At 72.8% G+C, this 212465-nt stretch carries 202 protein-coding genes, 2 pseudogenes and 1 riboswitch (1 of these 205 running past the window's edge); of the genes and pseudogenes, 83 read left to right on the forward strand and 121 right to left on the reverse strand.

The window, feature by feature from the left end; translation table 11 throughout:
* Nucleotides 1-1964, forward strand: partial view of an FtsX-like permease family protein gene (locus ABTW95_RS04895; RefSeq protein WP_500224641.1) — the 3' portion only. Its footprint begins 622 nt before the window's first position; the window shows 1964 of its 2586 coding nt (coding positions 623-2586); its start codon lies beyond the left edge, outside the window; its stop codon occupies nucleotides 1962-1964.
* Between the two features lie 25 nt (nucleotides 1965-1989).
* Here the strand turns inward: ABTW95_RS04895 and ABTW95_RS04900 are convergent, their stop codons facing one another.
* Genes ABTW95_RS04900 through ABTW95_RS04910 form a run of 3 tightly spaced genes read right to left on the reverse strand, consistent with a single transcriptional unit; the run spans nucleotide 1990 to nucleotide 3451 of the window.
* Nucleotides 1990-2589 (reverse strand): DNA-3-methyladenine glycosylase I, encoded by a 600-nt coding sequence (locus tag ABTW95_RS04900; RefSeq protein ID WP_500224644.1) that lies wholly within the window; start codon nucleotides 2587-2589, stop codon nucleotides 1990-1992.
* Nucleotides 2590-2603: 14 nt separating this feature from the next.
* Nucleotides 2604-3032, reverse strand: coding sequence for an SRPBCC family protein (locus ABTW95_RS04905; protein WP_500224646.1), 429 nt, complete (start codon nucleotides 3030-3032; stop codon nucleotides 2604-2606).
* Nucleotides 3029-3451, reverse strand: a complete 423-nt coding sequence (locus ABTW95_RS04910) for a hypothetical protein (RefSeq protein ID WP_500224649.1) — start codon at nucleotides 3449-3451, stop codon at nucleotides 3029-3031. Before ABTW95_RS04910 ends, ABTW95_RS04905 begins: the two co-directional genes overlap by 4 nt.
* Nucleotides 3452-3517: 66 nt before the next feature.
* Between ABTW95_RS04910 and ABTW95_RS04915 the strand changes: the two genes are divergently transcribed.
* Nucleotides 3518-3835 (forward strand): hypothetical protein, encoded by a 318-nt coding sequence (locus tag ABTW95_RS04915; protein ID WP_500224652.1) that lies wholly within the window; start codon nucleotides 3518-3520, stop codon nucleotides 3833-3835.
* Between the two features lie 25 nt (nucleotides 3836-3860).
* Here the strand turns inward: ABTW95_RS04915 and ABTW95_RS04920 are convergent, their stop codons facing one another.
* The 5 genes from ABTW95_RS04920 to ABTW95_RS04940 all read right to left on the reverse strand — a co-directional run bounded on the left by ABTW95_RS04920 (nucleotide 3861) and on the right by ABTW95_RS04940 (nucleotide 9943).
* Nucleotides 3861-5342: a CoA-acylating methylmalonate-semialdehyde dehydrogenase gene (locus tag ABTW95_RS04920; RefSeq protein ID WP_500224654.1), complete on the reverse strand. Its 1482-nt coding sequence runs from the start codon at nucleotides 5340-5342 to the stop codon at nucleotides 3861-3863.
* A gap of 11 nt (nucleotides 5343-5353) precedes the next feature.
* A complete protein-coding gene (iolD, locus tag ABTW95_RS04925) occupies nucleotides 5354-7210 on the reverse strand; it encodes a 3D-(3,5/4)-trihydroxycyclohexane-1,2-dione acylhydrolase (decyclizing) (protein WP_500224658.1) in 1857 nt (618 codons plus the stop codon).
* Nucleotides 7207-8040, reverse strand: coding sequence for a Cgl0159 family (beta/alpha)8-fold protein (locus ABTW95_RS04930; protein WP_500225034.1), 834 nt, complete (start codon nucleotides 8038-8040; stop codon nucleotides 7207-7209). Before ABTW95_RS04930 ends, iolD begins: the two co-directional genes overlap by 4 nt.
* Nucleotides 8041-8111: 71 nt before the next feature.
* The gene (iolC, locus tag ABTW95_RS04935) at nucleotides 8112-9065 is read right to left on the reverse strand and encodes a 5-dehydro-2-deoxygluconokinase (RefSeq protein WP_500224661.1); all 954 of its coding nucleotides are present in this window, start codon (nucleotides 9063-9065) and stop codon (nucleotides 8112-8114) included.
* The gene (locus ABTW95_RS04940; protein WP_500224665.1) at nucleotides 9062-9943 is read right to left on the reverse strand and encodes a TIM barrel protein; all 882 of its coding nucleotides are present in this window, start codon (nucleotides 9941-9943) and stop codon (nucleotides 9062-9064) included. Before ABTW95_RS04940 ends, iolC begins: the two co-directional genes overlap by 4 nt.
* 167 nt (nucleotides 9944-10110) lie before the next feature.
* Between ABTW95_RS04940 and ABTW95_RS04945 the strand changes: the two genes are divergently transcribed.
* The 3 genes from ABTW95_RS04945 to ABTW95_RS04955 all read left to right on the forward strand — a co-directional run bounded on the left by ABTW95_RS04945 (nucleotide 10111) and on the right by ABTW95_RS04955 (nucleotide 13318).
* Entirely contained in the window at nucleotides 10111-10848 is a 738-nt protein-coding gene (locus ABTW95_RS04945; RefSeq protein WP_500224666.1) for a GntR family transcriptional regulator, read from the forward strand.
* Between the two features lie 123 nt (nucleotides 10849-10971).
* Entirely contained in the window at nucleotides 10972-12318 is a 1347-nt protein-coding gene (locus ABTW95_RS04950) for a phytase (protein WP_500224668.1), read from the forward strand.
* A gap of 70 nt (nucleotides 12319-12388) precedes the next feature.
* Nucleotides 12389-13318, forward strand: coding sequence for a LacI family DNA-binding transcriptional regulator (locus ABTW95_RS04955; protein ID WP_500224672.1), 930 nt, complete (start codon nucleotides 12389-12391; stop codon nucleotides 13316-13318).
* A gap of 21 nt (nucleotides 13319-13339) precedes the next feature.
* Here ABTW95_RS04955 and ABTW95_RS04960 read toward each other — a convergent pair whose 3' ends face one another.
* The 10 genes from ABTW95_RS04960 to ABTW95_RS05005 all read right to left on the reverse strand — a co-directional run bounded on the left by ABTW95_RS04960 (nucleotide 13340) and on the right by ABTW95_RS05005 (nucleotide 23429).
* A complete protein-coding gene (locus ABTW95_RS04960) occupies nucleotides 13340-14062 on the reverse strand; it encodes an MBL fold metallo-hydrolase (protein WP_500224674.1) in 723 nt (240 codons plus the stop codon).
* Nucleotides 14059-14877, reverse strand: a complete 819-nt coding sequence (locus ABTW95_RS04965; RefSeq protein WP_500224676.1) for a Cof-type HAD-IIB family hydrolase — start codon at nucleotides 14875-14877, stop codon at nucleotides 14059-14061. The genes ABTW95_RS04960 and ABTW95_RS04965 overlap by 4 nt, the downstream gene beginning before the upstream one ends.
* Entirely contained in the window at nucleotides 14874-15710 is an 837-nt protein-coding gene (locus ABTW95_RS04970; RefSeq protein WP_500224680.1) for an inositol monophosphatase family protein, read from the reverse strand. Before ABTW95_RS04970 ends, ABTW95_RS04965 begins: the two co-directional genes overlap by 4 nt.
* Complete coding sequence (locus ABTW95_RS04975) at nucleotides 15707-16522, reverse strand: HAD family hydrolase (RefSeq protein WP_500224681.1); 816 nt, start codon at nucleotides 16520-16522, stop codon at nucleotides 15707-15709. Before ABTW95_RS04975 ends, ABTW95_RS04970 begins: the two co-directional genes overlap by 4 nt.
* Nucleotides 16519-17652 carry an ABC transporter ATP-binding protein gene (locus tag ABTW95_RS04980; protein ID WP_500224684.1) on the reverse strand — a complete coding sequence of 378 codons (1134 nt, stop codon included), beginning with the start codon at nucleotides 17650-17652 and terminating at the stop codon, nucleotides 16519-16521. The genes ABTW95_RS04975 and ABTW95_RS04980 overlap by 4 nt, the downstream gene beginning before the upstream one ends.
* Nucleotides 17653-17655: 3 nt before the next feature.
* Complete coding sequence (locus ABTW95_RS04985; protein ID WP_500224685.1) at nucleotides 17656-19479, reverse strand: ABC transporter permease; 1824 nt, start codon at nucleotides 19477-19479, stop codon at nucleotides 17656-17658.
* 61 nt (nucleotides 19480-19540) lie between these two features.
* Nucleotides 19541-20734: an ABC transporter substrate-binding protein gene (locus ABTW95_RS04990; RefSeq protein ID WP_500224688.1), complete on the reverse strand. Its 1194-nt coding sequence runs from the start codon at nucleotides 20732-20734 to the stop codon at nucleotides 19541-19543.
* Nucleotides 20735-20800: 66 nt separating this feature from the next.
* Entirely contained in the window at nucleotides 20801-21460 is a 660-nt protein-coding gene (locus tag ABTW95_RS04995) for a DUF47 domain-containing protein (RefSeq protein ID WP_500224690.1), read from the reverse strand.
* Nucleotides 21457-22437, reverse strand: a complete 981-nt coding sequence (locus tag ABTW95_RS05000) for an inorganic phosphate transporter (RefSeq protein WP_500224692.1) — start codon at nucleotides 22435-22437, stop codon at nucleotides 21457-21459. The genes ABTW95_RS04995 and ABTW95_RS05000 overlap by 4 nt, the downstream gene beginning before the upstream one ends.
* A complete protein-coding gene (locus tag ABTW95_RS05005; RefSeq protein WP_500224695.1) occupies nucleotides 22434-23429 on the reverse strand; it encodes a Gfo/Idh/MocA family protein in 996 nt (331 codons plus the stop codon). Before ABTW95_RS05005 ends, ABTW95_RS05000 begins: the two co-directional genes overlap by 4 nt.
* A 305-nt stretch (nucleotides 23430-23734) precedes the next feature.
* Here ABTW95_RS05005 and ABTW95_RS05010 point away from each other — a divergent pair, with 305 nt between their 5' ends.
* Both ABTW95_RS05010 and ABTW95_RS05015 read left to right on the forward strand, forming a co-directional pair.
* A complete protein-coding gene (locus tag ABTW95_RS05010) occupies nucleotides 23735-24757 on the forward strand; it encodes an SDR family oxidoreductase (protein WP_500224696.1) in 1023 nt (340 codons plus the stop codon).
* 34 nt (nucleotides 24758-24791) lie between these two features.
* Nucleotides 24792-26600, forward strand: a complete 1809-nt coding sequence (locus ABTW95_RS05015; protein WP_500224697.1) for a thiamine pyrophosphate-requiring protein — start codon at nucleotides 24792-24794, stop codon at nucleotides 26598-26600.
* 7 nt (nucleotides 26601-26607) lie between these two features.
* On the opposite strand, the gene ABTW95_RS05020 is transcribed toward ABTW95_RS05015, so the two are convergent.
* The 5 genes from ABTW95_RS05020 to ABTW95_RS05040 form a co-directional block, all read right to left on the reverse strand.
* Nucleotides 26608-27210 (reverse strand): LOG family protein, encoded by a 603-nt coding sequence (locus ABTW95_RS05020; RefSeq protein WP_500224699.1) that lies wholly within the window; start codon nucleotides 27208-27210, stop codon nucleotides 26608-26610.
* Nucleotides 27211-27241: 31 nt separating this feature from the next.
* The gene (locus tag ABTW95_RS05025; RefSeq protein ID WP_396453019.1) at nucleotides 27242-28900 is read right to left on the reverse strand and encodes an ABC transporter permease; all 1659 of its coding nucleotides are present in this window, start codon (nucleotides 28898-28900) and stop codon (nucleotides 27242-27244) included.
* The gene (locus tag ABTW95_RS05030) at nucleotides 28897-29805 is read right to left on the reverse strand and encodes an ABC transporter ATP-binding protein (RefSeq protein WP_500224700.1); all 909 of its coding nucleotides are present in this window, start codon (nucleotides 29803-29805) and stop codon (nucleotides 28897-28899) included. The genes ABTW95_RS05025 and ABTW95_RS05030 overlap by 4 nt, the downstream gene beginning before the upstream one ends.
* Complete coding sequence (locus ABTW95_RS05035) at nucleotides 29802-30467, reverse strand: TetR/AcrR family transcriptional regulator (RefSeq protein WP_500224702.1); 666 nt, start codon at nucleotides 30465-30467, stop codon at nucleotides 29802-29804. Before ABTW95_RS05035 ends, ABTW95_RS05030 begins: the two co-directional genes overlap by 4 nt.
* 142 nt (nucleotides 30468-30609) lie before the next feature.
* Nucleotides 30610-31677 carry a S1C family serine protease gene (locus tag ABTW95_RS05040; RefSeq protein WP_500224705.1) on the reverse strand — a complete coding sequence of 356 codons (1068 nt, stop codon included), beginning with the start codon at nucleotides 31675-31677 and terminating at the stop codon, nucleotides 30610-30612.
* 156 nt (nucleotides 31678-31833) lie between these two features.
* Here ABTW95_RS05040 and ABTW95_RS05045 point away from each other — a divergent pair, with 156 nt between their 5' ends.
* Genes ABTW95_RS05045 through ABTW95_RS05060 form a run of 4 tightly spaced genes read left to right on the forward strand, consistent with a single transcriptional unit; the run spans nucleotide 31834 to nucleotide 33600 of the window.
* On the forward strand, nucleotides 31834-32268 hold the full coding sequence (locus ABTW95_RS05045) for a helix-turn-helix transcriptional regulator (protein WP_500224707.1): 435 nt from the start codon (nucleotides 31834-31836) through the stop codon (nucleotides 32266-32268).
* Nucleotides 32181-32747, forward strand: a complete 567-nt coding sequence (locus ABTW95_RS05050; RefSeq protein ID WP_500224709.1) for a phosphoheptose isomerase — start codon at nucleotides 32181-32183, stop codon at nucleotides 32745-32747. The genes ABTW95_RS05045 and ABTW95_RS05050 overlap by 88 nt, the downstream gene beginning before the upstream one ends.
* Nucleotides 32744-32956 carry a HypC/HybG/HupF family hydrogenase formation chaperone gene (locus tag ABTW95_RS05055; protein ID WP_500224712.1) on the forward strand — a complete coding sequence of 71 codons (213 nt, stop codon included), beginning with the start codon at nucleotides 32744-32746 and terminating at the stop codon, nucleotides 32954-32956. Before ABTW95_RS05050 ends, ABTW95_RS05055 begins: the two co-directional genes overlap by 4 nt.
* Nucleotides 32953-33600, forward strand: a complete 648-nt coding sequence (locus tag ABTW95_RS05060) for a D-sedoheptulose-7-phosphate isomerase (RefSeq protein WP_500224713.1) — start codon at nucleotides 32953-32955, stop codon at nucleotides 33598-33600. Before ABTW95_RS05055 ends, ABTW95_RS05060 begins: the two co-directional genes overlap by 4 nt.
* Before the next feature lie 42 nt (nucleotides 33601-33642).
* On the opposite strand, the gene hypD is transcribed toward ABTW95_RS05060, so the two are convergent.
* The 18 genes from hypD to ABTW95_RS05150 form a co-directional block, all read right to left on the reverse strand.
* Complete coding sequence (gene hypD / locus ABTW95_RS05065) at nucleotides 33643-34770, reverse strand: hydrogenase formation protein HypD (protein WP_500224716.1); 1128 nt, start codon at nucleotides 34768-34770, stop codon at nucleotides 33643-33645.
* Nucleotides 34771-34787: 17 nt separating this feature from the next.
* Nucleotides 34788-35060, reverse strand: coding sequence for a HypC/HybG/HupF family hydrogenase formation chaperone (locus ABTW95_RS05070; protein ID WP_500224718.1), 273 nt, complete (start codon nucleotides 35058-35060; stop codon nucleotides 34788-34790).
* Nucleotides 35061-35117: 57 nt separating this feature from the next.
* The gene (locus tag ABTW95_RS05075) at nucleotides 35118-35258 is read right to left on the reverse strand and encodes a hypothetical protein (RefSeq protein ID WP_500224720.1); all 141 of its coding nucleotides are present in this window, start codon (nucleotides 35256-35258) and stop codon (nucleotides 35118-35120) included.
* 34 nt (nucleotides 35259-35292) lie between these two features.
* Nucleotides 35293-35502 (reverse strand): hypothetical protein, encoded by a 210-nt coding sequence (locus ABTW95_RS05080; protein ID WP_500224723.1) that lies wholly within the window; start codon nucleotides 35500-35502, stop codon nucleotides 35293-35295.
* A 2-nt stretch (nucleotides 35503-35504) separates the two neighbouring features.
* The gene (locus ABTW95_RS05085) at nucleotides 35505-36110 is read right to left on the reverse strand and encodes a DUF5947 family protein (protein WP_500224725.1); all 606 of its coding nucleotides are present in this window, start codon (nucleotides 36108-36110) and stop codon (nucleotides 35505-35507) included.
* Complete coding sequence (locus ABTW95_RS05090) at nucleotides 36107-36724, reverse strand: NifU-related iron-sulfur-binding protein (RefSeq protein ID WP_500224726.1); 618 nt, start codon at nucleotides 36722-36724, stop codon at nucleotides 36107-36109. Before ABTW95_RS05090 ends, ABTW95_RS05085 begins: the two co-directional genes overlap by 4 nt.
* Nucleotides 36717-38510 carry a nickel-dependent hydrogenase large subunit gene (locus tag ABTW95_RS05095; protein WP_500224729.1) on the reverse strand — a complete coding sequence of 598 codons (1794 nt, stop codon included), beginning with the start codon at nucleotides 38508-38510 and terminating at the stop codon, nucleotides 36717-36719. The genes ABTW95_RS05090 and ABTW95_RS05095 overlap by 8 nt, the downstream gene beginning before the upstream one ends.
* Nucleotides 38511-38559: 49 nt before the next feature.
* Nucleotides 38560-39597, reverse strand: a complete 1038-nt coding sequence (locus ABTW95_RS05100) for an NADH-quinone oxidoreductase subunit B family protein (RefSeq protein ID WP_396453026.1) — start codon at nucleotides 39595-39597, stop codon at nucleotides 38560-38562.
* Nucleotides 39594-39956 (reverse strand): hydrogenase/urease maturation nickel metallochaperone HypA, encoded by a 363-nt coding sequence (locus ABTW95_RS05105; protein WP_396453027.1) that lies wholly within the window; start codon nucleotides 39954-39956, stop codon nucleotides 39594-39596. Before ABTW95_RS05105 ends, ABTW95_RS05100 begins: the two co-directional genes overlap by 4 nt.
* Complete coding sequence (locus ABTW95_RS05110; RefSeq protein ID WP_396453029.1) at nucleotides 39949-40479, reverse strand: hydrogenase maturation protease; 531 nt, start codon at nucleotides 40477-40479, stop codon at nucleotides 39949-39951. Before ABTW95_RS05110 ends, ABTW95_RS05105 begins: the two co-directional genes overlap by 8 nt.
* Nucleotides 40476-41816, reverse strand: coding sequence for a hypothetical protein (locus tag ABTW95_RS05115; RefSeq protein ID WP_396453030.1), 1341 nt, complete (start codon nucleotides 41814-41816; stop codon nucleotides 40476-40478). Before ABTW95_RS05115 ends, ABTW95_RS05110 begins: the two co-directional genes overlap by 4 nt.
* 295 nt (nucleotides 41817-42111) lie before the next feature.
* Nucleotides 42112-45288: an FAD-binding and (Fe-S)-binding domain-containing protein gene (locus ABTW95_RS05120; RefSeq protein WP_500224733.1), complete on the reverse strand. Its 3177-nt coding sequence runs from the start codon at nucleotides 45286-45288 to the stop codon at nucleotides 42112-42114.
* Between the two features lie 49 nt (nucleotides 45289-45337).
* A complete protein-coding gene (locus tag ABTW95_RS05125) occupies nucleotides 45338-46468 on the reverse strand; it encodes an enolase C-terminal domain-like protein (protein WP_500224735.1) in 1131 nt (376 codons plus the stop codon).
* A gap of 153 nt (nucleotides 46469-46621) precedes the next feature.
* Nucleotides 46622-46993 (reverse strand): peptidoglycan-binding domain-containing protein, encoded by a 372-nt coding sequence (locus ABTW95_RS05130; RefSeq protein WP_500224736.1) that lies wholly within the window; start codon nucleotides 46991-46993, stop codon nucleotides 46622-46624.
* 49 nt (nucleotides 46994-47042) lie between these two features.
* On the reverse strand, nucleotides 47043-47213 hold the full coding sequence (locus ABTW95_RS05135) for a hypothetical protein (protein ID WP_396451720.1): 171 nt from the start codon (nucleotides 47211-47213) through the stop codon (nucleotides 47043-47045).
* Nucleotides 47214-47378: 165 nt separating this feature from the next.
* A complete protein-coding gene (locus ABTW95_RS05140; RefSeq protein WP_396451719.1) occupies nucleotides 47379-47732 on the reverse strand; it encodes a hypothetical protein in 354 nt (117 codons plus the stop codon).
* A 9-nt stretch (nucleotides 47733-47741) separates the two neighbouring features.
* Nucleotides 47742-48686, reverse strand: a complete 945-nt coding sequence (locus ABTW95_RS05145; protein ID WP_500224738.1) for a hypothetical protein — start codon at nucleotides 48684-48686, stop codon at nucleotides 47742-47744.
* 113 nt (nucleotides 48687-48799) lie between these two features.
* Entirely contained in the window at nucleotides 48800-49039 is a 240-nt protein-coding gene (locus ABTW95_RS05150; protein WP_396451715.1) for a helix-turn-helix domain-containing protein, read from the reverse strand.
* Nucleotides 49040-49246: 207 nt separating this feature from the next.
* On the opposite strand from ABTW95_RS05150, the gene ABTW95_RS05155 reads away from it, so the two are divergent.
* Nucleotides 49247-49762 carry a helix-turn-helix domain-containing protein gene (locus ABTW95_RS05155; RefSeq protein WP_396451714.1) on the forward strand — a complete coding sequence of 172 codons (516 nt, stop codon included), beginning with the start codon at nucleotides 49247-49249 and terminating at the stop codon, nucleotides 49760-49762.
* 103 nt (nucleotides 49763-49865) lie between these two features.
* A complete protein-coding gene (locus ABTW95_RS05160) occupies nucleotides 49866-50606 on the forward strand; it encodes a hypothetical protein (protein WP_500224741.1) in 741 nt (246 codons plus the stop codon).
* Between the two features lie 268 nt (nucleotides 50607-50874).
* Here ABTW95_RS05160 and ABTW95_RS05165 read toward each other — a convergent pair whose 3' ends face one another.
* The 4 genes from ABTW95_RS05165 to dapE all read right to left on the reverse strand — a co-directional run bounded on the left by ABTW95_RS05165 (nucleotide 50875) and on the right by dapE (nucleotide 53741).
* Nucleotides 50875-51051 (reverse strand): hypothetical protein, encoded by a 177-nt coding sequence (locus ABTW95_RS05165; protein ID WP_396451708.1) that lies wholly within the window; start codon nucleotides 51049-51051, stop codon nucleotides 50875-50877.
* 65 nt (nucleotides 51052-51116) lie between these two features.
* Nucleotides 51117-51680: a hemerythrin domain-containing protein gene (locus ABTW95_RS05170; RefSeq protein WP_500224744.1), complete on the reverse strand. Its 564-nt coding sequence runs from the start codon at nucleotides 51678-51680 to the stop codon at nucleotides 51117-51119.
* Between the two features lie 187 nt (nucleotides 51681-51867).
* The gene (locus ABTW95_RS05175; RefSeq protein ID WP_396451704.1) at nucleotides 51868-52668 is read right to left on the reverse strand and encodes an LOG family protein; all 801 of its coding nucleotides are present in this window, start codon (nucleotides 52666-52668) and stop codon (nucleotides 51868-51870) included.
* Nucleotides 52665-53741: a succinyl-diaminopimelate desuccinylase gene (dapE, locus tag ABTW95_RS05180; protein ID WP_396451702.1), complete on the reverse strand. Its 1077-nt coding sequence runs from the start codon at nucleotides 53739-53741 to the stop codon at nucleotides 52665-52667. The genes ABTW95_RS05175 and dapE overlap by 4 nt, the downstream gene beginning before the upstream one ends.
* Nucleotides 53742-53770: 29 nt before the next feature.
* Here dapE and ABTW95_RS05185 point away from each other — a divergent pair, with 29 nt between their 5' ends.
* Entirely contained in the window at nucleotides 53771-54445 is a 675-nt protein-coding gene (locus ABTW95_RS05185) for a 4'-phosphopantetheinyl transferase family protein (RefSeq protein ID WP_396451729.1), read from the forward strand.
* Between the two features lie 7 nt (nucleotides 54446-54452).
* On the opposite strand, the gene ABTW95_RS05190 is transcribed toward ABTW95_RS05185, so the two are convergent.
* Nucleotides 54453-55289, reverse strand: coding sequence for a 2,3,4,5-tetrahydropyridine-2,6-dicarboxylate N-succinyltransferase (locus ABTW95_RS05190; RefSeq protein WP_396451700.1), 837 nt, complete (start codon nucleotides 55287-55289; stop codon nucleotides 54453-54455).
* Between the two features lie 44 nt (nucleotides 55290-55333).
* Between ABTW95_RS05190 and ABTW95_RS05195 the strand changes: the two genes are divergently transcribed.
* The 6 genes from ABTW95_RS05195 (at nucleotide 55334) to ABTW95_RS05220 (ending at nucleotide 62969) form a co-directional block, all read left to right on the forward strand.
* Complete coding sequence (locus tag ABTW95_RS05195; RefSeq protein WP_500224752.1) at nucleotides 55334-56251, forward strand: hypothetical protein; 918 nt, start codon at nucleotides 55334-55336, stop codon at nucleotides 56249-56251.
* A gap of 82 nt (nucleotides 56252-56333) precedes the next feature.
* The gene (gene hsdR / locus ABTW95_RS05200; protein WP_396451699.1) at nucleotides 56334-58775 is read left to right on the forward strand and encodes an EcoAI/FtnUII family type I restriction enzme subunit R; all 2442 of its coding nucleotides are present in this window, start codon (nucleotides 56334-56336) and stop codon (nucleotides 58773-58775) included.
* Between the two features lie 86 nt (nucleotides 58776-58861).
* On the forward strand, nucleotides 58862-59464 hold the full coding sequence (locus ABTW95_RS05205; RefSeq protein WP_396451698.1) for a type IV toxin-antitoxin system AbiEi family antitoxin domain-containing protein: 603 nt from the start codon (nucleotides 58862-58864) through the stop codon (nucleotides 59462-59464).
* Complete coding sequence (locus ABTW95_RS05210; protein ID WP_500224755.1) at nucleotides 59461-60327, forward strand: nucleotidyl transferase AbiEii/AbiGii toxin family protein; 867 nt, start codon at nucleotides 59461-59463, stop codon at nucleotides 60325-60327. Before ABTW95_RS05205 ends, ABTW95_RS05210 begins: the two co-directional genes overlap by 4 nt.
* A 6-nt stretch (nucleotides 60328-60333) precedes the next feature.
* Complete coding sequence (locus ABTW95_RS05215; protein ID WP_500224757.1) at nucleotides 60334-61821, forward strand: HsdM family class I SAM-dependent methyltransferase; 1488 nt, start codon at nucleotides 60334-60336, stop codon at nucleotides 61819-61821.
* The gene (locus tag ABTW95_RS05220) at nucleotides 61821-62969 is read left to right on the forward strand and encodes a restriction endonuclease subunit S (RefSeq protein WP_500224761.1); all 1149 of its coding nucleotides are present in this window, start codon (nucleotides 61821-61823) and stop codon (nucleotides 62967-62969) included. Before ABTW95_RS05215 ends, ABTW95_RS05220 begins: the two co-directional genes overlap by 1 nt.
* Before the next feature lie 61 nt (nucleotides 62970-63030).
* Here ABTW95_RS05220 and ABTW95_RS05225 read toward each other — a convergent pair.
* The 3 genes and pseudogenes from ABTW95_RS05225 to ABTW95_RS05235 form a co-directional block, all read right to left on the reverse strand.
* Nucleotides 63031-63168 (reverse strand): annotated as a pseudogene (locus tag ABTW95_RS05225) (hypothetical protein); the annotation flags it as partial.
* A 53-nt stretch (nucleotides 63169-63221) separates the two neighbouring features.
* Nucleotides 63222-63416: a DUF397 domain-containing protein gene (locus ABTW95_RS05230; RefSeq protein ID WP_500224766.1), complete on the reverse strand. Its 195-nt coding sequence runs from the start codon at nucleotides 63414-63416 to the stop codon at nucleotides 63222-63224.
* A complete protein-coding gene (locus ABTW95_RS05235) occupies nucleotides 63413-64252 on the reverse strand; it encodes a helix-turn-helix domain-containing protein (RefSeq protein ID WP_500224769.1) in 840 nt (279 codons plus the stop codon). Before ABTW95_RS05235 ends, ABTW95_RS05230 begins: the two co-directional genes overlap by 4 nt.
* Nucleotides 64253-64665: 413 nt before the next feature.
* Here ABTW95_RS05235 and ABTW95_RS05240 point away from each other — a divergent pair, with 413 nt between their 5' ends.
* Together ABTW95_RS05240 and ABTW95_RS05245 are read left to right on the forward strand one after the other, a co-directional pair.
* Nucleotides 64666-64863 carry a hypothetical protein gene (locus ABTW95_RS05240; RefSeq protein WP_396447520.1) on the forward strand — a complete coding sequence of 66 codons (198 nt, stop codon included), beginning with the start codon at nucleotides 64666-64668 and terminating at the stop codon, nucleotides 64861-64863.
* Entirely contained in the window at nucleotides 64860-65057 is a 198-nt protein-coding gene (locus ABTW95_RS05245) for a hypothetical protein (RefSeq protein ID WP_396447519.1), read from the forward strand. Before ABTW95_RS05240 ends, ABTW95_RS05245 begins: the two co-directional genes overlap by 4 nt.
* Here ABTW95_RS05245 and ABTW95_RS05250 read toward each other — a convergent pair.
* Both ABTW95_RS05250 and ABTW95_RS05255 read right to left on the reverse strand, forming a co-directional pair.
* A complete protein-coding gene (locus ABTW95_RS05250) occupies nucleotides 65026-65679 on the reverse strand; it encodes a JAB domain-containing protein (RefSeq protein WP_396447518.1) in 654 nt (217 codons plus the stop codon). The two genes, ABTW95_RS05245 and ABTW95_RS05250, sit on opposite strands and share 32 nt — an antisense overlap.
* 54 nt (nucleotides 65680-65733) lie before the next feature.
* On the reverse strand, nucleotides 65734-67383 hold the full coding sequence (locus ABTW95_RS05255; protein ID WP_396447517.1) for a GmrSD restriction endonuclease domain-containing protein: 1650 nt from the start codon (nucleotides 67381-67383) through the stop codon (nucleotides 65734-65736).
* 221 nt (nucleotides 67384-67604) lie between these two features.
* Here ABTW95_RS05255 and ABTW95_RS05260 point away from each other — a divergent pair, with 221 nt between their 5' ends.
* The gene (locus tag ABTW95_RS05260; RefSeq protein ID WP_500224773.1) at nucleotides 67605-68783 is read left to right on the forward strand and encodes a glycosyltransferase family 4 protein; all 1179 of its coding nucleotides are present in this window, start codon (nucleotides 67605-67607) and stop codon (nucleotides 68781-68783) included.
* Entirely contained in the window at nucleotides 68762-70060 is a 1299-nt protein-coding gene (locus tag ABTW95_RS05265; protein WP_500224777.1) for an MFS transporter, read from the forward strand. The genes ABTW95_RS05260 and ABTW95_RS05265 overlap by 22 nt, the downstream gene beginning before the upstream one ends.
* A 45-nt stretch (nucleotides 70061-70105) precedes the next feature.
* Here the strand turns inward: ABTW95_RS05265 and ABTW95_RS05270 are convergent.
* The 9 genes and pseudogenes from ABTW95_RS05270 to ABTW95_RS05310 all read right to left on the reverse strand — a co-directional run.
* A pseudogene (locus ABTW95_RS05270) lies at nucleotides 70106-70495 on the reverse strand (MFS transporter); the annotation flags it as partial.
* 268 nt (nucleotides 70496-70763) lie between these two features.
* Nucleotides 70764-71735: a sulfate/molybdate ABC transporter ATP-binding protein gene (locus tag ABTW95_RS05275; protein ID WP_396447514.1), complete on the reverse strand. Its 972-nt coding sequence runs from the start codon at nucleotides 71733-71735 to the stop codon at nucleotides 70764-70766.
* Entirely contained in the window at nucleotides 71735-72523 is a 789-nt protein-coding gene (locus ABTW95_RS05280) for a sulfate ABC transporter permease subunit (RefSeq protein WP_396447513.1), read from the reverse strand. The genes ABTW95_RS05275 and ABTW95_RS05280 overlap by 1 nt, the downstream gene beginning before the upstream one ends.
* Nucleotides 72516-73361 (reverse strand): sulfate ABC transporter permease subunit CysT, encoded by an 846-nt coding sequence (gene cysT, locus ABTW95_RS05285; protein WP_396447512.1) that lies wholly within the window; start codon nucleotides 73359-73361, stop codon nucleotides 72516-72518. The genes ABTW95_RS05280 and cysT overlap by 8 nt, the downstream gene beginning before the upstream one ends.
* 6 nt (nucleotides 73362-73367) lie before the next feature.
* Complete coding sequence (locus ABTW95_RS05290) at nucleotides 73368-74369, reverse strand: sulfate ABC transporter substrate-binding protein (RefSeq protein ID WP_396447511.1); 1002 nt, start codon at nucleotides 74367-74369, stop codon at nucleotides 73368-73370.
* Nucleotides 74370-74448: 79 nt separating this feature from the next.
* Entirely contained in the window at nucleotides 74449-75309 is an 861-nt protein-coding gene (locus tag ABTW95_RS05295) for an ABC transporter permease (protein WP_396447510.1), read from the reverse strand.
* Nucleotides 75302-76144, reverse strand: a complete 843-nt coding sequence (locus tag ABTW95_RS05300) for an ABC transporter ATP-binding protein (protein WP_396447509.1) — start codon at nucleotides 76142-76144, stop codon at nucleotides 75302-75304. Before ABTW95_RS05300 ends, ABTW95_RS05295 begins: the two co-directional genes overlap by 8 nt.
* Nucleotides 76141-77214 carry an ABC transporter substrate-binding protein gene (locus ABTW95_RS05305; RefSeq protein ID WP_500224783.1) on the reverse strand — a complete coding sequence of 358 codons (1074 nt, stop codon included), beginning with the start codon at nucleotides 77212-77214 and terminating at the stop codon, nucleotides 76141-76143. The genes ABTW95_RS05300 and ABTW95_RS05305 overlap by 4 nt, the downstream gene beginning before the upstream one ends.
* A gap of 55 nt (nucleotides 77215-77269) precedes the next feature.
* Entirely contained in the window at nucleotides 77270-77347 is a 78-nt protein-coding gene (locus ABTW95_RS05310) for a putative leader peptide (protein ID WP_396447522.1), read from the reverse strand.
* A gap of 140 nt (nucleotides 77348-77487) precedes the next feature.
* Here ABTW95_RS05310 and ABTW95_RS05315 point away from each other — a divergent pair, with 140 nt between their 5' ends.
* Nucleotides 77488-78387 carry a TauD/TfdA dioxygenase family protein gene (locus tag ABTW95_RS05315; protein ID WP_396447507.1) on the forward strand — a complete coding sequence of 300 codons (900 nt, stop codon included), beginning with the start codon at nucleotides 77488-77490 and terminating at the stop codon, nucleotides 78385-78387.
* 57 nt (nucleotides 78388-78444) lie between these two features.
* Here ABTW95_RS05315 and ABTW95_RS05320 read toward each other — a convergent pair whose 3' ends face one another.
* Nucleotides 78445-78924 (reverse strand): carboxymuconolactone decarboxylase family protein, encoded by a 480-nt coding sequence (locus tag ABTW95_RS05320; protein ID WP_396447506.1) that lies wholly within the window; start codon nucleotides 78922-78924, stop codon nucleotides 78445-78447.
* Nucleotides 78921-80000, reverse strand: a complete 1080-nt coding sequence (locus tag ABTW95_RS05325) for an NAD(P)H-dependent amine dehydrogenase family protein (protein WP_396447505.1) — start codon at nucleotides 79998-80000, stop codon at nucleotides 78921-78923. The genes ABTW95_RS05320 and ABTW95_RS05325 overlap by 4 nt, the downstream gene beginning before the upstream one ends.
* A 173-nt stretch (nucleotides 80001-80173) precedes the next feature.
* On the opposite strand from ABTW95_RS05325, the gene ABTW95_RS05330 reads away from it, so the two are divergent.
* Complete coding sequence (locus tag ABTW95_RS05330; protein WP_396447504.1) at nucleotides 80174-81805, forward strand: GMC oxidoreductase; 1632 nt, start codon at nucleotides 80174-80176, stop codon at nucleotides 81803-81805.
* Between the two features lie 117 nt (nucleotides 81806-81922).
* Here the strand turns inward: ABTW95_RS05330 and ABTW95_RS05335 are convergent, their stop codons facing one another.
* Nucleotides 81923-83272, reverse strand: coding sequence for a hypothetical protein (locus ABTW95_RS05335; protein WP_500224795.1), 1350 nt, complete (start codon nucleotides 83270-83272; stop codon nucleotides 81923-81925).
* Nucleotides 83273-83448: 176 nt separating this feature from the next.
* Here ABTW95_RS05335 and ABTW95_RS05340 point away from each other — a divergent pair, with 176 nt between their 5' ends.
* Complete coding sequence (locus ABTW95_RS05340; RefSeq protein ID WP_396447501.1) at nucleotides 83449-84342, forward strand: DMT family transporter; 894 nt, start codon at nucleotides 83449-83451, stop codon at nucleotides 84340-84342.
* Nucleotides 84339-85208: a DMT family transporter gene (locus ABTW95_RS05345; RefSeq protein ID WP_396447500.1), complete on the forward strand. Its 870-nt coding sequence runs from the start codon at nucleotides 84339-84341 to the stop codon at nucleotides 85206-85208. Before ABTW95_RS05340 ends, ABTW95_RS05345 begins: the two co-directional genes overlap by 4 nt.
* Here ABTW95_RS05345 and ABTW95_RS05350 read toward each other — a convergent pair.
* Nucleotides 85186-86250 carry an MGDG synthase family glycosyltransferase gene (locus ABTW95_RS05350; protein WP_500224803.1) on the reverse strand — a complete coding sequence of 355 codons (1065 nt, stop codon included), beginning with the start codon at nucleotides 86248-86250 and terminating at the stop codon, nucleotides 85186-85188. The genes ABTW95_RS05345 and ABTW95_RS05350 overlap by 23 nt on opposite strands.
* Nucleotides 86251-86281: 31 nt before the next feature.
* Here ABTW95_RS05350 and ABTW95_RS05355 point away from each other — a divergent pair, with 31 nt between their 5' ends.
* The 3 genes from ABTW95_RS05355 to ABTW95_RS05365 all read left to right on the forward strand — a co-directional run bounded on the left by ABTW95_RS05355 (nucleotide 86282) and on the right by ABTW95_RS05365 (nucleotide 87960).
* The gene (locus ABTW95_RS05355) at nucleotides 86282-86992 is read left to right on the forward strand and encodes a polysaccharide deacetylase family protein (protein WP_500224806.1); all 711 of its coding nucleotides are present in this window, start codon (nucleotides 86282-86284) and stop codon (nucleotides 86990-86992) included.
* Nucleotides 86993-87174: 182 nt separating this feature from the next.
* Nucleotides 87175-87549 (forward strand): VOC family protein, encoded by a 375-nt coding sequence (locus ABTW95_RS05360; RefSeq protein ID WP_500224809.1) that lies wholly within the window; start codon nucleotides 87175-87177, stop codon nucleotides 87547-87549.
* Between the two features lie 72 nt (nucleotides 87550-87621).
* The gene (locus ABTW95_RS05365) at nucleotides 87622-87960 is read left to right on the forward strand and encodes a TraR/DksA family transcriptional regulator (protein ID WP_500224811.1); all 339 of its coding nucleotides are present in this window, start codon (nucleotides 87622-87624) and stop codon (nucleotides 87958-87960) included.
* A 37-nt stretch (nucleotides 87961-87997) separates the two neighbouring features.
* On the opposite strand, the gene ABTW95_RS05370 is transcribed toward ABTW95_RS05365, so the two are convergent.
* Entirely contained in the window at nucleotides 87998-88222 is a 225-nt protein-coding gene (locus ABTW95_RS05370; protein WP_500224812.1) for a hypothetical protein, read from the reverse strand.
* 121 nt (nucleotides 88223-88343) lie between these two features.
* Between ABTW95_RS05370 and ABTW95_RS05375 the strand changes: the two genes are divergently transcribed.
* Genes ABTW95_RS05375 through ABTW95_RS05385 form a run of 3 tightly spaced genes read left to right on the forward strand, consistent with a single transcriptional unit; the run spans nucleotide 88344 to nucleotide 89760 of the window.
* Nucleotides 88344-88676, forward strand: coding sequence for an ArsR/SmtB family transcription factor (locus ABTW95_RS05375; RefSeq protein WP_396447495.1), 333 nt, complete (start codon nucleotides 88344-88346; stop codon nucleotides 88674-88676).
* Nucleotides 88673-89143, forward strand: a complete 471-nt coding sequence (locus ABTW95_RS05380) for an SRPBCC domain-containing protein (protein ID WP_500224815.1) — start codon at nucleotides 88673-88675, stop codon at nucleotides 89141-89143. Before ABTW95_RS05375 ends, ABTW95_RS05380 begins: the two co-directional genes overlap by 4 nt.
* A complete protein-coding gene (locus ABTW95_RS05385) occupies nucleotides 89140-89760 on the forward strand; it encodes a dihydrofolate reductase family protein (protein ID WP_500224818.1) in 621 nt (206 codons plus the stop codon). The genes ABTW95_RS05380 and ABTW95_RS05385 overlap by 4 nt, the downstream gene beginning before the upstream one ends.
* Nucleotides 89761-89763: 3 nt before the next feature.
* Here the strand turns inward: ABTW95_RS05385 and ABTW95_RS05390 are convergent, their stop codons facing one another.
* Together ABTW95_RS05390 and ABTW95_RS05395 are read right to left on the reverse strand one after the other, a co-directional pair.
* On the reverse strand, nucleotides 89764-90231 hold the full coding sequence (locus tag ABTW95_RS05390; protein ID WP_396447492.1) for a GNAT family N-acetyltransferase: 468 nt from the start codon (nucleotides 90229-90231) through the stop codon (nucleotides 89764-89766).
* A 39-nt stretch (nucleotides 90232-90270) separates the two neighbouring features.
* Nucleotides 90271-91125, reverse strand: a complete 855-nt coding sequence (locus tag ABTW95_RS05395; RefSeq protein WP_500224821.1) for a formate/nitrite transporter family protein — start codon at nucleotides 91123-91125, stop codon at nucleotides 90271-90273.
* A 273-nt stretch (nucleotides 91126-91398) separates the two neighbouring features.
* On the opposite strand from ABTW95_RS05395, the gene cynS reads away from it, so the two are divergent.
* From cynS to ABTW95_RS05415, 4 genes are all read left to right on the forward strand, one after another.
* Nucleotides 91399-91848, forward strand: coding sequence for a cyanase (gene cynS / locus ABTW95_RS05400; RefSeq protein ID WP_500224822.1), 450 nt, complete (start codon nucleotides 91399-91401; stop codon nucleotides 91846-91848).
* A 73-nt stretch (nucleotides 91849-91921) separates the two neighbouring features.
* A complete protein-coding gene (gene htpG, locus ABTW95_RS05405; RefSeq protein WP_396447488.1) occupies nucleotides 91922-93775 on the forward strand; it encodes a molecular chaperone HtpG in 1854 nt (617 codons plus the stop codon).
* 35 nt (nucleotides 93776-93810) lie between these two features.
* A complete protein-coding gene (locus ABTW95_RS05410; protein ID WP_500224826.1) occupies nucleotides 93811-94464 on the forward strand; it encodes a response regulator transcription factor in 654 nt (217 codons plus the stop codon).
* A 5-nt stretch (nucleotides 94465-94469) separates the two neighbouring features.
* Complete coding sequence (locus ABTW95_RS05415) at nucleotides 94470-95609, forward strand: sensor histidine kinase (RefSeq protein WP_500225037.1); 1140 nt, start codon at nucleotides 94470-94472, stop codon at nucleotides 95607-95609.
* A gap of 3 nt (nucleotides 95610-95612) precedes the next feature.
* Here the strand turns inward: ABTW95_RS05415 and ABTW95_RS05420 are convergent, their stop codons facing one another.
* Both ABTW95_RS05420 and ABTW95_RS05425 read right to left on the reverse strand, forming a co-directional pair.
* Nucleotides 95613-97901: an ABC transporter permease gene (locus ABTW95_RS05420; RefSeq protein WP_500224829.1), complete on the reverse strand. Its 2289-nt coding sequence runs from the start codon at nucleotides 97899-97901 to the stop codon at nucleotides 95613-95615.
* On the reverse strand, nucleotides 97898-98599 hold the full coding sequence (locus ABTW95_RS05425; protein WP_500224831.1) for an ABC transporter ATP-binding protein: 702 nt from the start codon (nucleotides 98597-98599) through the stop codon (nucleotides 97898-97900). The genes ABTW95_RS05420 and ABTW95_RS05425 overlap by 4 nt, the downstream gene beginning before the upstream one ends.
* A 139-nt stretch (nucleotides 98600-98738) precedes the next feature.
* On the opposite strand from ABTW95_RS05425, the gene ABTW95_RS05430 reads away from it, so the two are divergent.
* Together ABTW95_RS05430 and ABTW95_RS05435 are read left to right on the forward strand one after the other, a co-directional pair.
* Nucleotides 98739-100112 (forward strand): FAD-binding oxidoreductase, encoded by a 1374-nt coding sequence (locus ABTW95_RS05430; protein WP_500224832.1) that lies wholly within the window; start codon nucleotides 98739-98741, stop codon nucleotides 100110-100112.
* Nucleotides 100113-100127: 15 nt separating this feature from the next.
* A complete protein-coding gene (locus ABTW95_RS05435) occupies nucleotides 100128-101678 on the forward strand; it encodes an acetolactate synthase large subunit (protein WP_500224836.1) in 1551 nt (516 codons plus the stop codon).
* On the opposite strand, the gene ABTW95_RS05440 is transcribed toward ABTW95_RS05435, so the two are convergent.
* From ABTW95_RS05440 to ABTW95_RS05450, 3 genes are all read right to left on the reverse strand, one after another.
* On the reverse strand, nucleotides 101647-103233 hold the full coding sequence (locus tag ABTW95_RS05440; protein ID WP_500224839.1) for a xylulokinase: 1587 nt from the start codon (nucleotides 103231-103233) through the stop codon (nucleotides 101647-101649). The genes ABTW95_RS05435 and ABTW95_RS05440 overlap by 32 nt on opposite strands.
* A gap of 19 nt (nucleotides 103234-103252) precedes the next feature.
* On the reverse strand, nucleotides 103253-104641 hold the full coding sequence (locus tag ABTW95_RS05445; RefSeq protein WP_396447484.1) for a pyridoxal phosphate-dependent decarboxylase family protein: 1389 nt from the start codon (nucleotides 104639-104641) through the stop codon (nucleotides 103253-103255).
* A gap of 139 nt (nucleotides 104642-104780) precedes the next feature.
* Complete coding sequence (locus tag ABTW95_RS05450; RefSeq protein ID WP_500224843.1) at nucleotides 104781-105923, reverse strand: acyl-CoA dehydrogenase family protein; 1143 nt, start codon at nucleotides 105921-105923, stop codon at nucleotides 104781-104783.
* Between the two features lie 79 nt (nucleotides 105924-106002).
* On the opposite strand from ABTW95_RS05450, the gene ABTW95_RS05455 reads away from it, so the two are divergent.
* Nucleotides 106003-106704 carry a MerR family transcriptional regulator gene (locus tag ABTW95_RS05455; RefSeq protein ID WP_396447482.1) on the forward strand — a complete coding sequence of 234 codons (702 nt, stop codon included), beginning with the start codon at nucleotides 106003-106005 and terminating at the stop codon, nucleotides 106702-106704.
* Here the strand turns inward: ABTW95_RS05455 and ABTW95_RS05460 are convergent, their stop codons facing one another.
* The 7 genes from ABTW95_RS05460 to fdxA form a co-directional block, all read right to left on the reverse strand.
* Complete coding sequence (locus tag ABTW95_RS05460) at nucleotides 106705-108201, reverse strand: polyamine aminopropyltransferase (RefSeq protein WP_500224846.1); 1497 nt, start codon at nucleotides 108199-108201, stop codon at nucleotides 106705-106707.
* A gap of 167 nt (nucleotides 108202-108368) precedes the next feature.
* Complete coding sequence (locus ABTW95_RS05465; protein WP_396447480.1) at nucleotides 108369-108806, reverse strand: DUF350 domain-containing protein; 438 nt, start codon at nucleotides 108804-108806, stop codon at nucleotides 108369-108371.
* A gap of 10 nt (nucleotides 108807-108816) precedes the next feature.
* Complete coding sequence (locus ABTW95_RS05470) at nucleotides 108817-109251, reverse strand: DUF4247 domain-containing protein (RefSeq protein WP_396447479.1); 435 nt, start codon at nucleotides 109249-109251, stop codon at nucleotides 108817-108819.
* Entirely contained in the window at nucleotides 109248-109763 is a 516-nt protein-coding gene (locus ABTW95_RS05475) for a DUF2617 family protein (protein WP_500224850.1), read from the reverse strand. Before ABTW95_RS05475 ends, ABTW95_RS05470 begins: the two co-directional genes overlap by 4 nt.
* The gene (locus ABTW95_RS05480) at nucleotides 109750-110364 is read right to left on the reverse strand and encodes a DUF4178 domain-containing protein (RefSeq protein WP_500224851.1); all 615 of its coding nucleotides are present in this window, start codon (nucleotides 110362-110364) and stop codon (nucleotides 109750-109752) included. The genes ABTW95_RS05475 and ABTW95_RS05480 overlap by 14 nt, the downstream gene beginning before the upstream one ends.
* 280 nt (nucleotides 110365-110644) lie before the next feature.
* A complete protein-coding gene (dapC, locus tag ABTW95_RS05485) occupies nucleotides 110645-111730 on the reverse strand; it encodes a succinyldiaminopimelate transaminase (protein WP_396447476.1) in 1086 nt (361 codons plus the stop codon).
* An 85-nt stretch (nucleotides 111731-111815) separates the two neighbouring features.
* On the reverse strand, nucleotides 111816-112142 hold the full coding sequence (gene fdxA, locus ABTW95_RS05490; protein WP_396447475.1) for a ferredoxin: 327 nt from the start codon (nucleotides 112140-112142) through the stop codon (nucleotides 111816-111818).
* A gap of 112 nt (nucleotides 112143-112254) precedes the next feature.
* Here fdxA and ABTW95_RS05495 point away from each other — a divergent pair, with 112 nt between their 5' ends.
* Nucleotides 112255-112524 (forward strand): putative acetyltransferase, encoded by a 270-nt coding sequence (locus ABTW95_RS05495; protein WP_500224854.1) that lies wholly within the window; start codon nucleotides 112255-112257, stop codon nucleotides 112522-112524.
* A 14-nt stretch (nucleotides 112525-112538) separates the two neighbouring features.
* On the opposite strand, the gene ABTW95_RS05500 is transcribed toward ABTW95_RS05495, so the two are convergent.
* The 3 genes from ABTW95_RS05500 to ABTW95_RS05510 form a co-directional block, all read right to left on the reverse strand.
* A complete protein-coding gene (locus tag ABTW95_RS05500; protein WP_500224857.1) occupies nucleotides 112539-113513 on the reverse strand; it encodes a polysaccharide deacetylase family protein in 975 nt (324 codons plus the stop codon).
* 86 nt (nucleotides 113514-113599) lie between these two features.
* Nucleotides 113600-114472: a crotonase/enoyl-CoA hydratase family protein gene (locus ABTW95_RS05505; RefSeq protein ID WP_500224859.1), complete on the reverse strand. Its 873-nt coding sequence runs from the start codon at nucleotides 114470-114472 to the stop codon at nucleotides 113600-113602.
* 68 nt (nucleotides 114473-114540) lie between these two features.
* A complete protein-coding gene (locus ABTW95_RS05510) occupies nucleotides 114541-114876 on the reverse strand; it encodes a hypothetical protein (protein ID WP_500224861.1) in 336 nt (111 codons plus the stop codon).
* Nucleotides 114877-114916: 40 nt separating this feature from the next.
* Here ABTW95_RS05510 and ABTW95_RS05515 point away from each other — a divergent pair, with 40 nt between their 5' ends.
* Together ABTW95_RS05515 and ABTW95_RS05520 are read left to right on the forward strand one after the other, a co-directional pair.
* Nucleotides 114917-115729: a class I SAM-dependent methyltransferase gene (locus tag ABTW95_RS05515; protein WP_396454173.1), complete on the forward strand. Its 813-nt coding sequence runs from the start codon at nucleotides 114917-114919 to the stop codon at nucleotides 115727-115729.
* A 33-nt stretch (nucleotides 115730-115762) separates the two neighbouring features.
* Nucleotides 115763-116422: a hypothetical protein gene (locus ABTW95_RS05520; protein ID WP_500224865.1), complete on the forward strand. Its 660-nt coding sequence runs from the start codon at nucleotides 115763-115765 to the stop codon at nucleotides 116420-116422.
* On the opposite strand, the gene ABTW95_RS05525 is transcribed toward ABTW95_RS05520, so the two are convergent.
* Nucleotides 116423-118189, reverse strand: coding sequence for a TNT domain-containing protein (locus tag ABTW95_RS05525; protein WP_500224868.1), 1767 nt, complete (start codon nucleotides 118187-118189; stop codon nucleotides 116423-116425). It lies immediately after the preceding gene.
* 199 nt (nucleotides 118190-118388) lie between these two features.
* Between ABTW95_RS05525 and ABTW95_RS05530 the strand changes: the two genes are divergently transcribed.
* A complete protein-coding gene (locus ABTW95_RS05530; protein WP_500224871.1) occupies nucleotides 118389-119471 on the forward strand; it encodes an alpha/beta hydrolase family protein in 1083 nt (360 codons plus the stop codon).
* On the opposite strand, the gene ABTW95_RS05535 is transcribed toward ABTW95_RS05530, so the two are convergent.
* Nucleotides 119468-120412 carry a zinc-binding dehydrogenase gene (locus tag ABTW95_RS05535; protein ID WP_500224874.1) on the reverse strand — a complete coding sequence of 315 codons (945 nt, stop codon included), beginning with the start codon at nucleotides 120410-120412 and terminating at the stop codon, nucleotides 119468-119470. The two genes, ABTW95_RS05530 and ABTW95_RS05535, sit on opposite strands and share 4 nt — an antisense overlap.
* 157 nt (nucleotides 120413-120569) lie before the next feature.
* Between ABTW95_RS05535 and ABTW95_RS05540 the strand changes: the two genes are divergently transcribed.
* From ABTW95_RS05540 to ABTW95_RS05550, 3 genes are read left to right on the forward strand one after another with little or no spacing between them, the layout of a single operon-like run.
* Nucleotides 120570-121163, forward strand: a complete 594-nt coding sequence (locus tag ABTW95_RS05540; protein ID WP_500224878.1) for a hypothetical protein — start codon at nucleotides 120570-120572, stop codon at nucleotides 121161-121163.
* 23 nt (nucleotides 121164-121186) lie between these two features.
* Nucleotides 121187-121942, forward strand: coding sequence for a hypothetical protein (locus tag ABTW95_RS05545; protein WP_500224880.1), 756 nt, complete (start codon nucleotides 121187-121189; stop codon nucleotides 121940-121942).
* On the forward strand, nucleotides 121939-123738 hold the full coding sequence (locus ABTW95_RS05550) for a serine/threonine-protein kinase (protein ID WP_500224883.1): 1800 nt from the start codon (nucleotides 121939-121941) through the stop codon (nucleotides 123736-123738). The genes ABTW95_RS05545 and ABTW95_RS05550 overlap by 4 nt, the downstream gene beginning before the upstream one ends.
* A 45-nt stretch (nucleotides 123739-123783) precedes the next feature.
* Here the strand turns inward: ABTW95_RS05550 and ABTW95_RS05555 are convergent, their stop codons facing one another.
* Both ABTW95_RS05555 and ABTW95_RS05560 read right to left on the reverse strand, forming a co-directional pair.
* A complete protein-coding gene (locus tag ABTW95_RS05555; RefSeq protein WP_396454177.1) occupies nucleotides 123784-124611 on the reverse strand; it encodes an SAM-dependent methyltransferase in 828 nt (275 codons plus the stop codon).
* 82 nt (nucleotides 124612-124693) lie between these two features.
* Entirely contained in the window at nucleotides 124694-125104 is a 411-nt protein-coding gene (locus ABTW95_RS05560) for a RidA family protein (RefSeq protein ID WP_500224886.1), read from the reverse strand.
* Between the two features lie 117 nt (nucleotides 125105-125221).
* Here ABTW95_RS05560 and ABTW95_RS05565 point away from each other — a divergent pair, with 117 nt between their 5' ends.
* From ABTW95_RS05565 to ABTW95_RS05575, 3 genes are all read left to right on the forward strand, one after another.
* Nucleotides 125222-126001 (forward strand): hypothetical protein, encoded by a 780-nt coding sequence (locus tag ABTW95_RS05565; RefSeq protein ID WP_500224890.1) that lies wholly within the window; start codon nucleotides 125222-125224, stop codon nucleotides 125999-126001.
* 155 nt (nucleotides 126002-126156) lie between these two features.
* Nucleotides 126157-127620: a hypothetical protein gene (locus ABTW95_RS05570; protein WP_500224892.1), complete on the forward strand. Its 1464-nt coding sequence runs from the start codon at nucleotides 126157-126159 to the stop codon at nucleotides 127618-127620.
* 59 nt (nucleotides 127621-127679) lie between these two features.
* Nucleotides 127680-129536: an endonuclease/exonuclease/phosphatase family protein gene (locus ABTW95_RS05575; RefSeq protein WP_500224894.1), complete on the forward strand. Its 1857-nt coding sequence runs from the start codon at nucleotides 127680-127682 to the stop codon at nucleotides 129534-129536.
* Nucleotides 129537-129550: 14 nt separating this feature from the next.
* Here the strand turns inward: ABTW95_RS05575 and ABTW95_RS05580 are convergent, their stop codons facing one another.
* On the reverse strand, nucleotides 129551-129895 hold the full coding sequence (locus tag ABTW95_RS05580; RefSeq protein ID WP_500224897.1) for an MmcQ/YjbR family DNA-binding protein: 345 nt from the start codon (nucleotides 129893-129895) through the stop codon (nucleotides 129551-129553).
* A gap of 81 nt (nucleotides 129896-129976) precedes the next feature.
* Here ABTW95_RS05580 and ABTW95_RS05585 point away from each other — a divergent pair, with 81 nt between their 5' ends.
* The 5 genes from ABTW95_RS05585 to ABTW95_RS05605 are packed head-to-tail and all read left to right on the forward strand — an operon-like array spanning nucleotide 129977 to nucleotide 138802.
* A complete protein-coding gene (locus tag ABTW95_RS05585; RefSeq protein ID WP_500224899.1) occupies nucleotides 129977-130321 on the forward strand; it encodes a CU044_2847 family protein in 345 nt (114 codons plus the stop codon).
* Nucleotides 130322-130329: 8 nt separating this feature from the next.
* Complete coding sequence (locus ABTW95_RS05590) at nucleotides 130330-131994, forward strand: VMAP-C domain-containing protein (RefSeq protein WP_500224903.1); 1665 nt, start codon at nucleotides 130330-130332, stop codon at nucleotides 131992-131994.
* Nucleotides 131995-132966 (forward strand): AAA family ATPase, encoded by a 972-nt coding sequence (locus ABTW95_RS05595; RefSeq protein WP_500224906.1) that lies wholly within the window; start codon nucleotides 131995-131997, stop codon nucleotides 132964-132966. It abuts the gene before it with no gap.
* On the forward strand, nucleotides 132956-138181 hold the full coding sequence (locus tag ABTW95_RS05600) for a caspase, EACC1-associated type (protein WP_500224912.1): 5226 nt from the start codon (nucleotides 132956-132958) through the stop codon (nucleotides 138179-138181). The genes ABTW95_RS05595 and ABTW95_RS05600 overlap by 11 nt, the downstream gene beginning before the upstream one ends.
* Before the next feature lie 45 nt (nucleotides 138182-138226).
* Nucleotides 138227-138802, forward strand: a complete 576-nt coding sequence (locus tag ABTW95_RS05605; RefSeq protein ID WP_500224914.1) for a TetR/AcrR family transcriptional regulator — start codon at nucleotides 138227-138229, stop codon at nucleotides 138800-138802.
* Between the two features lie 51 nt (nucleotides 138803-138853).
* On the opposite strand, the gene ABTW95_RS05610 is transcribed toward ABTW95_RS05605, so the two are convergent.
* The 4 genes from ABTW95_RS05610 to ABTW95_RS05625 form a co-directional block, all read right to left on the reverse strand.
* Nucleotides 138854-140071 (reverse strand): hypothetical protein, encoded by a 1218-nt coding sequence (locus ABTW95_RS05610; RefSeq protein WP_500224917.1) that lies wholly within the window; start codon nucleotides 140069-140071, stop codon nucleotides 138854-138856.
* Nucleotides 140072-140231: 160 nt separating this feature from the next.
* Nucleotides 140232-142301, reverse strand: coding sequence for a M6 family metalloprotease domain-containing protein (locus tag ABTW95_RS05615; RefSeq protein ID WP_500224919.1), 2070 nt, complete (start codon nucleotides 142299-142301; stop codon nucleotides 140232-140234).
* Between the two features lie 122 nt (nucleotides 142302-142423).
* Nucleotides 142424-142906 (reverse strand): ribonuclease E activity regulator RraA, encoded by a 483-nt coding sequence (gene rraA, locus ABTW95_RS05620; protein ID WP_396446617.1) that lies wholly within the window; start codon nucleotides 142904-142906, stop codon nucleotides 142424-142426.
* A gap of 9 nt (nucleotides 142907-142915) precedes the next feature.
* Nucleotides 142916-143389 (reverse strand): Lrp/AsnC family transcriptional regulator, encoded by a 474-nt coding sequence (locus ABTW95_RS05625; protein ID WP_396446616.1) that lies wholly within the window; start codon nucleotides 143387-143389, stop codon nucleotides 142916-142918.
* Nucleotides 143390-143597: 208 nt separating this feature from the next.
* Between ABTW95_RS05625 and rocD the strand changes: the two genes are divergently transcribed.
* The 4 genes from rocD to ABTW95_RS05645 all read left to right on the forward strand — a co-directional run bounded on the left by rocD (nucleotide 143598) and on the right by ABTW95_RS05645 (nucleotide 148370).
* Nucleotides 143598-144764 carry an ornithine--oxo-acid transaminase gene (gene rocD / locus ABTW95_RS05630; RefSeq protein ID WP_500225041.1) on the forward strand — a complete coding sequence of 389 codons (1167 nt, stop codon included), beginning with the start codon at nucleotides 143598-143600 and terminating at the stop codon, nucleotides 144762-144764.
* A gap of 278 nt (nucleotides 144765-145042) precedes the next feature.
* The gene (locus ABTW95_RS05635) at nucleotides 145043-146011 is read left to right on the forward strand and encodes an LCP family protein (RefSeq protein ID WP_396446615.1); all 969 of its coding nucleotides are present in this window, start codon (nucleotides 145043-145045) and stop codon (nucleotides 146009-146011) included.
* 119 nt (nucleotides 146012-146130) lie between these two features.
* Complete coding sequence (locus ABTW95_RS05640; RefSeq protein ID WP_500224928.1) at nucleotides 146131-146757, forward strand: PadR family transcriptional regulator; 627 nt, start codon at nucleotides 146131-146133, stop codon at nucleotides 146755-146757.
* On the forward strand, nucleotides 146754-148370 hold the full coding sequence (locus tag ABTW95_RS05645; protein ID WP_500224930.1) for a DHA2 family efflux MFS transporter permease subunit: 1617 nt from the start codon (nucleotides 146754-146756) through the stop codon (nucleotides 148368-148370). The genes ABTW95_RS05640 and ABTW95_RS05645 overlap by 4 nt, the downstream gene beginning before the upstream one ends.
* 9 nt (nucleotides 148371-148379) lie before the next feature.
* Here ABTW95_RS05645 and ABTW95_RS05650 read toward each other — a convergent pair whose 3' ends face one another.
* The 3 genes from ABTW95_RS05650 to ABTW95_RS05660 all read right to left on the reverse strand — a co-directional run bounded on the left by ABTW95_RS05650 (nucleotide 148380) and on the right by ABTW95_RS05660 (nucleotide 151338).
* Nucleotides 148380-148874 carry a DUF6113 family protein gene (locus ABTW95_RS05650; protein ID WP_500224933.1) on the reverse strand — a complete coding sequence of 165 codons (495 nt, stop codon included), beginning with the start codon at nucleotides 148872-148874 and terminating at the stop codon, nucleotides 148380-148382.
* A gap of 5 nt (nucleotides 148875-148879) precedes the next feature.
* On the reverse strand, nucleotides 148880-149788 hold the full coding sequence (gene mshB, locus ABTW95_RS05655; RefSeq protein WP_500224936.1) for an N-acetyl-1-D-myo-inositol-2-amino-2-deoxy-alpha-D-glucopyranoside deacetylase: 909 nt from the start codon (nucleotides 149786-149788) through the stop codon (nucleotides 148880-148882).
* A gap of 83 nt (nucleotides 149789-149871) precedes the next feature.
* Nucleotides 149872-151338, reverse strand: coding sequence for a serine/threonine-protein kinase (locus ABTW95_RS05660; RefSeq protein WP_396446610.1), 1467 nt, complete (start codon nucleotides 151336-151338; stop codon nucleotides 149872-149874).
* 171 nt (nucleotides 151339-151509) lie between these two features.
* Here ABTW95_RS05660 and ABTW95_RS05665 point away from each other — a divergent pair, with 171 nt between their 5' ends.
* Nucleotides 151510-153591, forward strand: coding sequence for a S9 family peptidase (locus tag ABTW95_RS05665; RefSeq protein ID WP_396446609.1), 2082 nt, complete (start codon nucleotides 151510-151512; stop codon nucleotides 153589-153591).
* A 19-nt stretch (nucleotides 153592-153610) separates the two neighbouring features.
* On the opposite strand, the gene ABTW95_RS05670 is transcribed toward ABTW95_RS05665, so the two are convergent.
* Nucleotides 153611-155338 (reverse strand): ABC transporter ATP-binding protein, encoded by a 1728-nt coding sequence (locus tag ABTW95_RS05670; protein WP_500224939.1) that lies wholly within the window; start codon nucleotides 155336-155338, stop codon nucleotides 153611-153613.
* Nucleotides 155335-157047, reverse strand: coding sequence for an ABC transporter transmembrane domain-containing protein (locus tag ABTW95_RS05675; protein ID WP_500224942.1), 1713 nt, complete (start codon nucleotides 157045-157047; stop codon nucleotides 155335-155337). Before ABTW95_RS05675 ends, ABTW95_RS05670 begins: the two co-directional genes overlap by 4 nt.
* Nucleotides 157048-157368: 321 nt before the next feature.
* Here ABTW95_RS05675 and ABTW95_RS05680 point away from each other — a divergent pair, with 321 nt between their 5' ends.
* The 5 genes from ABTW95_RS05680 (at nucleotide 157369) to ABTW95_RS05700 (ending at nucleotide 163014) form a co-directional block, all read left to right on the forward strand.
* Entirely contained in the window at nucleotides 157369-158583 is a 1215-nt protein-coding gene (locus ABTW95_RS05680) for a PP2C family protein-serine/threonine phosphatase (protein WP_500224945.1), read from the forward strand.
* A 213-nt stretch (nucleotides 158584-158796) separates the two neighbouring features.
* Nucleotides 158797-159486, forward strand: coding sequence for a succinate dehydrogenase cytochrome b subunit (locus ABTW95_RS05685; protein ID WP_500224948.1), 690 nt, complete (start codon nucleotides 158797-158799; stop codon nucleotides 159484-159486).
* Nucleotides 159487-159488: 2 nt separating this feature from the next.
* Nucleotides 159489-161426 (forward strand): fumarate reductase/succinate dehydrogenase flavoprotein subunit, encoded by a 1938-nt coding sequence (locus ABTW95_RS05690; protein WP_500225044.1) that lies wholly within the window; start codon nucleotides 159489-159491, stop codon nucleotides 161424-161426.
* Between the two features lie 20 nt (nucleotides 161427-161446).
* Complete coding sequence (locus ABTW95_RS05695) at nucleotides 161447-162199, forward strand: succinate dehydrogenase/fumarate reductase iron-sulfur subunit (protein WP_500224951.1); 753 nt, start codon at nucleotides 161447-161449, stop codon at nucleotides 162197-162199.
* A 71-nt stretch (nucleotides 162200-162270) separates the two neighbouring features.
* Nucleotides 162271-163014: an arginase family protein gene (locus ABTW95_RS05700; RefSeq protein ID WP_500224954.1), complete on the forward strand. Its 744-nt coding sequence runs from the start codon at nucleotides 162271-162273 to the stop codon at nucleotides 163012-163014.
* Between the two features lie 59 nt (nucleotides 163015-163073).
* Here the strand turns inward: ABTW95_RS05700 and ABTW95_RS05705 are convergent, their stop codons facing one another.
* The 5 genes from ABTW95_RS05705 to sdhC form a co-directional block, all read right to left on the reverse strand.
* A complete protein-coding gene (locus ABTW95_RS05705; RefSeq protein WP_396446602.1) occupies nucleotides 163074-164042 on the reverse strand; it encodes a LysR family transcriptional regulator in 969 nt (322 codons plus the stop codon).
* Between the two features lie 62 nt (nucleotides 164043-164104).
* Nucleotides 164105-164791: a Crp/Fnr family transcriptional regulator gene (locus ABTW95_RS05710; RefSeq protein ID WP_396446601.1), complete on the reverse strand. Its 687-nt coding sequence runs from the start codon at nucleotides 164789-164791 to the stop codon at nucleotides 164105-164107.
* Between the two features lie 328 nt (nucleotides 164792-165119).
* Nucleotides 165120-165890 carry a succinate dehydrogenase/fumarate reductase iron-sulfur subunit gene (locus ABTW95_RS05715; protein ID WP_396446599.1) on the reverse strand — a complete coding sequence of 257 codons (771 nt, stop codon included), beginning with the start codon at nucleotides 165888-165890 and terminating at the stop codon, nucleotides 165120-165122.
* On the reverse strand, nucleotides 165887-167884 hold the full coding sequence (locus tag ABTW95_RS05720; RefSeq protein WP_396446598.1) for a fumarate reductase/succinate dehydrogenase flavoprotein subunit: 1998 nt from the start codon (nucleotides 167882-167884) through the stop codon (nucleotides 165887-165889). The genes ABTW95_RS05715 and ABTW95_RS05720 overlap by 4 nt, the downstream gene beginning before the upstream one ends.
* Before the next feature lie 12 nt (nucleotides 167885-167896).
* A complete protein-coding gene (sdhC, locus tag ABTW95_RS05725; RefSeq protein WP_396446596.1) occupies nucleotides 167897-168727 on the reverse strand; it encodes a succinate dehydrogenase subunit SdhC in 831 nt (276 codons plus the stop codon).
* Nucleotides 168728-169319: 592 nt separating this feature from the next.
* On the opposite strand from sdhC, the gene ABTW95_RS05730 reads away from it, so the two are divergent.
* A complete protein-coding gene (locus ABTW95_RS05730) occupies nucleotides 169320-171074 on the forward strand; it encodes an LCP family protein (RefSeq protein ID WP_500224966.1) in 1755 nt (584 codons plus the stop codon).
* A gap of 4 nt (nucleotides 171075-171078) precedes the next feature.
* Here ABTW95_RS05730 and ABTW95_RS05735 read toward each other — a convergent pair whose 3' ends face one another.
* Both ABTW95_RS05735 and ABTW95_RS05740 read right to left on the reverse strand, forming a co-directional pair.
* Nucleotides 171079-171702: a prepilin peptidase gene (locus ABTW95_RS05735; protein WP_500224969.1), complete on the reverse strand. Its 624-nt coding sequence runs from the start codon at nucleotides 171700-171702 to the stop codon at nucleotides 171079-171081.
* A gap of 21 nt (nucleotides 171703-171723) precedes the next feature.
* The gene (locus ABTW95_RS05740) at nucleotides 171724-172143 is read right to left on the reverse strand and encodes a DUF3592 domain-containing protein (protein WP_500224972.1); all 420 of its coding nucleotides are present in this window, start codon (nucleotides 172141-172143) and stop codon (nucleotides 171724-171726) included.
* Between the two features lie 210 nt (nucleotides 172144-172353).
* Here ABTW95_RS05740 and ABTW95_RS05745 point away from each other — a divergent pair, with 210 nt between their 5' ends.
* The 6 genes from ABTW95_RS05745 (at nucleotide 172354) to ABTW95_RS05770 (ending at nucleotide 180365) form a co-directional block, all read left to right on the forward strand.
* Nucleotides 172354-172824, forward strand: a complete 471-nt coding sequence (locus ABTW95_RS05745; RefSeq protein WP_500224975.1) for a DUF4282 domain-containing protein — start codon at nucleotides 172354-172356, stop codon at nucleotides 172822-172824.
* A gap of 12 nt (nucleotides 172825-172836) precedes the next feature.
* Nucleotides 172837-175182 carry a serine/threonine-protein kinase gene (locus tag ABTW95_RS05750; protein WP_500224978.1) on the forward strand — a complete coding sequence of 782 codons (2346 nt, stop codon included), beginning with the start codon at nucleotides 172837-172839 and terminating at the stop codon, nucleotides 175180-175182.
* Nucleotides 175179-176306: a response regulator receiver protein gene (locus ABTW95_RS05755; RefSeq protein WP_500224982.1), complete on the forward strand. Its 1128-nt coding sequence runs from the start codon at nucleotides 175179-175181 to the stop codon at nucleotides 176304-176306. Before ABTW95_RS05750 ends, ABTW95_RS05755 begins: the two co-directional genes overlap by 4 nt.
* Before the next feature lie 95 nt (nucleotides 176307-176401).
* Nucleotides 176402-178324: an AAA family ATPase gene (locus tag ABTW95_RS05760; RefSeq protein ID WP_500224986.1), complete on the forward strand. Its 1923-nt coding sequence runs from the start codon at nucleotides 176402-176404 to the stop codon at nucleotides 178322-178324.
* The gene (locus tag ABTW95_RS05765; protein WP_500224988.1) at nucleotides 178321-179055 is read left to right on the forward strand and encodes a 4Fe-4S single cluster domain-containing protein; all 735 of its coding nucleotides are present in this window, start codon (nucleotides 178321-178323) and stop codon (nucleotides 179053-179055) included. Before ABTW95_RS05760 ends, ABTW95_RS05765 begins: the two co-directional genes overlap by 4 nt.
* A complete protein-coding gene (locus ABTW95_RS05770; RefSeq protein WP_500224991.1) occupies nucleotides 179043-180365 on the forward strand; it encodes an FHA domain-containing protein in 1323 nt (440 codons plus the stop codon). Before ABTW95_RS05765 ends, ABTW95_RS05770 begins: the two co-directional genes overlap by 13 nt.
* A 79-nt stretch (nucleotides 180366-180444) precedes the next feature.
* Here ABTW95_RS05770 and typA read toward each other — a convergent pair whose 3' ends face one another.
* Nucleotides 180445-182298 (reverse strand): translational GTPase TypA, encoded by a 1854-nt coding sequence (typA, locus tag ABTW95_RS05775; RefSeq protein WP_396446586.1) that lies wholly within the window; start codon nucleotides 182296-182298, stop codon nucleotides 180445-180447.
* A 202-nt stretch (nucleotides 182299-182500) separates the two neighbouring features.
* Nucleotides 182501-182648, forward strand: a riboswitch (cyclic di-AMP (ydaO/yuaA leader).
* Between the two features lie 7 nt (nucleotides 182649-182655).
* On the opposite strand from typA, the gene ABTW95_RS05780 reads away from it, so the two are divergent.
* On the forward strand, nucleotides 182656-183672 hold the full coding sequence (locus tag ABTW95_RS05780; protein WP_500224995.1) for a C40 family peptidase: 1017 nt from the start codon (nucleotides 182656-182658) through the stop codon (nucleotides 183670-183672).
* Between the two features lie 99 nt (nucleotides 183673-183771).
* On the opposite strand, the gene ABTW95_RS05785 is transcribed toward ABTW95_RS05780, so the two are convergent.
* The 3 genes from ABTW95_RS05785 to ABTW95_RS05795 are packed head-to-tail and all read right to left on the reverse strand — an operon-like array spanning nucleotide 183772 to nucleotide 186267.
* Nucleotides 183772-184164 carry a (deoxy)nucleoside triphosphate pyrophosphohydrolase gene (locus tag ABTW95_RS05785; RefSeq protein WP_500224997.1) on the reverse strand — a complete coding sequence of 131 codons (393 nt, stop codon included), beginning with the start codon at nucleotides 184162-184164 and terminating at the stop codon, nucleotides 183772-183774.
* On the reverse strand, nucleotides 184164-184952 hold the full coding sequence (locus ABTW95_RS05790; RefSeq protein ID WP_500224999.1) for a Mut7-C RNAse domain-containing protein: 789 nt from the start codon (nucleotides 184950-184952) through the stop codon (nucleotides 184164-184166). Before ABTW95_RS05790 ends, ABTW95_RS05785 begins: the two co-directional genes overlap by 1 nt.
* Before the next feature lie 28 nt (nucleotides 184953-184980).
* Complete coding sequence (locus ABTW95_RS05795) at nucleotides 184981-186267, reverse strand: amidohydrolase family protein (protein ID WP_396446582.1); 1287 nt, start codon at nucleotides 186265-186267, stop codon at nucleotides 184981-184983.
* 62 nt (nucleotides 186268-186329) lie between these two features.
* Here ABTW95_RS05795 and ABTW95_RS05800 point away from each other — a divergent pair, with 62 nt between their 5' ends.
* Nucleotides 186330-186854: a MarR family winged helix-turn-helix transcriptional regulator gene (locus ABTW95_RS05800; RefSeq protein WP_396446581.1), complete on the forward strand. Its 525-nt coding sequence runs from the start codon at nucleotides 186330-186332 to the stop codon at nucleotides 186852-186854.
* A gap of 9 nt (nucleotides 186855-186863) precedes the next feature.
* Here ABTW95_RS05800 and ABTW95_RS05805 read toward each other — a convergent pair whose 3' ends face one another.
* From ABTW95_RS05805 to ABTW95_RS05840, 8 genes are all read right to left on the reverse strand, one after another.
* Entirely contained in the window at nucleotides 186864-187922 is a 1059-nt protein-coding gene (locus tag ABTW95_RS05805; protein WP_396454483.1) for a C40 family peptidase, read from the reverse strand.
* Nucleotides 187919-188557: a hypothetical protein gene (locus ABTW95_RS05810; protein WP_500225006.1), complete on the reverse strand. Its 639-nt coding sequence runs from the start codon at nucleotides 188555-188557 to the stop codon at nucleotides 187919-187921. Before ABTW95_RS05810 ends, ABTW95_RS05805 begins: the two co-directional genes overlap by 4 nt.
* On the reverse strand, nucleotides 188557-190995 hold the full coding sequence (locus tag ABTW95_RS05815) for a type IV secretion system protein (protein WP_500225007.1): 2439 nt from the start codon (nucleotides 190993-190995) through the stop codon (nucleotides 188557-188559). Before ABTW95_RS05815 ends, ABTW95_RS05810 begins: the two co-directional genes overlap by 1 nt.
* Nucleotides 190992-193481 carry an ATP-binding protein gene (locus ABTW95_RS05820; protein WP_396446577.1) on the reverse strand — a complete coding sequence of 830 codons (2490 nt, stop codon included), beginning with the start codon at nucleotides 193479-193481 and terminating at the stop codon, nucleotides 190992-190994. The genes ABTW95_RS05815 and ABTW95_RS05820 overlap by 4 nt, the downstream gene beginning before the upstream one ends.
* 193 nt (nucleotides 193482-193674) lie before the next feature.
* Nucleotides 193675-196689: a TcpE family conjugal transfer membrane protein gene (locus ABTW95_RS05825; RefSeq protein ID WP_500225009.1), complete on the reverse strand. Its 3015-nt coding sequence runs from the start codon at nucleotides 196687-196689 to the stop codon at nucleotides 193675-193677.
* A 31-nt stretch (nucleotides 196690-196720) separates the two neighbouring features.
* Nucleotides 196721-197005, reverse strand: coding sequence for a hypothetical protein (locus ABTW95_RS05830; RefSeq protein WP_067798886.1), 285 nt, complete (start codon nucleotides 197003-197005; stop codon nucleotides 196721-196723).
* A 60-nt stretch (nucleotides 197006-197065) separates the two neighbouring features.
* Nucleotides 197066-198076, reverse strand: a complete 1011-nt coding sequence (locus tag ABTW95_RS05835; protein ID WP_500225010.1) for a conjugal transfer protein — start codon at nucleotides 198074-198076, stop codon at nucleotides 197066-197068.
* A 479-nt stretch (nucleotides 198077-198555) separates the two neighbouring features.
* On the reverse strand, nucleotides 198556-199743 hold the full coding sequence (locus ABTW95_RS05840; RefSeq protein ID WP_396446574.1) for an MFS transporter: 1188 nt from the start codon (nucleotides 199741-199743) through the stop codon (nucleotides 198556-198558).
* Nucleotides 199744-199797: 54 nt separating this feature from the next.
* Here ABTW95_RS05840 and ABTW95_RS05845 point away from each other — a divergent pair, with 54 nt between their 5' ends.
* Nucleotides 199798-200622, forward strand: coding sequence for an AraC family transcriptional regulator (locus ABTW95_RS05845; protein WP_500225013.1), 825 nt, complete (start codon nucleotides 199798-199800; stop codon nucleotides 200620-200622).
* Here the strand turns inward: ABTW95_RS05845 and ychF are convergent.
* Entirely contained in the window at nucleotides 200612-201703 is a 1092-nt protein-coding gene (ychF, locus tag ABTW95_RS05850; protein WP_396446571.1) for a redox-regulated ATPase YchF, read from the reverse strand. The two genes, ABTW95_RS05845 and ychF, sit on opposite strands and share 11 nt — an antisense overlap.
* A gap of 141 nt (nucleotides 201704-201844) precedes the next feature.
* Here ychF and ABTW95_RS05855 point away from each other — a divergent pair, with 141 nt between their 5' ends.
* Both ABTW95_RS05855 and ABTW95_RS05860 read left to right on the forward strand, forming a co-directional pair.
* Nucleotides 201845-203212 carry a DNA recombination protein RmuC gene (locus tag ABTW95_RS05855; RefSeq protein WP_396446569.1) on the forward strand — a complete coding sequence of 456 codons (1368 nt, stop codon included), beginning with the start codon at nucleotides 201845-201847 and terminating at the stop codon, nucleotides 203210-203212.
* 56 nt (nucleotides 203213-203268) lie between these two features.
* Nucleotides 203269-203844: a DUF6542 domain-containing protein gene (locus tag ABTW95_RS05860; RefSeq protein ID WP_500225017.1), complete on the forward strand. Its 576-nt coding sequence runs from the start codon at nucleotides 203269-203271 to the stop codon at nucleotides 203842-203844.
* On the opposite strand, the gene ABTW95_RS05865 is transcribed toward ABTW95_RS05860, so the two are convergent.
* Nucleotides 203841-204806 carry a 4-hydroxy-3-methylbut-2-enyl diphosphate reductase gene (locus ABTW95_RS05865; protein ID WP_500225019.1) on the reverse strand — a complete coding sequence of 322 codons (966 nt, stop codon included), beginning with the start codon at nucleotides 204804-204806 and terminating at the stop codon, nucleotides 203841-203843. The two genes, ABTW95_RS05860 and ABTW95_RS05865, sit on opposite strands and share 4 nt — an antisense overlap.
* A gap of 233 nt (nucleotides 204807-205039) precedes the next feature.
* Between ABTW95_RS05865 and ABTW95_RS05870 the strand changes: the two genes are divergently transcribed.
* A complete protein-coding gene (locus ABTW95_RS05870; protein WP_500225020.1) occupies nucleotides 205040-205987 on the forward strand; it encodes a DUF8129 domain-containing protein in 948 nt (315 codons plus the stop codon).
* 82 nt (nucleotides 205988-206069) lie between these two features.
* Here the strand turns inward: ABTW95_RS05870 and ABTW95_RS05875 are convergent, their stop codons facing one another.
* Entirely contained in the window at nucleotides 206070-206495 is a 426-nt protein-coding gene (locus tag ABTW95_RS05875) for a MarR family winged helix-turn-helix transcriptional regulator (protein ID WP_396446565.1), read from the reverse strand.
* A gap of 39 nt (nucleotides 206496-206534) precedes the next feature.
* On the opposite strand from ABTW95_RS05875, the gene xseA reads away from it, so the two are divergent.
* Entirely contained in the window at nucleotides 206535-207749 is a 1215-nt protein-coding gene (xseA, locus tag ABTW95_RS05880) for an exodeoxyribonuclease VII large subunit (RefSeq protein WP_500225023.1), read from the forward strand.
* A 10-nt stretch (nucleotides 207750-207759) separates the two neighbouring features.
* The gene (locus ABTW95_RS05885; protein ID WP_396446563.1) at nucleotides 207760-207993 is read left to right on the forward strand and encodes an exodeoxyribonuclease VII small subunit; all 234 of its coding nucleotides are present in this window, start codon (nucleotides 207760-207762) and stop codon (nucleotides 207991-207993) included.
* A 3-nt stretch (nucleotides 207994-207996) separates the two neighbouring features.
* On the opposite strand, the gene ABTW95_RS05890 is transcribed toward ABTW95_RS05885, so the two are convergent.
* Together ABTW95_RS05890 and ABTW95_RS05895 are read right to left on the reverse strand one after the other, a co-directional pair.
* Nucleotides 207997-208761 (reverse strand): DUF4245 domain-containing protein, encoded by a 765-nt coding sequence (locus ABTW95_RS05890; protein ID WP_500225025.1) that lies wholly within the window; start codon nucleotides 208759-208761, stop codon nucleotides 207997-207999.
* 20 nt (nucleotides 208762-208781) lie between these two features.
* Nucleotides 208782-209447: a TetR/AcrR family transcriptional regulator gene (locus ABTW95_RS05895; protein ID WP_396446561.1), complete on the reverse strand. Its 666-nt coding sequence runs from the start codon at nucleotides 209445-209447 to the stop codon at nucleotides 208782-208784.
* Nucleotides 209448-209711: 264 nt separating this feature from the next.
* On the opposite strand from ABTW95_RS05895, the gene glpX reads away from it, so the two are divergent.
* The gene (glpX, locus tag ABTW95_RS05900; RefSeq protein WP_396446559.1) at nucleotides 209712-210746 is read left to right on the forward strand and encodes a class II fructose-bisphosphatase; all 1035 of its coding nucleotides are present in this window, start codon (nucleotides 209712-209714) and stop codon (nucleotides 210744-210746) included.
* Here the strand turns inward: glpX and ABTW95_RS05905 are convergent.
* On the reverse strand, nucleotides 210743-211354 hold the full coding sequence (locus ABTW95_RS05905; RefSeq protein ID WP_396446558.1) for a DUF1707 SHOCT-like domain-containing protein: 612 nt from the start codon (nucleotides 211352-211354) through the stop codon (nucleotides 210743-210745). The two genes, glpX and ABTW95_RS05905, sit on opposite strands and share 4 nt — an antisense overlap.
* A gap of 84 nt (nucleotides 211355-211438) precedes the next feature.
* On the opposite strand from ABTW95_RS05905, the gene ABTW95_RS05910 reads away from it, so the two are divergent.
* Nucleotides 211439-212392 (forward strand): ABC transporter ATP-binding protein, encoded by a 954-nt coding sequence (locus tag ABTW95_RS05910; RefSeq protein ID WP_396446557.1) that lies wholly within the window; start codon nucleotides 211439-211441, stop codon nucleotides 212390-212392.
* Nucleotides 212393-212465 lie beyond the last annotated feature (73 nt).

Genomic DNA, 212465 nt, shown 5'->3' on the forward strand with positions numbered 1-212465 from the left:
CCGGCGGGACGTGGCAGAGCGTGTGGGTGAAGGCGGCGCCGGGCGTCCAGGCGCGGCGGCTCCGCGCCGACCTGGCCCGCGACCTCGGCCAGGACGTCACCGTCCGCACCGCCGCCGGCGTGCGGAACGCCCAGTCGGCCGACCTGGAGGGCGCCGGGGCCTCGATCGGCGGGGCCATCGGGACGCTCTCGTCCGTGGCGGTGTTCGTCGGGCTGTTCGTCGTCGCCAACACGTTCGGCACGCTCGTCCGGCAGCGGACCCGGCGGCTGGCGCTGCTCAGCGCGATCGGCGCGACGCCCCGGCAGATCAAGCGGCTGATCCGGTGGGAGGCCCTCGCCCTCGGCGCCGTGGCCTCGGCCGGCGGCGTGCTGCTCGGCTACCCGGTGTCGGGGCTGCTCACCCGGCTGTTCGCCGAGGACGGCTTCGACATCTCCGCCGCCGACGCGCAGTTCGGCTGGATCGCGCTCGCCGCGCCCGCCGCGGCCGGGATCCTCGTCACCCAGCTCGCCGCGTGGCGGGCCGCGCGCCGCGCCGCGCGCATCTCGCCGATGCAGGCGCTGCGGGCCGCGAGCGCCGACACGCCGGGCCGCCGCGGGCCGCGCCTGCTGGGCGCGTTCGCGGTCTTCGCCTGCGCGTGGATCTTCTTCGGCGGCGTCTTCGGGATCAGGCACGAGGAGCCGCCCGGCCCCGACCGCACCGTCGGCGTCTGCGTGATGATCCTCATGGGCTGCATGACGACGGCGGCCGCGCTCGCCGTCCTCGCCCCGTTCTTCGTCGGCCCGCTCGGCGGCCTGGTCGGGCGCGTCGGGACGGCCGTCAGCGGCGAGGCGGGCCGGCTGGCCCGCGCCACCATCACCCGCAGCCCGCGCCGGGTGTCGTCGGCCGCCTCGTCGCTCATGCTCGGCGTCGCGCTGGTCGGCGCGACCGCGCTGACCGTCCTGTCGGTGGACGCGCGGTTCGACGCGACCGGGAACCGGGTGATGCTCGCCGAGCACGCGGTCACCGCGACCGGGACGACCTCGAACGGACCGGCGCCGCTCCCCCGCGACGCGGCGGCGAAGGCCGCCGCGGTGCCCGGCGTATCCGCCGCGGCGGCGCTCACGGTGTCGGACATCAAGCTCGTCGATCCCCCGCCCGAGCGCCCGTCGCCGGAGGAGCCCCCGGAGCCGGTCTACCTGACCGTGACGGGCGCCGACCAGGCGACGCTGCCGTCCGTCCTCAAGCTGGGCGGGCACCTGCCCCGCCTCCGCGACGGCGAGATCGCCCTCACGTCCGCGATCATGAAGGGGCAGAAGATCAAGAAGGGGCAGCGGATCGTGGTCCGCGGCGCCCAGGGCCGGATCCCGCTCAGGGTCGCGGCCGCCTACCACGACCCGTCCCACCTGTTCGCCGACCAGGCGGTCGTCTCGTCCGCGACCATGGACCGGCTCGACCCGGACGCCACCACCCAGGTCGTCCTCGTCCGGGGCGGCTCGGAGGAGGCGCTCTCCCGGGCGTTCGCCGGCATCACGGGCATCGAGGTGGTCGACAGGCCCGGCTATGTGCGGGCGACGGCCGGCGCGATGATGAAGGGGATGCGGGTCATCTACGGCTTCATCGGCATGGCTCTCGTCCTGGCCCTGTTCGGCATGGCGACGACGGTCTCGATGAGCGTCGGGGAGCGCACCCGCGAGTTCGGCCTGCTCGGCGCGGTCGGCGCGACGATGGCGCAGATCAAGTCGATCGTCCGGTGGGAGGCCGCCACCGTCGTGCTGCTCGGCGGCCTCCTCGGCATCGGCATGTCGCTGGGCACCGTGTACCTGATGCACGTCGCGACGGGCAGCTCGTTCCTGGCCCCGGACCCGCCCTGGTGGCTGTTCCCGGCGGTCATCGCCGGCGCCGCGGTCGTCACCGCCGCGACCTCCGCCCTGCCGTCCCGCCGGGCCGCCGCCGTCCCCATCCTCGAAGCCACCAGGGCCGAGTGACCGGTCGGGCGCGCGGCCCGCGGCGTCAGCCGCCCGCCCGCCGGCCGGCCTCCTGGGCGGCGGCCCGGAAGGCGCAGCCGGTGAGGTGGTCGTTCACCAGGCCGCACGCCTGCATGAGGGCGTACGCCGTGGTGGGGCCCACGAACCGGAAGCCGTGCCTCTTCAGCTCTTTGGAGAGGGCCTTCGACGCGTCGGTGTGGGCGGGGACGTCGGCGGTGTCGGCGTAGGCCGGGGAGTCGGGGTCGGCGTAGCGCCAGGCGGTCGCGGCGAGGCCGCCGGGGAGGTCGAGGGCGGCGCGGGCGTTGGCGATCGCCGCCTCGATCTTCGCCCGGTTCCGCACGATGGTGGCGTCGGCCATCAGGCGCTCGACGTCGCCGGGGCCGAACGCGGCGACCTTCTCGGGGTCGAAGCCGTGGAAGGCGGCGCGGAAGCTCTCGCGCTTGCGGAGGATCGTCAGCCAGGAGAGGCCGGACTGGAACGCCTCCAGGCACAGCTTCTCGTAGATCCCCCGGTCGTCGCGGACGGGGCGGCCCCACTCGTCGTCGTGGTAGGCGGTGTAGTCGGGCGTCGACACGCCCCACGGGCAGCGCCTCAGCCCGTCCTCGCCCAGGATCGCGGTGCTCACCCGGCCGTTCTACCTCATGCCTCCGACAAAGCGGCGAGGCGGCGCAGGCCGAGGGCCAGGAACGCCTTCACGACCGGGCCGGCGGCCAGCCATCCGGCGCGGCCCAGGAGGCCGAGGGGGAGGTCGATGAGCTCCGCCCAGACGACCCGGCTGCCGTCCCCCTCGGGGACGACCTTGAACCACGCCTCGCCGCGCACCACGCGGCCGGTGTGCCGGACGGCGACGCGGCGCCCGTCCCGCCAGTCCGTGATGATCATGGTGTCGACGAAGCCGACCGGGCCGATCCCCGTCCGGGCGCGGAGCTCGTCGCCGACCTTGCGGCCGCCCTCCGCGGTGGTGAACGGCATCCACTCGGCGTGCCGGGGCCAGTCGGTCAGCAGCTCGAAGACGCGCTCGGCGGGGGCGCGGGACACGGCCTCCGCGTGGACGGCGACCCGGCTCACCGGTGCTCCTCGTCGCGGCGGGCCTCGTCCTCCACCGGCACGGTCTCCTTGCGGAGCAGGGCGCCGCCGCCGGGCTCCTCCAGGCCGTGCAGCGCGCCGACCGGCGGCTCCTCGACGCGCCGGCGCAGGTCGTGCAGCTGGCGTTCGAGGTCGGCGACGCGGGCGTCCCGCTCGTGCAGGGCCGCGGTCAGGCGGCGGACGGCCTCGTCGGTCACCTGCATCTGGTACCCCCAGATCGTCGCGGGGAGGCGGATCCCGGCCCCGTCCGGCCCCACGACGGGACGGCCCTCGGCGTCCACCCGGAGCCGGGGGTAGTCGGGATGGGTCTCGGACAGCTCGCCGCCCCGGCCCATGGCGAGGACGACGACGGCGCCCAGCACGGCCACGCCGGCGAGGACGAGCACCACGGTCACCATCATGCTCCGATCTTCCCGCGTCTCCTTGGAGGACGATCCCCGGTCTCCGATCGTGCCACGCTTGGCGGCATGGGCATGCAAGAGCGGATGGTCCTTCCACCGGACGCGCCGGTTCCGGACGGCGCCGCGGACGCGGGCACGGCGCCCCCGGCGAGCCGGGTGGAGCGGCTCGCCGCCTCCGGGGCCGCCGTGCTGGTCACGCTGGAGACGGACGCGCGGGAGCCCGATCCCGGGCTGCTCGCCGCGGCGTCCGTCTACGCGTGGCTGGGGGCGGTGTACTTCCGCGTGCCGGAGTCGCAGGCGGACGGGATGCGCCAGGTGCTCGACATGGTGGCCTCCATCGAGGGCACCCGCCCTCCGGCCGTCGCCAGGCGGGGGCTCGCCTAGCGTCCCGGGCGGCGCCGGGGCCGGGTCAGCGGGCCGTGGGGAAGGCCATCGCGGGCGCCTCGGCGGCCGCGGCGGGCTCGGGCCAGCGGGACGTGACGGCCTTCGCCCGGGTGTAGAACCGGACGCCCTCCGGCCCGTGGACGTGGGTGTCGCCGAACAGCGACGCCTTCCATCCGCCGAACGAGTAGAACGCCATCGGCACCGGGATCGGCACGTTCACCCCGATCATCCCGACGTGCACGGACCGCTGGTACCGCCGCGCCGCCGCGCCGGACGAGGTGAAGATCGCCGTCCCGTTGCCGTAGGGGTTGGCGTTGACCAGCGCGATCGCCTCGTCGAGAGTCCGCGCGCGCAGCACCGCCAGGACGGGGCCGAAGAGCTCCTCCCGGTAGGCGGGCATGTCGGTGGCGACGCCGTCGAGCAGGCAGGGGCCCAGGAAGAAGCCGGGGCCGGGGAGGCCGCGGCCGTCCACGACGACCTTGGCGCCGGCCCGCGCCGCCGCCTCGACGTGCCCGCTCACGCGTTCCAGCGCGGCCTCGCTGATCAGCGGCCCCATCTCGCTGGACGGGTCGGCGCCCGGCCCGACCCTGATCGCGCGGGCCCGGTCGGCGAGCCGCTCGACGAGCGGGTCGGCGGCGCCGCCGACGGCGACCACCACGGAGATCGCCATGCAGCGCTGCCCGGCGGAGCCGTACGCCGCCGCGGTGATCTGGTCGGCGGCCAGGTCGAGGTCGGCGTCGGGCATGACGACCGCGTGGTTCTTGGCGCCGCCGAGGGCCTGCACCCGCTTGCCGGCGGCGCTCGCCGCCTCGTGGACGTGCCGGGCGACGGGCGTGGACCCGACGAACGACACCGCCGCCACACCCGGGTGGGTGATCAGCGCGTCGGCGGTCCCGGCGTCGCCGTGCAGGACGTTGAACACCCCATCCGGCAGGCCGGCGTCGGCGTACAGGTCGGCGACCAGGTTGGACGCGGACGGGACGCGCTCGCTCGGCTTGAGCACGAACGCGTTCCCGCAGGCGATCGCGATCGGGTGCATCCACAGCGGCACCATCACCGGGAAGTTGAACGGCACGATGCCCGCGCACACGCCGAGCGGCTGCCGGAACGAGTACGCGTCGACGTCCGACGACACCTGGTCGGAGTACTCGCCCTTGAGCGCCTGCGGGATGCCGCAGGCGAACTCGACGACCTCCCGGCCGCGGACGACCTCGCCGCGCGCGTCGTCCAGGACCTTGCCGTGCTCGGCGGTGATCAGCCGGGCCAGTTCGTCCTCGTGCTTCACCAGCAGGTCGCGCAGCGCGAACATGACGCGCGCCCGCCGGGTCAGCGACACGTCCCGCCAGGACTCGAACGCCCGCGCGGCGGCGCCCACGGCGGCGTCGGCGTCCGCCCGGCCCCCTACCACGACCTCGGCGGCCTGCCGCCCGGTCGCGGGGTCGTGCACGGGCGCCGCGGCGCTCCCGCCGACCGGCACGCCGCCGATCCGATGCTGAATCGAGCGCATGGAGATTCCTTTCACAGGTAGCGGCGCTGGGCCTTCTTGTCGTCGTCGTAGCGGGCGCGGGCCTGCGCGGTGGACGCCAGCGCCGACACCTCCGCGACGGGCACGTCCCACCACGCCTCGCTGTCCGGGGCGGGGGCGAGCGGGTCGGTCTCCACGTGGACGACGGTGGTGCGGGGCGAGGCGGCGGCCGTGCGCAGCGCGTCCCGGAGCGCGTCGGCGCCGTCCGCGCGCAGGACGTCCGCGCCGAGGCTGGCGGCGTTCGCGGCGAGGTCGACGGGGAGGGTGTCGCCGTCCAGGCCGGTGCGGGTCCGGGCGCGGTAGCGGGTGCCGAACCGCTCCGCTCCGACGCTCTCGGACAGGTTGCCGATGGACGCGTAGCCGTGGTTCTGGACGAGGACGACGACCAGCTTGACGCCCTCGGCGACCGCCGTGGCCAGCTCCTGGGCCATCATCAGGTACGAGCCGTCGCCGACGAGGACGAACACCTCGCGGTCGGGGGCGGCCATCTTCACGCCGAGGCCGCCGGCGATCTCGTAGCCCATGCAGGAGTAGCCGTACTCGACGTGGTAGCCCTTGGGGTCGCGGGTACGCCAGAGCTTGTGCAGGTCGCCGGGCATGGACCCGGCCGCGCACACCACCACGTCCCGCGGCCCCGACACCTCGTTGACGGCCCCGATGACCTCCGCCTGCGCGGGCAGCCCGTCCCGCCGCTCCGCGAACGCGGCGTCGACGACGGCGTTCCACCGCCCGGCCAGTTCCCGCGCCCGCTCCCGGTGCGCGTCGGGGACGCGGTGGCCGCCGAGGGCCTCGCCGAGGGCCCGCAGCGCCTCCCTGGCGTCCGCGACGACCGGCGTCCCGGCGAGCTTGACGGCGTCGGGGCGCGCGACGTTGACGTTGACGAACCGGACGGCCGGGTCGGCGAACAGGCTGTGGGACGCGGTGGTGAAGTCGCTGTAGCGGGTGCCGACGCCGAGCACGACGTCGGCCTCGCGGGCGAGCGCGTTCGCGGCCGTCGTGCCGGTCGCGCCGATCGCGCCCACCGAGCATTCGTGGTCCCAGGGCAGCGAGCCCTTCCCCGCCTGCGTCTCGGCGACCGGGACGCCGGTGCGTTCGGCGAAGGCGCGCAGGGCGCCGGCGGCCCCCGAGTAGATGACGCCGCCGCCCGCCACGATCAGCGGGCGCTCGGCGGTCCGGAGGAGCGCGGCGGCCTCCTCCAGCGCGGCGGGCTCGGGCACGGGCCGCGGGACGCGCCACACGCGCCGGTCGAACAGCTCGTCCGGCCAGTCGAACGCCTCCGCCTGGACGTCCTGGGGCAGGGCGAGGGTGACGGCGCCGGTCTCGGCCGGGTCGGTGAGGACGCGCATGGCCGCAAGGAGCGCGCTCGGCAGCTGCTCGGGGCGGTTGACGCGGTCCCAGTACTTCGACACCGGCTTGAAGCAGTCGTTGACCGACACGTCGTAGGAGCGGGCGTCCTCCAGCTCCTGAAGCACCGGGTTGGCCGCGCGGGTGGCGAAGATGTCGCCCGGCAGCAGCAGCACCGGCAGCCGGTTGACGGTCGCCAGCGCCGCGCCGGTCACCATGTTGGTGGCGCCCGGCCCGATGGACGTCGTGCAGGCGAACGTCGACAGGCGGTCGTTCATCCGCGCGTAGCCCGACGCGGCGTGCACCATCGCCTGCTCGTTGCGCGACATGTAGTACGGGAGAGCGTCGGCGTGCTCCAGGAGCGCCTGCCCCAGCCCGGCGACGTTCCCGTGCCCGAAGATCCCGAAGCAGCCGGCGAAGAACCGCCGCTCCTCGCCGTCCCGCTCGCTGTACTGCGCGGCCAGGAAGCGGACGACCGCCTGGCCCACCGTCAGTCTCGTGCTCACATGACCTCCACTGCAGCGTCCACGGCTCCGGCCACATCGCCGTCCGCGGGGTAGAGAAGGGACCGGCCCACGACCAGGCCCCGGACGGTGGGCAGCCGCATCGCGCGGCGCCAGCCGTCCCGGGCGGCGCGCGGGTCGTCGGCGACCTCGCCGCCGAGCAGGAGGGCGGGCAGGGTCGAGGCGGCCATGACGCGCTCCATGTCCGGGACGACCGGGACCTTCAGCCAGGTGCGCGCCGAGGTCGTCCCCAGGCCGGACGCGATCGAGATCGCGCGGATCATCGCCTCCGGGCTGAGGTCGTTGCGGACCCGCCCGTCCACCCGGCGGGAGATGAACGGCTCCACCATGGCCATCAGGCCGTGCCCGGCGAGCTCCGACACCGCGCGGGCGCAGCCCTCCAGCGTGCGCGGGGTCGCCGGGTCGCCGTCGTCGACGCGCAGCAGCACCTTGCCGCCGTCGAGGCGGGACGCGGCGATGGCGTCGGCGCTGTAGGCGGTGAAGCGGTCGTCGATCTCGAAGGACGCGCCGGCGAGGCCGCCCCGGTTCATCGAGCCGATCACGATCCGGTCGTCGAGGGCGCCGAGGAGCAGCAGGTCCTCGACGACGTCGGGGGTGGCGAGGACGCCGTCCACGCCGGGCCGCTCCAGCGCCGTGCACAGCCGGTCGAGCAGGTCGCCGCGGTCGGCCATGGCGAGCGGGTCGCCGCCGGCGGCGAGGGCGCCGCGCGCGGGATGGTCGGCGGCGATCAGCATGAGCCGCCCGGCCGGGCCGAGCAGGGACGGGCGGCGGGTGCGGCGGGCGGCGGCCGCGGCGATGGCCTCGGGGTGCACGGCGCGGGTCTCGGCGAGCGCCGCGAACCGCCCGGCCCGCGACGGCCCGGGCGGGGTCTGGGTGCCGAGGGTCACGGCGTCACCGCCGGCTCGGCGGCCCCGGCGACCTCGGCGGGGGTGGGCATGGCGGCCGAGCAGGCCAGCCGGGACGCGACGATCGCGCCGGCCCGGTTGGCGAACCCGATCGCGCGGGAGAGGTCCCATCCGGCGAGCAGGCCGTGGCAGAGGGCGCCCCCGAACGCGTCGCCGGCGCCGAGGCCGTTGACGACCTCGACCGGCACCGGCGGCGACTCCGCCGCCCGCCCGTCGGCGTCGAGCGCGAGGACGCCGTCCGGTCCGCGCTTGACGACGGCGAGGCGGACGCCCCGGTCGAGCAGCGCGCGGGCCGCCCGCAGCGGGTCGCGCTCCCCCACCGCGACCTCGCACTCCGCCAGGTTGCCGACGGCGACCGTGGCGTGTTCGAGCGCCTCGCCCGCCCAGCGGCGCGCCTCGTCCGGGGACTCCCAGAACACGGGCCGGTAGTCCAGGTCGAGGACGGTGAGGTCGGCGCGACGGCGGGCGCCGAGGGCGGCGAGCGTCGCCGTGCGGGACGGTTCGGCGCACAGGCCGGTCACGGTCGTCCAGAGCACACCGGCCGCCTCGATGGCGGGCATGTCCAGCTCCCCGGCGCGGATCTCCAGGTCGGGCGCCTTCGGATGGCGGTAGAAGTACAGCGGGAAGTCGTCGGGCGGGAACAGCTCGCAGAAGGTGACGGGCGTCGGCAGGCCGGGCACGTCGGCGACGAACCGGGCGTCCACCCCGTAGCCGGCGAGGGCGCGGCGGACGAACCGGCCGAACGGGTCGGCGCCGGTGCGGGTGATCACGGCGGCGCGGCGGCCGAGCCGGGCGGCGGCGACCGCGACGTTCGTGGCGCTGCCGCCGAGGAACCGGGCGAACGTCTCGACCTCGTCCAGCCCCACGCCGGACTGGAGCGGGTAGAGGTCGACGCCGACGCGGCCCATGGTGAGGACCTCGAACCGGGTCATGCCGCGATCCCGGCGAGGAAGTCGACGCAGGCCCGCACGTCGGTGAGGGGGCCGCCGCCGGGCGCGGGCTCCGCGTCGACGATCGTGTCCTGCTCCAGGACGTACCAGCCGTCGTAGCCGGCGCCTTCGAGGGAGGCGATGATGCCGGCGATGTCGATGTCGCCCGCGCCGAGCGGGCGGTAGACGCCGTCCCGGACGGCGTCGGTGTACGGGGTCGCGCCCGCCCGGACGGCCTCGGCGAGCGAGGCGTCGGCGTCCTTGAGATGGACGTGCGCGATCCGGCCGGGGGCGCGGGCGGCGAGTTCGGCGGGGTCCGTGCCGCCGATCAGGAGGTGCCCGGTGTCGAGGCAGAGCGGGACGCCCGAGCCGTCGAGGACGCGCCGCACCTCGTCGGACCGTTCCACCATCGTGCCGACGTGCGGGTGCAGCACCGCGCGGACGCCGGCCTCGGCCGCGGCCGCGGCGATGCGGTCGAGGTTGCCGAGCAGCGCCGTCCAGCCGTCCGCGCCGAGCGCGGGGCGGGCGTCGTAGCCGTCCAGCCCGTGCACGGCCGCGAGGACCAGCGTGAGCCGCTCATTGGAGCGTTCCACGCCGAACCCGGCCAGGATCCGGCGCACCTCGGGGAGCGGGTCGCGGTCCGGGTCGTGCAGCACGACCGGCGCGAACCCGCCCACCGCGCGGAGCCCGTGCGCGGCCAGCAGCGCGGCGCGCTCGGCGGCCCCGGCCGGCAGGAAGCCGTCCGGCCCGAACTCGGTGGCGGCGAGCCCGAGGTCGCGCATCTCCGCCAGCACCCGCGCGGGCGCCAGCTGGCGGCCCCAGCCCGGCACCTCGCACACCCCCCACGAGATCGGGGCTCCCGCGACACGGTCCTTGATCATCGACTCACCATCTCTCCACCGGACGTGCTCCGGCCGGGCGTGGCACCGGCTCCGCCGAGTCTGCTCAAGCCCACGCGGAGATGTCAATAGTTTGTTAGGACATTATGAGGTAATAAGTTAAACACACAAACCGAGGTACGATCGTCCCGGACGTGAGGAGGCGATGGGTGTACCGACCGCGCGTGTCCGTCGACCGCAGCAGCCCCGTGCCGCTGTACTACCAGCTCGCGCAGCAGCTGGAGGCCGCGATCCGGGCGGGCGAGCTGACCCCGGGCACCAGGCTGGAGAACGAGGTCGAGCTGGCCGACCGGTGCGGGCTGTCCCGCCCGACCGTCCGGCAGGCGATCCAGCACCTGGTCGACCGGGGGCTCCTGGTGCGAAAGCGGGGCGTCGGCACGCAGGTGGTGCAGTCGGAGATCCGCCGCCCGATCGAGCTGACCAGCCTGCACGACGACCTGGCGGCGGCCGGCCGCGAGCCGCGCACCCGGGTCCTCGACCTCGGGCCGGTGCCCGCCGCGGACGCGGTGGCCAAGGAGCTGGGCGTACCGCCCGGCACCGAGGTCACCCGGATGCGCCGCATCCGCTGCACCGGCGAGGAGCCGCTCGCGCTGCTCACGAACTACCTGCCGCTCGACCTGATCAAGGTGACCGAGGCCGACCTCGCCGAGCACGGCCTGTACGAGCTGCTCCGCGCCACCGGCATCAACCTGCGCATCGCGAACCAGACGATCGGCGCGCGCGGCGCGACGGCGGCCGAGGCCCGGCTGCTGGACGAGCGGCGCGGCGTCCCGCTGCTGACCATGAACCGCACCGCCTACGACGACAAGGGCGCCGCGATCGAGTACGGCTGCCACGTCTACCGCGCCGACCGCTACTCGTTCTCGCTCACCCTGGTCGAGCGGTAGCCGGCCGGGAACGGCCCGCCCGGCGCGGCGCGGAATCCTCTTGATCAATTAGAGCGCTCTATTGAATTAGAGCGCTCTAACGCTTACCGTGCAGGCGTCCGCACCGCGCATCTGGAGGACCCGATGCACCTGAGACCCACCCCCGAGGGCGTCCGCCTGGCCGCCGCCGCGACCGCGGCGGCGCTCGCCGCGGCCGTGCTGCCCGCCGTCCCGGCCGCGGCCGATGGCGACGATCCGGCCCAGGTCCGGGCCGTGCTGGAGACCCCCGCCAACTTCGACGACGAGGCCGGCGGCTACGCCAACGCCGACGACCCGGCCATCTGGAGCCACCCGGACGACCGGCACGGCGACCTCGTCATCGCCACGCTGAAGGAGGGCGGCCTCGCGGTGTACGACACCGCCGGCCGCGAGATCCAGCGGTTCGCGGCCCCCGCCCCGCCCCGGCCCGGCGACGAGCCCGGCCGGTTCAACAACGTCGACCTGATCTACGGCTTCCGCCTCGGCCGCCACAAGGTCGACCTGGCCGTCGTGTCCGACCGCGGCCGCGACACCGTCCGCACCTACGTCATCCACCCCGGCCGGGCCGAGCACCACCGGGCCCCGCTCACCGACGTCACCGACCCGTCCGCGCCGCTCGTCTTCTCGTCCTCCCTCGACCAGGTCAACGACCAGGAGACCGCCTACGGCCTCGCGACGTGGAGCGACTCCCGCGGCGGCGGCTACGTCGCCCTCAGCCGGCGGCACACCTCGCGGCTCGGCCTCGTCCGGCTGGAGGCGACCCGCGCGGGCACGATCACCTACCGGCACGTCCGCGACCTCGACCTGCCCACCTCGTTCCCGGTGCCCGGCGGCACCTGGACGCCCTGCGAGGACCCCGGCGAGGGCCCGCAGGTCGAGGGCATGGTGGCCGACCCCGAGCACAGGGTGCTGTACGCCGCGCAGGAGGACGTCGGCATCTGGCGCATCCCGCTGAAGGGCGCGCCGCGGCTCATCGACCGGGTCAAGGAGTACGGCGTCCCCGCCGCCTACAACCCCGAGACCGACGAGTGCGAGCCGACCGGACCCGACCCCGGCGTGGGCGGCGAGCACATCACCGCCGACGCCGAGGGCCTCACCATCTACCGGCAGGACGGCGGTGACGGCTACCTGATCGCCTCCAGCCAGGGCGACAACACGTTCGTCGTCTACGACCGCGAGGACCCGACCCACTACATCGGCCGCTTCCGCGTCGCCCCCGGCACGACGGTGGACGGCTCCGAGGTCTGCGACGGCGCGATGGTGACCAGCGCGCCCGTCGGGCGCTTCCGCAACGGCCTCCTGGTCGTGCACGACGGCGTCAACGCCCCCGACGAGGTGGGCGAGGACGGCGAGGTCCGCGAGAACACGAACTTCAAGTTCGTGGACTGGAAGGACGTCGCCGACCCGCTCGGCCTGGACGTCACGCCGGGCGACTGGGATCCGCGAGACTAGAACCCCGAGCCCGAGCCGCCGCCGCGGGCCCGCCCGCGGCGGCGGCGACCCGACCCCTGGAGGACGCCGGATGGCCCACCCGACACTGGAGGACGTCGCCGCGCGCGCCGGCGTGTCCCGGGCCCTGGTGTCGCTGGTGATGCGCGGCTCCCCCAAGGTCGCCGAGCAGCGCCGCAAGGCCGTCCTGGAGGCGGCCCGCGAGCTGGGCTACCGGCCCAACATGATGGCGCGCGGCCTCGCCGCCGGCCGGACCGGCATCGTCGGCGTCCTCCTCTCCGACCTCCACGACCCCCGGTACGCCGCGATCCACGACGGCCTCGCCGACGAGGCCGCGAGGGGCGACCTGCGCCTCCTGCTGACCACCGGCCGCACCGGCCCCGCCCGCGAGCGGGCCGCCCTGGACGACCTGCTCGACCTGCGCCCGGAGGGCGTGATCCTGGCCGGTCCGCGCATGGCCGCCGCCGACGTCGAGCGCGCCGCCGCCGGCTGCCCGGTGACGGTGGTCGGCCGCACCCTCCGCTCCGCCCGGGTCGACTGCGTGACGGGCGACGACGCGGCGGCGGTGGAGCTGGCGGCCGCGCATCTGGCGGATCTCGGCCACCGCCGCATCGCCTGCCTGGACCTGGGCGACCGTCCCTCTCCGCTGCGCCGCGCCTGCGCGGCCGCCGGCCTGGCCGCCGTGACCGGCCCGGACGAGATCCCCCGCACCGCGACCGCCGTCCTCGCCCTCGGCGACACCACCGGCACCGCCGCCCTCACCGCCCTGCTGCGCGCCGGGCGGCGCGTCCCCGAGGACGTCTCGCTGATCGTCCACGGCGCTCCGCCGGGGGCCGGGGCGGCGCAGGTGACGACCATCGCCCCGCCGCCCGCCGAGCTGGGCCGCCTGGCGATGGCGGCCCTGCTGTCCCGCCTCAAGGACGGCCCCTCCACGAAACCGCAGCGCCTCACCGTCCCCCCGCGCCTGGAGGTCCGCGCCACCACGGCCCCCGCCCCTTCCTGAAGCGCCTCCACATGGCGCCGGTCACACGATGAGGCGGAGGCCGGAGGTCGCCAGCGTGAGCGGGCCGTCGTAGAACTGCCTCGCCTCGTACAGCGCGGCGGCCGGGTCGGCCCACGGGCGGAGATGGGTGAGGACGAGGTGCGCGGCACCGGCCTCCTTGGCCAGGGTTCCCGCCTGCGCGGGGGTCAGGTGCGTCTCGGCGGCGCCGGGCGTGTCGACCGAGGCCGCGGCCTCGCAGAGCAGGACGTCGGTACCGCGGGCCAGCTCCAGCAGCTCATCGCATTCGCCCGAGTCGCCGGAGTAGGTGAGGGAGCGGGAGCCGGCCGTCACGCGGACGGCCAGCGCCGGCACCGAGTGGCGCACCGGGGCGGTCTCCACCGTGAACGGGCCGAACCCGGCAGGGCCGTCCGCGGGCTCCCGCCAGCTCAGCGCGCCGGCATAGGAGGACGGGACGCCCGCACGGCCGGACGTACCGGCGGGCGCGAGCACGGGCAGCGGCTCCGACGGGCCGCGGCGGTCGCGCACGTAGGCGAGGGGGACGAGGTCCGCGCAGTGGTCGCGGTGGCCGTGGCTGATGACCACGGCGCCGATCGCGCGCGGGTCGGCGTAGCGCTGCAGGGGGCCGGCCGCACCGGTCCCGGCGTCCAGGAGCAGCCGGAAGCCGCCGTGCTCCAGGAGGTGGCAGGAGCACGCGGCGTCCGGCCCCGGGACGCTGCCCGCGCAGCCGACGACGGTCAGGATCACGGCAGGACGCGGTCGACCAGGTCGGCCACCGCGCCGTCGGCGCACGCGGTGACCACGACGTCGGCGGCGGCGCGGACCCGCTCGGCGCCGTCGCCGACCGCGGCGCCCAGCCCGGCGGCCTGGATCATGTCGAGGTCGTTGGGGTTGTCGCCGATCGCCGCGATGTCGCTCAGCGCCACGCCGCGCGCGGCGGCCAGCTCGCGCAGGGCGGCGCCCTTGGTGGCGCCCGTGGGGAGCACCTCCAGGTAGGTGCTCTCCGACCGCACGAGCGTCGCCCCGGCGACGGCCGCCGAGACCATCTCCTCGGCGGGGTCCATCAGCTCGGGGCCGTCGCAGACCAGCATGACCTTGATGATGTCGTCGAACGGCAGGTCGCCCCACGCGCCGATCCCGTGGAGCCGGATGCCGTCCCGTTCGGCGTAGCGGCGCAGCGCGGGAGAGGAGTCCACGACATGGGCGCGGCCGCGGCTGAACACCGCGGGCCACACGCCGCCGGGCAGCGAGGGGAAGAGCATGGTCAGCTCCGCCCAGACCGCCGCGCTGAGGGACCGCCGGTGCAGGACGGCTCCCGTGCTGAGATCGACCACGCGCGCCCCGTTGTAGAGGATCGCCGGGGTGGTGAGGCCGAGCGCCCGGTAGTACGGGAGCGCGGCCTCCTCGCTGCGGCCGGTGGCGATCACCACGGTGCCGCCCGCGCGGATGAACCGGCGCAGCGCCGCCAGGCTCGGCTCGACGATCCGCAGATCGCGGCCGACGAGGGTGCCGTCCAGGTCGGTGACGATCCAGTCGACCGTCCGCACGCCGGCGGTGCTCATGAGGCGGACACCTCGCGCATGACCGAGCCGTCGAGGTCGAACCCGGCGACGCACGCCAGGTAGCCGGGGGCCTCGTGGTCGGGCGCGCCCGGCTCGCCGCCGAGCGGCAGGTACGTCCCGCCGGCCTGCCGCACCAGCAGCAGGGCGGCGGTGACGTCCCACGCGTTGATGGACGGGTCGAAGGCGACGTCGGTCCAGCCGGCGGCGACGTGCGCGAGGGTGAGCGCGGCGCTGCCGGGGCGCCGCAGCGTGGCGAACGAGTCGACCATCAGGGCGAAGCGGCGCAGCGCCTCCTCCCGGTCGGCGTTCAGCTCGCGCGCGTTGGGATAGGACGTGGCGATGACGGCGGTCGCGTCGCGCGAGGCGCCCCGGCTCTCGATGCGCGTCCCGTTGCAGGTCGCGCCGCCGAGGGACGCGCTGAACATCTCGTCCCGCACCGGGTCGTACACCGCGCCCGCGACGACCTCGCCGCCGGCGACGGCGCCGACGGACACGCAGAAGAACGGCAGGCCGACGGCGAAGTTCGCGGTGCCGTCGATGGGGTCCACGTACCAGCGGATCCGGTCGTCCGCCTCCCGTCCGCCGTCCTGCGCGCCGCCCTGCGCGCCGCCCTCCTCGCCCACGACGACGCTGCCCGGGGTCTCCTTCGCGAGCACTTCCCGGATGATCTCCTCCGCCGCGCGGTCGTGCTCGGTGACGGGGTCGTGCATGTCGCGCTTGGTGTCGACCTCGGGACGGGAGCGGAACGCCGACCGCAGCCGGTCCCCCGTGGCGCGAGCGGCGAGCTCGGCGATTCCGGCCAGTTCCCGCGAGGCGGGGACATCGACGTTCATGCGTCTCCTTGTGGTTCTGTTTCCGTGTCGTTCCCGAGCCGGACGGCTTCGGTGAGAAGTTCGAGCAGCCCGTGCCCGTCCGCGACGACGGCGTCCGGGCGGTTGCGGACCTCGTACGGGACGTCGTAGGTGCCCTTGGCGACCATGAGGATGTTTCCGCCGACGCCCGCGCGATGCCCGCACACCACGTCCCGGTCGAAGTTGTCCCCGACGTACCACGCGTCCGCCGGCTCGACGCCGAGCGCGCGTGTCGCGATCCAGATCATCTCCGGGTTGGGTTTGCGGACGCCCACCTCGTCGCTGTAGACCTCCAGGGCCAGTTTCTCCGCCAGCCCCGTCGCCGCGGTGTAGTCGCGGTGCACGGCCCCCGACAGCGAGTTGCTGACGACCGCGCACGGGACGCCGTACCCGGCCGCGGCGTCCAGCAGCTCGGGGATGCCGGGGCGGGTGCGGCGGTCCTGCCGCAGCTCCCCCATCCGCTTGCACAGCGGGGTGGCGTGCGCGACGACGAGCTGCCGGGCGGGCGCGGGCCAGTCGGCGGCCACGTAGTCGCCCCAGAACGCGGCGTGCGTCATCTCCGGCGGCGCGTACGGGCGGGACATGGCGTCCTTCCAGCACCGGTCGGCCGCCACGCCCGCCTTGAGGTCGGTCTCGACCGCGGCGGCGTCGAGCTCGTGGCAGCCGGCGCGGGTGAGCGCGTCGTGCACCTCCTTCGCGAACACCGCCGCCCAGCCCTCGCGCCTGGACGTCTCGACCAGCACGCCGCCGAAGTCCAGCAGCAGCGCCCGCGGCCTGCGCAGCGGCCCGTTCACGAGACCGCCTTCCCGGCCGGCGCGGCGGCCTCGTCCCAGGCGCCCATCCGGGCGCCGTCCCCGGCGAACAGGTGCAGCCGCCGGGGCCGCGCCCAGCAGCGGAACCGGTCGCCGGGCGCGGCCTCCGGGTCCTCGTGGGCGACGGCGAACATCTCGGTGTCGCGGACGCGCAGCTGCACCGTCCAGCTCGACCCGGTCGGCAGGACGGCCTCGACGACCGCCTCGTCCGACCAGGCGGTGTCCGGCACGTCGTCCGGCGAGTGCGCCAGCTTCAGCGACTCCGGCCGGACGCCCACGCAGCCGGGCGTCCCGGCGGCGCGCTTCTCGACATAGCGCAGCAGCGACGCGGCGAGCCCGCCCGGCTCCGGGTCGCCGGTGTCGACGATGTTCATCGGCGGGCTGCCCACGAACTCGGCGACGAACCGGTTGCCGGGCCGCTCGTACATCTCCATCGGCGGCGCCACCTGCTGCAGCTCCCCCTCCGACATGACCGCGATGTGCGTGGCCATCGTCATGGCCTCCATCTGATCATGCGTGACGAACACGACGGTCGCGCCGGTCTCGTCGTGGATGCGCTTCAGCTCGGTGCGCATCTCCAGGCGCAGCCGCGCGTCCAGGTTGGACAGCGGCTCGTCCAGCAGCAGGACGGCCGGGTCGACGGCGAGCATGCGGGCGAGCGCCACGCGCTGCTGCTGGCCGCCCGACAGCTGGGACGGGTACCGGTCCATGCAGTCGGCGACATGCACCTTCTCCAGCGCCGCCGCGGCGCGGGCCCTGCGCTCGGCGGCCGGGACCTTGCGCATCCGCAGCCCGAACTCGGTGTTGCCCCGGACCGTGAGGTGCGGCCAGAGCGCGTAGTTCTGGAAGACCAGGCCCATGTCGCGCTTCTCCGGGGGGACGTAGATTCCGCGTTCCACCGAGTCCAGTACCCGGTCTCCCACGGCGATCTCGCCGCGGGACGGCTGCTCCAGCCCGGCGATCATGCGCAGGGTGGTCGTCTTGCCGCAGCCGGACGGGCCGAGCAGGCAGGTGAACGAGCCGTCCGGGACGGTGAGGTCCAGGTCCCGCACCGCCGGGCGCGTCCCGCCGGGATAGGTCTTGACCACTCCGCTGAGGGTGATGGCCGGCATTGATCAACCTCCGATGCCCGAGGCCAGGCTGCTCTTGGTGAGCCGCTGGGCCAGGTAGGTCATGGTGAACGAGAGAAGGGCGATGATGAGCACGACGCCGTTGGCGAGCTGGGTGTAGCCGTACTCCACGAGCCCGATGGACAGCGTCGTCAGGAGTTGGGTGCCGGCCGTCGTCAGCATGATCACGATGCTGAGCTCCTTCAGCCCGGAGATGAACGGCAGCACCACGCCGGTGACGAGCGCGCCCCGCTGGATCGGCATGATGATCCGCGTCATCCGGGTGCCCCAGCGGGCCCCGCTGATCTGCGCGGCCTCCTCCGGCTCCCGGCCGAGCTGCATCATCGCCGAGATCCCGGACCGGGACGAGTACGGCAGGTGCGTCACCACCATCACCAGGATCAGCAGCGTGATCGTCCCGTACAGGGCGGGGACCGGGCCGCGCTGGACGGCGAACAGCGACAGCGAGGCGGCGGCGAACGCGATGCCGGGCACCAGGTACGGCAGGAACGACACCTGCCGCAGGAAGCCGGAGACCCGGCTCCCGGCGCCGCGCACCACCACGTATCCGATCAGCAGCCCGGCGACGCCGCAGACGAGCGCGGCGATGCCGACGATGCGCAGGCTGTTCCAGGCGGCCTCCCACAGCTGGCCGCCGCGCAGTACCCCGTGCGGGAACCCGACGGCGCCGTCGATGTGGGCGCCGAACCAGTACTCCAGGGTGAAGTTGTCGGCGCTGAAGACGCCAGGGGTCCGGGTGACGGTCGACAGCAGCAGCGTCAGCACGGGGACGACGACGCCGGCGGCGAACACGCCCATGCCGGCGGCGAACGCGGGCCAGCGCCAGCGGCGCAGGTCGCCGCGCCGGTCCATGGCGCCCTTCCCGCCGACCGTGACGAACCGGTTCTGCCTGCGCACGAGCCGGGTGTCGGCGACCACGACGAGGACGCCGATCAGTACGATGACCCCGGCGATCGTCGAGGCCACGCCGGTGCTGCGGTCGCGGATCGCGTGGTAGAGGCCGGTGGACAGCACCTGGTAGTCGCTGGGCAGCCCGAGGATGTAGGGGGTGCCGAACGTGCCGAGGACGCGGCCGAGGACGAGCAGCACCGCCGACGACAGCGCGGGCAGCATCAGCGGCAGCGTGATCCGGCGGACGACCGTCCGGCCGCCGGCGCCGAGGATGCGCGCCGAGTCCTCCAGCTGGGAGTCGATGCGGCGCAGCGCGTTGCCGAACAGCAGCAGCACGAACGGGTAGTAGTGCAGGCCGAGCGTCACGATGATCGGCACCGGCCCGTAGGCGAGCCAGTCGGGGGTGTGGACGCCGGCACCCTGCAGGTAGCCGACCTGCCCGCCGGACCGCTCGTTCTTGAACAGGGACAGCCACGCCAGCGCGAACGTCCAGGACGGCAGCATGTACGGCACGACGAGCGCGCCGGCCAGGAACTTGCGCCCGGGGACGTTCGTGCGGGTCACGAGCCACGCCATCGACCCGCCGACGACGAGGGCGAACACGATGACGCCGACCGCGACCGTGAGGGTGTGGAGCAGCGGCTCCCAGAACAGCAGCCTGCTGACGGGTGAGCGGAACACCCGCCACAGGTAGTAGCTCGTCCACGACCCGGCCTCCTGGCCGGTGCGGGCGTCGTCGCCGTACTGGACGCGTCCGGCGTCCGAGATGACCGAGACGAGCGGGGCGACGACGAGGTAGAGCAGGGCGGCGCTCAGCACGAGGCCGAGCAGCACGGTGGGGTCACGCAGAAGGACGCGGGACCGGTACAGCACGCGCCGGCCGCGTGACGCCGGCCGTGCGGGGGCGGCGACCGCCATGGAAGGTTCCTCCGGGGGTGGTGCCCGGCGGGCCGCGCCGCGGCCCGCCGGGGTTCGCTGGTCAGGAGTGGTTGACGCGCCAGAAGTCCTGCATCTCCTGGCGGGCGCGGAAGTCGGCGGTCAGCGACTCGGGCGAGAACCGGTACAGCTGCTCGGCCCAGTTCGTCAGCCCCGGAGGCGTGTTCGGGCTCTGCCCGACCTTCTTGTTGCCGGACACGCCGCCGCTCCCGGCCTCCAGGTCGAAGCCCTCCTTCGTCAACGCGAAGTGGACGAACAGCTTGGCGGCGTTCGGGTGCTCGGAACCCGTCGCGATCACCGCGTACTTCGGGTACATGAAGCCGGACCACGGCTGCAGGCCCTCGCAGACCCGCATGTTGTACTTCTTCTCTTCGTTGTCGCGGAACTTGGCCGTGGACAGCAGGCCGATCTTCGATTCCTTCTGGTTGGGGGCGGAGACGCCGGCGGCGACGTCCTCGTCCTCACCGGTGAGGACCGGGTCGTTCTTCGCGAGCCCCTTCACCCACGCGTGGACGGGATCCTTCTCGCCGCTCTGGAGCTTGCCCTTGCCGAGCTTCTCGTAGGCGGCGGCGAGCTGGTCCGCGCCCTTCTCCGACATCTGGGTGAACCACTGGATGAAGATCCCCTTGCCGAGCGGATCCTGCATCATCACCTTCCCCTTCCACTTGGGTTCGGTGAGCTCCCAGACGTTCTTCACCGGGCAGCCGCCGGGGTTGAGCTTCGGGTTGTACAGGAACACGTACCCCTTGGAGATCATCACCAGGGGGTTGCGGTCCTTCTCGTCGATGTCCGGGGCGAGGTCCGGCGGGATCCACGTCTTGACGATCTTCTGCGGGAGGAGCTGCGAGACGAGCATCGGGCCGTCCTCGAACAGGCTGACGTCGATGGTGACGTTCTTGGCCTGCGCCTCCCGCGTCATCTTCTCCGCGGTCGCGGCGGACTTGGACTTCACGCCCTCGGCCTTGATCCCGTACTTCGCCTCGAACTCCTTCGCCATGTCCTTGACGTCGCCGCTGCCGTCGTGGACGAGGACGCTGCCCTCCTTCTTCGCGGCGGCGATCAGCGCGTCCAGGTCGAACGAGGCGGCGTCCTCGACGGTCGCGGAGGGGAGCGGCTCCCCCGCCCCCTCCTGGCCGCTGGTGGACGGCGCGCAGGCGCCCGCCGCGGCGGCGGCGAGCACGGCGAGCACGGCGACGCCGGTCCGTGCCCGGCGCCCTGTCGGGGTGGTGCGGATCATGGTGTTTCTCTCCTTGGTCTACGCCGGCGGGCCCCCGACCTGCGGCTCGATGGGGTGGATGAAGGATCAGTGACTGCGTTTGAGCATCGCGTCGGACAGCGCGTCGGCCGCCTCGCCTAAGCGCCGCCCCACCGCGTCGAGCCGGTCGAGCAGCTCCCGCCTGCGCAGGACGTCGATGTCGAGCGGCCCGGCGAACAGCCGCGCGAGCGCGGCCTGCCGGTTCTCCCGGACGCGGTTGCCGGCCTTGCGGGCGCCCAGCGCCGCGATGGTGACCGCGGCGGGCTCGGCGAGGACCTTCCGGACGGCGGCGTCGAGGGCGGTCAGCCCCTCCAGCACCGCGTCCAGCGGCGCGGCGGCGAAGCCGAGCTCGGGCGGCCCGAACATGTCGGCCTCGCGGACGAAGTCGCGGAGGTTGTCCAGGACGTCGTCGACGGAGCGGGAGAGCCGGTAGAGGTCCTCCCGGTCGATGGGGGTGGCGAGGACGCCGCGCAGCATCGCGGCGAGCGCGGCCCGCTCGGCGTCGCCGGCGTGCTCGATCTCGGCCATCCGGGCGCGGGCCGCGGCGGACGTGACCCGGCCGGCGGCCAGCTCGCGGGCCAGCTCGGCGCCGTCGCGGGCGGCGCGGACCTGCCGGGCGACCTGCCCGACGACCCGGTCGCCGGAGCGGCCGCGCAGGTCGTCCCAGACGAGCCGCAGCCGGCGGGCGGGCCGCGCGGCGGCGCTCACAGCGCCCTCACCGCCAGCCCGGCGAGCGCGCCGGCGGCGAACGCCAGCGGGAGGGTGAACAGCCAGGCCGCGCCGATGCCGAGGACGTTCTGCCAGCGCACCCGCGCGGCGCCCTCGCTGGCGGCGACGCCGACGACCCCGGCGGTGACGGACTGCGTCATGCTGACCGGCGCGCCGGCGATCGAGCTGGCCGCGACGGACGCGGCGGCCGCCGCCTCGGTGGACACGATGTGCAGCGGCCGGGCGAGCACGAGCCCGCGGCCGAGCCGCTCCCCCACCCGGTGCACGGCGCTGAGCGCGCCGGCGCAGAACACGACCGCGATCGCGACGAGCACGACGGGGGTGGGCTGGACGGGTCCGATCGCGCCGAGCCGCCGCGTGGAGACGACGTGCCGCGCCACGCTGACGACCGCGAGCATCTTCTGCCCGTCGTTGGCGGCGTAGGCGGCGCACTGGGCGCTGTAGGCGAGGACGTGCGCGGTCCGCACGGCGCCGGGCATGCCGGTGAAGGACGGGATCCGCCGGGACGCGAGCCCGAGCCCGTAGCCGACCGAGATGCCGGCGAGCGGGGCCGCCGCGCCGATGAGCAGGACGGTGGCGAGCCCGCGCCAGGAGACCTCCAGGCCGGTGCCGAGCCCGGCGCCGCCGATGCCGCCGACGATCGCCAGGGTCAGGCTGGTCGGCAGCCCGCGCCGGGACAGGGCCGCGACGACGACGAGCGCGACCGTCACGCCGGCCAGGAACGCGAGCGCGCCGCGCCGGTCGCCGAGGTCGGTGAGCCCTTCGGTGAACGTCCGCGCGACCGCGACCGTCCACTGCGGGACGAGCACCAGCGGCAGCAGCGCGAGGCCCATCAGCAGCGGCCCGGACGAGCGGGGGTAGCGGCCGCTCAGCCCGAGCAGGGCCGCGCCGTCGTTGACCCCGGTGACCCAGACGAAGGCCAGCGCCACCGCGGCGAACGCCACCGCCCAGATCATCGCAGTTCCGCGAGCTCGACCCGGCGGCCCTCGCGCAGCGACAGCGCGGCGGCCTCGGCGACGAGGAACGCCTCCAGCGCCTCCTCCACCGTGCACGGGCTCGGCAGGTTGCCCTTGGCCACCTCTAGGAACGTTCCAATCTCGCACGCGTACGCGGGGTCGAAGCGCTCCTGGAACTCCGTCCACGGGTCCCCGGAGGGCCAGTCGACGCCGGGTTCGGCGGACCGCAGCGGCGCGCGCTCGTCCAGCCCGACCACCCAGGTCCCGGCGGTGCCGGCCAGCTCCATGCGGACGTCGTATCCGGCTCCGTTGTACCGCGAGCCCTGCACGGTGGCGATCGTCCCGTCGTCCATGGTGAGGACCGCGGCGCTGTTGTCCACGTCGCCGGCGTCCGCGAAGTAGGCGTCGCCGCGGTTGGCGCCGACGGCGGTCACCGACTCGATCTCCCGGCCCGTGACCCAGCGCAGGATGTCGAAGTCGTGGATGTGGCAGTCGCGGAAGATCCCGCCGGACGAGCGGATGTACTCCGCGGGCGGCGGCGACGGGTCGGCGGTGACGAGGTGGACGCGGTGCAGGGCGCCGAGGCGGCCGTCCCGCACGGCCTGCCGGGCCGCCGCGTATCCGGCGTCGAACCGGCGCTGGAAGCCGACGTGCACGGGGACGCCGGTCTCGGCCGCGCGGTCGCGGACCTCCAGCGTCGTGCGCAGGTCCGAGGCGACGGGCTTCTCGCAGAACGCGGGGACGCCCGCGTCGCAGGCCCGGCCGAGCAGCTCGGCGTGCGTGGCGGTCGGGGTGGCGATGACGACCGCGTCGAGCCCGGCGCCGAGCACCGTGTCCGGGTCGCCGGCGCCGGCGCCCATCGGCCCCGCGAGGGCCGCGGCGCGGCGGACGTCGGCGTCGCCGATCAGCAGCGTGTCGACCTGGGGATGACCGCCCAGGTGGCGCGCGTGCCACGCCCCGATCCGTCCCGCGCCCAACAGTCCGACCCGCATGGTGCCTCCCACGGCCTGTCCGATCGGATGGCGAGTCCGACGGACGGACCGGTGGCGACACCGGCCGTTCACCTGCTCGTCATCTTCAGTGGCTTGCGGCACATTTGTAGCCCGCGCCGAACCGGCAGTCAATACTTTGTTCTTACATCTAGACGTTCTGACCTGAAGTCATCCCAACCTGACTGCCGGCCCGGCGGCGCCCCGCGGACCGTCGCGCACGTGCGGCACGGGGCCTCCGCCGCGTTATAGGTCCCATGTCGCGGGCAGTGGGTCTCTGTGCCGATTCCACCCGCTGTGGGGGCTTCATGAAACACAAGGTCGACGAGGACACCGTCGTCGTGCTCACCGGCGCGAGCGGCGGCATCGGCCGGGCGGCCGCGACGGCGTTCGCCCGGCGCGGCGCGAAGATCGCGCTGCTGGCGCGCGGCGGGGCGGGGCTGGACGGCGCCGCCGCCGACGTCGCGGCCGCCGGCGGGCGCGCGCTCCCCATCGGCGTCGACATGGCCGACCGCGACCGGGTGGAGGAGGCCGCGCGGCGGGCCGAGGAGGAGCTCGGCCCGATCGGCGTGTGGGTGAACGTCGCCTTCTCTTCGGTGCTCGCGCCGTTCTGGGAGATCGAGCCGGAGGAGTTCGAGCGCACCACCGAGGTCGCCTACCTCGGCTACGTCAACGGCACCCGCAGCGCGCTCCGGCGGATGATGCCGCGCGACCGCGGCGTGATCGTCCAGTGCGGCTCGGCGATGGCCTACCGGGGCATCCCGCTGCAGAGCGCCTACTGCGGCGCCAAGCACGCCATCAAGGGCTTCCACGAGTCGCTGCGGACGGAGCTGATGCACGAGGGCAGCGGCGTGAAGGTCACGATGGTGCAGATGCCGGCGGTCAACACCCCGCAGTTCGACTGGGTGCTGTCGCGGCTGCCGAAGCGGCCGCAGCCGGTGCCGCCGATCTACCAGCCGGAGATCGCCGCGGAGGCGCTGCTGTACGCCGCCGAGCATCCGGCGCGGCGCGAGTACTGGATCGGCGCGAGCTCGGTCGGGACGATCCTCGGCAACCGGCTCGCGGCCGGTCTGCTCGACCGCTACCTGGCGCGGACCGGCTACTCGTCCCAGCAGACGGGGCAGGACGCCCGGCCGGACCGTCCGGCGAACCTGTGGGAGCCCGCCGACGACGAGCCCGGCGAGGACCGCGGCAGCCACGGCCGGTTCGACGACAGGGCGCACGGGGCGAGCCCGCAGATGTGGGCGGGGCGGCACAAGTACCTGGTGGGGGCCGCGACGGCCGGAGCCGCCGGAGCGGCCGCGGGCGCGGTGAGGCTGCTGCGCCGCTGACGGGCACGACGACATCACTACAGAGGAGACACCAATGGCGCAGCAAGTTGCCGACTATGCCCTCCACCGGCTGACCGAATGGGGCGTCGAGCGGGTCTACGGGTATCCGGGCGACGGCATCAACGGGCTGCTCGGCGCGTTCGACCGCGCCGAGGGCGAGCCCGAGTTCATCCAGACGCGGCACGAGGAGATGGCCGCGTTCATGGCGTGCGCGCACGCGAAGTTCACCGGCGAGGTCGGCGTCTGCACGGCGACGTCGGGTCCGGGCGCGATCCACCTGCTGAACGGGCTGTACGACGCCAAGCTGGACCACCAGCCGGTCGTCGCGATCATCGGGCAGCAGAAGCGGCTCTCCCAGGGCACCCACTACCAGCAGGAGGTGAACCTGGAGAACCTGTTCTCCGACGTGTCGGAGTACTGCCAGGTGGTGATGGCGCCGGGGCAGATGCGGCACATCATCGACCGGGCGTTCAAGACGGCGCTCACCACCCGCGGCGTCGCGACGATCATCATTCCGGAGGACGTCCAGGAGTCGGAGGCGGTGCCGTCGCCGCCCAAGGAGCACGGCTCGGTGTACTCCAGCGTCGGGTGGAGCCGGCCGCGCGTCCTGCCGGACAAGGAGGAGCTGCACAAGGCGGCGCAGATCCTCAACGAGGGGCGGAAGGTCGCGATGCTGGTCGGCCAGGGCGCGGCGAACGCGCAGGCGGAGCTGATCGAGACGGCCGAGCTGCTCGGCGCCGGCGTCGCCAAGGCGCTGCTCGGCCGCGAGGTGCTGCCGGACGACCTGCCGTTCGTCACCGGCCCGATCGGGCTGCTCGGCTCCAAGGCCAGCGATGAGATGATCATGAACTGCGACGTGCTGTTCATGATCGGCACGAGCTTCCCGTACGCCGAGTGGCTGCCGGACGAGGGCAGCTGCAAGGGCGTCGAGATCGACATCGACGGCCGCATGATCGGCATCCGGTACCCGATGGACGCGCACGTCGTCGGGGACGCCAAGGAGACGCTCCGGGAGCTGATCCCGCTCCTGGAGCGCAAGGAGGACCGGTCCTGGCGCGAGGAGATCGAGGAGAACGTCCGCACCTGGAACGCGGTGATGGCCAAGCGCGCCGCGCAGAGCTTCGAGGGCAAGATCAACCCGCAGGCGGTCGCGCACGAGGTGTCGCCGCTGCTGCCGGACGGCGCCGTCCTCACCGCCGACTCCGGGTCGGCCACCAACTGGTGGGCCCGGCACATCAAGCTCCGCGACGGGATGCAGGCGTCGCTGTCCGGGACGCTCGCCACGATGGGCCCCGGCGTCCCCTACGCGATCGCGGCGCGGTTCGCGTTCCCGGACCGCCCGGTGATCTGCTTCGTCGGCGACGGCGCGTTCCAGATGAACGGCATGAACGAGATGCTGACCGTCAAGCGGTACGCCGACCGGCTGGGCGGCTCCCCGCCGCTCGTCTTCGCAGTGTTCAACAACCAGGACCTCAACCAGGTCACCTGGGAGCAGCGCGCGATGGGCGGCGACCCGAAGTTCAAGGGCTCGCAGAGCATCCCGGACTTCGAGTACGCCAAGTACGCGGAGCTGTGCGGCCTCAAGGGCGTCTACTGCGACGACCCGGAGAAGGTCGCCGACGCGTGGAAGGAGGCGCTGGCCGCCGACCGGCCCGTCGTGCTGGAGTTCGTGGTGGACGACGAGATCGCCCCGATCCCGCCGCACATCATGAAGGACCAGGCGAAGAAGGCGGTCAAGGCCGGCCTCAAGGACCCGCAGCGGCTCGGCATGGCGGCCCGCGGCTTCCGGCAGAAGCTCACCGACATGTACGAGAACATGCCGGGCCGCAGGCACGACGCCTAGGGGCGCGTCAGAGCTCCGCCTCGGCGTAGTCCTCCGGGGAGAACTCGATGCGGGGCTGCGCCAGCTCCAGGAGGTCGAACGCCTCGGCGACGGTCGCCGTCCAGCCGATGGCGTCCCAGATCCGGGGGCGGGCGAAGCCCTGCTCGGTGAGCCCCTTCATCAGCTCGCGCAGCGGCTCGTACACGCCGGTCGGGTCGAGGATGACGACGGGCTTCTCGTGCATCGCGAGGACCCGGGCCGTCCACACCTCGAACAGCTCCTCCAGCGTGCCGATGCCGCCGGGCAGGATGAGGAACGCGTCGCTGCGCCGGTCCATCTCGCCCTTGCGGGTGCGCATGTCCGGCGTGACGATCAGCTCGTCGTTGTCCTCGTCGGAGATCTCGACGCTGACCAGGCCCTCCGGGATCACCCCGACGGTGCGGGCGCCGCCGGCCCGCGCGGCGCGGGCGACGGCGCCCATGCACGACACCTGGGCGCCGCCGCTGACCAGGCTGTGCCCGCGCCTGGCCAGCTCGGCGCCGACCTCGGCGGCGAGGTCGCGGTACACGGGGTCGATCTTGCTGCTGGACGAGCAGAACACGCAGACGGCGAGGGGCTTGGGCGAAGTCACCAGGCCAATCTAACCGCTCGGCGCGGGCCGTTCAGTGCGACGCGAGGTCCCGGCGCCGCCAGCCCGCGAGGCCGAGCGCGGACAGGCCGGCGGCGAGCAGGACCAGCCAGGCCAGGGGCACGGCGGTGAAGTCCTCCCCGATCTTGGGGATGTGGGTGAACGGCGAGACGTCCATGGCCCACTGCTCCAGGCCGAGCGCGGCGCCGAACAGCGTGACCAGCGCGCAGAGCGCCACCCCGGCCCAGGCCCCGGCCGCGGTCAGCCCGGGGACCAGGCCGAACAGCGCGAGCGCGAGCGCGGCGACGAGCCAGACGGCGGGCAGCTGCGCCAGCGCGGCGCCGAGGACGCGCGGCACCGCCCGGCCGGGATCGCCCGTGTCCAGGCCGTGCGCCAGCCCGGCGGCGAACCCCGCGACGCCGAGCAGCGCCGCCGGGCCGAGCAGGGCGAACAGCAGATGGCTGGACGCCCAGCGCAGCCGCCCGGTCGCGGTGGCGAGCAGCGGCTCCGCGCGCTGCCCGGTCTCCTCGGTGCGCAGCCGCAGCACGGCCGCCACCGCGTAGGCCGACCCGATCAGGCCGAGCATGGCCATCACGGCTGCGAAGTAGGCGTCGGTGATGCCCTCCTGCCCGCCGATCCGCGTGAAGATCTCGGCCAGGTCCGGGTTGTCCTCCACCATGTCCCGGACGCCGCCCGCGACGGCGCCGTACACGACGCCGAGCGCGGCGAACCCGGCCAGCCAGCCGTAGAGCGGGCGGCTCTGCAGCCGCCAGGCGAGCCCGAACGGGCCGGACAGCCGGGCCGGCGCGCCGGCCGGCCCGAGCCTCGGCGGCAGCACGCCCGCGCCCACGTCCCGGCGCGCCGACAGCACCCCGGCCGCGGCGACCAGCGCCGCGGTGAGCGCGGCCGCCAGCGCGAGCGTCCACCAGCGTTCGCCGCCGTAGGCGCGGATCCGGTTGATCCAGCCGAGCGGGGTCGCCCAGCCGAGCCACGACAGGGCGTTGCCCGCGCCGCCGACGTCGGCGGCCATCCGGACCGCGAACGCCCCGCCGAGCGCCGCGATCGCCGTTCCGCGCGCGGCGCCCGCGCCCTCGCTGAGCTGCGCGGTGACGCCCGCGACGGCCGCGAAGACCCAGCCCGCCGCGGCCATCTGCAGGCCGAAGGCCAGCGACCCGGCGAACGGGAGGCCCTGGGCGGCCATCCCGGCGGTGAGCAGGGCCGCGAGGACGAGGTTCGCCGCCATCGTCACGACGAGCGCGGCGGCGAGCCCGGCGCCGCGTCCGGTGACGGTCGCGCCGAGCAGCTCGCGCCGGCCCGCCTCCTCCTCCGTGCGGGTGTGCCGGATGACGGTGAGCGCGCTGATCAGCCCGATCACCACCGGGATGAAGCCGGAGCGCTGCGCGATGATGCCGCCGAGGCCGGTGCCGTACAGCGGCCCGTAGAGGGCCAGGAAGGTCGGGTTGTTCCCGGTCGTGTGGGCGTACTGGAGCCGGTCGGCGGCCTCCGGGTAGAGGCTGTCGGTGGCGCCGACGAACCCGAGCGGGATCACCGCGAGCCAGATGACCCAGGCGGGCAGCAGGAACCGGTCGCGGCGCAGGATCAGCCGGGCCAGCCCGCCGGTCCCGGTCAGCGCGCTCAGCCGCGCCCTCCGCGGGGGCGCGGCCTCCGCCGCCCCCAGGTCCGCCTCGCTCATCGCGCCGCCTCCTGCAGCTCGTCCTTGTAGTGGCGCAGGAACAGCTCCTCCAGCGTCGGCGGGCGGCTGACCAGGCTCCGCACGCCGATCTCGGTGAGCGCGCGGAGCGCGGCGTCGAGCTGCGGAGTGTCCACCTCGAACTTGACGGTGGTGCCGTCGGCCTCGACGTCGTGGGCGCCGGGCAGGGCGTGGCCGTCCAGCGGCGCGGCCAGCTCGGCGTGGATCGAGGTGCGGGTCAGGTGCCGCAGGTCGTCCAGCGTCCCCGACTCGACCGCGACGCCGTTCCGGATGATCGTCACCCGGTCGCAGAGCGCCTCGACCTCGGACAGGATGTGGCTGGACAGCAGGACGGTCCGGCCCGCGCGCCGCTCCTCCCGGACGCACTCCTGGAAGACCTCCTCCATGAGCGGGTCGAGGCCGGAGGTGGGCTCGTCGAGGAGCAGCAGCTCGGCGTCGGACGCGAGCGCCGCGACCAGCCCCACCTTCTGCCGGTTGCCCTTGGAGTAGGCGCGGCCCTTCTTGCGCGGGTCCAGCTCGAACCGGTCGAGCAGCTCGGCCTTGCGGCGCGGGTCCATGCCGCCGCGCATCCGGCCGAGCAGGTCGATGACCTCGCCGCCGGACAGGTTCGGCCACAGCGTCACGTCGCCCGGGACGTAGGCCAGCCTGCGGTGCAGCTCGGTCGCGTCCCGCCAGGGATCGCCGCCGAGCAGCCGGACGGTGCCGGCGTCGGCGCGCAGCAGGCCGAGCAGCACCCTGATCGTGGTCGACTTCCCGCTGCCGTTCGGGCCGAGGAAGCCGTGCACCTCGCCGGCCTGGACGGTCAGGTCGAGGCCGTCCAGCGCGCGCGTCCGGCCGAAGCTCTTGACCAGGCCGGATACGGATATCGGAGGCGTGTTCGCGGTCACCGGTTCTCCTTGTGGGGGACCTGCCCGCCGGCGGCGGGCATGTTCTTGAGGGCGGCGCGCGTCTGCTCGACCAGCTCCGGCGACAGCAGGTCGTCGGTGAGGATCTCCAGCGTCGCGAGCGCCATCCGGGGGTAGCCCTCCGCCGTGAACGTGTCGGCGCCGAGGGCACGGGAGATGTGGTCGTGCAGGACGACCATGCCGACGCTCATCGCGGTCAGCACGGTGGCGTAGGCGTGCAGGTCCTCGGTGCGGGGCCTGGCCATCCCGGGGGCCCCGCGCTCCAGGAGCTCCTCGCTGAACGCCACCGCGTCGTCGAAGAGCGTGTTCGCGGCCGCGGAGCCGTCGGTCAGGGCGCGGGCCAGGTAGCGCTGGACCGGCAGCGCCGTCCGCATCGCGATCGTCAGGAAGCCGGGGTCGGCCATCCCGCCGCCGAGGGCCTCCCGCTTGGTCTCGCGGATGACCTCGATGACGTACCGGTCGCACGCCTGGCGCAGCCCCTCCTTCGTCCCGAAGTGGTGCTGCACCAGGGCGGGCGAGACCCCGGCGGCCTTGGCGATGCCGCGGATCGTCGCGCCCTTCACGCCGTGCTCGGCGAACTGCAGCAGCGCCGCGTCCCTGATCCGGGCCCGCCCGGTCAGATCCTCGGCTCGCTCGGCCGGCATCCCAACCCCCTGTACCGATGTTCAGTAACCTGTACAGCCGCACACTGTACTCTTGTACAGGCCATCGTCAAGGGAGCCGCACCCCGTCAACGAGCAGGGGCCGACGGGCAGGGGCCGACGGGCAGGGGCCGAGGGGCCGGGGTCAGCCGCCGGGCAGTTCCCCGAGCGTCACCTGGACGGTCTTCTTCGAGCCGTCCGGCTTCTGGAGGTCGACCTTCGCCGCGTCGCCCGGCTTGAGGTTCGCGAGCACCGACGACAGCGCCGTCTGGTCGGGCGTCGCGGTGCCGTTGACCGCAAGGATCAGGTCGCCCGGCTGGATGCCCGCCTTGGCGGCGCCGCCGCCGTTCTGGACGTCCACGACGGCGACCGCCGTCCGCCGCCCGCTCTGCGGGTCGACGATCGTGCGGACGGTCACGCCGAGCGCCGCCCGGCCGGAGTTCGACACCTTCCCGCTCCGCACGAGCTGCGGCACGATCAGCTTGACGGTGTTGCTCGGCGTCGCGAACCCGATGCCGGCGGCCTGCCCGCCGACCGACGGGTCGGACGCTGCGGCGGTGGGGATGCCGATGACCTGCCCGTCCAGCGTGACGAGGGCGCCGCCGCTGTTGCCCGGGTTGATCGCCGCGCTCGTCTGGATGGCGTCGGCGATCGTCGACCCCTGGAAGTCGCCCTCGCCCTTGGTCGAGACCGTCCGGTGCAGCGCCGAGACGATCCCGTTCGTCACGCTCCCGGCCAGCCCCAGCGGGTTCCCCATCGCGAGGACGATCTGCCCGACCCGGGCCTTGCCCGAGTCGCCCCACGACGCCGGCTTGAGGTTGCCGCCGCTCACCTTGACGACGGCGAGGTCGTCGGCCGCGAACGCGCCCACCAGGTCGGCGTCCAGCGTCGCGCCCCCGCCGGAGGACGTCACCTGGATCTTCCTCGCCCCCGCGACCACGTGCGCGTTCGTGACGATGTGGCCCTGCCCGTCGTAGACGACGCCGGAGCCCTCCCCCCGGTCGGTCTGGATCTTCACCACCGACGGCAGCACGGCGTCCACGACCTTCTCGTACTGCTTCTCCAGCTCCAGCCCCGATCCGGAGACCGGCGCCGACGTCCGCACCCCCGCCGTCGACGCGGCGTTCTCGGCGTCCCCGCCGCTGCACCCTGCGAGCGCCAGCGTCCCCGCAACCGCCAGCGCGCAGGCCCTGAGTCTCGCGTTCCTGTCCACGCTCCACCTCCGCAATGAACAGTTCCCACCGTCCAGAGAACAGGCGTTGAAGAGGTCATCTTTTGGTATTGCCGCGTTACTTCGGCCACATCGCGGCTAGGCGTATCCCGCCCGGCGATACGCCGCGGAACCGATGGCGAGGCGCGAGGGGGACCCGTGTGCGGCAGCGAGACCCGCAGCATGCTCCAGCCGTTCCTCCTGCTCCTCATCCACCAGCGGCCCGGCCACGGCTACGACCTCATCGAGAGGCTCGCGGCGATGGGCGTGACGGGCGTCGAGCCGGGACACGCCTACCGGGTGCTGCGCAACCTGGAACGGGAGCGGCTGCTGACGTCCCGCTGGACGCCGTCGGACGCGGGGCCCGCCCGGCGCCGGTACGAGCTGACGCCCGAGGGCCTCGCCGACCTCCGCGCCCGCGTGGCGAGCCTGGCCCGCTTCGGCGGCGTCCTCGATTCCTTCCTGGCCCTGTGGAGCGAGGGGCCGCCCGACCGTGAGGAGCGGACATGGCAGCAGCAGCGGCCGCGGCGGTCCAGGCCGCGTTCGACCGCCGGACCGGCCCGGGGCGCGCGCTGGGCGGGGACGCCGAACTGATCGCGCGCGCCTGCCGGGACATGGCGGTGCGCTTCCACCGCGGCGGGAAGCTCCTGGTGTTCGGCGCCGGCGGCGCGGCGGCGGACGCCGAGCACGTCGCCGTCGAGTTCACGCACCCGGTCGTCGTCGGGAAGCGCGCGCTGCCGGCGATGTGCCTGCCCGGCGCGTTCGCCGAGCGGACGCGGCTGTTCGGGCGGCCGGACGACATCGCGCTCGGCATCTCCGCCGACGGGCACTGCGCGGACGTGCTGGAGGCGCTGCGGGAGGCGCGCGCGACCGGGATGGAGACCGTCGCGCTGCTGGGCGGGGACGGCGGCGCCATCGCCGCGAGCGGCGCCGCCCGGCACGTCCTGATCGCGCGGTCCGGCGACCCGCGCGTGGTGAAGGAGGTGCACGTCACCGCCTACCACATCCTGTGGGAGCTGGTCCACGTGTTCTTCGACCAGCCGGGGACGCTCGAAGGGGAGGCCGCCCGATGACGGAGCCGTGCCACGACGAGGTCTGCATCACCTGCTCGGACGCGGGCGTCCAGGCGCGGGTGCGGGAGGTCGGGGACGGCGGGCTCGCCGTCGTCGAGACCGGCAACGGGCCGGAGGAGGTCAGCGTCGCGCTCGTGGACGCCGGGCCGGGCGACGTCGTCCTCGTCCACGCCGGAGAGGCCATCGCCGTCGTGAGGGAGCGGTCATGAGCGTCGAGTCGCTGTATCCGTTCCTCTACGCGGACGGGGCCGACGTCGAGTCGGTGCTCGCCGACGTCCGGGCGTCGACCGAGGAGAAGGCCGCCGAGATCGTCGCGCTGCGCGCGTCGCTCGCCGGGCCGCTCGGGGACCGGCTGGTGCGGTGCGCGCGGGACGCGGCCGCCCGGTTCGCGGACGGCGGGCGGCTGCTCTGCTTCGGCAACGGCGGCAGCAGCACCGACGCGCGGCAGGTCGCCGAACTGCACGCGAGCCCGCCCCCGCCGGCCCGGCCGCTGCCGGCGCTGTCCCTGCCGCACGACGTCGCGTCGGTGACCGCGCTGTCCAACGACGTGGGGTTCGAGGTCGTGTTCGCCCGGCAGATCGCCGCGCTCGGAACGCGGAACGACGTCGCGATGGCGCTGTCCACCAGCGGCGGCTCGGAGAACCTGCTGCGCGGCCTCGACGAGGCGAACCGGCTGGGCATGCTGACCGTGGGGTTCGCGGGCTACGACGGCGGCCGGATGGCCGAGGCCGGCCGGGTGCGCCACCTGTTCGTCGTGCCGTCCGCGTCCGTCCACCGGATCCAGGAGGCGCAGACGACGGTGTACCACGTGCTGTGGGAGCTGACGCAGTCCGCGCTGCGCGGGGAGCTGTGACGCTCGCCGCGCGGCGCGGCGGCGCCGCCGGCCGGGGGCCGGTCAGCTGAGCGTCGCCTCCTTCACGCGCTCCCGGGTGAACCGGCCGTAGTTGTAGTAGGCCGCGCACGCCCCTTCGGACGAGACCATGCACGTCCCGATCGGCGTCTCCGGGGTGCACGCGGTGCCGAAGACCTTGCACTCCCACGGCTTGATGACGCCCTTGAGGACCTCGCCGCACTGGCACGCCTTCGGGTCGGCCACCCGGACGCCCGGCATGTCGAAGACCCGCTCGGCGTCGTGGACGGCGTACTCCTCGCGGACCCGCAGCGCCGAATGGGAGATGAACCCGAGGCCGCGCCATTCGAAGTGCGGCCGCAGCTCCATCACCTGGTTGATCGCCTGGAGCGCCTTGGCGTTCCCGTCCCAGGGGACGACCCGCGTGTACTGGTTCTCGACCTCGCAGCGGCCGTCGGCGAGCTGCCGCAGCAGCATGTGGACCGCCTGCAGGATGTCGAGGGGCTCGAAGCCCGCGCAGACCAGCGGCTTGCCGTAGCGGTCCGGGATGAACGAGTACGGGCGGCAGCCGATCACCGTCGACACGTGCCCGGGTCCGAGGAAGCCGTCGAGGCGCAGATCGGGCGAGTCCAGGATCGCCTTGATGCCCGGCAGGATCGTCACGTGGTTGCAGAAGACCGAGAAGTTCCCGACGCCCTCGGCCGCCGCGCGCAGCACGGTCATCGCCGTGGACGGGGCGGTCGTCTCGAACCCGATCGCCATGAAGACCACCCGTTTGTCCGGGTTCTGCCGGGCGATCTTCAGGGCGTCCAGCGGCGAGTACACCATCCGGATGTCGGCGCCCGCCGCCTTGGCGTCGAAGAACGAGCCCGTGCCGCCGGGCACGCGCATCATGTCGCCGAACGACGCCAGGATCACGTCGGGGTGGCTCGCGATGTGGATCGCGTCGTCCACCCGCCCCATCGGGATGACGCAGACCGGGCATCCCGGGCCGTGGACGAGCGAGATGCTCTCCGGCAGGTAGTCCTCCAGGCCGTGCTTGTAGATGGTGTGGGTGTGGCCGCCGCACACCTCCATGAACTTGTAGTGCCGCCCGGGCTCGCACAGCGCGGCGATCCGCGCGGCCAGCGCCTGGGCCCGGTCGGCGTCGCGGTACTCGTCGACGAACCGCATGCCCGCCCTTCCCTCCGTCAGGTGATGTCGGATCCGGCGAGCGCGTCCAGCTCGTCGGTGTAGGCCCGGCCGAAGCCCCGCAGCAGCTCCAGGGTGGCCGCCGCCTCCGCCTCGTCGATCTTCGACATGGCGAACCCGACGTGCACCAGCACCCAGTCGCCGGGGGCGAGCGCGTCCCGCCCGAGCAGGCCGATGTTCACCGCCCGCCGGACGCCGGCGACCTCCACCTTCGCGAGGTCGCCGCGCCCGGCCGGCAGCTCGACGATCTCACCCGGGATGCCGAGGCACATCCGCCGTACCGTCCTTCCCGGTCGCGTGCGCGGTCCCGGTCACGTGCGCGGTCCCGGTCACATGCGCTCGATCCTGTAGTAGCGGACCATCGCCGGGAACTCCTTCCAGAGCAGCGCGATCGTCCCGGCGGCGGCCATCGAGCCCAGCGCCATCCACAGGCCCCGGCGCTGCTTCTCCGCCTTCATCCTTCTCTTCACCGTGTTCCCCCCTTTTCGGTGCACCGCGCCGGCGTCAGCCGGGCGGCAGGTTCGGCATGACGGGCAGGATCGGGTTCCGCTTCCGCGGGCGGATCCCGGTCGACCGCCGCGCGTCGGCGGTGCCGTCCATGTGGTGTCCGGCCTCGTGCCCGTAGGCGCCCGACCGGTTGCCCTGGCGGACGCCCTTCACATGCGAGGGCGTGTCGGGCTTCACGTCGGGCTTCCCCACGCGGATCTCGGCCATGGTCATCCCTCCCGGCTCTTCTCGGCGGCGTCGAGGCGGCCGAAGAACGCCTCGATCTCCGTCCAGACGCGGTCTCCCCCGGACAGGCCCGTCCACGCCTCGCGGACGGCGGCGACGAGCCGGTAGCAGTCGTCGATCGGCACCAGCCACTGCTCGTCGGCGCCCTTGACGGTGCTGACGAGGAGCGCCTCGGCCCCGGGGCGCAGCGTCGCCAGCTCCGGGCAGCCCGCCGTCGCGGCCGCCCAGGCGTCCGGGTCCACGGTCCACGCGGTCGCGCCGGCCGGGCTCGGGTAGCGGGCCGCCACGGCGCCGTCCGGCTGGACGACGAAGAAGGCGAGCCCGACCGGGACGCCGAGGCCGGCGGTCCGGACGCCGGCGAGCCTGATCCGGCGGTCGGGGACGAGCCGGTAGTGGCCCTGCCCCGCGCCGTCCTTCTCGAACAGCAGGGCGCAGGCGCGGCAGGCGCACAGCGGCTCCCCGCTCCGCTCGTCGAGGACGTGGGCGTGGTCGTCGCCGGCGGGGGCGGAGCACAGCCCGCACGCGTCGGCCGCGTCCGGTCCCCCGGCGGACACCCGCTGCACCAGGCGTTCGAAGGCCCCCGCCGTCATGGCGTGCCGTCCCCCGCCGGGACCGGGCGCCGCATGAGCGCGTCGACCGGGACGAAGGCGGCGGGCCGGGCGCGCGCCGGCTCGACGAACTCGACCTCCGCCGCGTCCGGGGCCGCGGCGAGCACGGCCTCCCGGACGGCCTCCCTCACCTGCCCGGCCCCGCAGCCGCAGCCGCCGCCCGCCAGCCGGACGCGGACGATCGCCCCGTCCATCCCGGCGAACTCGGCGGCGGCTCCCCGCCGCGCCATGGCGTCCAGGGCCCGGACGATCCGCTGCTCGGCGGGCTCCGGGTGGAGGCCGTGGAGGATCAGCAGATGGCCGAGTAGCTCGTCGTCCATGATCTTCTCGGCTAGCCGGCCCGGGGCGCGGTCCATGACCCGGGCGAGCGCCTCCCCGTACACCTCGGTGAGCATGGCGACGGCGGACATGGCCGTCCCGGCGGTCGCGCCGGGCGTGCGCTCCAGCGTGCCGAGCGCCGCGTCGAGCCCGGCCAGCCGGTCGGCGACCGCCGCCGCGCCGAGCCGCCGCGGGCCGTCCCGCCCGCCGTCCGTCCCGCCGGCGCGCACGCCGTCTTCCGGCGCAGCCGGGGCAGCCGGGTCGGCCGGGTCAGCCATGGGTCGCCCCGAACATCGGCGAGTGCAGCTTCTTCAGCTCGCGGCCCTTGCCGAGGTACATGTGCACGCCGCACGGCAGGCAGGGGTCGAAGCTGCGCACGGCGCGCATGATGTCGACGCCCCGGAAGTCGTCCGGGCCGTTCTCCTCGAAGATCGGCATGTCCTGGACGGCGTCCTCGTACGGGCCGGGCGTGCCGTAGCTGTCGCGCGGGCTGCCGTTCCACGGCGTCGGCGGGTACGGGTGGTAGTTCGCGATCTTCTTGTCCTTGATGACGAGGTGGTGGGACAGCACGCCGCGCACCGCCTCGTGGAAGCCGCATCCGATGCCCTCGTCCGGCACCTCGAAGTCGTCGAAGATCCTGGTGTCGCCTTCCCGGACGAGGCCGAGGCCCTTCTCCAGGAAGTACACCGCCATCGCCGCCGCGTACGCCACGAAGTAGACCCGGGCGCGGTCGCGCTCGATGGCGTTGGACCACTGCGGGATCCGCCATTCGAGCGTCGTCTCCGGCAGCTGCTCGCCCTTCGGCAGCGAGATCTTCACGCTGGAGCCGGTCGACTTCACGTACGGGGTGTCGACGATGTTCGCCAGCGCCGTCGTGTAGAGCCGCGCGAACGGGCCGCCGCCGGTGTCCAGCGCCAGGTGCTCCCGCGTGTCCGGGTTGAACCAGCGGGGGCTCATCACCCAGCTGTACTTGTCGTCGAAGTCGCGCTTCTGCGGGACGGGCAGCGTGGTCTGGTTCCACGGGTGCCGCATGTCGACGGGGTTGCCGAGCGGGTCGTGGGTGACGAACGGCTCCTCGTTCACCCAGTCGTCGTAGTAGGAGCTGCCCAGCAGGATGCGGATGCCGAGGTTGATGTCGACGAGGTCGGTCGTGAGGAGCTTGCCGTCGACGACGATGCCGGGGGTGACGTACATCGCCTTGCCCCAGCGGTTCATGTTCTCGTACTTGTAGTCGCAGACGTCCGGGTCCTGGAACGCGCCCCAGCACCCGAGCAGGACGCGCCGCCGTCCGACCTCCTCGTATCCGGGCAGCGCCTCGTAGAAGAAGTCGAAGACGTCGTCGTTCATCGCGACGGCCTTCTTGACGAAGTCGACGATGCGCATCAGCCGCGACAGGTAGTCGGTGAACAGCGTGGGGCTCGGCATCGTCCCGACACCGCCCGGATAGACGGTCGACGGGTGCACGTGCCTGCCCTCCATCAGGCAGAACATCTCCCGCGTGGTGCGGCTGACCTGGAGCGCCTCCTTGTACACGGCGCCCTCGAACGGGTTGAACGCCTCCATGATGTCGGCGATCGTCCGGTACCCGTGGACTCCGGCGTTCGGCGCCTGCGTGTTCCGCGCCCTCTTCAGGACGCTCGGGTTCGTGTCCTTCACCATCGCCTCGCAGAAGTCCACGAAGACGAGGTTGTCCTGGAAGATCGTGTGGTCGAACATGTACTCGGCGGCCTCGCCGAGGTTGAGGATCCACTCGGCGAGCGGCGGGTTCTTGATGCCGTACGCCATGTTCTGCGCGTACACCGAGCAGGTGGTGTGGTTGTCGCCGCAGATGCCGCAGATGCGGCTGGTGATGAACCCGGCGTCCCGCGGGTCCTTGCCCTTCATGAACACCGAGTAGCCGCGGAACAGCGACGACGTGCTGTGGCACTCGGCGACCCTGCGGTTCGCGAAATCGATCTTGGTGTAGATGCCGAGGTTGCCGATGATGCGGGTGATCGGGTCCCACGACATCTCCACGAGCTGCCCCGGCTGCGCGCCGGCGGGCATCTGCTCGGTCGTTGCCATTCGTGCCGTCCTCTCGCTGTGGTCGTGTTCCGCGGCCCGGACCCTTCCGCTACGGCCGCCAGCGCGGGTTGTAGCCGCTGGTCAGCAGCTCGCGGTCGTGGTGCCACTTCGGCTCCTCGTTCACCGTGGCGTTGGTGATCCCGCGCATCCGGCGGATGAACGCCCCGTAGGGCTTGATCATCATCGAGGAGAGGGTGCCGCCGGGCGGGGCGTCCATGAACGGCATGAACTTGTCCGGGAAGCCCGGCATCGTGCAGCCGATGCAGATGCCGCCCACGTTCGGGCAGCCGCCGATGCCGCCCATCCAGCCGCGCTTCGGCACGTTGCAGTTGACGACCGGGCCCCAGCAGCCGACCTTCACCTGGCACTTCGGCGAGTTGTAGTCCTGGGCGAAGTCGGCCTGCTCGTAGTAGGCGGCGCGGTCGCAGCCCTCGTGCACCGTCTTGCCGAACATCCATTGCGGGCGCAGCTTGTCGTCCAGCGGCGGCGGCGGCGCCGCCCCGGCCGCGTGGTACAGGACCCAGGTCAGGGTCTCCATGAAGTTCTCGGGCTGCACCGGGCAGCCGGGGACGTTCACGATCGGCAGCGCGCCCGCCGACCTGAAGTCCCAGCCGAGGTAGTCCGCGAGGCCCATGCAGCCGGTCGGGTTGCCCGCCATCGCGTGGATGCCGCCGTAGGTGGCGCACGTGCCGGCCGCGACGACCGCCCACGCCTTCGGCGCCAGCCGGTCGATCCACCAGTTCAGCGTGAGCGGCTCGCCGGTGTCCGGGTCGTTGCCGAACGACGACCAGTAGCCGTCCCCGTTGATCTTCTCGTTGGGGACCGAGCCCTCCAGCACGAAGATGAACGGCTCCAGCTCGCCGCGCGCCGCCGCCCGGAACGGCGCGAGGAACTCCTCGCCGCCGAGGGTCGGCGACAGGACCTTGTTGTGCAGGTGCACCTTCGGCAGGCCCGGGATGAGCCCGGTGACCACGTCCTCGATCGCCGGCTGGGCCGACGCCGTCACCGACACGGTGTCGCCGTCGCAGCTCATGCCCTCGGAGATCCACAGGATGTGGATCTCGTCGAAGCCCTTCGCCTCGGTCATGGCGTTACCTCCTCGTCTGCGGGGGCGTCAACGGTGATCGACTCCAGGACGACGTCCTCGTGGCCGGCGGTCCGCACGTCCACGGCGCCGCAGGCCGGGCAGGCCGCGAGCGCCAGGGCCGAGTCCACCGGCGTCTCCGCGCCGCAGCGCGCGCAGCGCACCGACAGCGGCTCCAGCACCAGGTCGATGCCGGCGCCTTCGGCGAGGGTGCCCAGCGCCGCCACCCGGACGCCCTGCTCGATCACCCCGCGGTCGACCGGGTGGCCGCCGACGCGGACCCTCATCCCCCGGACCGGGCGGCCGTCCGCCCGCCGCAGCGCCGCCTCGACGATGGCCTCGCACATCCCCAGCTCATGCATGCGCCCGCTCCACTTCCGTGCTCGCCTCGTCCCGGGCCAGGTCCGTCACCAGCGCGACCGCCTCGTCCAGCACGGCGCGCACGGGCTCGGACAGCTCCATGCGCTCGTCGACGGCGGCGGGCCGGCAGCCCACCACGAGGACGCGCCCCACCTCGCCGCCGAGCTGCCGCAGCAGCCGGAGGACGGCCATCGGGTGCATGCCGTGGCCGTCCACGGCGGGCGGGGCCAGCGGATCGGACGGGTCGAGGCCGGCGACGATGCCGTCCACGGCCGCCGCGTCCACCTCGATGACGGCGAGGGTGCCGGGCTCCCCCTCCACCGGCACCGCGTCCACCATGATCAGGACGCCGTACCGGCCGTTCAGCAGCTCGTAGGCCAGGTGGACGCCGCGGATGCCGTAGTCGGCGACGTCCACGTTCTCCGGGAGGCCGGCCGCGGCCATCCGCCGGACCACCTCGACGCCGAACCCGTCGTCGCCGAGGAAGACGTTGCCGATCCCGGCCACCAGCACCCGCGGGCTCATGGCGCCTCCCCGGCGGCGTCCCGCGCGGTGAGGGGCTCGACCTCGTCGGGGGCGAAGTAGCGGAACCGGCCGTACCACTGGTTGAGCTCGGCCGCCGGATCGTCCTCGACGGTGACGGCCAGGTGCGCGGCGTCGTCCACGTCGGTGAGGACGGCCTCGACGCGGGCGGTCCGGCCGTCCAGGAACCGGTCCTGGGGGTCGGTGCCGCGCGTCCGGGGCCGCAGCCGGACCCGGCTTCCCCGCCCCACGTCGACGCCCGCCACCACCACTCTGCCGGACGCCGCGCCGGGAACCGGCTCCCGGGAGCGGATCGCGCCGTGCAGGCGGGAGAACACCTCCCGCGGCATCGACTCGGTCCGGTCCAGGATCGCGGCGGCCCGCGCGTCGGTGCCGCGCGCCTCCCGCTTCTCGGCGTCGGTCAGCGTCAGCGTCCGCAGCGACAGGATCTCGTCGATCTCCGTCGCGTCGTGCAGGTCGCCGGGGCTCTCCGGGGCGACGCGCGGGTGGTCGTACAGCAGGATCGGCGAGGACAGCACCGTGTGCCGCTCGCCCTCCGGCCCGGCCAGGACGGGGAAGACGTGGACGTTCGCGCACTCGCCGGCCGCCCGCCGCGCCCACTCTGGCGGGTCGAGCAGCGAGACGAAGGCGCCGCCGTCCGTCCGGAGCAGCACGTGGCAGGCGAGCAGCGAGCAGCGCAGCGCCTCGTCGCGGGACGCGGAGCCCGGCGTGCCGGTGCCGGCGTTGTCGATCCGCACCCGGATCCGGTCGAGCGGGCGCGCGGCGTCGCAGCGCTCCGCCGACACGGTGACGGACGCCGTCAGCGGCCACCGCCGCCGGACCACCCGGCCGGCCGCGCCGCCCGCCTCGTCCAGGACGGGCTCGGCCTCCTCGCCTCCCGGGACGTGGACGGTGAACCTCTCCTCGTCCCGGAGCACGTCCCCGAGGCGGAACTGGAGGTCGAATTCCTGCGGCACGGCCTCGTCGAAGGAGAATTCCGCGCGCTCCCCCGCGTCGAGTGAATCGACCGGTTCGTGGCGGCCGCCGGGGAGCCGCTTCTCCACGCCCTTTCTCTGCAACTGGAGAAAACGGACACGGAAATGGACGACGGTGTCGGGCCGCGCCTCGATGAGGCATTCGGTCCGCTGCCACGCCGCCTCGGCCGAGCCCGCGACGCCGGTGTCGTCCAGGCCGTGCTCCCGCGCCCACGCGGGCGGGACGAGCACGCCGAACTGCCAGCGCACGCGGTTCTTGCCGGACGAGCGCCGGTACGGATAGAGCAGGTATCCCTCGTAGAGGACCGCGTCGGCGACCGCCCGCGCGTGCTCGAAGCCGGTCACGTGAATGAACCTCCCCCGCGGCATGCGAAAAGCGTGGAGCCTTTCACCCGCACGGCCTTTCTGCCGTGAAACCGATGCGGGAGCCGGCCACTCTCTGTATAGCAACCGGTGACAGATCCGGTAAGTGCGCCCGGCCACTACGTGCCGGCCGCACCTAGCGCCGGAGGGCGGCGCTCACGCGCGGCTCAGCCTTTTTCTCCGGCGGTCCGGCGAAGGCGGCCGCCGACGGGGCCGGCGCCGCCGATGCCGAGCAGCGCGGCGATCCCGGGCAGGATCGCCGCGAGCCTCGCGAAGGTCACCGGCGCCTCGCCGCCGGACGCCGCAGGGCCAGCCCGACGCCCGCCGCCGCGGCCGCGCCCGCCGCTGCGGCGGCGCCGACGCGGGCGGCGCGCCGGGACAGCGGCGGCGCGGGCCTGCTCGCCCGGCGCGCCTCCTCCGGCCTGCCCTCGACCGGGCCGCCGCTCTCCCGGGCGAGCCGCATGAGCTCCGCGACGTGCAGTGCGCGCCGCCCCGTCCCGGCGTCCTCGATCTGGGTCTTGCAGGAGAAGCCGTCGGCGACGATGGCCGTGCCGCCGGCGGCGTCCCGGACGGCGGGCAGCAGCGCCTGCTCCCCGCAGTCCATCGAGATGTCGTACTTGCCGTTCTCGAACCCCCAGGAGCCGGCGAGGCCGCAGCAGCCGCCCTTGAGGCTCTCGGTCTCAAGACCCATCCGCTCCAGGAGGCTCTGCTCGGGGTCGGTGCCGCCGGTGGCGCGGTGGTGGCAGTGCCCCCACAGCAGCGCCTTGCCGCCGCCGGGCATCCGCGGCGGGCTGATGTCGTAGGTCTGGAAGAACTCGGCGAAGTGGTGCGCCTGCCGCGCGAGCCGCGCGGCGTCGTCGTCGTGGGGCAGCAGCTTGGTCAGCTCGTCCTTGAACACGGCGAGGCAGCTCGGCTCCATGCCGACGACCGGCGTCCCGGCCCGGACATGGGGGCGCAGGACGTCCAGCACGTTGTGCAGGTAGCGCTCGGCCATGTCGAGGAAGCCGTAGTCGTAGAGCGGCCGGCCGCAGCACACGTGCGCCTCCGGCATGACCACCTTCCAGCCCGCGGCCTCGATCGCCTCGACGCACGCCACGCCGACGTCGGTGTGGAAGTGGTTGTTGAACGTGTCGGGGAACAGGACGACGGGCCGCCCGTGCGGGTTCGCCGTCCCGCCGCGCTCGCGGAACCACCGCTGCAGCGTCATCGGCGCGAACCTGGGCAGCGGGCGCCTGCGGTCGATGCCCGCGGCGAGCTTCGCCAGCCGGGCGAGGCCGGGCGTGTGCGTCGCGAAGTTCGCGATCTCCGGCAGCCGGGACGCGACCCGCGCGGCCTGGTCGATGAACCCGAACGCGTACGCGTACCGGGGCCGCCACCGCCGCACCGACTTGTAGTGGTGGTAGAGGAACTCGGACTTGTACGTCGGGATGTCGACGTTGACCGGGCAGTCGTTCGTGCAGCCCTTGCAGGCCAGGCACAGGTCGAGCGACTCGGCGACCTCCTTGGACTGCCAGCCGTCGGTGATGACCTCGCCCTGCAGCATCTCGAACAGCAGCCGGGCCCGCCCGCGCGTGGTGTGCTTCTCCTCGCGGGTCACCTGGTAGCTCGGGCACATGGTGTTCTCGGCGTGCGGGACGCGGCACTCCCCGACCCCGACGCAGCGCAGCGCGGCGTGCGCGAAGTCGCCGCCGTCCTGCTTGTAGGCGAACTTCACGGCGGGGCGGGGAGGGTTGTAGCCGGTGCCGAGCCGCAGGTCCTCGTCCAGCCGGTAGGCGTCGATGACCTTGCCGGGGTTCATCTTGCCCTCGGGGTCCCAGATGCGCTTGAACTCGCGCATCGCCCGGATCAGCTCCGGGCCGTACTGGCGTTCCAGCAGCTCGCCGCGCTGCTGGCCGTCGCCGTGCTCGCCCGACAGCGACCCGCCGTAGGAGACGACCAGATCTGCGGCGTCCTCCATGAACCTCCGGTAGCGGGCGACGCCCTCGGCACTGCGCAGCTCGAAGCTCATCCGCGAGTGGATGCAGCCCTGCCCGAGGTGCCCGTACATGGCGCCGTCGATGCCGTGCTTCGCCATCACGCGGCGCAGCGCGCGGATGTAGGGGCCCGTCTTGGACGGCGGGACGGCCGAGTCCTCCCAGCCGGGCCAGTGGTCCCCTCCCGGCGGGAACGCGGTGGAGCCGAGACCGGCCTCGCGGATCGCCCACAGGTCCTGGCTCCAGCCGCCCTCCTGCTCGCTCTCGGCGGTGACGATCCGGTCGGGCGCGTAGCCCTTCTCGTCCCTCAGCCAGCCGGCGAACGCCGCCGCCCGGCCGACGGACTCCTCCTTGGTGTCGGCGCCGAACTGGACGAGCAGCCACGCGCCGCCCTCCGCGCCGCGGGGCAGCTCCTCGATGTCGGAGACGTTCTTGCGCTGGAGCTCCTGGTCCTCGATGAGCTGGTGGTCGAGCGCCTCCAGCCCGATCGGCCGGAACCTCTCGATGATCTCCTGGGCGTGCTCGGCGGCGTCCGCCACGTCCGGGTACTCGACGACGACCAGCGTGCGCTGCAGCATCGCGGGGGTGAGCAGCAGCACCGCCTGCAGCGCGGTCGCGCAGGTGCCCTCCGTGCCGCACAGGGCGCGGGCGACGTTGAACCCCTTCTCGGGCAGCAGCTCGTCGAGGTTGAACCCGGACACCCGCCGCGGCATCTCCGCCACGGACGGGAACCCCGCGCGGATGGCGCCGGCGTACCGGTCCCGCAGGTCGCGCAGCGCCGCGTAGATCTCGCCCTTGCGCCCGCCCGCGGCGATGATGTCGTCGAGGTCCTCCTCCTCGTCCACCCCGACCCAGAAGCGGTCGCCGCCGTAGGTGACGACCTCCAGGGCGTGGACGTTGTCGGACGTGCGCGGCCCCGGCCCGTACAGCTGCGACTGGACGGAGTGGATCCCGCACGAGTTGTTGCCGATGTTCCCGCCGATCACGCAGCGGGAGTGCGAGGACGGGTCCGGCCCGAACACCAGGTTCTTCTCGCCCGTGTGCTTGTTGAGCTCCTCGTTGATGACGCCGGGCTCGCACGTGACGCGCCGGTTCTCCACGTCGAACTCGCCGATCCGGGTCAGGTACTTGGAGTGGTCGATGACGACGGCGTAGTTGACGGTCTCGCCCGACAGGCTCGTCCCGCCGCCCCGGTTCAGCACCGGCGCGCCGTACTCCTCGCAGACCCGGTGGACGGCGACCACGTCCTCCAGCGTCTTCGGGACGACCACGCCGATCGGCACCTGCCGGAAGTTCGACGCGTCGTTGGCGTACATGGCCCTCGACCCGCTGTCGAAGCGGACCTCCCCGTCGACGGCCTTCTCCAGGGCGCGGGCCAGCTTCCGGACCTCGATCACCTGCCGGCCGCGCGGCGGCCCGGGAACCGAGGGAGCCGTCTTCGCCGGCACCTGCCGCGTCTCGGCCACATGCGTCTTCGCCATGTACGTCGTCCCCTATCGTCGTCGTTCGCCGACCCGCCGGGGCGGGCCGCTAGGCCGGGCGGGCGCCGTGCACCCGGTACGGCTCCGCGTCGCCCCACTTGACGTCCAGGCCCAGGCCGGGACGGTCGGCCGCCGGGCGGAGCACGCCGCCGGCCGGGCTGAGGTTCCCGTCGAACAGCAGGTGCTCCACCCGGACGTGGTCGTGGAAGTACTCCAGGTGGCGGAGCCGCCTCACCGCGCAGAAGGCGTGCGCGGACACCGCGGGCGCGCAGTGCGCCGACAGGTCGGCCTGCCGCGCCGCCGACAGCCCGGCGACCTGCAGGAGGCCGGTGACGCCGCCGCAGCGGGTGACGTCGGCCTGCAGGCAGTCGACCGACGGCCCCTCCAGCAGGTCGGCGAAGTCCTTCAGCACGTACCCGTACTCTCCCGCGGCGACCTCGGTCCTCCCCGGCCCCTCCTCGCGGACGAGGCGCAGCCCGGCGGTGTCGTCGGACGGGACCGGCTCCTCGAACCAGCGGACGTCCCACTCGTCGGCGAGGCGCCGCGCCCAGTAGAGGGCCTCCTTGCGGGTCAGCGCCCCGTTGGCGTCGGTGAACAGCTGCGGGCCGGCGCCGATCGCCTCCCGGGCGGCGGTGAGCCGCCGCGGGTCCTCGTCCGGCCGGCGGGAGATCTTCAGCTTGACCCGGGGGATGCCCTGCTCGACCCAGCCGCCGAGCTGGGAGGCGAGCCGGTCCAGGGGGTAGTTCGTGAAGCCGCCGCTGCCGTAGACGGGCACCCGGTCGTGGAAGGCCGGCAGCACCGCGAACAGGGGCAGGCCGAGGAGGCGCGCCTTCAGGTCCCACAGCGCGATGTCCACGGCGGACACCGCCATCGCTCCCGCGCCGGGACGCCCCGCGTTGCGGATCGCGGCGAACATCCGGTCCCACGCAGCGGCCGGGGAGAGGGCATCGGAGCCCTGGGCGACCGGCGCGAGCTTCGACTCGATGAACGCCGCCAGCGAGACGTCCCCGTAGGTGTAGCCGATCCCGGTCCTCCCGCCGGCGTGCGCCTCGGCGAGGACCATGGTGGTCGAGTCCCACCGGAGGGTGCCGTCCTCCTCCGTCCCGTCCGGTCCGTCAGTCGGGACCTCGAAGGCGTGGACCGCGACGTTCTCGACTTCCACCTCGGTCCCCGCTCGCATCGGCCCCTCCCTTCCACGGCCCCTACTACCGCGGAACGAAGGGCCGAAACGAACGACCGGCCGGGATCGGCGGGCCGCCCGCGGGACGGGCGGCCTACCCCGCGGGACGGGCGGCCCACCCGGGGAACGGACGGCGGGCCGCGTGCGCGGGGGTCACTGCCAGGTCGCCGCCCACGTCGCGGCGTCGATCTCGCCGTCGTCGGTCAGGCCGGCGCGCTGCTGCAGCGACCTGGCGACCTTGCTCGACCGCGGCCCGAACCAGCCGTCGACGCGCAGCGTGTAGCCGCGCTTGCACGCCTGCCGCTGCCACTGCTCGACGTCCATGCCGTGCATGATCGGCATCCCCGGGCCCTCGTACTTCAGCGTGCGGCGCGGGAACGGGGGCATGCCCTTGATCAGCTGCACGACGGTGCGGCGCGGCCGGCGGTGCTTGCCGCCGAGCCCGCGCTGCAGCCACGGCGCCCACTGGATCGGCGCGGCGTACTCCGATGCCGCGGCCGTCGTCCCCATCACGTCTTGACTCATTGAATCCACCGTTCGTTTCTCTCTGTGCCGGTATCAGCCGTGCCGGGTGTCAGCGCGGTGCGAGGCAGGGGCCCGGCGACGCGGCCAGCCGGGACATCTCGACACCGATCACGATCGCGCCGAGCAGGGCCAGCGCTATGACGCACACGATGAGCGCCAGGTCCGTCCACACCCGCGAGCGCCCGGGGACGGGCGCGATCTCGGGTTCGTGCAAGGTCATCTCTCGCTCCATGGGAGGTCGGGGGGTATGTAAGGCCGGCGGCCACGCCCGGGTGGCCGGCGTGGCCGCCGGCGACGGCGGATCTCCTCCCCCATCCGAGACCCGCCCCCGAAGGTCGTCCCCCTCTCCCCCACATCGGGGGACGACGTCGTTCTCAGCGGCGGCTCACCGCAGGTCCCAGCTGTGCAGCCGGACGACGCGGCGGAGCTGCTCGGCGTAGGCGCCGGTGTCGTCGCGGGGCAGCGACTCCCAGCGCTTCGCCAGGTCGTAGCAGGCTTCGGTCAGCGAGCGGTGTTCGCGGAGGGCGGCCGTGCCGAGCGCCTCCGCCCGGTTCTGCGCCGCGACCGCCTCGTCGCGCTGCGAGGCGATGAGCCGGACGGCCTTCTCCGCCCTGCCGAGCTGCGCCAGCGTCTCCGACGCCTTCCAGGCCAGGTGCCTGCGGCGCTGGACGGCCAGCGTCGCCGCCCCGACCAGCACGGCCGCGACCAGGACCGCCGCCCACGCTTGTGCCCCACTCACCGCGTCACCTCACATTCCGGCGGCGCTCTTGGACCGTCCGCTCCGCCGCACGAGGGACACCACGCCCCCGGCGCGCGACTGCGCCCGCGCCGGCTCGCGCCGCCCGGACGGCGCCTCCTCGGGGGTCTCCTCGGCGGCCGCGTCCCGTGCGCCCGCGCCGGTGCCCGTGAGGTCGGCGCCCGTGACGTCCGTGAGCGTCTCGTCCGGGCGCGCGTCCCGGGCGCCGCCCTTCTTCGCTCCCGCGTCCTTCGCGCCGGCCTTCTTCGCGCCCCCGTCCTTCGCGCCGGTGCCGTTCGCGCCGGTGCCGTTCGCGCCGGCCTCCTGCGCGTCCGCCTCGTCGGCGGGCGGCCAGGCCCGGACCGCGAGGACCTCGTCCAGCAGCGGCCACGCGACCGGGACGCCGTCCTCGTCGAGGAGGGTGAGCTGCCCGCCCTCGACGGAGCTGAGCAGGCCGATGTCGCGGCTGCCGTCGGCGTTGTCCACGCAGACCTGGCAGCCCATCAGGGACGCGAAGGCGCGCGGCACGCCGACCGGGGCCTCCTGCTCCGGCGCGAGCGGCGGCGGGGCGCCGGTGCGCGCCCGCTCGTCCGCGTGCAGGGCGACGACGTGCGCGGCCGCGTACAGCGCGCGCATCGACTCGGCGAGCTGGCCGAACTGGGCGGCGGACGCGTCCGGCGGCAGCGCCATCCGGATGCTGCCGATCGCCAGGCCGAGGCCGTCGTCGGCGACCTCGCGGATCTCGCCCGGGGACGGGATGGGGGCGGCGCCGTGCGCGATCGTCAGCAGGAACTTCGCCTCGGCGGCCAGCCCCTGGTGCCGGTGCAGGACCTCCATGATCTCGAACGCCGCCTTGCGGTGGTTCTCGAGTTCCTCGTGGGCCCGTTCGATGGCGACCTCGTGCTCGGCGACGGACGCGGACAGGTCGTTGATGGTGCCCTGACTGAGCCAGCTCATCGGACGCCTCCGGGGAGGGCGGCGACGGGCGAGGCATGGGAAGAGGGTGGTGCGGTGCTCATGTGACTTTCCTTCTCGCGGGGCGGCGTACGGGTGTCGGCACCCGTGGGAGATCAGTTCGACCGATCCCAGCGATCGGCCGGCTCGACCGGGCAGGCGCCCATGTCCTTGATCGCCTCGAGGTCCTCGTGGGCGAACCGGAACAGGCGCTTGCCGTAGCGGCGATGCGGTATCTCTCCCCGGCTCGCTGCCCGGACGAGCCAGTCACGGGTGAACGACGTGATCTCAGCGGCCTCCTGCGGTGTGTACAGAAGCCGTTCGACGGGGATCTCGCTGCCTGGAGAGCTTGACATGACCGGAAGCGTAACGCATCTCAGTGCGTCGTGCAGCTTGAAAGCGCGTTTTAACCATGTCATGTGTTGTTCGATGCACTCCGTTGTGCAGCCCTCCGATGCCAGGCATCGAAAACGCGTTACGACTCGTCAAAGTCCGTTTTGCTCCGCTAGACTTACACGCTGTGTCAGGCCGTCACCCCGCGACACAGAAGGAGCCTGATCACGTTGGACGACCTCGACGACAGGAACGACTCCGGCCATCCGCCGGAGGCCTGGCGCAGGCTGGGCCAGATCGTCCGGCAGCGCCGGATCGAGCTGGGCTTCGGCTCCCAGGCGAGCCTCGCCGCGGAGGGCGGTCCCTCGCTGTCCGTGGTGAACAAGATCGAAACCGGCCGCGGGAGGGACTACACCGACCGCGTCATCATCCCCTTGGAGGACCGGCTCGGCTGGCGGCGCGGCAGCTTCCGCGCGATCCTCGAGGGCGGCGACCCCGTCTGCGTGGACGCCCCCGCCCCGGCCCCCGCCGCACCCGCGCCGGCCGCCGAGGACGGCAATGACGGCAACTATCCGGAAGAGGTGGTGGGCGACCCGTTCCTGCGCTTCATCTGGGACGCTCCGGAATCCCTCGCCGATGACGAGGACAAATGGGCGGCCGTGACCGGCGTCTTGCTTAAGCGCATGCGTCCGGCGCCGAAGTCTCTTGAGCAGCCGGACTCTCGACAGAAGGCCGACAACATATAGCGTCGGCTACTGGGTAGCAGGCGAATCTGCAACCCAGTTTCTGTCTGAGCGGTCGTACTGCCGGGGGCGCGGACGAACGCGGATGACGCGATCGGGAGACGTCATGGATTTTCCTGATGAACAGCGCCTCAAAGAGACCATCGAACGTCTGACCCGCGAGAACGCGAAACTGCGCACCCAGCTGGCGGTGGCACGGCAGTGGAACCCTCCCCTCGACCTGGAACAGGCGTTCCGGTCGGCGCGGGGCTGGCAGTGTCTCACGGTACCGCTCATGCCCGAGAAACCGACGCTCATTCTCATCAGCGGAACCCACGACGAAAAGGACGACGAGGAGGAGGACGACGACGAGGCCGGCGAAGTATGGCGGCATCTGCAGACGGCGGCCGCGCCGCGCGGCCGGATCGGCCCGTTCGCGCGGGCCAGGATGCCGAGCCGGCTGCTCGGCTACCTGCGCGAGCACAGCGGCCGCACGATCATCGTCCTCAACCGGGACCTGCGCCGCGGGCAGGTGTCGCGAGCGGCGCGAATGCTCCGGGAGAGCGCCAAAAGGGGCCGCTCGACGACCCGGCTCCTGGAGCTGTCCGCCATTCCGCTGCTGAGCCTGTGCGCGCTGTTCCACGGCGACATGGCCAAGAGCGCGGTCGGCCTGTCCGCCGCGGCGGCGGCCGCACCGGCGGCGACTATCATACTTCCGGCCGCGGTGGCGTCCGCAATTAGTCCGAATCTGGACATTCACACGATAACGGTCAGACCGCAGCCTCCATCGCACACCAGATCGGTCGATAGACCGCCGGCGTGGCCGCCCGGTCCCGCCGCGCCGCGGCATGTGAATCCGACGCGCTGACGAAACGGCGGCCGCCTCTTTCACCCCCGGTGCTTCTCGCACGCCGGCGCGCTGATGAGAAAACCGACCGAACCCCGGTCGTTCCATCCGCGCGTCCAGCACTTTGTCGCGCAGGACCGCCGCGGTGGAGAACTCCAGAAAGAGGCGGACGCCCCCGGATTCGACCACTTCATCGGTCGCGGCCGGACCGGCCACCGGCGTGAGCGCGAGCAGCGAGGCGTCACCGTCCCGCGGCGCGATGCGCACGCCGGTGCGGCACCCGCTCCCGCTATTCGAAGTCGTCGGGGCTGAGATCCTCCATCCGGCCACCGCGCCCCTCGGGCGAATCCGGATGGAACTCCTCCGGACGCAGCTCTTCCGCCGCGGCCCGCGGCCCGCCGGCCGCCTGCTCCTCCGGCTCCCGCACGCCCTCGTCGGCGCTTCCGCCGGGCATCCGCTCAGTCATGATCGGTCCCCCTTTCCCAACCATTCAGCGCGGCCCTACCCGCCCAGGGCCCGCTCACACGGCCCTCAGTCCCCGTGGCCGGCGGCCTTGCGGATGGCGTCGCGGGCGCGGTCCGCCACGGCGGCGAACGGGCCCGCCATCATGTTGGCGGGCGCGGTCTCGAAACCGACGTGCGGGTGGGTGGGGGCCACGGTCTCGGCCGCCCTGACCGCGCCCGCCATGCGGCGGCGCTCCTGCTCGCCGGCCAGCTCCCGGATGCGCGGGAACTCCTCTTCCTCCTCGTGCCGGGCGTGGTCCAGGACGGCGATGCGCAGGTCGCCGAGCCACCGGAGGAACTCGGTGTCGTCCGTGCCGAGGTACTCGGTGTCCGAGAGGATCTGCTTGGCCTGGTTCTCCTCGCTGAGGCGGGCGTCCACCACCGTGTCGCCGTCGTCGAGGTGGCGGCGGGCGTACGGGTGGACGATCTCCTCCTCCGCGGTCTCGTGCACGGCGAGGAGGCGGCGCAGCCGGTCGAACGCGGCCTTCCGCTCGTCGCCCGCCGCGGCCTCGACCTCGTCGAACAGGCGCCGGATCTCGGCGTGCTGCCGGACCAGCAGATCGATGGCGTCCTCGGAAGCGTGCTCGCTCATGCGGGTCGTCCCCCTTCGCGGCCGAGCGGGCCCCACCCGGCGGTCGCGTCGCGCTCCAGCAGGTTCCCCGGCCCCGTCCGGGACCCGCCCGCCGGCGAGGGCGGCGGCCGGCCGGGCCCACGGAACCGCTGTTCCCCGTCCGGCCGCTTCGATTCCCCCGCTGAGCGAGACCGGTGCGCACCGCGGGTCAGTCGGCGGCCGCCTCCCTGGTCTCGGCCTGGGCCCGGGCCTCGACGATCTCCTGCTCGGCGCGGGTGTGGCTCTCGACGATGATCCGGACGACCTCCTCCGGGTCGTCGGTGAGGCGGACGAGGTCGATGTCCTGCGGGGAGATCTTGCCGCTCGGCAGCATGGCCGTCTTGATCCAGTCGAGCAGGCCGCCCCAGAACTCCGTGCCGACCAGCACGATCGGGAAGCGGGTGATCTTCCTGGTCTGGACGAGGGTGATCGCCTCGAACAGCTCGTCCAGGGTGCCGAAGCCGCCCGGCAGCACCACGAAGGCCTGCGAGTACTTCACGAACATCGTCTTGCGGACGAAGAAGTAGCGGAACTCGATGCCGATGTCGACGTGGTCGTTGAGCTTCTGCTCGAACGGCAGCTCGATGCCGAGGCCGACGGACAGGCCGCCGCTCTCGTCGCAGCCCCGGTTGGCGGCCTCCATGATGCCCGGGCCGCCGCCGGTGACGACGGCGTACCCGGCCTCGTGCAACCGGGCGCCGATGTCGACGGCGAGCTTGTACTCGGGGGAGTCGGGCTTGGTGCGGGCGCTGCCGAACACGCTGACCGCCTTCGGCAGCTCGGCGAGCAGGCCGAAGCCCTCCACGAACTCCGCCTGGATCCGCAGCACGCGCCACGGGTCGGCGTGGACCCAGTCGACCGGGCCGCGGCTGTCCAGCAGCCGCTGGTCGGTGGTGGTCGGGGGGACGGCCCGTCCCCGCAGCGTGGCCGGGCCCTGCCGGCGCGACGGGGAATCAGGATGCAATGTCATGGGGCCACGGTAACGGGACCGGCCAGCCACATGCGCATACGTTGCTCGCACTCGGTGATGAGCGCCGTCTCGACGTACTCGTCCCGCGTGTGGGCGAGGGTCGGTTCGCCCGGCCCGTAGTTGACGGCCGGGACGCCCAGCTCGGCGAAGCGCGCGACGTCCGTCCAGCCCAGTTTGGCGCGGACCTCGGCCCCGCTGGCGGCGACGAACGCGGCGGCGGCCGGGTGCGTCAGGCCGGGCCGGGCGGCGGACGCGGCGTCGGTGACCGTCACCTCGAAGCCGGCGAAGAGCTCCCGGAGGTACGCCTCCGCGTCGGCGACGGACTTGTCGGGCGCGAACCGGTAGTTCACGGTGACGATGCATTCGTCGGGGATGACGTTCCCGGCGACGCCGCCGGAGATGAACACCGCGTTCAGGCCCTCGTGGTATTCGAGGCCGTCCACGACCGGCCGCGCCGGCTCGTACGCGCGCAGCACGTCGAGGACCCTCCCGGCGGAGTGGATCGCGTTGGACCCCATCCAGGCGCGCGCGCTGTGCGCCCGCTCCCCCTTCACCGCGACCTCGACCCGCATCGTCCCCTGGCAGCCGCCCTCGATCTGCGCGCCCGTCGGCTCCATCAGCACGGCGAAGTCGCCGGCGATCAGCTCGGGCCGCGCCGCGGCCAGCTTCCGCAGCCCGTTGTGCTCGGCCTCGATCTCCTCGCACTCGTAGAAGACGTACGTGACGTCGCGGTCCGGCTCGGGCACGGTCGCGGCGAGCCGCAGCGCGACCGCGACACCGCTCTTCATGTCGGTGGTGCCGCACCCGTAGAGCCGGCCGCCCTCCATCCGCGACGGAAGGTTGCCGTTCAGCGGGACGGTGTCGAGGTGCCCGGCCAGCACGACCCGCTCGTCCCGTCCCAACCCGGTACGGGCGACGACGTTGTTCCCGACGCGCTCCACCGCCAGGTGCGGGAGCGCCCGCAGCGCCTCCTCGACGGCGTCGGCGAGGGGCTTCTCCGCCCCGCTGACCGACTCGACGTCGACGATCGCCGCCGTCAGCTCCACGACGTCCGAGAACAGATCAAGCCCCATGCCAAAGTCCTATCATCACGTTCGTGGAGATGCTGGAGTGCGCCGTCCGCTGGGCGGTTCCCATGGACGAGCCGCCGATGCGCGCCCTGCTGGACGACGGGGAGCGCGACCGCTACGACCGGTTCATGCGCGCCGAGGACAAGGCCCGCTTCGTCACCGGCCGCTTCCTCGCCCGCACGGCCCTCGCCGAGGCGACCGGGCGGCCACCGGAGGGCATCCGGTTCACCACCGACTGCCCGCACTGCGGCGCCGCGCACGGCAAGCCCCGGCTCCCCGGCAGCGGCCTCGACTTCTCGCTCTCCCACTCCGGCGACCGCGTCGTCCTCGTCCTGGCGGAGGGCGCCGAGGTCGGCGTGGACGTGGAGCGGGAGAGCGACCGCGACATCGACCGCCTCGCCGAGATGGTCCTGAACGCCGCCGAACGCGCGGCCCTCGCCGCCATGGCCGACCGCAGGCGCGGCTTCCACGCCTACTGGTCGCGCAAGGAGGCCCTGCTGAAGGCCACCGGCCACGGCCTGGCCGCCCCCATGACGGCCATCCACGTGTCGGCGCCCGACGACCCGCCGGAGGTCATCGCCTGGAACGACGACGCGGCCGTCTCCCCCGTCCGCCTCGCCGACCTGACCCCCGGCCCCGGCTACGCCGCCTCCGCCGCCGTCCTCACCGGGCGGCCCCTCAAGATCACCGAAACGCCTCTCGGCTGAGCGCGCGTCAGGTGTTGATGCCGTGGTCCCTCAGGATGTCGTTGAGGGACGCCTTGTCATGCCGCTGCCCCTCCTCCAGCCGCTTCAGGATCAGCACGGCCGGCAGCCCGAACGTCCCGCCCTTGAACTCCTTGTAGCGGGTGCCGCCGACGGCGACGCACCAGTCGGGGATGCGGCCGCGGCTGATCTCCTCGCCGGTCTCGACGTCGATGACCGGCATGGACGCCGACAGGTTCGTGCCGGAGCCGACGACGGCGCCCTTCCCGACCCGCGCGCCCTCGACGATCATCGAGCGGCTGCCGATCATGGCCTCGTCCTCGATGACGACGGGCTTGGCGTTCGGCGGCTCCAGCACGCCGCCGATCCCCACCCCGCCCGACAGGTGGACGTTCTTGCCGATCTGCGCGCACGACCCCACGGTCGCCCACGTGTCGACCATCGTGCCGGAATCCACATAGGCGCCGATGTTGGTGAACGACGGCATCAGCACCACGCCGGGCGCGAGGTAGGCGCCCCAGCGGGCGATGGCGCCGGGCACCACACGGACGCCGTCCAGCCGGCTCTTCAGCGGGATGCGGTCGTGGTACCGGAAGTCGCCCACCTGCGCGCGCGCCATGCCGAGGACCTTGAAGCTCAGCAGGATCGCCCGCTTGGCCCGCTCGTCGACGACGACGTCGTCGGTCGCGGGGTCGATGCGGGCGACGCGGGCCTCGCCCGTGTCGATCTGGTCGACGGCGGCCACGATGGCGGCGCGGGCGTCGGCGTCGTCCGGGCTGAGGTCGGCGCGCCGCTCCCACAGCTCGTCGATCACGCCGGAGATCGGGCTGGTGAACGTTTCGGTCATGCCTCATGAGCTTAGTGGGCCCCAACTCCCGGTACCTTCTTCGCGTGGCTGTTTGGGCGAGGTTGAGGACGCGCCCCGACGAAGGGGCGGACGGCGGCGGGCGCCGCCGCGGCCTGCGCTGGGCGGTGGGCCTGGCCGTCGTCGTGATGCTGCTGGCAGTCGGGGGGTTCGCGCTGTTCGACCGGGCCCGCCCGTATCTGCACGGGTCGGGCTGCGAGGCGCGCACGGCCCAGGGCACGATGCCGCTCGATCTGGAGCAGGGCGCGAACGCCGCGACCATCGCCGCGGTCGCGTTCCGCAAGCGGCTGCCCGAGCGCGCCGCGGTGATCGCCTACGCGACCGCGATCCAGGAGTCCCACATCCGCAACCTGCCGGGCGGCGACCGCGACTCGGTGGGCATGTTCCAGCAGCGCCCCTCCCAGGGCTGGGGCGCCCCGGACAAGCTCCGCGACCCCGTCCTGTCGACCAGCAAGTTCTTCGACGCCCTGGTCAAGGTGAACGACTACCTGGACCGCGACCTGCACGACGCGGCGCAGAAGGTGCAGCGCAGCGCGGACGGCACCGCCTACGCCCAGCACGAACCGGACGGCAAGCTGCTCGCCGCGGCGTTCACCGGCCGCGAGCCGGCCGCGGCCCGCTGCTGGTTCCCGCCCGACAAGCGCACCGCGTCCCGCCGCCCGGAGGCGATCCGCGAGATGCGCCGCGCCTTCGGCAGCCGCCTCCAGGTCGGCGGCCCGAGCCCGCTGACCAAGGGCGCCAAGTCCGACCCCGCCTCCTGGAACTCGGTGAAGGCGTCCAGCACCCGCGAAGGCTGGGCGGTAGCCGCTTGGGCCGTCACACACGCCCAGCCTTACGGCCTCACCGAGGTCCGCTACGCCGGCAAGCACTGGCGCTCCGACGCCGGCCACGACGGCTGGACCGAAGACAAGGACGCCCCCAACGACGCCGTCATCGTCAAGTAGCCAACGGCCGGGAAGGGCCAGCGCTGCGGGCGAAAGACCGATCGGCCCGAGAATGTCGGCCGCCTCAAGTAACAATGGTGCGGTGACGTCCAGATTCCAGGACCCCCTTGAGGACGAGACCTGCCGCCGCTTCGTGCTCCCCGCCCTGGAACAGGCCGGCTGGCAGCAAGACCAGATCCGCGCCCAGTATCCGATCAACCGGGGCCGCATCCGCGCGACCGCCCGCCGCCATCTGCAAGAACGGCCACTGAAGGCCGACTATGTGCTGTCGTACTCCGACGGGCTGCCGATCGCCGTCATCGAGGCGAAGCGGTCACGCAGAGATCCGGCGGACGGCTTCGAGCAGGTCAAACGGTATGGCCGTCTGCTGGACGTGCCTTTCGCCTACACGACGAACGGGCATCGCATTCTGGAACTCGACGCCCGGACCGGTCGCCTGGCGGAAATCCCGGAGTTTCCCTCGCCGCAAGAGCTGTGGTCCCGGTACCGGCGGGAACGGGAACTCACCGACGAGCGTCGGGCCGAGCTGGCCTCGGCGCCGCTCAATCCGAAGCTCCGCAACTGGGACGGCACGCCCAAGGAACCGCGCTACTACCAGAACGTCGCGATCAACCGGACGGTCCAGGCCATCGCCTCCGGCCGGAAGCGGATGCTGCTGGTGCTGGCCACCGGTACGGGCAAGACCCTTGTCGCCTCGCAGATCGTCGCCAAGCTCTGGAACGCCGGCTGGCCGGAGAACCGCAGGCCCAGAGTCCTCTACCTCGCCGACCGCAGCATCCTTATCGACCAGCCCAAGGACGACTACTTCGTGCCGATGTTCGGCGAAGCCGTGCACAAGCTCGGCGGCGGCGACGCCAAGACGGGCCGGTACATCTATCTCGCGCTCTACCAGTCACTCGACAGCAGCGGCGACGAGGCGAGCCTCTACCGCCAGTTCGATCGCGACTACTTCGATCTCGTCATCGTCGACGAATGCCACCGGGGCAGCGCGGGCGACGATTCGAAGTGGCGGGCGATCCTCGACTACTACTCCCCCGCCGTGCAGATCGGCCTGACCGCGACGCCGGTCAGCAGCAGGGACGCCGACACCTACGGCTACTTCGGTGAGCCGCTGTACGAGTATTCGCTGGCGCGCGGCATCGAGGACGGGTTCCTGGCCCCCTACCGGGTCCGGAAGGTACGGCTCAACGTCGACATGACGGGCTGGCGTCCCACCCCCGGCCAGAAGGACCTCCTCGGGCGGGAGATACCGGACAAACTCTACGGCCCCAAGGAGTACGAGCGGGTCCTCGCGATCCTCGACCGGACCGAGGAGGCCGCCCGGTATCTGACCGACTTCCTGCACCGCACCGACCGGATGGGGAAGACGATCGTGTTCTGCGCGAACAGCGACCACGCGTTCCGCATGACGAAGGCCCTGCACAACGCCAATGCCGACCTGGTGCGCCGGTACGGTGACAGCTACGTGTGCCGGATCACCGCGGCTGACGGGGACGCGGGCAGGGAGCGTCTGGACGAGTTCCGCCGGGAGGACACCGACGTCCCCGTCATCGCGGTCACGTCCCGGCTGCTCTCCACAGGTGTGGACATCCCCACGCTCCGCAACATCGTGCTCTTCCGCGTGATCAGGTCGATGCCGGAGTTCAAGCAGATCATCGGGCGCGGCACCCGGCTGTTCCCCGAGGCCGGCAAGTTCTCCTTCGACATCATCGACTTCGTCGAGGCGACCCGCCTGTTCAACGATCCCGGCTTCGACGGCCCGCCGATGCGCGTGGTACGGGACGAGACCGACACCGACGGCAACATCACCGATTCGGTCAACGAGGACGTTCCGAGCGATGACGAGATGGTCGGCGAGCCCGAAGACGAGTACGAGCAGCAGGACGGCGGGACCCTGCCGCCGTTCGTCACCGACCCGGACGAGGTGGAGGACATCCTTGCCAGTCCGAACAGGTTCTATGTCGACGGCGTCCAGGTCACCCAGTGGGGCAGTGCCTTCTACGTGTCGGACACCAGTGCCCGCGGCGGCCTGCGGCTGATCGAGTACGAGCAATTCGTCCGGGGCCAGGTCATCAAGCTGAACCTGGAGCCGCATCAGCTCCTGGGGCGCTGGGCGCACGCAAAGAGCAGGCAGGAGCTCCGCAAGTTGCTGGCCGAGAGCCACATCGTCCCAGAGGACCTCGCGGAGTGGGCGGGGCGGCCGGACGCAGACACGATCGACCTGCTGCTGTACCTGGCGTGGGAGATCCCCCTCCTGTCGCGGTCGGAGCGAGCGCGCCGGGTGGCGGTCCGGCACCGCGACTTCCTCGACTCGTTCGCCCCCCAGGCCCGGGAGGTGCTCGATAAGGTTCTGGACCAGTACGCAGCACGCGGGGCCGAGGAGCTGGAGATCCGAGCGCTGCGTTCGGACGCCTACAGCACCGAGTTCGGCAACGTCCTGGAGATCGGCGAGCGCTTCGGCGGCGGTGATCGGCTGCGCACGGCGCTGGACGAGCTGAACACGCTGGTCTACGAAGCCTCATGAGACTCAAACTCTCTTTTAGTTTGAAGCAGGCACACTGCACCAAACTAAAAGTGACTTGAAGGTGCAACAACGCTAGAGTTGCCCGCATGCGGCAGCGGGACGACGAGCCTCGCGCCCGGCTGTGGCGCCGGGCGGCACGCCAGCGCGGTTACTTCACCGCTGCCCAAGCGCTCGAGGACGGCTACTCCTACCAGTCGCAGTACTTCCACGTGCAGCGCGGCAACTGGATGCGCGTCGACCGGGGCGTCTACCGCTTCCGTGAGTTCGCCGACCTGCCGGCCGGCGAGCACGATCACCTCGTCCGCTGGACGCTCTGGAGCCGCGACCTGGCGGTGGTGTCGCACAGTACCGCGCTCGGCGTCCACGACCTCGGCATCGCCAACCCCGCCGAGATCCACCTGACCGTCCCGCCGGGCTTCCGGCAGCGCGATCCCGCGGTGGTCGTCCACCACGCCGGCCTCTCCCCCGAGGAGATCGAAGAGCATGAGGGTTTCCGGGTGACCGCACCCGTCCGCGCCATCGCCGAGTCCGCGGCCGACGGGCTCGACCAGGACGCGATCGACTCGGCCGTGGCCGAACTTCTCGACCGGGGAGCCGCCACCAAGAGGCAGCTCCTGCGGGCCGCGCAACACCTGGGCGCGCGCGCGGAGCTTGCCGTGCAGCGAGCCCTTCAGGCGGAGAGGTCATGAACCGCTACGCCGCCGCGATAGATCTGCGGCGCGCCCTCGAGGCCCGGCTCAAGCAGCGTGCGGACGAGTCCGGCACGGACCTCAGCCGCCTGCGGCGCGTCGTGGTGTTCGACCGGATCGCCGCCCGGCTGTCCGCCGCGGAACGGGGGTGGGTACTCAAAGGGGGCGCCTCCCTTGAATTCCGCCTGGGCGCTCGCGCACGCGCGACGAAGGACATCGACCTGGCGCTGCCGGACGGGCCGTGCGATGGCGACGACCTCCGCGAGGAGCTGATCGAGACACTCGCTGTGGACGTCGACGGCGACCGCTTCGTGTTCTCCGTCGGGCCGCCCACGGCTCTGGAGCCGGATGCGGCGGGGCGTCCCGGGTGGCGCTTCTCCATCAACTGCACGCTCGCCGGCAAGACGTTCGCCTCCGTCAGGCTGGACGTCGTGCTGCGCGGCGAGGAACTCGCGGCGACCGAGCACGTCACGCTGCCCGGCTTCCTCGCGTTCGCCGATGTGCCCCCGCGCACCATCGAGTCGGTGGACCGCCGCCAGCACTTCGCGGAGAAGCTGCATGCCCTCACCCGCGACTACGGCGACCGTCCGAACACGCGGGTGAAGGACCTCGTGGACATGGTCCTGCTGATCGAGGACGGTCTCCCACCGGACGCGTCCCTGCTCGACGTCGTGAACCATGTGTTCACCGCCCGCGCGACCCACCCGGTTCCGCCGGCGATCCCCGACCCGCCGCCCGCCTGGGCGAACGAGTACCCGAAACTCGCCGAAGACCGGACGCTCAGCGATCCGGACCTCGCCGTAGCGCTCGATCTGGTCCGCAAGTTCTGGGCGCAAGCCCTCACCACGGAAACGGAAGTCTGACCCGCCATGCCCCCAGCCAAGAAGAAGACCGAGGACACCAGTTCCCGCGCGCGGCTCGGTTCCGTCATCAAGTCGGCCCGCGACATCATGCGCAAGGACGCAGGCCTGAACGGCGACCTGGACCGGCTTCCCCTGCTGTCCTGGCTGCTCTTCCTGCGCGCCTTCGACGCCCTGGAGAAGCAGCGCGAAGCCTGGGACGACGATTTCCGGCCCGCCATTGAGCACAGGTTCCAGTGGAGCACCTGGGCCAATGACGAGAGCTTCACAGGAGAAGACCTCCTCAAGTTCGTCAATGACGATCTGCTCCCCTACCTGAGCGACCTGAAGAGCGACCGCCCAGGCGACCCGCGCAACGTCCTGGGCCAGGTGTTCGAGGGCGTCCAGAACCGCATGGCGTCCGGCTACCTGCTCCGCGACCTGCTCAACCAGATCAAGAAGATCGACTTCACCTCCAGCGACGACATCCACACGATGGCGTACCTGTACGAGTCGTTGCTGAAGGAGGTGCGGGACGCAGCCGGCGACTCCGGCGAGTTCTACACCCCGCGTCCCGTCATCAGGTTCATGGTCGAGCAGACCTTCCTGGAACTGGGCGAGACGATCCTGGACCCCGCCTGCGGCACCGGCGGCTTCCTCGTCGAGGCGTACACCGAGCTGACCAGTGGCCCGAAGCTCGGAATCCTCCAGCAGGAGAAACTCTGGCGCGACCTGCGCGGCATCGAGAAGAAGCCCCTCCCCTACCTGCTGTGCATGATGAACCTGATCCTGCACGGCATCACCGAGCCGAACATCCTGCACACGAATGCCCTAAGGCACATGCTCAACGAGTCCGGACCGAGCAGCCGCGTGGACGTGATCCTCACCAACCCGCCCTTCGGGGGCGAGGAAGAGGACTCGATCGCGAAGGCTTTCCCGAAGGGGTACCAGACCCGCGAGACGGCCTGGCTGTTCCTTCACGAGGTCATCAGGAAACTCAAGCCGGACGGCCGCTGCGCCATCGTCCTCCCGAACGGTGCCCTCTTCGGCGAGGGCATCGGCGTAAAGATCAAGAAGAAGCTGATGGACGAGTGCAACCTGCACACCATCGTCCGCCTTCCCCAAGGCGTCTTCGCTCCCTACACCCAGATCCCGGCGAACCTCCTGTTCTTCGACAAGACAGGTCCCACCAAGGAGACCTGGTTTTACCAGATCGAACCGCCTGAAGGCCGCAAGGGCTACGCAAAGACCAGGCCCATGCGCTACGAGGAGTTCGCCGAATGCGCCGAGTGGTGGGGCGGCAAGGAGCGCACCCACCGCGTGGAGACCGATCACGCCTGGTGCGTCCCCATCGCCGACATCGTCGCCAACGACTACAACCTCAACCTCACGAACCCGGCTGACGAGGATGAACTAGCCCACCGCCCGCCCACCGAGTTGCTCAGCGAGCTGATTTCGACCGAGAAAGAGATCCTCACTTTGCTCACATCTCTTCAGAACGAACTGAAGGAGATCTGATGCCTCTCCCTCAAAGGCCACTCGGCGAAGTCATCCGACTCGAGAATTCCGAGGAGCTCGTAAAGGACGATCAAACATATCCAATCGCAGGCGTCTACGGGTTTGGTAGGGGGCTGTTCAAGCGCACACCAATCAAGGGTAACGAAACGAGCTACAAAAAGCTCAATAGACTAACCAGCAACCGATTGGTCATGAGTCGCCTCAAAGCTTTCGAGGGGGCCATATCGCTCATACCAGCCGATTTCGACGGATGGTACCTATCTCCTGAATTTCCAACGTTCGCAATCGATACAACCCAAGCCGACCCACGTTATCTCGCCAATATCTGCATCTGGCCAGAATTTTGGGATCGACTTCGCGGCCAATCAAAGGGAATCGGTGCCCGAAGGGAACGAGTTGGCGCTGATCGCCTACTATCAATCAAAATCCCACTGCCAGACCTGGATGAGCAGTGCCGCATCGCCGCCCGCCTAGACGCCGCACTAGCAAAACTCGATCAGGCGGGGAGGCTCAGAGACCACCGCAGCAGGTTGTGCGCCGCACTGGTCGAATCCATGGTGGCGGATGCGCTCGAGCAGGAAACTCATTCTGTACGTCTTGGGGACTACCTCGTTGCTTCTCGTACGCCCGTGGAGATCGATCCCGATCAGAAATATCAAGCCTTGGGTATGCGGTCGTTCGGCCGGGGGACGATCCGTTATCCACCAGCCAAGGGAAGCGAACTAAGCAAGCTTCGGTATTACAAATTTTCCAGCGGTACGCTCGCTCTGAGCAATATCAAGGCATGGGAGGGGGCTATCGCCATTGCCACCGAAGATGACACGGCATGCGTCGCCTCAAATCGATTCCTATTCTACTCCGCCATAGATCAACGCCTCAATATCAGGTTCCTGAAGCACTATCTACTAAGCCGCCGGGGACTCGCTCAGATTTCCGCATGTTCACCCGGCTCGGCCGACCGCAATCGCACTCTTAGCATCAAAAGGTTTGAAGGTTTGAAGGTTCCCTTGCCCGCAAGAGAGAAACAGAAACAAGTAGCCAGCGTCCTTGACGCCATTACGGAAGAAGTCCGACCCGAGAAGGTTCAAGAGATGGAAGTGGCACTTCGAACGTCCCTTCTGAACTCGGCGTTCAGCGGGGAACTCTAAGACTGCGACGCGGCAGTCTGGGTGGCCAAGGCTGCCGCGTCGGGCGGGTTGCTGCTGAAAGTTACTCAGAGGCAGTCGAGCAGAAAGCACGGTCGTCAGGGATCAGTTCGAGGATTAGACCGTCCAGATCTTTAGAGTCCCCAACCAGGAGTCCCTTCGGGACGGCCGCGATTTTGACACACTCACCACCTCCGCCGTTGCTGTGGCTACTTCAACTCCACCGCAGAACTCGCCGATCCGGGTGACTCGTAGCTACACCTCGCGCAGTCGGCTCATCAGATCACGTGCTGCCGTCACACTGAGTCCGAGGCAAGGCCCCTCCGGGTCCTTGGAGTCCCGCAGCAGAACATGCCCCGGCACGGCGGCAAGCTCTACGCACTCGCCGCCGGTTCCTCCGCTATGGCTGCTCTTCCGCCAAGATGCTGTCGCGACGTCTGACTCGATCACAGGTAGGTCTCCCGGGCTTGACTCATGAACTCGATGGACTCCGCCCGGCTAAGGGCTTCGCCCATCATCGTTATGAAATGTACCCCGGCTCTGAAGGTCACGTCCTCGCGGTCAATCAACTGCCCCACACTCCCTGTTTCGAAGTACAGGAGATCGGCCTCCTTCTCGAAGCTGAGCAGGATCAGGCCGCCTACCAGCGCGACTGGCGTGATTCGGTTGAACGGCATGATGCGCAACTGGACGTGCGGCGACTGGGCGATGTCGATCAGGTGGTCGATCTGCTCGACCATGGTCTTGTCACCGCCGACTGGACGCCGAAGTACCGACTCATCAAGGACCCACATCAACTCGGGCGGCTTCTCGCGGGTGAGGATCGCCTGTCGGCTGATGCGTCCGGCGGTCCGAGCGTCGAGGGTCTCCGCTGGCTCGCTCAGGTCCATCGTCCCGCGTGCGTAGTCCTCAGTCTGGAGAAGGCCCGGGACCACTTGAGGCGCGAACCCACGTATACCGATGGCCTTGCCCTCATGGCGCAAGTAAGCGTCGAAACCGGGCAGTAGGACGCGGTGGCGGCCGGCGCGGCGGATGGTCTTGTAGATGCGCACGAAGTGGCCGTCGTCCTGGTCCCAGCCGTCCGTCTTGAAGTAGGTGTCCAGGTCGAGGGCCGTCTGCTCGGAGACGCTCTTGTCAGCCTTCTCGAGCTGGCATATCCACTGCGGGGTGCAGCCGAGGGCGTTGGCGAGCTGGTTCTGGGAGAGCTTCGCGCGCTGGCGCATCCGGCGCAGTTCTTCGCCGAAGTGGACGCGCAGGGCATCGGGGTCGTGCTGGTCGCTGGCCATGGCGTGGGCCTCCGGCACTCGCTTGACGGGGGTGGATGCGCGGTTGACGGCAACTTATAGCTCAGAGTAATCAATCAACTTCATTCTGTCTCGTGATCCGGTGATGCCCCTGCCCGACGTGGGGAGAGGTACTTCGACCGGGGGAACACGAGAACGGCGGGGCCCGAACAGAGCCCCCCACTCGACACCGGCGACCCGCGGCCGTTGTGCTCGATCGACTCGCCGAGCAAGGAACCACTCGGTGCTCCGAACTGGTCACCGATCCCGGAGTGCGCGTTCGGTTGACGTGGGACGCAGCGGGTGGATGTGCAGTTAACGCCACTTCGTAGCTCCGCGTAATCAACAGAGAGCAGCCTGTCCTCGCGAATCGAACGACGGCCGATCGGATCAGCCGCGAAGGGGCAGGTCAACCTATGAAGAACACGAGAACGGCCGAGATCGAACGGGACTTCCCCGCCTGGCTGGTGTGGCTGTCCCGGGAGGGCGCGTACTGGGGCGCCGTCCGGCGTGACCCGAACTCGACGCTGCCGCCGACCGTCATCGCCGACTCCGAGGACGAGCTCCGCGCGGCGCTGGCCGTCCAGCCGAGTGGCGGGGAACTGAGCCGGTGAATCCGGCCGCCGGCCTGAAGCGCTGGATCCCGGGTCTGCAGGTCTGGTACGGGCTCTACACCGGCTCCTGGTGGGCCTACGTGCCCGGCCGTCCGGACCGCCTGATCGAGGCCGCCTCCCCCGAAGCCCTCGTGAAAAGGCTCCACCCGCTCGCCGGGCTGGTCACGACACCCGAGCCCAAGCGGTTTCGGTGAGGATGACGTGGTCAAGGAAACGCAGGCCGACCGTTTCGGCTGCGTCACGCAACGCGCCCGTCACCCTGCGGTCGGACGGGCTGGGGTCAAGGCGTCCACTGGGATGGTTGTGCGCAACGCCGAACGCGGCGCCGCCGATCCCGAGGACGGCGCTCAGGACGTCACGGACGGGGACAAGGCTCCGGTCGGTGGCGCCCTCGGTCAGCGGGATAACGCGCAGGACTCGCCCGGCGGCAGTACAGGCGATCACCACCACGCGCTCGTGCCGCAGCCCCCGCAGGTAGGGGGCTGAGACGGTGGCGAGATCGGCCGAGCCCTGGATCCTACGGCGTTCCGCACCGTTCGCCGCGCGCCGGGCCAGCTCGAAGGCTGCGGCAACGCGCGCCGCCCTCGCGGGGCCGATCCCAGGGAGGCGGCTCAAGGTGGAAGCCTCGGCTGCGGCCAGGCTCGCCAGGCATCCTTGAGCATCGATCAGCCGGGCGGCGACTTCGATGGCGTCACAGCCAGGCAGTCCAGCACCGAGGACCAGTGCCAGCAGTTCACGGTCGGACAGGGCGCGCGGCCCCTGCCGCAGCAGGCGCTCCCGCGGCCTGTCCGACTCGGGCAAGTCCTTGACCCGCATCCGCATCACCTCCCCGGCAAGGAGAGCAGGCGGGTCCGACAGAACGCCGCGGGCTCAGTCGTCGGTGTCGGTGTCCATGACGTCGACCTCCAGAGACCGCCGGGTCACCTCGGGGTCGGGGTCCTGGTCCCGAGGCCCGGCGATCTCGGCGCCCCTGACGAGATCCTCGGCCCAGGCGAGAAGCGTCTCCGCACGCGCGGAGAGGAACACCTGATAGTCGCCCCGCATGGCCGCGTCGAACGCCTGCGGTGAGACGAGGAGGCTCTCCAGCCGGGCGCGCATCTCCTCCTCGCCGCTGAAATCGATCTCGTCCTTGAGGTAGGCGGCGGGTGCCTGGTCCGCCACAGCCTGATTGCTGATCGCCGTCAGCATCACGATGTTGAGCAGCGTGTTCGCCTGCTCGAACGTGTGCCCTTCGCGCATCAGCCACGCTTTGGGGAAGAAGTGGTGGTACTGCATGTCGTTGGACATGGCCAGGGCCCGCCCCGTGTCGATCCGCTGCCCCGTGCGCAGGTCCCGGGGCCCCGCCGCCGCCAGCAGGAGCGCGAACGCCTTCGTCCTGCCGCTGTCGCGCCGGTACTGGTGGGACTGCCAGAGCCTCCAACTCAACGGCGCGGCCTCCACCTCGATGGTCTTGGTCTCACCGGTTGCGAAAGCCCGGACGGCGGCAAGGTCCTCGGCCATCCTCCCCGCGTTCCAGCCCTCGTAGTACCCGGTCAGCGCCGTCCTCCAGAACCAGCTGCGGATCGCGGCGAACTGTCGTGCGTCCGGCTTCGGGAGCAGCCGGAAGATCTCGATCACGACCGCGAGCTGGTTCGGGTACGGAAGCGCCTCGGCAGTCGGCGTACCGATCTCGGTGGTGAGGAAGTCCACGGCACGGCGCGAAGCGTCCTCTGTCTGTTCGATGGCCGACGCCAGGGTCGCAGCGGAGGTGCCGGGCAGGCGCTCGATATCCTTGGCCGCGAACCCCAGGCCCGCTGCCGCGGAGATCGAGCGGAGCAGCAGCATGCGGTCGATCTTGCCGTAGTGCTTCCGTTCGAGGGCGTGACGCACCCGGTCGATCGCGTCCAGCAGATCGAAATCACCTCGCCAGGTGGCGGCGCGGACGATCTCCACGGTGGTGAGCGGCGTGCCTCGGGTGTTGACCCGCTCGAAGATGCGTCCGACCTCGGTGATCGATGTGGTTTCGAGCGTGACGACCGCGACCTCGTACTTGGTGAAACGGTCGAACAGCAGGCGGGCCCGTTGCTGGTGGTCCTTCGGCAGTTCCATGACCCGTTGGAAGAAGTCGGAGGGTTCCGCAAGAAAGCGGAGAGGAACCTGGTGGGGTGGTGGATCATCGAGATCCCAGCGGTGCAGGAACCGTTCTTCTTCCAGGTCGTAGGCGAGATTCCAGAAACTGCGCGGATCGCCATCCGGCTCCCAGTAGAGGGCACCGCAGATCGTTGAGAGACGCTGGCAGCCGTCGAGAAGGTAGGCGGTGTCCTCTCTGCCGCCATAGGCGTCGATCTCAAGACCGGCGATGCTGCGCTCGCTGGCGAGCGGCAGTCTGCTCCGCCACAGCAGGAGACTGCCGATGGGGTAGTTGCGTGCTATCGAGTCGAGCAGGTCCAGTACCTGACTTCGCGACCAGACGAATTCACGCTGGAATTTCGGCAGCCGGACGCGTCCCTGGTGGACCCGCGACGCCAGGCTCGTGATCAACTCTGGTAGTGGCCTGTGCTCTCGTTCCTGCGAGCTCCTCGGCACTTGACTCCCACTTCACTCACCGTCAGCCCTTTACCTCATTTTGGCACGCACGCCGATCCCCGCGGCGACCTTTCCGTCATATCGACCATCCCGGCCAGTCCATGCGCCCGCTGACTGCAGGGCGGCCGCCCGCCCTCCAAGGATTGGCCCACGTCTGGATGGGAAGTCGTTGACGCATGGAGATCCCACGGACCTTGGTGCTGACCGGGCACTTTCCACCTGAGCCCGGCGGGGTGCAGACGTTCACGTGGGAGCTGGTGCGGCGGCTGCCCGCGGACCGGGTGGTCGTGGTGGCGCCGGCGCGGGATGGGGCGGCGGAGTTCGACGCGGGGCTGGACTTCCCGGTGGTGCGGCGGCGCGGGTACCTGCTGTTCCGCGGGTTGCGGCGGATCGTGGCGCAGTACCGGATCGAGGCGGGGTGGATCACGGCGGCGGCGCCGTTCGGGATGTACGCGCCGCTGATGCGGGCGGCGGGGGTGCGGTGGCTGGTCGGCTCGGCGCACGGGCAGGAGCTGGGGTGGTTCCGGGCGCCGCCGACGCGGGCGGCGCTGCGGGCGGCGGCCCGGTCGTTCGACGTGCTGACGCACCTGTGCGAGGCGACGCTGCCGGAGGTGGCGGGCGCCGTCGGGGACCGGACGCGGCTGGTGCGGCTCGCGGGCGCGGTGGACACGGTGCGGTTCCGGCCGGGCCTGGACGGTTCGGCGGTCCGGCGGCGGCACGGGCTCGGCAAGGGCCCCGTGGTGCTCAGCGTGGCCCGGCTGGTCCGGCGGAAGGGCCACGACATGCTGGTCCGGGCGTGGGGCGACGTGGTGCGGCGGCGGCCGGACGCGCGGCTGGTCATCGTCGGGGACGGCCCGATGCGGCACCGGCTGCAGGAGATGGCGGACCGGTGCGCGCCGGGCGCGGTCACGCTGGCCGGGCTCGTGTCCGCGGCCGACCTGCCGCGCTACTACGCCGCCGCCGACGTGTTCGCGCTGCCGTGCCGCGACGACCGGCACGGGCTGCAGACGGAGGGGCTGGGCCTGTCGGTGCTGGAGGCGTCCGCGGCGGGGCTGCCGGTGGTGGTCGGCCGGTCGGGCGGCAGCCCGGCGGCGCTGATCGACGGGCGGACGGGCGTGCTGGTCGACGCGACCCGCCCGGACGAGCTGGCGCTCACCCTGCACCGGCTGCTCTCCTCCCCCGAGCGGGCCGCCGCGATGGGGGCGGCGGGGCGGGAGTGGACGTGCCGGAACTGGAGCTGGGACATGGCCGCGGCCAAGCTCGGGAGGCTGCTGTCGGACGCTCCGGACCGCGATTCGCCGTCGCCGTGGGCTAGACCGGGGATGGAGCCCGCATGGGACTCAAGGAGCAGCTGAGCCGCCGGGACTTCCGGCGGCTCATCCTCGGTCAGACGGTCTCCTCGTTCGGCGACTGGATGGGCACGCTCGCGCTGATGTACTTCGTCCTGGAGCTGAGCGGCTCCACGACGGCGGTGGGCGGGGTGCTGGTGCTGCGGCTGCTCCCGTCGGCGGTGGGCGCGCCGGTGGCGGCGCGGGTGGTGACGCGGTGGCGGCGGCGCAGCGTGATGCTGTGGTCGGACCTGGTGCGGACGGGCATGGCGCTGGCGCTGCCGGTCGTCCCGTGGCTGGTGTGGGTGTACGTCTGGGCGTTCCTCATCGAGGTCGTGGGGCTGATGTTCCTGCCGGCCCGGGACGCGGCGATCCCGTTCCTCATCGAGGACGAGGAGGACAAGCACGACACGGCGACGCTGGAGCTGGCCAACGGCATCACGATGGCGACGTCCTACGGGATGATCCCGCTGGGCGCGGGGACGTTCGGGCTGCTGCTGTGGCTGTCGAACATGGCCGGCTGGGAGGGCCACTGGCGGTACGTGGTGGTGTTCTGGCTGAACGCGGTGACGTATCTCGTGTCGTACTTCGCCATCCGCTCGATCCCCGACCTCGGGCCCGCCCCGGTCGAGAAGTCGGAGATGGAGCACACCGAGCGGGAGTCGCAGGGCGGTTTCTTCAAGGCGCTCAAGCTCCCGGTGGTGCGGGGCGTCATGCCGGGGGTCGCGGTGGTGGCGCTCGGGCTGGGCGCGCTGTTCTCGCTCGGCGTGGTGTTCGTGAAGAACACGCTGGACGCGGGCGCGGTCGGGTTCGGTGCGCTGGTGGTGCTGTTCGGCGTGGGCGCGCTCGCGGGCCTGCTGCTGATCCACCGCAAGGCGGGCAGCCTGATGACGCAGGTCCGGCTGGGGACGGCCGCGCAGGGCATCGTGATCGCGCTGATGGGCGGGCTGGGGTCGATCACGTGGTCGTTCATCGGGGCGGTCGTGTTCGGCGCCGCGGCGACGAGCGCGCTGGTCGGCGGCATCACCTATCTCCAGGAGTCGCTCAGCGGGGTGGAGCGCAACCTGGCGCTGACCGCGTTCCACGCGGTGCTGCGGTTCGGGCTGGCGCTGGCGGCGCTGCTGTCGGGCGGCGCGGCCGACCTCCTGAAGGAGGCCGGCGCGTCCCCGCTCGGGCTGGCGCCGGGCCAGTTCGTGCTGGCGGCGTCCGGCCTGCTGGTGCTGGCGGGCACCTTCCTGATCCGCGCCCCCGGCGCGCGGACGATGTCGCCTACCGGAGAGGCACGGGCTCGGGACCACTCGTGATCTCCACCGGGGACGCCTCGCCGCGGCTGTTGGCCGCGCGCCGATCAGCATGCCGGGCGTGGCGGCGAGCCCGCCGGCGACCGCGGACAGCGAGAACAGCACGGTGCCGGCGACGACGACGCGGCGGCGGCCGAGCAGGTCGGCGAGCCGGCCGCCGAGCAGCATGAACCCGCCGTAGGTGAGCAGGTAGCCGGACGGCACCCACTGCAGGTCCCCGACGGAGAAGCCGAGGGCGTCGCTGATCGCGGGCAGCGCCACGTTGACGATCGAGGCGTCGATGAAGTCGAGGAACGCGATCGCGCACAGCAGCGTGAGCGTGATCTTGCCGCGTCCCGTGGCGAGAAAGGATTGCGTCATGAAGCCCTCCGAGTCGGGTCGTTTCGCGGCCCTTGGAGGAGGCGGGGGTCCGGGAGTGTGACGCGGTGAGGCCCACATCACATCCGGCTGGGGATGTCACACTTCGAGGCGGGCGGCCCTCCGAGGGGGTGAGCGCACAGGGAGGTCGAGCCATGCCCGAGGGCACCGCCGAGGACGCGGCGACACAGGTCTTCGCCGACCACCGGGAGCTGCTGTTCTCGGTCGTCTACAACATGCTGGGCAGCGTCGCCGACACCGACTGGACCCGGACGGCGACCGAGTCCGCGGCGTCTACGCCGTCACCAACCCCGACAAGCTCGCCCGCATCACCGAAGAGGAGTGAGCGTCACGACGCCTGGACGGCGGCGGCCTCGACGGCGGGCCGCACGTGCACCTCGCTGCCCGCCTCGACCGCCAGCCTCCCGGCGGCCTCCCGGGTCAGCTGCGCCCAGGAGACGTCCTCCGCGTCCGCGCCGCGCACCCGGAACTCGACGCGGACCTCGAAGCCGAGCCGCACCACGCGGGTGACCACGGCGGGCGTCGTCCCGGGGCCGGGCTCCGCCGCGACCTCCACGTCGTGGGGCCGCAGCAGCCGGCCGCCGATCTCGGTGACCGGCCCGAGGAAGCGCATCACGAACGGGCTGACCGGGTTGTCGTAGATCTCGCCGGGCGTGCCGACCTGCTGGACGGCGCCGTCGGCCAGCACCACGATCGAGTCGGCGACCTCGATCGCCTCCTCCTGGTCGTGGGTGACGAACACGGTGGTGACGTGCACCTCGTCGTGCAGGCGGCGCAGCCAGGCGCGCAGCTCCTTGCGGACCTGCGCGTCGAGCGCGCCGAACGGCTCGTCCAGCAGCAGCACCTCGGGGTCGACGGCGAGCGCCCTGGCCAGGGCCATGCGCTGCCGCTGCCCGCCCGACAGCTGCGCGGGGTACCGCTCGGCGAACCGGTCGAGGTGGACGAGCTCCAGCAGTTCCCCGACCCGCCGCCGGATCTCCTCCTTGGACCGCTTGCGGATCTTCAGGCCGAAGGCGACGTTGTCGAACACCGTCAGGTGCTTGAACGCGGCGTAGTGCTGGAAGACGAACCCGACGCCGCGGCGCTGCGGCGGCGTCGAGGTCGCGTCCCGGCCGGAGATCAGCACCCGTCCCGAGTCGGGCGTCTCCAGGCCGGCGATGACGCGCAGCAGGGTCGACTTGCCGCCGCCGCTCGGGCCGAGCAGCGCGGTGAGCGAGCCGGACGCGATGTCCACCGAGACGTCGCGCAGCACCGGCGCCTCCCCGAACGACTTGTTCACATCGCGGATCTCGATCGCCATCAGGTGCCGTCCTTGGGTCGCAGTAGCCGGGTCGCCAGCAGGCTGGCGACCGCGATCGCCGCCAGCGCGAGCGCGGCGGAGTACGAGGCGTGCACGTCGAAGTTCTCGAAGCGCTCCTCGACGAACAGGGTGAGGGTCTGGGTCTCGTCGACGGTCCGGCCGGAGACGACGGCGACGGCGCCGTACTCGCCCAGCGCGCGGGCCAGGGAGAGGACGATGCCGTAGCCGAGGGCGGCGCGGATGCCGGGCAGGGTGATGCGGCGGAACGTCTGCCAGCCGCCGGCGCCGAGGGTCCGCGCGGCCTGCTCCTGCTCGTCCCCCAGCTCCTCCAGGACGGGCACGATAGCCCGCACCACCAGGGGGAGGCAGACGAACACCGTCGCCAGCACCATCCCCGGCGTGGAGAAGACGACCTGCACGCCGCGGCCCTCCAGCCAGCCGCCCACCGGCGCGAAGCTCCCGTACACGAGGACCAGCGCGAGCCCGACCACGACCGGCGACACCGACATCGGCAGGTCGATCAGCGCGCCGAGCAGCCGCCGGCCGGGGAACCGGTGCCGGACGAGCAGCAGCGCGGACAGGATCCCGAACAGCGTGTTGAGCACGACGGCCCAGCCCGCGACGATGACCGTGACCTTGAACGCGTGCAGCGCGGAGCGGGTGGTGAGGGCGTCCGCGAACGGGCCGATCCCGTCCTGGAACGTCCGCCAGCCGATGAGCCCCACCGGGATGATCAGCAGGAAGGCCAGGTAGGCCAGCGCCGCCAGGCGCAGCGCGTGCTTAGCCATGGCGGGCCCCCCAGCGGCGGACGAGGTCGATCGCCAGCAGGAACACCAGCGAGAGCACCAGCAGCGCGGTCGAGACGGCGGCCGCGGCGGCGGTGTTGTCGCTCTCGATCTGGCCGAAGATGTGCACGGCCGCGACCTGCGTCTTGAACGGGACGTTCCCGGAGATCAGCACCGTCGACCCGAACTCGGAGACGGCGCGGGTGAAGGCCAGCGCCGTCCCGGTCAGCATCGCCGGGACCAGGTTCGGCAGGATGATCCGCCGGAAGACCGTCCAATTGCCGGCGCCGAGCGAAGCGGCGGCCTGCTCCATCTCCCGGTCCAGCTCCAGCAGCACCGGCTGGACGGTCCGCACCACGAACGGCAGCGTCACGAACAGCAGCGCCACGACCACGCCGGCCCGGGTGTAGGCGAGCGAGACGCCGAGCGGGCTGTCGGTCCCGTACAGGGTCAGCAGGACGAGACCCGCCACGATCGTCGGCAGCGCGAACGGCAGGTCGATCAGCAGGTCGACCAGGCTCTTGCCCGGGAAGCGGTCCCGGACGAGCACCCAGGCGATCAGCGTGCCCATGACCAGGTTGATCAGCGCCACCACCAGCGAGGCGAGGACGGTCAGCTTCAGCGCGGCCCACGCGTCCGGGGTGGTGATCGCGTCCCAGAACGCGGCGGGGCCCTGCGCGGTCCCCTTCCACAGGACCGCGCCGAGCGGGATCAGCACCACCGCGCTCAGGAAGATCGTCGCCGTCCCCACGCCGACCGCCGTGCCGCCCCACGCGGGCGGGGCGGGACGGCGGCGGGGCGCAGGGGCCGGGGCGTCCCTCGTCTTCTCGATCGTCGCCAAGGGGGCCTAGCCCTCCACCGAGACGCCGATGCTCTTCTCCACGTCGGCCATGACGCTGCCCGCCGGGTCGAAGAACTCCTTCTTGACCTTGGGCCAGCCGCCCAGGTCGGCGATGGTGAAGAGCCCGGACGGGGCAGGGAACCTCTCCGCGCCGGGGACGCCGTCCACCACCGGCCGGTACCCGTTCTCGACGAAGACCTCCTGCGCCTTCTTGCTGCGGAGGAACTTCAGGAACGCCTGGGCCTCCTTCTGGTTCCGGCTCTTCTTCGTCACCGCGACCGGGTTCTCGATCAGGATCGTCGAGTCGGGCACGGTGTAGTCGAGCGGCTGGTCGTTCTGCCGCGCGAAGATCGCCTCGTTCTCGTAGGCGACGAGGACGTCGCCCTTGCCGCCGGAGAAGGTCTGCAGCGCCTTGCGGGCGCTGGAGTCCTGCACGGGGACGTTCTTGAAGAGCGAGTGCAGGTAGGCGGTGCCGGCCGCCTTGTCGGCGCCCTTGCCCGACTTGGCGCCGTAGGCCGCCATGATGTTCCACATCGCCCCGCCGGAGGTGAACGGGTTCGGGGTGATGACCTGAACGCCCGGCTTGAGCAGGTCGTCCCAGGTCTTGACGTTCTTCGGGTTGCCCTTCCGGGTGGCGAGGACGACCACCGAGTCGGTGACCATGCCCTTCTCCGGCCCGGCGTTCCAGCCCGGGTCGACCAGGCCGGCGTCCACGAGCCGCGTCATGTCGGGCTCCAGGGAGAACGCGACGATGTCGGCCTTCAGGCCGTTCGCCACCGCCCGGCTCTGCTCGCCGGACGCGCCGAACGACTTGCTGAACGCGACGTTCTTCCCCTCCGGCGTCTTCTGGTACTCCTTGATGATCGCCTCGTACGCGGCCTGGGGCGTCGAGTAGGCCACCAGCGAGAGCCGGACCTTCCCGCCGCCGGAGCCCGACCCCCCGCAGGCCGCGGCCCCCAGGGCGACGGCGGCCAGCCCCAGCACCACCCCGGTCTTACGCACGCGCATGTTCTCTCCAGTTTTCCTACATGTTCGGTCGAAATAGAATGTTACAGACGGCCGCGGGCCGTCAAGGCCCGGGGCCCCGTCACGAGCCGCCCGGGCCGTCCGTGCGCCACCGGGTGAACCTGCGCTCCAGCAGGACGAGGAGGTAGTTGAAAACCAGCCCGAGCGCGGAGATCGCGAGGATCCCCGCGTACATGTCGGTGATCGCGAAGTTCTGCTGCGCGGAGCCGATCAGGAAGCCGAGGCCCTCCTTGGCCCCGACCATCTCCGCCACGATCACGACCAGCACGGAGATCCCGCCGGCCAGCCGGATGCCGGTGAAGACCGACGGCACCGCGGCGGGCAGGACCACCTTCTGGAAGACGCGCACGGCGGGCAGCCCCAGCGACCGCGCGGACTTGACCAGCGTCGCGTCCACCGTGCGGACCGCGCTGATCGTGTTCAGCAGGATCGGCCACGCGCACGCGTACAGGACGATCGCGATCTTCGAGGTCTCGCCGATGCCGAGGACCAGGATGAAGACCGGCAGCAGCGCGATCGCGGCGGTGTTGCGGAACAGCTCCAGCAGCGGGTTCAGCAGCTCCGCGACCGGCCGGTACCAGCCGATCAGCAGGCCGAGCGGCACCGCGAGGGCGATCGCCAGCCCGAACCCCGACAGGGCGCGGACCAGGCTGGCCTCGGTGTCGCTCCACAGCCGGCCGCTCTTCGCCAGCTCCCACAGGGCCGGAAGGACCTCCGACACCGGCGGCAGGAAGACCGGGTCGACGAGCCGCGCGCGGGGGGCCAGCTCCCAGACGGCGAAGAGCACGGCGATCGCGATCGTCCGGCGGAACGCGGCGGCGGCGAGCGCGGCGGCGCGGCGGCGCCTCGCCGGCGGCGCCGCGGTCCCGGTGCCGCTCGCGGCGGTCCCGGCGGGCGCGGGCGCCTCCACGGTGCTAGCCACGGGCGACCGCCTCCTCCCGCGGCGCCGGGGCGGCCGGGCGCCGCGCCGCCCGCACCTCGTCCTTCAGCAGCGACCAGACCCGGTGCCGGTGGGCCGCGAACTCGGGGCTGGAGCGCAGGTCCTCCCGCTCGTCGCGGGGGCCGAGGTCGATGCCGACGACCTCCTTCACCCGGCCGGGCCGCGAGGTCAGCACGGCTACCCGCTGGCCGAGGTAGACGGCCTCGTCGATGCCGTGGGTGATGAACACCACGGTCTTGCCGGTCTTCGCCCAGATGCGCAGCAGCTCGTCCTGCAGGCCGTCCCGGGTCTGCGCGTCGAGCGCGGCGAACGGCTCGTCCATGAGCAGCACGCCGGGGTCGTAGGCGAGGCTGCGGGCGATCGCGACGCGCTGCTTCATGCCGCCGGACAGCTCGTGCGGGTACCGGTCCTCGAAACCGGACAGGCCGACCAGGTCCAGGTGGTGCCGGGCGACCTCGGTGCGCTCGCGGCGCCGCAGCCCCTTGGCCTCCAGCCCGAACTCGACGTTGCGCAGCGCCGTCCGCCACGGGAGCAGCGCGTACTGCTGGAAGACGACGGCCCGGTCGAGGGCCGGCCCGGTCACCTCCGCGCCGTCGACCGCGACGCGGCCGGCGGTGGGCCGGGCCAGCCCGCCGATCAGGTCGAGCAGGGTCGACTTGCCGCAGCCGGACGGCCCCACCACGACGAGGAACTCGCCCTCGGCGACGTCCAGATCGACGCCGCCGAGCGCGGTGAAGGCGCCGCCGCCCCGGACCGGGAACGTCTTGGCGACACCCGTGAGACTGATCTTCGCGGTCTCGCCGGTGGGCGCCGTCATCGCGGGCCGCCTCCGTTCGCGTACGGGTTGAACTCGTTCGTGTACAGGTCCCGGGGCCGGACCTTGACCTCCCGGATCTGGCCGGCGTCCTTCAGCCATCCGCTCCAGGTCGCGAACTCCCGGTCGGTCATCAGACCGCCCCGGCCGGCGACGCCCCACGACTTCCAGTACTTCAGCGCGTCTGGGCTCTCGTTCCGGCCGCGCGCCGCGAGGATCTTCATCTGCCGGGCGACGACCTCCTCGCGCGGCGCGGTCCGCGACCACTCGATGGCCTTGGCGACGCCGGCGGTGAAGGCCCGCACGGTGTCCGGGTTCCGCTCGATGAAGTCGTCGCGGAAGACGTAGGAGCCGGCGGTGAAGGCGCCGAGGAAGTCGTAGTCGCGGAACACGCGGCGGACCCCGCCGGCGGCGATCGCCTTGTCCTGGAAGATCCCGGTGAGCGCGGCGACGTCGATCTGCCCCTGCCGCAGCGACTGCTCCAGGGAGACCGGCGGGACGGCGAGGGCCTCGACCTTCGCGACGTCGCCGGCGCTGAGCCCGTTGCGCCGCAGGTAGAGGTCCAGGACGGCCTGCGAGTGGCCGCCGAGCGTGTTCATGCCGATCTTCTTGCCGACGAGGTCCCGCGGCCCCCTGATCGGGCTGCCCTCCAGGACGAAGAAGCCGGTGTAGTTCTTCGCGTCGGTGCCGTAGTAGCCGATGACGGACGTCAGCGGCGCGCCCGACTCCTGCAGCTTGACCGAGGCGCCGTTGAAGGCCCCGCCGAACGCGACCTGGCCGGTGGCGGCGCTCTGCACGTCCTGCGGGCCGCTGGCGGTGTTGCCCACCCACTCCAGCCGGACGCCGCCGAGGTAGCCGAGGTCCTCGGCGAGCTCCGGCAGCGTCACCTGGCCCGTCCAGCCCTGGTAGCGCAGCGTGCCGGTCCGCTCGGCCCCGCCGCCCGCCGCGCGGCCGCAGGCCGCGGCCAGCGGCACCGCCGCGGCCGAGACCGCGGCCGCGGCCAGGAACCGCCGTCTCGTCGGTGCGCCGGCGTCCGGCGCGCCGGCGGTTCGTCCGGTCGTTCGTCTGGTCATGCCCTTCGCGCTCAACACGATCTCCCTGGGTCGGTGGTCTGGATGCCGGGTCGGGTCACGGGCGACAGAGGGCGCTGGCCTGGCGCCGGAGGTCGACGTGCAGGCGCGCGGCGAGCGGCTGGGAGGAGGACACGCGGTGGACTATGCCGCGCTTTTCCTGCTAAGTCAATCGGAATAGTTGCCTTTTGGTCGCATGCGTGGTTCGCTACGACTCGGCGCGGCTCCTCCGCGCCCGCTGAGAACCCCCGTCCCTCCCCCGAGAGAGGCAGACCCATGCCCGAGTTCGACATCCGCAAGATCGGCGGCCGCATCGGCGCCGAGGTCGTCGGCGTCGACGTGCGCAACCTGAGCGGCGCCGTCTTCCGCGAGATCCAGGACGCGCTGCTGGATCACAAGGTCCTCGGCTTCCGCGGCCAGGACCTCACCGACGACGACCAGATCGCCTTCGCCGCCCGGTTCGGCGAGCTGACCGGCGCGCACCCCACCGTCCCGGCGGCCGACGGCCACCGGGAGATCCTGCCGGTCGACGGCGAGTCCGGGCGCGCGAACCACTGGCACACCGACGTCACCTTCGTGCGGACGCCGCCGAAGATCAGCACCCTGCGCAGCCTCGTCATCCCGCCCTACGGCGGGAACACGCTGGTCGCCAACACCGGCGCCGCCTACCGGGACCTCCCCGCCGAGCTGCGCGCGCTGGCCGACCGGCTCTTCGCCGTGCACACCAACGACTACGATTACGTGCAGCCGCCGGCCAGCGGCGCCGACCCGGCGAAGGCGGCCGAGCACCGCAAGGCGTTCGTGTCGCGGACGTGGAAGACCGCGCACCCGGTCGTCCGCGTGCACCCCGAATCGGGCGAGCACAACCTGTTCATCGGCGGGTTCGCGCAGAGCATCGTGGGGCTGCCGCCGCGGGAGGGCCGCACCCTCCTGGACCTCTTCCAGCGGTACGTGACCCGGCCGGAGAACATCCTGCGCTGGACGTGGGCCCCGGGCGACCTCATCGTGTTCGACAACCGGATCACCCAGCACTACGCGTCCGACGACTACGGCGACCTGCCGCGGCTCCTGCACCGCGTCACCGTCGCCGGCGACGTCCCGGTGGGCGTGGACGGGCGGGAGAGCTACCTCGTCGAGGGCGACGACGCCTCGCACTACACCCCGTCCGCGGCCTGAGCCCGGACCGCCGCAGGCCAGGGCCCGGGGACGGGGTGACCCCGGGCCCTCCCCGGGTCAGCGCTCGGGCAGCGCGCACATGGCGTCCAGGCCCAGGACGTGGTTGAGGCGGCCGAACGCGAGCCAGGAGCCGATGCACATGCTCAGCTCGACGATCTCGCGCTGGGTGTAGTGCGCGGTCATGCGGTCCCAGAACTCGTCGTCCAGGCCGTGGTGGTCGAGGGCGTAGCGCTCGGCGTACTCGGCGGCGAGGCGGGTCCGGTCGTCGAACCGGTCGGTGGTGCGCCATTCGGCGACCGCGCCGGCGAACTCCTCCTCGACCTTCTCGCCGTCGCGGTCCGTCCGCCAGTCCAGGCAGAACAGGCACCCGTTGATCTGGGCGATGCGGAGGCGCGCGGCCTCGAACTCGCGGAGGCCGAGGGTGGTGTGCGCGTAGACGGCGAGCGACAGGTTGGACGCGGCCGGGCCGATGCCGGGGACCATCTCGCCCCACGCGTACTGGATCGGGTCCTTGCCGTCGGGGATGTCGAGGTTCACCGGGCCCTCCTCCCGAGCCTGCCCACGGCGGGGCGCAGCGGGACGTCGAGCGCGTCGTAGAGGCCGGGTTCGGCGTCCACGAGCCAGTCGATGGCGCCGACCAGGCGCCCGACCGCGGTCGCGTTGCCGCCCGCCGCGCGGTTGCCGTGCTCGTCGGTGGCCTCGACCGTGACCTCGATGCGCGGGTCGCCCTCGATGATGACGCGGTGGGCGCCGTCGCCGTCCGGCGGCATGGGCCAGTCGGGCGCGCAGGACGGGTGGATGCGCGTGACGTGCTCGACCACGATGCGCGGCTCGCCCTCGACGATGCCCTGCACCTCGAACCGCACGGCGCCCTGGGTGCCCTTCTCGAATTCGCCCATGGACGCGGTGGTGACGGTGTCGTCCAGCGGGCGGCGCGCCACGGTCTCGCGGACCTCGTCCAGCTCGACGCCGAGCGCCCGCGCCATCAGCCGGACCTGCCCGCCCCACACCATGGCCGGGACGGTCGCCGCGAGCATCGGCGGCTCGTAGTCCATGGGCTGGCCCATGCCGACCAGGTAGCGGACGGCGTCGGGCTGGTCGTAGGCGGAGTAGTCGAAGATCTCCTGGCAGCGGACGGCGTCGACGACACTGCCCAGCCCGCTGATCATCAGCGGCAGGACGTCGTTGCCCCAGCCCGGGTCGACGCCGGAGACGAACAGCGAGCCGCCGCCCTCGGCGATCGCGTCCAGCACCGCCTCCCGCATCTCCGGCGGGGCGTTGCGCGGGTCGTAGAGCGCGTAGAGCGCGGGTGTGACGACCACGGCTCCGGCGCGGACGGCCGCCAGGATGTCGGCGAGCGCCTCGTCGGGGCGGACGTCGCCGGACGCCGCGTACACCACGGCCCGCGGGCCGGCGGCGAGGGCGGCGCCGATGTCGGTGGTCGCCGCGACGCCGAGGTCGCGGCCGAGGCCGGCGAGATCGCCCGCGTCCCGTCCGGCCTTGCCCTCGTCGTGGACGATCACGCCGGTCAGTTCCAGGCCCGGATGGGCGTCGACGGCACGGAGGGCGAGCCGGCCCACGTTGCCCGTGCCCCAGACGATCGCGGAGATCATGCGCGGAATGTAACAAAGCCCGCCGCGCTTGCCAAGCAAGCACTTGGTTAACAGCCCGTGACCTGGCAACACGCATGCGTGACCGACCGAAAGTTACTTTTGCGTAGATAGTGACTTCGCTCACTCGCCGATATAGAACCTGTTCCAATCTCAGCGAGAGTGAGGGAGGTCACATGACCGACTCCGCCATGCCCATGGGGAGACCCGGCGACCTGTCACGCCGCGGCTTCCTAGTTGGAACCGGTTCCATTCTGGGTCTGGGCCTGCTCGGCGGCACCGCCGCGTCCACCGCCTCGGCCGCCGGGCCGATCGGCGACGGCGCGCACGTCCCCGTCCTGATCATCGGCACCGGGTACGGCGGCTCCGTGGCCGCTCTGCGGCTCGCCCAGGCCGGCGTCGACGTCCACATGGTCGAGATGGGCCAGGCATGGGACACCCCCGGCTCGGACGGCAAGATCTTCGCCAACACCCGCACCCCCGACTACCGGTCCTACTGGCTGCGGACCAGGACCAAGCAGCCGATCAGCAACTTCCTCGGCTTCCCGCTCGACAAGGACGTCCCCCGCTACACCGGGATCCTGGACGCCGAGGACTTCGCCGGCATCACCGTCTACCAGGGACGCGGCGTCGGCGGCGGGTCGCTCGTCAACGGCGGCATGGCGGTCACCCCGAAGCGGTCGCGGTTCAGCGCCATCCTGCCGACGGTGGACGCCGACGAGATGTACGGCGTGTACTACCCGCGCGCCAACGCCGGCCTCGGCGTCAACGAGATCGACCGGGCGTGGTTCGACTCGACCGACTGCTACCAGTACGCGCGGGTCGGGCGGAAGCAGGCCCAGCGCTCCGGATTCGAGTGGGTGTACGTCCCGAACGTGTACGACTTCGACTACATGGAGCAGGAGGCGGCGAACGCGGTGCCGAGGTCGGCGCTCGCGGCCGAGATCCTCTACGGCAACAACTACGGCAAGAAGTCGCTGCAGAAGACCTACCTGGCGCAGGCCAAGGCCACCGGCAGGGTCTCCATCTCACCCCTGCACAGGGTGACGTCGGTGTCGCCCGCGTCCGGCGGCGGCTACACGGTCGCGATGGAGACGCTCGACACCTCCGGCGACGTGACCGGGACCAAGGCCGTGCGGGCCGACCGGGTGTTCTTCGCGGCGGGCAGCGTCGGCACCAGCAAGCTGCTGGTCAAGCTGAAGGCGACCGGCGCGCTGCCGAACCTGAACGGCGAGGTCGGCAAGGGCTGGGGCGACAACGGCAACGTGATGTGCGGCCGCGCCAACCACATCTGGGACCCGACGGGCAGCCTCCAGTCCGCGATCCCGACCGGCGGCATCGACAACTGGGACGCCGGCGGAGCGTTCGCCGAGGTCGCGCCGCTGCCCACCGGGATCGAGACCTGGGCCTCGTTCTACCTGTCGATCACCAACACCCCGCACCGGGCCGAGTTCTCCTGGAACGCGGCAACGGGGCAGGTCGACCTGAACTGGCAGCGGTCCTGGAAGCAGGCCGGCATCGACATGGCCAAGTCGATCTTCGACAAGATCAACAAGAAGGAGGGCACGATCTACCGGACCGACCTGTTCGGCGTCTACAAGATCTGGGGCGACCACCTCACCTACCACCCGCTCGGCGGCGCCGTCCTCGACCGGGCCACCGACAACTACGGCCGGCTGCGCGGCTACTCCGGCCTGTACGCCATCGACGGCTCGCTGATCCCCGGCAACACCAGCGTCAACCCGTTCGTCACCATCACCGCGCTCGCCGAGCGCAACATCGAGAAGATCATCGCCACCGACCTGTAGCGGCTCCGGCCCGCAGGGGCGCGCCGACGGGATCCGGCCACGGGCGCGTGTGGCCGGACTTACTCCGGGTCACCTCCGGGTCGTCTCCGCGCCGTCTCCGCGTCCGTCTTCTCCGCATCACTTCCCGGGGCAGGGCTCGAAGAGGCGCCGCGTCCCCGTCCCGGCCGCGTAGGCGGCGGGATCGCTGAACCGGCACCCGTAGTCGGCGCCCGCCACGATCCGCGGGTTCGTCGTCACGTCACCGGCCGGGCGCCTGCCCGTGTCGATCCAGCGCACGAGGTCGTCCCAGGCCGTCCCCGCCTCGGCGGCGGAGAACTCGCAGTGCTGCGTCGTCCGGATGGCCCGCTGGACGAGCAGCCGCGACCGGTGCTGCCGCGCCACCTCGGAGGCGTAGATCTGCTCCATCGAGAACGGGACGAACATGTCCCCCAGCCCGTGCAGGCTGAGCACCGGCACGTGCGGGCGCCCGTTGATGCGCGGCACCTGCGACAGCCGGTTCGACAGCCGCGCCGGCAGGTTCGCGACCCGCACCCGCTGCACGGTCCTGTTGACGTCCACCGGCTTGTCGGGCCGGTACCGGGTGAACAGGTTCGTCGACAGCTGACCCGGATCCTCCGCGAGCGTCGCGCCGGGAACCGGCGGCGTGGCCAGCGTGAAGGGGAAGTCCTTCCAGAACGCGAACGACTGCACCGCCCCGGGGCGCGCCCCGCCCGTCCGGTTGATGACGATCGACCGGAACTGCTTCCCGCGCGCGTTCGCGGTGTCCGGCCCGCCGGGGCGCAGCGCGGTCAGCCCGAGCGCCGCCTCGATCTTCGGGACGGTCACGGTGGCGTACTGGTCCGTCACCGGGTACTCCCGGACGCCGGCCAGGTCCTGCGCCACCACGTTGTAGTCGAGGAAGAAGTCGAACAGCTCGTCGTCGCCGAGCACCCCGCACATCGGCAGCGCGCCGTCGTAGTAGCCGGGGAACTGCTCCAGCGAGCGCCCGATGATGTGCCCGCCCATCGACACGCCGACGATGACGCGCTGCTTGGGCCGCCCCACCTTGCGGGCGAACAGTTCGGCGAGGTCGCGCGTGCTCAGCACCCCGGCGCGGACGTCGTACCCGTTGTCGTAGTACGACGACGCCGCCCACGCGTACCCCTGGTCGAGCAGCCGCTGCCGGAGCCCGAACGGCGGCGGGCCGACCGTCAGCACGGTCCCCTGGCCGGCGTAGCCGTGCGCGTAGAGCGCGAGCCTCCCGTTCCAGTGCGGCGGCACCTCGATGTCGTACGCCGCGTGCCGGTGGACGCCCTGCAGGACGCGCGACGGCGCCCCGTGCACCTGGACGGGCGCGAGCGGCGGGTTGTCGATCGTGTAACCGGGTAGCGGCTGGTCGTCGGGGGTGCCCTTGGCCGCGGCCGGGCCCGCTGGGACCAGCGCGGCGAGAACGGTCGCGGCAAGGGCGGTGAGGGCTCGGATGCGCATGGTGCTCCTCTGGCAGACGCCCGCATTAAATACCTTCGCATTACATACCGTCCAGTCGGTTTGTGTAATAGGGGAGGCCGGATCCGGTCTCGTCCGGGGGCGGCGCCCGGTTGCGTCCGGCGACCCCGGGTAGGTGCGGGTCCGGACGGATCGGTCGGGGGAGATCGTGGATTCGGATGAGCATTCTCGGTATGACCGTCGCGGTGGCGGCCGCGGGCTTCATCGGGCTCGGCTTCGTCGCGCAGCAGCACGCCGCGTTCCGGGAACCGCTGGAGGAGATCCTGCATCCGCGGCTGCTGCTGGACCTGCTGCGCAGCCGGCTCTGGCTGACCGGCATCGCCTCGATGATCACCGGTCAGATCATCTTCGCGTTCGCGCTGAACACCGCCGACGTCGCCGAGGTCACCCCGGTGCTCACGGTCAACCTCATCTTCGCGCTGTTCGCCGCGCACGTGATCTACCGGGAGCGGCTCGGCCGCAACGAGTGGCTGGGGTCGCTGCTGCTGACCTGCGGCGTCGCGCTGTTCCTCGCGATCGGGGTGCCGCACGGCGGCGCCCTGCCCGGCGCGCACTCGCCGCGCTGGCTCGCGGGCGGGGCCGTGATCGCCCTGGTCGCCCTGTGCGCGTTCGGCGGCCTGCACCGGGACCTGCGCGTCCGCGCGATGCTGCTGGCGTGCGGCGCCGGGCTGCTGTACGGGCTCCAGGACACCCTGACCCGCAGCGTGCTGCTGCTCTCCGACGACGGCTTCACCCGCGCCCTGGTGACCTGGCAGCCGTACGGCCTGGTGGCCATCGGGGCGCTCGGGCTGCTGTTCGCGCAGAGCGCGTTCGACGCGGCGCCGCTGCGGATCTCGCTGCCCGCCACCACCGCGGCCGAGCCGCTCACCGGCATCGCGCTCAGCATCGTGATCTTCGGGGAGCGGGTGCGGCTGGAGGTGTCCGACCTCGCCCTGGAGGCGCTCGGGCTCGCCGCGATGGTCGCGGGCATCGTCGTCCTCGGCCGGTCCCCGTACCTCGGCAAACCCGGCGAACGCGCGGCCGTGCCGCCTGACGGGGTGGAGTGCCGGTGATCCCGATCGTCCTCGCGCTGCTCGCCGGCGCCGCGAACGCCCTGGCGTCGGTGCTGCAGCGGCGGGCGGCCAAGGCGGCGCCCGAGTCGGACGCCTTCAAGCCCGCGCTCATCCTGGACCTGCTGCGCAGCCCGATGTGGATCGGCGGCATCGGCGCGCTCATCGCCGCGTTCGTGCTGCAGGCGACGGCGCTGTCCATCGCGGGGCTGTCGCTCGTCCAGCCGCTGCTGGCGGTCGAGCTGCCCTTCACCATGATCCTCATCGCGTGGCTGCCGCCGCGCGGGCTGGCCCGGGTGCCGTGGACCGCCGTCGTCCTGCTCAGCGCCGGGCTGGCCGCCCTGCTGTTCGCGCTGTCGCCCGACGAGAGCTACCACCGGCCGACCACCGCTGCATGGGCGATCGCGACAGCCGCCACGGTCGGCTGCGTCGCCGGGCTCAGCGCGCTGGCGTGGATGATCCGCGGGCCGGTCCGCGCCGTCCTGCTGGGCGTCACCACGTCGATCGGGTTCGCGCTGACGGCCGCGTACATGAACACCGCCACGCGCGACTTCGAGCGCGGCATCGGCGCCGTCCTGGCGTCCTGGCAGCTCTACGCCATGGCGCTGGCCGGTCTCGCCAGCCTGTTCCTGCTGCAGAACGCGCTGCAGAGCGGCAGCCTCGTCGCCGTGCAGCCCGCGCTGACCATCTCCGACCCCGTGGCCAGCATCATCCTCGGCGTCTACCTGTTCGGCGAGAACGTCCGCGGCGGGCCGTGGACGGTCGTGGAGGCCGCGGGCCTGGCGCTGATACTCCTCGGCAGCATCGGCATCGCCCGGTCCCCGCTGCTGCACGAGGAGCACGACGTCAGCCGAGCACCGACCGGATGACCCGCTCGGCGGGGACGGCGTCGAACAGCGCGCCCGCCCTGCGGGCCCCCGCCTCCCGCACCGCCTCGTCCTTCAGCCGGTCGAGGGCCTCCACCAGCTCGCCCGGCGTCCTGGCGTAGCTGCTCAGGCCGGCGCGGGCCATCTCCGCGGCGCCGTCCCGGCCGTGCCCGGGGATCGGCCGGTAGGAGATCACCGGCAGCCCGCACGCGAACGCCTCCCGGCAGGTCAGCCCCGCCGCGTTGTCGATCAGCGCGTAGGCGCCCGCCATCAGCTCGGCCATGTCGTCCCGCCAGCCCAGCGCCGGCCCGTAGACGCGCTCGCGGAGCCGCTCGTTCCGGCCGCACAGCACCACCGGCACGTACCGGCCGGACGCCGCGACGCCCTGCGCGGTCTCCACGACCCGGCCGACGCCCCAGGAGCCCGCCGAGATCAGCACGACCTTGTCGTCCGGCCGCGCGCCCGCCGCCTCGCGGAGCCGGTCGCCCGCGGCGCGCTTCCGGCGGAACTCGGGGCGCACCACGGGCGCGTGCCCGCCCGCCGGGCGCCCCGTCCGCTCCATGACCGTCCGCGCCGACCGCTCGTCCGGGCACAGGTAGCGGTCGTTGCCCGCGTGCAGCCACATCCGGTGGACGGCGAAGTCGGTCACCAGCACCAGCGACGGCACGGTGAGCCGCCCCGAGTCCCGGAGCCGCCCGGCCGCCTGCGCGGCCACGTGGAACGTCGACACGACCGCGTCGGGCGGCAGCTCCCGGATGCGGGCGTCCAGCCGCCGCGCGATCAGCGCCGTCAGCGGCGACGCCGGCAGCGGGCGGTGCGGCACGAAGAACGCCCGGTAGATCCCCTCGTACAGCCACGGCGCGGACCGGACCATCCCCGAGTACAGGCGCCGCAGCCCGCGCCCCAGCTTCAGCGGAACCAGGTCGAGAACGTCCAAAACGGACGTCTCCACTTTCTGGATCTCCATCCTGCGGGCCAGCTCCGCGGCGACCGCGTCATGCCCGGCCCCCATGCCCGCCGTCAGAATTAAGAGTCGTTTGCCCATTGATTGAGCTCCCCCCGGTGAAACTGTCTTCATGTCCCGCCGCGTGCCCGCCGCCCTGACCGCCGCCGTCCTGGCCCATGCGCTGCCCGCGGCGACGTGGCTCGCCCCGGTCCGCCGCCTGACCCCCCGCCTCGCCGGCCGCGGCGGCCCCCGCCATGTGGCGCTCACCCTCGACGACGGCCCCGACCCCCGCTCCACGCCCCTCTTCCTGGACGAACTGGCCCGCCTGGGCTGCCACGCGACGTTCTTCGTCCTCGGCGCGATGCTCAGCCGTGCCCCTTCGCTCGGCCGCCGCATCGTCGCCGGAGGCCACGAGATCGCCGTGCACGGCTGGCACCACGACAACACCCTCACGACCCGCCCCGGCCGGGCCGCCGCGGAGATCCGGAACACCGTGCACCTCATCGAGGACGTGTGCGGCGTGGCCCCATCGTGGTACCGGCCCCCGTACGGCGCCCTGAGCACCGAGGCGCTGCTGGCGGCCCGGCGCAACGGCCTGCATCCCGTCCTGTGGACGGCCTGGGGCAGGGACTGGACGGCGGCGTCCACCCCGGAATCCGTCCTACGGACCCTCGCGCCGGACCTGGAAGGCGGCGCGACGCTCCTCCTGCACGACAGCGACGTCACCGCGGCACCCGGCGCCTGGAAGTCGGCCCTCGGCGCCCTCCCCGAGGTCGTGACCCGCTGCCGTGCCGCCGCGCTGACCATCGGCCCCCTGCGCGACCACGGTGTGCACCCGTAACGACCGCTGTCACATGGCACTACTCCCCCGGCAGACGCCCTCTATGTGGAGCCACCAGCCGTTTCTGGACAGGCCCGACGTAGATCCCACCCCAAAAAGTGACCTGGCCCGGACGCGCCGCATGCCCTCCGGAAACCCGCCTCAATGAGACTGTGAAGACCGGCACACCGAGGAGAAACGCCATGGATTACAGGCTGGAACTGGTCACGGTACCCGTCTCCGACATCGATCGCGCCAAGGCGTTCTACACCGAGAAGGCGGGCTTCAACGCCGACCACGACCACCGGGTGAGCGACGAGGTCCGGTTCGTCCAGCTCACCCCGCCGGGCTCGCCCTGCTCGATCGCCATCGGCTCGGGCCTCGGCGCGGAGATGGCGCCGGGCACCGTCCAGGGCCTGCAACTGGTCGTCGCCGACGCCGAGGCGGCCCGCGCCGACCTGGCCTCCCGCGGCGTAGAGGTCAGCGACGTCCACGACTTCCCCTGGGGCCGCTTCGTCTTCTTCAAGGACCCGGACGGCAACGGCTGGAACGTCCAGGAGGTCCGCCGCGAAGGCTGACCGGCAGCAGCGCCACGTCCATGGCCGGCCGTCACCGGAATGGAGTGCCGCGCGGCAGACGTTGCATGCCAGATGAGCCCGGGGGAAGAACGCCTGCTCGCCGACCGCGCCGGCACGCTGAAACTCATCGCGTCGCTGAGCGGCGACTGGGACGGCGTCGTCGAGGCGTCGTCGCAGACCGGGGTGGACGATGAGCACGACCCGGAGGGCGCCACGATCGCCTTCGAGCGCGCCCGGATCGAGGCGTCCCTGAGCCGCGCCCGCGCGCGTCTCGCCGACATCGACGACGCGCTGCGCCGCCTCCGCGAAGGCGCCTACGGCACCTGCGAGCAATGCGGCGGCCCGATCGGCGCGGAACGCCTGGCCGCCCGCCCGGCGACCCGCACCTGCATAACCTGCGCCACCCCCTGACCGGGCGGTGGTCGCCGGGGCGGGCCGCCTCCCCGGGTCAGAGCCTCTGCTTGAGCAGTTCCTTGCCCTGCTCGGCCCCCTTGCGGCTCTCGCCCTGGGCGCGCCGGAAGAAGTCGGCCAGCTCGACGTCGCCGTCGCGCTCGGCGTCCTCGATGTAGGTGTCCAGCCTGAGCGCGTTGCTCAGGCACTGCTCGACGAACCAAGTGATGTTGTAGTCCTTGTCCTTGGTCCCGGTGATGTGGCCTGTCTCCTGAGCAGCCATGATTCCTCCCCCGATATCGCTCGTTCGGGGCGGATACCCATAAGTGCGCAGGTGAACCTCGCCCGGCGCGACAACACTTAGCCCTTGCGCTAACTATCGTCGGCGGGTAATACTTAGCCGCATGGCACAGTATTCGGCGGAGTTGGACGGGGTGTTCGTCGCGCTCGCCGATCCGACGCGGCGGGCGGTGGTGCGGCGGCTCGGGGCCGGGCCCGCGAGCGTCGGGGACCTCGCGCGCGAGTTCCCCATGACGCTGCCCTCGTTCATGAAGCATGTGCGGACGCTCGAAGCGAACGGGCTGATCCGCACGGCCAAGGCGGGGCGGGTGCGCACGTGCACGCTCAACCGGGAGCGGCTCGTCCTGCTGGACGAGTGGCTCGCGGAGCAGCGGCGCATCTGGGAGGAGCGCACCGACCGCCTCGAACGGTTCGTCACCGGTTTGGAGGAGCGATGAACCCCGACCTCGACCTCGCGCTGGAGCGGGTCATCCGCGTGCCGCGCGCGGTCGTGTGGAGCGCGTGGGCCGATCCCGCCCGGCTCGAGCAGTGGTGGGTGCCGGCTCCCAGCCGGTGCAGGGTGGAGCGGTTCGAGCTGAGGCCGGGCGGGGCGTTCGTCACGCGGTTGAGCGACGGCGGCCCGTTCGCGCCCCACCTCGACGCCTGCTTCCTCGACGTCGAGGAGCAGCGGCGGATCGTGTTCACCAACGCGATCGACAGCACGTGGCGTCCCGCGCGGCCCGCCCCGGTCGCGATGACGGCGACGATCACGCTGGACGACCACCCCGACGGGACGGCGTACCGGATGCTCGTCCGGCACGGCGACCCGGACGCCCGCGCGCGGCACGACAAGCTCGGCTTCGCCGACGGGTGGGGGACGGTCACAGGGCAACTCGCCGAACTCGTGGAAGGAACGGCGCCATGAAGGTCACCATCACCCAGTTCGTCACGCTCGACGGGGTCAGCCAGGGGCCCGGGTCACCGGACGAGGACACCAGCGACGGGTTCGCCCATGGCGGATGGCTCGTCCCGCACATGGACGGCACGTTCGTCCAGCGCGCCTCCGACTGGCTCGACCTCGCCGGCGGGCTGCTGCTGGGGCGGCGCACCTACGAGGCGTTCGCGCGGGACTGGCCGCGGGTCACCGACCCGGCCGACCCGTTCGCCGGGCGGATGAACACGCTGCCGAAGTACGTGGTGTCGAACACGCTCCGCGAGGGGACGTGGCAGCCGGCGACGGTGCTCAAGGGAGTCGAGGCGGTCGCCGAGCTCAAGGCGCGGCCGGGACGGGAGCTGCAGGTTCACGGCAGCGCCCGGCTGGGCGACGCCCTTCTGGGCGCGGGGCTGGTCGACGCGCTCCGGCTCGTCGTCGCGCCCACGGTGCTCAGGACCGGGCGGCGCCTGCTGAACGGCCAGGGAGCCCCGTCCGGCCTCCGCCTCGTCCGGTATGAGGCGACGAAGAACGGCCTGCTGCTCCTCGAGTACGAAACCGCCGGCCCCGCACGCCGAGCCGGATACACGGGCACCGCCGCCTTCGTCTGACCTTCAGGCGTCGGGGGTGAGGTGTTTGGTCATGTAGACGCTGTGGGGGTCTGGGCGGTAGTCGGCGAAGGGGGCGCAGTAGGTGAAGCCGAACTTCTTATAGAGGTTGCGGGCCGGGAGGAAGAAGTCGTCGGAGCCGGTTTCCAGGCTGAGCCGCGTGAAGTCCATGCGCCTGGCCTCGGTGATGATGTGGTCCAGGAGCCTGGAGGCGATGCCGCTGCGTTTGCGGGCCGGGGCCGTGCGCATCGACTTCAGCTCGGCGTGGGAGGGGTCGAGCCTCTTCAGGGCGCCGCAGCCCACGACGGCTCCGTCGTCCAGCACCGACCAGAACGTCACGTCGGGCTTGCGGAGGTCGTCGAGGTCGAGAGCGTGCTTGCTCTCCAGCGGCGTGATGGATCGCATCTGGCGGATGTGCTCCGCCAGGAACTCCGCGATCTGCGGTCCGGACAGGTCGTCGACGACGATTCTCATTCGTCCACCCATCGGCGTCGTGTGGGACCAGGTGAGACTTTATCGTTCCAGGGCGCGGACGGGCGCTCCGGCCGGATCCGCGGTCTCCTCCTTGGGCGCCGCGCCGGTGCGGGCGTGGGTGGCGTACAGCGCGAGCCCGACGAACAGCGGGCCGCCGACCAGGTTGCCGATCACCGTGGGGATCTCGTTCCAGAGGAAGTAGTCCGCGATCGAGAAGTCACCGCCGAGCATCAGCCCGGACGGGAACAGGAACATGTTCACCACCGAGTGCTCGAAGCCCATGTAGAAGAAGACGAGGATGGGCATCCACATCGCGATCACCTTGCCGGAGACGGACTTCGACATCATCGCCGCGACGACGCCCGTGGAGACCATCCAGTTGCAGAGCACGCCGCGGATGAAGAGCGTCAGCATCCCGGCGGCGCCGTGGTCGGCGTACCCGACCGTCCGGGACGCGCCGATCGAGCCGATCTTCTCGCCGACGTCGTTCGGGTCGACGGTGAAGGCGTAGGTGAGGATCGTCGCCATCATGAGGGCGACCGTGAGGGCGCCGGCGAAGTTGCCGGCGAAGACCAGCCCCCAGTTGCGCAGCACCGAGCGCCACCCGACGCCCGGCCGCCGGTCGAGCAGCGCCAGCGGGACGAGGGTGAAGACCCCGGTCAGGAGATCGAACCCCATCAGGTAGAGCAGGCAGAACCCGACCGGGAAGAGCAGCGCCCCGACGATCGGCTGGCCCGTCTGCACCGAGACCGTGACGGCGAACGCGGCCGCAAGCGCCAGGATCGCGCCGGCCATGTAGGCGCGGATCACGGTGTCGCGGGCCGACATGAGGACCTTGGCCTGACCGGCGTCGACCATCTTGCGGACGAGTTCCGGCGGTGACACGTAGGACATGCGATGACTCCTTCGCGGAAACGCGGGGATCGGCTGTCCGGCCAAGTGTGGGCAGCGCGGATTACCCGCCCGTGACAGAGGGGGAAGCTCCCTGTCACGGACGGCTCACCCGGTGGCGCGCGGCCGCGTCATCACGACGTCACACGGGCGTAACACACCGGACGCGGCGGCCAGGCGCATGTATAGCCGCCGTGAAGAGTTGATGTCGGGCGCCCGCCGGGGGCCGTCCTGCCGGTAAGGCTTGTGGCGTCCGCCTAGCTGAAGGAGCCCGACGTGAAACCCATCATGAGCAAGTCCGAGGCCGCCGCACTGGTGACCGCCGCGAAAACGAGGCGCGGCCTGTCCTGGGCGCGGATCGCCGACGAGATCGGCGCGCCGGTCGTGTGGGCGACCGCGGCGCTGCTCGGCCGGCATCCGCTGAGCGAGGAGCAGGCGCGGGCGGTCTGCCGCCTCCTCGAACTGGACGACGCGGTCGCGGAGAGCCTGATGCTCCAGCCGGTCCGCGGAACCGACCCGGCGGTGATGAGCGACCCCACGATCTACCGGTTCGTCGAGGCGCTCTCGGTTTACGGGCCGGCCCTCAAAGAGCTGATCCACGAGGAGTTCGGCGACGGCATCATGAGCGCGATCAACTTCCGCGTCGACCTCTCCCGCCGCGAGGACCCCGAAGGCGACCGAGTCGTCGTCACCTTCGACGGCAAGTTCCTCGACTACAAGTGGTGACGATCGGGGTGGGGTGAATGGCCGGGGCGCTATTCTGATGGGTCGTCCGAACGGTATGACCAGGAGGGGCACGGTGACTCTGCCGGCGGAGGAGACCTTCAGCTTTCAGGCCGAAGCGGCCCAGATCCTCGATCTCATGGCCAATTCGCTCTACAGCAACAAGGAGATATTCCTGCGCGAGCTGATCTCCAATTCGTCCGATGCGATCGACCGGTTCCGGATCGAGCGCTTCGCCGAGCCGGAGTCGACCGGGAAGGAGCCGGACGACGAACCGCGGATCCGGGTCGATTTCGACAAGGACGCCCGCACGATCACCATCGCCGACAACGGCATCGGCATGAGCCGGGCGGAGGTGATCGAGAACATCGGCACGATCGCCCGGTCGGGCACCGCCGAGTTCCTGCGCGCGATGAGCGGCGACAAGCGCGGCGACACGGCGCTGATCGGGCAGTTCGGCGTCGGTTTCTACTCCGCGTTCATCGTCGCCGACCGGGTGACGCTGACGACGCGGCGCGCGGGGCTGCCGGCGGACCAGGGCGTGCGCTGGACGTCCGAGGGCAAGGGCGAGTACACGGTGGAGACCGTCGAGCGCGAGGAGCGCGGGACGACGATCGTCCTGCATCTGCGCGACGGCGAGGACGAGTTCCTGAACGAGTACCGGCTGCGGACGGTCATCAAGCGGTACTCCGACCACATCGGGCGGCCGATCCTGCTGGGCGGCGACGAGACCCCGGTCAACCAGGCCACGGCCCTGTGGGCGCGTCCGAAGAGCGAGCTGAAGGAGCAGGACTACAAGGACTTCTACCGGCAGCTCACCAACGACTTCTCCGACCCGCTCGCCTACGTCCACGCGAAGGTGGAGGGGCGGTACGAGTACACGCTGCTGCTGTTCGTCCCGTCGCAGGCGCCGTTCGACCTGTGGCTGCCGCAGTCGCTGCAGGGCGTGCGGCTCCACGTGCAGCGCGTCTTCGTCCTGGAGGACACCGACCGGCTGATGCCCCGCTACCTGCGGTTCGTCCGCGGGATCATCGACTCCGCCGACCTGCCGCTGAACGTCTCCCGCGAGATCCTGCAGGGCGGCCAGGCCATGGAGCACATCCGGTCGAGCGCGATCAAGCGGGTCCTCAAGCTGCTCAAGGACATGGCCGAGGGCGAGCCCGAGAAGTACGCGACCTTCTGGAAGGAGTTCGGCGCCACCCTGAAGGAGGGCATCCCGGACGACCCCGCCCACCGGGACGACATCGCGCGGCTCCTGCGGTTCACCTCCACCAAGCACGACGACGTCTCGCTCAGCGACTACGTGTCCCGCATGAAGGAGGGGCAGGACAAGATCTACTACCTGCTCGCGCCCGGCCTGTCGGACGCCGCGTCCAGCCCGCACCTGGAGGCGTTCCGCGAGAAGGACATCGAGGTCCTCCTGCTGGACGACGCCGTCGACAACTTCGTCGTGACCGCACTGCCGCGGTTCGAGGACAAGCGGCTCCAGTCGGTCGCCCAGGGCGCGCCCGACTTCGGCGACATGGAGGACGCGGCCGACAAGGAGGCCGCCGAGCAGGCCGACGCCGACTACGCCGACCTCGTCGGCAAGCTCAAGGAGCACCTGGACGGCCGGGCGTTCGACGTGCGCGTGACCAGCCGCCTCACCACGTCGCCCGCCTGCATCGTCGCGAACGAGGCGGAGACCGAGTTCTCCCTCGCGCAGCGCATGCGGGGCTCGGGGCTGCCGAACCAGCCGGTCCTGGAGATCAACCCGCGCCATCCGCTGGTCGAGCGGCTCAACGGCCGGCAGGACGACCCGCGCCTCGGCGACTGGGCGCACGTCCTGTTCGACCAGGCGGTGCTCACCAGCGGCGCCCGGATCGAGGAGCCGGGCGCGTTCGTCTCCCGGCTCAACGGCCTCCTCGTCTCGCTGGCGGAGGGGCGTTAACCGCCGCCTTATCGCGGGTCTGCGGCAATGGGACGATGCGGATACTCGTGGCCGAGGACGAGCGGTTCCTCGCCGATCTGGTCGCCGAAGGGCTGCGGAAGCGGGCGATGGCGGTGGACGTCGCCTACGACGGGGACGGGGCGCTGGAGCGGCTCGCGGTCAACGAGTACGACGTGCTCGTCCTCGACCGGGACCTGCCGCGCGTGCACGGCGACGACATATGCCGGGAGCTGGCGCAGCGGGGCGCGGCGGTCCGCATCCTGATGCTGACCGCGTCGGGCGCCGTGCACGAGCGGGTCGACGGGCTGAACCTGGGCGCGGACGACTACCTGGCCAAGCCGTTCGCGTTCGACGAGCTGGCGGCGCGGGTCGCGGCGCTGGCCCGGCGGAACGTCCCGCGGCTGCCGCCGGTGCTGGAGCACGCCGGGATCACGCTGGACACGGCGCGGCGGCAGGCGTTCCGGGACGGCCGCCCCGTGCCGCTGTCCCGCAAGGAGTACGCCGTGCTGGAGGTGCTGATGCAGGCGCGCGGCACGGTCGTCAGCACGGAGGCGCTGCTGGAGCGGGCCTGGGACGAGAACACCGACCCGTTCACCACCGTGGTCAAGGTGACCATGAGCAAGCTGCGGGCGAAGCTGGGCGAGCCGCCCGTCATCGTCACCGTTCCGGGGAGCGGGTACCGGCTGTGAGGCCGATGACGGTCCGGGCCCGCATGACGCTGCTCTACGGCGGGCTCTTCACCGTGATCACCCTCACGGTGCTGGGCGTCGTGCTGTGGATCCAGCAGCGCATCGTCGACAGCCGGGTGCAGGACGCCCCGTTCCTGGTGCCGTGCGAGGAGGCGCCGGCCGGCATGCCGTGCGCCCCGCCGCCGTCCGAGATCGCGGGGCCCGGCGCGCGGACCGGCGCGCAGCGGGTCGTCGGACGCGAGCAGTTCCAGGACGGCCTGGTGGACTCGCAGCGCGCCGTCATCCTCGCCGCGGTCGCGGTGATCGTCGTGCTGGCGTTCGCGGTGTCGTGGTGGCTCACCGGGCGGCTGCTGCGGCCGCTGCACCGGATCACCGGCACCGCCCGCCGGCTGTCGCTGTCCACCCTGCACGAGCGCATCGCGCTGGACGGCCCGCAGGACGAGCTCAAGCAGCTCGCCGACACCTTCGACGCCATGCTCGACCGGCTGGAGAAGGCGGTCGACAGCCAGCGGCGGTTCGTCGCGAACGCCTCGCACGAGCTGCGCACGCCGCTCGCCGTCCAGCGCACCGCGATCGAGGTGGGCCTCGCCGACCCGTCGCCCGCGCGGCTCGCCGAGGTCAGGGACGAGATGCTGCGCAACACGCGGCGGTCCGAGCGGCTGATCGAGGGGCTGCTCGTCCTCGCCCAGGGCGAGCGCGGGCTGGACCGCCGCGCGCCGGTCGACCTGGAGGCGGTGGTCGAGCAGGTCGTCGCGGACAACCGGGCGCTCGCCGAGAGCGCGGAGGTCACCGTCAGCACGGACACGCGGCCCGTCACCGTCTCCGGGGACGAGGTGCTGCTCACCCGGATGGCCGCCAACCTCGTGCAGAACGCCATCCGCCACAACCACCCCGGCGGCGGGGTCGAGGTCGAGCTGTCGCGGGAGGCGCTGGCCGTCCGCAACACCGGGCCCGTCGTCCCGCCCGAGCGGGTGGGCGAGCTGTTCGAGCCGTTCCGGCGGCTGGCCGGCGACCGGACGGGGCCGGCGGACGGCGCGGGCCTCGGGTTGTCGATCGTCGCCGCCATCGTCCGCGCCCATGGCGGCGCCGTGCGGGCCGCGGCCAACCCGGACGGCGGGCTGTCCGTGGCCGTGGCCCTCCCGTGACGATCACTCGCCGCGGAGCACGGCGGCGGTGCGGGCGGCGGCGGCCCGGACGGCGGGCGCCCACGCGCCGAGGACGGCGACCAGCAGCCCGGCGCACGCGGGCGGCAGCAGCAGCGTCCAGGTGTAGACGTGGATCCACGGCTCGGCCATCCCGCTGCCGAGCATGTCGCCGGTCAGCACCACGACGCCGTGGTGGGCGAGCACGCCCAGGGGCGCCCCGAGCGCGCCGGCGGCGATCCCGAGCGCGGCCATCGACGTCACCATCAGCAGGACGACCTGCCGCGGCGTCGCCCCGACGGCCTTGAGGACGCCGAGGTCGCGGCTGCGCTCCCGGGCGTTGAGCAGCACGCTGTTGAGGACCCCGAGCCCCGCCGCCGTGCAGATGATCAGCGAGAACAGCAGGAAGAGGCCGCCGAAGACGACGCCGGCGCCGAGGTCGGACTCGGCGACCTCGGCCATCAGGCCCGGCGAGGCCGCGTTGATCCGGGCGGCATAGGCCGCCGGGTCCGTCCCCGGTTTCACGATCACCGCGAACGACGGGGGCCGGTTCGGGTCCCCGGCGCCCGGCAGCGTCGCGGCGTCGAGCATCATCCGGTCGGTGTCGGAGTGCGCGAACGCGCCCACGATCCGCACGGCGGCCCGCGCTTCGCCGGCCTGGAGCGTGAGGGTGTCGCCGACGTCCAGGTCGTTGAGCCGCATGAACGCCTCGGACGGCACCGCCTCCCCCGGGCCGGTGAACCAGCGTCCCCGGACGAGGTTGTCGCCGAGGAAGGCGCGGTAGTCCCCGCTGTAGGCCTCGGCGGTCAGGGTCGAGGGCAGCCCCGGGACCCGCACGGTCACGGCGTCGAACGACATCACATGGGCGGTCCCCGGCTGCGCCCGCACCAGCGCGGCCGCCTGCCGCTCGGCCATGCCGCCGCCGGCGCGCGGATCGACGCCGACCTGGACGGACGTGTGCCCCTCGGCGTCCGCCGTGAGGATCTTCGTGACCGTCTGCTGCAGCCCGAACCCCATGGTCACCGCGGTCACGCCCAGGCACAGCCCCGCGAGCGTCAGCGCCGTCCGGGCGGGGCGGGCGGCGGGCAGCCCGAGCCCCAGCCCGACCGGGACGGGCAGCCGGGTGCGGGCCAGCCGCTTCTGCACGCCCCGGCCCCGCCCGCCGTGCGACACGGCCGCGGCGCTGATCGCCCGCACCGCCGGGAGCCGTCCGGCCCGCAGCGCCGGGAGCACGGCGGCCGACACCGCCATGGCCAGGACGGCGCCGCCCGCGGCCGCGTCCGCCGGGAGGCCGGCTCCCCCGGCGGACGGCAGCCCGAAGCCCTCCGCCAGGTTCGCCGCGACCCGGGCGGCGAGCAGGTGGCCGCCGAGCAGGCCCGCCGCGCAGCCGAGCAGCGCGGGCGCCGTGACCATCGCGGCGTAGACGCCGGTCACCTGCGCCGGGGTGAAGCCGACCGCCTTCATCACGCCGATGTGCCGGTATCCGGAGACGACCGCGCCGCTGACCACGTTCGCGATGATGAACACCGACACCGCCATGGCGAGCGCCCCGAACACCGTGATGAACGGGATCAGCTGGTCGAACTCCTCCTCGAAGGCCCGCTTCGCGACCGCGTAGGAGTCGTAGCCCCGCAGCGGCAGCCCGGCGGTCGCCGCGCGGAGGCTCCGCCGGACCTCCGCCGCGTCGCCGGCGCGGTCGAACCGGTACAGCATCCGCAGGCCGTCGGGGCGCAGCACGCCGATCTGCCCGGGGGTCACCCAGCCGCCGGGCCCGTCCGTCGCCGACGCGGCGAAGCCGACGACGGTGAGCGGCGAGAGGCCGGGGGACGTCACGGTCGAGCCGATCCTCATCGGGCCGGAGGGGCGTCCCCGCAGCACGATCTCACCGGCCGCGCGGACCCAGCGCCCCGCCGTGACCGTCAACCGGTCGACGGGCCCGCCGGGGTCGGCGCGCCCGGCGACGAGGAGGCCGCCCTCGCCGCCGCGCATGCCGGGGAGCATCGGCGTGCCCGCCAGCACCGCCGTCCGGAAGGGGCCCGCGGCGGCGGCGACGCCGGACGCGCGCCCGGTCGCCGCGGCCCGCGCCGCGGTCACCTTCCCCGCGTCGAACGAGGCCGCCGCGTGCGCCCCGCGCGCCTCCGCGAAGGCGTCGCCGAACAGCGAGTGCGAGGCGGTCAGCAGCCCGAGCCCGAACACGAGGGTGGCCGTGGAGAGCGCCACGACGACGGCGACGGCGGCCGACTGCGTCCGGCGCCGCCGCACCCCGGCCCGCGCCGCCGTCCGCACCGCGCTCACCGCACGCCCCTCTCCAGCGCGGCCTCCCGGACGATCCCGCCGTCCCGGAACTCGACCAGCCGCGTCGCGCAGCGGGCGGCGAGCCGCTCGTCGTGGGTGACGAGCAGCAGCGTCTGCCCCTGCCGGTTGAGGTCGAGCAGCAGGTCGACGACCTGCTCGCCGGTCGCGCTGTCGAGGGCGCCGGTCGGCTCGTCGGCGAGCAGCAGCGCGGGGCGGTTCATCAGCGCCCGCGCCACCCCGACCCGCTGCCGCTCGCCGCCGCTCAGCACCGCAGGGTAGGCGTCGCGGCGGGCGGCGACGCCGAGCCCGTCCAGCAGCTCCAGCGCCCGCGCCCGCGCCTTCCGCGCGGGGAGGCCGGCCAGCCGCCCGGCCAGCGCCACGTTCTCCAGCGCGGGCAGATCGTCGAGCAGGTTGAAGAACTGGAAGACCATGCCGATCCGGCGGCGCCGGAACCGGGCCAGCGCCGCCTCGCCCATGGCGGTGACGTCCTCGCCGTCCACCTCGACCGTCCCGGACGCCGGGCGGTCCAGGCCGGCGACCATGTTGAGCAGCGTCGACTTCCCGCTGCCGGAGGGGCCCATCACCGCGACGGCCTCCCCCGCGCGGATCTCCAGGCTCACCCCGTCCAGCGCGGTGACGTCGCCGAATGTCTTGCGTACGGAGCCGAGCCGTACGACCTTGTCCTCAGGTGCGTTCACGCCGCCAACCTGGCAGCCGCCGGGTTTCCGCGAGGTGAGCGCCGGGACCTTCGTCCCGAGGACTGGGGCCGGAGGTCACGCCGCCGCCGGTGGGCGGCGGCACCAGACTTGCCGGACGGGGCACCTGGGAGGGGAAGCCATGGCGGATGTCCGGACGGCGCTGGCGGAGATCGTCGGCGGGGAGCACGTGCTGTCGGGCGACGCGGTCCCCCCGGACTACGCGGGCGACGAGTCGCTCGGCGTCGCCGGGGTGCGGCCGGACGCGGTGGTGCGGCCCGCCGACGCCGGGCAGGTCGCGGCGGTGCTGCGGGTCGCCGCCGAGCACGGGACGCCGGTGACGGCGCGCGGGTCGGGGACGGGCCTGTCCGGCGCGGCGGTGCCGCGTCCCGGCGGGCTCGTCGTGTCGTTCGAGCGGATGAACCGGATCCTGGAGATCGACGCGGACGGCCAGGTGGCGGTGGTGCAGCCGGGCGTCACGCTCGCGGAACTCGACGAGGCGACGGCCGCGAAGGGGCTCGTCTACCCGGTCTTCCCCGGCGAGGGCGGCGCGAGCATCGGCGGGACGGTCGCGACGAACGCGGGCGGCATGCACGCGGTGAAGGAGGGCGTGACCCGCCACCACGTGCTCGGGCTGGAGGCGGTGCTCCCGACCGGGGAGGTGATCCGGACGGGCGGCCGGTATGTGAAGACGTCCACCGGCTACGACCTGACGCAGCTCATCGTGGGGTCGGAGGGCACGCTCGCGCTGGTCACGGAGGTGACGCTGCGGCTGCGGCCCCGGCTCCCGCACACCGCGGGGGTGCTGGCGCCGTTCCCCGGCACGGACGCGGTGACGGCGGCCGTGCCCCGGCTGACGGGCGGCGGCCTCGACCCGCTCGTGCTGGAGTACGTGGACGTCCTCGCCATGGCGGCCATCACGCAGAACGCCGGGCTCGACCTCGGCGTGCCGCAGGAGGTCCGCGACGCCGCCGGCGCCTACCTGCTCGTCGTGCTGGAGAACCGCTCGGCGGACAGGCTGGACGAGGACGTGCAGGTGCTCGGCGAGCAGCTGGCCGACCTGGGCGCCGCCGACGTGTACGTCCTGCAGGGCGACCCCCTGCGGAAGCTGATCACGGCCCGGGAGGGCGCGTTCTGGGCGGCGCGGGCCTCCGGCGCGAACGCGATCGTGGACGCCGTCGTGCCGCGCACCGCGCTGTCCCGCTTCTTCGCCGCCGTCCCGGAGATCGCCGGCCGGCACGGCGCGCTGATCGGCGGCTGCGGCCACGCCGGCGACGGCAACGTGCACCTGTCGGTGTTCCAGCCGGACGCCGGCGCGCTGGCCGAGCTGATGGACGAGCTCCTCGCCGCCGCCGTCGAGCTGGGTGGGACGATCAGCGGGGAGCACGGTATCGGGCGGGAGAAGATCCGCCACTTTCTCGCCCTGGAGGATCCGGCGAAAGTGGAGCTGATGCGGCGGATCAAGAGATCCTTCGACCCGGACGGGATACTCAATCCGGGCGTTCTGTTCGGCTGAGACGAGGAGATGCGGATGAACGGCGCGCAGGCCATGGTGCGCACGCTGGCGGACGCCGGCGTCGGGGTGTGGTTCGCGAATCCGGGCACGTCCGAGCTGCACCTGGTGGCGGCGCTGGACGACGAGCCGCGCGCGAGGGGCGTGCTGTGCCTGTTCGAGGGGGTCGCGACCGGCGCGGCCGACGGGTACGGGCGGATGGCGCCCAAGCCCGCGGCCGTCCTGCTGCACCTCGGGCCGGGGCTCGGGAACGGGCTCGCCAACCTGCACAACGCGCGGCGCGGGCGCACCCCGGTGATCACGGTGATCGGCGACCACGCCACCGGCCACCGGCGGTTCGACGCGCCGCTGCAGTCCGACATCGCGGCGGTGGCCGGGACGGTGTCGGCGTGGATGCGGCGGCCGGAGACCGCGGCGGACGCCGGCCCCGCCGCGGCGGAGGCCGTCACGGCGGCCCTCGCCGGAGGCGTCGCCACGCTGATCGTGCCGTCCGACGCCGCCTGGTCGGACGGCGGCGAAGTCGCGGCGGCGCTGCCCGCTCCCCCGCCCGAGCCGGCCGCCGACGGCGCGCTGGAGCCGGCCGCCGCCGCGCTGACCGGCGGCGAGCCGTGCGTCGTGCTGGTCGGCGGGGACGCGACCCGGCGCGAGGGGCTGGAGGCCGCCGGGCGGATCGCGGCGGCGACCGGCGCGCGGCTGCTGTGCGAGACGTTCCCGGCCCGGCTGGAGCGCGGTGCCGGAGTCCCGGCGGTCGAGCGGCTCGCGTACCTGGGCGAGATGGCGTCGGCGCAGCTGGACGGCGCCCGGCACATCATCCTGGCGGGCGCGCGCCGCCCGGTGACGTTCTTCGCCTACCCCGGCCTCCCCGGCGACCTCGTCCCGGACGGCTGCCAGGTGCACGACCTCGGCGCGGACGCGGCCGGTGCGCTGGCCCGGCTCGCCGACGCGGTCGCCAAGGAGGCGGCCCCGCCGCTGCAGGTGGCGGCGCGGCCGGACGTCCCGTCCGGGGCGCTCACCGGGGAGAGCGCCGCCGCCGTCATCGGCGCGCTGCTGCCCGAGGGCGCGATCGTGTCGGACGAGGCGAACACGTCCGGGCTGTGGCTGCCCGGCGCCACCGCCGGCGCGCCGCCGCACGACTGGCTGTCGCTGACCGGCGGCGCGATCGGCCAGGGCCTGCCGGTCGCGACCGGCGCGGCGATCGCCTGCCCGGACCGCCCGGTCGTCTGCCTGGAGGCGGACGGCAGCGCCATGTACACGATCTCCGCGCTGTGGACGCAGGCCCGGGAGGGGCTCGACGTCACGACCGTCGTGTTCAACAACGGCTCCTACGCGATCCTGTCGATGGAGACGACGCGGGTCGGCGCGGTCCCGGCGCCGCCCGAGCAGGGAACGGTCGCGCGGGACATGGTCGACCTGTCGCGCCCGGCCCTCGACTTCGTCGCGCTGGCGTCCGGGATGGGCGTCCCGGCGTCGCGCGCGACCACGGCCGAGGAGTTCGCGGCCCAGTTCGGCAAGGCGCTCGCCGAGCCGGGCCCGCACCTCATCGAGGCTGTCGTGCCGCCGCTCGGCTGACGGGCGCGCGGCCGCGCGCGAGGCGGCGGAACATGCGCCGCTGCCTGCGGTACAGGCCGGGGAACTCCCGGTAGAGGCGCGCGTACTCCGCCCCGGCCGCGGCGTCGGGGCGGAAGACGCCGTCCACGCGGATCCGGACGTCCTCGGGGCGGACGGCGCCGAGCGACAGCGCGGCGAAGACGGCCTGGCCGCGCAGCGTCGCGTTGATCGGGTCGGCGACCCGCTCGACGGTGCGGCCGAGCACGTCCGCGTGGATCCGGCACCACAGGTCCGAGCGGGCGCCGCCGCCGATGAGCCTGACCGGGTCGAGGCGGCGGCCGGCGAACCGCTCGACCGCCTCGTGCAGCCACCGGTTGTTGTAGGCGACGCCCTCCATCACGGCGCGGACGAGGTCGTCCTGCGTCGTGGTGAGGGACAGGCCGTGGAAGCCGGCGCGGGCGTCGCGGTCGTCGACCGGGGACCGCTCGCCGTCGAGCCAGGGGGTGAAGATCACGCCGTTGCTGCCGGGCGGCGCGGCGGCGGCGCGGGCGGCCAGCCGCGCGTAGTCGGAGTCGCCGGTGGCGGGCGCGCCCAGCACGGCCTCGTGCAGCCATTGCAGGCACCGGCCGCCGGTCTCGTGGTTGTTCGCGACGATGTAGGAGCCGTCCCGCAGGCCCGGCACGCTGGCGATCGACCGCAGGACGTCGGTCTTCTTGAACGGCACCGACAGCCCGATCCAGGACGTGGTGCTGATCGCCAGGTGCGCGCGGAAGTCGTCCAGCGGCCCCGCGCCGCACACCGCGGCGTGCAGGTCGGGCAGGCCGGTGACCACCGGCAGCCCCGCCGGCACCCCCAGCTCGCCGGCGGCGCGGGCGGAGACGCCGCCCACCACCGACCCGGCCGGGACCAGCGGCGGCAGCTTCGCGGCGTCGATCCCGGCGCGCCGGACGAGGCCGGCGTCGTAGGCGAGGACGTCCGGGCGGCGGTTGTCGGTCAGCCACGCCGCCGTCATCGAGGCGTGCGTGGCGGCGGCGACCCCGGTCATCCGCATCGTCAGGTAGTCGACCGGTTCGAGGAACCAGCGCGCCGCCGCGTGCACGTCCGGCATCCCGTGCCGCAGGAACAGCAGGTGCCCGATCGGGTCGGCGCCGGAGGGCGACGGCGCGCCGCCCGTCCTGCGCACCCAGGCGAGCGCGTTGCGCGGCGCGAACCCGGCGACCGGCCCCGCGATCAGGGCGCGGGAGTAGGGCGCGCCGCGGGTGTCGTCGTACAGCAGGCAGTCGCCGACGGGGCGCCCGGCGGCGTCCACCGGGACGGTGCTGGCCCACTGACCGGTGCACGACGCGGCGACGAGCTGTTCGGGGCGGACCGATCCGGTGACCCGCCGGGAGGCGGTGCCGACGAGCCGCCACCACTCCTCCGCGTCCTGCGTGGACGCGCCGCCGCCCGGCCGGGACGTGGTGACGAGGGCGAACTCGCAGCGGGCGATCTCCCCGGTGAGGGAGACCAGTCCGACCTTCAGCCCGGTGGAGCCGAGGTCGACGGTGAGGACGTAGCGCTCCTGCGGCGCGGCCATGGTCGGGGGCTCCGGCCGGTCAGCGGGCGGCGGGCGGCAGGGACTGCTGGGTGTCGAGCATCCCGGCCATGACCTGGCGGATGAAGTCGTCGGCCTCGTCGGTGAGCCCGCCCGGCACGCCCCCGTACACCGCGCCCGACATCGGCGCCTCCCCCGCCGCGTGCCGTTCCGCGGCGTACGGGACGGCGTCGGCGAGGTCCGCCGCGAACGCCTCGGCGACGCCCGGCCGGGTCTGCGGCCGGGTCACCGCCATGTGGACGGCGTTCGGGTACTGCTGCCCGTTCAGCCGCCAGCCACGTCCCGCCATGAAGTCGTACACGTGGTAGACGTCGAACTCGTCGGAGGTGAAGCTGAACAGGAACGTCGGCTCGCCCAGCACCCGCAGCTCCGGATGCGACCGCACCGCGCCGATCATCCGGTGGGCCGTCTCGAAGATCTGCGCGGCGTGGCGCCGGTATCCGGCGCGTCCGAGCCGGACCATCCCGGCCCAGGTGGCGGCGAGCAGCCCGCCCGACCGGGAGCCCTCGATGCCCGGCGACAGGTACTTGCCGCCGCTCCACCCGGTGTTGAGGAAGTACAGCGCGTTGCGCAGCGCGCTGTCGCGGAACAGCAGCGTAGAGGTGCCCTTCAGCCCGTACCCGTACTTGTGGGTGTCGGCGGAGATGCTGGTGACGCCCGGCAGCCGGAAGTCGAACACGGGGACGTCCAGGCCCAGCTCCTCGCCGAACGGGAGGATGAACCCGCCGAGGCAGGCGTCCACGTGCAGGCCGATGCCGCACGACAGGGCCAGTTCGGACAGCTCCGCGACGGGGTCGATCGTCCCGTAGCCGTAATTGCCGGCCGAGCCGATCAGCGCGACCGTGTCCGCGTCGATGAGGTCGGCGACGGCGCCGGTGTCGACCAGCGTCGTGTTCGGGTCGACCGGCGCCTGCCGCACCTCGATGCCGAACAGGTGGCCCGCCTTGTCGAACGCGGGGTGCGCCGTCTCCGGCTTCACGATGTTGGGGCGTTCCCGGCCGGCGGCGTCCCGGTAGGCGAGCATCGCGTGCAGGATGCTGCCGGTGCCGCCGGTCGTGACGATCCCGGCCGGGGTCGTGCCGGTGACGGCGCCGGCGTGCATGAGGTCGAGGGCCATGGCGAGGATCTCGCCCTCGAACTTCGTCGCGCTGGGGAACATGTCCCGCTGCAGGACGTTCGCGTGCCCGAACAGCCCGTACGCCTCGGTCATGAAGGCGTAGTGCCGGTGGTCGCCGCAGTAGACCGTCCCGGACGCCTTGCCGGTCTCCCAGAAGGCGTCCTCCGCGGCCGCCATCTCGCGCAGCTCGGCGAGGATCTCCTCCTGGGGCCGCCCCTCCTCGGGGAGCCGCTCGTGGACCTCGAACCGGTCGGCGTAGGGGTAGTCCGTCATGTGCGCCCGTCCTCCGTGCCGCGCGCCCGCCCCGTCACGGGCGCGCCGTGCCCTTGATCGTCGACGGGGCGGCGGCGGGGAGGTAGGGGCTTTCGTCCCCCCGGCCGGTGCCGTTCGGCCCGGCCGGAGGGACCGCGGCTCAGACGCCGAGGCCGCGGCCGATGATCTCCTTCATGATCTCCGTGGTGCCGCCGAAGATCGTCTGGATGCGGACGTCCTGGTACGCCTTGGCGATCGGGTACTCGGTCATGTAGCCGTAGCCGCCGTGGAGCTGGACGCAGCGGTCGACGACCCGCTTGAGCAGCTCGGTGTTCCACCACTTGAGCATGGCGGCCTCGTCGGGGGTGAGCTCGCCCTCGCTCTCCTTGACGATGCACTCGTCGGTGAAGGAGCGCGCGACGGTCAGCTCCGTCTTCATCTCCGCGAGCGTGAAGCGGTTGTGCTGGAACTTGCCGATGGGGCGGCCGAACGCCTCGCGGGTCTTGCAGTAGTCGAGGGTCCGCTCGAACGCGTCCTCGGCGGCGGCCATCGCGGTGGCGCCGATGGACAGGCGCTCGCGGGCGAGGTTGGTCATCAGGTAGATGAAGCCCATGCCCTCCTCGCCGAGGAGGTTCGCCTTCGGGACGCGGACGTTGTCGAAGAACAGCTCGGCGGTGTCCTGGGCGTGCATGCCGACCTTGTCGAGGTTGCGGCCGCGTTCGAAGCCCGCCATGCCGCGCTCGACGACGAGGAGGCTGACGCCCTTCGCGCCGGCGGACGGGTCGGTCTTCGCGACGACGATGACGAGGTCGGCGAGGATTCCGTTGGAGATGAACGTCTTCGAGCCGTTCAGGACGTAGTCGTCGCCGTCCTTGACCGCGGTGGTCTTGATGCCCTGCAGGTCGGAGCCCGCCGCGGGCTCGGTCATCGCGATCGCGGTGATGATCTCGCCGGAGCAGTAGCCGGGGAGCCAGCGCCGCTTCTGCTCCTCGGTGCAGAGCTGGCGCAGGTAGCCGCCGTTGATGTCGTTGTGGACGGCGAAACCGGGGCCGTGGATGCCGGCCTTCGCCAGCTCCTCGTTGAGGATCACGTAGTAGCGGTAGTCGGAGTTGCCGCCGCCCCCGTACTCCTCCGGCATGTCGATCCCGAGCAGGCCCGCGCGGCCGGCCGCCAGCCACACCTCACGCGAGACGATCCCGTCCTTCTCCCACTGCTCGTGGTGGGGCGCGGCCTCCTTCTCGATGAAGGAGCGCACCATGTCGCGGAAGGCGTGGTGCTCGTCGGTGTAGATGTCCCGTCCCATCCGGCGGTCTCCCTCAAGTAAGTGAGTGCTGATACTCGGTTAATGTAACACTGACGCTGTCACATAGAGGGAGGCGGGGATGGAGCTCACCGTCGACGAGCTGGCCTCGCGCGCCGGGGTCACCGTCCGGACCGTGCGGTTCTACGCCGGGCGCGGCCTGCTGCCGCCCCCCAGGCTGCGCGGGCGCACCGGCCTGTACGGCCCCGACCACCTCGCGCGGCTCGAACTCGTCCGGGAGCTCCAGTCGCTCGGGCTCACGCTCGCCTCCATCGAGAAGCACCTGAAGAAGATCCCCCTGGACGCGCCCGCCGAAGACCTCGCGCTCCAGCGGGCGCTGCTGTCGCCGTGGGCGCCGGAGCGGCCGGAGGACCTCGACCGGCACGAGCTCGACCGCCGGGCCGGGCGGCACCTCGACGACGAGACGATCCGGAGGCTGGAGGCCCTCGGCGTCGTCGAGCGGGTGTCGGCGGACGCCGTCCGGGTCGTCAGCCCCGCGCTGCTCGGCGTCAGCGCCGAGCTGGCCGAGCTGCCGATGCCGCTGGACACGCTGGTCGCCTCGTACGAGGCCGTCGACCGGCACACCACCGCGCTGGCCGCCGAGCTCCAGCAGGTCTTCCAGGACACCGTCGTCCGCCCCTACCGGGAGGGCGGGCGGTCGCCGCGGGAGCGGGAGCGGCTCATGGAGATGGCCGGGAAGCTCAAGCCGCTGATGATCCAGTCGCTGGTGACGTCGTTCCAGCGGGCCGTCGACAAGGCCATCCGCCGGTCGGTGCCCGACTGATCAGGCGTTCTTCCACTCCTGGCCCTCGTACTCGACGAGGCGCGGGTGGACGAGCGTGTTGACCTCGACGTCCCTGCTGCGGCGGTCCTTGGGGAACACCGTCGACGCATGCAGCACCGCGGCGTCGAGGAACCGCAGGTCGGGGACCTCGGGCGACAGCCTCAGCGCGGGGGCCCGCTTCCCCGGGGACGCCAGGACGAACCCCCAGTCGCCGAAGCTCGGCACGTCCACGTGGTACGGGGTCACCGCGAAACCGGCGGCGGCGATCGACTTCTCGATGCTCCAGAACGACTTCGGCGCGAAGTACGGCGACCCCGACTGGACGACCATCCGGCCGCCGGGCGCGAGGGCGCGCTTCACCATGCCGTAGAACTCGACCGAGTACAGCTTGGCCGTGGACACGTCGTCCGGGTCCGGCATGTCGACGATCACCGCGTCGAACTGCTCGTGCAGGGTGCGCAGCCACGAGAACGCGTCGGCGGCGACCGTCCGCACGCGCGGGTCCTCGAACGAGCGGTGGTTGAGCGACACGATCGGCCCGTAGGTGCGGGCCAGGCGCAGCATCTCCGGGTCGAGCTCGACCAGCGTCGCGCTGCGGACGTCCTTGTAGCGCAGCACCTCGCGCAGCGCCAGCCCGTCCCCGCCGCCGAGGATCAGCACCCGGCCGTGCGGCCCCGCCATCAGCGGGTGGACGAGCGACTCGTGGTACCGGTACTCGTCCACCGAGGAGAACTGCAGATCGCCGTTGAGGAACAGGCGCAGGTCGGACGGCCCGAGCCCGACCTGCCGGGTGATCACGATCTCCTGGTACTTCGTGCGCTTGGAGACCGCGATCGGGTCGGTGTAGAGCGCCTGCCGCGCCGACACCTCGAAGCCGTCGGCCAGCGCGTACGTCCCGCCGAGGACGCCGAGAACGGCCACCATGCCGAGCGCCAGCGCGGCCCGCGCGATCCGCCCGACCTCGCGGCGGAACAGCCACAGCACGACCGCCATCCCGGCGACCGCGTTCAGGACGCCGACGAGCAGCGCGCCCTTGATGTGCCCGAACGCCGGCAGCAGCAGGAACGGGAACGCGAGCCCGCCGACCAGCGCGCCCACGTAGTCGGCGGCGAACAGGTCGGCGACGGCGGACCCCGCGTCCTGCTTCCTGATCCGCTGCAGCAGCGTCATCAGCAGCGGGATCTCCGCGCCGATCAGCGCGCCCACCGCGAACGACACCACCACCAGCGCCGGGACGTACAGGTCGAGCCACGCGAACGCCGCGTACAGCGCGAGGACCGACACGCCGCCGATCAGCGCGAGCGCGCCCTCCACGACCGCGAACGCCACGACCGCGCGGCCCTGCAGCGGCTTCGCGGCGAGCGACCCGACGCCCATCGCGAACACCATCACCGACAGGACGATCGACGCCTGCGTGACGGAGTTGCCGACGAGGTAGCTGCCGAGCGCGACCAGCGCCAGCTCGTACACCAGCCCGCACGCCGCGCACGTGAACACGGCGGCGAGGATGAGCGTGCGGGCGAGGCGGGCGGGGACGCGCGGCCTCCCCGGACCGTCCGTCCGCTCGGACGGCTCCGGGGAGGGCGGGCGGCCGGCCCGGTCGACGGTCCGGTCGACGCCTTGGTCGACGTCGTGGTCGACGGCCCGGTCCAGGTCGCGGGACGTCAGGAGACCGCCCCGGCCACGATCGCGGCGACGCCGAGGTCGGCCGCGGCGACGACCCAGCCGGCGGGGTGGATGGCCTTGCCGCCGCCGTCCGCGTCGACGAGCGTCGCGCCGAGCTTGCCCGGCGTGACCACGTCCAGCAGCAGGAACGCGATGATCATCAGCACGATGCCGCACCCGCCGAACACCGCGGTGTCGATCAGCCCGTCGCTGAGGTCGTTGTCGCTGGTGACGATCGCCGTGAAGACGATGCCGCCGATGCCGAACAGCTTGGCCGCGAGCAGCAGCGCGGCGCCGCGGTTGCCCTCGGTCCAGATCTGCTTGCCGAGCCGGCCGGGCGTCGTCACCTCCACCACCAGGTATCCGAGTGCCATCAGCGCGATGCCGACCGCGCCGTAGGCGAACGTCGCGCCGACCTCGTTAAGGATGTCGTTCATCTATCGCTCCTCATTTGCCCGACCCTGGGCCGCCGCCCCGGAATGACGCGGCGCCGCTGCTCGTCCATCCATTGCTGCCGGGGCTGGCCCAGCGCCCGCCGACGTGGGAGTAGTAGCGGTTGTAGCCGCGGCGGGGCTTGTCGACGGTGATCCGGCTGCCCGCGCCGTCCGGCAGGACGCCGACGACGAGCTTCGGGTAGCGCAGGAAGATGCCGCCCGCGGCGCCCTTGGTCGCCATGTCGTCCACCCGGTCGATCGGCCGGAACTTGCGGCTGATCTCCGAGGCGACGGTCGTCGGGGCCTTCGAGGACCGGTAGGTGTCCGCGCCCGCCCTGGTGTACTTGTCGCCGATCCACGACGACGGCGACTGCCCGCAGCCGCCGAGCGCCACGGTGGTCAGGGCGGCGGCGGCCACCGCGCCCGCCACCCGCTTTCTGCTGTTCATGAGGGTCTCACCAACCGGCTCCGCGTCATCACGATCTCTCGGGTCTGGGGGTAGGCGTGCCAGGTCCGCCAGCCGAACCCGGGTTCCTGCGTCTCTTCCAGGGCCAGGGCGGTGACGGCGTGCGGCGATCCGGGGAACGCCCCGGTCAGCGCGTCACCGCGGTCCGCGAGCCGCGCGCACACGGCCTCGACGGCGCGGGCGAACGCCGTCCCGTCGCTGTGCGCGGCGGTCGTCGCGGCGAACTCGTACGCCCAGCCGGGCACGCTGGTCGCGGCGCGGCCGGGCAGCGGCTCGGCGCGGTCCGGCAGGCACGCCACCGTCTCGCTCAGCGGCCCCGCGATGACCTGGTGGGACGCGCCGAGCAGGCGCATCTCCACGGTCAGGCCCGCGCGTTCCACCGGCAGGACGGCGAGCGCCTCCAGCGGCGGCAGCCCGAGCGCGAAGGAGAGCCCGTCCGCGCGCGCGTCCGCGTAGGGGGTGTCGAGCGTGGCGCGCAACTCAGCTACCGCCACCCGGGTAGATCGTCATCGATCCGGCGGGGACGCGCTCGCCGAGGCCCGCCTCCCACTGGCCGCCGCCGTACTGCTCGAACGACAGGTACCTGCCGCGCGGGCCCTCGTAGTCGACGTACTCGACCCGGCCCTGCACGCCGACGCCGGTCGTGCCCTCGCTGGTGTAGTCGGCGGTGCCGTGCTCGTCGCGGCGGTACTCGACGCCGTCCACGACGATCGTCTTCTCACCGGGGGTGAGGTCGCCGATGTCGTGCTCGGTCCACCAGACGACCTCCAGGTCGGGGTCCTCCTCGACGGAGATCCACACCTTCTGGCCCTCGATGGTGTCGGCGTCGAGGAGGTGCTCGCTCCAGGTGAAGCCGCCCTCCCTGAGGCGCAGCGAGCCCCGCACGAAGTAGCGGGTGCCGAGGTACTCGACCATGTCGCCCGCCTTCAGCGTCCGCGGGTCGCCGGCCACCGAGTCCCCGGGGGCGAACGGGTCGTGCGGGACCGCGGGGGCGGGCGCCGGGGCGCTCGAACGGCGTCGCAGCAGGACGATGATGAGCACGACCAATGCGACCAGGATCAGCGCGAGAAGGAACACAATCGCCGCTCCGCCCACGGGCACCTCCATCTTTTCGTCAAAACTCCGGGCACAGACCAGCGGATCCTACCGACTGTGGCGTCTCAGGCCCATACCGCGATGAGACGTATCAAATGATCCGCAGGTTTCATATGGAAAACCGAGATCCGATGCAAGCCCGGTACCTGGCCCGACGCTCGCGGGATCGGGGCGCGGGATCGAGGTGCGGGAGCAGCGGCGGGGGCGAGTGGGGGTCGAGGTCGGGGGGCAGAGGCGGGGGTCGGAGGCGGGGGTCGGAGGCGGGGGTCAGAGGCGGGGGTCAGAGGCGGTCGACGGCGGCGGCGACGCGGTCGTCGGTCGCGGTGAAGGCGATCCTGACGTGCCGGGCGCCGGCCGGGCCGTAGAACTCGCCGGGGCCGACGAGGATGCCGAGGGACGCCAGGTGGGCGACGGTGTCCCAGCACGGCTCGTCCCGTGTGGCCCACAGGTACAGGGACGCCTCGGAGTGGTCGATGCGGAAGCCGTGGCCCTCGAACGCCGCCCGCAGCGCGGCGCGGCGGCGCGCGTACCGGGCGCGCTGCTCGTCCACGTGCGCGTCGTCGGCGAACGCCGCCGTCATCGCGGCCTGCACCGGCGCCGGGACGATCATGCCGGCGTGCTTGCGGACCTCCAGCAGCCGCCGCACGAGCGCGGGGTCGCCGGTGACGAACCCTGCGCGGTAGCCGGCCATGTTGGAGCGCTTGGACAGGGAGTTGACCGCGAGGAGGCCCTCGTGGGAGCCGTCGCACACGTCCGGGTGCAGGATCGAGATCGGCGGGTTCTCCTCGTCCCAGCCGAACTCCAGGTAGCACTCGTCGCTCACGACGATCGCGCCGCGGCCGCGCGCCCACGCGACGACCTTGCGCAGGTGCTCGGCGGGCAGCACCTTGCCGGTCGGGTTGGACGGCGAGTTCACCCACACGATCTTGGGGTTCACCGGGCCGAGGCGCAGCAGCCCGTCGGTCGCGACGGGCGAGGCGCCGGCCAGCCGGGTGCCCACGTCGTAGGTCGGGTAGGCCAGCTCGGGGAAGACGACCTTGTCGCCGGGGCCGGCGCCGAGCAGCGTCGGCAGCCAGGCGACCAGCTCCTTGGTGCCGATGACGGGGAGCACCGCGTCCGGGTCGGCGCCGGACACGCCGGCGCGGCGGCGCAGCCAGCCCGCGACGGACTCGCGCAGTTCGGGCGTCCCGTAGGTCTGCGGGTAGCCGGGCGCGTCGGCGGCGGCGGCGAGGGCCTCCCGGACCGGCTCGGGCGTCGGGTCGACGGGCGTCCCGACGGACAGGTCGACGATGCCGTCCGCGTGCGCCAGCGCCCGCTCCTTGTAGGGCGCGAGGCGATCCCACGGAAAGTCCGGCAGCGTGAACACGTGCCCTGCTCCTCACTCTGGAGAAATCGCGGGCCGCGGCCGTCCCGAACTCGGGAGACCGCGGCCCGGAGTGCGTCGTCCCTGATCAGTCGTCGTGGCTCTGCGGGGGCAGCGCGGCGACGATCGGGTGGTCCTTGTCGATCTTCCCGACCTTGGACGCGCCGCCCGGCGAGCCGAGGTCGTCGAAGAACTCCACGTTGACCTTGTAGAAGTCCTTCCACTGCTCGGGCGTGTCGTCCTCGTAGTAGATCGCCTCGACAGGGCACACCGGCTCGCACGCACCGCAGTCCACGCACTCGTCCGGGTGGATGTACAGCATGCGCTTGCCCTCGTAGATGCAGTCGACCGGGCACTCCTCGATGCATGCCTTGTCGAGCAGGTCCACGCAGGGCTGCGCAATGACGTAGGTCACGTCAGTGACTCCTCTCGGATATCCGGCCCCGCCGCACGTCACGGGTCGCCGCAAGCTCGCTGTGAATAGTATGGCCACGACGGCTCGGTCGGTTCGACATGGGGGTCCTCAAATGTCCGCTCGCTTCGCCGCGCGGCTGGTGGTGTCCATCAGTGGCGCGGACGTGGGTCAGCGGATCTCACTGCGCCGCCGTCTGCCAACGGGAGAGTACAGCGACGTCGTCGGCGTGCTCGAATCGTGGTCCGGCGGAACGCTCGCGGTGCGCCGCCGCACCGGTGAGCTGGTCGAAGTGCCCGAGGAGACCATGGTCGCGGCGAAGGTCGTCCCGCCGCAGCCGCCGCCGCGCCGCCGTCCCCGCCGAGAGGAGCCGGAGGGCGGCTGACGCGGGCGTCCGGTTCAGCCCGTGCCCGCCGGCTCGGGGCCGGTGGCAGCGGGGCCGGTGGGAGCGGCGCTGGACGGGGCCGGGCCGGACGGGGCGGGGCTCGGCGAGGCGGGACTCGGCGGCGCCGGGCTCGGCGACGTCGCGGGCGGCGGGCCGTCCGGCGCGCTCGGGGCTCCCGGGCCCGCGGGCGACCCGTACGGCGGCGGAGCGGCCGTCACCTCCACGGTCCGCTCGCTGTAGGTCACGCCCGGCTCGAGCTCGCGCCCCTGGAACAGCTCCGACACGGTGACGAGCGTGAAACCGCGCTTCTTCAGGCCGTCCACCACCTTCGGGATGGACTCGACGCTCGCCTTGTGGATGTCGTGGAACAGGATGATGCCGCCGCTCTTCGCCTCCTTGATGCCGACCCTGACGTCGCGGGCCACGTCGCGGTACCGCCAGTCGAGCGTGTCGACGCTCCACAGGATCAGCGGCATCCCGATGACGCGCCCGACGCGCTTGTTCGTCGCCCCGTAGGGCGGGCGCATCAGCACCGGCTCCACGCCGCCGGACGCCTCCATGACGGCCTTCTGCGTCCGCTCGATCTGCGACCGCACCTCGGCGGACGGCAGCCCGGTCAGGCTGGGGTGCGACCAGCTGTGATTCGCCAGTTCATGACCCTCCAGCGCCATCCGCCGCACCACGTCGCGATGCGCGCCGACGTTCTCGCCGAGCATGAAGAACGTCGCGCGCACGCCGCGCCTCTTCAGCGTGTCCAGCAGGCCCGCGGTGTAGGGGCCGGGGCCGTCGTCGAACGTCAGCGCGACGCACTTCACCCGGTCGCAGTCGATCTTCCGCGGCGGTGGCGGCGCCGGCGATTCGCTCGCCTGCGCCCCGCGCCCGAGGGCGGCCTGCTCCCCCGCCGTCCGCGCCTGCCGCTTGCCCGAGTGGCTGCATCCCGCGGCGAGCAGGAGCCCGGCCCCGATGATGGCGATTTTCCTGATCCGCACCACGCACCCCCGAACGTGTCGCTTCGGGGCCGCTCATACCCTCCGTCACGGATGCGACACACAGCGCGATGATGCGGGAACAGCGGTCAGCGGACGGGCCAGTCCGGCACCTCGGGCGGGAGGTCCTTGCTGACGCGCATCGGGAACGCGGCGTCGCGCTTCTCCAGGAAGGACGACACGCCCTCGATCGCGTCGGCGGCGCCGCCGAGCGCCGCCATCAGACGGGAGTCGGCGATGTGCGCGTCCCAGGGGGACGGGGCGGACAGGCCCGACCACATGAGGCGGCGGATCGCGGCGACCGACACCGCGGAGGTGCCGCCGGCGATCTCGCGGGCGAGGGCGTAGGCGGCGGGCAGCAGCTCGTCCGGCGCGTAGACGCGGGAGACGAGGCGGCCCGCGAGGGCCTCCTGCGCGTCGAACACGCGCCCGGTCGCCGCCCACTCCATGGCCTGCGCGATTCCGACGAGGCGCGGCAGGAACCAGCTGGACGCGGCCTCGGTGACGATGCCGCGGCGCGCGAACACGAACCCGAACCGGGCCTTCTCGCTGGCGAGCCGGACGTCCATCGGGAGGGTCATGGTGACGCCGACGCCGACCGCGGCGCCGTTGAACGCGCCGATGACGGGCTTGAGGCAGCGGGCGATGCGCAGCGCGACCGTGCCGCCGCCGTCGCGCGGGGTGCCGTCCTCCAGGACGTCGTCCTCGCCGGCGTACATGTCCTTCGACTTCTCCTTGTCGAAGGTGTCGCCGCCGCGGCTGAGGTCGGCGCCCGCGCAGAACGCCCGGCCCGCGCCGGTCACCACGACCGCGCGCACGTCGTCGTCGGCGTCGATCCGGTCGAAGGCGTCGAGCATCTCGTTGCGCATGGTGAACGTGTAGGCGTTCATCTTGTGCGGCCGGTTCAGCGTGACGGTGGCGATCCCGTCGCGAACCTCGTACTCGATCTCCTGGTACGTCACCCGCGGGCCCCTCTCACGCTCGATAGAGCCCGATTCTAGAACGGACCTTCAGGTGCGGCCTCGCGGAGTCAGACGCGGGCCTCGGGGAAGAGGCGGAGCACGACGTCCCGGCGCCACTCGGCGAGGTCGCGGCCCGGCGGCGGCACGGGGACGAGCGCGCCGTCCGCCGCGGCGGCGTAGCCGATCTCGACGCCGGAGGCGAGCTCGGCGGGCGGCTCGCCGGTGGCGGCGAGGCGCCGCGCCACGGCGCCGAGGACGCGCGCCCAGCCGTCCCCCAGATACGGCGGCAGCCCCTCGGCGCGGAGTTCGGGCAGGTCGCGCGCGGCGAGGCCGATGGTGCGCAGGATCAGGCCGTCCGGGCCCCCGGCACCGACGATCCGGACCTCGGACGTGACGTCCGCCATTCCCAACGCCGCCTCCCTGCTGGACTTTCTCCGATAAATTATGACAGTGAACTGGGCCGTGACGACGTACGACTCCGCCTTCGGGTATGTGTCCGCGCACGGTGCCCCCCTGGTCGACCTGCTCGATCCGCAGCCGGGCGAACGGATCATCGACCTCGGGTGCGGCACCGGGTCGTTCAGCGCGGAGATCGCCGAGCGGGGCGCCGAGGTGCTGGGAATCGACGGCAACCCCGACATGGTCGCGCAGGCGACCGCGACGCACCCCGGCCTGTCCTTCATCGTCGGCGACGCCCACGACTTCACCGTCGGCGAGTCCTTCGACGCGGTCGCCTCCAACGCGGCCCTGCACTGGATGACCCGCGACCCCGACGCCGTCATCGGCCGGGTGCACGCGGCGCTGCGCCCCGGCGGCCGGTTCGTCGGCGAGCTGGGCGGCGCCGGGAACTGCGCCGAGCTGATCGTCGCGATGCAGACGGCGTGGCGCGTGTTCGGCCTCGGCGAGCCCGAGCTGCCCTGGTACTTCCCGTCGCCGGCCGAGTACGCGACGAAGCTGGAGGACGCCGGGTTCACGCTGCGGCTGCTGGAGCACGCCGACCGCCCGACCCGGATGACCGAGGGCCCGAACGGCGCCGCCGACTGGGTCCGCGCGTACGCGGCGAGCGCGCTGGCGGACGTCCCGCCGGAGCTGGTCGACCCGCTGCTCGACCGGGTGAACGACCTGGCCGCCCCCGCGCTGCGCCGCGAGTCCGGGTGGGTGGCCGACTACGTGCGGCTGCGGTTCGCCGCCGTCCGCCGCTCGGACGGCGCCGCACCGACGCCGTTCGGCCCGCTGGCCTCCGATCGCCCGCTCTGATCGCCCCGCGCCCCGCCGCCTAGGGTGGGAGGCATGCTGCGGTTGTACGACCATCGGGTGGGACGCGCCGAACCCCTGCCGCCCGGGCCCGGCCTGCGCCTGCAGATCCTGGACGGCACCGGTCACCGCACGCTCGTGGTCGCCGACCTGCTCCGCCGGATCGCCGGGCGGGCCGGGCGCCGGGTCCGCTTCGCGAGCGTCCCGGTCGCCGTGGAGGGCTGGGCCGACTACAACGTCGCGCCGTTCGAGGTGCTCGGCGAACCGCTCGCGGAGGCCGACGTGTGCGTCTCCGCCGGGCAGGCCGACGTGGACGCGCTGTGCCTGGCGGTGCCGCAGGAGACCGGGGTGAAGCCGGCGGACCCGCTGGCCGCGCGGCTGGTGATGCTCGAAACCCCGTACCGCGAGCCCGTGGAGCTGACGGACGCGCGGCTGTCGGCGGCGGGCGGGCGGCTGGACGCGTGGCGCGGCAAGGTCGCCGAGTGGGCGACGTCCCCGGGGCATCCGATGAGCAAGGACTACGCGACCCGGGCGGAGGCGGCGCTCGCGGACGACCTGGACTGCGCGGGCGCGCTCGCCGTCCTGGACCGGCTCGCCGGCGACCCGGACGTGCCGCCGGGCGCGAAACTGGAGACGTTCATCCACCTCGACATGCTGCTCGCGCTCGGGCTGGTGTCGGCGATCGGGAGCGCCTGATCAGACCTCGACCACCGTGCCGTCGGCGAGCAGGTCGGCGAACGGGCGGCGGAACACGTGCGCCGTCCCGCCGCCGGGCTGCCCGAACCACGGCACGGCCGTCCCCGTCAGCGCCTCCACCGGCCGTTGCAGCCGGTAGACGTGGTACGGGCGGTCCCGCCAGTCGGGCGGGAGGGACCTGTGCGGGTAAGGGGTGCGCGCCGCGTAGGCGACGTTGCCGTCCGAGCCGCCGTAGCGGTCGACCTCTGTACCCGGTGCCAGCTCCGTGATGCGGCGGTCGCGCAGAAGGGAGAGCGGGGGCTCTCCCTTGAGCGGCTCGAACGGCCCGTCCTGGACGGTGTGGCGCGGGTCCAGCAGGAGCTGCCCGAGAAGTTGCGCGGAGGCTTGCTCCGTGTCGCCGAACGCCGCCTCATTGCGGCGCTCGCCGTCCCGCATCAGGAAGACCGTCCAGCCGGCCCCTTGCGGCATGAGGCACCAGGCGCCCTCCGCGGTGTCCCTGATGCGGTAGGCGGCACGGTCGACGCGGAGCTGGTCCAGGCGGTGCTGGAGCCTGGCCTCCCAGTCCGGGGCGGATTCCGTCCGGACGTTTTCGGGGACGGCGCGGCCGGTGACGGCGGCGTTCGCGGCGTCCATGGTGTCGTCGTCCACGGGAGGGACCTCGTACCCGTTCGCCCTGATATGCGCGACCAGGTCGGACTCGGGCGGCACCCCGTGCTCGTCCAGGTAGTAGGCCACCGCACCCGACCAGACCCACGCGCCGTCGGTGTGGAAGGCCAGCGGCACGACCTCCCCGCGCGACGGGTCGAGGCGGTCGGGGGCGTTCGAGCGGGCCGCCGTGACGACCGGGGCGCGCCGGAGGTAGGCGGCGACGCGGTCCTTCTCGTCCGGCCGGACGGGCGGGCGGGACACGGCGGGGCGGCCGTCGCCGGTCCTCGCGTGATCGAGGATGCGGGCTCTGCGGAGGCCGCCGGGCGCCGGAGGCGGCGGCTGGGCGGGCGGCTCGTCGTCGTAGGTGAAGTCCGCCCGGCAGCGCACCGCGCCGTCCTCGTAGGCGACCTCGACGTCGATCCTGGACCAGGTCGAGCCCTGGAAGGCGTGCGTGCCGGCGCGGAGCCGCTCCAGGAGCGCGGCGGCGGCGTCAGGGGGCGTCCATGACATGCCGGCCCCGTCGGCGCGGAGGCACGTCATCGCCGGGAACGTTCCGGCGGCCGCGTCGTAGGACCCGGTGACCGTCCGCCAGAGCGGCGGCGCCTGATCGGCGATCAGCGGCGCGAACCGGTCGTTCAGCAGCTCCATCTGCTCGACCGGGTTCATCGGGCCCGCCGGCCCGGGGGGCTCGGACGGGTCGCGGCCGTCCAGCCGGTCGCGCAGCCAGCCGGGCACGTTGGCGCCGTCGCGCGGCAGCACGATCTGGTCGCGCCGCCAGTGGTCCGCGGGGAGCGGCGGATCCCACATCGGGTCGAAGTCGTAGTTGTAGAGGGCGCACGCGGCGCCGGGCTCGACGATGGCCGCCATCGAGAACCAGGTGCCCTGCTCCGACAGGTAGTGCGCGCGGCGCAGATCCACCAGCAGGCCGGTCAGCTCGTCCGGGACGGCCACGGGCTTGATCGCGCCGTCCCCGGTCAGGGCGGTCAGCGCCGCGTCGGTCACCGCGACGGTCGCCGCGCAGCGCAGGTCGATCCGCCGCCACCCGGGCGGCGCCGCGCGCCGGACGAGATCGACCACCCGGCCCTCGACTTCCGCGCTGCGGCCGCTCCGACCCGTCACCCGCGCCCTCCGTGCGTCCCGATGGCTGCCTCGATGGCACCTGTGCGGCAGATTAACCGCACCGCGGGGTGACCCGGGCTTTCGCGGTCCCCGAGAGAAGCTAACTTCGTATGTCGTGTCGACCGAAGCCCCAGAATCACCGGCACCCGCGGCGCCCGAGCCGCCGGTCCGACCGCGGCGCCGCCGCGCCCGCGCACTGATGGCGACGTTCGTCGCCCTGGCCGTGCTGCTGTTCGCGGCCGTCGGCGGCGTCGGCTGGTACTTCGCGGGGGTCGCGATCGAGGTCGACCACACGGCCGAGTACCCGCTGACGATCGTCGACGCGGCGGACGGCACCGTCACGCTGCCCCGCGAGCCGGTGACGGAACGCCCCGGAACGTGGGCCTTGGTATGGAAGGACGGCCGGGCTCTGCTCGGCCCCGTCGTCGGGGGCGACACCCGCAACGTCGTGCGGAAGGTGTCGAAGGTCGTCTCGGGTTCCCTGGAGAAGGGCGCGCCCGCGGCCATCGACCACTGGATGTACGACGGCGACCCCAAGACCGCCTTGGGGCTGCCCTTCGAGGACGTGACGTATCCGTCGAAGGTGGGGCCGATGCCGGCGTGGGTGGTCCCGGGGTCGTCCAGGACATGGGTCATCGCCGTCCACGGCCGGAACGCGGACAAGGCGGAGACGTTCCGCGTCATGCGCGCCGTGCACGAGTTGGGCCTGCCGATGATGGCCATCGCGTACCGGAACGACGTGGGCGCGCCTTCGTCCGACGACCGCAAGAACCACCTCGGCGACACCGAATGGCACGACGTCATCTCCGCGATGGGCTACGCGCGCGCACACGGCGCGACCGGAGTCGTCCTGTACGGGTGGTCGATGGGCGGGGCGATGGTCATGACCGCCTTGCGGAAGGACCCGTCGTTCGTCCGGGGCATCGTCCTCGACTCGCCCGTCCTGGACTGGAGCGCCACCCTGGACAAGCAGGGCGACGCCCGCAACCTGCCCGGCTTCATGACGGACGTGGCGAAGCAGGTCCTGGAATGGCGCATCGGCATCGACCTGACCGACTACGACCAGCGCCGGTACGCGTCCCGGCTGCGCACGCCCGTCCTCCTCTTCACGACACAGGATGACGCCACCGTCGACAACGGCCCCGCCTACACGTTCGCCAGGAAGGCCCCGGCGGGCATGGTCACGCACATCTCCACACCGGGCGACCACACCGAATCGTGGAACGTCGACCCCGCCGCCTACGAACGCAATCTGGAATCGTTCTTGAAGAGGGTGAGCTAGACCTCCAGCAGGGTCTTGCCGACGGTGGAGCGCGACTCGATCGCCCGGTGCGCGTCCGCGGCTCCCTCCAAGGGGAAGCGCTGCCCGATCACCGGCCGCAGCCGTCCCTCGGCGGCCTCCCTCAGCGCGCTCTCGGTGAACGCCCGGAGCTGCTCCGGCGTCGCCGCCGGCCGGACCAGCGTCACACCGCGCGCGGCCGCCTCGTCGTCCGGGATGCTCGCCCACTCCCCGGACGCGAGCCCGAAACTGACCATGCGCCCGCCGCCGCGGAGCAGCGTGAACGCCTCGCGCGCCACGTCGCCGCCGACCCCGTCGAACACGACGTCCACGCTCCCGGCCTTCCCGGCCCAGCCGGGCTCGCGGTAGTCGACCGCCTCGTCCGCGCCGAGCCGCAGCGGGATCTCCGCCTTGCGCGCACCCCCCACCGCCGCGACGACCGTCGCGTCCCTGGCCTTCGCCAGCTGCACCAGGAGCGTCCCGACCCCGCCGGCGGCGGCCTCCACGAGCACCCGCTCGCCCGGACGCGGATCCGCCGCGCTCAGCATCATCGCGGCCGTCCGCCCGTCGGCGAGGAGCGCCACCGCGTCGTCGAGCGCCAGACCGTCCGGCACCTGGAAGAGCCCCGCCGCGTCGACGACCGCCTTTTCCGCGTAGGCGCCGGTGCCCCCGGTGCTGCTGACGACCCGCCGCCCGACAAGGTCGTCGCCCACCCCCGCGCCGACCTCGGTCACCACGCCGCCGACACCGTTGCCGGGGATGACGGGCGGCTCCAGCCTCACCGGCGCCGGCCCGTCGCCCGACCGCATCTGCGTCTCGACGAACGTGATGTTGACGAACTCGACCTGAACCAGCGCCTGCCCCTCGCCCGGCACCGGATCTGGCGCCTCCCCCGGGACGAGCACCTCCGGCCCGCCGAACCGCGTCAAACGCACCGCACGCATCCGAACCCCTCCCATCAGCGGTAGCGGGACCAGCGTGCAACCTCAAGCAAAGTCGAGGTCAACCCGTTCGCAACGAATCTCTTTTCTGGCCACACGCGCCTCTGTAAGCTTTCGGGCGAGTTCCGCCCCCGTTGTCGGCTGCCGCTCAAGGAAGACGATGCGCGCCCGGTTGGTACGTTTCTCCCCACTCGGGGCAAGCCGCGCCGCCGCCGCGGCCGCCGTGCTGGCCCTGTGCACGGCCGCGGGCTGCGGTTCGTCCGGGTCGTCCACCAACGGGAAACTCGCCCCGAACGGCTCCCTCGACAACGGCGCCGCCGCCCCTTCCCCCGCCGCAGACGCCCCCTCGGCCATCCCCACGGCGGAGCTTTACAAGACCGTCCTCAAGCGCTACCGCGCCTACCAGGACGCCTACAAGAAGGCGTACGACACCAACGACCCGTCCGGCCTCGCCGCCGTCGCCATGGACCCCCTCCTCACCGAGGTCACCGAGGACGTGGAGGCGACCAAGGCCAAGGGCGTGGTCTGGCGCTTCACGAACACGTTCAACCCCCGCGTCTACGCCCGCTCCAAGGACAGCACGAAGGTCTACGTCATCGACTGCGTCAGCACGCTCGCCGCCTACCGCTACTCCGCGAAGACCGGCAAGCGGATCGAGCAGCTCCCCGGCGGATCCTTCGTATACCGAGCCACCGTCGCGTACGACTCCGGCACCTGGAAGGTCGCCGCCAATGTCCGGGACCGGCAATGCTGACGGTCCGCAGGGAAGGACACTCGATGTCTGCCCACACCCCCACCAGACGCCGGGCGGCCGCCGTAGTCGTCGCGACCGCCATGACCGCGCCTCTGCTGGTCGCCGTCCCGGCCCACGCCGCCCCCTGCAAGGTCACCAAGAACAAGCACGCGAACTGCAACAAGGTCGTGCACACACCCGGGACCGGAGGAGGCGGGACGGGAACAGGCGGCGGCGACGCCGGCCCCTGGGTGCCTCCCGCACCAGAGGGGTTGACTCCTGACGAGGCACCGGGGGTCGTAGAGGTCCCAGGCGGGAACGCGCCTGCGCCCGCGCCGCCCGCCACGGCCGACCTGGTCGCCATGGCGCAGGCCGCCGCCGAGTTCCCCACGCCCGCGGTGCACACGGCACCCGAAGGCAAGACGTTCGTGAGGCTGCGGACGGCCCTGTGGGTGGACGGCTTCGAAGACGTGCAGACGCCGCCGATCACCGTCGGCGCGCAGACGATCCAGTTGGTCGCCGAGCCCAAGTCCGTGACCTGGAACATGGGCGAGAAGACGTTCCAATGCGCCGACGCCGGCACCAAGGACGGCAAGACCTGCAGCTACACCTACCGGAAGTCCTCCGCGTCCAGACCCGGCGGCAAGTACACGATCACGGCGACCATCAACTGGGACGTCCGGTGGACATGTGAGGGCGACGACTGCGACTCCGACGGCGGTGTCCTCCCTCCGAACCCCGTGTCATCGCCGGACACACCTCTCGTAGTCGGTGAGATCCAGACCAACACGGGCCAATGACGCTGCATGAACATCGGTTGCCCGGGTTCGTCGAACTCGCGGAGCCGGGGACGGGCGCCCAAGGCGAGGTCGTGCTCGCGCGGCACGAGTCCGGCGGCCCACCGGTGGCGATCAAGTACCTGGCCGCCGACCTGCTCGGCGACACGGCCGCCCGGAGCCTCTTCCGCGACGAGGCCCAGATGCTCAAGCGGGTCGACAACCCGCATGTGGCGCGATTACTCGATTACCTGGAATCACCTTGGGGCGCCGCGATCATTCTGGAGGCCGTACCGGGCCGTCCACTCCGCAAGGTGCTGGACGAGCACGAGGGCGCGCTGACACCCGAGGCGGCCTTGGCGACACTGAAAGGGTCGCTGCTCGGGCTGGCGGCGGCACACGCGGTCGGCGTCGTCCACCGCGACTACAAGCCCGGAAACGTACTCGTCCAGGACGACGGGCAGAGCAAACTCATCGACTTCGGGGTCGCGGTTCTCACCGGGCAGGGCGGCCAGGCCGGGACGCCCGCCTACATGGCGCCGGAGCAGTGGGATGGCGGACCCGCCACCCCGGCGACCGACCTCTACGCGGCCACGGGCGTCTTCGTTGAATGCGTCACAGGCGAGAAGCCGTTCGCGGGGACGACTCTCGCGGAATTGAAGGCCGCGCACTCGGAAGGCTTCACCTCATTCGAGCGCGTGCCGGAGCCGGTGCGCCCGCTCGTCCGGCATGGCCTGGCGAAGAGCCCGAGCGATCGAGCCTGGGACGCGTACGAGTTCGTGAGCGAGCTGGAATCAGTCGCCGTCCAGGCTTACGGCCCCGACTGGGAACGGCGCGGCCTCCTCGCACTCGGCGCGGTCGCCGCGGCCGTGGTGACCGCCGTTCCGCTGGCGATGCTCGGCGGCGCCCTTCTGGCTCCCGGCGCATCCGCGGCCGGCACGGCAGCCGGCACGGCGGCAGGCACGGCGGCAGGGCACGCGTCCACCGGGCTCGCCCAAGGCGCCGCATCGGTCGATGTGATGGCCAAGACCGGAACGTCCGCCTCCAAGGGCTTCCTGAGCAAGGTCGGCGGCCCCAAGGGCGCCGCGGCCATCGGCACCGTCGGTGTGGGAGCCGTGATCGCCGCATGGCTGTTCCGGCCCTCCGAGCCCGGTGTCGGCGGAGAGGACCACGGATTGCTCCACGCGGGGTTAACGCGACCGGGAGCACTCACCAGCCAGCCCAACATGCCCGCTTCGGAAGGCCCCACCCTGGACGCGAAGATCTCGATCGCTCCGGCCCGGGTCAAGCCGGGAACGACCGTCCGTATGGTCGTGCAGGTCCGCGCTCGCATGCCATACGGCGGGAAGTACCTGCCCGGTGGCCGACGCCAATGTTTCGGCAAAGACGCGAACCGCCAGGACATCGTCCAGGGATACGACTGGACCGTGGGTGGGGGAGACTCCCCGCAGCACGACGAGAGCCCTGGAAGTGGATGGCAGACGGTCGGGCTGAACCTGGCTTTGTATCGGAGTCCCCCGGCCGAACGGGAGAAGCTCGCGGGGCTCACGTCCCCGCTCCTCCTCCGAGCACCGCCGGTGAAAACCGACAACGTCGAAGCCTATGTCCGTTCCGAATGCGCCTACATGACCGAATGGACCGAGACTCGCACCTTGACCCTCCCGGGAAGCACGGTGGTGCGGCCGGGACGTTACCTCGTCTCCCCCATCAACCCGCTGCGCGTCACGAAGACCATCCGTGACGGCAAGCCGATCGCACCGGCGGAGGCGGGTGCCTTCGTTGAGGGAACGCTGCCGATGATCGAGGTGCTGGACAGCTGATCCACCGGGACTCAAAGGGTCATGCCGGGCGGGCGGCTCGGCGGACTAGGCCGGTTTGCGGGCCACGCCGCCCCACAGGGCGGCGGGGGCGGAGGCTTCGAGCTCGGAGCGCGGGCGCCATTTCGCGACCTCGACGACGCCCGGCTCGATGAGCTCCAGGTTGTGGAAGAACCTGGTGATCTGGTCGCGGTCGCGCAGGTTGACCGCTTCCGCCGAGTCCTTGTTCATGGTCTGGGCGAACCTGGCCATCTCCTCGGGGAAGATGTCCTTCGCGGTGTGCGACAGCACCAGGTGGCTGCCCGGCGGGACGGCGGCCATGAGGGTGTCCACGATCCGGTACGGGTCCGCGCTGTCGGGGATGAAGTGGAGCACGGCGACGAGCATGACCGCCACCGGCTGCGTGAAGTCCAGCGTGTGGGACGCCGCCTGGAGGATCTTGTCGGGCTCGCGCAGGTCCGCGTCGATGTAGTCGGTCTTGCCCGAGGCGGTGCCCCTCAGCAGGGCCGCGGCATGGGCCAGCACGATCGGGTCGTTGTCGACGTAGGCGATCCGGGCCTCGGGCACGATCGCCTGGGCGACCTCGTGCGTGTTGTTGGCCGACGGAAGCCCGGTTCCGATGTCCAGGAACTGGTGGATGCCGGCCTCCGAGACCAGGTACTCCACCGTCCGCGCCAGGAACGCGCGGTTCGCCCGGACGGATTTCACCGTGGACGGGAACGCCTGCAGGCCCCTCTCCGCGGCCGCTCGGTCCGCGGCGAAGTTGTCCTTGCCGCCCAGCCAGGCGTCATAGACCCTGGCGGGGTGCGGGACGTCTGTATTGAACCGGGCAAGTTTGTCCTGGTTTGGCGATTCTTGCGGCCGATCCGATCCCACGAACGTCTCCTCTACCGCTCGATGCTGCACGGATCACCCTATATTCGGGCAGCCCTTCCAGGCACGCATTCGGTGTCCGGTATCACCCGGGCAGCGCCGCGGTGAGGTCCACCTCGACCAGCTGGCCCGGGAAGCCCAGCTGGGCCACGCCGAGGAGTGTGCTGGCGGACGTGAAGGCCGGTCCGAGGCCGGAGGCGGTGAGCCGGCTCCAGGCGGTGCTCAGGTCCTCTCTGTCGTCGCTCCGGACGTAGATCACCGAGCGCACGACGTCCTGCGGCCGGGCCTCCACCGCGGCGAGGGCGGCGAGCGCGTTCTCGACGACCTGATCGACTTGTGCCTCGATGGAGTCCGGGCCGACGAGGGAGCCGCTCCGGTCGAGCGGGCATTGTCCGGCCAGGTGAGCCGTCCGCCCGGCCTCCGCGACGGTGATGTGGTGGTAACCGGGCGTCTCGTGCAACGACTCCGGGTTGACGCGGATGATCTCGGCTGCCATGGCTGCGAGTCTGACCAGGCATGCCGCGAACGCGCATCACATTTTCCTTCGTGCCGTAATCCGCGTGCCGGCTCCCCGGGTGGGATGCTGACGCCGGCGCAGAGCGGAGGAGGCATCATGGCGACCACGGTCACCGGCGACGGCTACACGTTGTGGTACGAGGTGAAGGGCGACGGTCCGGCCGTCGTCTTCCCGTCGAGGATGCGCGCCGAGCACGGCGCGCTCGCGGCCGCGTTGGCCGAGCACGGGTACCGGGTGGTGCGCTACAAGCCGCGGCAGGTCGTCGGGCTGATGGAGCCCGAGGACGAGGCGGGCGGCCCCTGGGAGCCGACGGGCTGGACCCGCTTCCCCGCGGACGTCGAGATCGCCGACTTGCACGCGGTGGCGGACGCGGCCGGCGCGGGCGACTTCGTGCTGGCCGGGTACTCGGGCATGGCGGCGCTGGCGGGGTTCCTGGCGGGCGCCGCCGAACGGGCGGTCGGGCTCATGGTCGGCGGGTTCCCCCTGCTGTCCGGCGCGGACTACTGGCTCGGGTACGTCGAAGGCGCCCGCGCGGCCCTGCTGCAGGCGGGGCTCCAGGAGAAGGCGGACGAGCAGCATCTGGGCATCTTGATGTACCGGGAGTGGGCGACGCGCGACCAGGCCGAGGTGCTGGCCGCGCTGAAGGGGCCGAAGATCGTCTGGTACGGCTCGATCGACGGCGAGCCCGAATGCCGCATGTACGACTACGTGGGAGGGAGCGCCATCGCGCGCCGTGTCCGCGAGACGGCCGGAGACCTGCGCCGGGCCGGGTTCGAGGTCATCGAGTTCGAGGGGCTGGACCACATCGCCGGGCTGGCGGAGGCGCCCCTGGTCGCCCCGAAGCTGGCGGCCGCGCTGGCCGCGGCCGGCTGGTGAACGGCGGGGGCGCAGGTGAGCGCGCTGGTATGATCTCCGGCGATGCGTGGGCGGAAGCGGTGACGCAGCCAGGAGGCCCGCCCCCGGCGTGATACGGCCGATGTCCGATCGGCGCGGGATGCCGTCCGCCCGCTCGTCCACAGTTAGGTTCCCCGGTGCTGCTCTCCCCTCTGGCCAGGCGTCGCTCGAAGAGCGCGATGGGCGCGGTCAAGGGCAACTGGCTGTTCGCGGCGGTGCTGCTCGCGGGCGTCGTCCTGCGGGTGATCACCATGCTGGGGTTCCGGAGCGCGCTGTGGTTCAACGACAGCTACGACTTCCTGCGCATCGCGGACGACCCGTTTCCGCATCCGCTGCGGCCGTCGGGTTACGGGATCCTCCTCTGGGGGCTGAAGCCGTTCCACAGCCTGGCCCTGGTGACGCTGCTGCAGCATGCGGCGATCGCCGGGCTGGCGGTGGCCGCGTACCGGATGCTCGTCCGGGACTTCGAGGTCCGCCGGACGTGGGCGGCGCTGGCCGTCACGCCGATCCTGCTGGACTCGTACCAGATCGAGCTCGAGCACCTGCTCTTGTCGGACACCTTGTTCATCGTGCTGGTGTTCGGCGCGACGCTGCTGCTGGCCAGGCCGGGGGCGACCGGGTGGCGGCGGGCGGCCGCGGCGGGGGCGCTGCTCGGCATGGCGTCGGTCACGCGCACGGTCGGGCTGCCGCTGTTCGTGATCGTGCTGCTCTACCTTGTCGTCCGGCGGACGAGGTGGCCCGTGTGCGCGGCGCTCGCGGTGACGTTCGTGCTGCCCGTCGGCGCCTACGCGACGTGGTTCCAGCAGGAGCACGGCCGGTTCCAGATGACCGGGGTGGACGGCGTCTTCCTCTGGGGGCGGACGGCCGCGTTCGCCGACTGCGACGCGCACGCGCCGCCGCCGGACCTGGCGAGCCTCTGCCCGTACGGGGCGAAGGAGAACCGGCCCGCCTCGTCCCATCAGATCTGGGAGGAGAACTCGCCGACCGGTTGGTCCAACGGGAGGGCGTTCAGCCAGGAGACGAACGAGCGGGCGCAGCGGTTCGCGTTCTGGGCCATCCGGAACCAGCCGGCCGACTACCTGCGGGTCGTCTCGTACGACTTCTTCGTCCGGACGTTCTCGTGGCACCGGTCGCAGTATCCGACGGTCGGCACCGAGGCCAGGTACCACTTCCCGACGAAGCCGACCGCGCGCAAGCCCGGTCTGCCGGTGCTGGGCGGCGGCGACCGGCGCACGGTCGTGTACGAGTACTCGCACGGCACCGGCCGGACGCACATCGTGGAGCCGTACGCCGAGTTCATGCGCGACTACCAGGAGCGCGTGAGCGTCCCCGGGACGGTGCTCGGGATCGTGCTGCTGGCGGGTGCGGCCGGGATCGTGCGGCGGCGGGCGCGCGCCCGCACCGCGCTCTTCTGGACGCCCGCGGTCGCCCTCCTGGCCATCCCGCCGGTCACGGTCGACTTCGACTACCGGTACATGCTGCCCGCCATGCCGTTCGCGTGCTTCGCCGCCGCGCTGGCGTGGGGGCGCCGCAGGCCGGCCGCCGCGGTGGAGGTGCCGGAGGCGGTGGCGGCGCCCGAGGCGCAGCCGGCCGACGCCTGACGGCCCCTTGCGCCCACCGGCGCCTTACGTGAGACTTTCTCGCATTCTGGGAGGTCTCGGTGTCGCGAATCCGGTGGGACGTCCTGCTGGGCGTCGTCGTGCTGGCGGACGTGCTGCGCGTCTTCCTGCCGTCGCTGATCACGCTCGTCGGCAGCGCGGGGTCGACCCCCGCCGAGGTCATGGGGGCGTACGCGCTGTCGTGGTTCGCCGCGGCGTTCCTGACCGTCCCCCTGGCCCGGTTCGTCCCGGCCCCCAGGCTCGCGGTCTGCGGCGCGGGCCTGCTGGTCACCGCCCGGATCGTCCTGCAGCTCTCGGACGGCGGCGACCCCCAGCTCTACGCGGCCGGCATCGGCCTCCTCGGCGGGCTGGTGTGGCTGACCGCGACCGCGATGGCCGTCCGGGACGCCGCACCGGTCATGACCGGGTTCGCCGGCGGGCTCGCGGCGGCGACGGCGCTGCACGCGGCGCTCGAAGGCATCGACCTGGTGTGGCGGCCGGGCCTCGTCCCGTGGCTGCCGTTGGCCGTCTACCTGGCGCTGTTCGCGTTCACGTCGGCGAGACGGCCTGATGCCGAGCCGGACGCGCCCGGCCGGCCGCGGATCTGGCTGGCCGCCGGGCCGGCGTTCCTCCTGTGGGGCGTCTGGACGGGGAACGCGGCGCACGCACAGGCCAGCGCGGGATGGTCCGGGGGCGTCGCGGCCGCGGTCGTGGCGGCGTCGGCCGCCCTGTCGGTGGCGGTGGCGGCCCGACCCCGGTTCTGGACGCGGCACCCGCTCGCGCCGGCGGCCGGGCTCGTCCTGTCGGCGGCCGGGTTCGCCGCCGGACGGGCCACCGTGGACGGCGTCCACGGCGTCTCCCCGTCCTGGACGGTCGCCGCGCAGGTGCTCGGGCAGTTCGCGCTGGCGGGCTGCCTCGGCTGGGCGGCCGCGTCCGCCGCCGGCCCCGACCGGCCCGGCCGGCGCGGGACGGCGATGGCGGGCGGCTGGCTGCTGTTCGTCGTGCTGATGTTCGCCTACTACTCCGCCTACGACCTCGGGACGCCCAACCGCTGGGTGCCGGTCGTGACGGCGCTCGGGGTCGCCGCCCTGACCGTCCGCGCGCCGGAGCCGCGGCGCGAGCACGGCCTGGAGGTCTGGGCGGCGGGCGCGGCCGCCGTCGCCGTCCTCGCGGTGGCCGCGGTGCCGCTGTGGCGGGACACCGGCCCGCGCCCCCGGCCGGTCGACGACGGCGGTCTCCGCATCGCCGCCTACAACGTGCGCATGGGCTACGGCCTGGACGGGACGATGACCGTCACCCGGCAGGCCGGCGTCCTGCGCGCCATGCGCCCGCACGTCGTCGTCCTCGGCGAGGTGGACCGGGCGTGGCTGCTGAACGGCGCCCGCGACTCGCTCCGGCTGTACGCCGAGCGGCTCGGGATGCGGGCGGTCTGGGCGCCGGCCGCCGACGAGGTCTGGGGCGACGCGCTGCTCACCGACCTGCCGGTCACGTCCGTCCGGAACGAGCCGCTGGTGAAGGGCGGGCCGACCGGCGCGCAGGCGCTCATGGTCGGGCTGCGCTGGAAGGGCCGCGACATCACGGTGATCGCCACGCACACGCAGCCGCCCGCCGGCTGGTCCGGCCTCGGCCAGGCCGAGCAGCTCGCCGCGCTGGCCGCGGGCGCCGCGCGGGACGGCCGCCAGGTCGTCGTCGCCGGCGACCTCAACCTGGAGCCGGGCAGCCCGCCCTGGCGGACGCTGACGGACGCGGGGCTGACCGACGCGCTCGCCGCGTCCCGCCCGTTCGCGACGCCGGTGACCGGGTCGAAGCCGATCGACCACGTCCTGGTCACCTCCGGCCTCACCGGACGCGACGCGGTCAGCGAGGACGCCCGCTACTCCGACCACCCCGCGATCGCCGTCACCCTCGACGCGAAATGAGCGATGCCGGCGCGCTAGAGGCCGAGGCGCGCGGCGGCCACCTTCTTCGGGACGACCATCCGCCATGCCTCCGTGACCAACTCCTCCATTTCGGCTTCGTCGAGCGCGGCCGTCCAGGCGTGGACCCAGTTGAAGCGCATGTCGGATTCGCGGGGCAGGTGGAATTTCTCCGGTTCGGACGCCACCAGGGCGGCGCGCTCCTCCTTCGGGAAGGCGAAGCCCATCACGGTCTCGTCCCGTGAGAACGCGACGTAGACGATGGAGCCGACGCGGAACTTCACCTGGTCTCTGATGAGGTGCTCCGATGTGCGGGGCAGCGTTCTGGCGAGCGCCCGCACCTGCTCTACCGTGATCATCATGTCCTCCTGTGGCCGCGGTTCCATCAGCGAACCACCCGGGTCCGACGGTCTTGTTAGATTTGCCCGCGGGAGGGGGCGTTCGTGAACGAACTGGTGCGCTGGCAGACCGAGCACGGGACCATCGTCGTCGAGAGCGACGAGGAGGAGCCGGGATTCCAGTCGGTGTCGCGGACCGGCGAGATCTTCCACGAGGCGGCGGGCAGGTTCGAGGACGCGTTCGCCAACGTCCGGGAGGCGGCCCAGTCGGCGCTCGCGGCGCTGCGCGGCGGCGCCCTGGACCCCGACGCGGTGGAGCTGGAGTTCGGCGTCAAGCTGAACGCGGCGGCCGGCGCCGTCATCGCGAAGACGTCCGTCGAGGGGCACCTCAAGGTCAAGATGACGTGGGGACAGCCGCCCGCCGGGGCCGGAGCCGCGGAAGGGGCGTAGCGGGGATCGTGGACGACTGGCATTGGCGCGCCTGGGTCGGCCACCCGTCCGGCGGCAAGCTCGGCGCGGCGTTCCTGGTCACCGAGACGCGGCTGCTGACCTGCGCCCACACCGTCCACGGGATGGACGAGGCGCACGTCGGCTTCCCGGGCCACCTGGAGGATCTGCCCGCCAAGGTCGTGCGGCGCGGCGGCTGGCGGCGCGCCGGCGACCCGGGCGACGTGGCCGTCCTCGAACTGTCCGCTCCGGTCCCGCTGCCGCCCGCGCCGCTCGCGGCGCCCGGCCGGGCACGCGAACTGGCCGCGTCCGGGCGGGAGTTCGGCGTGTGCGGCTTCCCGCGCCGCAGCGACGGCGACGAGCGGCACGCGACGGTCAGGACGCACCCGGCCTGGGTCCGGCGGCGGGAGTGGTGGGAGCTGCGGGCCGTCGGCGGGAGCCTGGAGAAGGGCTACAGCGGGTCGGCCGTGTACGACATGGAGACCGGCGAGGTCATCGGGATGATGTCGGACGCCGAGTTCCGCGGCGACGCCCGCAGTGAGCTGGGGTCGATGCTCCCGCTCGACCGGATCCGGCTGTACTGGGAGGAGCTGGACGATCTGCTGCCGCTGGAGTGGCTGACCGCTTCGGCCCGGCGCGAGCTCCGGGAGCTCCTGGCCGGCGTGGCGTGCACGCCCGCTATGGCCGCCGAACTGGAGGCGGTCACCGGGCGTCCCCCGCTCGACGCCTTCCAGTCGGCCTGGCATTCGGTACGGCACGTCGCGGAGGGCTTCCGGGAGGAGCAGCTCGTCCGCTACCTGCGGGCGGTGCGCCGGCTCTCCCCGGAGCCCGCCGCGCGGCGCCTCACCGCCTGGTCGGGGCGGCACCTGCCGGAGGTGGGCCGCGCGCCCGGCCCCCGCCCCGAACCGCCGTCGGTGATCGTCCGGCTGGAGCGGCTGACGCTCGGCGACGCCTTCGACATCACCGTGCACCTCTGGGCGGACGGCGCGGCGGGCCCGTCCCGGCGGTCGGCGGAGGTGCCGAGGGGGCGGGTGCGGCAGGTCGTCGAGGAACACGTCGCCGAACTGGCGCCCGCCCTGTTCCAGCGCGAGTGGATGATCGAGTTCGCGGTGCCGCAGAAGTGGCTCAGCACGCCGTTCGAGCAGTGGTACCTGGACCCCGACAAGACGCTGCGCATGCGCCGGTACCCGGTCGTCGTCCGGGACGTGCGGCGGCTCCGCCCCGACTCCTTCGAACGCGACCAGGCGTACCAGCGCTGGCGGCTGCTCAACGAGCTCGGACGCAGCAACCCGCAGCGGATCACCTGCGACACCGCCCGGGACAGCGGCGTCTTCAGCGATCTGCTGGAGGCCAACGACGACTACTGCGTGCTGGTCTACGGGGCGCGCCCGCCCGACGAGTCGCTCCGGGCCGCGCTGAGCAACGGCGTCCCCGTCATGCTGTGGCCGCGGACGCGGTGCGGCGCCGGCCACGACGCGTGCCGCGGCCACGGCGTCCAGGAGGAGCTGGCCGAAGCGGTCAAGGGCGCGCACCCGGGCGACCTGCCCCGGCTCACCCGCGACCTGCGCAAGCGCGCGCTGCTCGCCAGGGACGAACCGCACTGCGGACGCGACCTGACGCTGCTGTGGGACGACCCGTCCCGCCTTCCCGACCCCCCGCTCGCCATGGAGGTATAGGTGCCGGACTGGCTGCTCTACACCGGGAGCCGTCGCACGCACGACGGCATCGAGAGGCTGCCTCCACCGCCGCCCTGGCGCGCGTTCGACGGCGAGCCCGTGCTGCCGACCCCGCCCGGTGGTTCGGGGAACGAGCACCAGGCGAAGACGTTCCGGCCGTCGGACGATGCCGTGCAGCAGGTCAACGCGGCCCTGTATCTGCGCCGCCCGCTGCTGGTGACGGGGCCGCCCGGTACCGGGAAGTCGACGCTGGCCTACGCGGTGGCCCACGAACTGGGCCTCGGCCCCGTCCTGCATTGGCCCATCACCAGCCGCACCACCCTGCGCGACGGCCTTTACCAGTACGACCCGTTGACGCGCCTGTACGCGGCGCAGCGGGAGGACGCGCCCGCCGACGAGGACATCGGCCGCTACATCCGCCTCGGCCCTCTCGGCACCGCGCTCCTCCCCTACGGGCGTCCACGCGTGCTGCTGGTCGACGAGATCGACAAGAGCGACATCGACCTGCCCAACGACCTGCTCACCATCTTCGAGAAGGGCGAGTACGAGCTGCCGGAACTGACCCGGCGGGCCGAGCCGACCGCCGAGGTCATGACGGCGGACGGGCCGGGCTCCCGCGTCACCGTCAAGGCCGGGACCGTCCGCTGCAATGCCTTCCCCCTGGTCGTGATGACCAGCAACGGCGAACGCGAGTTCCCGCCGGCGTTCCTGCGGCGCTGCGTCACCGTCGAGCTGCGGCAGCCGTCCGGTGAGGCGGAGCTCTCCGCGATCGTCCGCGAGCACCTGGGGCCGCTGGCCGACCGGAGCGAAGACCTGGTCCGCCGGTTCTTCGAGCGCTCCTCGTCCGGGACGCTGGCCACCGACCAGCTGCTGAACGCCGTCTACCTGTGCCGCCACGCCGACACCGAGGACCGCCGCGCCCTGGCCGACCGCATCATGCCGTACCTGACCGGGCCGGTCGATGACGATTGACCGGCTGCGGGAGGCCCTCTCGGCGATCGGGCCGCCGCCGGACGCCCGCGAGCTGAGCGAGATGCTGTGGCTCGCCTGCCACATCGCCCCCGCCGAGGAGCGCCCGCCTCCGGCCTCGCCGGCGCCGCCGCACGCCCCCGCCTCGAAGGCCCCGCGGCCGCCGGCCCCGCCCGCGCCGGCCGCGCCGCCGCCGCCCGCGCCGGAGCCGCGCACCGGGCTCCACCCGCGTCCCGCGCCCGGCGCCGAACCGGCCGGCGAGGCGTCGGAGGTGCTCGTCCCGACGGCGCCGATGCTGGCGGACGCCCTCGGCCTGCAGCGCGCGCTCCGCCCGCTCAAGCGCCGCGTCCCGTCCCCGCACCGCCGCGAACTGGACGAGGAGGCGACCGCCGCCCGCGTCGCCGACACCCGCCTGTGGACGCCCGTCCTCGCCCCGTCTCCCGAACGGTGGCTCAGCCTCACCCTGGTCGTGGACACCGGTCCGGCCATGCGCCTGTGGCGCCCGCTCGCCCGCGAGCTGACGGAGATGCTGATCCGCCAGGGCGCGTTCCGGAACGTCCGCGTCGCCTACCTGGACGCGACGGGCGGCGTCGCCTCGGCGCCCGGCGCCCCGCCCCGGGACCCGCGCACGCTCCTGGACCCCTCGGGCCGCCGGGTCGTGCTCGTCCTCAGCGACTGCTCCGGCCCGCACTGGTGGAACGGGCGCGCCGCGCGCGCCGTCCGCCACTGGGCCCAGGCCGGGCCGGCCGCGATCCTGCAGCCCCTCGCCGAACGGCTCTGGCGCCGCACCGCCGCACCGACGACGCCCGGCCTCGCCGTCCTGCCGCGGCCCGGCGCGCCGAACACCGACCTGCGCTTCACCTCGTTCGACGGCGCCGTGCCGCCGGGCGTGCCCGTCCCGGTCCTGGAGGTGGCCCCGCGCTGGTTCGGCACGTGGGCCCGCCTCCTGTCCGGCTCCGGCCCGCAGCCCGCCGCGATGGCCGCGCTGCCGTCCCGCCCTCCGGGTCCGGCGCCGGTGCGGCGGGAACGCGAGCTGCCGATCGCCGAGCGCGTCCGCCGCTTCCTCTCGACGGCCTCCCCGGACGCCGCCGAACTCGCCGCCCACGTCGCGGTCTCCGTCCCGTCGCTGCCGGTGATGCGCCTGATCCAGCACCGCATCCTCGGCGGCTCGGGGCCGGGCCGGCTCGCCGAGGTCCTGCTGAGCGGCCTGCTCCGCCCGGTCGGCGACGTCCGCTACGAGTTCGTCGCGGGCGCCCGCGAGGCACTCCTCGACACCCTCCCGCGCCCCGAGGCCCAGCACACCCGGCACGTCCTGAACGCCGTCTCCGCCGAGATCGAACGCCGCGCCGGCACCGCCGCCGAGACCTTCCGGGCACTCCTCCCCGCGGACGGCGGCCCGGTCCGCCTCACCGCCGACACGGACCACTTCGCCCTCCTCTCCCCCGAAACCCGCACCCACCTCGCCCCGGCGCCCCCGCCGGGTCCCGGCCTGCCGGATCTGCTGGGCGCCCCCGTCGGAGAACTGCTCCGAGCCTGGGAAGGCCCGCCGCGCGAGGCGGTGATCGGCAGGGACGCCGGCGGCCCGGTGGCGCTGGACGTGCTCCGCGGCAACCCGGACCTCCCGCACGGCTTGATCATCGGTCCGAAGCCCGCCCGGGGGGCGATGCTGCGGACGATCGTCCTCAGCCTCGCCCTGACCCATTCACCCGACACCCTCAATTTCGTCTTCGCGGACTTCGCACGGGGCTCCCCTTTCGCGGGACTGGACGGACTCCCCCATGTCACCGCCGCCGTCCACGCCGACGCGGCGGATTCGATGCGGCTCAGCCTCCTGGTGCCGGCGCTCGAAGACGAACGGATCCGCCGCACCGCCATGCTGGACCGCGCCGGCTTCGCCGGCTGGGACGAATACCAGGCGGCGATCGCCGGCGGCGCGGCGCACAAACCCCTGCCCGCCCTGGTCGTCGTCATCGACGACATCGGTCCCCTCTTGGAGTCGCGTCCAGACCTGCTGACCGCTCTCGCCTGGTTGTGCGAAACGGGGAGCCGCCTCGGCCTCAGATTCATCTTCTGCACGCCGGACGAGCCGCCGATGGCCGCCCCCCTCGCCGGCCACATCGGCTGGAACGCGGGACCGCGCGATGACGACGGCGCCTTCCTGCACGTCTTCGGGGACCGGGCCCACCCTCGGTTCGAACTCGCCCATGTGCCGCTCGACGCCGTCCCGTCCCTCATCGAGCAGATGCGCCAACGCGGCCCCAAGGCCGGCAAGCTCCCCTGGCCGCAGGAATCCGCTCCACGACCACCCGGCGACGCCGAGTCCCCGGCCGTCCCCGAGTTCGACATTCTCCGGCTGAACGGCGCCGGCACGAGCGGCATGTTCGAGGAGACGTGGGCGCGCTTCACCACCGTGCCCCGCAATCCCGCGATCGGCTACGACGCGGACGGAAACGTTCTCACCCTCTACCCGCTCGACGTCTCGTCCGGCCTCCCGCACGGCCTGATCGTCGGAGACCCCGGGGCGCGGCAGCGCGTCGTCCGCGCGATCACGCTCGCCCTTGCCGCCGGCCACTCCCCCGGCGACCTCACCTTCGCCTTCGCCGGTCTGGGCGAACATCCCCTCGGCGAGCCCCTGGACTTCCCGCACGTCCGCTACTCCGAGGACGAGCTGCTCGGACGACCGCAGAAACTGCAGGAGTTCCTCGACTTCCTGGCGGACGAACTCGACCGCCGTTCCACCAGGCCGCCCCGCGACCTCCCGGGAAGCTCCGACTTCGCAGCCGGCCAACGGCTCGGGAAGGAGCGGCCCGCTCCCTCACCGCCCACATCGATCCTTGACGCGCTGCCCCGCCTTCTGATCGTGGCCGATGTGTCGCTGACATTCCCGGTCAGCAAACCGGAAGTCGGCGAGGCGCTTCTCTCCTTGGCGCAACGAGGCCGGGCGCTGGGCGTGCAACTGCTGCTCACCTCGACCGCTGTCGAGAACACCGCGATCTGGGACCGCTTCCTCCCCCTCCTCGGCTGGCGCATCGTCGCGGGCCCGCGCCCGCCCGTGGAGCTCCAACGTGTCGTCGGACAAGCGAACCTCGCGTTCCCCGGCCGGCGGACGGCCCACCTCCTCGCCGGCGGCGGCGCCCCGCGCCGGCTGACCGTGGCGGAGGAGCCTCCCGGACCCGTGGTCGAGCGCTTCGTCCAGCGGACACGCGACCACTGGCGGAGCACCGCGGTCCCCGCCGAGACAGAGCCGGTCGTACCCGATCCGGAGCGGTCCCGCGCGGTGCTCATCGGCGTGTCCGAATACGCTGCGCTGCCGGATCTGCCCGCTGTCCGGAACAACCTGAACGGGCTGAAGGAACTCCTGTGCGACCCGCAGGTCTGGGGGTTGCCGGAACACAACTGCGTCGTCCTGACCGAACCGCGCTCTGAGACGGACATCCTGAACGCCGTTGAACGCGCCGCCCGCGAGGCGGAAGACACACTCCTCGTCTACTACGCGGGGCACAACTTTGACCTCGAAGTGTTCGGCCAAAGCAGTCTCGTGCTCCCCGGAGCCCAGTGGGGCGAAGAATCCCCGCCTTCACTCCCGTTCGAACGGTTGTACGGCGCGGTCGGCAATCCGGAAGGGCCGCCCCACAACATCCTGCTTCTCGACTGTTCGTTCATCGGACGCGCCCGTAAGAGCCCTGGCGTCCCCTTTGGATTGCCCGAGAGCGAGACGTACGTCCTGATAGCGGCGTCCGGAGGCGAGAGCGCGGCCTCCCCGGCCGGCGAGCCCTTCACCGCGTTCACCGGCGAGTTGATCAACATGCTCTGGGAGGGAGTGCCGAACGCGCCGGCCCGCCTCGACCTGGCGACGGTGCACGGCGTCCTCCGGGACCGGCTCGCCGCCAAGGGCCATCCGGTCCCGACGCTCATCGGCAGCGGAACCGGCGCCGCCGGCCTCCACCTGTTCCGCAACCGCGCCTACTCGGGCTCCGCGACGGAGCCGGCGGGCACCGCGCTGCCGGCCCTGATCGACCAAAAGATCCGGGAGCTGGAGGACGCCGTCACGGACGTCTCGGTCGGGACGACTCTCCGGCGCCTTCTCGAAGGGGAGGCGGCGGCGATCCGCGGGGGTCGCCCGCCCAGTCCACGGCATCTGGTCGTCACGGGTCCGTACGGGCCACAGGTCGAGGAACTGGCGCGACAGTACGGGCGGATACTCGCCGAGCTGGGCATCGTCTCCCACGGCGGCCTGAACATGGTCTCCTTGAGCGCGATCGGCCCCCACCTGGGCGACATCGCCGAGGCGATCCCCGAGCTGCTCCGGACCTTCCAAGAAGGGGTCCTCCTGATCGAGGACGGGCAGGCGGACGGCACCGGCTACTTCTTCCACCCCGAGGTGGTCCGGGCTCTGATCTCGGCGATGGACGAGCGACCCGACGGCCCGCTGCTCATCCTGTGCGGGGACGCGGAGTCGGTAAGCGCCGTCCGCGGCGCCGTCCCCGGCTTCGAGGAGCGTTTCACGGCGGTCGGCCGGATCGCCGGCCCGCCGCACAGGGTGCACGTGAGCGAACTGCCGGCCGTCTCCGGCGGACGGATACCCATCGGCATCGAGATCGAGACGGGCGAGCCCGCGTTCGTGGACTTCGACGAGGACCCGCATCTCGTGATCGCGGGACCGCCCGCCTCCGGACGCGCGAACCTGCTGCGGCTGCTCCTTGAGGGGATCGAGGCGCATCGCGCCGACCGCGAACCGGAGGTCCACGTCTTCGACGCCCACGGAATCCTGCGCCTGATCGCCGAAGAGTTCGGGCACGCCGAGCCGGTGAGCCCCGGTGCCGGGTACACCGACTCGCCCGAAGACTTCGCCCGGACCGTGTCCAGAGCGCTGAACGGCCCGCCCGCCACCGAGAAGTTCCTGTTCGCGATCGACCGCGACCTCCGCGACGACCCGCTCGCCGGACTCCCCCGTAGCCTGCTCAGCGCGGTCGGCCGCCGGGTGCACATCGTGCTGGCGCGTCTGCTGACCGTCCCCGGTCAGCCTCTCGACCCCCTCGTCTCCACGCTGCGCGACACCGGAGCGCCCGCGGTGCTGCTCGGGCACGCCAACGGCGAGGAGACCCGGCTGTACGGGGCGGAGCCCCCGCCGAGGATCACCGGGGTCGGCCGCGCGGTGCTGGCGTCCCCGACCCGGCGGCGCGTCATCCAGATCGCCCATGCCTCGCCCGAACCCTGATCACAATATTAGATCGAGCGGTCTATAACGTGTTAGCGTGCCGTTATGGGGCGGCCTAGGAAGTTCGAGGAGCGGCGGGCCGTCGAGGCGGCCATGCGGGCGTTCTGGGCGGCCGGATACGAGGCGACCTCGACGCAGGAGCTGTGCGAGGCGACCGGGCTCGCGCGCAGCAGCGTCTACAACACGTTCGCCGGCAAGCGCGAGCTGTTCCTCACGGCCCTGGCTCACTACATGGACGACCGGGCCGCCCGGCTCGTCCGGCTGATGGAGGACGGCGGGACGCCGCTGCGGGAGCGGCTGCGCACCGTGCTGGACTGGGCCGTCGAGCCGGACGAGGACGACCCCGCCGGGTGCTTCGTCGTGAACGCGACCGTGGAGTTCGGCCCCCGAGATCCGGACATCGCGGAGCGGCTCGAACGGCACCGGCGGGAGCGGTTCGCGGTGCTGAAGGCCGCCATCGAGGACGGCATGCGCGCCGGGGAGATCGACGCGCGGAAGGACGCAGCGGCGCTGGCGCACTTCGTGATCGCGGCGGTCAACGGGATCCAGGTCGCGGCGCGCGGCGGCGCCGACCGGGCGACCCTCCAGAGCATCGCCGACACCGCCATGCACTCGATCTGAACGGCCCCGCCGGACGGCGGAGGCCGGTCCCGGCCCTTTCGCAGCGGCGGTTCAGGAGCAGGAGTCCGCCCGGAACGACCACAGGGCCCGGCGGCCGGCGTATTCGGCGACCGTCCAGATGCGGTGGCGGCCCCGGTAGCAGGCGAGGTCCTCGGGGCCGTGGGAGATCGTCCGGCGCTTCACCTTGGCCCAGCCGTGCGAGGTCGGGTACGTCGTGAGGAGGGTGCCGCGCTTGCGGCCGTGGCTCTGGGTGAACCACCAGCGCCCGTGCGTCCGGACGGCGCCCTGGATCCTGTCCGCCGGGAGCTCGGCGCCCCAGCTGGGCCGGACGCGGCCACCGCCGGACAGGGCGCCGAGCCGCCAGGTCACCACGCGGCCCTGGGGCCACTTCGGACGGCAGTACTCGCCGGCGACGAGAGAGTGCGGCGAGGTCGTCCGGTCGATGGACAGCCAGGACATGCGCAGCGGGCCGGTGCCCCGGCACTTGCCGCCGACCTTGCCGTTGGCGAACTCCCAGCTGCCCGTCTGCGGCATCACGTAGCGGAAGCCGTGGCCGTAGTACTTCCCGTTGTGGAGGCCGACCCAGGAGGAGTGCGCGGTCGAGCCCCTCTTGCTCTTGGCCAGGTCGTAGATCTCGCGCATGTCGAACTCGCGGACGCCGTGCCGGGTGTCGGCGACGTACAGCTTGTCGCCGTACCAGGCGATGCCGCCGGCGTGGATGCCGATGTCGGTGTACGTCGCGCGCCCGCCCTTCATCACCGGTTCGACGAGCAGGACGTGCCGGTAGGTGCGGCGGTCCGGGTCGACGAACGTGAGCCGCACCTTGCCGCTGTCATGCCAGGACACCAGGATCGGCCGGCCGCCGCCCGCCCAGCGCTCGCCCGCCACCGCGTCCGAGACGGTCGTGACGCCCTGCGGGACCCAGCGCCGGGTGGTGGAGTCGGCCCGGTCGAAGCAGTACACGAGCGAGTGGGCGGGCACCGCGGCGGCGCGGCCGCAGCCGCGGCCCATCTTGGCCTGGCCGGACGAGCGGATCAGCGCGTCGACGCCGCTCCGGCCCAGCAGGCCGTTGAGCGCGCGGAGCGGTTCGCCGCGGTCGGCGCCGCGGCGGAGGACGAAATCGGCGGGGTTCAGGTCCGCCGGGGCCTTCGCGGACGCGGGGGCCGCCGCGGGTGACGCGTGGGCGGCGCCGGGGAGGGCCGCGAACGCCGCGCCCGCCGCGAGGAAGGCGACGCCCGGCCGGCGGAGTCCGATCACTGTACGCTGCATGATCATCACGGTTCGCAACGTACCTTGCGCCGGCGCCGCGGACGGGTCCGACATGACCTTGGGAAGGGCAACTTGCCTTTACGTGCGCGAGGCCGGCCCGGCGCCGGGGACCGGGAGCCGGGCGGGACGGCCCCCGCGCGGAGGGCCGTCCCGCGACGGGTCAGCGCAGGCGGCAGGTTCCGGTGCCGGACTTCGACGGGTCGCTCTCGGACGTCCCCGTCAGCCGCAGCCGCGCGTGCCGGGACGCGCCCGGCGCGGCCTTCGCCCAGACCTCGACGTGCGTCCCGCCGCGCGCCGGAGCGGTCGCCAGCTCGTTCGGCAGCCACGTCGTCCAGCCGTGGCCGGAGACCTGGGCCCGCAGGCGGAACACGTCCGAGGCGTGGTAGCCGGTGCCGCCCCGGCCGGTGTTGCGGAGCGCCAGCGTGCACTTCATCCAGCCGGAGCCGGCCGGGCGCGCGCTGCCGGAGGACAGCCGGACGCCGCGCCGCTGCGGGCCGGCGCCGTCCAGCGAGCTGATCGCGACCGTGTAGGACAGGACGCCCCGGCGGTCGCGCTTCAGGTCGAGGACGTAGAAGTGCAGCCGGTTCGCCTCGTCCACGTACTCGTACTCGCTGCCCGAGTCCGTGCCGGCGTGGTACAGGGCGTCCGACAGCTGGCGGTAGTCGCCGATCGTCATCTTCTTCGGCGTGCCGTCGGGCAGGACGAAGTCGACCTTGTCGATGTCCTGCGGGTTGGCGTCCTCGACCCAGATGAACGGGGCGCGGTCGCGGTCCTTCGTCTTCGCCAGCAGGACGCCGGAGTCGGGGGTGAAGGAGTCGGTGCCCATCCGGTCGACGACCTCGACGGTGTAGTTGTCGTACCCGCCGCCGTCGCAGAGCGGGTCGGTGCCGGTGTCGCACGCCGGGCTCTTGTCGCCGCCCTCGCCCAGCTTCACGTTGATGCCGGCCAGGCCGCCCTTGCCCGGCTCGACGGAGCGGGCCGTGACCCTGGCGACGACCATGCCCGACGCGGCGAGCGCGTCCCGGTCGAGCTGCAGCACCTTGTCCGGGTCGACCATGCCGAGCTTCATCTTGTTGCGGAGCATGTGCTGGGCGCCCATGGACCCGCCGCCCGTCGCCGGGATCGTCCAGCGGCTGTGCGGGCCGCCCGGCCCGTTGAAGGTCCCGCGGCTGAGCATGTCCCACGGGCCGCTGTAGGCGCGGCGCGGCGGATCGCTGTACGGGTTGTTGTAGTTGTCGCCGATGCCCAGGATGTGGCTGAACTCGTGGGCGTAGACCGACATGCCGGAGCTCTCCGCCTGGGTGGACGAGACGCCGAAGATGGCGTTCGGCCAGATCGTGGAGCCCGCCTGCCAGGACGTCCACGGGATGTAGCGGGTCTTCACCCAGTTCGGCAGGTCCGGGTCGTCCGGCCCCCACTCGTCCGGCACGTTCTCCGGCGCGCCGAACTTCATCTCGCCGAACTCCTGCCAGGTGGACGACTCGTCCTGCCCGGCGCTGAGGAAGAAGACGAAGTCGTACTTCGCGGCCGCCTCCTCGCCGACGTCGGCGACCCACGCGGCGCGGGCGTCGGCGCGCAGGTCGCGGTTGCAGGTGTCGCCGGCCGGGCAGCCGGTGCCGCCCTGCATGCCGTCCACGCCGTACTCGTGGTCCTTCGCGGGCATCTGGTAGGCGCCGAACCCGGTGAGGTTCACGCCGTACCGGCCGCCGGAGTCCTCCATCCAGTACTCGTGCATGGTGTGGCCGTGGTTCAGCTCCTGCGGCTTGTTGAGGAACTCCTCGTAGAACTTGGCGACCTTGTCACGGGGGACGTCCCCGACCTCGACCGGGTTGCCGAAGATGGAGGAGTTCTTCGGCTGCGTCACCTCGAACGGCTGGTTCGGGTAGTCGACCAGGACCACCGCGACGTTGAAGTTGCGCACCGATCCCTTCCGGGACGGGTCCGCCCACGACGTGCCGGGGATCGACCGGTAGTCGTCCCACGTCATCGTGTCGGGAAGCTCGTAGTTCTGCGGGTCGATGGGACGCGGGGCGCCCGCCGCGAACGAGCGGGCGGACGGCTGTTCGCGCTGCCACGGCTGCGTCCGCGGCCAGTGCCGCATCTGCCAGGGGTTCGCGGTCGGCTCCGGGATCGGCGGTGTCGGCTGCGCCGCGGCCGCGGGAGCGGCCGCCAGGCCCGTGACCAGCCCCATCGCCGCCGCGGGCACCAGCAGCATCTTCTTCGCGCGCATGTCTCCCCTACCTCTCAGGTGGGTTGCTGAGAGGTACGTAAGAACAGGGGATTCCGTCCCGCTAGGGCCGACTTAGCCGATCTTGCGTGGAATGTCCTGGCATGTCGAGCGATGCGCCCAGGTCACAGCGGAAGCTCGCGCTCGGCGACCACGATCCCGTCCTCGTCGCTGTAGAGCCAGTCGCCGGGGCGGAACTCCACGCCGCCGAACGACACCGGGACGTCCGCCTCGCCGGCGCCGTCCTTCGCGCTCTTGCGCGGGTTCGAGCCGAGCGCCTTCGCGCCGAGGTCGAGCCGGCGGATCGCCGCCACGTCCCGCACCGCGCCGTTGATCACGACGCCGGCCCAGCCGTTCGCCACCGCCGCCGCGGCGATCATGTCGCCCATCAGCGCGGACGCCAGCGACCCGCCGCCGTCCACCACCAGCACGCGGCCCTCGCCGGGGCCGTTCAGCAGCTTCTTCACCAGGCCGTTGTCGCGGTGGCAGCGCACGGTCGCGACCGGGCCGGCGAACACCGTCCGCGCGCCGTACTGGCGGAACTGCGTCTCGCAGCTGCGCAGCTCGTCCCCGAAGTCGTCGATGAGGTCAGCGGTCGCGAAGTCCATGACGGTAGCCTACTGGCCGGTAACCGGGGACCCCGAAGGCGCGTCGGTGGGACGGCCGATCAGCCGCGACAGCACGATCGACGTCTTCGTCGCGGTGATGTTGTCCTCCCGGCGCAGCCGTTCGAGGGCCTGCTCCAGATGCTGGATGTCGCGGGCCCGCACGTGCACCAGCGCGCTCGCGTCGCCGCTGATCGTGTACGCCGCGACGACCTCGGGATGGCCGCGGACGCTGGAGTAGATCTCCTCCGGGGACGTGGCGCCCGTGCAGAAGATCTCGATGAACGCCTCCGTCGTCCAGCCGAGCGCGGCGGGGTCGACGACCGCCGCGAAGCCGTTGATCACGCCGTCCGCGCGCAGCCGGTCGACGCGCCGCTTCACCGCCGGCGCCGACAGGCCGACCTTGTCGCCGATCTGCGCGTAGGATGCGCGGCCGTCCTCCAGGAGGCGCGCAACGATTCGACGGTCCAGCTCGTCAAGACGCAACAAATAACACCCCCGAAGTCGGTTTTCGTCATTGGTCGGCGGTCATTTCCGAACATACGCTGGGAAGCGGACCGGCGGCCACCTGACCCGCCCGGCCTCCTCCCCTCGGCACCGGACCGCCCGTCCGGTGTCCCAGCCATGCCCCGGCCCGACCGGCCGGGCCGAGCCGCGAAGGAGCGTCGTGTCGCGAACAGATCAGCTGCGGGCGATGTCCGAGGACCACAGCGCGCACAACTACCATCCCCTCCCCATCGTGGTCGCCGAGGCGGACGGCGTGTGGCTGACCGACGTCGAGGGCCGCCGGTACCTCGACATGCTGGCCGCGTACTCCGCCGTCAACTTCGGCCACCGCAACCCCCGGCTGACCGAGGCCGCCCGCCGCCAGCTCGACCGCGTCACCCTCGTCAGCCGCGCCTTCGACCACGACCAGTTCGGCCCCTTCGCGGCCGAGCTGGCCGAGCTGTGCGGCAAGGACATGGTGCTGCCGATGAACAGCGGCGCCGAGGCCGTCGAGACCGCGCTGAAGACCGCGCGCAAGTGGGGCTACGAGGTCAAGGGCGTCCCGGCCGGCCAGGCGAACATCATCACGTTCGAGGGCAACTTCCACGGCCGCACCACCACGATCATCAGCTTCTCCACCGACCCCGACGCCCGCGACTCCTACGGCCCCTACACGCCGGGCTTCCGGACCGTCCCGTACGGGGACGTCGAGGCGCTCAAGGCCGCGATGGACGGCGCCACGGTCGGCGTGCTGATCGAGCCGATCCAGGGCGAGGCCGGCGTGAACGTCCCGCCGAGCGGGTTCCTGCGCGCGGTGCGCGAGCTGTGCACCGCCAACGGCACGCTGATGATCGCGGACGAGATCCAGTCGGGCCTCGGCCGCACCGGCGCCACGTTCGCCTGCGAGCACGAGGGCGTCGTCCCCGACGTCTACGTCCTCGGCAAGGCCCTCGGCGGCGGCATCATGCCGGTCTCCGCCGTCGTCGCCGACCGCGACGTCCTCGGCGTCTTCAAGCCCGGCCAGCACGGCTCGACGTTCGGCGGCAACCCGCTCGCCTGCGCCATCGGCCGCGAGGTCATCAGGATCCTGAAGACGGGCGAGTTCCAGGAGCGCTCCCGCACCCTCGGCGCCCACATGCACGAGCGCCTCGGCCGCCTGCCCGGAGAGCTGGTCCGCGAGGTCCGCGGCCGCGGCCTGTGGGCGGGCGTCGAGCTGCACGGCAAGGCCCGCCCGGTCAGCGAACGCCTCATGGACCTCGGCGTCCTCGCCAAGGAGACGCACGAGACCACCCTCCGCCTGGCGCCCCCGCTGGTCATCGAGCGCGAGGACCTCGACTGGGCCCTCGACCAGCTGGAGATCGCCCTGAAGGGCTGACCGGCATGGCCGGTCAGGGCTGATGAGCAGGGCCGCCGCCGGTCAACGGCGCCCGGCGGCGGCCTTTCGCGTCGTCCGTGCCGCCGGGCGGGACCCAGGCGCCCGGCGGCACGGGCGACCGCACCGACGGCACCGACGACCGCGCGGGCGACGACCGCGCGGGCGACGGCCGCTGACGGCACCGCGCCGTTCACCGCAAGGCCGCGAGCGGTCAAAGTCTTGTCCCTGACCCGCCCGGCGCGGCGGCCCGCGGCGCGCCCCGGATGCAGTGTGGGGGCATGCTGCGGAACAGGGGCCGGCGCCGGGTCGTCATCGGCTGCGGCGGGCTGGCGGTGAGCGTCCTGCTGCTCCTCGCGGGCGGCCTCTACCTGCTGCAACGCGCCTACAACGGGGAGGTGCGGCGGGTCGCCGGGGCGCTGCCCACCGGCGCCGGGCGGCCGGCGGACTCCGGGCGCGGGGAGAACTGGCTGCTGATCGGGTCCGACCGGCGCGCCGACATCCCCTCGATGGGGGCGCGGGCGGACACGATCATGCTGGTCCACCTGTCCGGGCGCGGCGACCGCGTGTCGCTGATCTCCATCCCGCGGGACGGGTGGGTGCCCGTCCCCGGGCACGGCACCACGAAGATCAACGCGGCGTTCGCGTACGGGGGGCCCTCACTGCTGATCCGCGCGGTGGAGCGGCTCACCGGCGTCCGCGTCGACCACTACGCCGCGCTCGACTTCGGCGGGTTCGTGAAGATGACGGACGCGCTGGGCGGCGTCGACGTGACGATCACCGAGGACACCTACGACCCGAAGCACAGCCGGCACTGGAAGGCCGGGCGCCGGCACCTGGACGGCACGGAGGCGCTCGACTTCGTCCGGCAGCGGTGGAACCTGCCGAACGGCGACCTCGACCGGATCAAGCGGCAGCAGGCGTTCCTGCACGCGCTCGCGGCCAAGGCGCTGGACACCCGCAACCCGATCAAGATCGACCGGTTCGTCCGGGCCGTGACGCGCTCGGTCACCGTGGACGACTCGGTGACCGCGGGCACGCTGCGCGGGCTCGCGCAGCGGCTGATGAAGACGTCGCTGACGGAGTATCTGACCACCCCGGTCGCGAGGACCGCGGAGCGGGACGGGCAAAGTGTCGTACTCCTCGACGATGATGGTGCGCGGGCGCTGTTCGCCGCCGTCCGGGAGGACCGGGTCGGCGACTACGTGGCCCGCAACGGCGCGGCCAACTCGGTGGACGCCGTGCGCTGACCCGCGCGAACCCGCGCTGACCTGCACGGACATGTCCGGCATATAAAAAAAGATGCGCTAATCGGTCCAGGTGGATTAGTCTAAGTGGACTAATCGGAATCGACCACAAGGCCGCCGCCATGTCCCGACCGCTCACGCCGCTCGCGCTCACCGTGCTGCGCATGCTGTGCGACGGGCCCATGCACCCGTACGAGATGCAGCAGCGCATCCGCGACTACGCCTACGACAAGGCCGTCAAGATCACGCACGGGTCGCTGTACCACACGGTGGAGCGGCTCGCCGCGTGCGAGCTCATCGAGCCGCTGGAGACGAGCCGGGAGGGCCGGCGGCCGGAGCGCACCACCTACGCGGTCACCGTCGCCGGGCGGGACGCCGCGCAGATCCGGCTGGCCGAGCTGCTGCACGACCCCGCCGAGGAGTTCCCGCTGTTCGGCACCGGGCTGGCGTTCGTCAACCTGCTGTCCGAGGGCGAGGTCGCCCGGCTCCTGCGCAGCCGCACGGTCGCGCTGGAGGCGGCGCTCGCCGCGCACCAGACGGCGCACGACGCGCTCCGCAAGCAGGGCCTCGACCGGTACAAGCTCCTCGATCAGGAATGGATGATCGCGCGCGTGCGCGGCGAGCTGGAGTTCACGCGGGGGCTGGTCGACGACCTGGATTCCGGCCGGCTCACCTGGAAGGACGACGAGGTGCAGATCCGCTGCCACCCGCGGCCACGACCACGCCATGGCGACAAGGGGGACTCATGAGCAGATGGCGCGGCAATCCCTGGGCGATCCTGCTCACGCTCTCCCTGGGATTCTTCATGACGCTGCTGGACCTGACGATCGTGAACATCGCGATCCCCAGCATGATCGACAAGCTGGACGCCTCGCTGGACGAGGTGCTGTGGGTCGTCAACGCCTACATCCTTGTGCTCGCGGTGCTGCTCATCACCGCGGGCCGGCTGGGCGACCTGTGGGGCAAGAAGAACCTGTTCATCGCCGGGGTGGCGCTGTTCACGCTGTCCAGCCTGGCGTGCGGCGTCTCACAGGACCCGGCGCAGCTGATCGCGGCCCGGGCCGTGCAGGGCCTCGGCGCGGCGCTGCTGATGCCGCAGACCATGTCGATCATCATCGGGGTGTTCCCGCCGGAGCGGCGCGGCGCCGCGCTCGGCGTGTGGGGCGCGGTGGCCGGGGTGTCCACGATCGCCGGGCCGACCGTCGGCGGGCTGCTCGTCACCAGCCTCGACTGGCGGTGGATCTTCTTCGTGAACCTGCCGATCGGCATCCTGGTGCTGGCCATGGCCGTGCCGATCCTGCCCGGCCACACCCGCACCGTCCGGCACCGGTTCGACGTCGCCGGCGTGCTGCTGGCGTCCGCGGCCCTGTTCTGCGTCACGTTCGCGCTCACCGAGGGCCAGAAGTACGAGTGGAACGAGGGCATCTGGGGCCTGATCGCCGCCGGAATCGGGCTGTTCGCCGTCTTCGTCGTGCACCAGCGCGGCCGCCAGGACGGTGAGCCGCTCGTCCCGTTCTCCCTGTTCAAGGACCGCAACTTCACCGTGCTGAACCTGGTCGGCGCGGCGGTCTCGGTCGGCATGATCGGCATGTTCCTGCCGATGACGATCTACCTGCAGTCGGTGCTGGGCTTCAGCGCCCTCAAGGCGGGCCTCGTCATGGCGCCGTCGTCGGTCGTGTCGATGTTCCTCGCGCCCGCCGCGGGACGGCTGTCCGACCGGATCGGCGGCAAGTTCATCCTGATGGCCGGCCTCACCCTCTACGCGGCGGGCATGGTGTGGATCGTCCTCGTCGCCCAGGTCGGCACGGACTGGAAGGCGTTCATCCCCGCGCTCGTCGTGGCGGGCGCGGGCATCGGCGGGGTGTTCGCGCCGATGGCGACCGAGGCGACCCGGAACGTCCCGCCGCGCCTGGCCGGCGCCGCGTCCGGGGTGAACAACACGATCCGGCAGGTCGGGTCCGTGCTGGGCAGCGCGGCGGTCGGCGCCGTGCTGCAGAACCAGCTCGCGTCGTCGCTGCGGGACGAGGCCGCGGCCCGCTCCGCCGCGCTCCCGGCGGACCTGCGCGGCGGCTTCGTGCAGGGGTTCGCGGACGCCGCCAAGGGCGGCCTGGAGGTCGGCGCGGGCCAGAGCGGCGCGAGGCAGCAGCTTCCGCCGGGCGTCCCGCCGAACGTGGCGCACCGGGTCCACGAGCTGGCCGGGCAGGTGTTCTCGCACGGGTTCGTGCACGCGATGAAGCCGACGATGTGGCTGCCGATCGGCGTGATCCTGCTCAGCGCGGCCGCCTGCCTGTCCCTGAAGGGGCACAACAGCAGCACGGCCCTCGCGCAGGCCGATCCGGAGCCCGCGCCGATGGCGACCTGACCGGCGCCGCTACCCGCGCGTCCGGCCCGCCCTGCCGAGCAGCCAGTCGCCCGGCGGGCGGGCCGGCGGCACCGTCATGATCCCGGCCACGGCGGCGAACATGCCGCCGATGATGAACAGGTACCCGGCCGCGGTGCCGGGGACGACGAGGTCACCCTCGGTGCGACGCGTCGACAGGACGAACACCACGACGCCCCACACCACCGCGGGGATCGTCGCGCCGAGCCGCCCGCCCATCCCGAAGCCGGCCAGCCGGGCCATCGCGAAGACCAGCGCCACCAGGACGATCGCCGCGACCGGGACCGAGCCGACCGTCCAGTCCTGGGCGAACGAGCCGACCACGCCGAACACCCCGCCGAGCAGGCCGAGCGCGGCGTAGGCGGCGCCGGACACGAACGCGTCCAGCGGGCGCTCGCCGGCCCTGGTCAGGCCGGGCGCGTCGCCGTCCGCCGGGAGGCCCTCCTTGGCGAGGCCGACCCGCGCCTCGTCGTCGTCCTTGTGCACGGACGTCAGGGTATCGAGTCGTGCGCGTCCCGCAGGCCCGCGAACAGGTCCCGCTCGCGGCGGCCGGGGCCGACCGGGCCCGGCTCCCCCGCCTGCAGGATGAAGTACTCGGTGCCGAACGCCTGCTGGCCGAGGTTGTTCGACAGCGCGAAGAACGGCCCCACCTCGTCGGGCGCGACGACGATCTGGGTGCGGTGGGCGCGCAGCGCGGCGATCTTGGCGGGCAGGTGGGCGCGGGCGTCCACGACCGTCGTGACCTGCCCGTCGGGGACGCCGGAGCCCAGCTCGTCCAGCCCGGCGACGCGCGCGAACGGCAGCTTCGCCTCCCGCATCACCGCGATCGCCCGCGCGAGGACGGTCCGGGGCGTGGCGTAGGCGTAGAACTTGGCGGCCCGCCACGGCTCCGCGCCGTCCTCGAACGCGGGGTCGGCGGCCAGTTCGAACGCCCGCCAGGCGACGCGGTGCGCCTGGATGTGGTCGGGGTGCCCGTAGTTGCCGCGCTCGTCGTAGGTGACGATCACCTGCGGCCGGACCTCCCGGATGACCGCGACGAGGTCCGCGGCGGCCGTGTCGAGGTCCGCGCGCCAGAAGCAGCGCGGGTCGTCGTTGGTGGGGGCGCCCATCATGCCGGAGTCGCGCCACCGCCCGGCGCCGCCGAGGAAGCGGTGGTCGCGCACGCCGAGCGCCGCGCAGGCGGCGGCGAGCTCCCCGATGCGGTACTCGCCGAGGGCGTCCTCCTTGTCGGACGCCAGGTGGCGCAGCTCCTCCGGGATGACCTCCCCCTCCTCACCTAGAGTGCAGGTGACGAGGCATACGTGGGCTCCCTCGGCGGCGTACTTGGCCATGGTCGCCCCGGTCCCGATGGACTCGTCGTCCGGATGGGCGTGGACGAACAGGATCCGCGGCTCCTTCATAGTCAACGAGCCTACTCAGAGCCCGGCGGCACGGCGATGACCGCCCTGCCCCGCGCCCCGCGGGGCGGCGCCGGCGGGCCGGCTCAGCGGCCCCCGCCGGTGCCCGGGCCGCCGCCTCCGCCGCCCGCTCCGGTGCCGCCGCCGTCACCGTCGCCGCCGTCGTCGCCGCCTCCCCCGCCGCCGCCGGTGGTCGGCGGCCCGCTCGTCGGCGGCGCGCTGGTCGTCGGCTCGTTCGTGGGCGGCGCGCTGGTCGTCGGCTGCCGCGTCGGCTCGGACGTCCGCGGCGGCGGCGCGGTCTGCCGCGTCCTGGTGCGGGTCGGGGTCGGCTGCTCCGGCTCCTCGGTCGTCGGGGCCTCCGAGACCGTCCCGGAGTCGGTGACCGACGGCGTGACCGGCGCGTTCGGGCTCTCGTCCCCGCCCCGGGTCGCCGCGTACACGCCGACCACGAGCGCCAGCACGAGGATCGCGGCGACGGCCGCGACGATCGGCCACTTGGACTTGCGCTCGGGCTCCCAGTCGCCGTACCGGGCCCGGTCGGCGCCGTACGGGGGGCCGGCGGGCGGCAGGTCACCGGTGTACTCCGACGGTGAGACGCGGCGCGTCCCGCCGCCGGGGCCGCCGGGGTGGGTGGAGCCCGCCATCATCCCGGCCGCGCCCAGCCCCGCCGCGCCGCCCGCGGCGAGCGTGGAGCCCTCCGCGAGCATCGTGTCGGCCTGCGCCGGGTCCATCCGGGTCTGCCCGGCGCCGCCCGGGCCGCTGCCGATCAGCGCCATCATGATCTGCTGCGCGGTCGGCCGCCGCTCCGGCTCCTTGGCCAGGCAGGCGGCGATGAGCCGGTGCAGGTCGGCGGGGACGCCGTCCAGCACGGGCGGCTCGTGCATCACCCGGTTGATGACCGCGACGACGGTGTCGTCGCCGAACGGCGGGCGCCCGGTCGCGGCGAACACCATGGTCGTGGCCCACGCCCAGACGTCCACGGCCTCGGTGAGCGTCGCGCCCGCGACCTGCTCGGGGGCCATGTAGGACGGCGTGCCGATCGCCTTGGTCGCGTTCGTCTGCCCGGTGTCGAGGGCGCGCGCGATGCCGAAGTCGATCACCCGCGGCCCGTCCGGCGCCATGATGACGTTGTGCGGCTTGAAGTCGCGGTGCACGATGCCGGCCTGGTGGATCGCCACCAGGGCGGTCGCGGTGCCGATCGCGAGCCGGTCGAGCGCGGCGCCGCCGATCGGGCCGCTCTCGGTGACCTGCTTGTACAGCGACGGGCCCGGCACGTACTCGCTGGCGATGTACGGCTGGTCGCCCGCGACGTCGGCTTCCAGGACCTGCGCGGTGCAGAACCGCGCGACCTGCTTGGCCGCCTGCGCCTCGCGGACGAACCGGGTGCGGGCCATGGTGTCCCCGGCCAGGTCGGCGCGGAGGAGTTTGATCGCGGCCCGGTTCCCGGAGGCGTCCACGCCGGCGTAGACGACGCCCTGGCCGCCCTCGCCGAGCCGTTCGACGATCTCGTACGAGCCAAGCCGCCGGGGATCTCCCGGCTGCAGCTCCGGCATTGACCACTCCTCAGCCCGCGATGAAATGAGTGCTTGGGGAAGCTTTGAGCTTACGCGAGCGCGGACCCGGGCACGGGACATTCCCCGTCCACCACGCGACGACCCGTGATCATAGGGGCAGGAGGCCGCCGTGCGCCGTACTTCACCGGCATCCTGGCAGACTCGGATGCCATGAGCATCAGCTACCCGCGGCAGAGCGCCCGCACCCGACGGTTCAGCCTCGGCGTCCCGCGCGCCTTCCAGATCGCGCCGGACGAGTCGCGCGTCGTCTTCCTGCGCACCAGGGCGGGCGACGACCCGGTCACCTGCCTGTGGACGCTGGACGCCGCGACCGGCGAGGAGCGGTGCGTCGCCGACCCGGCCGCGCTGGACGTCCCCGGGGAGGAGAACCTGCCCGCCGAGGAGCGCGCCCGGCGGGAGCGGGCCCGCGAGCAGGCGGGCGGCATCGTCGGCTACGCGACCGACCGGGCCATGAGGCAGGCCGTGTTCACCCTGGCCGGGCGCCTCTACGTCGCCGACCTCGACACCGCGCTGGTCCGCGAGCTGCCCGCGCAGGCGCCCGTGTTCGACCCGCGCCCCGACCCGGCCGGGCGGCGGGTCGCCTACGTGTCGGGCCGGACGCTGCGGCTGATCGAGATGGACGGCACCGACGACCGGGCGCTCGTCCGGCCGGAGTCCGACCAGATCTCCTACGGCCTCGCCGAGTTCGTCGCCGCGGAGGAGATGGACCGGATGCGCGGCCACTGGTGGTCGCCCGACGGCGGGTCCCTGCTGGTCGCCCGGGTGGACGAGACGCCGGTGCAGCGCTGGCACATCGCCGACCCCGCGAACCCCGACCGGCCGCCGTCCGAGATCGCCTACCCGGCCGCCGGCACGCCGAACGCGCTGGTGTCGCTGGCGCTGCTCAAGGTGGACGGCCGCCGCACCGGCGTCGCGTGGGACCGCGGCATGTTCCCCTACTTCGTGGCCGCCTCCTGGGACCGGCACGGCCTGCTGATCGTCGTGCAGCCGCGCGACCAGCGCTCGCAGCGGGTGCTGAGCGTCGACCCGTCCAACGGCGAGACGTCCCTCGTGCACACCGAGCACGACCCGGTGTGGACGGACATCGTCCCCGGCCTGCCCGCCCGGACCGACTCCGGCGACCTCGTCTGGACGACCGAGGACCGCGACACCGACACGCGCCGCATCACCGTCGCGGGCAAGCCGGTGACGCCCGCCGGGCTGCAGGTCCGCGCGGTGCTCGGGGTGGACGGCGAGTCGATCCTGTTCACCGCCTCGGAGGAGCCCACCGAGATCCACCTGTACTCCTGGGAGGCGGGCGAGGTGTCGCGGCTGACCGAGGGGCAGGGCGTCTTCGGCGGCGTCCGCTCCGGCGGCGTCACCGTGGTGACGGGCGCGCGGCTCGACGCCCCCGGCGCGCAGATCGAGGTGCGCACGCCGGCCGGGACGCACCCGGTCGCCTCGTTCGCCGAGACCCCGGTGATCACCCCGCGGGTGGAGCTGCTGCGCGCCGGCGACCGGGAGATCCGCACCGCCGTGCTGCTGCCGACCGGGTGGACGCCCGACCAGGGCCGCCTGCCCGTCCTCATGGACCCCTACGGCGGGCCGCACGCCCAGCGCGTGCTCGCCGTCCAGCGGATGTTCTGCGAGCCGCAGTGGCTCGCCGACCAGGGCTTCGCCGTCGTCATCGCCGACGGCCGCGGCACCCCGGCGCGCGGCCCGGCGTGGGACCGCGCGGTGCGCGGCGACTTCGTCGGCCCCGTCCTGGACGACCAGATCACCGCGCTGATCGAGGCGGCGCGCAGGCACCCGGCCGCGCTCGACCTCGACCGCGTCGGCATCCGCGGCTGGTCGTTCGGCGGCTGGCTCGCGGGCCTCGCCGTGCTGCACCGCCCGGACGTCTTCCACGCGGGCATCGCGGGCGCCCCCGTCACCGACTGGCGCCTGTACGACACCCACTACACCGAGCGCTACCTGGGGCACCCGGACGAGGAGCCGGAGAACTACGCCGCGAACTCCCTGATCGAGCGGGCCGCCGAGCTGAAGCGCCCGCTGATGATCATCCACGGCCTGGCGGACGACAACGTGGTGGCCGCCCACACCCTCCGCCTGTCGTCCGCCCTGCTGGCGGCGGGCCGCCCGCACACGGTCCTGCCCCTGTCGGGAGTGACCCACATGACCCCGCAAGAGGTGGTCGCAGAGAACCTCCTGCACATCCAGATCGATTACCTGAAGTCGGCCCTCTCCGGCTGACCCCCGTCGACGAGGACGGCTAGGTGGTCGAGCCGCCGTGCCAGGAGCGCCATAGGGCCGCGTAGGAGCCTTGCGCGGCCAGCAGGTCCTCGTGGGTGCCCAGTTCGGTGATGCGGCCGTCCTCCACCACCGCCACGCGGTCGGCGTCGTGCGCGGTGTGGAGGCGGTGCGCGATCGCCACGACGGTCCGGCCGTCCAGGACGGCGGCGAGCGAGCGTTCGAGGCGGCGCGCCGCGCGCGGGTCGAGCAGCGACGTCGCCTCGTCCAGCACGAGCGTGTGCGGGTCGGCGAGGACGAGCCTGGCCAGCGCGAGCTGCTGCGCCTGCGCGGGCGTCAGCGCCGCGCCGCCGGAGCCGACGACGGTGTCCAGGCCGGGGCCGTCCCAGTCGACGGCCGCGAGCATCCGGCGGACGTCGTCGTCGGACGCGTCCGCGCGGGCCATCAGCAGGTTCTCCCGGAGCGTGCCGCGGAACACGTGGTGCTCCTGCGTGACGAGGGCGACCTCGCGGCGCAGCCCGTCCAGCGGCAGCTCGACCAGCGGGACGCCGCCGACCGTGACGGAGCCGGAGCGCGGGCCGTCCACCCCGGCGAGCAGGCGGCCGAGGGTGGACTTGCCCGCGCCGCTCGGCCCGACCACCGCGAGGCGCTCGCCGGGCCGCAGGTCGAGGTCCACGCCGTGCAGGACGTCGTCGCCGGGCCGGTAGGCGTAGCGGACGCCGCGCGCCGCGAGCCGTTCCCCGGACGGCCGCCGCCCGTTCGGGGTCCGGTCCGGCGGGACGTTCCCGACGCCGAGCAGCCGGGCCAGCGACGCGCTGCCGAGCTGCAGCTCGTCCAGCCAGGAGAGCATGGTGTCGACCGGCTCGATGAGCAGCTGCGCGTAGAGGGTCGCGGCGGTCACCTGCGCGAGCGTCGCCATGCCGTGGAGGTAGAGGAGGCCGCCGGCCAGGAGCGTCGCGACCACGGGCAGGACGAAGCTCAGCTCGGCCACGGGGAACAGGACCGTGCGCAGCCGCAGCGTGTACCGCTCGGCCCTGTAGGAGGACGCGATGTCGGCGTCGCCGCGGCGGTGCCGGCGTTCGGCGAGGCCGAGGGCCTCGACGGTGCGGGCGCCCTGGACGGTCTCGGTGAGCCCCTCCGCGATCCGCGCCCACGCCTCGTTCTCCCGCAGGTAGCCGCGGTGCGCGCGGGGCAGGTACCAGCGCATCACCGCGACCAGGGACGGGACGGAGACCAGCACGGGCAGCGCCACTAGCGGCCCGTTCAGCAGCAGCGCGCCGAGCGTGAACCCGCCCACGACGACCGCGACGAGCGTCTCCGGCATCGCGTACCGGACCGACGTGCTCAGCGTGTCCACGTCGCGGGACGCGCGGGTCACCAGGTCGCCGGTGCCCGCCCGCTCCACCGTGGGCAGCGGCAGCGCCAGCACCCGGTCGACGAACTCCTCCCGCAGCTCGGCCAGCACCCGCTCCCCGAGCTTCGCGGACGCGAGGTAGGCGTACCGGATCAGCACGCCCTGCGCGATCACGAACCCGGCGATGGCGAGGCCGGTGGTGTCGACGGCGGCGCGGCCGTCGCGGACGTCCTCGACGAGCGCGCCGAGCAGCCGGGGCGTCACCAGGCCCGCCGCGGCGGCGAGCGCGTGCAGCGCCAGCATCCCGGCGAGGGCGCGCGGATGGCGCAGGACGAGCCGCCGCGCGTACGCCCGCACCTGCGCGGGCGTCGCGATCGGCAGGATCTCGGCGCTCACGGGCTCACCGGCCTCTCCGCCTCTCCCCGCACCGCCTCGCCGCGGGTGACCGCGGCCGCGTAGCGCGGGTCCTCGTCGAGCAGGTCGCGGTGCCGTCCTTCGGCGACGACGACCCCGTCCTCGAGGAAGGCGACGTGGTCGGCGCGGTCCAGCATCAGCGGGCTGGTCGTGCAGACCACGGTGGTGCGGCCCGCGCGCGCCCGGCCGAGCCGCTCGGCGATGCGGGCCTCGGTGTGCGCGTCCACCGCGCTGGTCGGCTCCACCAGGATGAGGACCTCGGGGTCGGCGGCGAGCGCCCGCGCCAGCCGGAGGCGCTGCCGCTGGCCGCCGGAGAACTCCCGCCCGGCCTCGGCCACGTGCGCGTCCAGGCCGACCGAGGCGACGACGTCCTCGGCGCAGGCGGCGCGGATCGCGGCCCGCAGCGCCGCCTCGTCGCCGTCCGGCGCCAGGGACTCGCCCAGCGGCCCGGCGAAGAGGCGGTCCTCGTTGACGGCGACGAGGATCCGCTCGCGGACGTCCGCGACCTCGTGCAGCGGGAGGCCGCCGAAGTCGACGTCGCCGCCGGCGTAGCGGCCGAGCCGGTCGGCGACGGCCTGCGCGTCGCGCGGGTCGCCCGCCGCGATCGCGGTGACCCGCCCCGGCCGCACGACCAGCCCGGACGCGATGTCGACCAGCTCCGCGGGCGCCGCCGGCCGGGCCGTGCCGGCGGCCGGCAGCTCGGGGTCGATCGCCAGCAGCGCGGTCACCCGGCCCGCCGCGACCAGCCCCTTGGTGATCTTGCCGGCGGCCTCGCCGAGCGTCTTCAGCGGGACGATCAGGAACACCGCGTAGCCGTAGAAGGCGACCAGCTCGCCGACGCCGATCGTCCGGTCGGCGGCGAACCGGGCGCCGACCCAGGTCACCAGCGCGATCAGCAGGCCGGGCAGCAGGACCTCGGCCCCGTTCATCCGGGTCTCGGCCCGCGCGACCGCCACCCCGGCGCCGCGCACCCGCTGCGACTCGGCCCGGTAGCGGGCGGAGAACAGCGCCTCCCCGCCGATGCCGCGCAGGACGCGCAGCCCCGCGACCAGGTCGGTGGCGTGCGTGCTCAGCTCGCCGACCAGTTCGCGGTGGGCGAGCTCCCGGTCGCGGTAGGGGCGCAGCAGCGGCGCCGCGATCGCCAGGATCAGCGGGACGCCGACCAGCACGATCAGCCCGAGCGGCGGCGACGCGCTCAGCAGGATGGCGGCGACGGCCACGATCGCGACGACGGCGCCCGACCCGCGCGACACGATGTCGAGGGCGTCCCCGATGTGCGACACGTCGGACAGGCCGATGCTCACCACCTCGCCCGCGCTCAGCCGCTTCGGCAGGGTCCCGCCGAGCCGGGTCGCCTGCCGGGTGACGATCTGGACCGTCCGGTAGGCGGCCGCGAGCCAGTTGAACACGGCGAACCGGTGCCGGGCGGCGCCCGCGGCGGCCTGCACGACGCCGAGGCCGAGCAGCGCGCCGGACCAGGTGAGGAGGGCGCGCTCGTCCCGCGCCGCGAGGCCGTCGCCGATGGCGCGGCCGATCGCGGCGGGCATGAGGGCCTGGCCGAGCATCCAGACCACGCCGAGGGACGCGCCGGCGGAGACGCTGCGCCATTGGGCGCGCAGCAGCCAGAGCAGGTAGCGCGCGGGTGTCCGGTGATCTGGCCGGCCGGGATCCTTTTCCGGCAACGGCTTCACTCGACGCAGGTTATGCGGCGGAACACCGAAAGTTCGACTGGTTTTTCACCTGCGCCGATCGGTTTCGGACAGACCGGAAATACTCATCGGGACGCGCTCAGGGGGTGCGCCGCGAGGTGAGGACACGCTAAGGTCTGGGACGTACGGAGCGACGCTTCCTCCGCTCCTTGAGCCGGGACCCTGGCGGCTAGGCCAATGCCGCTGCCCCGGCGCGGTCCGTCGCGCCCACCCGCGGCCGCGGGAATAAGCGGGACGTTACCGGCCGTTGCCAGTGCCGTCAGCCCGACTTCCGGAAGCCCTGTGAGCACGCTCAGCCATCAGATGCCCAGCCGTCCGTCGTACCCCTACACGACGGGTACCGAGGACAGGATCGACCTGCTCCTCATCGACGACGACCCCTCCGACGTCCGCATGGTCGAGAAGATGCTCGCCGAGAGCGGCGTGGACGTCGAGATCACCGTCGCGCCCGACCTCGCCGCCGCGCGGCGGTCGCTGACGCGGCGCACCCAGTGCATCATCGTCGACCTGTCCGCCCCCGGCATCGACCGGCTGGACGGGCTGCGGCAGGTGCTGGCGCTGTCCGGCCCGGCCGCCGTCGTCGTCCTCACCGGCCTGGACGACGCGCACCTCGGCGTGCAGGCGGTCGCCGCCGGCGCCGAGGACTACCTGGTCAAGCAGGAGGTCGACGCGCCGCTGCTGGCCCGCGCGATCCGCTACGCCATCGAGCGCAAGCGCTCGGAGGAGGCCGAGCGGCGGCTCGTCGAGGCCCGCATCCTCGGCCGGGAGAACGCCCGGCTGGAGCGCGGGCTGCTGCCCGTCCCGCTCATCGACGACCCGGCGCTGCGGCACCACACCCGGTACCGGCCCGGCCGCCGGCGCGCCCTGCTCGGCGGCGACTTCTACGACACCGTGCAGACCGAGGGCGGCGCCGTCCACCTGATGATCGGGGACGTCTGCGGGCACGGCCCGGACGAGGCGGCGCTCGGCGTCCAGCTCCGCATGGCCTGGCGGACGCTCGTGCTCGCCGGGCACACCGGCGAGCAGCTCCTCGGCACCCTCGACACCGTCCTCGGGCACGAGCGGCGCAGCGAGGAGATCTTCACCACGCTCTGCATGATCACGATCGCGCCGTCCCGGCGGACCGCGCGGATGCACCTCGCCGGGCATCCGCCGCCGCTGCTGTTCCGCGGCGCCCTCGGCGAGGACGGCGAGGTCGCGGCGCTGCCGGAGTACGCGCACGGCCCCGCGCTCGGCCTGCTGCCGGGCGCCGAGTGGCCGACCACCGAGATCGACCTCGGCGAGTCCTGGAGCCTGATGCTCTACACCGACGGCCTGATCGAGGGCCGGGTCGGCGACGGCTCCGACCGCCTCGGCACCGACGGCCTCGTCGAACTGGCCCGGGTGGCGCGCGCCCGGGGCGCCACCGGGCGCGCGCTGATCGACGACCTGGTGACCGAGGTGGAGCGCCTCAACGGGGACGCCCTGACCGACGACCTCGCCGTCCTGCTGCTGTCCCGGCAGCCCGGACAGGGTTGAGCCCCCTGCTAAGCACAAGCCGCTGACCTCGGTCAATGTCTTCTGGGTCACTCGTTTCCGGAGTTCCCGGTAACGCTGTGAGATCACTCACCGCGCGGAACGTTACGGAACGGACACAAGGTCGGCGCGGCGTGCGTTCATAGCCTGCGGCTATCGCCACGAGTGCGCTGATGACTTGGAACTATTCTTCAATCCGGACATACGGTGCAGGTCGTGGCTATAGCGATACCTGCGATCTACCGATCGACCGTCGGCAAGAAGGCCGTCATGGCGGTGACCGGCGGCGTCCTCGTGCTGTACCTGGTCGCGCACATGGTGGGCAACCTGAAGATCTTCATGGGCGCGGAGGACTTCAACCACTACGCGCACTGGCTCCGCACGATCGGTGAGCCCGCGGTACCGCACCGGGCCGTCCTGACCCTCATCGAGGTCGTGCTGGCCGTCTCGGTCGCCCTGCACATGTGGTCGGCGGTGTCGCTCGCCCGCCGCGCCTCGGCCGCGCGCCCGGTGAAGTACCGGTCGAGGAAGAAGTCGCACGCGCAGGGCTACGCCGCCCGCACGATGCGCTACGGCGGCGTCATCATCGCCGTCTACGTCATCTGGCACCTGCTGGACCTCACGTTCTTCGTCGTGAACCCCAAGGGCGCCGACGCCACCCCGTACGAGCGGATGGTCGCCGACTTCGACCCGTCCCGCTGGTACATCACCGTCTGGTACGTCGCCGCCGTCCTCCTCGTCGGCCTGCACCTCAACCACGGCATCTGGAGCGCGTTCCAGACGCTCGGCCTGCGCAGCCCGCGCAGCCACAACGCCCTGCGGGGCCTCGCCGCGACCACCGCCGCCCTGATCACGCTCGGCTTCGTCGCGGTCCCCGTCTCCATCACGTTCGGATGGGTGAGCTGACCATGACCGACAGCTTCTACAGGACCGGCGAGCCGATCGCCGACACCAAGGCGCCCAAGGGCCCCATCGAGGACCGCTGGACGACGCGCAAGTTCACCGCCAAGCAGGTCAACCCGGCCAACAAGCGCAAGAAGAAGATCATCATCATCGGCACCGGGCTGGCGGGCGGCTCCGCGGGCGCGACGCTCGGCGAGGCCGGCTACCACGTCATCCAGTTCTGCTTCCAGGACTCCCCGCGCCGCGCCCACTCGATCGCCGCGCAGGGCGGCATCAACGCCGCGAAGAACTACCGCAACGACGGCGACAGCGTGTACCGGCTGTTCTACGAGACGGTGAAGGGCGGCGACTTCCGCTCCCGCGAGTCGAACGTGTACCGGCTCGCCGACATCTCCCGGAACATCATCGACCAGTGCGTCGCGCAGGGCGTCCCGTTCGCCCGCGAGTACGGCGGCCTGCTCGACAACCGCTCGTTCGGCGGCACGCAGGTCTCCCGCACCTTCTACGCCCGCGGGCAGACGGGCCAGCAGCTGCTGCTCGGCGCCTACCAGGCGCTGATGCGGCAGGTGGACGCCGGCAACGTCGAGCTGTACCCGCGGCACGAGATGCTCGACCTGATCATGGAGGACGGGCGGGCGCGCGGCGTCGTCGTCCGCAATCTCATCAACGGCGAGATCAAGCACTACACGGCGGACGCGGTCGTGCTGGCGTCCGGCGGCTACGGCAACGTGTACTTCCTGTCCACGAACGCGATGGGCTCGAACGTCACCGCGTCCTGGCGCGCCCACCGGCACGGCGCCCTGTTCGCCAACCCCTGCTACACGCAGATCCACCCGACGTGCATCCCGGTCAGCGGCGACCACCAGTCCAAGCTGACGCTCATGTCGGAGTCGCTGCGCAACGACGGCCGGGTGTGGGTGCCGAAGAAGGCCGGCGACACGCGCAAGCCGTACGACATCCCCGAGGACGAGCGCGACTACTACCTGGAGCGCATCTACCCGTCCTTCGGCAACCTCGTGCCGCGCGACATCGCGTCCCGCGCGGCGAAGAACGTCTGCGACGAGGGGCGCGGCGTCGGCCCCGGCGGGCTCGGCGTCTACCTCGACTTCGCCGACGCGATCGAGCGGCTCGGCCGCGACCAGGTCGAGGCCAAGTACGGCAACCTCTTCCAGATGTACGAGCGCATCACCGGCGAGAACCCGTACGAGACGCCGATGCGCATCTACCCCGCCGTCCACTACACGATGGGCGGCCTGTGGGTGGACTACGACCTGGAGTCCTCGATCCCGGGCCTGTTCGTGATCGGCGAGGCGAACTTCTCCGACCACGGCGCGAACCGGCTCGGCGCGTCCGCGCTGATGCAGGGACTGGCGGACGGGTACTTCGTCCTCCCGAACACCATCGGCGACTACATCGCCCGCAACCAGCTCCCGCCGGTCGCCGAGACCGCGATCAGCGAGGCCGAGGAGCGGGTGCGCACCCGGATCGAGAAGCTGCTGTCGATCGACGGGGACCGCTCCGTCGACTCCTTCCACCGCGAGCTCGGCCACATCATGTGGGAGTACTGCGGGATGGAGCGCACCGAGGAGGGGCTCCGCAAGGCCCTGGAGCTGATCCCGGCGCTGCGCGAGGAGTTCTGGACGCGGGTCAAGGTGACCGGCAGGGGCGAGGAGCTGAACCAGCAGCTGGAGAAGGCCGGCCGCGTCGCCGACTTCTTCGAGCTGGCCGAGCTGATGGTCATCGACGCGCTGCACCGCACCGAGTCCTGCGGCGGCCACTTCCGGGCCGAGAGCCAGGACGAGGACGGCGAGGCCAAGCGGGACGACGAGAACTTCGGCTACGTCGCCGCCTGGGAGTGGGCCGGGGAGGGCGAGCAGCCCATCCTCCACAAGGAGGTCCTGGACTTCGAATACGTCAAGCCGACGCAGCGGTCGTACAAGTAGCAGAGGTCGTACACGTAATCATGAAGCTCACACTGCGCGTCTGGCGCCAGAGCGGCCCCCAGGACGAGGGCAGGATGGTCGAGTACAAGCTCGACGACATCTCCCCCGACGCCTCGTTCCTGGAGATGCTGGACGTCCTGAACGAGAAGCTCATCGCCGAGGGCGAGGAGCCGGTGGCGTTCGACCACGACTGCCGCGAGGGCATCTGCGGCATGTGCTCCCTCGTCATCAACGGCACGCCGCACGGGCCGGAGCGGGCCACCACCACCTGCCAGCTCCACATGCGCAAGTTCAGGGACGGCGAGGTCATCGACGTCGAGCCGTGGCGGGCCAAGGCGTTCCCGGTCGTGAAGGACCTGGTCGTCGACCGCTCGGCGTTCGACCGGGTGATCCAGGCCGGCGGCTACATCACCGCGCCGACCGGCACCGCGCCGGAGGCGCACTCGACCCCGGTGCCGAAGCCGGACGCCGACCGCGCGTTCGACGCCGCCGAGTGCATCGGCTGCGGCGCCTGCGTCGCGGCCTGCCCGAACGGCTCGGCCGCGCTGTTCCTCGGCGCCAAGATCACCCACCTGGGCCTGATGCCGCAGGGCCAGCCGGAGCGCTGGGACCGCGTCGTGTCCATGCTGGAGGCGCACGACGAGGAGGGCTTCGGCGGCTGCACCAACACCGGCGAGTGCACCGCCGTCTGCCCGAAGGAGATCCCGCTCGACGTCATCGGCCGCCTCAACGGCGACTACCTGAAGGCGACCGCCGGCGGCAGGAAGCGCTGACGCGCGCCCGCACGGGCCCCCGATCCCGGCCCCGCCCGGAGTACCGGGCGGGGCCGTTCTAGGGTGAACGCATGATCACACTCGTGCCCTACCACCAGGACGAACGGCTGCCCGACTCGTCCTTCCCCCTGCCGGGCCCCGACGTCGTCCCGGTCACCCGCGACCTGCCCGAAGGCGGCGTGTGGGAGCGCGTCGCGGCCCTGTTCGAGCTCGTGTCCGCCGAGGTCGCCGACCAGGTCGCCGGCGGCACCCGCCCCACCGTGGTCTCCGGCGACTGCCTGACCTCGGAGGCCGTCCTCGCCGGTCTCCAGCGCGCCGGGGTGGACGCGGCCGTCGTCTGGTTCGACGCGCACGGCGACATCCACACCGTCGAGAGCTCGACCTCCGGCTACATCGGCGGGATGCCGCTGCGGCAGATCCTCGGCGCCGACACCGGACTGCTGGCGGACCCACTCGGCTTGCGCCCCCTGCCCGAGGACCGCGCCGTGCTGGTGGACGCCCGCGACCTGGACCCGGCCGAGGCCGAGTTCCTGGCGTCCTCGCGGGTGCGGCACTGCCCGGTGGACGACGTGGCCCTGCCGGACGGGCCGCTCCTCCTGCACATCGACGTGGACGTCATCGACAAGGACGACCTGCCGGGCCTCAAGTTCCCGGTGGGCGGAGGCCCCTCCTACGACGCGGTGGTCGCTTCGGTGCGCCGCATCCTGGCGACCGGTCGCGTGGCCGCGCTCGACGTCGCCTGCCCCTGGCACCTGCCCGAGGGCGACGACGACGCCGTCCGGGCGCGCCTGCTGCGGGACCTGCTGACCGCCTGACCGCGCCTCCGGTTCCGGGAGGCGACCGAAGAAACCGCGGGCCTGACGGGCCGCGGAAGCTAGGCGTCGACGAGGTTCTCGACGCCGGCGGGGAGGGTGCCGGCCTCGCCGGCCTCCACGAGGAACGCCTGCAGGGTCTCCTGGAAGGCGCGCGCGGCGTGGGTGAGCTCGACGTCCTTGCGGTGGGCGAGGGCGACGGTGCGGAGGAGGCCGGGGCCGTGGCGGCCGCGGCGCGCCTCCTCGTCGGCCAGGACGAGCGGCGTTCCGCGCAGGCCGGGGCGTCCGGCGAGGACCATGCTGGGCACGACCGCGATCCCGAGGCCGACCTCCACGAAGCGGAGCACGGCGTCCATCTCGCCGCCCTCCACGGCGAACCTGGGCTCGAACCCGGCGGCCCGGCACGCGCTGATCGTCGCCTCGCGCAGGTCGTATCCGGGGCGGAACATCACCAGGGGGCGGTCCTGGAGATCCTCGATGCGCAGGTACGAGCGGCGCGGCAGCGACCGCTGCTCCGCGGGCGAGGCCACCACCAGGTACTCGCGCAGGATCGGGGTCGTGTCCAGGGGCGGGTCGCCCTGCAGCGGCAGGATGACCAGGGCCAGGTCGAGGGAGCCGCGCGTCAGCTCGCGGACGAGGTCGCGCGAGCCTCCCTCCTCGACGATGAGCTGGATGCCCGGATACCTGTCGTGGAAGCGGCGCAGGACGTCCGCCAGCAGGCCCGCGCACAGGGACGGGGTGGCGCCGAGGCGCACCCGGCCGCGTTTGAGGCCGGCGAGTTCCTGCACTTCGAGGCGGGCCGTGTCGACGTCCGCCAGGATGCGCTTGGCCAGGGGCAGCAGCGCCTCGCCGGCGGGCGTCAGGGTGATGTTGCCGCGCGCCCGCCGGAACAGGGAGACGTTCAGCTCGCTCTCCAGCGCGCGGATCTGCTTGGACAGCGACGGCTGCGCGACCCGCAGGAGCTCCGCGGCCTGCGTGAAGTGGCGCACCTCCGCGACCGCGACGAAGTAGGCGAGCTGCTGTAGCTGCATCCTGCACAGAGTACGGCCCGCCCGGCCGCGCGGGACGCTCCGGGGTCGCCGCGCTCGGCGGCCTACCGCGCGTGGCGGCGCAGGGCCTGCAGGTCGTGGACGATCAGCCGCCGCCGGCCCGTCTCGATCCAGCCGTGCCGGCGGAGCGTGCGCAGCGCCTTGCTGACCGCCTCGCGGGAGGCGCCGACCCAGCCGGCCAGCTCCTCCTGCGACAGGTTCAGCGTGATGCGGACGCTCTCCTCGCCGGTGCCCGTCCGGTGCGGCACCCCGAACCGCTCGGCCAGTTCGACGAGCCGCTGCGCGACCCGCCCGGTGGCGTCGAACATGCCGAACTCGACGCGCTTGCGGTCGGCGTCGCGCCAGCGCTGGCACAGCATCCGCATGATGATGATGGAGACGCGGCCGTGCGACTGCAGGAACGCCATGAACTCGTCCGCGCTGACCGCGAGCGCCCGCACCGGTTCGAGGGCCTGCACCGACGCCGACCGGGGCTGCCCGTCGATCGCGGCGACCTCGCCGAGCACCGCGCCGGGCCCGCGCACCGCCAGCAGCGCCTCGCCGCCCTGCTCGTGGTAGGAGAACGCCTTCACCCTGCCGCGCAGCAGCACCGCGACCCAGCCGGGCTCCTCCCCCTCGGTGAACAGCGTGTCCCCCCGCGCGAAGTCACGGACGCGGCCGCGTGATTCCAGGTCCGCGCGTTCCGCCGGGGTGAGGTCGGCAAGGAACGAACCCGGTTCGAGGGGGCTCATGAACTCCACGCTAAAGGGATTCCCCGCCGGCCGCCTCCCGGGAAAGAATCACGTTTCAATCTCGCGTTATGTGCACTATTCCCTACTCGCGCGGCCGCGCGTGCGCCAGGGTGGGTCGCGGCGTGCGCGACCGGACGGCCTTCCGGCGTCCGCGGTGTCCTCGGGGAACGGCGGGGGCGGCGGGCGGCGGTCCGGGGGCACGCCGCCCGCCGTGTTCCGGGGGCGCCGCATGCCAGAGCGCCGCCCCCGCAGCGGAAGCGGCGGAAACGCGAACGCCCCCCGTCGCGCGGGGCGGCGGGGGACGTTCGCGAGAACCGTCGGGGGGACGTCAGGCGGACGGGGTGTCCTGGCCCTTCTTCACGATGCCGAGCTTGCTGCCGAGCCACACCACCGGGTCGTACTTGCGGCCCACGACCCGCTCCTTCATCGGGATCAGGGCGTTGTCGGTGATCTTGATGTGCTCGGGGCAGACCTCGGTGCAGCACTTGGTGATGTTGCAGAAGCCGAGGCCGTGGTCGTCCTGCGCGATGTTGCGCCGGTCGGCCTGGTCGGCCGGGTGCATCTCCAGCTCCGCGATCCGCATCAGGAAGCGGGGGCCGGCGTAGTCCTTCTTGTTCTCCTCGTGGTCACGGATGACGTGGCACACGTTCTGGCACAGGAAGCACTCGATGCACTTGCGGAACTCCTGCGAGCGCTCGACGTCCACCTGCTGCATGCGCAGCTCGCCCGGCTCGGCGTCGCCCGGGTCGAACGACGGGATCTCCCGCGCCTTCTCGTAGTTGTACGACACGTCCGTCACCAGGTCGCGGATGACGGGGAACGTCCGCATCGGGGTGACGGTGACGGTCTCGTCCGGCTCGAAGGTCGACATCCGCGTCATGCACATCAGCTTCGGCATGCCGTTGATCTCCGCCGAGCACGACCCGCACTTGCCCGCCTTGCAGTTCCACCGGACGGCGAGGTCGGGCGCCTGCGTGGCCTGCAGCCGGTGGATGATGTCGAGGACGACCTCGCCCTCGTTCACCTCGACGGTGTAGTCGGTGAGCTCACCGGAGCCCTCGTCGCCGCGCCAGACCCGGAACTTGGCCTCGTAGCTCATCGGTCGCTCTCCTCCTCGTCCGCGGCGGCGGTCGCACCCGACCCCGCGGCGGCCTCCGCCTCCTCCGTCCTGACCTCCTCGGCCAGGGCCTTCGGCAGCTCCTCGGGCGTCAGGTACTTCTTCAGCTCGTCGTTGTCGAACAGCGCGAGGAGGTCCTCGCGCATCGGGGCGAGCGGCTGCCGGGTCAGCTCCACGTGCGGGGACGCCGGGTCGCCGGCCAGCGAGCAGACCAGGTTGATCTTCCGCCATTCCGCGGACATCGCCGGGTAGTCGTCCCGGGTGTGGCCGCCGCGGCTCTCCCGCCGCTCCAGCGCCGCCTTCGCGATCGCCTCCGACACCAGCAGCATGTTGCGCAGGTCGAGCGCGAGGTGCCAGCCCGGGTGGTAGCCGCGCCCGTCGCCGACCGCGACCGGCTCGACGCTCACGTTCGCGACCCGCTCGCGGAGCTTGCCGAGCGCCTCCAGCGCCTGCTTCAGCTCCTCTTCCCGGCGGATGATGCCGACCAGCTCGTTCATCGTCTGCTGCAGCTCGGCGTGCACGGCGTAGGGGTTCTCGCCGCCCTCCCGCTCGAACGGCGCGAGCGCCTCGGTCGCGGCCGCCTCGATCTCGGCCTCGGGGACGGCCGGGCGCGCGGCCAGGGCGTCCACGTACTCGGCCGCGCCGAGCCCGGCGCGGCGCCCGAAGACCAGCAGGTCCGACAGGGAGTTGCCGCCGAGCCGGTTGGAGCCGTGCATGCCGCCGGACACCTCGCCCGCCGCGAACAGGCCGGGGACCTTCGCCGCGCCGGTGTCGGGGTCGACCTCCACGCCGCCCATCACGTAGTGGCAGGTCGGGCCGACCTCCATCGCCTCCTTGGTGATGTCGACGTCGGCCAGCTCCTTGAACTGGTGGTACATCGACGGCAGCCGCTTGACGATCTCGGCGGCGCCGCCCGGCATCCGGTCGACGACGGTGAGGAACACGCCGCCGTGCGGGGATCCCCGCCCCGCCTTGACCTCGGAGTTGATCGCGCGGGCCACCTCGTCGCGGGGCAGCAGCTCAGGGGGCCGCTTGTTGTTGTCGGGGTCGTCGTACCAGCGGTCGCCCTCCTCCTCGGTGGTGGCGTACTGGTCCTTGAAGACCTCGGGGATGTAGTCGAACATGAACCGCTTGCCCTCGGAGTTCCGCAGGACGCCGCGGTCGCCCCGGACCGACTCGGTCACGAGGATGCCCTTGACGGAGGGCGGCCAGACCATCCCCGTCGGGTGGAACTGGACGAACTCCATGTTCAGCAGCGTCCCGCCGGCGAGCAGCGCCAGCGCGTGCCCGTCCCCGGTGTACTCCCACGAGTTGGACGTGACCTTGAACGCCTTGCCGATGCCGCCGGTCGCCAGCACCACCGCCGGCGCCTCGAACACGACGAACCTGCCGGTCTCGCGGACGTAGCCGAACGCGCCGCAGATCTTGCCGTCGGCGTCCTTGAGCAGGCGGGTGACGGTCGTCTCGGCCCACACCTTGAGCCTGGCCTCGTAGTCGCCGTACTCGGCCTTGTCCTCCTGCTGGAGGGCGACGATCTTCTGCTGGGCGGTGCGGATCAGCTCAAGGCCCGTCCGGTCGCCGACGTGCGCCAGCCGCGGGTACTCGTGCCCGCCGAAGTTGCGCTGGCTGATCTTGCCGTCCTTGGTGCGGTCGAACAGCGCGCCCCACAGCTCCAGCTCCCAGATGCGGTCCGGGGCCTCCTTGGCGTGCAGCTCCGCCATCCGCCAGCTGTTCATGAACTTGCCGCCGCGCATGGTGTCGCGGAAGTGCACTTGCCAGTTGTCGTTGGCGTTGACGTTGCCCATCGCGGCGGCGGCGCCGCCCTCGGCCATCACCGTGTGGGCCTTGCCGAACAGCGATTTGGAGATGATCGCGGTCTTCTTGCCCTGAAGGCGCGCCTCGATCGCCGCGCGCAGCCCGGCGCCGCCGGCGCCGATCACCACGACGTCGTACGAGTGCCTCTCGATCTCAGTCATGATTCCTTGGCCTCAGTTGAAGATTCGCGGGTCGTTGAAGGCGCCGCCCGCGACGAGCGCGATGTACGCGTCGGCCACCACCAGCGTGCCGAGCGTGATCAGCGCGTACGTGCCGTGGCTTTCGTTGATCTTGGACACCCAGCCCCACATCCGGTACCGGAGGGGGTGCTTGGAGAAGTTCTTCAGGCGCCCGCCGACGATGTGCCGGCACGAGTGGCACGACAGCGTGTACAGCCACAGCAGGATCACGTTCACCACCAGGATGACGGTGCCGAGCCCGATCCCGAAGCCGCCGTCCTTGCCGTGGAACGCGCGGATCGCGTCGTAGGTGTTGATGAGGGAGATGAGGACGGCCGCCATCCAGAAGTAGCGGTGCAGGTTCTGGCCGATCAGCGGGAAGCGCCGCTCCCCGGTGTACTTGCCGTGCGGCTCCTTCACGGCGCACGCCGACGGCGACGCCCAGAACGACCGGTAGTACGCCTTGCGGTAGTAGTAGCAGGTCAGCCGGAACAGCAGCAGGAACGGCAGCGAGACGGCCGCGAAGGGGATCCAGCCGCGGGTGCCCGCCGGGAGGAACGTCCCGAACTCCGCCGCGTCGCCGGTGTGCCCGTCGACCGTGACGTTGTTGCAGATCTCGTTCAGGCACGGCGAGTAGAACGGCGTCAGGTAGTGGTACTGCGGCACGTAGAACGCGGAGCCCCAGAATGCCCGCACGGTCGCGTAGACCACCCACGCCGTGAAGATCACGAAGATGCTGAGGGGGTACAGCCGCCAGTTGTCCTTGCGGAGGGTTCGTTCCTTGATCTGGGCGCGCGTCCTGGACGGCGCCTCCACAGTGCTCATCGATCGCTCTCCTGAGCTCGGGTCGTCGTGTCCCCGTACCACGGTCCGCGCGCACCATGCGGGCGCCGCGCCCCGCCGCCGGCCCCATCGCGCGATCGCGCCGTGAGCCGTGGCCATGCGTCCCGGCGGGGGCCGCCGCTCCGGCGGCCGCGGGCCGGTGCCGCAAGCGGGCGGTGACGCCTCGTGTGCGCTTCCAGCGAAGCGACCCTACGCCACCTGCCGGGAGCTGTGACATACATAACAGCCAGACCCGCATGTGAGCCTGACCACAGACTTTAGCCCCGTCCCAGGCCCGCCGCACGGTCCGCCGCCCATAACCAGTTGTTATGGCACAGCGGAATCGAGATGAGCGCGCTACGGAATGACCGCACGGTCGCCGCACCCTGGATCACCCGCCGGCCCGCGGCGGCCGGTCGGACGGCGGGACGGCCCGATCCGGACGCGGACAATTTCCCGGTTCTGTCAACAGAACAGACACGTCGAGCATCCAACTAGGGGATGCTCCCGCTCCCCGCGCGCCCCGCCGCATCCATAGAATGATCAATCGCCCTGAACCGCCCGCCCCCACCGGGGCCCGTCCGAGACGTGACCTATGAGCGACGAAGACCCCGGCCGCGACGATCTCGCGGGGGACAAGGCCGCCCACACCGCCCCGGAAGCCCCCGAGCCCGCCCAGAGCGGCGCAAAGCCGGACGGCGGCGACTCCGAGGACGCTGCTCCGGCCGAGTCCGGCCAGGACGGCGGCGGTACGGATTCCGAAGGCGGTACGGATTCCGAAGGCGGTACGGATTCCGAAGAACGAGGAACTTCCGAAGAACGAGAAACCGCCGCCGGCGAGGACGGCGAGTCGGGTGCCGCCTCGGCCGGGCCTACTTCCGATCCGAGTGACGGCGCGTCGGAGGGCGAGGAGGGCGCGGAGCGAGCCGACGGCGGCTCCTCCCCCACCGCGGACACGCCCGCTGCCGGTGAGGGCGGTGGAGGCAGGAAGCGCGGCCGCCGCCGGAAGGTGCTGCGGCGGGTCGCGATCGGGGCGGTCGTCGTCATGCTGCTCGGGGGCGGCGGGGCGGCCTGGCTCTACCACGACCTCGTCGGCGGCATCGAGCAGGAGCACGTCAGCGACAAGCTCGGGACGAACCGGCCGAAGAAGCTGAACAAGTCGCTCAACATCCTGCTGATCGGGTCCGACACCCGGGAAGGCGAGAACGCGCGCTACGGCGCGGCGGCGGGGTTGTCGGGGGCGAGGTCGGACACCACGATCCTGCTGCACCTCTCGCCGAACCGCGACCAGGCCATCGGGATCAGCTTCCCGCGCGACTCGATGGTGAAGATCCCCGAGTGCAGGAAGGAGAAGGGCGGGACCGTTCCAGCGCAGTTCGGGATGCTGAACGCCGCGTTCGCGTATGCCGGCCCCACGTGCACGTGGAAGACCTTGGAGTCGCTCACCGGCATCCACATCGACCATTTCGTCCAGGTGGACTTCGCCGGGTTCAAGCGGATGGTGGACGCGCTGGGCGGCGTGGAGATCTGCGTCGACAAACCCGTGAACGACCCGCGAGCCGAGCTGTACCTGAAGGCGGGCAAGCAGACCGTGAAGGGCGAGCAGGCGCTCGGCTACGTCCGGGCCCGCTACTCGCTCGGGAACGGCTCCGACCTTGAGCGGATCGAGCGGCAGCAGAAGTTCATGGCGTCGGTCGTCGACAAGGCCACGAGCAGTTCCGTCCTCACGGATCCGGCCAAGACGTACAAGTTCCTCAAGGCCGCGACCAAGTCGATGACCACCGACGACGACCTCGACCTGGCGGCGATGCGGAAGCTGGCGGACGGCCTGAAGGGGATGAGCGCCGGGCAGGTGCGGTTCGTGACCGTCCCGGTGGAGCGCTACGCCCCGGACCCGAACCGCGTCCAGTGGAACCAGGAGCTGGCGAAGCCGCTGTTCGAGGCGATCCAGCACGACAGCGAGCTGCCCGCCGAGCCGGCGAAGCCGGTGAAGGCCCAGCCGGCGCCGCCCGCGCCCGGCAAGGTGCACGTCACCGTCGTCGATGCGGGCGGCAAGGACAAGCTGGTCGAGCGGGTCGTCACGCAGCTCAAGCGGCGCGGCTACAAGGTCGCGAAGAAGGTCGAGAAGGGCGCCGCCGCGGCGGAGAGCCGCCTCGTCTACTCGCCGGCGGCGGAGCAGCAGGCTTCGGCGCTCGCACGGGAGGTCCCCGACGCTCTGCTCACCCCGGACGCGCAGGCGCCGGAGGGCGGGGTGCGGCTCGTCATCGGCGCGAACGGCGTCCGTCTCGCGCCGCCCGCCATCAACAGGATCGGCGGCGGGGTGAAGGGCGGCCAGAAGCTCTGCAAGTGACGTCTCAGGCGGCCGCGAACGCCAGGACGGAGACGAGCGCCCCCGCGAGCATGCAGGGGCCGAAAGGGAACTCGCCCTTGCGCGTCCGCCGGACGATCATGATTCCGGCGGCGGCGAGGCCGCCGAGGAGGTAGGTCGCGAGGAGGCCGAGCACCCAGGCGTCCCGGCCGAACCAGCCGAGGTAGAGACCGAGCACGCCGGACAGTTTGACGTCCCCCATCCCGATCCCGGACGGGACGATGAGCGCCTGCGCGAAGTACAGCGCGAACAGCGCGGCCATGCCGATGAGCGCGTGCCCGAACCGCTGCGGCCCGTCGCCGGTGAACGGCGCGGCCACCGCGAGCAGCGCCGCCGCCAAGCCGTAGGACGGCAGCGTGAAGCGGTCCGGCAACCGCTTGACCTCGACGTCGATGAAGCCGAGCAGGACGCCGACCGCGGCCAGGTACAGCAGCGCGGGGAGGACCGGGTCCGCTCCGGGCCGCCACCCCAGCACGCCGAACAGGACGGCCGTGGCCGCGCCCATCAGGATCCGGCGGCGGCGCGGGACGCCGCCGACGTACGGCGCCGCCATCGGCGCCATGAGCAGCCCGGCGGCGAACCCCGCCGGCGGCAGCACGAACGCGATCACCGTCTCTCGTCCCGTCCCGCGTCACGCCAGGTGGGCGGCCAGGGACGCGATCCCGATGGCCGCGAACACGCAGCCGGCGGCCACCATTCCGGCCGAGCCCGCGAGGGCGCGCCCGGACGAGGTGTCCATGCGCGCCTTGCGCGGGTCGCGCGGGTCGTACAGGACGCCGACCTGGTAGCCCTTGAGCCTGAAGAGCTCGTAGGAGCCGGCCCGGGTCTCACCGACCGTCTCGATGTCGGCGCCGTCCAAGGTGCGGAAGCGCAGCACCGGGAAGTACTCGTAGGAGTCGGTGGTCGAGGTCCGATGGACCCCGGCGACGATCCCCGGGACGCGGTGCGCCGCGGCGAGGAACGCGCGGGACGCGCGGTAGCGGTGGACGCCGCCGGCCGCGAGGGCCGAGCCGAGCAGCAGCGGCACGATCACTAGAAGCCAATCCGACATCACCGGTACCCGCCGCGCTCATCCGATCCGGTCCCGCCGCGCACGGCCGGGTCCCGCCGACCCGCGGCCTCCCCACAACGTACAGCACCGCCCGGGCGCCGCCCGCGCGCTCCGCGCGACCCGTCCCGGCCGACCGCGCGGCCGCTCCGGGTGCGGGGCGGGCGCAGGCTCTAGAGTCTGTGTGTAGGCCCGACACTGGAGACGACGGCGATGACGAATCCTTCGGACCCCGGCCACCCACCGCGCCCGCAGGCGCCCGATCCGGCCGGAGGCCCGTACGGTCCGCAGCCCGGTCCGCAGCCGAACGTCCCCGGCCCGCGCACGCCGGGTCCGGGCGGCCCAGGGACGGGGCCGCAGCCGTGGGCCCCGGCCGAGCCCGCCGAGAAGGGGCTGCTGGCCGCGCTGCTGGACACCGATTTCAACGCCCTGGTGACCCCGAAGCTCGCGAAGACGGTCTACGTCCTGTCGCTGATGCTGATCTCCCTGGAGTGCCTGGGCATCCTGCTGTTCGGCCTCTGGACGCTCGTCTCGACCCGGTTCTGGCTGGGCGGGCTCATCGTCATCGTCGCGACGCCGCTCATCTGGCTGGTCCAGATGCTGCTCGTGCGGATCTTCGTGGAGGCCGTGGTGGTGCGGTTCAAGCAGGCCGAGTATCTGCGGGTCATCAAGGACAAGAGCTAGACGGGGCTGCTGGTGGGCGAGTTCGACGGCACGCCGCCGCGGGACACCCGGCGGGACGCCGGGGCGACGCGGCGCGACGACGCGCGCGTTCCCGGGCCCCGGGCGGCCGCGGAGACGACGCGGGACGGCACGGCGGCCGGCGGCGATCCGCTGATGCGGCTGCCGGCGGTGCTCGGCGAGCGGTACACGACGGTCGCGGAGCTGCCGGTGCAGGGCGCCGAGTCGGACCTGCTGCTGGTGCGGGACGCCGCCGGCGGCGAGTACGTGGTGAAGATCTTCCGCCGCGGCTACCGCGCCGACCGGGACGTCTGGGCGAAGCTGCCCGCGCTCGACTCGCCGCACGTCCTGCGGATCCTGGAGACCGGGCACGCGGACGGGCGCGACTACGAGGTCACCCCGTACGTGCCGGACGGCAACCTGCGGGCGCTGACGGGGCGGGGCCCGCTGCCCGCGGAGACGGTCGGCGAGATCGCGGCGCAGCTTTCGGCGGGGCTGGCGGCCCTGCACCGGGCGGGCATCGTCCACCGGGACCTCAAACCCGAGAACGTGCTGGTCACGGCGACCGAGCCGGTGCGCGTGGCGATCGCCGACTTCGGGCTGAGCAAGGTCCTCGACCAGAGCGTGGTGTTCGCGTCGTCGTCGCGGACGCTGGCGTACGCCGCGCCGGAGTCGCTGTCCGGGCAGGTGTCGCCGGCCCGCGACTGGTGGTCGCTCGGCATGATCGTCCGGGAGCTGGCGACGGGGCGGGCGCCGTTCCAGGGCCTGAGCGAGACCGTGGTGGTCGACCATCTGGCGACGCGCCCGGTCGGCGCGGACGACGTCCCCGATCCGCGGCTGCGGACGCTGTGCCGCGGGCTGCTGACCCGCGATCCGCGCAAGAGGTGGTCCGGCGAGCAGGTCCAGGAGTGGCTGGACGGAGGCTCGCCGCCCGTCGCGGAGGAGAGCCCGCAGGCCGAGGCGGGCGACGGCCTCCCCTTCAGGGGCCGCCGCTACACGCGAAGGGACGAGCTGGCGCGCGCGCTCGTCGAGAACTGGGACCACGCCGCGCAGTACTTCTTCGGACGCGGCGAGTCGGGCGAGGCATGGCGGAGCCTGCGCGAATGGCTCGCGGACATCCCGGACGACAGCCGCATAGGTCTCATCGACGGCTACCTCATGACGCGGCTGCCGCCCGACGTGAAGCTGCTGCACCTGGTCCGGTGGCTGGATCCGGCGCTCCCGCCGCACTTCCTCGGCCGCCGGGTCACCGGCGACGACCTTCCGGGGCTCGCCGCGCTGGCCGGCGACCACCGGCACCCCGACCACCGCACCGCCGTCCTCATCGGCCGGGCGCTGTGGGAGCACCATCTGCTGCACGTGCTGGCCGGTTTCGAGGACGCCGGGGAGCTCGCCCGGATCGACGACCAGTGGCGCGCCCACGCGGCGGCGTGGAACGACCTCGTCCGCTGGCTGCGCGGGCAGGACGCCGTGCCGCCGGGCGCGGCGCGGCGGCTGCCCGACGCCGGGGCGGAGGAGCCGCCCGCCGTGCTGCTGGCGCTGCTCGCGCTGGCCGCGCGCCCGGCGGAGACGCACCGGCTGATCGCGGAGGGCGCGGCCCGGGCGCGCGAGGCGGTGTCCGAACCGGTGCCGTGGTTCACCTGGATGGCGGACGGCGCCGGCGACGACCCGCTGCGGCTCCTCGCGGTGACGCGCGCGGCGCCCGAGGCCGTCGTCGAGGCGGAGTCCCGGGCGCGCGAGCGGCGCAGCGAGGAGCAGCGCGCCGAGGCGTTGCGCGCCCGGGAGGCGGAGCGGGAGCGGCAGCGGCTCGCCGGGCGCGGCGCCGCCACGCTCAAGGCGGTCCTGTGGACGCTGCCCGTGCTGTTCTTCTGGCTCGCCGGCAGCTGGGTCGTCGGTTCGCTGTTCGGCGGCGGCGATGACGACGGGACCGCGTCCGTCGGTCTGCACGGCTCCGCGTCGGGCTTCTCCTTCGGCGCGCTGGCCGCCGTGTCGCTGCTCGCCTGGGCGGTGCAGTGCGGCGGCGAGGTGCTGCTGGCGCGCGTGCAGGGCAAGGACTACCTGCCCCACGGCCCGTGGTCGATGCTGTCGGGGGTCCTCAGCGCGAGCGGCCGCGGGTTCTCGAAGGCGTCCCAGACGATGTCGGGCGCCGCGCAGCGGACCGGGCGCCGCGGCTGCGGCCTCGTGCTGATCGCCGTGACGGTCCCGCTGCTGCTCCTGCTGCTCCTGCTCGCGGCGCTGACGTCCGTCGCGAGCCTGCTCTGGGTCCTCTTCATGATCGCCGCCTCCGCCGCGCACGCCGTGGCGGCCGGGGTGCGGCTGCACCGCTGGCGGCAGGCACGCACGATCGGAGGCACTCCTTGAGCAGCGGGATCGACGCGGACATCGCGCTCGACGCGGCGGTGGTGCTCAGCCTGGGCATGAACCGCCTGCTCGGGCGCGGCGCCGGGGCGGCCGGGCGGGGCGCGGAGGCCCTCGCGGCGCTCGCCGCGGGCAGGGCGGAGGCACGGGCGGCGGCGCTCGCCGAGGTCGAGTCCCAGGAGCGCGCGCTGCGCGAGGTCGTGGAGCGCAACGCGCGCATCGCGGCGCTCGCCGAGACGCGCGCGAAGATCGGCGCGGACGTCGCGCTGCCCGAGCAGTGGACGCCCGGGGAGCAGAGCGCCGAAGAGCTGACCGCCTGGTGCGCCGCCGCCGACCGGGCCCTGGACGAGGCGGAGCGGCGGCTGTCCGAGCACCTCGCCGCCCAGGTCAGCGCGCAGCTGTTCGCCGTCCCCGCCGAGGGCCTGGCGGCCGGCGCCGGGAAGAGCGCGCCGCCGCCCGCCGAAGCCGGCGACGTGCGGCGCGACCTCGAAAGGATCATGACCCGGCTGCTGCCCGACGCGGCGGACGAGGAGCGGCGCGCGGTCGCCGAGGCGGCGGCGCTGCTCTCCGGCGCCGGGACGGCGGAGGAGGCCGAGAGCGTCCTGCAGGAGGTGCGGCTGCGCATCCAGGCCGCCAACCGCCGCACCGAGGAGCGCCGCGCGGAGGAGCGGCGGCGGGCGGCCGAGCGCGACGCCGCCGAGCAGGCCGAGGCCGAGCGGCGCTACGTGCTCGACTCGATCACCGCGGCGTTCGAGGACATGGGGTACGAGGTCCACGCCGGGTTCGAGACGCTGACCGCCGAGGACGGCACCGTGACGCTGACGAAGGGCGCCTGGCCCGACCACAGCGTCCGGATGCGGGTCGACGACGCCGCGCACGTCCGGGCGTCGATGGTGCGCGAGCGGCCCGCCGAGAGCGAGGACGACCGGCGGGTCGACGTCGAGCGGGAGCGGGAGTGGTGCGCGGCGTTCGAGGCGGCGCGGGAGCGCCTCGCCGGCGCCGGGATCCGCTCGGACGTGTCCTGGCGGCTGGAGCCCGGAGTGCGTGAGCTGCCAGTTTCGGCGCGGCCGCGGCAGACTAGGGCGCGCGCGGGGCAACGCGAGCGCCACCGCGAACGTCATAACTGAGGTGCCGGGGGACGTGGAATGGACTGGGGGCGCGCCCGCGATGAGCGAAGCGGACCGGGGGACGCGGGGCGCCGCCCCACCGCAGGGGAGCACAGATGAGCATTGAATCGCCGACTCTCGGGGGGCGGCTCCAGGGGTGGCCGCCGTTCGTCCGCGAGCTGGACGCGACCCTCTCCGTGCACTCCCAGTACGTCCTGTCGGGGAACCTGTACGACAGCTTCCTCACGCCGCCGGCGGAGGGCGGCGCGCCCACCGGGCTGCTGCCGCTGCGCGCCCTGCTGTGGGAGGCGCTGCGCTCCAGCGGCGCGTCCTTCATGGCCGTCTACGACCCGGTCGACGGGCTGCAGATCATCCCGGGGACCGGCGACGGCGACTCGGCGCGGGCGGCCGAGCGGCTGCTCGGCAAGATCAAGGCGGACGAGAAGCCCTCGCTGGAGGGGCTGACGCGGCTGCTGGCGGCGGTGGCCCGGCCGAAGGAGGACGTCCGCGCCGCGTTCGTGATCGACTCGGCGTCCCGGATCGCCCGCACCCCGACCGACCTGGAGCCGGCCGAGCGCGACTTCTTCCGGTTCTGCGCGCGGCTGTCGCGCAGCGCCCGGCCCGTGCGGGTGCCGGGCGCGCGGCCGAAGCCGCTCTACAACCCGATCATCTGGCTGGTGGAGCGGCCCGGCGACCTGCCGCCGTGGCTGACGACCGACAACGAGACCATCCGCGAGATCACGATCCCGCGCCCGCATCTCGGCGACCGGCAGGAGACGGCGCGGCTGCTGGCCCGCGCGTTCGGGGTCACCGACATCGGGCAGGACGAGGCGGCCGCGGCGGCCTGCGACGCGTTCGCCGAGCAGGCCGACGGGCTCACGCTGCAGTCGATGATCGAGGTGACCCGGCTGGCGAAGGAGCGCGGCGTCGGCCTCACCGACCTGCCGGACGCCGTCCGCACCTACAAGCTCGGCGTGCTCGACAACCCGTGGAGCCGCGGCCATCTGCGCCGCCGCGTGCTGGAGGGCGAGAAGCGCGTCCCGGAGCGGGTGATCGGGCAGCCGCAGGCCGTCACCAAGACCCTGGACATCCTGAAGCGGGCCGTGCTCGGCCTGTCGGGGGCGCAGGCGACCCGGTCCGGGAGCCGGCCGCGCGGCGTGCTGTTCTTCGCCGGCCCGACCGGCACCGGCAAGACCGAGCTGGCGAAGGCGATCACCGAGCTGGTGTTCGGGGACGAGTCCGCCTACCTGCGCTTCGACATGAGCGAGTTCTCCGGCGAGGGGTCCGGCGACCGGCTGATCGGGTCCCCGCCCGGCTACGTCGGGCACGAGGCGGGCGGCGAGCTGACCAACGCCGTCCGCGAGGACCCGTTCCGGGTGATCCTCTTCGACGAGATCGAGAAGGCGCACCCGCGGATCCTGGACAAGTTCCTGCAGATCCTGGAGGACGGCCGGCTCACCGACGGGCGCGGCAACACCGTCCACTTCTCCGAGTCCATCCTGATCTTCACGTCCAACCTGGGGATGTACGTCCCGGGACGCGACCTCACGACGCGGGACGCGTCCCCGTACGGGGCGCCCGAGCGTGTGCAGAACATCACACCCGGGATGCCGTACGACGAGGTCGAGCAGCGCATCAAGGGCGCCGTCGCCGACCACTTCACCGAGGTCCTCAACCGGCCGGAGCTGCTCAACCGGTTCGGCGACAACATCGTCGTGTTCGACATCGTCGTGTTCGACTTCATCTCCGGCGACGCCGCGCACAAGATCTTCGACCTGCAGCTGGCGAACATCTGCCGCCGCGTCGCCGAGGAGCACCGGCTCTCCCTCGCGGTGAAGGGCGACGCGCTGTCGACGCTCCGCGAATGGTGCACCGAGGAATTGGACAAGGGCGGGCGCGGCATCGGCATGGCGCTGGAGTCGTACTTCGTCAACCCGCTGGCGCGCGCCCTGTTCGACCGGGAGCTCGTCCCGGACGAGAAGATCACGGTGACGGGCGTCCGGCGCGAGGGCAGCATCGTCCATCTGGACCTCCGATGACGGGCGGGGGCGGCACCGGTCCGTCGCTGCTGCTCGCCAAGGCGCACTACCCCGTGACCGCACTCGGCCCCGGAACCCGCGCGGGCATCTGGACGCAGGGCTGCACGCTGCACTGCCGCGGCTGCCTGTCCCGCGACACCTGGGACGCCGACCCGCGCCGCGCCGTGCCCGTCGAGACCGTTTTAGGATGGCTCGCGTCCCTGCCCGGTCCGGTGGACGGAGTGACCATTTCCGGTGGTGAGCCGTTCGAGCAGCCGGCCGCGCTGGCGGCCCTGCTGCGCGGTGTCCGCGCGTGGCGGGAGACCCCCGGCCGTGAGACGATTGAGTTGGACATCTTGGTTTACAGCGGATATGTCTACTCGCGGCTCGCCCGCAGCGGCGCGACCCGCGAGATCCTGGACTTGTGCGACGCCGTGATCACGGGACCGTACGTAGACCGGTTGAATCCGGGGGGGCGACACCCCGGCGGCGGCTCCCTACTCTGGAGGGGGTCGGCCAACCAGCGTGTCGTGCCGCTGTCCCCGCTGGGGCGCGAACGGTACGGGGCACTGGCCGGCGTCGGGAAGACTGGAGAAGGAACAGGGCCCCGAGTACAGGTGTCCGTGGACGAAGGGCCGGAGGGAAGGCGGGTGTACTACATCGGGATCCCGCGAAGGGGTGACATGGAGCACCTGACGTCGAGGCTCGACCGCGCCGGCGTGCGCTCGGGGGATGTGTCATGGCGACCTTGAACTGTCCTGTCTGCGGTGAGCCGCACCAGCAGGGCGACCTGCTCTGCATGAACTGCGGGGCCAACCTGGCGCGCGGCGGGGGCGGCGCCCACCGGCAGGCGCCGGGCGGGTACGACGACCAGCAGCCGCGGGTCCCTCAGCCGCCCGGTCCGGGCGGCCAGTACGGCGGTCCGCCGCCCGGCGGGCAGTACGGGCAGCCGCCGCAGCCCCACGACCCGTACGGGCAGCAGGCCCCGGAGCACCAGCAGCCGGGCCCGCCCGCGCAGCCGCAGGACCCGTGGGGCCCGCCGCAGCAGCAGCAGCCGGACGCGTGGGGTCCGCCCATGCCCCAGCAGGGGCAGGAGCAGCACGGCCAGCCGGGGCCCGGCCAGTACGGCCAGCCGCAGCACGGGCAGCCGCAGCACGGCGCCCCCCAGCCGGGCGGGCCGCAGCACGGGGGCCAGCCGCCGATGCAGCACCAGCAGCCGCCCGCCGACCCGTGGGGGCCGCCGCAGCCGCAGCAGCCCCAGGACCAGTGGGGAGCGCCGCAGCCGCAGCAGCCCGGCGGCGACCAGTACGGGCAGCGCGAGCCGCAGTACCCGCCGCCTCAGGAGCAGCAGTACGGCGCCCCGCAGGACCAGTACGGCGCCCCCCAGCAGGCCCAGTACGGCGCTCCCCAGGAGCAGCAGTACGGCGCCCCGCAGGACCAGTACGGGGCTCCGCAGCAGGACCAGTACGGCGCGCCGCAGCCGGGCCCGGCGGACCACCAGTTCGGCCCGCCGCCCCAGCAGCACGGGCAGCCCCCGCACGGCGCGCCCCCGCACGGCGGGCCGCAGCACGGCGGGCCGCCGCTGCCGCCGCACGGCCGTGAGGCGACGCTGCTGCCGCCCGACCACAACCAGGGCCAGCGTCCCCCCGCCCCCGACAGCACGGCGTTCATGTGCCCGTACTGCGAGGCGGTGCTGAGCAACCCGGGCGCCGCGCAGTGCGACTCGTGCCTGCGCCCCCTGCCCAAGCAGGGCACGCCCGTCCTGCGGGTGCAGTTCCCCACGGGCGAGCTGAAGGTGTCCGTCGGCCAGCACCTGGTGCTCGGCCGGGACGCGGGCCAGTCGCCGGTGGCCGCCACGTTCACGCAGTACGACAACGTGTCGCGGCGCCACTCGACGGTCTGGCTCGACCCGTCCGGCACGGCCTGGGTGCGGGACGAGGGCTCCACCAACGGGACGTTCGTCAACGGCGAGCGGCTCCCCCGCGGCGTGGAGGCGCCTCTCCGCGACGGCGACCAGCTCCGCCTGGCCGCCGACGTGACGGGGACCGTCCAGCTGAAGTGACCCGCATGCAAGGAGGCGGCCCCGCGGTTCTCGGAACCGCGGGGCCGCCTCCTTCGCGCTCAGGCCGCTCGCCGGCGGGTCAGCCGGCGCGCTTGGTGCGGGCGCGCATGCGCTCGCGCTCCTTGGCGTCCAGCACGACCTTGCGGATGCGGACGTTCGCGGGCGTCACCTCGACGCACTCGTCCTCGCGGCAGAACTCCAGCGCCTCCTCCAGCGACAGGATCCGCGGCGGGGTGAGCCGCTCCAGCTCGTCGCCGGTGGACGACCGCATGTTCGTGAGCTTCTTCTCCTTGGTGATGTTGACGTCCATGTCGTCGGCACGGGAGTTCTCCCCGACGATCATGCCCTCGTACACCTCGGTGCCCGGCCCGACGAAGAACGTGCCGCGCTCCTGCAGGTTCGTGATCGCGTAGGCGGTGGCGGCGCCCGCGCGGTCGGCGACCAGCGACCCGGACGGGCGGGTGCGCAGCTCGCCGAACCAGGGCTCGTAGCCCTCGAAGACGTGGTGCGCCATGCCGGTGCCGCGCGTCTCGGTCATGAACTCGGTGCGGAACCCGATCAGGCCGCGCGCCGGGACGAGGAACTCCATCCGGACCCAGCCGGTGCCGTGGTTCGTCATGTGCTCCATGCGGCCCTTGCGGACGGCCATGAGCTGCGTGACGGCGCCGAGGTGCTCCTCGGGGATGTCGACGGTGAGCCGCTCGACCGGCTCGTGCTTCCGGCCGTCGATGGTCTTCGCGACGACCTGCGGCTTGCCGACGGTCAGCTCGTAGCCCTCGCGGCGCATGTTCTCGACGAGGATCGCGAGGGCCAGCTCGCCGCGGCCCTGCACCTCCCACGCGTCCGGGCGCTCGGTCGGCAGCACCCTGATCGACACGTTGCCGACCAGCTCGCGGTCGAGGCGGTCCTTGACCATGCGGGCGGTGACCTTGGTGCCCTTCTCGCGGCCGGCCATCGGCCCGGTGTTGGTGCCGATGGTCATGGAGATCGCGGGCTCGTCCACGGTGATCAGCGGCAGCGGGCGCGGGTCGTCGGGGTCGGCGATGGTGTCGCCGATCATGATCTCCGGGATGCCGGCGATCGCGATGATGTCGCCCGGCCCCGCGTCGTCGGCGGGCTTGCGGGTGAGCGCGTCCGTCATCAGCAGCTCGGTGATCTTGACGCGCTCGATGCTGCCGTCGTGCCGGCACCAGGCGACCTGCTGGCCCTTCTTGATCGTCCCGGCGTGGACGCGGCACAGCGCGATCCGGCCGAGGTAGCTGGAGGCGTCCAGGTTCGTCACGTGCGCCTGCAGCGGCGCGTCCGGGTCGTAGGACGGCGCCGGGATCGTCTCGGTGATGACCTGGAACAGCGGCTCCAGGTCGGCGCTGGCGGGCATCTCCCCGTCGGCGGGCTTGTCGAGCGACGCCCGCCCGGCCCGGCCGGACGCGTACACGATCGGGAAGTCGATCTGGTCCTCGTCGGCGTCGAGGTCCATGAACAGCTCGTACGTCTCGTCCACGACCTCGTCGATGCGGGCGTCGGGACGGTCGGTCTTGTTCACGACGAGGATCACCGGGAGCCGCGCGGCGAGCGCCTTGCGCAGCACGAACCGGGTCTGCGGGAGCGGCCCCTCGCTGGCGTCCACCAGCAGGACGACGCCGTCCACCATGGACAGCCCGCGCTCGACCTCGCCGCCGAAGTCGGCGTGGCCCGGGGTGTCGATGATGTTGATCGTCAGCCCGTTGTGCCGGACGGCGGTGTTCTTCGCGAGGATCGTGATGCCCTTCTCGCGCTCCAGGTCGTTGGAGTCCATGACCCGGTCGTCGACGTCCTGGTTCTCGCGGAAGGCCCCGGACTGCCAGAGCATTGCGTCGACCAGCGTCGTCTTCCCGTGGTCGACGTGGGCGACGATCGCTACGTTCCGGAGGTCGTCGCGGGTGGAGATGGGCATGCGGGTTACCTTGCGTGAGGTTTCAGGAGAGTCGCCGCAGAAAAGCGGCAGCACTCCATTCTACGCGCCGCGGTGCCCGGCCCATCCCGGCCGCGTCCTCCCACCCTTCACACGCGGTCACACGCGCCCCGATTCGCCAACTTTGCTCATCCTTTGTAATCTGCCCGAGATCCGGTCGTCCGGAGCCCCACTCCCCGGGGCTGCGACCGGCACGCCGAATCTCCCGCCCGCCGGGAGAACCGGGGACCCAACCCTCGGGGTGAATCGACGCGCCGCAGGGCGGTGCGCCGTAGGGCGACTCCTGGCCCGAACCCGTCAGCTAACCCGGTAGGCGCGTGAGGAGAGGAGAACACCGGCTTGGCACCGGACCCCCGCCGGCGGCGGCGCTTCGCGCCCGCCGCCACCGCCGCCCTGCTCCTGATCGGCCTCGGCGCCACCGCCCCCGTCGCCGCCCACGCCGCGCCGCCGCTCCGCCTGGCCGCCGCCGCGACCGCGCCCAGCCCGACGCCGACGACGGAGAAGGGCCTGCGCAAGAGCCTCAAGGCGCTGAACGAAGAGGCCGAGATCCTCACCGAGAAGTACAACAAGGCCCGGGTGGACCTGAAGGCGGCGCAGAAGGCCGAGCAGGACGCCGCCAAGAACGCGCAGGTGCTGCGCGCCCAGGCCGGCCCGGCCCGCGAGCAGCTCGGGCGGATGGCCGCCGCCACCTACATGGCCGGCGCCCCCGACGCGATCTTCGGCTCCGACGGCTCCGCCGAGGGGCTGACCGAGCGCGCCTACCTCACCCAGAACCAGGCCGCCGCCGTCAAGGCCCTGCAGAAGCAGATCCAGCGGGCCGACGCCGCCCAGCGCACCGCGGAGGCCAAGACCGCGCAGGTCAAGAAGGCGTGGGAGGACGCCAAGAAGGCGCGCGCGCAGGCCAAGGCCAAGGTCACCGAGGTGATGAAGCGCCTCGACAAGCTCTCCACCACGCACGCCCGCGACCCGCGCACCGGCCTCACCGCCAGCATCAAGGGCTCGGGCCTGCCCGCCAAGATGGCCCGCAAGGCCTACAGCAAGATCGGCTCCCCCTACGTGTGGGCGGCCGCCGGCCCGAACAGCTTCGACTGCTCCGGCCTCGTCGTGTGGGCCTACGCCCAGGTCGGCAAGCCCGGCCTGCCCCACTACACCGGCGACCTCTACCAGCTGGGCACGAAGGTGCCGCGCAGCCAGCTGCGCTCCGGGGACCTCGTGTACTTCGGCAGCAACCTGCACCACATGGGGATCTACCTGAGCGACGGCAAGTTCCTGCACGCTCCGCAGACCGGCGACGTGGTGAAGATCTCCAAGCTGTCGGACCGCTCCGACTACGCGGGCGCCAACCGCATCTCCTGACGGGCGCGGCGCCCCCACGGATGTCGGGGGCTTCCTGCGGCGCGGCGGGAAGCCCCCGAACTCATCCGCGCGATCCGACGCCCGGAGGGCGGCCGGGCCTCAGCTGAAGTGCTCCCGGGCGAGCAGGTCGATCACCGGGCGGTCGCCGGGGAGCCAGTCGACGTCGTAGAGCTCCGGCGGGGTCAGCCAGCGGAGGGCCAGGTGCTCCAGGGCCCGGGGCTCGCCCTCGATGATCTCGGCGGTCCAGACGCGCAGCAGCGCCCGCTCGCTGAGCGTCCAGTCGCCGCCGACGCGGCGGCCGAGCCGGATCTTGATCGCCAGTTCCTCGTCGCACTCGCGGACCAGCGCGTCCTCGTCGGACTCGCCCGGGTCGACCTTCCCGCCCGGCAGTTCCCAGCCGCCCGCCATGTGCGGCGGTTCGGCCCGCTGCGCGCTCAGCAGGCGCCCGCCGGCGATGATCGCCGCGCCCACGACCACGAGAGCGATGGCCATCAGCCCCTCTCCGTCATGGCGGCCTCCGGCCTGCCGCCGTCCCGTGCGGCGCCGACCAGCCGCGTCGCCTCCCGGACGATCTCCTCCAGGTGGCCGCCGTGCGCGCCGCGCCAGTAGACCTGCCCGCAGCCGGCGCAGCGGCCGTAGACGTCGTAGCTGCGGCGCGTCCCGGCTTCGAGGTCGCCCTCGACCTCGCGCTTGTCGACCGGGACGAGCTCGCCGTTGCAGGCGGTGCACCGCGTCCAGGGGCGCAGGACGGGCGCGAACCGGTCGAGGAGGTCGCGGAGCTGGTCGTCGGGCCGGGAGCCGCGGACGTAGGCGCCCGCCCAGAGGGCGCGGCGGCGGAGGAGGCCGCGGTCCTGGGTGAGCAGGACGCGGCGCTCCTCGTTGGCCTGGACGACCAGCGCCGGATCGTCCATGTCGTTGTGGTAGGCGGTGTCGAGGCCGAGGAGGCGCATGCGGCGCGCGAGCGTGCCGAGGTGGACGTCCAGCAGGAAGCGCGGTGCGTCCTGGCCCGGCTCCAGCGGGACGGGCTGGGGGCGCGGCACCGCCGCCACGTGCACCTCGTCGCCGGGGCGCGGGCGGGTGGACGGCTCCGCGGGTTCGCCGCCGATGGTCATCGGGCCCGCCTCGGTGAGCGGCACCCCGAGCGACTCGACGAGGTGACCCAGCGTCGACGTCCCGTCGCAGGGCACCTGGTTCACGCTCTTGCGCCGGGTGGCGGGCAGGAACATCAGCAGTTCGTCCGCGACGCGGACGGTCATCTCGGGCTCCACGCCGATCAGCATGCCACGCGCCCCCGGCTTTCCCGTGCGATTATCGGCGGGTCAGGCGCGCGGCGGACTCCGAGAGGGAGTCCAGCAGGGCCGGGACGTCGTGGCCGCCGAGCACTCCCCCGCGCTTGACGACCCGGCCGCCCACGAGGACGGTGTCGACGTTGCGGGTGTCCGCCGACAGGACCACCGCCGCGATGGGGTCGTGGGCCGCGGCGGTGCCGGTGTCGACGCTGAGGACGAGGATGTCGGCGTGTTTGCCGGGGGTCAGCGACCCGGTGACGTCCGCCAGGCCGGCGACCTCGGCCCCTTCGATGGTGGCCATGCGCAGCGCGTCCGCGGCGGTGAACCCCAGGCCCGCGCCGCCGGGGCGTCCCCGCTCCAGGAAGTAGGCGGCCCGCATGATGCTGAACATGTCGCCCGGCCCGCTCGCGACCGTGTCGGCGCCGAGGCCCGTGGGGACGCCCGCGTTCCGGGCCCGTCCGGTGGGCGGGGGGCCGATGCCGAGCGCCGCCTCGATCGCGGGTGCGACGGACACGGTCCCGCCGCTGCCGGCGATCCGCTCGAACTCCTCGCCGGTGTAGTGGTTGGCGTGGACGTAGGTCGTCGGGTGCTTCAGGAGCCCGGCGTCCGCGAGGAAGGCGAGGCCGCGCGCGGCGCTCTCGGGCCCGTGGCCGCCCATGTGGACGGTGACCGGCAGTCCGAGGTCGCGGGCCAGCCGCCACTCGGCCAGCGCCCGCTCCTCACCCGCGATCTCCGGGCCGAGCGCCGCCATCGCCATGGTGAGGGTCCCGGCGGGCGCGTCGAAGTACTCGCCGCGGACGCGGCGGGTCTCGGCGGCCAGCGCGCCGGGGCCGCCGTCGCCGCCGTAGCAGTAGCCGAACACCGCCCTGATGCCCGATGCGCGGAGCGCTTCGACGTTCGCGTCGGTGTGGCCGGGGCTCAGCTGGATGTGCGACCAGTCGACCAGCGTCGTGATGCCGGAGTCGAGGCACTCCAGCACGCCGGCGAGCGTCCCGGCGTACACGTCGTCCGGGCGGTAGCGGGGCGCCAGCTCGCCGAGGACGCGCTCCAGGTAGGCGGGGAGCGTGCCGTCGGGGACGGTCGCGCGGATCCCCGCCTGCCAGGTGTGGCGGTGGGTGTCGACGAAGCCCGGCAGGACGAGCTTCCCCGCCGCCTCGACGACCTCGGCGTCCGGCGGTGCGGCCAGGCCGGGGCCGACCGCGGCGATGCGGCCGTCCTCGACCAGGACGTCGGCCTTCCCGAGCACGGTGGGCGCGGGTGCGGTGTCGATGACGACGCCGTTCCGGAGGAGTACAGTCGGTGTCATGCGAGAAAGCTTAAGGAAAAGCTTTTAAAAAAGCAATATGGCGAGTCAGTATCCTCGGGGACGTGCAGGGAGACGACGGGGAGCGCCGCGACGACGTCGACGCGGTGGCCGCGACGTGGCGGCGGGACGGGCTGTCCGAGCCGCTCATCGCGATGCTGGAGGTCGGCAAGCGGGCCGGACGCATCGCCATGCTCGTCCAGCAGGCCATGCGGCCCGCCCTCGCCGACCTGGGGCTGACCTACGCCGAGTTCGAGGTGCTGACCGTCCTGCGGCGCGAGGGCGAGCCCTACCGGCTGCGGCCCAGCGAGCTGACGCGGTCGGCGTTCCTCACCTCGGGCGGGACGAGCAACGTCCTGCAGCGGCTGCACAGGGTCGGCTACATCGAACGCGAGGCCGACGCGGGCGACGCCCGCAGCCGGTTCGTGCGGCTCACGGCGGACGGGCTGCGGGTCACCGAGCGCGCCCTGAAGGCGGCCGGGGACGCGCACGAGGACGTCATGGCGCGGGTGCCGGAACGGGACGTGCGGGCCGCCGCGGACGCGCTCCGCGAGATCCTGCTGGCGGCCGGCGGCCGGCGGTTCCGCTGACGCCGCGGGTCAGGGCCGCCGGGCGGCCAGCTCGCTGACCTTCTGCTTGAAGTCGGGCCGCGCGAGCGGGCGGGTCACGCCCACCCAGTCCGACCGCTTGTACGACTTCACGCCGATCGCGGGCACGCACGTCGAGCAGCTCGCCACGATCATCTTGCCCTTGCCGATGACCATCCCGACATGCCCGGGGCGGTTCGGCGACGTCCCCGGGCCTGAGTTGAAGAACACCAGGTCGCCGGGCTGCTCCTTGCCCTTGGCGATCTTCACGCCGAACGGCCACTGCTCGAACGTGGTGCGCGGGATGGCCAGGCCGACCTGCCGGTAGGCGGCCTGGATGAGGCTGGAGCAGTCCCACGCGTCCGGGCCGTTCGCGCCGAACACGTACGGCTTGCCGCGCTGCGCCAGCGCGAACTCGATGATCGTCTGGACGAGCTCGCCGATGTTCGCGGGCAGCTCGTCGTCCCCGCAGTCGATGCCGTTCGCCTGGACGACCTTGAACTCGCCGCCGGCGTAGCGCTTCGCCCAGTCGAGGACGAGGTCCACGTAGTCCGACGAGTGGTTGTACTGGAAGATCGCGGTCTTCATCCGCTGCGGGGCGCCGTTGTGCTTGAGGTAGGCGGCGGCGCTCGGGATCGCGTCCTCCGGGTCGTAGCGGTCCTTCTTGCCGTCCTTGTCGCCGTCGACCCCGAACTCCCTGAACGTCGCGGCGAGGAACTGCATCGGCCCGCCGGCGCCCGCGTAGTTCTCCCCGCTGCTGACGCCGGGGAGCGTCGACCGGCCGTGGTCGGTCTCGACCTTGCCGATGCCGGCCAGCACGTTCCACGGGATGCCGTACTTCTTGCCGGCCTCCTGGTACAGCTTCAGGTAGTTCGCCGGTATGGCCTTCGCGTCGTCCGCCTCGGCGGGCTGCGCGTCCGCGCCCGCGACGTCCACGCAGTCGCCGCCGCCGACCCCGCCGCCGAACATGAACTGGCTCGCGCCGAACAGGATCGGGACGAACACCAGCGCGACGAACAGCGTCGCGGCGACGCCGAGGCCGCCGGCGAACAGCAACCGGCGGGGGCTCATCCGGTGTCACCCGCCTGGCCCGCGTCGGCGGGCGCGAACGAGTACACCTTCAGCGAGCCGCCGTCGCGGGCGACGGTCACCGCGTACTGCTTGGTCTCGGTGCTCTCCTTGCCGCCCTTGGTCTGCTGCCGGCGGCCCGTCACCAGGAAGATGATCGAGTTGTTCTCGATGGTGCGCACCTGGTCGAGGGACGCCGACCCCTGCGCGACGACCTTCTCGCGGCGGCGCTCCTCCACCAGGCCGGGCGCCGCGGCGTCCTGCCCGAGCTGCTGCGCCAGGTCGTCGGTCGCGAGGACGGACAGGCGCCCCATGTAGGTCTCGGGGGCCTCGTCGTACCGGTACGTCTCGTAGGCGGCGACGAACCGCTGCGCGAGGTCCGCGGCCGTGGCGAACTCCCGCCGGGAGAACGGCAGCAGCCGGTAGATGTCGAAGTCGCCCGGGTTCACGGCGTTCTGTATGCCGGGCGGCGGCGACTGCGGGCCCGCCGGACCGGCCGCGGGCGTGCTGCTCGGCCGCGGCTCGGCGCGGTCGTCGCCGTGGTCGGGCGAGGCGACCGTCAGGTAGACGCCGACGACGGCGAGCACCACCACGAGTCCCGCGAACAGGAGCTTGCGCCGGCGGTCGTTCAGGTTCATCACTCGTCCCGTTCAGGAGACGGGCGGTCCACCGGGCGCAGCCAGAACGGGATCGGCGGGCCCTCGTCGGAGCCGCGCCGGCCCCACAGCGGCGGGGGCTGCCGCCGGCCGCCCGGCCCCTGGGCCGGCGCCCCGTTCCCATTGGACGAGCCGCCGCCGGAACCGCCGCGCTGCCTGGGCACGTTCGCGGCGGGCGCCCCGCCACCGGAACCGCCGCCTGAACCGCCGCCTGAACCGCCGCCTGAACCGCCGTTCGAGCCGCCGCCCGGGCGGCCGCGACCGCGGTCGGCCGAGCCGGACGAACGCCCGCCGCCGAACCAGCCGCCGCCACCGCCACCGCCGGAACCACCGCCGTCACCGCCGCCGGAACCGCCCGAGCCGCCGCCGCTGACGCCGCCGCGTCCCGACCATGTGGTCGGCCGGACGGTGCCGCTCCCGGGACCGGCACCGGACGACGGCTTCCCGCCGCCGGCCGCGGCCCCGGCGCCCGCGCCGCCCTTCGCCACGGAGACGCCGCCCGGCCGGCTGGTCGCCGTGGTCCCGCCGTCCGTCCGGCGGTCGCCGAGCGCGCCCGCGCGGGTCGGCAGGTTCAGCGGCGGCGCGCCCCGCCGGGACCGCCCCTGCGAGGCCGCCACGGCGCCGCCGGCGCCGCGCGGCTTCGCCGCGAGCACCGGCGCCTCCTCCGGCGACGGGCCCTCGCCCGCGCCCGCACCGGTCCGCCGGTCGGCGACGGCGACCGCGGTGCCGGGCGCGACGTCGCCCTGCGCCGCCGGGGCGACGCCCTCGGACGTCGCCTCGCGCTTCGCCCACCGGGCCAGCCGGTACCCGGCGGCGCCGGGCACGACGGCGCCCGCGACCGCGGTGGTGCTCCGGCGCGCCTCCGCGACGGACTTGTTGAGCTGCGCCTCGCTCTTCTCCCGCGACCCGACGGCCGAGTACCCCACCGCGGAGAACAGGTGCTGGAACGGCTTGCGGTAGATGAACGCCGCGAACGTCACCAGCGCGATGAGCAGGACCTGCAGGCCCCACGGCAGCGTCTCGCCGAGGATCAGGCTGTACGCCCACAGCAGCAGCGACAGCACGCCGATCAGCGCCGCCTGCTTCAGCAGCATCGAGAGCAGCAGCTCCAGCCATCGGACGGCGATGACCCGCCCGATGCCGGGATGTATCCCGATCCCGAGGAAGATCGGCCCGGCGACGAGCAGCAGCAGGAACGCGATCTTCACCACGATCAGCGCGATCGCGATCACCATGATGAGCAGGCCGGCGACCAGCGCCGCGAACAGCCCGCCGAACGCGACCGCCAGCCGGTTCTGCCAGTTCTTGCCCTGGAAGAGCGAGTAGGTCTGCGGGTAGTCGTCCTTGATGTTCTTCGTGACGTCCTTGTAGGCGTCGGCCTTCTTCCCCAGATCGACCTTGTTGTCGCCGTAGGTCTCCGGGAGGTCGACCGCCTGCGACCACAGCAGCTTGTCGGCGTTCTCCTTGACGATCTTGGCGTTGGGGTCGGTGGTGCCGAACTCGCCCTGCAGCCACGGCTTGCAGACCAGCGCCACCCACAGCCCGTTGGCGTTGCGGGTCGTCGCGTCCAGGTTCCGCGAGGTCGCCGGATCGGGCTTGCCGTCCGGCCTCGGTATGCACGTCCCGCCCTTGGTGTCGCTCTGCGGCAGGGCCGCGTTGAACGCCGCGCTGGTCGCCTCGGACGTCTTCGTGCCGAGCGTGGTGAAGTCGGCGGGACGGGCGATCAGCCAGATGAGCGCCACCATCGCCGCGACCATCCAGATCACGCCCTCGGTGACCTTGCTCGCCCGCTTGCGGACCAGCCCCCACCAGGCGAGCCACATCGCGCCGAGGATGACCACCCACGACCAGTACCGCGCGTTGAACGTCTTGCCGATGTCGCTGATGACGCCGTCGACGGTGTCCTTCAGCCAGCCGAGCAGGGAGTCGGACGCGGCGGCCTGGTAGACGCTGATCGTCGTCCGGTCGATCGCCCGGACGATGGTGAACGTGGTGTTGGCGAGGGCGTTGCCCATCAGCGCCATGCCGTCCGAGCAGCCCATGTCGACCGCGTACCACGTCTGCCCGGCCATGCCGTAGCGGTCGTAGTACGTCAGCTGCTCGACCGGGGTCTTCTGCAGCTTCTCGTTCGGGTAGTCGGGCGGCTTGATCATGCCGTCCGTCCCCGACCCGTACTGCTCGGGCGCCGGGTTGTCCGCGGGACGGCACGCGTCGTTGGGCGACGGGAAGATCGGGTTCGCGCCCGCCATCGGGGACAGCCCCACCATGAACAGCGCCATGAGGAACAGCACCACCGCGGAGCGGCGGGTGCGCGGCCTGCGGCGCCGCCGGCGGCCGGGGCGGTCGAGGACCGCGCGGTCGAGCCCTTCCCCGGGCGAACGCTGCAGGCGGGCGTGCGTCCGGCGGCGGGGGTTCCTCATCGGCGGACCTCCTCGACCTCGGCCCCCGCGACGGTGAGTTCGGACGCGCCCGGACGGGACCGGGTCGGGTTGGTGTCCAGCCAACGCTGCAGTTCCTCGGAGATCAGGTCGACGCCGATGCGTCCCGCTCGGCCGTCGAGGTCACGGAAGATGCATTCGCCGTTGCCGAGGTTGCGCAGCACGGCCTTGTGCTCGTCGGACGCCTCGACGCCGAGCAGCGACATGACGTTGCCGACCTCGACCCGTTCGGTGGAACGGAACGAGAACACCGACGACAGGCAGTTCGTCACCTGTTCGTTCAGCAGGTCCCCCGCGTTCTGGGAGACCAGGATCAGGGCGGTGTTCCGGGAGCGTCCCATGCGGGACACCTCCGGCACCAGCTTCGCGCCCTCCGGCGTCGAGGTGATCGCCCACGCCTCGTCCAGGAAGATCGCCTTGGGCAGCCGGCGGTCGAGGCCGTGCATGAGCCGCCGCGCGAACTGCGACACCAGGTACATCAGCGCCACCGACAGCCGCTGCTCGTAGGAGTAGTCCTCCCGCGAGATGGCGACGTCGGGCAGGGTGAGGCCGCCGAGCGTGAACACCGTCGTCCAGCCCTCGGTGTCGATGCGCTCGCCGCCGGACGGGTCGAAGCACAGCCGCGCGAGCCGCATCTCCGACATGGAGCGGAGCACCGCGCCGAGGTTCTTGGACGCGGGGTCCTCCGCGGCCTCCAGGTAGTCGACGACGCGCCCGAGCGACGGACGCTCGGCGTTGGCGACCGCGCCGACCGCCTGGATCATCGCGGACTCGCGCTCCTCCGACATCCGCGGCAGCAGCAGCCGCAGCGTCTCCGTCGCCATCGTCTTCATCGCGGCGAGGTCGTCGCCGAACGAGAACGGGTCGAGCAGGCCGGGCGCCGCGGACCCCAGCGGCAGGATGCGCGCCTTCCTCCCCCGCGCCTTCAGCAGCTCGACGAGCGACTCCGCGTCGCCCTTCGGGTCGATCGCCGCGATCGTGACGCCGCGCAGCGCCATCTGGTAGATCAGCAGCAGCGCGAGCGTGGTCTTGCCGCCGCCGGGCTCCCCGGTGATCGCCACCGCGGTCGGGCGGTTGCGGGCCGCCGCGACCAGCGGGTCGAAGTGCACGATCGACCTCGCCCGGCCGAGCGTCTCGCCGATGTAGGGGCCGATCCAGCCCTCGTTCTCCTCGTCCGGGCGGTCGCCGAGGTCGACGGTCGCGATGGGCATGCCGCCCGCGATCGTCCGCAGCGGCTGCCGCTGCGCGTACGCGTTGAGCCGGATCTGGTCGCCGGGCAGCGACTCCAGGAACAGCGAGAACTGGTCGCCGGTGGAGTTGACGACGTCGATTCCGATGTCGCGGTAGTGCTCCACGACCGCGTCCACCCGCTGGGCGAGCAGCTCCTCGGTCGGCGCGGACACGATCAGCCGATGCCACCCGTACACGAACGGCAGCCGCTCCTTGGTGATGCCGTGCTCCAGCATCCGCGCCGCGTCGATCTGCTCCGCGAGCGCGATCGGCGCCTCCGCGCCGGCCTCCCGGATGTGCTGGTCCATGTCGCGGGCGTGGGCGAGCTTGCGCGACACGTCCTTGGACGCCTTCGCCGGCGGGATCAGCTTCATCCGCGCGCTGATCTCCACCGGGAACGGGAGGGCGTCGGCGTAGTGGAACCAGGGTTCGCCGTCCGGGAACGGCATCATGTCGGGGAACCTGGCGAACGACAGGTACGCGACGTACGACTCGGCCGTGGCGCCGCCGCCCGCGCCCGTGAAGTTGGGCTGCTCTATCCGCAGGTAGGAGCGGCCGTTGTGGATGGCGCCCTCGACCAGCGACTCGATCTCGCCCTTGCCCCACGTCCTGCGCGGCACGGCGGACGGCGGCGGGTCGGCGAGCGACCCCGACACCGCGTGCTGGAACAGCCACGCGACCTCGGTGGACGACGCGTGCCGCGCGTAGAGGGCCGACCCGCCGAGCGCGCGCCCGACCCGCTCGGCCTGCTCCGTCCAGCGCGCGATCTCCTTCTTGTCGATCGCGTCGTCGTGCACGCCGAGGACGTTCTCGCTGCGCTTGTAGAACCCGAGGAGCTGCGACAGGACGCCGCCCGAAAGGTGCGCGCCCATCCCCCGCGGGCCGAGCCGGACGCCGAGGTAGACCTCCTTGGTCCAGAAGTCCTTGGCCCACACGTGCGCGTAGGTCTCCTCCAGGTACTCGCGCCACCCGGGGCCGCCGTCGGACGTCCGGTCCAGGGCGAGCGCCCACTCGGCCGCCGGGTAGGTCCGGTGCGCGATCCGCAGGTGGATCTCGGCGTCCTGCATCCGGATGCCGGCGAGCGCGATGGTGATGTTGGTGGCGAGCGCCTCCCGCTCCTCGCCGGTCGTGAACTCGTACGACACCGTCGGCAGCCGGAAGTAGGCCCAGGCGGCGCTGTCGGTGAACAGCACGCGGTCGTCGAAGTACCGGACGGCCAGCCGGCTGGACTTGCTCATGCCGCCCTCCCGTCACTCCCGGCCGGTGCGCGCATCGCGGAGCGCACGCGCCTCCCCGGATCCCTCACCGATTCTCCCGTCGCAAGGGCGGCCGCGCAGGGCTGCCCGGGAGAGTGTTTGCGGTCCGGGCGGACATGAACGTCGAACGCGTCCGCCAGCATGCCGGTCTCCGCTCGATGCCCGCGAACGGGGCTCATCGGGTGGCCTCCTGCTCCTGCTGAAGCTCCTGGTAACGCTCGGGCATGACGGTGAACCCGCCGGCCACGACGCCGGCGAGGGCAAGATAGGCACGCCGCGTCGGCGTCCGCAACGACTTCAGCTCGTTGCGCGGCGCGCGGTCCATGCTCAGGTGATCATCCCACGGGATGCGCACGAGGGCCCGGCAGCGCCCCCGCGCCACGGCCTCGGCCTGCTCGACGTCGTCCATGCTGCGGCGGCTCACCCCGTTGATGACGGTCACCGCGCGGGACCGCAGCTCCTCGTAGCCGTGGCCGTCCAGCCACTCGAAGGTCATCGCGACGGCCCGCGGCGCGTCGGCGCTCGCCGGCGCCACGAGCACGATCTGGTCGGCGTAGGGCAGCACGCGCGCCACGACCGCCGCCGCCGCGTCCAGCAGCGTCACGGAGTAGAACCTGTCGATCGTCCGGATCGCCAGCGCGTAGTCGCGGTCGTCGAGCGCCTGCAGCGGGTTCTTGCCGGCCGCGATCACATCGAGCCCGGACTTGGCCTGCGACGTGTACCGCCGCATCGCGGTGAGGCTGTTGACCTGGTCGGCCCGCGTGATGAGCCCGGTGAGCGTCTCGTTCGTGTCGCTGCGCGTCCGGCGCGCCAGCGCCCCGGGCCCGGGGTTCACGTCGATCGCGACGACGGGCTCCCCGTTGTGCTGGGCGAACGTGTGCCCCAGCATCAGCGCGGTGACGGTCTGCCCGGCACCGCCGGTGCACCCGAGCACGACCACGTGCCGCGTCCCGTGGAAGGGCTGCTGGAGCCGCTGCTGATACTCGGCGTCGATCTCGCCGTGCCCGCCGCCGACCGCGTGGATGAGCCGCCGCAGCCCTCCGGTGGTGACCTCGTGCTCGGGCCCCGGCGGCGTGATCGCCGGCCCGGACGGCGGCGGCGCGGGCGGCGGAGGCAGCGGCCGCGGCCGCACGGGCGACGCCGGCTGCGACCGGACCTCCCGGGGCGGCGCCTGCTCCTCCATCGGAGGCGCCTGCTCCTCCGTCGGCGGCGCCGGCTCCGGCACGGCCGGCACCGGCTCGGCCGCCGGCTGCTGCGGCCTGGACAGACCCTCCGACCACGGCCGGGGCGGCTCGCGCCGCGGCGCGGGCGGCTGCCCGAACGCCCCCGGCACCATGGGCACGTCCGGTCGCGTGACCGGCGGCGCCCAGGGCGGCGGAGGCGGAGCAGGCCGCGCCCCGGCGACCTTCTTGTCCCCGGGCTCCCCACCGGCCGCGGTGTCGCCCCGGCGCTCGGGGACACGGCCATCGGCCGGCTCGCCGGCCCCCTGCGGCGCACCCGAGGACGGCGCACCTGCCTGCCGCGCGTCACCCCGCGCCGGAGACCAGGCCGCCCCACGACCGGCAACACGCACGTCCGAGGGACCACCCGTGCCCTCGGCCACCGGAGGCTGACCACTCGCCTCCGGCGAATCGTCGCGGCCAGCACCGGAAGACCAAGCCGCCGACGCACCCGCAGACGCACGACCCGCCACACGCACGTCCGACGAATCACCCGCGGCAACCGGAGGCTGACCACTCGACTCCTGCGAATCGTCGCGGCCAGCCGGGCGAGCATCAGCCGAGGCACCCGCAGGCGCAGGACCAGCGGCAGGGGCCGTCGGCTGCCCGGCCTGCCCCGCCTCCGAAGGAGCAGACGCGGACGCCCGCCCGGCCACGCGGACACCGGATGGGTCGCCGGTGCCCTGCGGCGCACCCGAACCGGCCGAGGGCGACGCGCTCACCTGCTGCGACTCCGCCGGGGCGCCCTCCGCAGGCCGGGGCGCAGAAGCGCGGCCCGCCACGCGGACGTCCGAGGGATCGCCCGTCCCCTGCGCCGCGGGGGGCTGAGGGCTCGTCTGCGCCGAGTCGTCCCGCGCGGCCTCGGCAGAAGACCGAGCCGCGGGCGCGGGACCGGTGGCGCGGAGATTCGGCTGCCGAATGGCGGGGTCGCCCGGCGGGGCGCCCGTGCCCTGGGCGGCCGGGGGCTGAGCGCTCGGCGTGCTGCCGGGCGCCTGAGCGTCGGACGGGGCGCCTGCCGGCGCGGGGCCGGCGGCGGGGAGGCCCGGGTGCCGCGCCGCGGGGACGTCCGGTCGGCCGCCCGTGCCCTGGGGCGCGCCGCCGGTCGCGGGAGCGGCGGGTGCGGGGCCGGGGGCGCCCGGGTGCCGCGGAGCGGACGGCTGCGCCCGGGGGGTGCTGCCGGGCGCGTGCGGGGCCGGCGGGCGGGGGCCGTTGGCGATCTCTTCGGCGGCTCGGCGGAGGTTCTGCTGGGGGACGTCGGGGCGGGTGGGCGCCGCCGCCTGCCAGACCTCCGCCGGGGCGCCCGGGCGGTGGACGCCGGAGGCCAGGGCGCGCTTGCCGGAGCCTTCGAGCCGCGGGGTCGCCGGGGGGCGCTCCATCTCGGCGGGGACGGGGAGGACGTCGTCCTCGTGGGAGATGTCGCGGGTGGTGCGGCGCCAGGGCTTGGGGGGCGCGGACGGCGCCTGGGCGGCGTGCTGGGCCAGGGACGGGGGCGCCGCGGCGGTGGCGGGGCTGGGCGGGCGGGCCGGGAGGGGGGTCGGTTCGGCGGCCGGGCGGCGCCTGCGGTGGGCCTTGACGGCGGCACGTTCCATCGCGGCGGGCGCCTCCGCGCGGCGCCACACGCGGGCGACGATGACCACTTCGCGGGGTTCGCGGATCGGGGTGAGGCGGCACCAGGTGCGGGGCTCGGCGAGGTAGCGGCCCTGGGAGAGCAGCAGTTCGGTGAGGCGCTTGCCCTCGATGACGGGGCGCGTCGCCATCCAGGTCAGGACGCCCGGCGGGACGATGTAGAGGACGTGCCACGGCGACTCGAAGGGGATGCCGACGAGCCTGAGCAGCAGGATCCACGGTACGAACACCCCGAGGAAGACGCCGATCTGCACGAGCGGCAGCGGCATGGGAAGCCGCAGGTCGTACAGCTTGTAGAGCCGCTTCTCGATGCGCCAGATGTTCGTGTACGTGGGTAGATCCACGCCCCTACTCCCCTAACTGCGTTCCCTCGGGTCAGGAGACGTCCACGCCGAGGGCCTTGGCGATCGCCTTGGCCGTCGTCTCGATGATGTTCGGCACGTAGAAGACCACTCCGATCCCTATCGCCAGCACGATGAATTGGACGAAACGCGTGATCTCGCGGGTGAACAGGAAGAAGATCGCCACAATGGAGACGATCACGAGGAACAGCGGACCGAATATCTGGCGGAGCCAATCGGCGAGCTGGTCGGTTTTGAGTTCGTCGTCGGGCGCCGCCAGGATTTCGTGCGGAATCGACGCCATGAGGTGATGCAGCATCGACTGACTACCTTCCTAGATCGGCGGATTCGGGGGTTGCGTTGTTCAATTCGCGGCCTCTCATGACGCGTTCGGTTCCGTGGTGCCGCGAATGTCGCGCACGAGCCAGGTCGTGCCCTTCTTGACCATGGTGAGCTGGTAGGCCTGCTCCAGCTCGCCGCCGCCTCCCCCGGCGGGCTGCCACACCACCGTCGCGGTGACGGTGCGCTCGCCGTCCGGGCCCTTCGGCGCGACGACATCCTTGACCTGCACGAACGTGACCGAGTTGGCGAGGCCGGCGATGGTCGTCCCGTCCGAGAAGCGGGACAGGGCCTCCTGGTTGCCGGTCGCGTACTCCTGGAAGAAGGTGCCGAGGAAGGGCTTGAGCTCGTTCTCGAGCGCGGTGTCGCGGTCGTCGACGCCGCCCTGCGGAAGCTGCGCCTTGGTCGGCGGGGGAAGGAGGGCGGGACGGGCGGACACGACCAGGGAGCCGCTCTTGTCGGCGTACACGGGAACGGCGAGGCGCAGCCACCGGTCGGCGGTGCGGGCGAGCAGCGTCACGGTCGCGTTGTTGGCGTCGCGGGCGTCCACTCCGGCGACCTGGACGGACTGCACCTGCATCTTCCCGACGCCGTTCCAGCCGAATTGGGCGTCGGCGCCGTCGGGCAGGAAGGTGCGCAATTGCGCCTCGCGGGCGGGTGCGTTCTTCTGGTCGAAGTTGAGGTAGACGTTCGCGAACTGGAGGGCGAACGCGCCCGCGGCGCTGCTGGGGAACCCGGCGCTCTTCGGCGGCTTGGCCGGTGACGTGCCGCCGCCGGACGACTCGTCGGCGGTGAACCGCTCGAACGGGGCGCGGACGCCGTTGACGAGGATGACGATGATCAGCGCCCACAGCACGGCGCGCCCGACCCACACCCACCAGCGGCCGCCGGATCCGCCCCAGCGGCCGCCGCGGGCGCGGCCCCGGGGCCCGGTCGGCTCGGGCAGGTCCCACGACGGGTCGACGGATGACGCGAGCGCCCGTCCGGGCGCCGCGGTCTCCTCGACTACGGCGGTGTCACGGCCGCGTCCCGCGGCCGGCCTGCGAGCCATCCTGCCTCCGCTCGCGCCTCGCCCCCGGTCGGCGCGCTCCTGTGCTGCCTGGTCGTGTTCCGGTGGATTTTCCTGAACCCACCTCGGGCCCAGGGTAACCACGGGCGTCAATTGTTCCAGCGCATGGCAGCGAAGCACAGCCCCGGCACGCGGTTGTGGATAATGCAATCCACCTCAGCAGGAACGGGGAAGATTGCCAAACGGTGACGATCCCCTATCCGGGGCTCCGAAGAGTGCGCAGGTCCAGGTTTCGGACAAGCGGCGCGACTCGGTTGTTGCTTGGTTACCGGGTGGCGGCGACGGCCGCCAGCCGTTCCCGAAAGAAACCGACAAACTGGCGCATTCGCGACATCTGTTGCCAAAACACCCAGCTCAGTGACCGCATGGGCCTCGAAACGACCCGCTGTTGCCAAAATCACACTGGTCACAGCGGTTGTCACACGCCGCCGGCGGCCCGGGCGCGGGGCGCCGCCCCCTCGCTAGCGCGCAGCGTGCGTCGCCTCCTCGGCGCGGTCTCCGCGCAGCATGTCGGGGACGGCCGGCTCGGGCAGCAGGCGGAACAGCAGCCAGCTCAGGACGGGCATCAGGATCAGAGGTGTCAGGGCCGTGCGAAGCGAGGCGGCGTCGGCGATCGCGCCGATGACGGGGCTGGCGAGGCCGCCGACGCTGACCGTGAGCCCGAGTGTGATCCCGCCGGCCGTGCCCACCCGCGTCGGCAGGTAGTCCTGGGCGAGCGTGACCTGCAGCGAGAACGGGACGTACAGCCCGATCGAGGTCAGCGCCACGAACAAGAAGATGGCCGGGCCGGGCACGAACACCACGCCGGCGACGCCCGCGGCGGCGATCAGGTACCCCGCGCGCACCACCGCCACCCGGTCCCGGCGGCGGGCCAGGTTGCCGCCGGCGATCGTGCCGACGGCGCCGCCGAGATAGAGCACGAACAGCGCGGCCGTCCCCACCGCCGTCCCGCCGCCGGTCTGCTCGCGGGCGTGGAAGGCGATGAACGTGCTCAGCCCGATGAAGGCGATCGACCGGCACACCACCGCCAGCGACAGCCGCACGAACGAGCCCCAGTCGTCGCGCCCCTCCGGGGCCTTCCGGCCGCCGCCCGTGCGCGGCGCCTCTCCCAGCGCGCGCAGCACCGGCAGCGTCAGCACGGCCCCGACCAGAGCGGGCAGGACCAGCAGCGGGGAGAACCGCAGCCCGCCCGCGGCGATCACGACGGCGACCAGGAGAGGAGCCGTGGCGAAGCCGACGTTGCCGCCGAGGGAGAACCATCCCATGGAGGCGTGGCTGCCCCTGCTGGCGATCCGGGCGACCCGCGCGGACTCGGGATGGTACGCGGCGACCCCGACGCCGGACAGCGCCACGAACAGCAGCGTGAGCGCGTACGAGCCGCTGATCCCGCTCAGGGCCACGCCGAGGCCGCCGAGCACGGTGCTCGCCGGCAGCAGCCACGGGACGGGACGCCGGTCGGTGAGCGCGCCGAAGAACGGCTGCGCCACCGAGGACAGCAGACTGGCCGCGAGCACGATCCCGGAGGCCGCCGCGTAGCTGTAGGCGCGCTCGGCGACGAAGAGCGGGACCAGGGCCGCGACGGCGCCCTGGTAGACGTCCACGCAGGCGTGCCCGACCGACAGCAGGACGATCCGCTTGTTCCTCGGCATACCGCCATGATCGTCGGCGGGTCCGCTGTCGTGCTTTCGATAATCTGCCAATCGATGATGGACATCCGCCATCAGCCGGTGGCGCCGACCGCCGCCCGCCGGCTGGCCCCGCACGCGCGCATCGGCGCCCACCGGCACGACGACCACCAGATCGTCTACGCGCACCGGGGCGTGCTCTCCGTCACCACCTCCGCGGGCTCGTGGACGGTCCCCGCCACCCGGGCGATCTGGGTGCCGGCCGGCGCCGTGCATTCCCATCGCGCGCACGGCGCGCTGGAGCTGCACCTGGTCGGCCTGCCCGCGGACACCAACCCGCTCGGCCTGCACGAGCCCACCGTGCTGGCCGTCAGCCCGCTGCTGCGGGAGCTGATCCTCGCCTGCACCCGCGACCCGGCCGACGGAAGCCCGGAACAGCGGCGCCTGCGCGCCGTCCTGTGCGACCAGCTGCGGGTCTCGTCCGAGCAGCCGCTGCACGTGCCGGCGCCGACCGCGCCGCGGCTCCAGGCGCTGTGCGACATCCTGTACGCCGACCCGTCCGACAACCGCACGCTGGCGGCCCTGGGCAGGGAGGTCGGCGCCAGCGACCGCACGCTGTCGCGCCTGTTCAAGGCCGACCTCGGCATGACGTTCCCGCAGTGGCGCACCCAGCTGCGCCTCTCCCACGCCCTGGTGCTGCTCGCCGAGGGCACGCCGGTGACGGTCGTCGCGCACCGGTGCGGCTGGTCGTCGGCGAGCGCGTTCATCGACGTCTTCCGCCGCGCCTTCGGCCGGACGCCGGGACGCGCCGCCGCGTCGGACGTCGCCGTGTCAGATGCCGCCGTGTCAGATGCCGCCGTGTCAGATGCCGCCGTGTCAGATGCCGCGGGCCTCAGACGTTGAAGCGGAACTCCACGACGTCGCCGTCCTGCATGACGTAGTCCTTGCCCTCCATCCGGACCTTGCCGGCGTTGCGGGCGGCGGCCATGGAGCCGGCGGCGACGAGGTCGTCGAAGGAGACGATCTCGGCCTTGATGAAGCCGCGCTGGAAGTCGGTGTGGATGACGCCCGCGGCCTCCGGCGCGGTGGCGCCCTTGCGGATCGTCCAGGCCCGCGCCTCCTTGGGCCCGGCCGTCAGGAACGTCTGCAGGCCGAGGGTGTCGAACCCGATCCGGACGAGCTGCGACAGGCCCGATTCCTCCTGGCCCATGCCCTGCAGCAGTTCGAGCGCCTCGTCGTCGGGCAGCTCGATCAGCTCCGCCTCGATCTTGGCGTCCAGGAAGATCGCCTCGGCGGGGGCGACCAGCTCGCGCAGGCGCGCGCGCAGCGCCTCGTCCGTCAGCTCGCTCTCGTCGAGGTTGAAGACGTAGAGGAACGGCTTGGCGGTGAGCAGGTGCAGCTCGCGCAGGAGCGCGAGGTCGATGCCGGCCTTCTCCGCGCCCGCGAAGAGGGTGACGCCGTCGTTCAGGAGCTTCTGAGCGGCGGTGACGGCGTCGACGACGGCGAGCTTGTCCTTGTCCTTCTTGGTGCGGGCCTCCTTGTCGAGGCGCGGCAGCGCCTTCTCGATCGTCTGGAGGTCGGCCAGGATCAGCTCGGTGTTGATCGTCTCGATGTCGCGGGACGGAGCGACGTCGCCGTCCACGTGGGTGACGTCCGGGTCCTCGAAGGCGCGGATGACCTGGCAGATCGCGTTGGTCTCGCGGATGTTGGCGAGGAACTTGTTGCCGAGGCCCTGCCCCTCGGACGCGCCCTTGACGATGCCCGCGATGTCGACGAACTCCATCGTCGCCGGGACGATCTTCTGCGAGCCGAAGATCTCCGCCAGCGCGTGCAGGCGCGGGTCGGGCACCCCCACCACGCCGACGTTGGGGTCGATGGTCGCGAACGGGTAGTTGGCGGCCAGCGCGTCGTTCTTGGTCAGCGCGTTGAACAGGGTGGACTTGCCGACGTTGGGCAGCCCGACGATTCCGATGGAGAGGCTCACGGCCGTCAAGTTTATGGGCGCGCGGGACCCCTCGTGCTGCCCCGGCGCACCGCCCGTCCCGCCGTATGTCCGGAACGCGGCGTCCGGGCGGTACCGGCGCGTCGCGGTCGCGCTTCGCCGCCGCGCTGTCACGATGAACGGATGGACCTCGCGCTGTTCGCCGGCCTGCTCGTCGGCGCCGTCTTCGGCGCCGTGGCCGGGTACGCGCTCGCGACGGGCCGGCAGGGCGCGCTGATCGCGCGGGCGCGGGCGGCCGAGGAGAAGCTCGCCTACGCCGAGGAGCGGATGGCCGAGCACTTCGAGAACCTTTCCGCGAAGGCGCTGGACGCCAGCAACCAGCGGTTCCTGGAGCTGGCGGACGCACGGCTCAAGGCGGCCGGGGTCGAGGCGGCGGGCGAGCTGCAGCGGCGGCAGCAGGCCGTCGAGCACCTGGTCGCGCCGCTCAAGGAGACCCTCGCCAAGGTGGAGGAGCAGCTCCGCGAGGTGGAGACGGGCCGCCGCGAGTCGCACGCGATGCTGGCCAAGCAGGTCGACTTCGTCCGGCAGAGCTCCGACCAGCTGCGCCGCGAGACGCAGTCGCTCGTCCGGGCGCTGCAGCGGCCCGAGGCGCGGGGGCGGTGGGGCGAGCTGCAGCTCCGCCGGGTCGTGGAGCTGGCGGGCATGACGCACCACTGCGACTTCGACGAGCAGGCCGGCGCGTACACCGAGGACGGCGCCGTGCGGCCCGACATGGTCGTGCGGCTGGTCGGCGGCAAGAGCATCGTGGTCGACTCGAAGGTCTCCCTGGCCGCCTACCTGCAGGCGGCCGAGAGCGGCGACCCCGTGCGGCTGGACGCGCACGCGCGCCACCTGCGCGACCACGTCGACCGCCTGGCGGCCAAGTCGTACTGGCAGGCGTTCAGCCCGGCGCCCGAATTCGTGGTCCTGTTCATCCCCGGTGAGGCGTTCCTCGCGCCCGCGCTCGACCGCGACCCCGGCCTGCTGGAGTACGCGATGCGCCGCCGCGTGCACATCGCCACGCCCACCACGCTCATCACCATGCTGCGGACGGCGTCCTACGCGTGGCAGCAGGCCGCCCTGTCCCGGAACGCCCGCGCGGTCTTCGAGCTGGGCAAGGAGCTGTACGAGCGGCTCGGCACGATGGGCCAGCACGTCGACGAGCTGGGCCGCGCGCTGACCTCGGCCATCAAGTCCTACAACCGGACGGTCGGGTCGCTGGAGACGCGCGTGCTCGTCAGCGCCCGCAAGCTGAACGAGCTCGGCGTCGTCGAGGGCGGCCTGGACGGACCGCACCCCGTGGAGGAGAGCCCCCGCGCGCTCTCCGCGGCCGAACTGACCGAGGAGGACCGCCTCCCGGACGACGGGCACGCTCCGGGCGGCCCGGCCGCGGACGCGGTAGGTTTCGGCCCACAGGCCGTCCCCGAGCAGACCGACCGGCGGACCCCGCCCGAGCGGAGCGGGCCGGGCGGTGTGGGGGGCCGACCCCCCACGGCGAAAGGGTGGCGATGAGTTCATCGACGGCACGCGGCGCGCCCGGCGGCGCCCCGCCGGCTCCGGGGGGTTCAGTGGGACGTCAGCACGGCGGCGCGCGGCGTTCGCGCCCGGCCGCCGCGGCGAGCCCGGTCACGCTGACCGGGCGCGGCGGGATCGTCGTCATGTTCGCCGCCGGGGTGCTGTGCGGGCTGCTGTCGCGCTGGTTCGGGGTGCCGCTGCTCGCCGGCGCCGGGTTCGCGATCGGCTGCGCGCTCGCCGCGTTCGCGACGCGCCCCGCCGACCTGCTCACGCTCGTCGTCAGCCCGCCGCTGGTGTTCTTCGCGGCCACGCTCACGGTCGTGGTCGCGACCACGCTCGGCGACGGCTCGCTGCTGCGCGGCGTCACCGTCGGCGTCCTGACGGCGCTGGCGGCCACCGCGCCGTGGCTGTTCTTCGGCACGCTGCTGGTGCTGGTGATCTGCCTGGCGCGGGGGCTGATGACCAACGTCCGGGAGCTGCGGGACAAGCTCGCCGGGGTGCGCCTCTTCGAGCAGGAGGAGAACGAGAACCCCGTCCGGTGGGACGAGTCCCCGACGACGACGCACCCCGGCACGGCGCGCCCGGATCCGGCACCGGGGCGCCGCCTGCACCACGGCGAGGTGGACTAGACCGGCGTGATGCGGAGGTCCTTGCGGAGTTCCTTGGGGAGCGCGAAGCGCATGCGCTCCTGGACGGACTCGATCTCCTCCGCCTCGGGGAACCCCCGCTCGACGAGCCAGGCGAGGACCTCCTGGACGAGCTCGTCCGGGACGGAGGCGCCGCTGGTGACGCCGACGGTGGTGACGCCCTCCAGCCAGGCGGGGTCGATGTGCTCGGCGTAGTCGACGAGGTAGGCGTTGTCGGCGCCGTGCTCCTTGGCGACCTCGACCAGCCGCACGGAGTTGGAGGAGTTGGCGGAGCCGACCACGATGACGAGCTCGGCCTGCGCCGCCATCTCCTTCACGGCGACCTGCCGGTTCTGGGTGGCGTAGCAGATGTCGTCGGACGGCGGGTCCATCAGCTTGGGGAACCGCTCGCGGAGCTTCTCGACGGTGGCGATGGTCTCGTCCACCGACAGCGTGGTCTGCGACAGCCACGCCACCTTCTCGGGGTCGCGGACGGTGATGCCGGCGACGTCGTCGGGGCCGTCCACGAGGTGGATGTGCTCGGGGGCCTCGCCGGTGGTGCCGATGACCTCCTCGTGCCCCTCGTGGCCGATGAGCAGGATGTCGTAGTCCTGGGCGGCGAACCGGACCGCCTCCTTGTGGACCTTGGTGACCAGCGGGCAGGTCGCGTCGATGGTGCGCAGGTTGAGGCCCGCGGCCTCCTCGTGCACGGCGGGCGCGACGCCGTGCGCGGAGAACACCACGATCGACCCCTCGGGAACCTCCTCGGTCTCGTCCACGAAGATCGCACCGCGTTCCTCCAGCGTCTTGACGACGTGGACGTTGTGGACGATCTGCTTGCGGACGTAGATCGGCGCCCCGTACTTCTCCAGGGCGATCTCGACCGTCTGGACGGCCCGGTCGACGCCCGCGCAGTAACCACGCGGCTTGGCGAGCAGGACCCGGCGCTGGCTGTTGGCGGTCATGCCCCCATCGTACGAGTGACCGCGCGGAGGCCGTGCAGGACGTGGACCCGGGGCCGGATCGCCCGCGGGACGCATCGGAGCCCGCCCACCGGGGACGAAGCCCAGGTGGAGCCCGCTCATGTGACCCACTCCACGGCGCTTTTGGACAGAAATCCATTAACCCGGGGTGACCGCCATCGCACCCATGGGGCAGAGTGAAGTTCACGAGACGAGGCAGGGAAGAGGAAGAGTCGATGACGAAATCGCCGCGCCGCCTCAAAGAGCAGGTCCGGGACACGGTGGGCGAGCAGGTCCGCGATCTCCCGCTGCACGCCGTCCGGCTGGCCATGTTCGGCGTCGGGCGGGCACTGCTGCTCGGCGACCGGCTGACCCGGGACTACAAGGAGATCACCGAGGGCGGCGGCGTGAAGCCGGTGCTCGGCCGGTGGCGCGACGACGTCCAGCACACGGCGGGGAAGGTCGTCGGGCGCGTGGCCGAGCGGGTGCGCGGCGAGGAGCCGGAGCCCGCGCCCGAGCCCGCCCGCCGGACCCGCCCCGCGGGGCGCACCGCCGCCGCGCGCTCGGCCGGGTCGGAGATCTCCGTCGGCAAGCCCGGCGCCGGGACCCGGCACACGCCGAAGCACGCCAAGCCCGGGGTCCCGCCGAAGCCCGCCAAGCCGGGCGCGCTGGGACGCCGCCACGCCAAGCCGGCCGACGACGAGACCCCGGTGGCGCGGCCCGCGCCGAAGCCGGTGCCGGAGCCGGAACCGGAGCCCGCCCCGCGGGCGGAGGCCGCCCCGAGCCCTAAGCCGGCCGAGCCGGCGGAGCCGAAGCAGCCCGAGCCCGCCGCGCGCGTGGAGCCGAAGCCGGCCGCGGAGGCCGGGCCCCGGCGGCCCGCCGAGGCGGAGCCCGCCGAAGCCTCGGACGAGGCGACGCGGGAGGCGGTCGCCGAGGACGAGAAGGCGTTCGAGCCGAAGCCGGAGAACAAGCCGGCCGCCCAGGCCGAGGCCGCGCACATCGCGGAGGACCTGCCGGTCCCGAACTATGACACCGCGACGCTGCCGCAGCTGCGCGCCCGCCTGCGCGGGCTGTCGGTCGAGCAGGTGAAGCTGCTGCGCGAGTACGAGCGCAAGCACGCCGCCCGCGAGGACGTCATCCGCATGTACGAGCGCCGCATCGCCAAGCTCAACGGCCTCAACTGATCCCGATCCGGCGTGGAGGAGCCCCCGGCGGCGCCGCGGTGCTCCTCCTCGTCCGTGCTCCTCCGGGTCCTGCTCTTCCGGGTCAGGGCCCGCCGAGCAGCTTGTCGAACGCGGGCAGCGCCGCGGCGACCCGCGCGCGCTCCTCGTCCGTCAGGTGCGCGATCCGGTCGGCGAGGAACGCGAGCCGCTGCTCCCGCCCGTCGATCAGCCGGTCCCGGCCCGTCCCGGTGAGCCGGACCGTGACGACGCGGGCGTCGGCGCCGTCCCGGCCGCGGGTGACGAGCCCGTCCCGCTCCAGCCGGTTGATCTGCGCGGTCATGGTCGGCAGCCGGACGCCGTGCTCGGCGGCCAGCTCGGTCATCCGGCGCGGTCCGTGCTCCAGCGAGCTGAGCACCGACAGCTGCTGCGGCGTGACGGTCTGGTCGGCGCTCACCTGCCGCAGCATCAGCACGACGTGGCGCAGGCGCAGATTGAGCTGCTCGGCGAGCTCGCGTTCGGATGCGGTCACGTTCACTCTCCTCAAGGTCGTAGTGAGTAGTGTTCCTGCATGGCGATGGAGACCACGGCCGAATCCCCGGTTCCGGTGCGGACGGTTCTGCAGGCCGTGAGCGGGTGGATCGGCAGGCTCGGGCGCATCTGGGTGGAGGGCCAGATCACCGACCTCAACGCCCGGGGCGGGACGGTCTACATGACGCTCCGCGACCCGGTGGCGAACATGTCGGTGCGGGTCGTCGGGCCGCGCGCGGTGTTCGAGGCCGCCGGCCCGGCGGTGACGGACGGCGCCCGCGTCGTGGTGCACGCCAAGCCGGACTTCTGGATCAACCGGGGGACGTTCTCGCTCAGCGTCCTGGAGATCCGGCCGGTCGGCGTCGGGGAGCTGCTGGCCCGGCTGGAGCGGCTGAAGCAGGTGCTCGCGGCGGAGGGGCTGTTCCGGCCGGAGCGCAAGCGGCCGCTGCCGTTCCTGCCGGGGAGGATCGGGCTGATCTGCGGGCGCGACTCCGACGCCGAGCACGACGTCCTGCAGAACGCCCGGCGGCGCTGGCCCGCGGTCGCGTTCCGGGTGGAGAACACCGCGGTGCAGGGCTCGTACGCGGTCGGCGAGGTCATGGAGGCGCTGCGGAGGCTGGACGCCGATCCCGAGATCGATGTGATCATCATCGCGAGGGGCGGCGGCGCGATGGAAGACCTGCTCCCGTTCTCCGACGAGGCGCTCGTGCGGGCGGTGTCGGCGGCCCGCACCCCGGTGGTCAGCGCGATCGGGCACGAGCAGGACTCCCCGATCCTGGACCTCGTCGCGGACGTGCGGGCGTCCACGCCGACCGACGCGGCGAAGAAGACCGTCCCGGACGTGCGGGAGCAGCTCCAGCTCGTCCGGCAGCTGCGCGACCGGGGCAGGCGCTGCCTGTCCGGCGCGGTCGAGCGGGAGCTGGCGTGGCTGAAGGCGGTCCGGTCGCGGCCCGCGCTGGCCGACCCGGTGCGGGAGATCGAGCGGCAGGCCGAGCAGGTCGCGGCGCTGCGCGACCGGGCGCGGCGCTGCCTGTCCGGGGCGCTGGACCGGGCCGGGGACGAGCTGTCGCACACCCGCGCCCGGCTGCTGGCCCTCTCCCCCGCCGCGACGCTGGACCGCGGCTACGCGATCGTCCAGCGGGAGGACGGCGCGGTCGTGCGGGAGCCGGCGGCCGTCGGGGACGGGGAGCACCTGCGCGTCCGGCTGGCCGGCGGGCACCTGGGGGTGGCCGTGACCGAGCGCGAGACGTCCTAGGGTGGGGCAGGTGGCGGACGACGAGGAGACGGCGCAGAAGCCGTCGTACGAGCAGGCGCGGGACGAGCTGACCGAGGTCGTCAAGCGGCTGGAGGCGGGCGGCCTGACGCTGGAGGAGTCGCTCGACCTGTGGGAGCGCGGCGAGAGGCTCGCCGCGATCTGCGAGGAGTGGCTGGAGGGCGCCCGCGCGCGGCTGGCCGCCGCCCTCGACCGGCCCGGCGACGGGGACGGCGCCCCGTTCTGACGGTCAGGACGCCGGCGTCGGCGCCGGCAGCGTCGCGCCGTCTTTGCTCTGCGGCTTGAGGGACGCCGCGAGGACCGCCAGCTCCTCGTAGGACGCGGTGCCGGTCACCACGATGCTCACGCCGTCCGGGAGGGTGCGGGCGAGCGAGTTCGCCTTCTTGTCCTTGCGGTGGTACTTCGTCCAGGTGACGCCGCCGACCTGCTGGGTCCCGATCGGCTTGCTGCTGTTCGTCATGCGCGGGACGTACCGGTCGGCCTTCTCGTTGCTCTGCTCCAGCGCCGCGTACTCGTCGCTCGGCGTCACGAACCCGAGGTGCCAGGCGACGGGCTCCTTGCCGCCGGAGTCGAGACCGTGCAGCCGGGAGCTGTTCGGGCGCCAGCCGGAGGGCAGCCCGACCGGCGCGTACACGGTGTAGGGCGCGTCGTTGCGCAGCGCCCACAGCTGGGAGCTGTAGTCGACGGTCGGCAGGACCTCCTTGTCGCCGCCGCGCGGCGACACGACGTAGATCGCCAGCACCAGCAGCAGGCAGGCGGCCATCGCCATGGCGAAGCCGCCGAGGCCCGTCGTCAGCCGCTTGTGCACGGCGGGGCTGACCTCGACGGTCGGCCGCCCGTCCGGGGACTCCGCGGGCTCCTGCGCATCCGCGGGCCCCTGCGCATCCGCGGGCCCCTGCGCATCCGCGGGCCCCGGCGCGTCCGCGGGCTCCTGCGCATCCGCGGGTTCGGGCGCGGCGGGGGTCTCCTGGGCGGAAGGGGTCTTGTCGGTCACCCCTCCAGGATCCCCCACGGTCAGCGCTGCTCCGTACGGGGGTTCCGGATCGTGCCGACGATGGCCATGATCTCGTCGGCGAGGCGGTGCGCGGCGTCCTCGTCGTCCAGCAGCGAGATCTCGGACACGGCGCCCGCCATCGCGCCGGTCAGCACGGTGACGAGGGCCTCGTCGACGCCGCCGTCGGCGGTGTGGAACAGCGCGGCGTTGCGGCGCGCCCACTTGTTGAGCCGCTGCCGCATGACGCGGTCGAACCCGGGCGGGCCGTCGCCGGAGATGAACAGCCGGGCGACGTCGCGCTCGTCCAGGCAGCCGCTCAGGTAGGCGCCCGCGCCCGCGATGAACAGCCGCATGGGGTCGGTCTCGCCGGCCTCCCGGACGGCGTTGATCGCCTCGCGGGTGCGCTCCTGCTGGCGGCCCTGGAAGTCCTCGAACAGCGTGAGATACAGGTCCGCCTTGCCGTTGAAGTGGTGGTAGAGGCTGCCGACGCTGGCGCCCGCCTTGGCGACGATGTCGGTCACCGCGGCCTGGGCGAACCCGGACTCACAGAAGACGTCCCGCGCCGCGGCCAGCAGGGCCCCGCGCGTGGCGGCCCCGCGGTCGGAGGTCCGCGCGGGGGCGTCGGCGGGCCGCGCGCCGCCGTTCTGTGCCACCTCGCCGGACGAGACGTCGATGTCGCTGCTCATGTCGCCAGAGATTACGCCCTCTCCCATGGGGAAACGATCCCTTGCCCGGTGGACCGTCAAATCGCGGTGCCGTGCGGGCCCGGTACGACGTGTGCCGGTACGCTCCGTGCTCTCGGCTGGTCTGGTCCAATTTGTGGCTCGCCGTCCGGTACACGGAGAATCCGACCACAACTGAACGATTTTCATCCTCGGTGACCGCACCACGTGCCGGCCTGGCGGCAGGCCGGATGAAAACTGTTCACCGACCGAAGGGGCTACGCCGTCATGTCCGACGAGACCACCGTTTCCTCTCCGCTGACCACCGAGCCGGAGGCCCCGGACCGCAACCTGGCCATGGAGCTGGTGCGGGTCACCGAGGCCGCCGCGATGGCCGCGGCCCGCTGGGTCGGCCGGGGCGACAAGAACGGCGCCGACGGGGCCGCCGTCAACGCGATGCGCCAGCTGATCAACACCGTGTCCATGAAGGGCGTCGTCGTGATCGGCGAGGGTGAGAAGGACCACGCGCCGATGCTGTACAACGGCGAGCGGGTCGGGGACGGCTCCGGCGCCGAATGCGACGTCGCGGTCGACCCGGTGGACGGGACGCGGCTGACCGCGCTCGGCATGAACAACGCGATCGCGGTGCTGTCGGTGGCGCCGCGCGGGTCGATGTTCGACCCGTCCGCGGTGTTCTACATGGAGAAGCTGGTGACGGGGCCGGAGGCGGCGGACGTCGTCGACATCGAGCGCCCGATCGCCGACAACATCCGCGCGGTGGCCCGCGCGAAGGGCTCCTCGCCGCACGACGTGACGGTCTGCATCCTGGACCGCCCGCGGCACGAGGGCATCGTGAAGGAGGTCCGCGAGGCCGGGGCGCGGATCAAGTTCATCATGGACGGCGACGTGGCCGGCGCGATCATGGCGTCCCGGCCGGGCACCGGCGTCGACCTGCTGCTCGGCATCGGCGGCACCCCGGAGGGCATCATCGCGGCGTGCGCGATCAAGGCGCTGGGCGGGGTGATCCAGGGCCGGCTGTGGCCGCAGGACGACGAGGAGAAGCAGAAGGCGCGGGACGCCGGGCACGAGCTGGGCCGGGTGCTGACCACCGACGACCTGGTGACCTCCGACGACGTGTTCTTCGCCGCGACCGGGATCACCGACGGGGAACTGGTCGACGGGGTGCGCTACAGCAAGGGCACGGCGGTCACGCACTCGCTGGTCATGCGGTCGCGCAGCGGGACGATCCGGACGATCTCCAGCGAGCACCAGCTGAACAAGCTCCGTGCCTACAGCGCGATCAACTTCGACACGGCCGGCTAGCGGCCGCGGCCGAGGCGGCCGAGCATCCGGCTGCGCAGCGACCGCCTCGGCGCGCGGGCGCGCACCGAGCCGAAGATCATCGTGCCGCCGACCTCGACCGTGGGCCCGTCCTGGGCGGGGCGGGCCCGCAGGTCGCGGGTGCTGAGGATGGTGCGGCCGGTGACGCTCACGTTGACGCCCTCCGGCACGAGCAGCCGGATCCGGCCGCCGAGCACCAGGGTGTCGACGACGACGTGGCGGCGCTGCAGGACGGCCTCGCGCAGGTCGAGGTCGACCGTGCCGAACAGGGCGAGGATGGGCAGTTTGACCGGGACCACCCAGCGCCCCTCGCGGCGGGTGCGGCCGAAGAAGACCGAGACCGGGCGGTCGTCCACGAGGATCGGCTGCGCCTCCTCGGGGCTGAGGTCGCCGGTGAGGCCGGTCAGCTCGCCCAGGGTGCGGGCGGCGTAGGCGCGGGCGGTGCGCTCGGAGTGCTCCTCCATGGTGAGGCGCCCGTCCGCGAGGGCCTCGCCCAGGACGGCGACGACGCGCTCCCGGTCGGCGTCGGACGCGCGCAGGTCGCGCACGCGGGTGACCTTCTCGGGGGCCGGGCGATCGGGGACGTCCACAGATTAGAGATTAGCCCGCGCCCGGAAGGGGGCCGCGCGAAAACCTGTGGGGATTCGTCCCCTGATTTTCCTAGTGTGAGGAGCATGACCTTGCCACGTGCCCAGATCGCGGCCGCCCGGGACGAGGCCGGCGCGGCGGCGATCAGCCTGCGCGGCGTCGTGAAGCGGTTCGGCGACTTCACCGCCGTGGACGGGCTGGACCTCGACGTCCCCACCGGGGTGTGCATGGGTCTGCTGGGCCCGAACGGCGCCGGGAAGTCGACGACGATGAGGATGCTGACCGCGCAGGCGATCGCCGACGAGGGCGGCATCGAGGTGCTCGGCTTCCGCGTCCCGCGGGAGTCGAAGCGCGCGCGGGCCGTGATGGGGGTCGTCCCGCAGCAGGACAACCTCGACGAGGAGCTGACGGCCCGCGAGAACCTGGAGGTGTTCGCGCACCTGTACCGGGTGCCGCGCAGGGAGCGCCGCAGGGCGGTGGACGACGCGCTGGCGATCGCGCACCTGACCGAGCGGCAGAAGACCAAGGTGGACGACCTGTCGGGCGGCATGCGGCGGCGGCTGCTGATCGCGCGCGGGCTGGTGCACCGGCCCGCGCTCGTCCTGCTGGACGAGCCGACCGTCGGCCTCGACCCGCAGGTGCGGGCGGAGCTGTGGGGGCTGATCGACGGGCTGCGCGCCGCGGGCACGACCGTGCTGATGTCCACGCACTACATCGAGGAGGCCGAGCGCCTCGCGGACGAGTGCGCGCTGATGTCGCACGGCAGGGTCATCGCGCGGGGCTCGCCGTCGGAGCTGGTCGCCGAGTACGCGGGCGACCGGGTCGTGGAGCACTTCGGGCCGCCCGACCGGCTGACCGAGGTGGAGCGGCTGGCCAGGGCGGCCGGCCTGTCCACGCGCCGCACCGGCCCGTCGGTGTCGGTGCTGAAGGCCGAGACGATCCCGCCCTCGCTGGAGGCCGAGCTGGGCCCGGACGGGGTCCGCCGCGCCGCCAGCCTGGAGGACGTGTTCGTCGTGCTGACGGGGGAGCGCGTCGAATGAGCGGAGCGAACCGGGGGGCGCGGGGGGTCGTCCCCCCGCAGGAAACAGGGATGAGCGGAGCGAACCGGGGGGC

Source organism: Spirillospora sp. NPDC127506, assembly GCF_040302145.1.
Taxonomy (GTDB): Bacteria; Actinomycetota; Actinomycetes; order Streptosporangiales; family Streptosporangiaceae; genus Spirillospora.

Coding starts and splice junctions, on each gene's coding strand:
- ABTW95_RS05710 (WP_396446601.1), bottom strand. CDS start 164,791: ATGAGCCCCCTCGAACCGGGTTCGTTCCTTGCCGACCTCACCCCGGCG.
- ABTW95_RS05695 (WP_500224951.1), top strand. CDS start 161,447: ATGAAGCTCACACTGCGCGTCTGGCGCCAGAGCGGCCCCCAGGACGAG.
- ABTW95_RS04910 (WP_500224649.1), bottom strand. CDS start 3,451: ATGATGGTGACCGTGGTGCTCGTCCTCGCCGGCGTGGCCGTGCTGGGC.
- ABTW95_RS05665 (WP_396446609.1), top strand. CDS start 151,510: ATGAGCATCAGCTACCCGCGGCAGAGCGCCCGCACCCGACGGTTCAGC.
- ABTW95_RS05830 (WP_067798886.1), bottom strand. CDS start 197,005: ATGCTGCATCACCTCATGGCGTCGATTCCGCACGAAATCCTGGCGGCG.
- ABTW95_RS05705 (WP_396446602.1), bottom strand. CDS start 164,042: ATGCAGCTACAGCAGCTCGCCTACTTCGTCGCGGTCGCGGAGGTGCGC.
- ABTW95_RS05770 (WP_500224991.1), top strand. CDS start 179,043: ATGGCGACCTTGAACTGTCCTGTCTGCGGTGAGCCGCACCAGCAGGGC.
- typA (WP_396446586.1), bottom strand. CDS start 182,298: ATGCCCATCTCCACCCGCGACGACCTCCGGAACGTAGCGATCGTCGCC.
- ABTW95_RS05125 (WP_500224735.1), bottom strand. CDS start 46,468: ATGCGAGCGGGGACCGAGGTGGAAGTCGAGAACGTCGCGGTCCACGCC.
- ABTW95_RS05110 (WP_396453029.1), bottom strand. CDS start 40,479: ATGAGCCCGCGGGTGCTGGTGGCCGGGATCGGCAACGTCTTCCTCGGC.
- ABTW95_RS05430 (WP_500224832.1), top strand. CDS start 98,739: ATGGCGGATGTCCGGACGGCGCTGGCGGAGATCGTCGGCGGGGAGCAC.
- ABTW95_RS05540 (WP_500224878.1), top strand. CDS start 120,570: ATGCGCGCCCGGTTGGTACGTTTCTCCCCACTCGGGGCAAGCCGCGCC.
- ABTW95_RS05010 (WP_500224696.1), top strand. CDS start 23,735: ATGAAACACAAGGTCGACGAGGACACCGTCGTCGTGCTCACCGGCGCG.
- ABTW95_RS05290 (WP_396447511.1), bottom strand. CDS start 74,369: ATGCGCGTGCGTAAGACCGGGGTGGTGCTGGGGCTGGCCGCCGTCGCC.
- ABTW95_RS05855 (WP_396446569.1), top strand. CDS start 201,845: ATGGACCTCGCGCTGTTCGCCGGCCTGCTCGTCGGCGCCGTCTTCGGC.
- ABTW95_RS05150 (WP_396451715.1), bottom strand. CDS start 49,039: ATGTCAAGCTCTCCAGGCAGCGAGATCCCCGTCGAACGGCTTCTGTAC.
- ABTW95_RS05090 (WP_500224726.1), bottom strand. CDS start 36,724: ATGGCTGACCCGGCCGACCCGGCTGCCCCGGCTGCGCCGGAAGACGGC.
- ABTW95_RS05395 (WP_500224821.1), bottom strand. CDS start 91,125: ATGTCCTACGTGTCACCGCCGGAACTCGTCCGCAAGATGGTCGACGCC.
- ABTW95_RS05545 (WP_500224880.1), top strand. CDS start 121,187: ATGTCTGCCCACACCCCCACCAGACGCCGGGCGGCCGCCGTAGTCGTC.
- ABTW95_RS05415 (WP_500225037.1), top strand. CDS start 94,470: ATGACGGTCCGGGCCCGCATGACGCTGCTCTACGGCGGGCTCTTCACC.
- ABTW95_RS05535 (WP_500224874.1), bottom strand. CDS start 120,412: ATGCGTGCGGTGCGTTTGACGCGGTTCGGCGGGCCGGAGGTGCTCGTC.
- ABTW95_RS05360 (WP_500224809.1), top strand. CDS start 87,175: ATGGATTACAGGCTGGAACTGGTCACGGTACCCGTCTCCGACATCGAT.
- ABTW95_RS04920 (WP_500224654.1), bottom strand. CDS start 5,342: ATGCGCTCGATTCAGCATCGGATCGGCGGCGTGCCGGTCGGCGGGAGC.
- rocD (WP_500225041.1), top strand. CDS start 143,598: ATGTCCGAGGACCACAGCGCGCACAACTACCATCCCCTCCCCATCGTG.
- ABTW95_RS05440 (WP_500224839.1), bottom strand. CDS start 103,233: ATGGCCGCGCCGCAGGAGCGCTACGTCCTCACCGTCGACCTCGGCTCC.
- ABTW95_RS04990 (WP_500224688.1), bottom strand. CDS start 20,734: ATGATCCGCACCACCCCGACAGGGCGCCGGGCACGGACCGGCGTCGCC.
- ABTW95_RS05605 (WP_500224914.1), top strand. CDS start 138,227: ATGGGGCGGCCTAGGAAGTTCGAGGAGCGGCGGGCCGTCGAGGCGGCC.
- ABTW95_RS05060 (WP_500224713.1), top strand. CDS start 32,953: ATGAGCGTCGAGTCGCTGTATCCGTTCCTCTACGCGGACGGGGCCGAC.
- ABTW95_RS05055 (WP_500224712.1), top strand. CDS start 32,744: ATGACGGAGCCGTGCCACGACGAGGTCTGCATCACCTGCTCGGACGCG.
- hypD (WP_500224716.1), bottom strand. CDS start 34,770: ATGCGGTTCGTCGACGAGTACCGCGACGCCGACCGGGCCCAGGCGCTG.
- ABTW95_RS04950 (WP_500224668.1), top strand. CDS start 10,972: ATGCACCTGAGACCCACCCCCGAGGGCGTCCGCCTGGCCGCCGCCGCG.
- ABTW95_RS05510 (WP_500224861.1), bottom strand. CDS start 114,876: ATGGCGGACGTCACGTCCGAGGTCCGGATCGTCGGTGCCGGGGGCCCG.
- ABTW95_RS05305 (WP_500224783.1), bottom strand. CDS start 77,214: ATGACCAGACGAACGACCGGACGAACCGCCGGCGCGCCGGACGCCGGC.
- ABTW95_RS05740 (WP_500224972.1), bottom strand. CDS start 172,143: ATGTCGGATTGGCTTCTAGTGATCGTGCCGCTGCTGCTCGGCTCGGCC.
- ABTW95_RS05645 (WP_500224930.1), top strand. CDS start 146,754: ATGAGCAGATGGCGCGGCAATCCCTGGGCGATCCTGCTCACGCTCTCC.
- ABTW95_RS04955 (WP_500224672.1), top strand. CDS start 12,389: ATGGCCCACCCGACACTGGAGGACGTCGCCGCGCGCGCCGGCGTGTCC.
- ABTW95_RS05170 (WP_500224744.1), bottom strand. CDS start 51,680: ATGAGCGAGCACGCTTCCGAGGACGCCATCGATCTGCTGGTCCGGCAG.
- ABTW95_RS05865 (WP_500225019.1), bottom strand. CDS start 204,806: ATGACCGCCAACAGCCAGCGCCGGGTCCTGCTCGCCAAGCCGCGTGGT.
- ABTW95_RS05790 (WP_500224999.1), bottom strand. CDS start 184,952: ATGCTGATCGGCGTGGAGCCCGAGATGACCGTCCGCGTCGCGGACGAA.
- ABTW95_RS05470 (WP_396447479.1), bottom strand. CDS start 109,251: ATGAACAGCAGAAAGCGGGTGGCGGGCGCGGTGGCCGCCGCCGCCCTG.
- ABTW95_RS05720 (WP_396446598.1), bottom strand. CDS start 167,884: ATGACTGAGATCGAGAGGCACTCGTACGACGTCGTGGTGATCGGCGCC.
- ABTW95_RS05015 (WP_500224697.1), top strand. CDS start 24,792: ATGGCGCAGCAAGTTGCCGACTATGCCCTCCACCGGCTGACCGAATGG.
- ABTW95_RS05765 (WP_500224988.1), top strand. CDS start 178,321: ATGACGGGCGGGGGCGGCACCGGTCCGTCGCTGCTGCTCGCCAAGGCG.
- ABTW95_RS05680 (WP_500224945.1), top strand. CDS start 157,369: ATGCCCAGCCGTCCGTCGTACCCCTACACGACGGGTACCGAGGACAGG.
- ABTW95_RS05120 (WP_500224733.1), bottom strand. CDS start 45,288: ATGGCGAAGACGCATGTGGCCGAGACGCGGCAGGTGCCGGCGAAGACG.
- ABTW95_RS04970 (WP_500224680.1), bottom strand. CDS start 15,710: ATGAACGTCGATGTCCCCGCCTCGCGGGAACTGGCCGGAATCGCCGAG.
- ABTW95_RS04980 (WP_500224684.1), bottom strand. CDS start 17,652: ATGCCGGCCATCACCCTCAGCGGAGTGGTCAAGACCTATCCCGGCGGG.
- ABTW95_RS05025 (WP_396453019.1), bottom strand. CDS start 28,900: ATGAGCGAGGCGGACCTGGGGGCGGCGGAGGCCGCGCCCCCGCGGAGG.
- ABTW95_RS05190 (WP_396451700.1), bottom strand. CDS start 55,289: ATGACCGAAACGTTCACCAGCCCGATCTCCGGCGTGATCGACGAGCTG.
- ABTW95_RS05600 (WP_500224912.1), top strand. CDS start 132,956: ATGACGATTGACCGGCTGCGGGAGGCCCTCTCGGCGATCGGGCCGCCG.
- sdhC (WP_396446596.1), bottom strand. CDS start 168,727: ATGAGCACTGTGGAGGCGCCGTCCAGGACGCGCGCCCAGATCAAGGAA.
- ABTW95_RS05355 (WP_500224806.1), top strand. CDS start 86,282: ATGTCCCGCCGCGTGCCCGCCGCCCTGACCGCCGCCGTCCTGGCCCAT.
- ABTW95_RS05160 (WP_500224741.1), top strand. CDS start 49,866: ATGGATTTTCCTGATGAACAGCGCCTCAAAGAGACCATCGAACGTCTG.
- ABTW95_RS04965 (WP_500224676.1), bottom strand. CDS start 14,877: ATGAGCACCGCCGGCGTGCGGACGGTCGACTGGATCGTCACCGACCTG.
- ABTW95_RS05340 (WP_396447501.1), top strand. CDS start 83,449: ATGAGCATTCTCGGTATGACCGTCGCGGTGGCGGCCGCGGGCTTCATC.
- ABTW95_RS05210 (WP_500224755.1), top strand. CDS start 59,461: ATGAACCGCTACGCCGCCGCGATAGATCTGCGGCGCGCCCTCGAGGCC.
- ABTW95_RS05760 (WP_500224986.1), top strand. CDS start 176,402: ATGAGCATTGAATCGCCGACTCTCGGGGGGCGGCTCCAGGGGTGGCCG.
- ABTW95_RS05390 (WP_396447492.1), bottom strand. CDS start 90,231: ATGAGAATCGTCGTCGACGACCTGTCCGGACCGCAGATCGCGGAGTTC.
- ABTW95_RS05580 (WP_500224897.1), bottom strand. CDS start 129,895: ATGATGATCACGGTAGAGCAGGTGCGGGCGCTCGCCAGAACGCTGCCC.
- ABTW95_RS05820 (WP_396446577.1), bottom strand. CDS start 193,481: ATGAGCAAGTCCAGCCGGCTGGCCGTCCGGTACTTCGACGACCGCGTG.
- ABTW95_RS05085 (WP_500224725.1), bottom strand. CDS start 36,110: ATGACGGCGGGGGCCTTCGAACGCCTGGTGCAGCGGGTGTCCGCCGGG.
- ABTW95_RS05135 (WP_396451720.1), bottom strand. CDS start 47,213: ATGACCTTGCACGAACCCGAGATCGCGCCCGTCCCCGGGCGCTCGCGG.
- ABTW95_RS05845 (WP_500225013.1), top strand. CDS start 199,798: ATGATGGACATCCGCCATCAGCCGGTGGCGCCGACCGCCGCCCGCCGG.
- ABTW95_RS05435 (WP_500224836.1), top strand. CDS start 100,128: ATGAACGGCGCGCAGGCCATGGTGCGCACGCTGGCGGACGCCGGCGTC.
- ABTW95_RS05280 (WP_396447513.1), bottom strand. CDS start 72,523: ATGGCTAAGCACGCGCTGCGCCTGGCGGCGCTGGCCTACCTGGCCTTC.
- ABTW95_RS05560 (WP_500224886.1), bottom strand. CDS start 125,104: ATGGCAGCCGAGATCATCCGCGTCAACCCGGAGTCGTTGCACGAGACG.
- ABTW95_RS05635 (WP_396446615.1), top strand. CDS start 145,043: ATGCTGCGGAACAGGGGCCGGCGCCGGGTCGTCATCGGCTGCGGCGGG.
- ABTW95_RS05660 (WP_396446610.1), bottom strand. CDS start 151,338: ATGCCGGAGCTGCAGCCGGGAGATCCCCGGCGGCTTGGCTCGTACGAG.
- ABTW95_RS05325 (WP_396447505.1), bottom strand. CDS start 80,000: ATGATCTCCGCGATCGTCTGGGGCACGGGCAACGTGGGCCGGCTCGCC.
- ABTW95_RS05095 (WP_500224729.1), bottom strand. CDS start 38,510: ATGGCAACGACCGAGCAGATGCCCGCCGGCGCGCAGCCGGGGCAGCTC.
- ABTW95_RS05615 (WP_500224919.1), bottom strand. CDS start 142,301: ATGCGCGCGAAGAAGATGCTGCTGGTGCCCGCGGCGGCGATGGGGCTG.
- iolC (WP_500224661.1), bottom strand. CDS start 9,065: ATGACCCGGTTCGAGGTCCTCACCATGGGCCGCGTCGGCGTCGACCTC.
- ABTW95_RS05185 (WP_396451729.1), top strand. CDS start 53,771: ATGCTGGAGTGCGCCGTCCGCTGGGCGGTTCCCATGGACGAGCCGCCG.
- ABTW95_RS05530 (WP_500224871.1), top strand. CDS start 118,389: ATGGCGACGTTCGTCGCCCTGGCCGTGCTGCTGTTCGCGGCCGTCGGC.
- ABTW95_RS05700 (WP_500224954.1), top strand. CDS start 162,271: ATGATCACACTCGTGCCCTACCACCAGGACGAACGGCTGCCCGACTCG.
- ABTW95_RS05330 (WP_396447504.1), top strand. CDS start 80,174: ATGACCGACTCCGCCATGCCCATGGGGAGACCCGGCGACCTGTCACGC.
- mshB (WP_500224936.1), bottom strand. CDS start 149,788: ATGAAGGAGCCGCGGATCCTGTTCGTCCACGCCCATCCGGACGACGAG.
- ABTW95_RS05840 (WP_396446574.1), bottom strand. CDS start 199,743: ATGCCGAGGAACAAGCGGATCGTCCTGCTGTCGGTCGGGCACGCCTGC.
- ABTW95_RS05445 (WP_396447484.1), bottom strand. CDS start 104,641: ATGACGGACTACCCCTACGCCGACCGGTTCGAGGTCCACGAGCGGCTC.
- ABTW95_RS05365 (WP_500224811.1), top strand. CDS start 87,622: ATGAGCCCGGGGGAAGAACGCCTGCTCGCCGACCGCGCCGGCACGCTG.
- ABTW95_RS05835 (WP_500225010.1), bottom strand. CDS start 198,076: ATGGCTCGCAGGCCGGCCGCGGGACGCGGCCGTGACACCGCCGTAGTC.
- ABTW95_RS05375 (WP_396447495.1), top strand. CDS start 88,344: ATGGCACAGTATTCGGCGGAGTTGGACGGGGTGTTCGTCGCGCTCGCC.
- ABTW95_RS05410 (WP_500224826.1), top strand. CDS start 93,811: ATGCGGATACTCGTGGCCGAGGACGAGCGGTTCCTCGCCGATCTGGTC.
- dapE (WP_396451702.1), bottom strand. CDS start 53,741: ATGGGGCTTGATCTGTTCTCGGACGTCGTGGAGCTGACGGCGGCGATC.
- ABTW95_RS05100 (WP_396453026.1), bottom strand. CDS start 39,597: ATGACCGAGGCGAAGGGCTTCGACGAGATCCACATCCTGTGGATCTCC.
- ABTW95_RS05550 (WP_500224883.1), top strand. CDS start 121,939: ATGACGCTGCATGAACATCGGTTGCCCGGGTTCGTCGAACTCGCGGAG.
- ABTW95_RS05380 (WP_500224815.1), top strand. CDS start 88,673: ATGAACCCCGACCTCGACCTCGCGCTGGAGCGGGTCATCCGCGTGCCG.
- ABTW95_RS04940 (WP_500224665.1), bottom strand. CDS start 9,943: ATGATCAAGGACCGTGTCGCGGGAGCCCCGATCTCGTGGGGGGTGTGC.
- ABTW95_RS05795 (WP_396446582.1), bottom strand. CDS start 186,267: ATGACACCGACTGTACTCCTCCGGAACGGCGTCGTCATCGACACCGCA.
- rraA (WP_396446617.1), bottom strand. CDS start 142,906: ATGGACTTCGCGACCGCTGACCTCATCGACGACTTCGGGGACGAGCTG.
- ABTW95_RS05910 (WP_396446557.1), top strand. CDS start 211,439: ATGACCTTGCCACGTGCCCAGATCGCGGCCGCCCGGGACGAGGCCGGC.
- ABTW95_RS05235 (WP_500224769.1), bottom strand. CDS start 64,252: ATGGCCAGCGACCAGCACGACCCCGATGCCCTGCGCGTCCACTTCGGC.
- ABTW95_RS05370 (WP_500224812.1), bottom strand. CDS start 88,222: ATGGCTGCTCAGGAGACAGGCCACATCACCGGGACCAAGGACAAGGAC.
- ABTW95_RS05350 (WP_500224803.1), bottom strand. CDS start 86,250: ATGGGCAAACGACTCTTAATTCTGACGGCGGGCATGGGGGCCGGGCAT.
- ABTW95_RS05455 (WP_396447482.1), top strand. CDS start 106,003: ATGGAGCTCACCGTCGACGAGCTGGCCTCGCGCGCCGGGGTCACCGTC.
- ABTW95_RS05130 (WP_500224736.1), bottom strand. CDS start 46,993: ATGAGTCAAGACGTGATGGGGACGACGGCCGCGGCATCGGAGTACGCC.
- ABTW95_RS05240 (WP_396447520.1), top strand. CDS start 64,666: ATGAAGAACACGAGAACGGCCGAGATCGAACGGGACTTCCCCGCCTGG.
- ABTW95_RS05260 (WP_500224773.1), top strand. CDS start 67,605: ATGGAGATCCCACGGACCTTGGTGCTGACCGGGCACTTTCCACCTGAG.
- ABTW95_RS05080 (WP_500224723.1), bottom strand. CDS start 35,502: ATGGCCGAGATCCGCGTGGGGAAGCCCGACGTGAAGCCCGACACGCCC.
- ABTW95_RS05465 (WP_396447480.1), bottom strand. CDS start 108,806: ATGAACGACATCCTTAACGAGGTCGGCGCGACGTTCGCCTACGGCGCG.
- ABTW95_RS05335 (WP_500224795.1), bottom strand. CDS start 83,272: ATGCGCATCCGAGCCCTCACCGCCCTTGCCGCGACCGTTCTCGCCGCG.
- ABTW95_RS05520 (WP_500224865.1), top strand. CDS start 115,763: ATGCTGCGGTTGTACGACCATCGGGTGGGACGCGCCGAACCCCTGCCG.
- ABTW95_RS04915 (WP_500224652.1), top strand. CDS start 3,518: ATGGGCATGCAAGAGCGGATGGTCCTTCCACCGGACGCGCCGGTTCCG.
- ABTW95_RS05250 (WP_396447518.1), bottom strand. CDS start 65,679: ATGCGGGTCAAGGACTTGCCCGAGTCGGACAGGCCGCGGGAGCGCCTG.
- ABTW95_RS05715 (WP_396446599.1), bottom strand. CDS start 165,890: ATGAGCTACGAGGCCAAGTTCCGGGTCTGGCGCGGCGACGAGGGCTCC.
- ABTW95_RS05385 (WP_500224818.1), top strand. CDS start 89,140: ATGAAGGTCACCATCACCCAGTTCGTCACGCTCGACGGGGTCAGCCAG.
- ABTW95_RS05815 (WP_500225007.1), bottom strand. CDS start 190,995: ATGAGGAACCCCCGCCGCCGGACGCACGCCCGCCTGCAGCGTTCGCCC.
- ABTW95_RS05640 (WP_500224928.1), top strand. CDS start 146,131: ATGTCCCGACCGCTCACGCCGCTCGCGCTCACCGTGCTGCGCATGCTG.
- ABTW95_RS05275 (WP_396447514.1), bottom strand. CDS start 71,735: ATGGCGATCGAGATCCGCGATGTGAACAAGTCGTTCGGGGAGGCGCCG.
- ABTW95_RS05745 (WP_500224975.1), top strand. CDS start 172,354: ATGACGAATCCTTCGGACCCCGGCCACCCACCGCGCCCGCAGGCGCCC.
- ABTW95_RS05105 (WP_396453027.1), bottom strand. CDS start 39,956: ATGCATGAGCTGGGGATGTGCGAGGCCATCGTCGAGGCGGCGCTGCGG.
- ABTW95_RS05145 (WP_500224738.1), bottom strand. CDS start 48,686: ATGAGCTGGCTCAGTCAGGGCACCATCAACGACCTGTCCGCGTCCGTC.
- ABTW95_RS05495 (WP_500224854.1), top strand. CDS start 112,255: ATGTCCGCTCGCTTCGCCGCGCGGCTGGTGGTGTCCATCAGTGGCGCG.
- ABTW95_RS05220 (WP_500224761.1), top strand. CDS start 61,821: ATGCCTCTCCCTCAAAGGCCACTCGGCGAAGTCATCCGACTCGAGAAT.
- ABTW95_RS05450 (WP_500224843.1), bottom strand. CDS start 105,923: ATGGGACGGGACATCTACACCGACGAGCACCACGCCTTCCGCGACATG.
- ABTW95_RS05610 (WP_500224917.1), bottom strand. CDS start 140,071: ATGCAGCGTACAGTGATCGGACTCCGCCGGCCGGGCGTCGCCTTCCTC.
- ABTW95_RS05315 (WP_396447507.1), top strand. CDS start 77,488: ATGCCCGAGTTCGACATCCGCAAGATCGGCGGCCGCATCGGCGCCGAG.
- ABTW95_RS05300 (WP_396447509.1), bottom strand. CDS start 76,144: ATGACGGCGCCCACCGGCGAGACCGCGAAGATCAGTCTCACGGGTGTC.
- ABTW95_RS05000 (WP_500224692.1), bottom strand. CDS start 22,437: ATGATCTGGGCGGTGGCGTTCGCCGCGGTGGCGCTGGCCTTCGTCTGG.
- ABTW95_RS05005 (WP_500224695.1), bottom strand. CDS start 23,429: ATGCGGGTCGGACTGTTGGGCGCGGGACGGATCGGGGCGTGGCACGCG.
- glpX (WP_396446559.1), top strand. CDS start 209,712: ATGTCCGACGAGACCACCGTTTCCTCTCCGCTGACCACCGAGCCGGAG.
- ABTW95_RS04985 (WP_500224685.1), bottom strand. CDS start 19,479: ATGGCGGTCGCCGCCCCCGCACGGCCGGCGTCACGCGGCCGGCGCGTG.
- ABTW95_RS05215 (WP_500224757.1), top strand. CDS start 60,334: ATGCCCCCAGCCAAGAAGAAGACCGAGGACACCAGTTCCCGCGCGCGG.
- ABTW95_RS05175 (WP_396451704.1), bottom strand. CDS start 52,668: ATGACATTGCATCCTGATTCCCCGTCGCGCCGGCAGGGCCCGGCCACG.
- xseA (WP_500225023.1), top strand. CDS start 206,535: ATGGCGATGGAGACCACGGCCGAATCCCCGGTTCCGGTGCGGACGGTT.
- ABTW95_RS05690 (WP_500225044.1), top strand. CDS start 159,489: ATGACCGACAGCTTCTACAGGACCGGCGAGCCGATCGCCGACACCAAG.
- ABTW95_RS05050 (WP_500224709.1), top strand. CDS start 32,181: ATGGCAGCAGCAGCGGCCGCGGCGGTCCAGGCCGCGTTCGACCGCCGG.
- ABTW95_RS05810 (WP_500225006.1), bottom strand. CDS start 188,557: ATGAACCTGAACGACCGCCGGCGCAAGCTCCTGTTCGCGGGACTCGTG.
- ABTW95_RS05165 (WP_396451708.1), bottom strand. CDS start 51,051: ATGACTGAGCGGATGCCCGGCGGAAGCGCCGACGAGGGCGTGCGGGAG.
- ABTW95_RS05205 (WP_396451698.1), top strand. CDS start 58,862: ATGCGGCAGCGGGACGACGAGCCTCGCGCCCGGCTGTGGCGCCGGGCG.
- ABTW95_RS05805 (WP_396454483.1), bottom strand. CDS start 187,922: ATGAGCCCCCGCCGGTTGCTGTTCGCCGGCGGCCTCGGCGTCGCCGCG.
- ABTW95_RS05265 (WP_500224777.1), top strand. CDS start 68,762: ATGGGACTCAAGGAGCAGCTGAGCCGCCGGGACTTCCGGCGGCTCATC.
- ABTW95_RS05730 (WP_500224966.1), top strand. CDS start 169,320: ATGAGCGACGAAGACCCCGGCCGCGACGATCTCGCGGGGGACAAGGCC.
- ABTW95_RS05035 (WP_500224702.1), bottom strand. CDS start 30,467: ATGCCGGCCGAGCGAGCCGAGGATCTGACCGGGCGGGCCCGGATCAGG.
- ABTW95_RS05515 (WP_396454173.1), top strand. CDS start 114,917: ATGACAGTGAACTGGGCCGTGACGACGTACGACTCCGCCTTCGGGTAT.
- ABTW95_RS05870 (WP_500225020.1), top strand. CDS start 205,040: ATGACGAAATCGCCGCGCCGCCTCAAAGAGCAGGTCCGGGACACGGTG.
- ABTW95_RS05785 (WP_500224997.1), bottom strand. CDS start 184,164: ATGGCCATCGCTCTCGTGGTCGTGGGCGCGGCGATCATCGCCGGCGGG.
- ABTW95_RS05070 (WP_500224718.1), bottom strand. CDS start 35,060: ATGTGCCTCGGCATCCCGGGTGAGATCGTCGAGCTGCCGGCCGGGCGC.
- ABTW95_RS05565 (WP_500224890.1), top strand. CDS start 125,222: ATGGCGACCACGGTCACCGGCGACGGCTACACGTTGTGGTACGAGGTG.
- ABTW95_RS05895 (WP_396446561.1), bottom strand. CDS start 209,447: ATGAGCAGCGACATCGACGTCTCGTCCGGCGAGGTGGCACAGAACGGC.